234 protein-coding genes, 11 tRNA genes, 1 other RNA gene and 37 pseudogenes (2 of these 283 running past the window's edge) are annotated in these 226791 nt (G+C 47.4%); 165 read left to right on the forward strand and 118 right to left on the reverse strand.

From position 1 onward, the window contains the following. The 11 genes and pseudogenes from GKO28_RS13035 to aroQ form a co-directional block, all read right to left on the reverse strand. Positions 1–445, reverse strand: partial view of a DUF3025 domain-containing protein gene (locus tag GKO28_RS13035; protein WP_182076547.1) — the 5' portion only. It extends 149 nt beyond the left edge of the window; the window shows 445 of its 594 coding nt (coding positions 1–445); its start codon is at positions 443–445; its stop codon lies beyond the left edge, outside the window. Between the two features lie 56 nt (positions 446–501). Next, positions 502–1002, reverse strand: coding sequence for a thiol peroxidase (gene tpx / locus GKO28_RS13040; protein ID WP_173533432.1), 501 nt, complete (start codon positions 1000–1002; stop codon positions 502–504). Positions 1003–1205: 203 nt separating this feature from the next. Then, a complete protein-coding gene (gene tpx, locus GKO28_RS13045) occupies positions 1206–1757 on the reverse strand; it encodes a thiol peroxidase (protein WP_182076548.1) in 552 nt (183 codons plus the stop codon). 35 nt (positions 1758–1792) lie between these two features. Continuing rightward, positions 1793–2233, reverse strand: coding sequence for a DUF3426 domain-containing protein (locus tag GKO28_RS13050; RefSeq protein ID WP_203564142.1), 441 nt, complete (start codon positions 2231–2233; stop codon positions 1793–1795). Further along, positions 2178–2588: a hypothetical protein gene (locus GKO28_RS13055; RefSeq protein WP_182076550.1), complete on the reverse strand. Its 411-nt coding sequence runs from the start codon at positions 2586–2588 to the stop codon at positions 2178–2180. Before GKO28_RS13055 ends, GKO28_RS13050 begins: the two co-directional genes overlap by 56 nt. Positions 2589–2653: 65 nt before the next feature. Further along, complete coding sequence (locus GKO28_RS13060) at positions 2654–3010, reverse strand: MJ0042-type zinc finger domain-containing protein (protein WP_182076551.1); 357 nt, start codon at positions 3008–3010, stop codon at positions 2654–2656. A 16-nt stretch (positions 3011–3026) separates the two neighbouring features. Continuing rightward, positions 3027–3921, reverse strand: a pseudogene (gene prmA, locus GKO28_RS13065) (50S ribosomal protein L11 methyltransferase). 125 nt (positions 3922–4046) lie between these two features. Next, a complete protein-coding gene (locus tag GKO28_RS13070) occupies positions 4047–4652 on the reverse strand; it encodes a LysE family translocator (protein WP_182076552.1) in 606 nt (201 codons plus the stop codon). 622 nt (positions 4653–5274) lie between these two features. Then, positions 5275–6653, reverse strand: a pseudogene (gene accC, locus GKO28_RS13075) (acetyl-CoA carboxylase biotin carboxylase subunit). 145 nt (positions 6654–6798) lie between these two features. Next, a complete protein-coding gene (gene accB / locus GKO28_RS13080) occupies positions 6799–7263 on the reverse strand; it encodes an acetyl-CoA carboxylase biotin carboxyl carrier protein (RefSeq protein WP_173533437.1) in 465 nt (154 codons plus the stop codon). A gap of 143 nt (positions 7264–7406) precedes the next feature. Beyond that, positions 7407–7853: a type II 3-dehydroquinate dehydratase gene (gene aroQ, locus GKO28_RS13085; RefSeq protein ID WP_203564318.1), complete on the reverse strand. Its 447-nt coding sequence runs from the start codon at positions 7851–7853 to the stop codon at positions 7407–7409. Positions 7854–8069: 216 nt separating this feature from the next. Between aroQ and queA the strand changes: the two are divergent. The 5 genes and pseudogenes from queA (at position 8070) to GKO28_RS13105 (ending at position 12596) form a co-directional block, all read left to right on the forward strand. Further along, positions 8070–9093, forward strand: a pseudogene (queA, locus tag GKO28_RS13090) (tRNA preQ1(34) S-adenosylmethionine ribosyltransferase-isomerase QueA). Between the two features lie 133 nt (positions 9094–9226). After that, positions 9227–10339: a tRNA guanosine(34) transglycosylase Tgt gene (gene tgt, locus GKO28_RS13095; protein WP_182076554.1), complete on the forward strand. Its 1113-nt coding sequence runs from the start codon at positions 9227–9229 to the stop codon at positions 10337–10339. 224 nt (positions 10340–10563) lie between these two features. Next, a complete protein-coding gene (locus GKO28_RS20155) occupies positions 10564–10761 on the forward strand; it encodes a hypothetical protein (protein ID WP_247646542.1) in 198 nt (65 codons plus the stop codon). 28 nt (positions 10762–10789) lie between these two features. Further along, positions 10790–11917 (forward strand): HD-GYP domain-containing protein, encoded by a 1128-nt coding sequence (locus GKO28_RS13100; RefSeq protein ID WP_247646543.1) that lies wholly within the window; start codon positions 10790–10792, stop codon positions 11915–11917. A 229-nt stretch (positions 11918–12146) separates the two neighbouring features. Then, positions 12147–12596: a bacteriohemerythrin gene (locus GKO28_RS13105; protein ID WP_182076555.1), complete on the forward strand. Its 450-nt coding sequence runs from the start codon at positions 12147–12149 to the stop codon at positions 12594–12596. Positions 12597–12688: 92 nt separating this feature from the next. Here GKO28_RS13105 and GKO28_RS13110 read toward each other — a convergent pair whose 3' ends face one another. Further along, complete coding sequence (locus GKO28_RS13110) at positions 12689–12907, reverse strand: hypothetical protein (RefSeq protein ID WP_182076556.1); 219 nt, start codon at positions 12905–12907, stop codon at positions 12689–12691. A gap of 137 nt (positions 12908–13044) precedes the next feature. After that, positions 13045–13938, reverse strand: coding sequence for an NAD-dependent epimerase/dehydratase family protein (locus tag GKO28_RS13115; protein ID WP_182076557.1), 894 nt, complete (start codon positions 13936–13938; stop codon positions 13045–13047). Positions 13939–14020: 82 nt separating this feature from the next. Here GKO28_RS13115 and GKO28_RS22930 point away from each other — a divergent pair, with 82 nt between their 5' ends. From GKO28_RS22930 to GKO28_RS22935, 15 genes are all read left to right on the forward strand, one after another. Beyond that, on the forward strand, positions 14021–15046 hold the full coding sequence (locus GKO28_RS22930; protein WP_374220730.1) for a CDP-6-deoxy-delta-3,4-glucoseen reductase: 1026 nt from the start codon (positions 14021–14023) through the stop codon (positions 15044–15046). A gap of 86 nt (positions 15047–15132) precedes the next feature. Beyond that, positions 15133–15208: transfer RNA gene (locus GKO28_RS13125), tRNA-Thr, on the forward strand. Positions 15209–15729: 521 nt separating this feature from the next. Beyond that, complete coding sequence (locus tag GKO28_RS13130; RefSeq protein WP_203564143.1) at positions 15730–17904, forward strand: histidine-type phosphatase; 2175 nt, start codon at positions 15730–15732, stop codon at positions 17902–17904. Between the two features lie 231 nt (positions 17905–18135). Further along, positions 18136–18351 carry a hypothetical protein gene (locus tag GKO28_RS13135; protein WP_203564144.1) on the forward strand — a complete coding sequence of 72 codons (216 nt, stop codon included), beginning with the start codon at positions 18136–18138 and terminating at the stop codon, positions 18349–18351. A 10-nt stretch (positions 18352–18361) separates the two neighbouring features. Beyond that, complete coding sequence (locus GKO28_RS13140) at positions 18362–18697, forward strand: NUDIX hydrolase (RefSeq protein WP_203564145.1); 336 nt, start codon at positions 18362–18364, stop codon at positions 18695–18697. A 61-nt stretch (positions 18698–18758) separates the two neighbouring features. Further along, a complete protein-coding gene (locus tag GKO28_RS13145; protein WP_182076558.1) occupies positions 18759–19940 on the forward strand; it encodes an FAD-dependent oxidoreductase in 1182 nt (393 codons plus the stop codon). A gap of 53 nt (positions 19941–19993) precedes the next feature. Further along, positions 19994–22144 (forward strand): FAD-dependent oxidoreductase, encoded by a 2151-nt coding sequence (locus GKO28_RS13150; RefSeq protein WP_182076559.1) that lies wholly within the window; start codon positions 19994–19996, stop codon positions 22142–22144. 59 nt (positions 22145–22203) lie between these two features. Next, positions 22204–22518: a hypothetical protein gene (locus tag GKO28_RS13155; protein WP_203564146.1), complete on the forward strand. Its 315-nt coding sequence runs from the start codon at positions 22204–22206 to the stop codon at positions 22516–22518. Then, positions 22502–23380 (forward strand): ABC transporter substrate-binding protein, encoded by an 879-nt coding sequence (locus GKO28_RS13160; protein WP_203564147.1) that lies wholly within the window; start codon positions 22502–22504, stop codon positions 23378–23380. Before GKO28_RS13155 ends, GKO28_RS13160 begins: the two co-directional genes overlap by 17 nt. Beyond that, positions 23381–24322 (forward strand): ABC transporter permease subunit, encoded by a 942-nt coding sequence (locus GKO28_RS13165; RefSeq protein ID WP_203564148.1) that lies wholly within the window; start codon positions 23381–23383, stop codon positions 24320–24322. Further along, the gene (locus tag GKO28_RS13170) at positions 24322–25020 is read left to right on the forward strand and encodes an ABC transporter permease (protein WP_182076561.1); all 699 of its coding nucleotides are present in this window, start codon (positions 24322–24324) and stop codon (positions 25018–25020) included. The genes GKO28_RS13165 and GKO28_RS13170 overlap by 1 nt, the downstream gene beginning before the upstream one ends. A 1-nt stretch (position 25021) precedes the next feature. Continuing rightward, the gene (locus GKO28_RS13175; protein ID WP_182076562.1) at positions 25022–25663 is read left to right on the forward strand and encodes an ATP-binding cassette domain-containing protein; all 642 of its coding nucleotides are present in this window, start codon (positions 25022–25024) and stop codon (positions 25661–25663) included. Beyond that, positions 25656–26264, forward strand: coding sequence for a CDP-alcohol phosphatidyltransferase family protein (locus GKO28_RS13180; RefSeq protein WP_182076563.1), 609 nt, complete (start codon positions 25656–25658; stop codon positions 26262–26264). Before GKO28_RS13175 ends, GKO28_RS13180 begins: the two co-directional genes overlap by 8 nt. A gap of 57 nt (positions 26265–26321) precedes the next feature. After that, complete coding sequence (locus GKO28_RS13185) at positions 26322–26780, forward strand: DUF3047 domain-containing protein (RefSeq protein ID WP_203564149.1); 459 nt, start codon at positions 26322–26324, stop codon at positions 26778–26780. After that, positions 26743–26928: a DUF3047 domain-containing protein gene (locus tag GKO28_RS22935; protein ID WP_182076565.1), complete on the forward strand. Its 186-nt coding sequence runs from the start codon at positions 26743–26745 to the stop codon at positions 26926–26928. Before GKO28_RS13185 ends, GKO28_RS22935 begins: the two co-directional genes overlap by 38 nt. Before the next feature lie 211 nt (positions 26929–27139). Here GKO28_RS22935 and GKO28_RS13195 read toward each other — a convergent pair whose 3' ends face one another. Then, on the reverse strand, positions 27140–27784 hold the full coding sequence (locus GKO28_RS13195; protein ID WP_182076566.1) for a TetR/AcrR family transcriptional regulator: 645 nt from the start codon (positions 27782–27784) through the stop codon (positions 27140–27142). A 158-nt stretch (positions 27785–27942) separates the two neighbouring features. On the opposite strand from GKO28_RS13195, the gene GKO28_RS13200 reads away from it, so the two are divergent. The 7 genes and pseudogenes from GKO28_RS13200 to GKO28_RS13235 all read left to right on the forward strand — a co-directional run bounded on the left by GKO28_RS13200 (position 27943) and on the right by GKO28_RS13235 (position 35018). Further along, entirely contained in the window at positions 27943–28791 is an 849-nt protein-coding gene (locus GKO28_RS13200; protein WP_203564150.1) for an MBL fold metallo-hydrolase, read from the forward strand. Next, positions 28788–29990, forward strand: a complete 1203-nt coding sequence (locus tag GKO28_RS13205; RefSeq protein ID WP_203564151.1) for an alkyl/aryl-sulfatase — start codon at positions 28788–28790, stop codon at positions 29988–29990. The genes GKO28_RS13200 and GKO28_RS13205 overlap by 4 nt, the downstream gene beginning before the upstream one ends. A 134-nt stretch (positions 29991–30124) precedes the next feature. Further along, a complete protein-coding gene (locus tag GKO28_RS13210) occupies positions 30125–31300 on the forward strand; it encodes an OmpP1/FadL family transporter (protein ID WP_182076567.1) in 1176 nt (391 codons plus the stop codon). 28 nt (positions 31301–31328) lie between these two features. Then, positions 31329–32078, forward strand: a pseudogene (locus GKO28_RS13220) (IS3 family transposase); the annotation flags it as partial. Between the two features lie 534 nt (positions 32079–32612). After that, positions 32613–33993, forward strand: a pseudogene (chrA, locus tag GKO28_RS22940) (chromate efflux transporter). A 202-nt stretch (positions 33994–34195) separates the two neighbouring features. Further along, positions 34196–34456, forward strand: a complete 261-nt coding sequence (locus GKO28_RS13230) for a hypothetical protein (protein ID WP_182076571.1) — start codon at positions 34196–34198, stop codon at positions 34454–34456. Further along, positions 34425–35018 (forward strand): hypothetical protein, encoded by a 594-nt coding sequence (locus GKO28_RS13235; protein ID WP_203564152.1) that lies wholly within the window; start codon positions 34425–34427, stop codon positions 35016–35018. Before GKO28_RS13230 ends, GKO28_RS13235 begins: the two co-directional genes overlap by 32 nt. Before the next feature lie 150 nt (positions 35019–35168). Here the strand turns inward: GKO28_RS13235 and GKO28_RS13240 are convergent. Then, a pseudogene (locus GKO28_RS13240) lies at positions 35169–37216 on the reverse strand (M3 family metallopeptidase). A gap of 253 nt (positions 37217–37469) precedes the next feature. Between GKO28_RS13240 and GKO28_RS13245 the strand changes: the two are divergent. From GKO28_RS13245 to GKO28_RS21625, 6 genes and pseudogenes are all read left to right on the forward strand, one after another. Next, positions 37470–37997: a gamma carbonic anhydrase family protein gene (locus GKO28_RS13245; protein ID WP_182076572.1), complete on the forward strand. Its 528-nt coding sequence runs from the start codon at positions 37470–37472 to the stop codon at positions 37995–37997. A gap of 130 nt (positions 37998–38127) precedes the next feature. Next, complete coding sequence (locus GKO28_RS13250) at positions 38128–38847, forward strand: hypothetical protein (protein WP_203564153.1); 720 nt, start codon at positions 38128–38130, stop codon at positions 38845–38847. Between the two features lie 915 nt (positions 38848–39762). Beyond that, positions 39763–41342 (forward strand): annotated as a pseudogene (locus tag GKO28_RS22945) (IS3 family transposase). A gap of 625 nt (positions 41343–41967) precedes the next feature. Then, a complete protein-coding gene (locus tag GKO28_RS13265; RefSeq protein WP_182076574.1) occupies positions 41968–42546 on the forward strand; it encodes a hypothetical protein in 579 nt (192 codons plus the stop codon). Between the two features lie 466 nt (positions 42547–43012). Next, on the forward strand, positions 43013–43639 hold the full coding sequence (locus tag GKO28_RS21620; protein ID WP_282099303.1) for a sodium-dependent transporter: 627 nt from the start codon (positions 43013–43015) through the stop codon (positions 43637–43639). Positions 43640–43652: 13 nt separating this feature from the next. After that, positions 43653–44333: a sodium-dependent transporter gene (locus tag GKO28_RS21625; protein WP_282099304.1), complete on the forward strand. Its 681-nt coding sequence runs from the start codon at positions 43653–43655 to the stop codon at positions 44331–44333. A gap of 214 nt (positions 44334–44547) precedes the next feature. On the opposite strand, the gene GKO28_RS13275 is transcribed toward GKO28_RS21625, so the two are convergent. Then, complete coding sequence (locus GKO28_RS13275) at positions 44548–45252, reverse strand: oligogalacturonate-specific porin KdgM family protein (RefSeq protein WP_182076575.1); 705 nt, start codon at positions 45250–45252, stop codon at positions 44548–44550. Between the two features lie 441 nt (positions 45253–45693). On the opposite strand from GKO28_RS13275, the gene GKO28_RS13280 reads away from it, so the two are divergent. Further along, positions 45694–46329 carry a DUF502 domain-containing protein gene (locus GKO28_RS13280; RefSeq protein ID WP_203564155.1) on the forward strand — a complete coding sequence of 212 codons (636 nt, stop codon included), beginning with the start codon at positions 45694–45696 and terminating at the stop codon, positions 46327–46329. A gap of 127 nt (positions 46330–46456) precedes the next feature. On the opposite strand, the gene GKO28_RS13285 is transcribed toward GKO28_RS13280, so the two are convergent. The 3 genes from GKO28_RS13285 to GKO28_RS13295 all read right to left on the reverse strand — a co-directional run bounded on the left by GKO28_RS13285 (position 46457) and on the right by GKO28_RS13295 (position 49427). Next, a complete protein-coding gene (locus tag GKO28_RS13285; protein ID WP_182076576.1) occupies positions 46457–47521 on the reverse strand; it encodes a hypothetical protein in 1065 nt (354 codons plus the stop codon). Positions 47522–47617: 96 nt separating this feature from the next. Further along, on the reverse strand, positions 47618–47785 hold the full coding sequence (locus GKO28_RS13290) for a VF530 family DNA-binding protein (RefSeq protein ID WP_182076577.1): 168 nt from the start codon (positions 47783–47785) through the stop codon (positions 47618–47620). A gap of 499 nt (positions 47786–48284) precedes the next feature. After that, positions 48285–49427 carry a D-alanyl-D-alanine carboxypeptidase family protein gene (locus GKO28_RS13295; protein WP_374220731.1) on the reverse strand — a complete coding sequence of 381 codons (1143 nt, stop codon included), beginning with the start codon at positions 49425–49427 and terminating at the stop codon, positions 48285–48287. A 259-nt stretch (positions 49428–49686) separates the two neighbouring features. Here GKO28_RS13295 and GKO28_RS13300 point away from each other — a divergent pair, with 259 nt between their 5' ends. Further along, positions 49687–49947 (forward strand): hypothetical protein, encoded by a 261-nt coding sequence (locus GKO28_RS13300; RefSeq protein ID WP_182076578.1) that lies wholly within the window; start codon positions 49687–49689, stop codon positions 49945–49947. A gap of 53 nt (positions 49948–50000) precedes the next feature. On the opposite strand, the gene GKO28_RS13305 is transcribed toward GKO28_RS13300, so the two are convergent. After that, positions 50001–51575 carry an ImpA family metalloprotease gene (locus GKO28_RS13305; protein WP_182076579.1) on the reverse strand — a complete coding sequence of 525 codons (1575 nt, stop codon included), beginning with the start codon at positions 51573–51575 and terminating at the stop codon, positions 50001–50003. Continuing rightward, positions 51529–52917 carry an ImpA family metalloprotease gene (locus tag GKO28_RS13310; RefSeq protein ID WP_182076580.1) on the reverse strand — a complete coding sequence of 463 codons (1389 nt, stop codon included), beginning with the start codon at positions 52915–52917 and terminating at the stop codon, positions 51529–51531. Before GKO28_RS13310 ends, GKO28_RS13305 begins: the two co-directional genes overlap by 47 nt. Positions 52918–52978: 61 nt before the next feature. Here GKO28_RS13310 and GKO28_RS13315 point away from each other — a divergent pair, with 61 nt between their 5' ends. The 5 genes from GKO28_RS13315 (at position 52979) to GKO28_RS13335 (ending at position 56595) form a co-directional block, all read left to right on the forward strand. Further along, positions 52979–53332 carry a hypothetical protein gene (locus tag GKO28_RS13315; protein WP_182076581.1) on the forward strand — a complete coding sequence of 118 codons (354 nt, stop codon included), beginning with the start codon at positions 52979–52981 and terminating at the stop codon, positions 53330–53332. Continuing rightward, a complete protein-coding gene (locus GKO28_RS13320; protein ID WP_182076582.1) occupies positions 53299–53826 on the forward strand; it encodes a hypothetical protein in 528 nt (175 codons plus the stop codon). Before GKO28_RS13315 ends, GKO28_RS13320 begins: the two co-directional genes overlap by 34 nt. Before the next feature lie 7 nt (positions 53827–53833). Further along, entirely contained in the window at positions 53834–54736 is a 903-nt protein-coding gene (locus GKO28_RS13325; RefSeq protein ID WP_182076583.1) for a helix-turn-helix transcriptional regulator, read from the forward strand. Between the two features lie 235 nt (positions 54737–54971). Further along, positions 54972–55775, forward strand: coding sequence for a cache domain-containing protein (locus GKO28_RS13330; protein WP_203564156.1), 804 nt, complete (start codon positions 54972–54974; stop codon positions 55773–55775). A gap of 10 nt (positions 55776–55785) precedes the next feature. Further along, positions 55786–56595 carry a methyl-accepting chemotaxis protein gene (locus tag GKO28_RS13335; RefSeq protein ID WP_203564157.1) on the forward strand — a complete coding sequence of 270 codons (810 nt, stop codon included), beginning with the start codon at positions 55786–55788 and terminating at the stop codon, positions 56593–56595. Positions 56596–56642: 47 nt separating this feature from the next. Here GKO28_RS13335 and GKO28_RS13340 read toward each other — a convergent pair whose 3' ends face one another. The 12 genes and pseudogenes from GKO28_RS13340 to GKO28_RS13400 all read right to left on the reverse strand — a co-directional run bounded on the left by GKO28_RS13340 (position 56643) and on the right by GKO28_RS13400 (position 69429). Next, on the reverse strand, positions 56643–57278 hold the full coding sequence (locus GKO28_RS13340; protein ID WP_203564158.1) for a TolC family protein: 636 nt from the start codon (positions 57276–57278) through the stop codon (positions 56643–56645). Positions 57279–57315: 37 nt separating this feature from the next. After that, a complete protein-coding gene (locus GKO28_RS13345) occupies positions 57316–58059 on the reverse strand; it encodes a TolC family protein (protein WP_203564159.1) in 744 nt (247 codons plus the stop codon). Then, complete coding sequence (locus tag GKO28_RS13350) at positions 58056–59648, reverse strand: efflux RND transporter permease subunit (RefSeq protein ID WP_374220732.1); 1593 nt, start codon at positions 59646–59648, stop codon at positions 58056–58058. Before GKO28_RS13350 ends, GKO28_RS13345 begins: the two co-directional genes overlap by 4 nt. A gap of 34 nt (positions 59649–59682) precedes the next feature. Next, complete coding sequence (locus GKO28_RS13355; protein ID WP_307839020.1) at positions 59683–61122, reverse strand: efflux RND transporter permease subunit; 1440 nt, start codon at positions 61120–61122, stop codon at positions 59683–59685. 296 nt (positions 61123–61418) lie between these two features. Then, on the reverse strand, positions 61419–61757 hold the full coding sequence (locus tag GKO28_RS13360) for an efflux RND transporter periplasmic adaptor subunit (RefSeq protein ID WP_182076587.1): 339 nt from the start codon (positions 61755–61757) through the stop codon (positions 61419–61421). Further along, the gene (locus GKO28_RS13365) at positions 61726–62460 is read right to left on the reverse strand and encodes an efflux RND transporter periplasmic adaptor subunit (RefSeq protein ID WP_182076588.1); all 735 of its coding nucleotides are present in this window, start codon (positions 62458–62460) and stop codon (positions 61726–61728) included. The genes GKO28_RS13360 and GKO28_RS13365 overlap by 32 nt, the downstream gene beginning before the upstream one ends. Positions 62461–62612: 152 nt before the next feature. Then, positions 62613–63557 (reverse strand): annotated as a pseudogene (gene glsA, locus GKO28_RS13370) (glutaminase A). Further along, entirely contained in the window at positions 63554–65098 is a 1545-nt protein-coding gene (gene gadC / locus GKO28_RS13380; RefSeq protein WP_182076589.1) for a putative glutamine/gamma-aminobutyrate antiporter GadC, read from the reverse strand. The pseudogene glsA and the gene gadC overlap by 4 nt, the downstream one beginning before the upstream one ends. A gap of 69 nt (positions 65099–65167) precedes the next feature. Continuing rightward, positions 65168–65755 (reverse strand): carbohydrate porin, encoded by a 588-nt coding sequence (locus GKO28_RS13385; RefSeq protein WP_182077489.1) that lies wholly within the window; start codon positions 65753–65755, stop codon positions 65168–65170. 8 nt (positions 65756–65763) lie between these two features. After that, positions 65764–66438, reverse strand: a complete 675-nt coding sequence (locus GKO28_RS13390; protein WP_182076590.1) for a hypothetical protein — start codon at positions 66436–66438, stop codon at positions 65764–65766. A 132-nt stretch (positions 66439–66570) separates the two neighbouring features. Continuing rightward, positions 66571–67965 (reverse strand): glutamate decarboxylase, encoded by a 1395-nt coding sequence (locus GKO28_RS13395; protein ID WP_182076591.1) that lies wholly within the window; start codon positions 67963–67965, stop codon positions 66571–66573. Between the two features lie 639 nt (positions 67966–68604). Then, positions 68605–69429, reverse strand: coding sequence for a PhzF family phenazine biosynthesis protein (locus tag GKO28_RS13400; protein ID WP_182076592.1), 825 nt, complete (start codon positions 69427–69429; stop codon positions 68605–68607). 212 nt (positions 69430–69641) lie between these two features. Between GKO28_RS13400 and pcnB the strand changes: the two are divergent. The 4 genes and pseudogenes from pcnB to panC all read left to right on the forward strand — a co-directional run bounded on the left by pcnB (position 69642) and on the right by panC (position 73426). Further along, a pseudogene (pcnB, locus tag GKO28_RS13405) lies at positions 69642–70986 on the forward strand (polynucleotide adenylyltransferase PcnB). Positions 70987–70990: 4 nt separating this feature from the next. Beyond that, positions 70991–71491 (forward strand): 2-amino-4-hydroxy-6-hydroxymethyldihydropteridine diphosphokinase, encoded by a 501-nt coding sequence (gene folK, locus GKO28_RS13410; protein ID WP_182076593.1) that lies wholly within the window; start codon positions 70991–70993, stop codon positions 71489–71491. Positions 71492–71620: 129 nt separating this feature from the next. After that, entirely contained in the window at positions 71621–72412 is a 792-nt protein-coding gene (panB, locus tag GKO28_RS13415) for a 3-methyl-2-oxobutanoate hydroxymethyltransferase (protein WP_182076594.1), read from the forward strand. A gap of 171 nt (positions 72413–72583) precedes the next feature. Continuing rightward, entirely contained in the window at positions 72584–73426 is an 843-nt protein-coding gene (gene panC / locus GKO28_RS13420) for a pantoate--beta-alanine ligase (protein ID WP_182076595.1), read from the forward strand. 98 nt (positions 73427–73524) lie between these two features. Here panC and GKO28_RS13425 read toward each other — a convergent pair whose 3' ends face one another. Next, positions 73525–74061, reverse strand: a complete 537-nt coding sequence (locus GKO28_RS13425; protein WP_307839109.1) for a restriction endonuclease — start codon at positions 74059–74061, stop codon at positions 73525–73527. 554 nt (positions 74062–74615) lie between these two features. Beyond that, entirely contained in the window at positions 74616–75092 is a 477-nt protein-coding gene (locus GKO28_RS13430; RefSeq protein ID WP_203564162.1) for a YitT family protein, read from the reverse strand. A 228-nt stretch (positions 75093–75320) separates the two neighbouring features. On the opposite strand from GKO28_RS13430, the gene GKO28_RS13435 reads away from it, so the two are divergent. From GKO28_RS13435 to GKO28_RS13460, 6 genes and pseudogenes are all read left to right on the forward strand, one after another. Further along, the gene (locus GKO28_RS13435; RefSeq protein ID WP_182076597.1) at positions 75321–76022 is read left to right on the forward strand and encodes a YbhB/YbcL family Raf kinase inhibitor-like protein; all 702 of its coding nucleotides are present in this window, start codon (positions 75321–75323) and stop codon (positions 76020–76022) included. A gap of 111 nt (positions 76023–76133) precedes the next feature. After that, positions 76134–76799: a flagellin FliC gene (locus GKO28_RS13440; RefSeq protein ID WP_182076598.1), complete on the forward strand. Its 666-nt coding sequence runs from the start codon at positions 76134–76136 to the stop codon at positions 76797–76799. A gap of 56 nt (positions 76800–76855) precedes the next feature. Beyond that, a pseudogene (locus GKO28_RS22950) lies at positions 76856–76951 on the forward strand (hypothetical protein); the annotation flags it as partial. 247 nt (positions 76952–77198) lie between these two features. Continuing rightward, the gene (locus tag GKO28_RS13450) at positions 77199–77750 is read left to right on the forward strand and encodes a DUF1415 domain-containing protein (RefSeq protein ID WP_182076599.1); all 552 of its coding nucleotides are present in this window, start codon (positions 77199–77201) and stop codon (positions 77748–77750) included. Beyond that, positions 77750–78427, forward strand: coding sequence for a peptidoglycan DD-metalloendopeptidase family protein (locus tag GKO28_RS13455; RefSeq protein ID WP_182076600.1), 678 nt, complete (start codon positions 77750–77752; stop codon positions 78425–78427). Before GKO28_RS13450 ends, GKO28_RS13455 begins: the two co-directional genes overlap by 1 nt. A gap of 97 nt (positions 78428–78524) precedes the next feature. After that, positions 78525–79013: a dihydrofolate reductase gene (locus GKO28_RS13460; protein ID WP_182076601.1), complete on the forward strand. Its 489-nt coding sequence runs from the start codon at positions 78525–78527 to the stop codon at positions 79011–79013. Between the two features lie 170 nt (positions 79014–79183). Here the strand turns inward: GKO28_RS13460 and ppa are convergent. Further along, positions 79184–79716 (reverse strand): annotated as a pseudogene (gene ppa, locus GKO28_RS13465) (inorganic diphosphatase). A gap of 257 nt (positions 79717–79973) precedes the next feature. Between ppa and GKO28_RS13470 the strand changes: the two are divergent. From GKO28_RS13470 to GKO28_RS13580, 23 genes and pseudogenes are all read left to right on the forward strand, one after another. After that, a pseudogene (locus GKO28_RS13470) lies at positions 79974–80845 on the forward strand (CoA-binding protein). Next, positions 80824–82662: a GNAT family N-acetyltransferase gene (locus GKO28_RS13480; protein WP_203564163.1), complete on the forward strand. Its 1839-nt coding sequence runs from the start codon at positions 80824–80826 to the stop codon at positions 82660–82662. The pseudogene GKO28_RS13470 and the gene GKO28_RS13480 overlap by 22 nt, the downstream one beginning before the upstream one ends. Before the next feature lie 348 nt (positions 82663–83010). Then, on the forward strand, positions 83011–83229 hold the full coding sequence (locus GKO28_RS13485; RefSeq protein ID WP_182076605.1) for a hypothetical protein: 219 nt from the start codon (positions 83011–83013) through the stop codon (positions 83227–83229). A 216-nt stretch (positions 83230–83445) separates the two neighbouring features. Beyond that, complete coding sequence (flgB, locus tag GKO28_RS13490; RefSeq protein WP_182076606.1) at positions 83446–83856, forward strand: flagellar basal body rod protein FlgB; 411 nt, start codon at positions 83446–83448, stop codon at positions 83854–83856. Between the two features lie 11 nt (positions 83857–83867). Next, positions 83868–84281: a flagellar basal body rod protein FlgC gene (gene flgC, locus GKO28_RS13495; protein WP_182076607.1), complete on the forward strand. Its 414-nt coding sequence runs from the start codon at positions 83868–83870 to the stop codon at positions 84279–84281. Between the two features lie 8 nt (positions 84282–84289). Continuing rightward, complete coding sequence (locus tag GKO28_RS13500) at positions 84290–84985, forward strand: flagellar hook assembly protein FlgD (RefSeq protein WP_203564164.1); 696 nt, start codon at positions 84290–84292, stop codon at positions 84983–84985. A 15-nt stretch (positions 84986–85000) separates the two neighbouring features. After that, on the forward strand, positions 85001–85792 hold the full coding sequence (locus GKO28_RS13505) for a flagellar hook-basal body complex protein (RefSeq protein WP_182076609.1): 792 nt from the start codon (positions 85001–85003) through the stop codon (positions 85790–85792). Then, positions 85789–86517, forward strand: a complete 729-nt coding sequence (locus GKO28_RS13510; protein ID WP_182076610.1) for a flagellar hook-basal body complex protein — start codon at positions 85789–85791, stop codon at positions 86515–86517. The genes GKO28_RS13505 and GKO28_RS13510 overlap by 4 nt, the downstream gene beginning before the upstream one ends. A 9-nt stretch (positions 86518–86526) precedes the next feature. Further along, a complete protein-coding gene (gene flgF, locus GKO28_RS13515) occupies positions 86527–87267 on the forward strand; it encodes a flagellar basal-body rod protein FlgF (RefSeq protein ID WP_182076611.1) in 741 nt (246 codons plus the stop codon). Positions 87268–87291: 24 nt separating this feature from the next. After that, on the forward strand, positions 87292–88077 hold the full coding sequence (gene flgG / locus GKO28_RS13520) for a flagellar basal-body rod protein FlgG (RefSeq protein ID WP_182076612.1): 786 nt from the start codon (positions 87292–87294) through the stop codon (positions 88075–88077). 10 nt (positions 88078–88087) lie between these two features. Beyond that, positions 88088–88771: a flagellar basal body L-ring protein FlgH gene (locus GKO28_RS13525; protein ID WP_247646545.1), complete on the forward strand. Its 684-nt coding sequence runs from the start codon at positions 88088–88090 to the stop codon at positions 88769–88771. A gap of 67 nt (positions 88772–88838) precedes the next feature. Further along, a pseudogene (locus tag GKO28_RS13530) lies at positions 88839–89735 on the forward strand (flagellar basal body P-ring protein FlgI); the annotation flags it as partial. Positions 89736–89826: 91 nt separating this feature from the next. Continuing rightward, the gene (locus GKO28_RS21630) at positions 89827–89880 is read left to right on the forward strand and encodes a hypothetical protein (RefSeq protein WP_282099428.1); all 54 of its coding nucleotides are present in this window, start codon (positions 89827–89829) and stop codon (positions 89878–89880) included. Positions 89881–90175: 295 nt separating this feature from the next. Then, a complete protein-coding gene (gene flgJ, locus GKO28_RS13535) occupies positions 90176–91120 on the forward strand; it encodes a flagellar assembly peptidoglycan hydrolase FlgJ (protein ID WP_182076613.1) in 945 nt (314 codons plus the stop codon). A 30-nt stretch (positions 91121–91150) separates the two neighbouring features. Next, positions 91151–93169 carry a flagellar hook-associated protein FlgK gene (gene flgK, locus GKO28_RS13540; protein WP_182076614.1) on the forward strand — a complete coding sequence of 673 codons (2019 nt, stop codon included), beginning with the start codon at positions 91151–91153 and terminating at the stop codon, positions 93167–93169. 24 nt (positions 93170–93193) lie between these two features. Continuing rightward, positions 93194–94282: a flagellar hook-associated protein FlgL gene (gene flgL, locus GKO28_RS13545; RefSeq protein ID WP_182076615.1), complete on the forward strand. Its 1089-nt coding sequence runs from the start codon at positions 93194–93196 to the stop codon at positions 94280–94282. Between the two features lie 79 nt (positions 94283–94361). Next, a complete protein-coding gene (locus GKO28_RS22955; protein ID WP_247646546.1) occupies positions 94362–94553 on the forward strand; it encodes a hypothetical protein in 192 nt (63 codons plus the stop codon). 61 nt (positions 94554–94614) lie between these two features. Continuing rightward, the gene (radA, locus tag GKO28_RS13555; RefSeq protein ID WP_182076617.1) at positions 94615–95970 is read left to right on the forward strand and encodes a DNA repair protein RadA; all 1356 of its coding nucleotides are present in this window, start codon (positions 94615–94617) and stop codon (positions 95968–95970) included. A gap of 111 nt (positions 95971–96081) precedes the next feature. After that, on the forward strand, positions 96082–96408 hold the full coding sequence (trxA, locus tag GKO28_RS13560; RefSeq protein ID WP_182076618.1) for a thioredoxin TrxA: 327 nt from the start codon (positions 96082–96084) through the stop codon (positions 96406–96408). Positions 96409–96538: 130 nt separating this feature from the next. Then, positions 96539–97828, forward strand: a complete 1290-nt coding sequence (gene rho, locus GKO28_RS13565; protein ID WP_182076619.1) for a transcription termination factor Rho — start codon at positions 96539–96541, stop codon at positions 97826–97828. Between the two features lie 57 nt (positions 97829–97885). Further along, positions 97886–98095, forward strand: coding sequence for a 50S ribosomal protein L31 (gene rpmE, locus GKO28_RS13570; RefSeq protein ID WP_173533498.1), 210 nt, complete (start codon positions 97886–97888; stop codon positions 98093–98095). A gap of 155 nt (positions 98096–98250) precedes the next feature. After that, the gene (locus GKO28_RS13575) at positions 98251–99000 is read left to right on the forward strand and encodes a glycosyltransferase family 39 protein (RefSeq protein ID WP_182076620.1); all 750 of its coding nucleotides are present in this window, start codon (positions 98251–98253) and stop codon (positions 98998–99000) included. A 36-nt stretch (positions 99001–99036) separates the two neighbouring features. After that, entirely contained in the window at positions 99037–99819 is a 783-nt protein-coding gene (locus GKO28_RS13580; protein ID WP_203564165.1) for a hypothetical protein, read from the forward strand. 86 nt (positions 99820–99905) lie between these two features. Here GKO28_RS13580 and GKO28_RS13585 read toward each other — a convergent pair whose 3' ends face one another. The 8 genes and pseudogenes from GKO28_RS13585 to GKO28_RS20220 all read right to left on the reverse strand — a co-directional run bounded on the left by GKO28_RS13585 (position 99906) and on the right by GKO28_RS20220 (position 104295). Next, positions 99906–100070 (reverse strand): DUF3149 domain-containing protein, encoded by a 165-nt coding sequence (locus tag GKO28_RS13585; protein WP_173533500.1) that lies wholly within the window; start codon positions 100068–100070, stop codon positions 99906–99908. Positions 100071–100201: 131 nt separating this feature from the next. Continuing rightward, a complete protein-coding gene (locus tag GKO28_RS13590) occupies positions 100202–100696 on the reverse strand; it encodes a YajQ family cyclic di-GMP-binding protein (protein ID WP_173533501.1) in 495 nt (164 codons plus the stop codon). Between the two features lie 93 nt (positions 100697–100789). Continuing rightward, a pseudogene (locus tag GKO28_RS22350) lies at positions 100790–101100 on the reverse strand (pyrimidine/purine nucleoside phosphorylase). Between the two features lie 22 nt (positions 101101–101122). Beyond that, positions 101123–101323 (reverse strand): DUF2788 domain-containing protein, encoded by a 201-nt coding sequence (locus GKO28_RS13600; protein ID WP_173534676.1) that lies wholly within the window; start codon positions 101321–101323, stop codon positions 101123–101125. Positions 101324–101486: 163 nt separating this feature from the next. Next, positions 101487–102713: pseudogene (locus GKO28_RS22355) on the reverse strand (argininosuccinate synthase). Between the two features lie 43 nt (positions 102714–102756). Continuing rightward, positions 102757–103290, reverse strand: a complete 534-nt coding sequence (gene leuE, locus GKO28_RS13610) for a leucine efflux protein LeuE (protein ID WP_203564166.1) — start codon at positions 103288–103290, stop codon at positions 102757–102759. Between the two features lie 91 nt (positions 103291–103381). Then, complete coding sequence (locus tag GKO28_RS20215; protein ID WP_247646550.1) at positions 103382–103741, reverse strand: hypothetical protein; 360 nt, start codon at positions 103739–103741, stop codon at positions 103382–103384. 20 nt (positions 103742–103761) lie between these two features. Next, positions 103762–104295, reverse strand: a complete 534-nt coding sequence (locus GKO28_RS20220) for a hypothetical protein (RefSeq protein WP_247646551.1) — start codon at positions 104293–104295, stop codon at positions 103762–103764. A gap of 211 nt (positions 104296–104506) precedes the next feature. Between GKO28_RS20220 and GKO28_RS13620 the strand changes: the two are divergent. Beyond that, positions 104507–104801: pseudogene (locus GKO28_RS13620) on the forward strand (DUF3579 domain-containing protein); the annotation flags it as partial. A 132-nt stretch (positions 104802–104933) separates the two neighbouring features. Next, the gene (gene fabG / locus GKO28_RS13625; protein ID WP_182076622.1) at positions 104934–105674 is read left to right on the forward strand and encodes a 3-oxoacyl-ACP reductase FabG; all 741 of its coding nucleotides are present in this window, start codon (positions 104934–104936) and stop codon (positions 105672–105674) included. 117 nt (positions 105675–105791) lie between these two features. Here the strand turns inward: fabG and GKO28_RS13630 are convergent, their stop codons facing one another. From GKO28_RS13630 to hpnC, 6 genes are all read right to left on the reverse strand, one after another. Continuing rightward, positions 105792–106781: a murein L,D-transpeptidase family protein gene (locus tag GKO28_RS13630; protein ID WP_203564167.1), complete on the reverse strand. Its 990-nt coding sequence runs from the start codon at positions 106779–106781 to the stop codon at positions 105792–105794. Next, positions 106714–106938 (reverse strand): hypothetical protein, encoded by a 225-nt coding sequence (locus GKO28_RS13635; protein ID WP_182076624.1) that lies wholly within the window; start codon positions 106936–106938, stop codon positions 106714–106716. Before GKO28_RS13635 ends, GKO28_RS13630 begins: the two co-directional genes overlap by 68 nt. A 141-nt stretch (positions 106939–107079) precedes the next feature. Then, positions 107080–107625, reverse strand: a complete 546-nt coding sequence (locus GKO28_RS13640) for a hypothetical protein (RefSeq protein WP_182076625.1) — start codon at positions 107623–107625, stop codon at positions 107080–107082. Further along, positions 107567–108268 (reverse strand): tetratricopeptide repeat protein, encoded by a 702-nt coding sequence (locus GKO28_RS13645; protein WP_182076626.1) that lies wholly within the window; start codon positions 108266–108268, stop codon positions 107567–107569. Before GKO28_RS13645 ends, GKO28_RS13640 begins: the two co-directional genes overlap by 59 nt. A 340-nt stretch (positions 108269–108608) precedes the next feature. Then, entirely contained in the window at positions 108609–109193 is a 585-nt protein-coding gene (locus GKO28_RS13650) for a thermonuclease family protein (RefSeq protein WP_182076627.1), read from the reverse strand. Next, positions 109190–110044 (reverse strand): squalene synthase HpnC, encoded by an 855-nt coding sequence (hpnC, locus tag GKO28_RS13655; RefSeq protein WP_182076628.1) that lies wholly within the window; start codon positions 110042–110044, stop codon positions 109190–109192. The genes GKO28_RS13650 and hpnC overlap by 4 nt, the downstream gene beginning before the upstream one ends. 119 nt (positions 110045–110163) lie before the next feature. Between hpnC and GKO28_RS13660 the strand changes: the two genes are divergently transcribed. Next, complete coding sequence (locus GKO28_RS13660; RefSeq protein ID WP_182076629.1) at positions 110164–110508, forward strand: helix-hairpin-helix domain-containing protein; 345 nt, start codon at positions 110164–110166, stop codon at positions 110506–110508. Positions 110509–110568: 60 nt separating this feature from the next. Here GKO28_RS13660 and GKO28_RS13665 read toward each other — a convergent pair whose 3' ends face one another. From GKO28_RS13665 to GKO28_RS20230, 5 genes are read right to left on the reverse strand one after another with little or no spacing between them, the layout of a single operon-like run. Further along, positions 110569–111357: a peptidylprolyl isomerase gene (locus GKO28_RS13665; RefSeq protein WP_182076630.1), complete on the reverse strand. Its 789-nt coding sequence runs from the start codon at positions 111355–111357 to the stop codon at positions 110569–110571. A 36-nt stretch (positions 111358–111393) separates the two neighbouring features. Further along, entirely contained in the window at positions 111394–111660 is a 267-nt protein-coding gene (locus GKO28_RS13670) for a BolA family transcriptional regulator (RefSeq protein WP_173533514.1), read from the reverse strand. Between the two features lie 9 nt (positions 111661–111669). Further along, a complete protein-coding gene (locus tag GKO28_RS13675) occupies positions 111670–111972 on the reverse strand; it encodes a YciI family protein (RefSeq protein ID WP_173533515.1) in 303 nt (100 codons plus the stop codon). A gap of 25 nt (positions 111973–111997) precedes the next feature. After that, positions 111998–112225, reverse strand: a complete 228-nt coding sequence (locus tag GKO28_RS20225) for a septation protein IspZ (protein ID WP_374220733.1) — start codon at positions 112223–112225, stop codon at positions 111998–112000. Between the two features lie 16 nt (positions 112226–112241). Further along, the gene (locus tag GKO28_RS20230; protein WP_247646553.1) at positions 112242–112541 is read right to left on the reverse strand and encodes an inner membrane-spanning protein YciB; all 300 of its coding nucleotides are present in this window, start codon (positions 112539–112541) and stop codon (positions 112242–112244) included. A 14-nt stretch (positions 112542–112555) separates the two neighbouring features. Between GKO28_RS20230 and GKO28_RS13685 the strand changes: the two genes are divergently transcribed. Continuing rightward, positions 112556–112714 (forward strand): hypothetical protein, encoded by a 159-nt coding sequence (locus GKO28_RS13685; RefSeq protein WP_173533517.1) that lies wholly within the window; start codon positions 112556–112558, stop codon positions 112712–112714. A gap of 57 nt (positions 112715–112771) precedes the next feature. On the opposite strand, the gene ffs is transcribed toward GKO28_RS13685, so the two are convergent. Together ffs and GKO28_RS22360 are read right to left on the reverse strand one after the other, a co-directional pair. Beyond that, positions 112772–112869, reverse strand: an RNA gene (gene ffs / locus GKO28_RS13690) — signal recognition particle sRNA small type. Between the two features lie 39 nt (positions 112870–112908). After that, entirely contained in the window at positions 112909–113772 is an 864-nt protein-coding gene (locus tag GKO28_RS22360) for an asparaginase domain-containing protein (protein WP_182076631.1), read from the reverse strand. Positions 113773–113925: 153 nt separating this feature from the next. Between GKO28_RS22360 and smpB the strand changes: the two are divergent. Beyond that, a pseudogene (gene smpB, locus GKO28_RS13700) lies at positions 113926–114383 on the forward strand (SsrA-binding protein SmpB). 66 nt (positions 114384–114449) lie between these two features. Here the strand turns inward: smpB and plsY are convergent. Beyond that, positions 114450–115088: a glycerol-3-phosphate 1-O-acyltransferase PlsY gene (gene plsY / locus GKO28_RS13705; RefSeq protein ID WP_182076632.1), complete on the reverse strand. Its 639-nt coding sequence runs from the start codon at positions 115086–115088 to the stop codon at positions 114450–114452. A gap of 92 nt (positions 115089–115180) precedes the next feature. On the opposite strand from plsY, the gene GKO28_RS13710 reads away from it, so the two are divergent. The 7 genes from GKO28_RS13710 (at position 115181) to GKO28_RS13740 (ending at position 118560) form a co-directional block, all read left to right on the forward strand. Then, entirely contained in the window at positions 115181–115537 is a 357-nt protein-coding gene (locus GKO28_RS13710; protein WP_182076633.1) for a dihydroneopterin aldolase, read from the forward strand. Between the two features lie 154 nt (positions 115538–115691). Then, positions 115692–115970, forward strand: a complete 279-nt coding sequence (locus tag GKO28_RS13715; protein WP_182076634.1) for a hypothetical protein — start codon at positions 115692–115694, stop codon at positions 115968–115970. Continuing rightward, positions 115906–116622, forward strand: coding sequence for a Tim44 domain-containing protein (locus tag GKO28_RS13720; RefSeq protein WP_203564168.1), 717 nt, complete (start codon positions 115906–115908; stop codon positions 116620–116622). The genes GKO28_RS13715 and GKO28_RS13720 overlap by 65 nt, the downstream gene beginning before the upstream one ends. A 188-nt stretch (positions 116623–116810) precedes the next feature. Then, positions 116811–117098: a hypothetical protein gene (locus GKO28_RS13725; protein ID WP_203564169.1), complete on the forward strand. Its 288-nt coding sequence runs from the start codon at positions 116811–116813 to the stop codon at positions 117096–117098. A 10-nt stretch (positions 117099–117108) separates the two neighbouring features. Beyond that, positions 117109–117762 carry a Crp/Fnr family transcriptional regulator gene (locus tag GKO28_RS13730; RefSeq protein ID WP_182076637.1) on the forward strand — a complete coding sequence of 218 codons (654 nt, stop codon included), beginning with the start codon at positions 117109–117111 and terminating at the stop codon, positions 117760–117762. Between the two features lie 151 nt (positions 117763–117913). Then, positions 117914–118330 carry a Crp/Fnr family transcriptional regulator gene (locus tag GKO28_RS13735; protein ID WP_182076638.1) on the forward strand — a complete coding sequence of 139 codons (417 nt, stop codon included), beginning with the start codon at positions 117914–117916 and terminating at the stop codon, positions 118328–118330. Then, entirely contained in the window at positions 118303–118560 is a 258-nt protein-coding gene (locus tag GKO28_RS13740) for a helix-turn-helix domain-containing protein (protein WP_203564170.1), read from the forward strand. The genes GKO28_RS13735 and GKO28_RS13740 overlap by 28 nt, the downstream gene beginning before the upstream one ends. 96 nt (positions 118561–118656) lie before the next feature. On the opposite strand, the gene GKO28_RS13745 is transcribed toward GKO28_RS13740, so the two are convergent. After that, positions 118657–118836: a lipoprotein gene (locus GKO28_RS13745; RefSeq protein WP_182076640.1), complete on the reverse strand. Its 180-nt coding sequence runs from the start codon at positions 118834–118836 to the stop codon at positions 118657–118659. A 93-nt stretch (positions 118837–118929) separates the two neighbouring features. On the opposite strand from GKO28_RS13745, the gene cyaY reads away from it, so the two are divergent. The 11 genes from cyaY (at position 118930) to GKO28_RS13800 (ending at position 124636) form a co-directional block, all read left to right on the forward strand. After that, positions 118930–119241: an iron donor protein CyaY gene (cyaY, locus tag GKO28_RS13750; protein WP_182076641.1), complete on the forward strand. Its 312-nt coding sequence runs from the start codon at positions 118930–118932 to the stop codon at positions 119239–119241. Beyond that, positions 119241–119690 carry a YqaA family protein gene (locus GKO28_RS13755; protein ID WP_182077491.1) on the forward strand — a complete coding sequence of 150 codons (450 nt, stop codon included), beginning with the start codon at positions 119241–119243 and terminating at the stop codon, positions 119688–119690. The genes cyaY and GKO28_RS13755 overlap by 1 nt, the downstream gene beginning before the upstream one ends. Further along, positions 119690–120112, forward strand: a complete 423-nt coding sequence (locus GKO28_RS22365) for a M48 family metalloprotease (RefSeq protein WP_182076642.1) — start codon at positions 119690–119692, stop codon at positions 120110–120112. The genes GKO28_RS13755 and GKO28_RS22365 overlap by 1 nt, the downstream gene beginning before the upstream one ends. Further along, entirely contained in the window at positions 120066–120587 is a 522-nt protein-coding gene (locus tag GKO28_RS13765) for a M48 family metallopeptidase (protein ID WP_182076643.1), read from the forward strand. The genes GKO28_RS22365 and GKO28_RS13765 overlap by 47 nt, the downstream gene beginning before the upstream one ends. After that, a complete protein-coding gene (locus GKO28_RS13770; protein WP_182076644.1) occupies positions 120535–120828 on the forward strand; it encodes a M48 family metallopeptidase in 294 nt (97 codons plus the stop codon). Before GKO28_RS13765 ends, GKO28_RS13770 begins: the two co-directional genes overlap by 53 nt. Next, complete coding sequence (locus tag GKO28_RS13775; RefSeq protein WP_182076645.1) at positions 120821–121135, forward strand: tetratricopeptide repeat protein; 315 nt, start codon at positions 120821–120823, stop codon at positions 121133–121135. The genes GKO28_RS13770 and GKO28_RS13775 overlap by 8 nt, the downstream gene beginning before the upstream one ends. A 179-nt stretch (positions 121136–121314) precedes the next feature. Beyond that, on the forward strand, positions 121315–122220 hold the full coding sequence (locus tag GKO28_RS13780; protein ID WP_182076646.1) for a carbohydrate kinase: 906 nt from the start codon (positions 121315–121317) through the stop codon (positions 122218–122220). Between the two features lie 161 nt (positions 122221–122381). After that, entirely contained in the window at positions 122382–123482 is a 1101-nt protein-coding gene (locus GKO28_RS13785) for an AGE family epimerase/isomerase (protein WP_247646554.1), read from the forward strand. A 98-nt stretch (positions 123483–123580) separates the two neighbouring features. Further along, entirely contained in the window at positions 123581–123988 is a 408-nt protein-coding gene (locus GKO28_RS13790; RefSeq protein ID WP_182076647.1) for an FKBP-type peptidyl-prolyl cis-trans isomerase, read from the forward strand. A 148-nt stretch (positions 123989–124136) separates the two neighbouring features. After that, positions 124137–124298: a hypothetical protein gene (locus GKO28_RS13795; RefSeq protein ID WP_182076648.1), complete on the forward strand. Its 162-nt coding sequence runs from the start codon at positions 124137–124139 to the stop codon at positions 124296–124298. Beyond that, positions 124295–124636 (forward strand): hypothetical protein, encoded by a 342-nt coding sequence (locus GKO28_RS13800; protein WP_182076649.1) that lies wholly within the window; start codon positions 124295–124297, stop codon positions 124634–124636. The genes GKO28_RS13795 and GKO28_RS13800 overlap by 4 nt, the downstream gene beginning before the upstream one ends. 34 nt (positions 124637–124670) lie before the next feature. Here GKO28_RS13800 and GKO28_RS13805 read toward each other — a convergent pair whose 3' ends face one another. From GKO28_RS13805 to GKO28_RS13820, 4 genes and pseudogenes are all read right to left on the reverse strand, one after another. Beyond that, a complete protein-coding gene (locus GKO28_RS13805; RefSeq protein ID WP_203564335.1) occupies positions 124671–124856 on the reverse strand; it encodes a hypothetical protein in 186 nt (61 codons plus the stop codon). Next, entirely contained in the window at positions 124786–125127 is a 342-nt protein-coding gene (locus GKO28_RS22960) for a YkgJ family cysteine cluster protein (RefSeq protein WP_203564171.1), read from the reverse strand. The genes GKO28_RS13805 and GKO28_RS22960 overlap by 71 nt, the downstream gene beginning before the upstream one ends. 149 nt (positions 125128–125276) lie before the next feature. Further along, positions 125277–125522, reverse strand: a pseudogene (locus GKO28_RS13815) (transposase domain-containing protein); the annotation flags it as partial. Positions 125523–125540: 18 nt separating this feature from the next. Then, positions 125541–126704 (reverse strand): annotated as a pseudogene (locus tag GKO28_RS13820) (IS3 family transposase). Between the two features lie 513 nt (positions 126705–127217). Between GKO28_RS13820 and GKO28_RS13825 the strand changes: the two are divergent. Next, positions 127218–128705 (forward strand): carboxypeptidase M32, encoded by a 1488-nt coding sequence (locus GKO28_RS13825; RefSeq protein WP_182076650.1) that lies wholly within the window; start codon positions 127218–127220, stop codon positions 128703–128705. 210 nt (positions 128706–128915) lie between these two features. On the opposite strand, the gene GKO28_RS13830 is transcribed toward GKO28_RS13825, so the two are convergent. The 4 genes from GKO28_RS13830 to GKO28_RS13845 all read right to left on the reverse strand — a co-directional run bounded on the left by GKO28_RS13830 (position 128916) and on the right by GKO28_RS13845 (position 132247). Next, positions 128916–130220, reverse strand: a complete 1305-nt coding sequence (locus GKO28_RS13830) for a response regulator (protein ID WP_182076651.1) — start codon at positions 130218–130220, stop codon at positions 128916–128918. A 40-nt stretch (positions 130221–130260) separates the two neighbouring features. Next, positions 130261–130707 (reverse strand): histidine kinase dimerization/phospho-acceptor domain-containing protein, encoded by a 447-nt coding sequence (locus GKO28_RS13835; protein ID WP_182076652.1) that lies wholly within the window; start codon positions 130705–130707, stop codon positions 130261–130263. Between the two features lie 374 nt (positions 130708–131081). Beyond that, the gene (locus tag GKO28_RS13840) at positions 131082–131339 is read right to left on the reverse strand and encodes a hypothetical protein (RefSeq protein ID WP_182076653.1); all 258 of its coding nucleotides are present in this window, start codon (positions 131337–131339) and stop codon (positions 131082–131084) included. Next, positions 131336–132247, reverse strand: a complete 912-nt coding sequence (locus GKO28_RS13845) for an ABC transporter substrate-binding protein (protein WP_182076654.1) — start codon at positions 132245–132247, stop codon at positions 131336–131338. The genes GKO28_RS13840 and GKO28_RS13845 overlap by 4 nt, the downstream gene beginning before the upstream one ends. Positions 132248–132471: 224 nt before the next feature. Between GKO28_RS13845 and GKO28_RS13850 the strand changes: the two genes are divergently transcribed. Continuing rightward, on the forward strand, positions 132472–133050 hold the full coding sequence (locus GKO28_RS13850) for a 3'-5' exonuclease (RefSeq protein ID WP_182076655.1): 579 nt from the start codon (positions 132472–132474) through the stop codon (positions 133048–133050). Positions 133051–133076: 26 nt separating this feature from the next. On the opposite strand, the gene GKO28_RS13855 is transcribed toward GKO28_RS13850, so the two are convergent. Both GKO28_RS13855 and GKO28_RS13860 read right to left on the reverse strand, forming a co-directional pair. Then, positions 133077–133415 (reverse strand): DUF1731 domain-containing protein, encoded by a 339-nt coding sequence (locus GKO28_RS13855; RefSeq protein WP_203564172.1) that lies wholly within the window; start codon positions 133413–133415, stop codon positions 133077–133079. Then, positions 133402–133995, reverse strand: a complete 594-nt coding sequence (locus tag GKO28_RS13860) for an NAD-dependent epimerase/dehydratase family protein (protein WP_182076660.1) — start codon at positions 133993–133995, stop codon at positions 133402–133404. Before GKO28_RS13860 ends, GKO28_RS13855 begins: the two co-directional genes overlap by 14 nt. Before the next feature lie 211 nt (positions 133996–134206). Here GKO28_RS13860 and GKO28_RS13865 point away from each other — a divergent pair, with 211 nt between their 5' ends. From GKO28_RS13865 to GKO28_RS13905, 8 genes and pseudogenes are all read left to right on the forward strand, one after another. Further along, positions 134207–134686, forward strand: a complete 480-nt coding sequence (locus GKO28_RS13865; RefSeq protein WP_182076662.1) for a hypothetical protein — start codon at positions 134207–134209, stop codon at positions 134684–134686. 216 nt (positions 134687–134902) lie between these two features. Next, entirely contained in the window at positions 134903–135892 is a 990-nt protein-coding gene (locus GKO28_RS13870; protein WP_173531965.1) for a sulfite exporter TauE/SafE family protein, read from the forward strand. Positions 135893–136119: 227 nt separating this feature from the next. Further along, positions 136120–136799: pseudogene (locus GKO28_RS13880) on the forward strand (MFS transporter). Between the two features lie 17 nt (positions 136800–136816). After that, on the forward strand, positions 136817–137233 hold the full coding sequence (locus tag GKO28_RS13885; protein WP_307839110.1) for an MFS transporter: 417 nt from the start codon (positions 136817–136819) through the stop codon (positions 137231–137233). A gap of 441 nt (positions 137234–137674) precedes the next feature. Beyond that, positions 137675–138724 (forward strand): type II secretion system protein GspL, encoded by a 1050-nt coding sequence (gene gspL, locus GKO28_RS13890; protein WP_182076670.1) that lies wholly within the window; start codon positions 137675–137677, stop codon positions 138722–138724. Next, positions 138721–139218, forward strand: coding sequence for a type II secretion system protein GspM (gspM, locus tag GKO28_RS13895; protein ID WP_182076672.1), 498 nt, complete (start codon positions 138721–138723; stop codon positions 139216–139218). Before gspL ends, gspM begins: the two co-directional genes overlap by 4 nt. Further along, complete coding sequence (gene gspN, locus GKO28_RS13900; RefSeq protein ID WP_182076674.1) at positions 139218–139730, forward strand: type II secretion system protein N; 513 nt, start codon at positions 139218–139220, stop codon at positions 139728–139730. Before gspM ends, gspN begins: the two co-directional genes overlap by 1 nt. Next, positions 139721–139954 carry a hypothetical protein gene (locus tag GKO28_RS13905; protein ID WP_182076676.1) on the forward strand — a complete coding sequence of 78 codons (234 nt, stop codon included), beginning with the start codon at positions 139721–139723 and terminating at the stop codon, positions 139952–139954. The genes gspN and GKO28_RS13905 overlap by 10 nt, the downstream gene beginning before the upstream one ends. 7 nt (positions 139955–139961) lie before the next feature. On the opposite strand, the gene GKO28_RS21655 is transcribed toward GKO28_RS13905, so the two are convergent. Beyond that, entirely contained in the window at positions 139962–140345 is a 384-nt protein-coding gene (locus GKO28_RS21655) for a mechanosensitive ion channel family protein (protein WP_282099310.1), read from the reverse strand. Then, positions 140342–140935, reverse strand: a complete 594-nt coding sequence (locus tag GKO28_RS21660) for a mechanosensitive ion channel family protein (protein ID WP_203564174.1) — start codon at positions 140933–140935, stop codon at positions 140342–140344. The genes GKO28_RS21655 and GKO28_RS21660 overlap by 4 nt, the downstream gene beginning before the upstream one ends. 392 nt (positions 140936–141327) lie before the next feature. On the opposite strand from GKO28_RS21660, the gene aqpZ reads away from it, so the two are divergent. Next, positions 141328–142035, forward strand: a complete 708-nt coding sequence (gene aqpZ, locus GKO28_RS13920) for an aquaporin Z (protein WP_182076678.1) — start codon at positions 141328–141330, stop codon at positions 142033–142035. Between the two features lie 312 nt (positions 142036–142347). On the opposite strand, the gene gspE is transcribed toward aqpZ, so the two are convergent. Genes gspE through GKO28_RS13945 form a run of 5 tightly spaced genes read right to left on the reverse strand, consistent with a single transcriptional unit; the run spans position 142348 to position 146904 of the window. After that, a complete protein-coding gene (gene gspE / locus GKO28_RS13925; RefSeq protein ID WP_182076679.1) occupies positions 142348–143817 on the reverse strand; it encodes a type II secretion system ATPase GspE in 1470 nt (489 codons plus the stop codon). Further along, a complete protein-coding gene (locus GKO28_RS13930) occupies positions 143817–144263 on the reverse strand; it encodes a LysM domain-containing protein (protein ID WP_182076681.1) in 447 nt (148 codons plus the stop codon). The genes gspE and GKO28_RS13930 overlap by 1 nt, the downstream gene beginning before the upstream one ends. A 28-nt stretch (positions 144264–144291) precedes the next feature. Continuing rightward, positions 144292–145308 carry a secretin N-terminal domain-containing protein gene (locus GKO28_RS13935; protein ID WP_182076683.1) on the reverse strand — a complete coding sequence of 339 codons (1017 nt, stop codon included), beginning with the start codon at positions 145306–145308 and terminating at the stop codon, positions 144292–144294. Beyond that, positions 145208–146137 carry a secretin N-terminal domain-containing protein gene (locus tag GKO28_RS13940; RefSeq protein WP_182076684.1) on the reverse strand — a complete coding sequence of 310 codons (930 nt, stop codon included), beginning with the start codon at positions 146135–146137 and terminating at the stop codon, positions 145208–145210. The genes GKO28_RS13935 and GKO28_RS13940 overlap by 101 nt, the downstream gene beginning before the upstream one ends. Next, positions 146134–146904: a hypothetical protein gene (locus GKO28_RS13945; RefSeq protein WP_203564175.1), complete on the reverse strand. Its 771-nt coding sequence runs from the start codon at positions 146902–146904 to the stop codon at positions 146134–146136. The genes GKO28_RS13940 and GKO28_RS13945 overlap by 4 nt, the downstream gene beginning before the upstream one ends. Positions 146905–147354: 450 nt before the next feature. Between GKO28_RS13945 and gspF the strand changes: the two genes are divergently transcribed. From gspF to GKO28_RS13990, 9 genes are all read left to right on the forward strand, one after another. Then, a complete protein-coding gene (gene gspF / locus GKO28_RS13950; RefSeq protein WP_182076686.1) occupies positions 147355–148557 on the forward strand; it encodes a type II secretion system inner membrane protein GspF in 1203 nt (400 codons plus the stop codon). A gap of 129 nt (positions 148558–148686) precedes the next feature. Then, a complete protein-coding gene (gene gspG, locus GKO28_RS13955) occupies positions 148687–149106 on the forward strand; it encodes a type II secretion system major pseudopilin GspG (RefSeq protein ID WP_182076688.1) in 420 nt (139 codons plus the stop codon). Then, positions 149106–149306, forward strand: coding sequence for a hypothetical protein (locus GKO28_RS13960; protein WP_182076689.1), 201 nt, complete (start codon positions 149106–149108; stop codon positions 149304–149306). The genes gspG and GKO28_RS13960 overlap by 1 nt, the downstream gene beginning before the upstream one ends. After that, entirely contained in the window at positions 149306–149800 is a 495-nt protein-coding gene (locus tag GKO28_RS13965) for a GspH/FimT family pseudopilin (RefSeq protein ID WP_182076691.1), read from the forward strand. The genes GKO28_RS13960 and GKO28_RS13965 overlap by 1 nt, the downstream gene beginning before the upstream one ends. Continuing rightward, a complete protein-coding gene (gspI, locus tag GKO28_RS13970) occupies positions 149800–150237 on the forward strand; it encodes a type II secretion system minor pseudopilin GspI (protein ID WP_182076693.1) in 438 nt (145 codons plus the stop codon). The genes GKO28_RS13965 and gspI overlap by 1 nt, the downstream gene beginning before the upstream one ends. Next, entirely contained in the window at positions 150177–150737 is a 561-nt protein-coding gene (gene gspJ / locus GKO28_RS13975; protein ID WP_182076694.1) for a type II secretion system minor pseudopilin GspJ, read from the forward strand. Before gspI ends, gspJ begins: the two co-directional genes overlap by 61 nt. Beyond that, positions 150734–151642 (forward strand): type II secretion system minor pseudopilin GspK, encoded by a 909-nt coding sequence (gspK, locus tag GKO28_RS13980; protein WP_182076696.1) that lies wholly within the window; start codon positions 150734–150736, stop codon positions 151640–151642. The genes gspJ and gspK overlap by 4 nt, the downstream gene beginning before the upstream one ends. A gap of 138 nt (positions 151643–151780) precedes the next feature. After that, the gene (gene upp / locus GKO28_RS13985; protein ID WP_182076698.1) at positions 151781–152413 is read left to right on the forward strand and encodes a uracil phosphoribosyltransferase; all 633 of its coding nucleotides are present in this window, start codon (positions 151781–151783) and stop codon (positions 152411–152413) included. A gap of 164 nt (positions 152414–152577) precedes the next feature. Then, a complete protein-coding gene (locus GKO28_RS13990; RefSeq protein WP_182076699.1) occupies positions 152578–153819 on the forward strand; it encodes a uracil-xanthine permease family protein in 1242 nt (413 codons plus the stop codon). Between the two features lie 120 nt (positions 153820–153939). Here GKO28_RS13990 and GKO28_RS13995 read toward each other — a convergent pair whose 3' ends face one another. After that, positions 153940–154092, reverse strand: coding sequence for a hypothetical protein (locus GKO28_RS13995; protein ID WP_182077492.1), 153 nt, complete (start codon positions 154090–154092; stop codon positions 153940–153942). A 269-nt stretch (positions 154093–154361) separates the two neighbouring features. Continuing rightward, the gene (locus tag GKO28_RS14000) at positions 154362–154538 is read right to left on the reverse strand and encodes a DHCW motif cupin fold protein (protein WP_182076700.1); all 177 of its coding nucleotides are present in this window, start codon (positions 154536–154538) and stop codon (positions 154362–154364) included. A gap of 133 nt (positions 154539–154671) precedes the next feature. Between GKO28_RS14000 and GKO28_RS14005 the strand changes: the two are divergent. The 8 genes and pseudogenes from GKO28_RS14005 (at position 154672) to GKO28_RS20260 (ending at position 162345) form a co-directional block, all read left to right on the forward strand. After that, positions 154672–156367 (forward strand): annotated as a pseudogene (locus GKO28_RS14005) (glutamine--tRNA ligase/YqeY domain fusion protein). Between the two features lie 92 nt (positions 156368–156459). Continuing rightward, positions 156460–156855 (forward strand): hypothetical protein, encoded by a 396-nt coding sequence (locus GKO28_RS14010; RefSeq protein ID WP_182076701.1) that lies wholly within the window; start codon positions 156460–156462, stop codon positions 156853–156855. Positions 156856–156957: 102 nt separating this feature from the next. Beyond that, the gene (locus GKO28_RS14015) at positions 156958–158679 is read left to right on the forward strand and encodes an ABC transporter ATP-binding protein/permease (protein WP_182076703.1); all 1722 of its coding nucleotides are present in this window, start codon (positions 156958–156960) and stop codon (positions 158677–158679) included. Positions 158680–158783: 104 nt separating this feature from the next. Further along, a pseudogene (gene hemE, locus GKO28_RS14020) lies at positions 158784–159837 on the forward strand (uroporphyrinogen decarboxylase). Positions 159838–160178: 341 nt separating this feature from the next. Further along, positions 160179–161291: a DEAD/DEAH box helicase gene (locus tag GKO28_RS20245; protein WP_307839026.1), complete on the forward strand. Its 1113-nt coding sequence runs from the start codon at positions 160179–160181 to the stop codon at positions 161289–161291. Then, positions 161284–161613, forward strand: a complete 330-nt coding sequence (locus GKO28_RS22370) for a hypothetical protein (protein WP_307839027.1) — start codon at positions 161284–161286, stop codon at positions 161611–161613. Before GKO28_RS20245 ends, GKO28_RS22370 begins: the two co-directional genes overlap by 8 nt. Before the next feature lie 26 nt (positions 161614–161639). Beyond that, positions 161640–162149, forward strand: a complete 510-nt coding sequence (locus GKO28_RS20255; protein ID WP_247646557.1) for a helicase-related protein — start codon at positions 161640–161642, stop codon at positions 162147–162149. Next, positions 162118–162345, forward strand: a complete 228-nt coding sequence (locus GKO28_RS20260) for a hypothetical protein (RefSeq protein ID WP_247646558.1) — start codon at positions 162118–162120, stop codon at positions 162343–162345. Before GKO28_RS20255 ends, GKO28_RS20260 begins: the two co-directional genes overlap by 32 nt. A gap of 156 nt (positions 162346–162501) precedes the next feature. On the opposite strand, the pseudogene GKO28_RS14030 reads toward GKO28_RS20260, so the two are convergent. Continuing rightward, positions 162502–162841, reverse strand: a pseudogene (locus GKO28_RS14030) (P-II family nitrogen regulator). 271 nt (positions 162842–163112) lie between these two features. On the opposite strand from GKO28_RS14030, the gene GKO28_RS14035 reads away from it, so the two are divergent. The 11 genes and pseudogenes from GKO28_RS14035 (at position 163113) to GKO28_RS14085 (ending at position 172294) form a co-directional block, all read left to right on the forward strand. Next, positions 163113–163197: transfer RNA gene (locus GKO28_RS14035), tRNA-Leu, on the forward strand. A gap of 362 nt (positions 163198–163559) precedes the next feature. Beyond that, positions 163560–164870 (forward strand): trigger factor, encoded by a 1311-nt coding sequence (gene tig, locus GKO28_RS14040; RefSeq protein WP_173531940.1) that lies wholly within the window; start codon positions 163560–163562, stop codon positions 164868–164870. Between the two features lie 19 nt (positions 164871–164889). Further along, a pseudogene (gene clpP, locus GKO28_RS14045) lies at positions 164890–165520 on the forward strand (ATP-dependent Clp endopeptidase proteolytic subunit ClpP). 81 nt (positions 165521–165601) lie between these two features. Continuing rightward, a pseudogene (gene clpX, locus GKO28_RS14050) lies at positions 165602–166873 on the forward strand (ATP-dependent Clp protease ATP-binding subunit ClpX). Between the two features lie 135 nt (positions 166874–167008). After that, positions 167009–169423: pseudogene (lon, locus tag GKO28_RS14055) on the forward strand (endopeptidase La). Between the two features lie 152 nt (positions 169424–169575). Further along, a complete protein-coding gene (locus GKO28_RS14060) occupies positions 169576–169848 on the forward strand; it encodes an HU family DNA-binding protein (protein WP_173531936.1) in 273 nt (90 codons plus the stop codon). A 70-nt stretch (positions 169849–169918) separates the two neighbouring features. Next, a tRNA-Asp gene (locus GKO28_RS14065) sits at positions 169919–169995 on the forward strand. A 127-nt stretch (positions 169996–170122) separates the two neighbouring features. Continuing rightward, a complete protein-coding gene (locus GKO28_RS14070) occupies positions 170123–170332 on the forward strand; it encodes a hypothetical protein (RefSeq protein WP_182076705.1) in 210 nt (69 codons plus the stop codon). Further along, positions 170329–170796 (forward strand): SurA N-terminal domain-containing protein, encoded by a 468-nt coding sequence (locus GKO28_RS14075; RefSeq protein WP_182076707.1) that lies wholly within the window; start codon positions 170329–170331, stop codon positions 170794–170796. Before GKO28_RS14070 ends, GKO28_RS14075 begins: the two co-directional genes overlap by 4 nt. Continuing rightward, complete coding sequence (locus GKO28_RS14080; RefSeq protein ID WP_182076709.1) at positions 170768–171961, forward strand: peptidylprolyl isomerase; 1194 nt, start codon at positions 170768–170770, stop codon at positions 171959–171961. The genes GKO28_RS14075 and GKO28_RS14080 overlap by 29 nt, the downstream gene beginning before the upstream one ends. Before the next feature lie 150 nt (positions 171962–172111). After that, a complete protein-coding gene (locus tag GKO28_RS14085; protein ID WP_182076711.1) occupies positions 172112–172294 on the forward strand; it encodes a hypothetical protein in 183 nt (60 codons plus the stop codon). On the opposite strand, the gene GKO28_RS14090 is transcribed toward GKO28_RS14085, so the two are convergent. Beyond that, positions 172281–173084, reverse strand: a complete 804-nt coding sequence (locus tag GKO28_RS14090) for an enoyl-CoA hydratase-related protein (protein ID WP_182076712.1) — start codon at positions 173082–173084, stop codon at positions 172281–172283. The genes GKO28_RS14085 and GKO28_RS14090 overlap by 14 nt on opposite strands. Before the next feature lie 211 nt (positions 173085–173295). Between GKO28_RS14090 and GKO28_RS14095 the strand changes: the two genes are divergently transcribed. The 7 genes and pseudogenes from GKO28_RS14095 (at position 173296) to GKO28_RS14125 (ending at position 178974) form a co-directional block, all read left to right on the forward strand. After that, positions 173296–173637, forward strand: coding sequence for a DUF4870 domain-containing protein (locus GKO28_RS14095; RefSeq protein WP_182076714.1), 342 nt, complete (start codon positions 173296–173298; stop codon positions 173635–173637). Next, positions 173638–174462, forward strand: coding sequence for a dienelactone hydrolase family protein (locus tag GKO28_RS14100; RefSeq protein WP_182076716.1), 825 nt, complete (start codon positions 173638–173640; stop codon positions 174460–174462). 94 nt (positions 174463–174556) lie between these two features. Further along, the gene (locus GKO28_RS14105; protein WP_182076718.1) at positions 174557–174973 is read left to right on the forward strand and encodes a MaoC family dehydratase; all 417 of its coding nucleotides are present in this window, start codon (positions 174557–174559) and stop codon (positions 174971–174973) included. A gap of 58 nt (positions 174974–175031) precedes the next feature. Then, complete coding sequence (locus GKO28_RS14110) at positions 175032–175922, forward strand: D-hexose-6-phosphate mutarotase (protein WP_182076720.1); 891 nt, start codon at positions 175032–175034, stop codon at positions 175920–175922. 61 nt (positions 175923–175983) lie between these two features. Beyond that, positions 175984–177513, forward strand: a pseudogene (gene ubiD / locus GKO28_RS14115) (4-hydroxy-3-polyprenylbenzoate decarboxylase). 123 nt (positions 177514–177636) lie between these two features. Next, positions 177637–178515 carry a CheR family methyltransferase gene (locus tag GKO28_RS14120; protein WP_307839028.1) on the forward strand — a complete coding sequence of 293 codons (879 nt, stop codon included), beginning with the start codon at positions 177637–177639 and terminating at the stop codon, positions 178513–178515. Then, complete coding sequence (locus GKO28_RS14125; RefSeq protein WP_203564176.1) at positions 178516–178974, forward strand: VOC family protein; 459 nt, start codon at positions 178516–178518, stop codon at positions 178972–178974. Between the two features lie 27 nt (positions 178975–179001). On the opposite strand, the gene GKO28_RS14130 is transcribed toward GKO28_RS14125, so the two are convergent. The 3 genes from GKO28_RS14130 to bfr (GKO28_RS14140) form a co-directional block, all read right to left on the reverse strand. Continuing rightward, entirely contained in the window at positions 179002–179751 is a 750-nt protein-coding gene (locus GKO28_RS14130) for a YdcF family protein (RefSeq protein WP_182076722.1), read from the reverse strand. A 281-nt stretch (positions 179752–180032) separates the two neighbouring features. Further along, the gene (bfr, locus tag GKO28_RS14135; RefSeq protein ID WP_182076724.1) at positions 180033–180500 is read right to left on the reverse strand and encodes a bacterioferritin; all 468 of its coding nucleotides are present in this window, start codon (positions 180498–180500) and stop codon (positions 180033–180035) included. Between the two features lie 11 nt (positions 180501–180511). Then, complete coding sequence (gene bfr / locus GKO28_RS14140; RefSeq protein WP_182076725.1) at positions 180512–180985, reverse strand: bacterioferritin; 474 nt, start codon at positions 180983–180985, stop codon at positions 180512–180514. Positions 180986–181276: 291 nt separating this feature from the next. Here bfr (GKO28_RS14140) and hisN point away from each other — a divergent pair, with 291 nt between their 5' ends. Beyond that, positions 181277–182053, forward strand: a complete 777-nt coding sequence (gene hisN, locus GKO28_RS14145; RefSeq protein ID WP_307839029.1) for a histidinol-phosphatase — start codon at positions 181277–181279, stop codon at positions 182051–182053. Between the two features lie 40 nt (positions 182054–182093). Here hisN and GKO28_RS14150 read toward each other — a convergent pair whose 3' ends face one another. Both GKO28_RS14150 and GKO28_RS14155 read right to left on the reverse strand, forming a co-directional pair. Further along, positions 182094–182900 carry a lytic polysaccharide monooxygenase gene (locus GKO28_RS14150; protein WP_182077494.1) on the reverse strand — a complete coding sequence of 269 codons (807 nt, stop codon included), beginning with the start codon at positions 182898–182900 and terminating at the stop codon, positions 182094–182096. Positions 182901–182910: 10 nt separating this feature from the next. Then, positions 182911–183426, reverse strand: a complete 516-nt coding sequence (locus GKO28_RS14155) for a lytic polysaccharide monooxygenase auxiliary activity family 9 protein (protein ID WP_182076728.1) — start codon at positions 183424–183426, stop codon at positions 182911–182913. Positions 183427–183903: 477 nt separating this feature from the next. Between GKO28_RS14155 and GKO28_RS21665 the strand changes: the two are divergent. The 8 genes and pseudogenes from GKO28_RS21665 to GKO28_RS20270 all read left to right on the forward strand — a co-directional run. After that, positions 183904–184580, forward strand: a pseudogene (locus GKO28_RS21665) (carbon starvation CstA family protein); the annotation flags it as partial. Then, positions 184573–184710 (forward strand): annotated as a pseudogene (locus tag GKO28_RS21670) (hypothetical protein); the annotation flags it as partial. The pseudogenes GKO28_RS21665 and GKO28_RS21670, both read left to right, overlap by 8 nt. Positions 184711–184750: 40 nt before the next feature. Next, on the forward strand, positions 184751–185008 hold the full coding sequence (locus GKO28_RS21675) for a carbon starvation CstA family protein (RefSeq protein ID WP_282099311.1): 258 nt from the start codon (positions 184751–184753) through the stop codon (positions 185006–185008). Next, positions 184968–185393 carry a carbon starvation CstA family protein gene (locus GKO28_RS21680; RefSeq protein WP_282099313.1) on the forward strand — a complete coding sequence of 142 codons (426 nt, stop codon included), beginning with the start codon at positions 184968–184970 and terminating at the stop codon, positions 185391–185393. The genes GKO28_RS21675 and GKO28_RS21680 overlap by 41 nt, the downstream gene beginning before the upstream one ends. After that, positions 185374–185865, forward strand: coding sequence for a carbon starvation CstA family protein (locus tag GKO28_RS21685; protein WP_282099314.1), 492 nt, complete (start codon positions 185374–185376; stop codon positions 185863–185865). The genes GKO28_RS21680 and GKO28_RS21685 overlap by 20 nt, the downstream gene beginning before the upstream one ends. Next, positions 185858–186064, forward strand: a complete 207-nt coding sequence (locus GKO28_RS14165; RefSeq protein ID WP_203564177.1) for a YbdD/YjiX family protein — start codon at positions 185858–185860, stop codon at positions 186062–186064. Before GKO28_RS21685 ends, GKO28_RS14165 begins: the two co-directional genes overlap by 8 nt. Before the next feature lie 159 nt (positions 186065–186223). Further along, entirely contained in the window at positions 186224–186859 is a 636-nt protein-coding gene (locus GKO28_RS14170; RefSeq protein ID WP_247646560.1) for a sulfurtransferase, read from the forward strand. After that, entirely contained in the window at positions 186831–187076 is a 246-nt protein-coding gene (locus GKO28_RS20270) for a sulfurtransferase (RefSeq protein ID WP_247646561.1), read from the forward strand. The genes GKO28_RS14170 and GKO28_RS20270 overlap by 29 nt, the downstream gene beginning before the upstream one ends. Before the next feature lie 10 nt (positions 187077–187086). On the opposite strand, the gene GKO28_RS22375 is transcribed toward GKO28_RS20270, so the two are convergent. Together GKO28_RS22375 and GKO28_RS14175 are read right to left on the reverse strand one after the other, a co-directional pair. Continuing rightward, positions 187087–187413 (reverse strand): anaerobic C4-dicarboxylate transporter family protein, encoded by a 327-nt coding sequence (locus GKO28_RS22375; RefSeq protein WP_307839030.1) that lies wholly within the window; start codon positions 187411–187413, stop codon positions 187087–187089. Between the two features lie 7 nt (positions 187414–187420). After that, on the reverse strand, positions 187421–188401 hold the full coding sequence (locus GKO28_RS14175) for an anaerobic C4-dicarboxylate transporter family protein (protein ID WP_307839031.1): 981 nt from the start codon (positions 188399–188401) through the stop codon (positions 187421–187423). A 291-nt stretch (positions 188402–188692) separates the two neighbouring features. On the opposite strand from GKO28_RS14175, the gene GKO28_RS14180 reads away from it, so the two are divergent. Next, the gene (locus tag GKO28_RS14180) at positions 188693–188830 is read left to right on the forward strand and encodes a hypothetical protein (protein WP_173531918.1); all 138 of its coding nucleotides are present in this window, start codon (positions 188693–188695) and stop codon (positions 188828–188830) included. A gap of 170 nt (positions 188831–189000) precedes the next feature. Here GKO28_RS14180 and GKO28_RS21690 read toward each other — a convergent pair whose 3' ends face one another. The 14 genes and pseudogenes from GKO28_RS21690 to GKO28_RS14245 form a co-directional block, all read right to left on the reverse strand. Continuing rightward, the gene (locus tag GKO28_RS21690; RefSeq protein WP_203564321.1) at positions 189001–189798 is read right to left on the reverse strand and encodes a DUF3418 domain-containing protein; all 798 of its coding nucleotides are present in this window, start codon (positions 189796–189798) and stop codon (positions 189001–189003) included. Further along, entirely contained in the window at positions 189776–190606 is an 831-nt protein-coding gene (locus GKO28_RS21695; protein ID WP_203564178.1) for a DUF3418 domain-containing protein, read from the reverse strand. Before GKO28_RS21695 ends, GKO28_RS21690 begins: the two co-directional genes overlap by 23 nt. Then, positions 190557–191453: a DUF3418 domain-containing protein gene (locus GKO28_RS22380; RefSeq protein ID WP_374220770.1), complete on the reverse strand. Its 897-nt coding sequence runs from the start codon at positions 191451–191453 to the stop codon at positions 190557–190559. Before GKO28_RS22380 ends, GKO28_RS21695 begins: the two co-directional genes overlap by 50 nt. 72 nt (positions 191454–191525) lie before the next feature. After that, positions 191526–192951, reverse strand: a pseudogene (gene hrpA, locus GKO28_RS20290) (ATP-dependent RNA helicase HrpA); the annotation flags it as partial. 338 nt (positions 192952–193289) lie between these two features. Then, on the reverse strand, positions 193290–193790 hold the full coding sequence (locus GKO28_RS14200; protein ID WP_307839112.1) for a PAS domain-containing protein: 501 nt from the start codon (positions 193788–193790) through the stop codon (positions 193290–193292). Next, positions 193774–194445, reverse strand: a complete 672-nt coding sequence (locus tag GKO28_RS14205) for a PAS domain-containing protein (RefSeq protein WP_182076733.1) — start codon at positions 194443–194445, stop codon at positions 193774–193776. The genes GKO28_RS14200 and GKO28_RS14205 overlap by 17 nt, the downstream gene beginning before the upstream one ends. Positions 194446–194651: 206 nt before the next feature. Beyond that, a tRNA-Asp gene (locus GKO28_RS14210) sits at positions 194652–194728 on the reverse strand. Positions 194729–194884: 156 nt separating this feature from the next. Next, positions 194885–194960: transfer RNA gene (locus tag GKO28_RS14215), tRNA-Val, on the reverse strand. A 14-nt stretch (positions 194961–194974) separates the two neighbouring features. Continuing rightward, a tRNA-Asp gene (locus tag GKO28_RS14220) sits at positions 194975–195051 on the reverse strand. A gap of 25 nt (positions 195052–195076) precedes the next feature. Beyond that, positions 195077–195152, reverse strand: a tRNA-Val gene (locus tag GKO28_RS14225). Positions 195153–195165: 13 nt separating this feature from the next. Beyond that, positions 195166–195242: transfer RNA gene (locus tag GKO28_RS14230), tRNA-Asp, on the reverse strand. A gap of 24 nt (positions 195243–195266) precedes the next feature. After that, positions 195267–195342, reverse strand: a tRNA-Val gene (locus GKO28_RS14235). A 21-nt stretch (positions 195343–195363) separates the two neighbouring features. Beyond that, positions 195364–195440: transfer RNA gene (locus tag GKO28_RS14240), tRNA-Asp, on the reverse strand. 72 nt (positions 195441–195512) lie between these two features. Beyond that, positions 195513–195585, reverse strand: a tRNA-Val gene (locus GKO28_RS14245). A gap of 382 nt (positions 195586–195967) precedes the next feature. Here GKO28_RS14245 and GKO28_RS14250 point away from each other — a divergent pair. Further along, positions 195968–196285, forward strand: a complete 318-nt coding sequence (locus tag GKO28_RS14250) for a PilZ domain-containing protein (RefSeq protein ID WP_182076735.1) — start codon at positions 195968–195970, stop codon at positions 196283–196285. A gap of 142 nt (positions 196286–196427) precedes the next feature. Next, positions 196428–197315, forward strand: a complete 888-nt coding sequence (locus GKO28_RS14255) for a hypothetical protein (protein ID WP_182076736.1) — start codon at positions 196428–196430, stop codon at positions 197313–197315. Positions 197316–197362: 47 nt separating this feature from the next. Here the strand turns inward: GKO28_RS14255 and GKO28_RS14260 are convergent, their stop codons facing one another. The 9 genes and pseudogenes from GKO28_RS14260 to GKO28_RS21705 all read right to left on the reverse strand — a co-directional run bounded on the left by GKO28_RS14260 (position 197363) and on the right by GKO28_RS21705 (position 204874). Beyond that, a complete protein-coding gene (locus tag GKO28_RS14260) occupies positions 197363–198295 on the reverse strand; it encodes an exopolyphosphatase (RefSeq protein ID WP_182076738.1) in 933 nt (310 codons plus the stop codon). A 29-nt stretch (positions 198296–198324) separates the two neighbouring features. After that, positions 198325–199283, reverse strand: a pseudogene (locus GKO28_RS14265) (SPFH domain-containing protein). A gap of 18 nt (positions 199284–199301) precedes the next feature. Then, positions 199302–199652, reverse strand: a complete 351-nt coding sequence (locus tag GKO28_RS14270; RefSeq protein ID WP_182076739.1) for an NfeD family protein — start codon at positions 199650–199652, stop codon at positions 199302–199304. Positions 199653–199834: 182 nt separating this feature from the next. Beyond that, positions 199835–201125 (reverse strand): annotated as a pseudogene (gene serS, locus GKO28_RS14275) (serine--tRNA ligase). Positions 201126–201331: 206 nt separating this feature from the next. Next, positions 201332–201853 (reverse strand): Dps family protein, encoded by a 522-nt coding sequence (locus tag GKO28_RS14280; RefSeq protein ID WP_182076741.1) that lies wholly within the window; start codon positions 201851–201853, stop codon positions 201332–201334. A 321-nt stretch (positions 201854–202174) separates the two neighbouring features. Then, positions 202175–203508: pseudogene (locus GKO28_RS14285) on the reverse strand (replication-associated recombination protein A). Further along, the gene (gene lolA, locus GKO28_RS14290; protein ID WP_182076742.1) at positions 203505–204128 is read right to left on the reverse strand and encodes an outer membrane lipoprotein chaperone LolA; all 624 of its coding nucleotides are present in this window, start codon (positions 204126–204128) and stop codon (positions 203505–203507) included. The pseudogene GKO28_RS14285 and the gene lolA overlap by 4 nt, the downstream one beginning before the upstream one ends. Positions 204129–204201: 73 nt before the next feature. Further along, positions 204202–204417, reverse strand: a complete 216-nt coding sequence (locus GKO28_RS21700; protein WP_282099315.1) for an OmpA family protein — start codon at positions 204415–204417, stop codon at positions 204202–204204. Beyond that, positions 204404–204874 (reverse strand): hypothetical protein, encoded by a 471-nt coding sequence (locus tag GKO28_RS21705; protein ID WP_282099316.1) that lies wholly within the window; start codon positions 204872–204874, stop codon positions 204404–204406. The genes GKO28_RS21700 and GKO28_RS21705 overlap by 14 nt, the downstream gene beginning before the upstream one ends. Before the next feature lie 364 nt (positions 204875–205238). On the opposite strand from GKO28_RS21705, the pseudogene gyrA reads away from it, so the two are divergent. The 10 genes and pseudogenes from gyrA (at position 205239) to GKO28_RS14345 (ending at position 214423) form a co-directional block, all read left to right on the forward strand. Beyond that, a pseudogene (gene gyrA / locus GKO28_RS14300) lies at positions 205239–207912 on the forward strand (DNA gyrase subunit A). A 9-nt stretch (positions 207913–207921) separates the two neighbouring features. Next, positions 207922–208383 (forward strand): PaaI family thioesterase, encoded by a 462-nt coding sequence (locus tag GKO28_RS14305; RefSeq protein ID WP_182076744.1) that lies wholly within the window; start codon positions 207922–207924, stop codon positions 208381–208383. Beyond that, the gene (locus GKO28_RS14310) at positions 208383–208799 is read left to right on the forward strand and encodes a PaaI family thioesterase (RefSeq protein ID WP_182076745.1); all 417 of its coding nucleotides are present in this window, start codon (positions 208383–208385) and stop codon (positions 208797–208799) included. Before GKO28_RS14305 ends, GKO28_RS14310 begins: the two co-directional genes overlap by 1 nt. A gap of 174 nt (positions 208800–208973) precedes the next feature. Next, on the forward strand, positions 208974–210059 hold the full coding sequence (gene serC, locus GKO28_RS14315) for a 3-phosphoserine/phosphohydroxythreonine transaminase (RefSeq protein ID WP_182076747.1): 1086 nt from the start codon (positions 208974–208976) through the stop codon (positions 210057–210059). A gap of 3 nt (positions 210060–210062) precedes the next feature. Beyond that, the gene (locus GKO28_RS14320; RefSeq protein ID WP_182076748.1) at positions 210063–210263 is read left to right on the forward strand and encodes a DUF6677 family protein; all 201 of its coding nucleotides are present in this window, start codon (positions 210063–210065) and stop codon (positions 210261–210263) included. Positions 210264–210322: 59 nt separating this feature from the next. After that, positions 210323–211397 (forward strand): annotated as a pseudogene (pheA, locus tag GKO28_RS14325) (prephenate dehydratase). Positions 211398–211727: 330 nt separating this feature from the next. After that, positions 211728–212300 (forward strand): TIGR00730 family Rossman fold protein, encoded by a 573-nt coding sequence (locus GKO28_RS14330; protein ID WP_182076749.1) that lies wholly within the window; start codon positions 211728–211730, stop codon positions 212298–212300. Next, the gene (locus GKO28_RS14335; protein WP_203564179.1) at positions 212285–212938 is read left to right on the forward strand and encodes an N-acetyltransferase; all 654 of its coding nucleotides are present in this window, start codon (positions 212285–212287) and stop codon (positions 212936–212938) included. The genes GKO28_RS14330 and GKO28_RS14335 overlap by 16 nt, the downstream gene beginning before the upstream one ends. An 8-nt stretch (positions 212939–212946) precedes the next feature. Further along, positions 212947–214041: a histidinol-phosphate transaminase gene (gene hisC / locus GKO28_RS14340; RefSeq protein WP_210768905.1), complete on the forward strand. Its 1095-nt coding sequence runs from the start codon at positions 212947–212949 to the stop codon at positions 214039–214041. Positions 214042–214246: 205 nt separating this feature from the next. Then, positions 214247–214423: a DUF3460 family protein gene (locus GKO28_RS14345; protein ID WP_182076753.1), complete on the forward strand. Its 177-nt coding sequence runs from the start codon at positions 214247–214249 to the stop codon at positions 214421–214423. A 247-nt stretch (positions 214424–214670) separates the two neighbouring features. On the opposite strand, the gene GKO28_RS22965 is transcribed toward GKO28_RS14345, so the two are convergent. The 7 genes and pseudogenes from GKO28_RS22965 to dnaE form a co-directional block, all read right to left on the reverse strand. Then, on the reverse strand, positions 214671–215024 hold the full coding sequence (locus tag GKO28_RS22965; RefSeq protein WP_182077496.1) for a super-infection exclusion protein B: 354 nt from the start codon (positions 215022–215024) through the stop codon (positions 214671–214673). Between the two features lie 395 nt (positions 215025–215419). Further along, positions 215420–216388, reverse strand: coding sequence for a DUF808 domain-containing protein (locus tag GKO28_RS14355; protein ID WP_182076754.1), 969 nt, complete (start codon positions 216386–216388; stop codon positions 215420–215422). Positions 216389–216512: 124 nt separating this feature from the next. Then, positions 216513–216758, reverse strand: coding sequence for a hypothetical protein (locus tag GKO28_RS20300; RefSeq protein ID WP_247646562.1), 246 nt, complete (start codon positions 216756–216758; stop codon positions 216513–216515). Continuing rightward, complete coding sequence (locus GKO28_RS14360; RefSeq protein ID WP_247646563.1) at positions 216701–217315, reverse strand: 4Fe-4S cluster-binding domain-containing protein; 615 nt, start codon at positions 217313–217315, stop codon at positions 216701–216703. The genes GKO28_RS20300 and GKO28_RS14360 overlap by 58 nt, the downstream gene beginning before the upstream one ends. 128 nt (positions 217316–217443) lie before the next feature. Beyond that, a complete protein-coding gene (locus GKO28_RS14365) occupies positions 217444–217689 on the reverse strand; it encodes a glycine radical domain-containing protein (protein ID WP_374220771.1) in 246 nt (81 codons plus the stop codon). 121 nt (positions 217690–217810) lie between these two features. Next, positions 217811–220123 (reverse strand): annotated as a pseudogene (gene pflB / locus GKO28_RS14370) (formate C-acetyltransferase). Positions 220124–220760: 637 nt separating this feature from the next. Beyond that, positions 220761–224204 (reverse strand): annotated as a pseudogene (gene dnaE / locus GKO28_RS22970) (DNA polymerase III subunit alpha). Between the two features lie 102 nt (positions 224205–224306). Between dnaE and GKO28_RS14380 the strand changes: the two are divergent. Further along, a complete protein-coding gene (locus tag GKO28_RS14380) occupies positions 224307–224489 on the forward strand; it encodes a YjfB family protein (RefSeq protein WP_182076757.1) in 183 nt (60 codons plus the stop codon). A gap of 220 nt (positions 224490–224709) precedes the next feature. Here the strand turns inward: GKO28_RS14380 and clpB are convergent, their stop codons facing one another. Then, positions 224710–226791, reverse strand: the 3' portion of a protein-coding gene (clpB, locus tag GKO28_RS14385; protein WP_182076759.1) for an ATP-dependent chaperone ClpB. The gene runs 501 nt beyond the window's last position; 2082 of the gene's 2583 nt are visible here — the last part of the coding sequence; its start codon lies off the right edge, out of view; its stop codon occupies positions 224710–224712.

Below are 226791 nucleotides of genomic sequence, written 5' to 3' on the forward strand. Positions count from 1 at the left end.
AGGTTTGCCATTGATGCGCGACCATCAGCTCCAGCAGCGCCGGGCGGCTATACGGCAAAATTAAGCCGCATTCATCAAACAAGGTGGCCGCATCGCGCACTGGCCCACGGATTTTGCTGTCTGGATCGGCTTGCATCGCTTTAAAGTGCAGCGCATTGAGGGCCACTTTGGTTTTGGGATAGGCTTGCCAAATGGTGGCATTAAACGTGTCATGCCAGTTTAAGCGGGTAGCGACACGGCCTTTTTGGTAGATTTCAAGCTCGTAGTATTCAGTGATGCTATCGGGGTCGACAAACTGAATTTTTGCGCCGCCTTGGGTCTGGATTGGCTCGCTGACCGTTAGCCAATCGGCATGCAATGGGGCTTGGGAAAAGCGTTGTAGATAGGGTAAAACCGGTGCAAAAGCGGGGGTGCTCGAGAAAAAATCAAGGGGCCAAGAGGTCATAAAATTCAAAAATTAAACAGGGTTAAACAGTGCGAAGTTTAACCCTGATCTGGCGCTTAAGCTAAAACTTTCAATGCAGCTTCATAGTTAGGCTCGTCTTTAATATCGGCAACGAGTTCAGCATGGATGATTTGATCATTCTCATCCAAAACCAGCACTGCACGCGCAGCAACGCCAGCCAATGGCGCACTGGTGATTTCAACACCGTAATTGGCCAAAAATTCACGACCGCGCATGGTGGATAAATTCACCACGTTCTCAATGCCTTCGGCACCGCAAAAGCGGCTTTGCGCGAATGGCAAATCAGCAGAAATGCACAATACCACGGTGTTTTCGAGTTTGGCGGCCGACTCGTTGAAATGACGCACTGACATCGCGCAAGTTGGGGTGTCAACGCTAGGGAAAATATTCAAAACTTTACGTTTACCAGCAAAGCTAGCCAAACTCACGTCAGAAAGATCTTTAGCCACCAAGCTAAATGCCGGTGCGGTGCTGCCCACTGCTGGGAATGTGCCGTTGAGGGTGACTGGATTGCCACCAAGAGTAACTGATGCCATGTAATGCTCCTTAGTTTTTATATGAATGCTGCATGAAAGTAAGTGGGGTTGTGTTTAGTAGTAAATCAAAAGTGAGAATTTGCTTAAATAGCGTAATTTTTATCAGTCGCAGGCGGGGCTAAAAAAAGGGGGGCTGGGTATTTACAGACACAAAAAAGCCAAGATGGATCGTAGATCCGATCTTGGCGCTCAGTTTGCTGCGGTTATTCGATACTGAGTACTTCGACTTCCGTTACGGTGGCGGTAGCGGCGGGCGGGTCGAGCAAATCCAGCGCCGATGCATAGTTGGGTTCGGCATTGAGGTCACTCACCAGCTCGGAATACAAAATGGTGTCGTCGACATCGAGCGCAAATAAGGCGGTGGTCATCAGGCCAGACAGTGGAATATCGGTAATCATCACGCCGTAGTCTTTATGAAAATCACGCCCGCGCAAGGTTGACATCAGCTGGATTTTAAGAAAACGTTCAGTATCCAAAACTCGAGATAGCGCATACGGGGTATCGACCGATACCGTCATAATCACGGTGTTTTTGAGCTCATACCCTATGGTTTCGAGTTTTCTGGCAATGGTTAAACCAATCGCCGCATCGATGCTAGGCACCACGGCGATGAGTTTTCTTTGCCCCCAAAACTTAGACAGCGGCACATCTTGTAAGTGAATGTCGACCAGCATAAAACTATGTGCCGTTTCACCAGCGCGAGGGAAACGGCCACCAATACTGACAGGGGTGCTATTGAGCATAACGGTCGACATTGATGATCTCCTGAGTTTATCTAATCAGTATGACTTCAATTGTCAGAAAAACAAGCGATCTTAATATAAAACCAAAACAGAGAGTAGCCAGTTGAATGTAAATCGCCCAAGTTCAACTGTAAGAATGCGGGGATTTCTTCGTTGGCTTCGATGCGATCTTGCTGGCGCTCATTTTGCAGCAAATATTGTTTGGCGGTGAACACTTTGCGAACGATAACGCGTTCATTGTCGTCAGTCAGCGTGAGCTCTAGCTTGGGTAACGCTTGGGCAAAAGGCGCTAGATTACGCAAGGTGGCATTCAGTTGAATTAACTGCGGATTATTGGGAATAAAACTGAGCTCTGAATATTCCGAGCGCAGCAATTGCGCTTTTTGTGGCAGCGGCATGGCGCAATCGAGTTTGGCGCACAGTGCCAGATATTTAGGGCGTAAAGCCGGGAAGTCTTGGCTGAGCTCCAGTCGAAATTGATACAACAATTGCAGCACCAAGATCATCACTGTCAATAGGCTGGCTAGCGCCCACCAGCCGGTGTGTTGCGCGGTTTTTTTTGTGCGGTACAAATAAATCGTCATCACTCAGAATCGGCTGATATTCAGCATTGCTATCGATTGCAACTTGGCTTGGGTTTGGCGCGCTCATGACTGGCTGGCTGCTGTTTTCAGTCGCCGCAGCAGCGGCCAAAGCCAGTTCAATTTCCATTGCCAGTGTCGGGTCTTGTGCTGCGCTTGGTGTAGCGCTCGTTTCAACTTGGCTTTTAGGTTCGCTTTCAGTCTGCAATGCCGGCTCATCACTGATGCTGCCGTTGCGAGCGAGGACTTCAAACTGGAGCAAATCGATTTCTTGGGCAATGTCATCGGGTATATTGCTGTCACCTTTATTGATTAAAGGCTCTGCGGCTATACCTTGCTGATCAGCTTGCGTATCGAGCGGTTCAAATCCCGTTGCGATGGTGTCAGTGTGGCTAGCTGGATGATCTGGCTCAGCGAGTGGAGCTTGAACTGCACTCTGACTGGAAACAGTTTCAGCGGCAGAGATTTCACTGTCAACGGTTTCACACAGGGGGGGATTTCTCTGACAATGACATCGTCGGATTGGTTTTGCTCATTGCCAGCAATGGGCGCTTGCATAAAATCAGGCGCATGAAATACAAACGCACAGCGGCCACAGCGCACTTTGCCTTGATGTGCGCTGAGCTGCTGATCGGTTACCCGAAAGGCGGTGCTGCAATTGGGGCAGCAGGTAATTTGGTTCATGCGCTGACTTCACTCATTAAGCGGATTTGCGAATACCGGAGAGGCAAACCCAACCTTCGTGCTCGGCGGCTGGCGAAAAATCAAACCATTGGCTGTAAATGGCGATAATTTCATGCGCTTGTTCGGCCAAAATGCCCGATAGCACAATTTTGCCACCGATACGGCAACGGCTGGCCAGTAAGGGCGCTAATGCTTTGAGTGGATTGGTTAGAATATTGGCAACGACCACGTCGTAGGTTTTGCTCGGCGCGGCATCAGGCAAAATAAAACTGGGCGACCACGTTGTTTTGCTCAGCATTTTGGCGGCTGGCAATCATCGCTTGGGCGTCGATATCCACGCCGTCGGTTTCGCCTGCGCCGAGTTTGAGCGCTGAAATCGCCAAAATCCCACTGCCGCAACCGTAGTCGAGGACGTTTTCACCGCCAACGAGGTTGGAATCTAGCCATTGCAAACACAGACGAGTTGTTGGGTGGCTGCCGGTACCAAAGGCTAAACCGGGGTCCAGTTGGATGCTCACTGCCGCAGGATCTGGGCAGTCGTGCCATGTTGGGGTAATCCATAGGCGCGGAGAGATTGGGATTGGATCAAATTGCGATTGGGTTAAGCGCACCCAGTCTTGATCGGCGACGTTGATGATCTCGAAACTTGGCGCTGGCAGTTGCAGGATTTGCGCTGCGTGCTCAACAATGGTGGCGACATCCATCTCAACATCAAACAGCGCCACCACAATGCTGGTTTCCCACAATTGATCGACCGGCTCGCCCGGTTCGCCAAAAATAGGCTTTTCAGCATCGGTGCCTGCAGCTGCGTCTTCAATCGACACGGAAAGCGCGCCCAAATCAAATAAGGTGTCCGAATAGCCTTCTGCTTGTGCAGAATCGGTTGTTAGGCGGAGTTCTTGCCATGCCATGATGCGGTTCCTAAGTTCTGTAGGGACGTATTTTGCCACGAACCGCACCCTATCGACGAAAAAGCTTTTTGTGCTTGTTTACTTTGCGTCGCAAAAATGTTTAGTTTCAGGAACTAAGGACATGATTAAACCAGTACGATGAGTTCGCCATACAGCAAATAAAATGCCGTTAGCGCCATCAATGAAGCCATAGTGCCGTTAAACAATTTGAGGTTTTTTGGCACCAGCAAATGGTGGCGTAATGCGTCGCCCAGCCAGGCCCATATGGCAATACACGGTAAATTGATTAGCGCACAAATCAGCGCCAAACTCAGTACTGCACTTAGATTTTGTTGTCCGTGCGGCAAAAATAAAATCACCGTATTGATGACCATCACCCACGCTTTGGGATTAATCCACTGAAACGCCGCTGCGGCCCAAAACGACATCGGCCGCGCAACTTGTTTGCCTTCGGGTGAGGCCGAGCGCCAAATCTGCCATGACAACCACAGTAAATAAGCGCAACCGATGACGCCCAGAATCGCTCGAACGCTACTGAGCATGGCCATCACCCACGCTAAAAACATCCCAACTAAAAATATCTGCACCGCATGGCCAATACTAATTCCCAGCAGATGCGGTAGGGTGCGGCGAAAACCAAAATTGCCACCCGAAGCGGCGAGCATTAAATTATTCGGCCCCGGCGTGACCGACATGATAGCGACATAAGTTAGTAATGCAATGTTCAGCACAAGCACCTCAGCAAGATAATGAGCTGAAATAGTAGGGGGAATTACAGCGGCATGACAGAGGCATTGCCGCGCTAAATTGAGGGTTACAGTTTGATTGATCGTGAGGTGCAGATGTACTGGGGCTGGTTTTTCAGGCCCAAGTCGATGAGGGTGGCAAAGCATGTATGCTTAACTTGAATATCCGCATATTTGATGAGGTATTCATCCGCAGCCAATGTCGATGGCGGACTAGGGCTTTATATCTGTGTTTTGTTTGGCAATGTTCAGATTTTGTGTTGATGCTGTGCCGCGCTCGTCGAGATGGGGCTTAAACACCCGTCCAAGCGCACCGAGTAAGGAGGGAGACAAACGGTTTTATCGTTTGGCTCACGACAATCGAGGGAACAGCGGAGCTGGGCGAGATCAAAATCGCCTTTCTTTTCCCCTATTTTCTTTGGCGAATCAAAGAAAACGAAGTTTCTGCGTAGCTAAAATGGGGTGCCGCCACTGACTGCGACTGTAAAATAATGTGCCGCAGGCACTTAAAACCAGCAACACGTAATCTGAACAGCACCGTTGATTTGCCAAGGGCAAAATAAAAAACGGAGCCCTTAGGCTCCGTTTTCTTGGGTTACTGCGAGGTTTACTGCGATGCGGCCGTTTTTGCTGCAATCAATTTGCGAATTTCTGGCATTTGATGCTCAAGGTAATGAATGCTGGTTTCACCTTTGATAAATTCAGCGTCCACCAAGAGCTGCTGATGCAGTGGGATATTGGTTGAAATCCCTTGCACCACCATTTCGGACAAAGCAATGCGCATCTTCGCAATCGCTTGCTCACGGGTGTCGCCGTAAGTGATGATTTTACCAATCATACTGTCATAGTTTGGCGGCACAAAATAGCCTTGATACACGTGCGAATCCACCCGAACGCCCGGGCCACCCGGCGTGTGATACGTGGTAATCCGGCCTGGACTTGGGAAGAAGTTCAGCGGATCTTCGGCATTGATCCGGCATTCAATGGCATGACCGTGGATTTTAACGTCCGCTTGGGTGTAGCTCAGTGGTAAGTTGGCAGCGACACGAATTTGCTCTTGCACAATGTCGATGCCGGTAATCAGCTCAGTCACTGGATGCTCAACACACGCGCGTATTCATCTCAATAAAGAAGAACTCGCCGTTTTCATACAAGAATTCAAACGTACCTGCACCGCGATAGCCCATGCGGCGGCAAGCTTCGGCGCAAGATTCACCGATGCGCTCGCGCTGTTCTTGAGTGATCCCCGGTGCTGGCGCTTCTTCGAGTACTTTTTGGTGGCGACGTTGCATAGAGCAATCGCGCTCGCCCAAATAAATCGCATTGCCGTGCTGGTCGGCCAAAATTTGGATTTCGATATGGCGTGGATTTTGCAAATAGCGTTCCATATACACCACTGGATTGCCAAATGCCGCGCCAGCTTCGGCTTGCGTCATTGCGACTGCGGCCAGCAAGTCTTCTTCGCGCTCAACCACACGCATACCGCGACCACCACCACCACCAGCGGCTTTGATGATGACTGGATAGCCGACTTTACGGCCAATCTTAATCATTTCATCGCCATCATCAGGCAAAGCGCCGTCAGAACCCGGAACACATGGGCACGCCAGCTTCTTTCATCGCGTCTTTGGCCGACACTTTGTCGCCCATTAAACGAATGGTTTCTGGGCGCGGGCCGATAAATACAAAGCCCGATTCTTCGACTCTTTGTGCAAAATCAGCGTTTTCAGAAAGAAAACCGTAGCCCGGGTGAATCGCTTCGGCTTCAGTCACTTCGGCCGCAGAAATCAACGCCGCCATATTCAGGTAGCTTTGCGCCGATGGATTAGGGCCGATACAAACTGATTCATCCGCCAGCTTGACGTATTTGGCTTCGCGGTCGATTTCTGAGTGAACCACAACGGTTTTGATGCCCATTTCACGGCAGGCACGCAAGATACGTAGTGCAATCTCGCCGCGATTGGCAATGAGGATTTTTTTAAACATAGGTACTCCGTGATCAGTGAGTGCTGCGGATTGGAGAGTGGTGAGTGGGGCGTGGTGAGTGGTGGGTGGGTTTTACTCCCCACTCCCTATTCTCTACTCGTCTTATCCCCAGCTTCTTACTTCCCTAACCCAGCACCTCACAGAATTAGCCAATAATAAACATTGGTTCGCCATATTCAACGGGCTGACCGTTTTCTACCAAGATGGCTTTAATCACGCCGCTGTGTTCAGCTTCGATTTCATTCAATAATTTCATTGCTTCGATAATACAAATCGTTTGACCCGCAGTCACGCTTTGGCCAACTTCAACAAATGGTTTGGCATCTGGGCTCGATGAGCGATAGAAAGAGCCAACCATTGGCGATTTTTGAGTGTTGCCCGAAACCACAGGTGCCGCAGCTTCGCTGGCTTCAACCGTCACAGCAGGTGCTGGAGCAGGAGCGGCAGCTTGTTGCTGGGCTGGAACATGATATTGCATCGGTTGCATATATTGTGCGTTGGCAACGGTGCGGGTGATGCGTACTTTTTCTTCGCCTTCCGTCACTTCTAATTCGGCAATGCCTGATTCTTCAACTAAGTCGATGAGTTTTTTAAGTTTACGTAGATCCATGTTGCAATCCCCTCTGAAAGGTCAAATGGGTGTCCTGTCGTGCAGGCCACCTTATGGTTTAAACAAATGTGTGTCAGTAAAAGTCGGTCTAGTTTTGCCGTACTGTGCTTGGCTGTTGGTCAGAAAACGGCTGTTTAGGCCTGTTATTTCGCCGATTTTAAGCGGTCGATGACAAACTCGAGTGCATAGGCATAGCCTTTAGCGCCGAGGCCGCAGATCACGCCAATGGCGAGATCAGAAAAATAGGAGTGATGCCGGAAGGTTTCCCGTGCATGTACATTCGACAGATGTACTTCGACAAAAGGCACTTTGACCCCAGCCAAAGCATCACGAATCGCCACACTGGTATGGGTGAACGCAGCGGGGTTGATCACGATATAATCCGTGCCGTCTTGTAATGTGGCATGGATGCGTTCGATGATTTCGTATTCGCGATTGGACTGAAAAGTCTCGACTGAAACTTTTTGGCTCGCACCCAAGTCAATCAACTGTTGATTGATGCTGGCCAATGTATTGCTGCCGTAATGTTGGGGTTCACGTAGTCCGAGTAAATTAAGGTTGGGGCCATGCAAAACCAGAATTTTACCGATATCGGCCATTCGCGAACTCCTTGTAACACAATGTAATCGACGGAGTTTGCCGCAAGTTCTGCGAACTTGTCCAGAAAAAGCGTGCTTTTTCTTTTTTACTGAGGGTGTAAACGATTGTTTTAAATTGCGCCTACGTCAATGTTGGCGCGGCTTATATCGATGTTTGCTGATACAATCTTGTAGTTTTGCTACATATGCGACGAAGGCGTTTTTTTAATGCAGATTGCCGATTTTGATTACCATTTGCCCGATCAATTGATCGCGCAGTTCCCTCCTGAGGTGCGCGGCGCGAGTCGTTTGCTGCATATTGACGGTCAAACGCGACAAGATACGCTGTTTACTGCTTTGCCGAATTTTTTGCGTGCTGGCGATCTTTTGGTGTTTAACGACACCAAGGTGATTAAAGCGCGTTTATTTTGGTGAAAAAGCCAGTGGCGGCAAAATTGAAGCGCTGGTTGAGCGGGTTTTAGATGCGCATACGGCTTTGGCGCACGTCAAAGCGTCTAAAGCGCCCAAGGCCGGAACGATTTTGCATTTTCAAGGCGGTTTCACCGCCGAAATGGTCGAGCGCCAAGGCGATTTATTTAAATTGCGCTTTGCTGGCGATGTGAGCGTGTTTGAAATTTTGGAGCAATCGGGCTTATTGCCATTGCCTCCGTATATCACCCATGTGCCTGACGATGAAGATGCCAAGCGTTATCAAACCGTTTACGCACGTGACCCCGGTGCAGTGGCGGCGCCAACAGCGGGCTTACACTTTACCGATGAGTTGCTAGCGCAAATTCGTGCCATGGGCGTGGATACCGCGTTTTTGACCTTGCATGTCGGTGCCGGCACGTTTATGCCGGTGCGCGTTGATGATATTAGCGAACACACCATGCATCACGAGCGCTACTTTATTCCGCCAGCGACGATTGTTGAGCAGATTTTGGCGACCAAGGCACGCGGTGGCCGGGTGATTGCAGTGGGTACAACCAGTTTGCGCGCGCTAGAAGCCTCGTCACAGCAAGGCTTGTTGGCTGAGCCGGTGGGCGATACCGATATTTTTATTACGCCAGGTTTTGAATTTAAAGTGGTGGATCGCTTGATTACTAACTTTCATTTACCCAAATCAACGTTATTAATGCTTGTGGCAGCCTTTATTGGATTTGATACCATGCGCGCAGCGTATGAACATGCAGTGAGCAATGAATATCGCTTCTTTAGTTATGGCGATGCGATGTTGTTGGAACGAAAGTAAAAAAATTTGAACCACAGAGGCGCAAAGACGCAGAGGGAAAGCGAATCCGCAGGATTTTTCTCTGTGCCTTGGTGCCGCTGTGGTCAATGTTTTTAATGAGCGCCGGACTGTTTTCCGGCTTGCGAGGAAACACATGAAATTTGAATTAAAAACCACCTCATCAGGGGCCCGTCGCGGTACTTTGACTTTGAATCACGGCGTGGTTGAAACGCCGGTCTTTATGCCGGTTGGCACTTACGGCACCGTAAAAGCGATGACGCCGCGCGATTTGAACGACATCAAAGCACAAATCATTCTCGGCAACACTTTTCATTTGTGGCTGCGCCCAGGTTTGGAAGTGATTAAAGAATTCGGTGGCCTGCATCAATTTATGGGCTGGGATAAGCCGATGTTGACCGATTCGGGTGGATTCCAAGTGTTTAGCTTGGGCGCAATGCGCAAAATCACCGAAGAAGGCGTGAAGTTCCAAAATCCAATCAACGGCGATAAATTATTCCTCACGCCAGAAGAATCAATGCGCATTCAAAAAGTGCTCAATTCGGATGTGGTGATGATTTTTGACGAATGCACACCGTATCCAGCCGACCATAAAACCGCCGCTGATTCAATGCGGATGTCGCTGCGTTGGGCTAAGCGCTCGAAAGATGAATTTAACCGCCAAGAAAATCCCAATGCCCTGTTCGGTATTGTGCAAGGCGGTATGCATGAAGATCTACGTAATGAATCCCTCGCCGGTCTGGATGAGTTGGATTTTCACGGTATGGCCATTGGTGGCTTGTCGGTCGGTGAGCCCAAAGAAGAAATGGAGCGCATCTTGGCGCACACTGCGCCGCAATTGCCAGTCAACAAACCACGCTACCTAATGGGTGTCGGTACGCCAGAAGACTTGGTGTATGGCGTATCGCAAGGCATTGATATGTTTGACTGCGTGATGCCAACCCGCAATGCCCGCAACGGCATGATGTTTACCCGTTATGGCAACGTTAAAATCAAAAACGCCCATTACAAAAAAGATATGCGCCCGCTCGATGAAAGCTGTGATTGCTACACCTGCCGCAATTTTAGCCGCGCCTACTTGCATCATTTATTCCGCTGCCAAGAAATTTTGAGCTCGCAACTCAATACCATCCACAATTTGCACTACTACCAAGTGCTGATGGCGGAAATGCGCGCCGCCATTGAAGTCGATCAATTCCCACAATTTGTCGCCAAATTCCACGCCGAGCGAGCTCGCGGCGTAGATTAAGCCATTTATTGCTGCAGCATTGCTAAAGCCACCGCAAGGTGGCTTTTTTGCGTATGGATTAAGTCAGTCTAAATTAAGCTATGCTGGGTTTGATGTTGCGTTCCCCAATGCTCCCCGTTGCGGTTCGATTGCATTCGCGCTTTGCTTTCGAGGTGGGCGCGTCTGATTGCCAGCGGGTCAATCACCTTCAAAGATCTTGATTGTTTTGCCAAGTGAGACGAAAAATGGCTGCAAATTTAAAACTAGCTGAACTATTGGGTTCGCTCAGTTATGCCTTAGATCTGACTGAAGGGCAGCCTGAAGGGCATTGTGTGCGCTGTTGCTGGATTGGCGTGCACATTGGCCGGCAAATTGGCATGGCAGAAGACGAGATTTGGGCTTTGTATTACACCTTATTACTCAAAGACTTGGGGTTGCAGTAGCAATGCGGCGCGCATTTGCGAGCTGTATTTGGTCGACGATCAGCACTTTAAGCATGATTTCAAATTGGTCGGCAATAATTTATCGCAAGTTTTAGGCTTTGTTTTTGAGCATACCGGCAAAAATGAAAACTGGACCCAGCGCTTAACGGCGATTTTAAATATTTTGCGTAATGGCGATCAAATCGCCCAAGAACTCATTCAAACCCGCTGCGATCGTGGTGCACGCATTGCCCGTCAGCTGCGGTTTCCTGAAGCCGTGGCGCAAGGAATTCATTCCTTGGATGAACACTGGGATGGTAGTGGTCGACCAGAAGGTTTGCGTGGTCATGCGATTCCAATCCACGCGCGAATCGCCTTATTAGCCCAAGTGATTGATGTGTTTCATTTTTCGCACGGCGCGGATGCGGCCCGTTTAGAAATTCAGCAGCGTGCCGGCGTGTGGTTTGACCCTGAATTGGTGGCGGCGTTTAATGTAGTTGGCCAAGAACCGGCGTTTTGGCAGGCGTTGAACGACCCCAATATTGATCAAATTGTGCAGGCACTGGAACCGGCGCAATGGACTCAGCCCGTGGATGACGCCTATATGGATGATATTGCCTCGGCATTTGGGCAAGTGGTGGATGCCAAAAGCCCGTTCACCGCTGGGCATAGCGAGCGGGTGGGCTTTTATGCCAATTTAATCGCGCAAGAGATGGGTTTTTCGGCCGAGCGCTGCCAATGGATCACCCGAGCGGCACTCTTACACGATGTGGGTAAGTTGGGCGTGAGTAGCCGTATTTTGGAAAAGCCGGGCCGTTTAACGGAAGAAGAGTTTCGTGCGGTACAACAGCACGCCAGTTTAACTGAAACGATATTAGAAAAAATTGCGCCCTTTGCCGAGTTAGCCGTGGTGGCCGCAGCGCATCACGAGCGTCTCGACGGGCAAGGCTATCCGCGCAAAATCAGTGGCGCAGCGATTTGTATGGAAACGCGAATTATCACTGTGGCCGATATTTTTGACGCCATCAGCGCCGAGCGCCCGTATCACGCCGCCAATTCGCCAGAAAAAACCATTGAGATCATGCGCGGCATGCTGGGATCAGCCATTGATGCTGAATGCTTTGCCGCCTTGCAAAATGTATTGATTCGAGAGCGAGCGCCACTTGCGGTGCTTTAATGGTCATTGCTGGCGGTGACGCCAGCCAAAAAATCGCGTAAACAGCAAAAACTTGAACGTTAATAAGCCCTAAGGGTTAGCCAGTAGCGGTTTACCGTGAATCAATTTAAACCCTGCGCCAAGTGTTGTAGATAGGGGAGGCTGGTTCGGGCTTGGCCCACTTTTTGATGTAGATCAAATAGGGGCAGCGCGGCGCTGGGCAGTATGGCGGCTTCTGAGGGAGTCAGCGATGAGTTTATTGATTGAATGGAATGAAACGTTATCGGTCGGGATTCAAGAGATTGATGAACAGCATAAAGTGCTGGTGAATTTATTAAATGAATTACACGATGCCATTCGCCAGCATCATGGCCGTGAGGCCTCGGTGGAAATTTTGCAGCGTTTGGCCGATTACACCCGTATCCACTTCACGGTTGAAGAAAGCTTGATGCGGATTTTGGGTTATCCCGATTATGAAACGCACAAACAGCATCATGAAGAATTGATTGGGCAAATGGTGGATTTGCAAGCCAGACTTAATCAAGGTGAAGCGGTGTCTTTTGAGCTGCTGCACTTTTTACGCAATTGGCTGACGCGGCACATTATGGAAGCCGATCAACGCTATGTTGAGCATTTCTTATCGCGCGGTGTGCAAAAAACGTGGCAAAAAAAGGGCTGGTTAGAACGTTTTTGGTCTTGATCGCGAATCGTGTATCGGTGCTGATGCCAAACAAAAAAACGCACAGCGGGCTGTGCGTTTTTTATTGCTAGCCGTAGGCTGTATTTACCGCATCACTCGGCTTGATCGTCACTGTCATTCACGATCTTTTTGGCGGGTTTGGGTGGCGCGAAATACTCGGCATGGGTGTACAGCTGCATATTAAAATGCGCTTGATCATCGCGGTAATCAACGCGCGGTGCATCGGCGCTATGATGAAAAGTCCACCAGCAATAGATTAAATACACTGCGCCCGCCAAGATTAAAGCCCATGTGATCCAGATGCCGATCATGATCTATACTCCGCAGTCAACAATCAGTCAGCATAGCAAAAGATTTGACGAAAGCAAGTGGTTTGCTCCGCGATCATTCTATTGCGACTGAAACGAACGGGCTTGCAATGGACTCCTTATCGATACGCGCGCAAATATTAAAGGCCGCTCGCTAAACCGGCAGCGGTATTGGGGTAGCGCAATTGCAGCTTGAGCTCATTTTTGGCGCGGGCATTGCCAATTCGCCGCGATTCATTCAAATAAGACAATAGGGCGGGCGACAGCCGCGTTTGCGCCGCAACTCGGCTAATGCGTGGCGGACGAGCCAGCTGCATCGCATCGGCGATTTGATCAAAATAATCACCCATTTTATGCGGCTCATCATCCACGATATTGTAAGTACGTAGCGGCAAGCCGCGAAACAGCGCCAAACATAGTGCATGCGCTAAATCATCAGCATGAATATGATTGCTATAACTGTCTTCTTCGCGGTGGAGCACTGGTTCACCGCGGGTAATGCGCTCCAGCGGTAAACGATTGGCCGCATAAATACCAGGCGAGCGTAAAATGCTCAACCGAACTCCGTGCCGTCCGGCCCAATCGCGTAATTGTTTTTCGGCGTCGACTCGGCGCAATGCACGCAGCGATTGCGTTTTAAGCGGACTACTTTCATCAATCCATTGCCCAGCATAGTCGCCATAAACACCGCTGGTGCTGATGTAAACAGCGCGGCGTAAGCGCTGTGGTAAAATTTTATTTTGCTTGATATTGGCGTGGCTTAAAGTGGCAATTAAGGCGCGCGTTCGTTGATCGCCCGCGCCGTCACCCGGTGGTGCGCTGTGAATCAAATACTCAGCAATGCCGCTTAAGCGGGCTAAAGATTTTGGCTGATCTAAATCGGCAAGAATAGGGCGAACACCAAGGGTATTGAGCTGCAATGCAGACTCTTTCGAGCGTGCAGTTGCATACACCGTAAAGTGCAGCTTAAGCCAAGGCAGGGCGCGGCGAACAACATCGCCACAACCAATAATGAGTAAGCGTGGTTTTTTCATAGATTAGTAGCTCACAGCGTGGCGTAGTTAAGGGCAGGCATTGGTCAATGCTCGACACGCATTAACACAGTATGGAATGAATATGAGTCAACAACTTACCATCGAACCTTCGGGCCAGCAACTCTCCGTCTTTGAAGGAGAGACCTTGCTCGACGCCGCCATGCGAGAAGGTTTTAACATGCCGTATGGTTGTAAAAACGGATCGTGCGGTGCCTGCAAAGGCAAGGTGCTCAGCGGCCAAGTCGTCCATGCCCAGCATTCTGAAACCGCACTCAGCCTTGCTGAGCAAGAACAAGGTTATGCGCTATTTTGTTGCGCCACACCAGTCAGTGATCAAGTGAGCATCGAATGCCGTGAAGTCAGCGCCACTAAAGACATCCAAATTAAAACCTTGCCAACGCGCATCGAGCGCATCGAAAAAGTATCGCCTGACGTCGCGATTTTGACGTTAAAACTGCCATCGACCGAAAAGCTAACCTATCTGGCTGGCAGCAGTATATTGATATCCACACCAAAACCGGCAAAAAGCGCAGCTTCTCCATTGCCAATCCACCGCATCAAGAAGGCTTTTTGCAACTGCATATTCGCCATATCGACGGCGGCGAGTTTTTCTGATTACGTGTGGAACACCATGAAAGAGCGCGAGATTTTCCGCTTTACCGGCCCGCTTGGTAGCTTCTTTTTGCGTGAAGACAGCGATAAGCCGATCTTGTTTCTGGCCACTGGCACCGGTTTCGCCCCGATCAAAGGCATGATCGAGCATGCGCTGGCCAATCACACCCAGCGTGAAATGGTGCTTTATTGGGGCTGCCGTACCTTGGCCGATCTCTATATGCCCGAATTGCCATCACAGTGGCAGCAGCTCTATCCGAACTTTACCTTTATCCCTGTATTGTCTGATCCCAAGCTCGAAGATCAATGGCAAGGGCGCACCGGATTCTTGCACGAAGTGGTTTTGGCCGACTTTGCCAACCTTGCTCACTACCAAGTTTATGCCTGCGGATCACCCATGATGGTCGAAGCGGCCTATACCGGCTGCCTTTCACAGCAACTACCGAGCGATGCGTTTTTCTCCGACGCCTTTTTTACCAGCAAGGATTTAAAATAAAAACGTTGTAAAACCAGACGTTTATCGATTCTTTTGTAAGAAGTGCTTGCCACAAAACAAGTCGTTCTATATGATGCAGTCCTGTTGCCGATGTAGCTCAGTTGGTAGAGCACCTGACTTGTAATCAGGGGGTCGCGAGTTCGATTCCTGCCGTCGGCACCAAAGAACACAGGGTTCCAGCTTTTTAGCTGGAACCCTTTTTCGTTGGCGCTCGAAAAACATTTAATGGTTACACTTGGCGAAGACGAGCTGATCACTTTAAATGCTTTGCTGCTAACCAATGTGGTTGAGTGAACGATTACTCTGATCCCAGACTCATCGCTTTAACTTATCCAGCATGCTGGCATCACAAGGCCTGCTACTGACTTTAATCGCTCGTTCTTGATGCGGGCTCTACGGTATTTAAAACGCGCAGTGCGAATTACCTTCAATACGAAGCCAATCAGGCATACGCATGCGCGATCAGTTTTAACCCGGGGTTGGCGTCACCCACTGCATGGATGACGAATAATTCGGCCAATTAAAGATCACTCATTAAGAGGCCAATTTTAGTGAGCAACTGTAGCTTGCTTTTATTGAATTGTCGCTGAATGAATTCATGCTTTGATATAACCTCGTGCGTCATCTTTCCGTAATGAACGAGCAGTAAGCTTCGCGTTTCCATAAATTACAATGGTTACATCATGTTGCTTCGTGATCACATCAAATTATCGAGCCAAACACTACGGCTCCCAAGCAGTGTGTGTGCTTTAGCATTATTGCTGTCTGCCTGTGGTGGCAGCAGCGACTCTACACCGCCCTCAGCAACACTTGCGCCGACATCGACACCGGCACCGACGGCAACGCCACTACCAATTACTGGCAAAGTGCTTGGTAGCTATTTCCGCAATGCAAAAGTCTGCCTTGATAGCAACAATAATGCGCGTTGCGATGAGTCAGAAGTGAACACCCGGACTGATAAAAATGGCCAATTCTCATTGCTTGGCAACAATTCATCGATTGTGGCAGAAATAGGAACCGATGCGACTGAATTTGATCCGATCGCCAACACTGAAACCAAAGTGAGCTCGCGCATTGTCTTGCGAGCACCGAAAGAAGCTAATGCGACAGTTAGCCTACACTCCAGCTCTATCGTGGCAGAAATGGAAAACAATGGTTTGTCTTTTGCCGATGCCAAAGCGAAAGTGGCCATCGCCGTTGGCGTAACGCGGGAGCAATTACTCAGCGACTTTAATATTGAAAAAGATGCGATTGTTGCTGCCGCATTAAAAAATGCATCTGATGATGGCATCAAACGTATTCGCGAAAATCTAGTCCTAGCAGACAGCAGTGCTGACCCCAAAGCCATTTTGGCCGCAATGACGATGACTGATCGTTACTACCAAACGAAATCCCCTTATCGCCCACAGCAAGATCCAAGCAGCTATGAGAAAGCCCCTACTGGGTTTACGCCGGTTTATACTCAAATGCTGGCTCGCCATGGCTCACGTGGCTTGTCGAGTCTGAAATATGATTTGGCGATTCACAATATGTGGAGCAAAGCCAAAGCAGAGGGCGCACTCACCCCGTTGGGCGAAAAGCTCGGCGAGGACACCCTCAAAATCATGAAAGCCAATTTCTTGCTTGGTTGTGGCGTGGAAGGCATCACTAAACCGGGTTATGGCAACTTAACCCAAATCGGTATCAATGAACACAAGCAGCTTGCTGTGCGGATGCTCAATCGGATGCCTGATTTTTGGAAGCAAATTACAGACGACGCAACAGCGGCACGTAAAGTCCAAGTGGTGACATCCGGCGTTGACCGTGCGGTAGATAGTGGCAATTACTTTGCACAATCACTAAAAACCACTCAACCTAAATTAAATACAATGCTCAGCTATCCTGCCGCTCCCGGCCCATTCCCTGATACTGGCACGGCGGTTGCCCAAGCAAGCGGAACAGATCGCTTCCAATTGTATTTCCATAAACTCGTCGCCAAGACGGATCTCGTGAGTAAAGTCGATAGCCCGTTTTATGCCACCTACCAAGCCAGCCTTGCCTACCAAGCCTTCAAAAAAGACGCTGACTTAATCGCCAAACAAGAGGGCTTGTTTAAAACCGCAGAAGCAAACGCCAAAGGTCGTCAGGTGTTAGAGCGCCTATTTAGCAAAGCCTTTGTAGATAAAGTCGAAAGTGGCACCTATAGCTTTGCCAATACCGGCTCATTCACGTTCAGTAGTGCGGATGGCAAATGCACCGCACCAACGACCCTGAGCGGTGACGGTGAAACCACTATTAAATCAACAGCCGATGCAGCTGCTTTGTTATATGAGTTGTATGTCATTGCACCTGCGATGCGTACCGAAGCAGGCGTTGATTTCGCAAGCTATATGCCCGCTGAACAAGCGCGCTTCTTTGCTGAACTCAATGATGCCTCTGACTTTTACGACAAAGGTCCAGGCATGACTGAAAAAGGAGATGTCACGTATAAGATGTCGCAAATGTTGTTTGATGACTTCTTCAAAGAGGTTGATGCCATCGCCGCGAACAATCTAGCGAACGCCGCTAAACTTCGCTTTGCTCACGCTGAAATTATCGCGCCATTCGCATCACGCATGGGGCTGAAAAACGTACTTCAGCAAATTCCTAAAGCAGAAACATTTAGCTACAAAAACAATCCTTGGCGCGGTGATTATGTATCGCCAATGGCTGCCAATATGCAATGGGATGTCTATCGCAATGCTGCAGGTAAAGTGATTGTTAAAATGCTTTACAACGAAAAAGAAACCGACTTTATGGCGAAATGCGACAGTGCCAAATTAGCCGCCAACAGCTATTTCTACGACTATGTGAAACTCAAAGGATGTTACGGTAAATAAATAGAGCGTAGCCAATGCCCAATTAAAATTTTAATTGGGCATTTTTTTTATGGGAATTTCATGATCAACAAGTAAAGTCGCCGCCGAAAAAAAGTGTATTCCGAAAAAAAATGCCTGCAGCGCTAAATTATCTGGGATTCACTCAGAGACGCGAAATGGCACAGTGAGCGATGATCCTTTGATAAAGTGTTTTCAGCCCCTATCATATTGCGGATAATAAAGAGAATTAAATTGCCTCAATTTGCCAGCCCGAAATGGCTGGTTTTTTTATGGAAAAAAGCCTTGGAATTACTGACTACATTGATTCACCCCAGTGTCACTGCGATGGATGGACTTATCGTAAATCGCTATGCCGTGCGCGCAATTGTGCGTGATGGAGATGACATTTTGTTACTCTACACCCGCCGTTATAACGATTACAGCTTGCCCGGGTGGTGGCGTCGATGACGGTGAAGATTTGGCTGACGCTCTACGGCGCGAGCTACAGGAAGAAACGGGCGCGCAAGCCATTCAAATTACTCAAGAATATGGCTGTCTCGATGAATATCGCCCCAGTTTAAAGCCTGACCATGACGTACTTTATATGCGCTCTTTTATTTATATTTGCCAGATTTCACGTGAGCTGGGCGTCGCCAAAATGGAACATTACGAAATCAAAAATGGGATGGAAGCGCGTTGGGTTAATCTCGATCAGGCTATTGCGCATAACGAACAAGTGATTGCAAAACAAGAGAACAGTATGGGAATGTCGATTCAGCGTGAGACTTGGATTTTAAAATCCTTAAAGAACTAATTGCGTTTCAAGCATCGTTACCAGTAATTGGAAATGGCTCATCAATTTGCATCGGACTTGAATGAAAACCTTAATTTTATTAGGTGGCGGGCATGCGCATCTTGCGGTGCTGAAGCAATTAGAAGACGGCGTGCCAAATGGCTGGCGAGTTCAGTTATTGTCGCCGTCTCAGTATCAAACCTATTCGGGGATGTTGCCAGGTTGGATCTCTGGTCACTATGCGCTGAGTGAGTGTCAGATTGACTTACAGCTGCGATGTGAGCGTGCTGGTGTTGAATTTATTATTGATACCGCTATTGGTATTGATGCTGATCAGCGCTTTGTGACGCGGCCTAGCGGATTGCTACTTAAGTATGATTTATTGTCGATTGATATTGGCGGTGAATCGAAAGTTGGCGCATTCGCACGATCAGGAGATCAGCTGATTCCCATTCGTCCCCTTGATGAATTTATTCAAAAATGGACCGGCATTATTCGTGAGTCGGAACGAGGAAAGTCCTTGCGAATTGCCATCGTAGGCGGTGGTGCTGCGGGTGTTGAGTTGGCACTAGCTATGCAATACACGAAAAGAAAATTGAAATTACCAATGGAGATTGATTTTGTCTGTTCAAAAAAAGGGGTTTTACCCGGATTTGCAGCATCGGTTATTTGTCGTACGCAGCAAGCCATCGCTCGCAGCGGGTTAAAACAACACCAAGCAAAAGCCGAAGGCACAGGGGCAGGTTTAGTGCTGTCAAATGGAGCGGTCATTCATGCCGACTTTATTATCGCGGCGACAGGTATTCGAGCACCATATTTTTTGCGCAATTCCAAGTTAGCGCTCAATCAGCGTGGGTTTATTGCCCTCAATGCAGCGCAACAAAGCACGTCGCATTCGAATGTATTTGCCGCTGGAGACGTCGGGTCAAGACTGGCTGAACACGCCAAATCTGGCGTGCATGCCGTGCGAGCAGGGCCAGTTCTTGCGCAAAATTTAATTGGGGTGATGCGAGGCGAGTCGCCCAAGACACACTACAAACCGAAGAAAACAACGCTGTATTTACTGGCTACTGGCCCAAAACATGCCGTTGCCTCATGGGGCAATTTTAGTGCAGCGGGGCGATGGGTCTGGTACTGGAAACGCTGGATAGATCGAAACTTTGTTGCAAAAATATCGCTAGTTGACGCAATCAATCCCGTCTTAATTTATTCAACTGGCTACTTAACTGTAATAAAACGCAGAGTCATCCGACTATATCAGTAAGTAAAAGAGCCGCTACCTTGCGGTCTTTAGAAAAAATGACAGGCGCTTAACCATTGAATAAAAAAATACTGATTACCGTGCTGCTGATCTTTGTGGCTTTATTTTTTATCTTCGATTTGCAGCAATGGCTTTCGCTGGCGCAACTCAAGCAAAGCCAGGCGCAATTGAGTACATGGCAACAGCAATCTCCTTGGCTACTTGCGCTGGTTTTCTTTGCTATTTATATCTTTGTCACGGCACTTTCTTTACCGGGCGCTGCAATTCTGACTTTAGCTGCGGGGGCTATCTTTGGTTTGCTGGCAGGGACGGTGATGGTTTCTTTTGCGTCGTCCATTGGCGCTACCTTAGCATTTTTAACTTCACGCTATGTACTTCGAAATAGTGTTCAACAGCGTTTTAGTAAACAACTGACTGGAATTGATGAGGGTATGGCGCGTGATGGTGCGTTTTATCTGTTCACGCTAAGACTGGTGCCCGTTTTTCCCTTCTTTCTGATCAATTTATTGATGGGTTTAACCTCACTCAAAACGCGTACTTTTTATGGGGTCAGCCAAGTCGGCATGTTGGCGGGTACTATCGTTTATGTGAATGCAGGCACTCAGCTGGCTAAAATCGAATCACTCTCCGGTATTTTGTCACCAGCATTAATCATGTCATTCGTGTTGCTGGGTATTTTTCCTTTATTGGCGAAACGAATTGTTGCTCAGTTTCGGCGCCGTAAAGTGTACCAGCGCTGGACTAAACCCAAGCAGTTTGATCGCAATTTGATCGTGATTGGCGGTGGCGCAGCCGGTTTGGTGTCGGCCTATATTGCAGCAGCAGTTAAAGCCAAAGTGACGCTGATTGAAGCGCACAAAATGGGCGGCGACTGCCTCAACTATGGCTGCGTACCCAGCAAGGCACTCATCAGTAGCGCAAAGTTGGCGCACCAAATGCGCCATGCCAGCCACTATGGGCTCAAGGATACCCAGTCTTCATTTAGCTTTCGCAGCGTGATGGCGCGTGTGCAGGCTGTTATCCGTGCGGTTGAGCCACACGACAGTATCGAGCGTTATACCCAGTTAGGCGTGGATATCGTGCAAGGCTACGCCACTATGCAGGACCCATGGACGGTCTCAATTAAGTATCACGATGGTCGCGAGCAACGTTTAACCGCGCGCAGTATCATCATCGCCGCAGGTGCTGCGCCGATGGTGCCTGATTTGCCTGGCATCAATGAAACGGGCTACTTCACCAGCGATACACTCTGGGAAGCGTTTGCCCAAATGGATGAAATACCACGGCGCATGGTGATTTTAGGCGGCGGGCCCATTGGTTGTGAGCTGGCGCAAAGTTTTGCTAGGTTGGGCGCCGAGGTCAGTCAAATTGAACGTGGTGATCGCTTAATGCCGCGTGAAGATGCCGAAGTGTCTGAGTTTGTTGGTGAGCAACTTAGCCACAGCGGCGTGCAGGTCTTGACGGGATATACGGCACTGCGTTGCGAAGTGAATGCCGGACAAAAATGCTTGATTGTCCAAACACCAACTGGCGAACAAACCATTGCGTTTGACGCGTTGATTTGTGCCGTAGGCCGTCAAGCAAGGCTGACAGGTTATGGCTTAGAGTCGCTTGGGATTGAAACTGCGCGTACCGTGGTAACGAATGATTATTTAGAAACGCTATACCCCAATATTTTTGCCGCCGGCGATGTGGCTGGCCCTTATCAATTTACCCATACCGCCTCGCATCAAGCATGGTACGCCAGTGTGAATGCACTATTTGGGCAGTTTAAGCGCTTTAAAGTGGATTACAGCGTGATTCCATGGTGTACCTTTATCGATCCTGAGGTCGCCCGAGTTGGCTTATGCGAGCAGGAGGCTAAAGCCGCTGATATTAAATATGAAGTCGCTCGTTTTGAAATTGACGATCTCGATCGGGCGATTGCCGATGGTGCGGCAAAGGGCTTTATCAAAGTACTCACGGTCCCCGGTAAAGACACCATTTTGGGCGTCACCATTGTGGGGGCTCATGCCGGTGAATTACTCGCCGAATATGTGTTGGCAATGAAGCATGGGCTTGGCCTTAATAAAATCTTGGGCACGATTCATACCTATCCCACCATGGCCGAAGCGAATAAATATGTCGCAGGAGAATGGAAGCGCGCCCATGCGCCAGTGAAGCTGCTGCGCTGGGTTGAAAAATATCATCGCTGGATGCGTGCTTAGTTTTCGAAACGACTTCAAATCATTCAAATCAATTATCGCTCAACAGGATCACGTAAAAAATGCAGAAATTCTTGCCGACTTTCATCGCTGTATGCCTTAGCACCACCGTGATGGCCAATACCGATTGGCAAAAGATCGAAGCTGATGCTAGAGGACAAACAGTTTACTTTAACGCATGGGGCGGTGGTGAAAACATCAATGCGTATATCGATTGGGCTGCCGTGCAAGCTAAAAAAAAGTATGGAGTGACTGTTAAGCATGTCAAAGTCACTGATACGTCTGACGTCATTAAGCGCATTAAGACCGAAGTGGCTGCGGGTCGTACCACCAATGGTTCGGTGGATTTGTTGTGGGTCAATGGTGAAAAACTTTAAAGCGCTTAAACAAAGCCAATTACTGTTCGGGCCATGGGCAGAAAGCCTGCCAAATTGGCGCTATGTGGATTTAAACCAGCCTGTTCGTGTTGATTTTTCTGAGCCAACGGATGGTCTTGAGATGCCGTGGGGAACTGCTCAGCTTACCTTTATTGCCAATCAAGCCAACGTCAAAAATCCGCCACGATCAGCACAAGCGTTACTGGCTTTTGCTAAAGCCAACGCCGGACAAGTGAGCTATCCAAAACCACCTGATTTTCACGGTACGACTTTTTTGAAGCAATTATTGCTAGAGCTAACGCCCGATGCCAAAGCATTACAGCAACCCGTTAGTCCTGAGTCATTCACTAAAGCTAGCGCACCGCTTTGGGCCTATCTGGATCAACTCCATCCGGTACTCTGGCGTAAAGGCAGTAGTTTTCCAAAAAGTGCTGCTGATATGCACCGGATGCTGGCCGATGGTGAGCTCAAACTGTCACTCACGTTTAATCCGAATGAAGCCGCCAATCTGATTGCAACGCAGCAACTACCAACAACGGCGTATAGCTTTGGCTTTAGCAAGGGCACGATTGGCAATGTGCATTTCCTTGCGATTCCTAGTAATGCAAAAGCCAAAGCCGGCGCCCAAGTTTTCGCCAACTTTTTACTCTCGCCTGAAGCACAAGCTAAAAAAGCTGATTTAACTGTGTGGGGGGATCCAAGCGTGTTGGCGCTGAAGAAGATTCCAGCACAGTATCGTCAATCGATGCAGATGACCGCCCCTGGTGCGCTGAACGAAAAAATACCGACGTTGGCTGAGCCCCATTCAAGCTGGGTTGCGGCAATTGAGGCCGAATGGCTAAAGCGCTACGGTGCCAAATAAATGCGCTTTGGGTCGCCCATGATGGTGGCAAGATGGGCGAGAAAAGGTAGCTCTTTGCTTGCCATCGGCTTGATCAGCATCGTATTCCTGCCTGTCATTCCAGGCTTAGTTCGGATGGGGTTTGATTTTTTTCAAACCAATCATTGGCTCGCCATTTGGCAAGATACACAAACGATCCCTGCCTTGCTGGCGACACTCGTTTCCACATTGCTAAGCTGGGTATTAGCTTGTACGCTTTGTTTATCAATTGCTATGGAGAAATACCCATCAAATGCTTGGCGTTCTATTGTAAAGCGCTTGCCAATTTTACTGGCTATGCCGCATGCCGCATTTGCCATTGGTTTTGCATTTTTATTTGCTCCAGCAGGTTGGCTAGCTCGGGCTATTGCGCCTTTGATGGCATGGGATAGTCCCCCTGATTGGCTCTCCGTGCAAGACCCTTATGGCATGAGTCTTGGCATTGCTCTCGCGATTAAAGAGAGCTTTTTCTTGCTCTGGGTCATGATGAATTTATTGGGAGAGCGACACATTGCCCAGCAAATCACTGTGGCGCGTAGCATGGGCTATCAGCGGCAACAGATCTGGCGCAGTATCATTTTGCCGCAAATATTGCCAAAAATGATGTGGCCTTTTGCGGCCGTACTGGCCTACAGTCTGTCCGTGGTCGATATGGCACTGATTTTAGGGCCAACGACGCCGCCGACTTTTGCAGTATTGGCATGGCAATGGCTATCCGATCCCGATCCACAGCGGCAAGCTCAGGGTGGTGTTGCAGCACTTATTTTGCTCTTGGTTTTGCTGATTTTGGGGGGCTTGCTTCGCGGCATTGCTTGGGTATATCAACGGTCTGTGATGGATTTTAATGGCGTACGCCGCTCCAACCGCGTCTCTATAATGTCTCTTGGCTGTATCAACTCTGTGTATGGATTAGCTTTGGCCTGATGATACTGCTGGTTGTTTGGTCCTTGGCGCAGAGCTGGTTTTTCCCTGCTTTATGGCCTGAGCAATTCAGTATAAAAGCGTGGTTGAATGCCGACTTTACACCGTTCAAGACATCACTCTGGCTGGGATTTTCGACGAGTTTGATCGCTTTAGTGATGGTGCTGATATGGTTGGAGTGGGGGCCGCAGCGCAATAATGCTTGGCTCTACGCACCTTTGATCTTGCCGGTGATTCCGCTGTCTGCAGCGCAGTATTTTGCGCTATTGGTTTTGCATTTAGACGGCACAGTGCTGGGCTTGATTTGGAGCCATCTGCTCTGGGTTGTACCTTACGTTTTGCTCAGTTTGGTCGGTGCGTATCGCCAATTTGATTCACGACTGATGTTAACGGCACAAACCTTGGGTTACTCACGCTGGCAAGCCTGCCTGTGTATGAAGTGGCCACTGTTAATGCGTCCGATTTTGGCCGCCTTTGCCTTGGGATTTGCGGTGAGTATTGCGCAGTATTTACCCACCCTATTTGCAGGTGCTGGCCGGTTTAGTACGGTTACGACTGAAGCGATAGCGCTCAGTAGCGGTGGCAATCGTCGCACCATGGCCATTCAAGCGGTTTTACTGATGCTATTACCGATGCTGGCGTTTGCACTGGCCGCAATAGTGAGCCACTGGCAGGCGAAGCATCGCCGAGGATTACGTTAAAGTGTTAGAAATTAAATCGCTCAGCATCCAGCAGAGCAATCAAGCTTTGATCACCGTACTGAATGCGCAGATTGCGCAAGGAGAAGTACTCACCCTCATGGGTGCTTCAGGCTCGGGGAAATCGACCGTATTACACTGGATGATTGGGGCGCTCGATCCGGTTTTTACTGCGACTGGTGAGCTGACGCTTAACGGACAACGAGTCGATCAAATCCCAACAGAGCAGCGCCGAATTGGGATTTTATTTCAAGACGATTTACTCTTTGCCCATTTAAGTGTGGGGCAAAATTTAGCCTTCGCGCTACCAAGTGAGATCAAGGGTAAGTCACAGCGTCGCCAAGCGATTGAGGCGCAATTAGCTCAAATTGGTTTGCAGGACTTTTATGATCGCGACCCCGCAACCCTCTCTGGAGGGCAACGTGCAAGGGTGAGTGTTTTACGAACATTGCTCGCACAACCACACGCTTTATTGCTAGACGAACCATTTGGCAAGCTGGATGCGGTACTGCGTGAGCAATTTCGTGCTTTTGTTTTTGACCGAGTGAAGGCTTTAGCGATTCCAACCCTGCTCGTTACGCACGACATGGCCGATATTCCGCCCCAAGGACGAGTGCTGCAGATCGAGGGTTTTCAGCATGCTTGATCGAAAAGTCCTCCATTTACTGGCCCCCACCATCCACAGTATCGCGCTTCGTTTACTGGCGCTGGGCTTAAAAGCCGACCATATCACTTGGATTGGTTTTATTGTGGGTGTGAGTAGTGTGCCGATGATTGTATTTGGGCAGATGGAATGGGCCTTGGCATTGATTCTACTTAATCGAATTGCCGATGGCATTGATGGTGCGATGGCAAGGGCAAGTCAGCCGACTGATCGAGGCGCATTTTTAGATATTACGCTTGATTTCCTATTTTACTCGGCTGTGCCTTTGGCTTTTGCCTTGGCGAATCCTGCGGAAAACGCGCTGGCCGCCGCGATTTTGATTTACAGCTTTGTCGGTACGGGATGTAGCTTTTTAGCCTTTGCCATCTTGGCTGAGAAGCGCGGTTTAAGTAGCGCCATTTATCCTCGTAAGGGATTTTATTACTTGGGTGGTTTAGCCGAAGCGACTGAAACCATCTTGGTTTTTGTGCTGATGTGCCTGATGCCACATTGGTTTGCCATGCTGGCTTTGGGCTTTGCTGCCCTTTGTATCATCACGACGGTCACGCGCATCGCTGCGGCCTACCAAGTTTTTAATAAATAGACAGAGATACGCTAAATGAAAAAATCCCCCATTTTTGCATTGAGTGCCTGCTTTTTAATGAGCGCTTTTCCGTTAAAAGCAGCCAGCATTCCCGTCGGACAATTTTCGCAAGGGCAACTGGCTGGTTGGGAAGACAAGTCATTCAAAGGCAGTACGCAATACCAATTGATGCGTGACGGTCAAACGCAAGTCTTAGTCGCCAACGTAGCCGGTGGCGCATCGGGTAAATTCAAAAAAGTTAAAATCGATTTAAATCGCACCCCTTATCTGAATTGGCGCTGGAAAGTAGACCAAGCGTGGCTTGGTTTAAACGAAAAAACCAAAGCGGGTGATGATTATCCCGCTCGCCTGTATGTAGTCGTGGAGCGTGGTTTGTTGGGTATTTCCTCTAAAACAGTCAATTACGTATGGGCTAGTCAACAGCCGGTTGGTAGTCTCTGGCCGAATGCGTTTACCTCACAAGCGGCATTAATCGCAGTTGAGAGCGGCAATCAAAACACCCAGCAAATGGCGTAACTACAAGCGCAATGTAAAAGCGGATTTAAAACAGGCATTTGGTGAGGATTTTACGCAGATTGATATCGTCGCCCTGATGAGCGATGGCGACAACAGCCAACAATCAGGACGCGCCTATTTTGGGGATATTTGGTTTACCGCAGATTAAATTTCTCGATGGGATCTGAACGATTTATTGTCATCAATCTTATGTTTCGTTTAGGCGTTTTGCTTCAGCTTTGCATGTCCGCCATGGTCGATGTGTCAATGTTGAACGAATGAGAGGCCGCTGACCATCAGGCGGCCTTAATTCAATTCTGGGGCATGCCAATGCTGTTTTGTCTTTACGGGCATGAATCGGAGCTTTCTAATTAAAGCATTTATTTCGAATGAATTTGGCTTGCTCCGATATCGTTAAGGCAGAGTGAAATCACCATTTTTTTTATGCGCTCAAAACTAACTACTCTAGTTTGGCATGAGCCATAAAGCACAATCGCGCCTTCGGCAATCATGGCCAGTAAATGTACCCATTCACGTAAGCTATCTATCTGTGCGGCAGGCTGGTTTTGTGCAATCAGCATCGCAGCTCGTTCAATGGTTACATCATAGAAGTCATCGACCATCTTGCGAATCGATTCATCATGTTGTGCCATCGCCCAAAGTTCGCGAAATGTTCTTGCGGTTGACTCGGTAATCGCATCGTCTAGCAACCATTCAACGAGCTTATCCAAACCCATCGTTAAATTTTTATCCGCGATATTCATTTCTTTTTCAAAATTAAGTAGGTATTCGTCCAGCATATTCGAGATCAACGCTTGAATAAGTTCGTTTTTGCTGGGGAAGTGGTATGACAAATTGCCAGGAGAAATGCCGGCCGCTTCGGCAACACGGCGGGTGGTGAAACTAGCATAGCCATGCTCAATGAGCACTTGCCGCGCACTGCTGAGAATATTGTCAATCGTGGCTAAGGAAACAGGCTTTTGGGGGCGAATATTACGCGCAATAACGGGTTTTTCTTTTGTCATAAATACCTCTGTTGCAGTGTAATAGTACAAATAAAAGTTAGTGCGGTTGTACTAATATGCACAAATTAGTGCAAACAACCTAATTTAAACACGTAATACTTTTCCATCACAGTGTGTTTTTGATGGTTGGTATTTCTAACGCGACCGAGGTCAATATCATGCGTATCAAAACTCTGACATTACTTGTATCACTCACCTTAATGAGCAGTATTAGCTCGATGAGCTTTGCAGCCGGTGGCGGTGGTTCGGCCGAAACGGACCCTGCGGCACTGCAAGGCAAGCATTTTGATCCAAAAGGTAAGCCACCATCGCAATATACAATTGATAAGCAAAATGTTCAGCGGGCTACTTTACCGTTTGAAGACCAAAGAGATTTTGAAGAGTCAAAAAAGGGTTTTATTGCTGCGCCGACCTATACCACGATCAAAGGGGATGATGGTGTTGTCGCGTGGAATATCGGTAGTTATGACTATCTGCTTAAAGGCAAAGACTACGACAGCATCCACCCTTCTTTACAGCGCCAAGCTCAGCTGAATATGGCTTATGGTCTGTATGAAGTTGTGCCGGGCAAAATTTATCAAATCCGTGGTTTTGACTTGGCCAATATGACCATCATTAAAGGTGATACGGGCTGGATTTTATTTGATGTATTGACTTCAAAAGAGACGGCGCGAGCAGCCCTGGCCTTTGCCAATGAACAACTCGGCTATCGTCCTGTGGTGGCGGTCGTTCTATCGCATTCGCATGGTGACCACTTTGGTGGTATTCGCGGTGTGGTGAATGAAGAAGACGTGAAAAGCGGCAAAGTGCCTGTGATTGCGCCAGAAGGTTTTATGGAGCATGCCGTTTCAGAAAATATTTACGCCGGTAACGCAATGACGCGTCGGATGCAGCTCACTTACGGTACTTTGCTGCCGCGTAATCCTCATGGCCACGTCGACCAAGCGATTGGGAAAAACATCTCATCGGGTGAGATTGGTCTGATTGAAAACCAAACCGTACCGTGAGCAAAGACATTGAAGAAATCACCATTGACGGTGTGAAAATGGTATTCCAGAACACGCCAGGCACCGAAGCGCCTGCTGAGATGAATACGTATTTCCCACAATTTAATGCATTTTGGGCGGCGGAAAACGTAACTGGCACCGTTCACAACATTTACACCCTACGCGGCGCTTTGGTGCGTGATGCATTGTTATGGTCCAAAAATATTAACAACGCGCTGTACTTGTTTGGCGATAACACCGAAGTGATGTTTTCTTCGCATAGTTGGCCACGTTGGGGCAATGAGCGCGTGAAAGAGGTTCTGCGCACGCAGCGTGATATTTACGCCAACTTGAATAATGACGTACTACATCATGCTAACAAAGGTGTAACGATTAACGAAATTCACAATGTGTACAAGCCACCACAATCATTGCAAAGCAATTGGGCGGCACATTCTTACCATGGTTCTGAAGAACACAATAGCCGCGCCGTGTTGAATCGTTACTTAGGTTATTGGGATGCCAATCCAGCCACGCTGATGCCACTATCACCACGCGATTCTGCGCCGCTGTATGTCGAAATGATGGGCGGCAGCAAGAAGATTCTTGCCAAAGGTCGCGAGCTGAATCAACAAGGCAAATACCTTGAAGCCGTTGAGATTCTCAATAAATTGACGTTGGCCGAGCCCAAAAACACCGCCGCGAAAGATCTTTTGGCTGATGTGTATGAGCAACTGGGTTATCAGAAAGAAAGCGTGGCTTTACGTAACAGCTTTTTGGCCAGTGCGTATGAATTGCGTCATGGCATTCCAGAAGGCGCTTCACCGAAGGCAGGTAGTCCCGATATGGTGCGTGCAATGAGTACCGAATTGATGCTGGATTATTTGGGTATTGCAATGAACAGCACCAAAGCAGCCGGCATGAAATTCAAAATTAATCTGATCACGCCAGATAATGGCGAAAAGTTTGTGCTTGAGATGAGTAATTCGACGCTGACCAATATCAAGGGCTACACCGCTAAAGACGCCGATTTGACGGTAACTGCAAACCGCGCTGATTTGGAAATGATCATGACAGGTCAATCAACATTTGAAAAATTAGCACAATCTGGGAAAGTGAAGCTCGATGGTAATAAAGCGGTGCTCGGTCAATTGATGAGCACGCAAGAAAAATTCGACCCACGTTTCGAAATTTTGCCGGGTACAAAGAAAACACATTGATGGTGATTTCGCGATAAAACTGCTGCATCGCCAGCCATATCTCAAGCCGAGGTGTGGCTGGTGATTGCAGAGCGATACATTTAGACCGCTGATTTGTCAGCTGTGCGCGCATTTCTTTAAATTCAGGTAGTTCAATGAAATTCAAATCCATGCTGCTGATTACAGCACTATGTTCAGCGCCAAGCTGGGCGGGCGGACTTTATCTTTATGAAGTTGGCACCGAGGATGTGGGTCTAGCTGGTGCTGGCATGGCCGCACGAGCACAAGATCCATCGGTGATGGTGGCCAATCCGGCAGGGCTGGCCATGATGAAAGGTGACCAGCTCACGTTGGGCGCTCAAGCACTGTACGGCGATGTGCCATACACAGTGAATAATGGTAACAACGCCGACAACGTCATCGGTTGGTTCCCAGGAATGAGCGCATTTTATAGCCATGCCGTAAACGATCAGGTCACGGTCGGCCTCGGTGTCTATGGCAATTATGGGCTGGCGCTAGATTTTGGGGATTGGGGGATCGCAGGCCCTAAAGGGAATTATGTTGGCAGTGCGGCGATCAAAAATGGCGCAACGATGGCGGTCACAATCCAACCTAGCATGGCGTACCGGATTAACGATGAGTGGTCTGTGGGTGGGAGCATTGGTATCAATTACGGCTACGCTTCGTTAACGCGCGATACTTTATTTGGGTCGGAAGAGAAAACGTCGAGTGATGATTGGGCGCTAAATGCAAAATTGGGCGTTCTCTACCAATTGGACGAATCGACCCGTTTGGGCTTGGCCTACACTAGCGCAACACAATATAACTTTGATTTGAATCCGACGGTACTTGGCCAGCAAGCCTTAGTTGCACAAGAAGTGAATGCGCCGCAGCAAATTATGTTGAGTGCGTTTCATCAGCTCACGCCACGTTGGGCGGTGATGGGTAATCTAGGCTGGCAAGATTGGAGTGCCTACAACGATAACAAAAACAATGGTAATGAAGTCTCTCAGCAATTTAAAGACACCTGGCATGCCGCACTCGGTGTGCAATACCAATACAGTGAGAAACTCAGATTAAATACGGGCATTGCCTACGACAGCAGCTTTTACAAGGATAGTCAAAATGCCTCGCTCACTTTGCCTTCAGGACAAGCATGGCGGTTTGGTATCGGCGCTCAGTATCAATTGGACAAGAAAAACAGCCTAGGTATCGCATTTGAATACATGGATATTGGCGCAGCCTCGGTCAATCATCTTGGTCCGCTCAGTGGTCAATACAATGATTCAAAAATGTACTTTTTAACTGCGAATTTTAGTACTCAATTTTAGCGCTCTGAACGTGATACTTCATATTCTGCTGTTTTTGCAACAAGAGGGACACACCGTCAACCGAAAACGCGTGCAACGATTGATGCGCATATTGGGTTTGGTGGCGATGGTGCCGAGTCCCAATACCAGCAAAAAGCATCCGCAAGATAAGGTGTTTCCTTATTTGTTACTGGGTATGGACATAATTCGGCCGAACCAAGTCTAGAGTACCGACATCACCTAGGTGCGGCTGGCGCATGGTTTTGTGTACCTGGTTGCGATCATTGATTGGTACCGTCGCAGGGTGCTGGCCTGGCAGTTGTCGAACACGATGGACGTTGGCTTTTGCATGGATTGTTTGGCATCCGCCTTGAGTGAATATGGCGCGTCGGAGATCTTTAATACCGCTCAAGGTTCGCAATTCACCAGCGATCAATGGACGCATAAATTGCAAGAAAACGGTGTAAAAATCAGCATGGATGGTCGAGGCCGCGCGCTGGATAATATCTTCGTCGAACGACAGTGGCGCAGCGTGAAATACGAGGATATTTACCCTAAAAGTTACGCGAAAATGCCGGGGCGATTACTGGGGCTGGCTGAGTATTTTGTGTTTTACAACGGTGAACAGTTTCACCAATCGCTGGACTACAAAACGCCGAATGAAGTGTATGAAACTGGCATCGGCTGCGGAGCCAAAATCGCGGATTATTTTGGTGACAAAACAGTAGAGAAACAGGAGTCTTTAAGCGAAGAAATGGGGCAGCGTCAATCCGCTGTAGCAGAGGCGATACCCTCTTAAATTAGATGCATATTTGTCTGGACTCTGGGGTCCACTTTAGTTGCAATTAAACGCGAGGGCGACTCAATATGGGGCCTTCGATTGCGATCAAATTCGCTTTGGCAAGCAATGTCGGCCTGAGATAACTGACCTTGTCCAATAAAACCAGAGTGTAACGTCGGTTGGTTTTTCCATAATTAATAAGGGTATTGCCACCAATCCTTTGATAAAAATAGGATTGGTGGCAATACCCTTTATTTTTTATTATTTCGTTTAAACTTGCTGAATATCGTCGTTCAGCGGCTTACGAAATGTTGTAATCTTTGCATGTAAAGCAGTACGGTTATTCTTGCACAACCCACGTGCCACACTGTGGCAGGGGGGATTAGCATGCTGCAGTGAGCGTGCACTCATTCGTTCTGGCGCAGCAGGCATGCGTTGACGACTAGGTCTAAAAGCAAAATGTGCATCACAGAAACGACTTAACAATCCATTAATCCCGCTGCCAGTGCCGTGTTGGATGGCCTGTGGCAGGGTTTTGAATCCGGAAATCGCATGCATCAACATGAAGTCCCTACCGCTGTATCCACTGAACAGCCACCCCCGCCGGTGAGTTTTTGGCAGGCGTTTTGGTTTTGGTTAAAACTCGGCTTGATTAGTTTTGGCGGGCCTGCTGGGCAAATTGCCATCATGCATCAAGAGCTGGTTGAGCGGCGGGCGTTGGATTTCAGATCGGCGTTTTTTGCACGCGCTGAACTATTGCATGGTGTTGCCCGGCCCCGAGGCGCAACAATTGGCGACGTATATCGGTTGGTTACTGCATTCAACGCGAGGGGGTATTGCTGCTGGGGTGTTATTTGTACTGCCTTCGCTGGTAATACTGATTGTATTATCGTGGCTCTATATTGCGTTTGGCGATGTGCCGCTGGTGGCGGGCTTGTTCTACGGGATTAAGCCGGCGGTAACGGCGATTGTGCTGCAAGCGGCGCACCGCATTGGCTCACGCGCGCTGAAAAACCATCTGTTGTGGGGTATTGCGGGCGCGTCGTTTGTGGCGATTTTTGCTTTGAATGTGCCGTTTCCATTGATTGTCTTGGTGGCGGCCGTGGTTGGCTATGTCGGCGGCCAAATAGCGCCAGACAAATTCAAAGCTGGTGGCGGCCATGGCAAGGGCGCTCAGTCTTACGGCGCGGCATTGATTGACGACCATACCCCAAAACGCCGGCACACGCGATGTTTAGCTGGGCCCGACTGCTTAAAATTATCGTTATCGGTGCACTGCTGTGGCTAGTGCCAATGGGCTTATTGATGGCGTATTTCGGCTGGCAACACACCTTCACGCAAATGGCATGGTTCTTTACCAAGGCTGCGCTGCTGACGTTTGGCGGGGCGTATGCGGTGCTGCCGTATGTGTATCAAGGCGCGGTGATGGATTACCAATGGCTGACGCCAACGCAAATGATCGATGGTTTGGCGCTAGGCGAAACCACGCCCGGCCCGTTGATTATGGTGGTGGCTTTTGTTGGCTTTATCGGCGGCTATACCCAAGCGCTGTTTGGACCCGAATCGGTGTTTTTAGCCGGTGCGCTCGCCGCTTGTTTGGTGACATGGTTTACTTTTTTACCGTCATTTTTGTTTATTTTTGCTGGCGGCCCGTTGATTGAAACCACCCACAATGATTTGAATTTTACCGCGCCCTTAACGGCGATTACCGCCGCTGTGGTTGGGGTGATTGTGAATCTGGCGCTGTTTTTTTGGCTACCACGTGTGGTGGCCAAGCGGCTTTGCTGGCGGCATTTTGAATTCTGTCGATTGGCTTGCGGTATTGATCTCCAGCGCCGCGGCCATTGCTTTATTTAAATACAAAAGCAATGTGATCCATGTTATTGCCGCCAGTGCGCTGCTGGGTTTAATACTAAAAACCGGCTTGCAGTGAATCGCTAGGGCAGGGGGGGGTAAGCAGCCAAGCCATAAGCTTGCCGCGCGGCAACGGCTGGGTTTTTTGGATTTTTCAGACATCGTTAGTTTGTATTTAAGCTTTAGTCATTAAATAGACATGTATGTTTCAGCTAAAACCATGCAAAATAGCAAGGTAAAGTGTTTATACGGTTTATATCTTTTTATTGATGGAGATTTTGATGACTAAATCCGCAAATCCAGTGCCAGCGAGCGAGAAAGAGCCAAAAAATGCCGTAGAAAGCCCAGCAACACCAGCGCCTGCCGCAGCGCCAACGACCGCGCCAAAAGCCAGCACCAGTACCGCACGTAAACCGACCACGCGCCGCGCACGAACTGCGCCAGCAAAAAAAAAAAACGGAGACAACCGTCGCAGCGCAAGCGAGCACGATTGCATCGCCAGCGCCAAGTGTGGCCAAAGCCAGCCCCGCGGCGGCGACTAAAACCGTAGCGGCGACGAAAACCGTAGCGGCGACGAAAACCGTAGCGGCGACGAAAACCGTTGCGCGCAAGCCTGCTGTCACTAAAACTGCCGCAAGTAAAACCGCCGCAGCCAAGCCTAGCGCAGCCAAATCTAATAGCGCCAAAGCCGATACAGTAAAAGCCAGCTCGGTCGTCGACGTGCCCATGGCCAAAGTGAGTAGCAAACGCAAAGCGGCGGCCTCAGTCGATGATCTAGAAACCTTGGCCACGCATTTACTCAGCGAGCAATCGAGCGCCGCACCACAGGCCAAAATGGGTAAAAAACTAGATAAAGCCAGCCAGTTGCCAGCTAAAAAATCAGCAAAAAAAGCCAAATTGATTCGCGATAGTTTTACCTTCCCCGAGTCCGACTACGCCTTGATTGCCGCATTAAAGCAGCGGGTGATCGGTGCCGGTCTTGAAGTGAAAAAAAGCGAATTGATTCGTGCTGGCTTAAATGCCTTAAGCGCCTTGGCTGATGAAGAGCTGCATAAAATGTTGCAGCAGCTAGAAAAAATCAAAACCGGCCGCCCCGCTAAATAAAGGTATTGCGTTTAAGGTTTTGAAATATATAGCTTCTAGAGCAATACCCAATAAAAAAGCGAAACCTCCGTTTCGCTTTTTTGTGTGCATCGACTTTCCGCCTTATCCCAGCAAGCTTCGCAAGAATAATTGCGAGGCCGCTGGATCGACTTATTCAGTTAAACCATTGTGGCGTAGCAGCGCATCAATCGCTGGTGCGCGGCCACGGAAGGCGGCGAATGATTCAGCCGCAGGGCGTGAGCCACCGACGGCTAAAATTTCTTTACGGAAACGTGCGCCAACGTCAGCGTTGACCACGCTGGCACCGGTTTGGTCGGCGGCTTCTTCAAATGCGGCGTAGGCATCAGCGCTGAGTACTTCGGCCCACTTGTAGCTGTAATACCCTGCGGCATAACCGCCAGCAAAAATATGGCTAAACGATTGCGGGAAGCGGTTGTATTCCGGTGGCAATGGCAGCGCCAATTCTTGCTGCACCGCTTGGGCAAAGGCGCTTAAATCGCCAGCTGAAACCGCTTCGGATTTTTGATGCAAAGCCATATCAAAAATCGAGAAATACAATTGGCGTTGCAAGCCTGAGCCGCTATGGAAGTTTTTCGCTGCCAACATTTTATCGAACAATGGGCGAGGTATCGCTTCGCCGGTATCGGTGTGATGCGTCAGCGCTGGTAATACCTGCCATTCCCAGCAGAAGTTCTCCATAAACTGGCTTGGTAATTCCACTGCGTCCCATTCCACACCGCTAATGCCAGAGACTTCCAGCTCGTCCACTTCAGTCAGCAAATGATGCAGCGCATGGCCCATTTCGTGGAACAAGGTAATCACATCGTCGTGCGGCAACATCGCATCTTTGCCATCCACGCCGCTGGCGAAGTTGCACACAATCAGCGCCACTGGCGTTTGCACGGTGCCGTCCGCGCGCAATTTACGGCCGCGTACATCATTCATCCACGCACCGCCTTGTTTGCCTTCGCGGGCATGCAAATCCATATACAGACCACCGACCAAACTGCCGTCGTTGTTTTTGAGATCAAAGTAGCGTACATCGGTATGCCACACAGGGGCTTGGCTCGCCACGAACTGCAGGCCATACAGCTCAGAAATCAATTTAAATAAGCCAGTTAATACCGTTGGCTCGGTGAAGTATTGTTTTACTTCTTGCTCGCTAAACGAGTATTTTTCTTCGCGCAGGCGCTCAGACACCAAGGCCACATCCCAAGCTTGCAGCTTTTCAATGCCAAATTCAGAGAGGGCAAAGTTTTTCGAGCTCGGCGCGATCAGCCAGCATAAAGGGCTTGGCACGTTGCGCCAAATCGCTTAAAAAGTCGATGACTTGCTGTGGGCTATCGGCCATTTTGGTGACCAGTGATTCTTCGCCAAAATTCTTAAAGCCCAATAATGTCGCCGCTTCTTGGCGTAGCGCCAAGATTTCTGGAATCAATTTACCGTTATCCCATTCGGCTTTGCCAAATTCCGAAGCGCGGGTGGAGTACGCTTTATACAGTTGCTCACGTAATTCGCGATTTTGCACGTATTGCATTACCGGCATATACGAAGGCATTTTTAGCGTGATTTTGTAACCTTCTTTTTCATCTGCCTTGGCCGCAGCTGCCGCAGCCGATAGATTGTCTGCAGGCAAGCCAGTCAGTTCTTCCGCAGTGACATACAGCGCAAAATCATCGGTGGCATCGAGCACGTTTTGCGAGAATTTAGTCGTGAGTTCCGAGAGTTTTTCTTCGATATCTTTAAAGCGATCTTTTTTGCTCAGTTGGTAATTGAGCACCCGACAACACAAAGCCGCGAATCGCATCATCAATCACCGTTTTGCGCGTTGAATTCAAGCCATCGTATTCGCGCTCTTTCACCGCTTTGTAGAGTGCGAATAGCTTTTCGTTTTGGCCGATTTCGGTAAAGAAGTTCGAAATCCGTGGAATATTGGCGTTATACACTTCGCGCAATTCAGGTGAATTGACCACCGATTCCAAATGCGCCACCACCCCCCAAGCGCGGCCTAGGTTTTCGAGCGGCGCCTCTAAAACACTCAAACTATCCCAACTCGCATCGCTAATTTGCTCCGCTTGGGCAATCGCCGCCGCTGCAGTTGCTAGCAAAATATCCAGCGCCGGATTCACGTGTTCAGGTTTAACTTCGCTGTAGCGCGGTAAATCGGCAAAATCGAGTAGGGGATTGGCTTGGGTCATGGTCGGTCTCGGGTAGAATGGCTTTAATTGAAAGTTTGTAAAAAGCTTTTTACCACCGAGGCACAGAGGCACAGAGAAAACCAATTTAAGGGTGAGGCGTTTGGTTAAAAATCATTCCCCAGACACCTGAACCTGCATCTTACGTTTTTCCTCTGTGTCTTTGTGCCTCGGTGGTGGGTTTTTAATGTGCTTGCAGATCGCAAGTTTGATCATTATTAAATGGGCGTGAGTCGCCTTAATTCAAGGAGCAACAATGTCGATTGAACAATTTGACGGTATCCACCCAGAAATCGGTGCCGGTGCTTGGGTACACGCGCAAGCGAGTGTGATTGGTGAAGTCAAACTTGGTGACAACGTCTCGATCTGGCCGGGCGCGGTGCTGCGCGGCGATGTGAACCATATCCACGTTGGCAAAGACAGCAATGTGCAAGACAACAGCGTGCTACACACCACCCACAAACGCCCTGATGATCCACTTGGCGCACCACTAATGATCGGCGAGCGCGTCACCATCGGCCACGGCGTGATGCTGCACGGCTGCACCATCGGCAATGAATGCCTGATCGGCATGGGCACAATTGTGCTCGACCGCGTTGTGATTGAAGACCACGTCATGATTGGTGCTGGCTCGCTGGTGCCACCGAATAAAGTATTGCGTTCGGGGTATTTGTATATGGGGCGGCCGGTGAAAGAAGTGCGGGAATTAAGCGCCGATGAAATTAAGCATTTTGCTTATTCGGCAGCGCATTATGTGAGGTTGATGGGGAAGTATGTGGGGTAAACTAATTTTTATCTAATCAGTAACTGTATATATTTTCAGTACTTACTGATAGTACATTGTGTAGGCGATATAAATTATTCAGAGTCTCTACGTTTGATGATGATTTTAAAATTATGAAGAGGCTTTAAGGATGGAGTTATTCAAACCACAGGATTTATTGTCACTTTCAAGTGGTGATACGGTTACAAAAAGAAATTTATTTGACTTGATTCAATTTTCAAAAATTGAGTCTTCATCATATTGGGCCGGTTCTGAGTTCTCAATTGGTAATACACCACAACAAGGTATTAATTGGATTGGTAAATTACCTGAGGTTAAGGCTGTTGTAATTAAAACAAGGGTAGGATCTTATAAGGATGATGGCTGGATTAATGAGGGTAAAACAATCTATCATTATTCGTTTAAAGCTAGAAATGAACGTATTTCTTATAAAGAAAAAGCAAATGACGTTTTAATTAAACAGCCTCAGTATCTTTATCCAATAATGTTATTTACTGAGTCAAAGTCTGGTTGGGTTTTTGAAGGTGAATTTTTTGTTTCCGAAATTCATGAAGCTTATGTGGTGCTACACAGAGGTTCGGTATTTAATGAAGAGTCTGTATTTTCTCAGGACGAGGTTCAATACCAAGAGGGAGAACGTCGATATGTTACTCATCTTATGGCCGAGCGAAGTAAGAGCGTAGTCACAGCAGTGAAAAGCACAAAGGATTGGATATGTGAAATATGCGAAGTGGATTTTAATGAGCGATATGGCTTTCCTTACATTGAGGCTCATCATAAGATACCTATTTCAACATATTCAAAAAAATTATTCTATAAGTGCTCCAGATTTAGCTCTTCTTTGTCCTAATTGTCATAAAGCGGTTCATATATATATATGAAAAAACATGAATTTAATTATGAAGAAATTAAAAAAATTTTGGTATTTAATAAATTATGATTAGCACTGTAGGTACGATTAGCGAAGCGTAATCGTACGCATGTATTCATTCCTCCGATTTCGCTTTGCTCTATCGGAGCTACGGTTCTCACAAAGCTCAACGTTTACCGCGAGTATTAATTATTAAACAAAACCGCTGAATCATTCCGGCGGTTTTGTTGTTCATGCGGCTGCGCCGCGTGTTTTTGGTGCGCGTTCCGCCGCGCGGGCAGGTCAGGGGGTTTGCTTCTGCAAATCCCCTAACAACCCAAATCAGCCCCCAGTATCTGCGCCGACTTCGTCGGTTCCCTCGCTGCGGACAATCGAGGCGGTTGCGCTCAAAACTCGGCCTGCGGCCTCAAACAATGAGCGCAAAAACCCCGCCCCGCTTGTTCCTCACTCGGCTGGATACAGGGGATAGAAAACCATGATTCCATTATGGGCGTGCTTGGTTTCGTGCTGGTGCTGGTGCTGGTGCTGGGCTCGCCGTAGGGTGTGCAAATCTTTGATTTGCGCACGCGGATGCGGTGTTTATTACATCGCTGCTCAATCGCGGTTTTGGTGCGCAAATCCCTGCGGGATTTTCACACCCTACGGAGTATTGCTCTGTAACTATTTATTCTTATTATCTTCACGGCAATACATCTAACTATTGTCTTGGTCGTTGGCTTAGGGCTTGAGATATCGTCCAAGCGCACCGAGTGCGTCAGCCAAATAGGGTGTGCAAATCTTTGATTTGCGCACGCGGATGCGGTGTTTATTACCCCCCTATGTCAGACTAGTTGTCGCCTCTGAATTTTCATTGGCTTGAAAAAACAGAGGCTTCAACATGCAAAAAAATCACGTATTCTGACGACTTTAAAACAGCAGGCTTTGAGCAAAGTTTATCAACGCCAAGGTCGCACGATTGAATCGGTAGCTCAGGAACTTAATCTTTCTAAATTTACCCTGAAGGGCTGGATGGCTGCCGCTAAGAAAACACAAATTCCAACGCCGATTGAGCGCGCGAAACGACCTGAAGATTGGTCGATTGAGGAACGCCTTTTGGCTCTGCAACAGAGTCATGGCTTACCTGAAATTGAGCTCAATGCGTGGTGCCGTCAGCAGGGTTTGTTTCCCCATCATTTAAGTCAGTGGCGAGCGGAATTTTGTACTCCGCCAGCCATTCAAAACAGTAAAGTCGATGTTCAGTCGATGCGTGAGCTGAAGAAAGCCAATCAACAGTTGCAGCGTGAATTGAACCGCAAAGACAAGGCATTGGCGGAGGCTGCGGCGCTGCTGATTTTGCAAAAAAAGTTCAATGCCTACCTGGAGGGCGCGGACGAATGACGGCGCTGGCCGAGCGCCAGCTTTGCCTTGATTTTGCTGCAAGAGGCCATTTTGGCAGGGGCTCGACAGACGTTGGCTTGCGCTATTCTCGGCTTCAATATCCGCACGATTCAGCGCTGGACTGACGGTGATACGGTGATGATTGATCAGCGTCCATTGCAGAAGACAGTGCCCGTCCACAAGTTGACTTTAGCCGAGCGAGCGACTGTTTTGGCGGTGGCTAATTCCGCCGAATTTGCGCATTTACCACCGAGCCAGATAGTCCCTCGATTAGCCGATCAGCAACGTTATATTGCTTCAGAATCAACGTTCTATCGGGTGCTGCGCGCGCAGCGGATCAACTCCAACATCGTCGCGCCGAGCGTCCGGCGCAAGTGCGCAGTAAACCGAAGGCCTTGTGCGCCATCGCACCGAATCAATTGTATAGCTGGGACATCACTTACTTGGCGAGCACGATTCAGGGAAAGTATTTTTACCTGTATATATTTCTCGATATATTCAGCCGAAAAATCATCGGCTGGCAGGTATACGCAGAAGAAAGCAGTCAAAACGCCAGCGACATGATGCAAGACATTTGCCGACGTGAACGCATCGCGCGCGACCAGGTGATATTGCACTCGGATAATGGCAGTTCAATGAAGGGTTCGACGATGCTGGCGACGCTGCAAAATTTATGGGTTGCGGCATCATTTAGTCGACCGGCAGTGAGCAATGACAACCCGTACTCCGAGTCGTTATTTAAAACGCTGAAATACCGCCCGATGCAGTTGCCCAAGCCATTTGAAGATTTACTGGCGGCACGGCAATGGGCGACGCAAGTGGTGCATTGGTACAACGAAGAGCATCGTCATAGCAGCATAAAATACGTCACGCCGACCGAGCGCCATGCTGGCGAAGATCAGGCGTTGTTGGCGCAACGAATTGCCGTTTATGAAGCGGCGCGAGCTAAGAATCCACGGCGGTGGTCAAGCAAAACGCGCAACTGGGAAAGGACGAAAATTGTGCATTTGAATCCAGAAAAGCTATCCGATACAGAGGTCTTACTTACTTGTAAGGGAAAAAATGGCGCAAAAGATGGCATAGGATTTAACGATTGAGGCGACAACTAGTTTGACAATTACCGTTACATCGCTGCTCAATCGCGGTTTTGGTGCGCAAATCCCTGCGGGATTTTCACACCCTACGGAGTATTGCTCTGTAACTATTTATTCTTATTATCTTCACGGCAATACATCTAACTATTGTCTTGGTCGTTGGCTTGGGGCTTGAGATATCGTCCAAGCGCACCGAGTGCGTCAGCCAAATAGGGTGTGCAAATCTTTGATTTGCGCACGCGGATGCAGTGTTTATTACTTCGCCTGCCTTTCTTTGGTGAAGCAAAGCAAGGTAGGTTCCGCGCGGCATGAGCGCGATTTCCTGCGTAAGAGCGTTGCCCTGTGTCGCATACGGCGCAATTCGCTGCGCTCATTGTCCCCTACGTTGCAATAAAAGCATGGTAGCAAGGTGTGGTTGAGCGTTACGCTATTGCCAATCCCCAATCCCCAATCCCCAATCCCCAATCCCCAATCCCCAATCCCCAATCCCCAATCCCCAATCCCCAATCCCCAATCCCCAATCCAATATCTATTTGACTTTAATCTTACTTGTGTCGTTGGCTTTGTGGCGTGACTGGCCTATGATGGTGCGGTTGGATTTGATTGTTCACTTTTTGGAGTAAGACGAATGAAAAAAGGTTTAATTTGCACGGGTGCTTTGTTGCTTGCGTTGTCTTTACCGGTTTTAGCGTCGAGCGCTGAAGAGTTGGTGGCCGCGTCTGCGCCGGGCGCGGTGACTTTGCTTGAGGCAGTTAAGGCCAATGGCACGATTGCTGCGATTGATGCGGCAACGCGTAAAGTGACGTTAAAAAATGCAGCCGGCCAAACCATGAGTGTGATGGCCGGTGAAGGGGTTAAAAACTTTGATAAGCTCAAAGTGGGCGACAAAGTGAATGCCCAATACTTGCAAGTGCTGACTTTGGAATTGCTCGGTTCTGGCTCAAACGTGCGTGAGCGCGTGACTGAAACCAGCAGCGCTTCAGCGCCTGCGGCTAAGGCCGGTGGTTTTGTTGGCGAGCAGTTGACCGTGGTGGGCAATGTGATTGGTGTGGATGCCAAAAAACATACGATTCGCGTGCAAGGCGTGAATCGCACCGTGACTTTAAAAGTGCGTGATCCAGCGCAATTTAAAATGATCAAAAAAGGCGATCAAATCAAAGGCACTTACACGCAAGCTTTGGCGATGGTGGTTTCTGCGGCTAAATAAGCCTAAATCAGCGCAGTGAGCCTTGTTAGCTTACAAAAGCCTCGCATTGGCGAGGCTTTTTCTTGGGCGCGGCGTGGGTTTTTGCGGGAAATACCGTCAATTTGCTGCGTTAAATTGGTTTTATTACCATTTTAAGTGCGCGTAAGTTTGGCTTGAGTTGTGGCTTTTTCGTGCAAATTCAGTATTTTTATTATCAATCAGCTTGGCATCGCGGTGTTGCCGACGTTGCGCTGGCTTGACACAGCATGGATCGCTAGACTGGATGATGTCGCCATGTTACTGAATTCGACCCCCGCGTATTTTTCTTATTATTATCTGGCTCGCCAACCGGCAGCCCGATGGGTCGCGTTCATTTAAATTACACCCAATGAATGATCCAAGGCCGCCGTAATGGGCGGCCTTGTTGCATTTGCGCCGCCCAAAAACGTCTGTCTGGATCTGCATTGTTGGTTTACGACAAAGGATCATGATGACAACTCGTTCGACTTGGGGCTCTAAGCTGGGTTTTATTTTGGCGGCCGCTGGCTCGGCCATTGGTTTGGGCGCGATTTGGAAATTCCCCTATGTCACCGCGATGAATGGCGGTGGCGTGTTTATTTTATTATTCCTGTTATTTAGTTTTACCCTCGGCTTGGCGCAGATGATGATCGAATTAACACTGGGCCGCAGCGCGCAAACCGGGCCAGTCGGCATGTTTCGCCAATTGGCGGGTAAGGCTTGGCCGCTGATTGGTTTAATGGGGATTTTTGCCGGCTTTGTTTTATATAGTTTTTACAGTGTGATTGGTGGCTGGACTATTGGGTATTTAGCGCTAGCCATTGATGGCCGCGTAGTTACCAGCAATACCCAAGAATTAAAAACTATTTTTACTGGCTTTGTATCGCATCCCTATTGGCCGATTTTGGCGCACGCTGCTTTTGTTTTAGCCACGCTCGGCATTGTGATTGGCGGGGTAGAAAAAGGCATTGAGCGCGCGAGTAAATGCTTGATGCCGGCGCTGTTGCTGCTGATGTTGATCTTGATTGCTCGGGTGTTAACCTTGCCCGGGGCGTGGGATGGGGTGAAGCTGTTTTTTTACGCCGGATTTTTCTAAGCTCACGCCGACGATGGCGATGGATGCTTTGGGTTTGGCGTTTTTCTCTTTGTCCTTGGGTACGGGCGGCATGATTGCGTATGGCTCTTACCTGAAGCAGCAAACGCCGGTGTTGCATTCGGCGGCGTGGGTGGTGGGTTTATCGTGCGCGGTGGCGATTTTGGCCGGTTTGATGATTTTCCCGGCGCTACATGTATTTGGTCTCGATCCGGCGGCGGGGCCGGGTTTAACCTTTATGACTATGCCAGTGGTGTTTGCCAGCTTGCCCTTGGGTCAGCTGTGGGCGATGGTCTTTTTTGCTTTACTGACGCTGGCGGCACTGACCTCATCGGTTTCGATGCTTGAATTGATCGCGACGCTATTTTTGGATGAATTTAAATTACCGCGTCGCCCGGTGATTGTCGTCTTGTCGCTGGTGGTGTTTTTGTGTGGTATTCCAGCCTCTTTGTCGTTTGGCCCCTGGGCTGATGTGACTGGGTGGGGAAAAAACATTTTTGAGCTGATGGATTACAGCGTGTCCAATGTCATGATGCCTATTGGTGGGATTGCCGTGGTGCTGTTTGCTGGCTGGCGAGTTTGGCCGCATGTGGCGCAGCATTGTGGTTTAGCGGGCGGGGCATTATGGGGTTTAAAGTGGAGTTGCCGCGTGCTCGCGCCGGTGTTGATTGGCGTGTTATTACTCAAGAATTTATAAAGCAGCGATCTAAACACAGTTCACTTAACGCAAAACTTTGAAAATCTGACGCAGAGGCGCAGAGGAAATTCAGGGTTTTTCGATTGATTTTATCTGCGTCAAAAGCGATAGCAGAAATGAAATCGAGGGAAAAAAATGCCGCTCACTTGGCTTAAGTGAGCGGCATTACAGCCGAGGCTGGGTTTACTTCAAATCTGATCAACAGGAAAATCGATTAGAAGCTGTAAGTGCTACCAAAACGAACGCGCCATTCAGCATCTTGCTGTTTGTTCGCGGTTTCGCCCAAGTAACCGACTTCGGTGTAAACGCGAACTGAAGGCGTTAGTTTGTAACCCAAACCAATGTTGTGTTCGTAGTAGTTGCTGCTGTTGTTCACGTATTCAAAGTCATTGAGTTTGTGATCCATACGGAAGTTGTAGTAACCGCTGGTTTTTTCGTTCAATGTTTTGTGTAACCAGAAGTCAGCACGCAGTACTTCGTCGTGCTCAAACTTGCCGTTTAAGTCTTTTTCTGACCAGCCTTTAAAGTCGTAACGCAAACGGCTGTCAAAGCGCCAAGTTGGGGCAAATTCCCAGTTGGCACGTACGTAGGCTTTGTAAGCTTCGCCTTTGTTTTTAACGGTTTGTACCAAGAAACCGGGCTGCAAAGTCACAGCAGCATTGAGTTTGTGTTTGTAATACACTTCAAACTCAGTGTCGATCCAGTTCATTTGATCAATACCCTCACCCGAACGGCTAGTATTGCTCATTGTGTACTCAACACCACCACCAAAACCATTGGCCATTTCGTGGCTCAATAAGAAGCGTGATTCGTATTTTTCGCTGCCCGTTTTGTAGCCGCCACGGAAGTCGATGCTCGTTGCATGTGCTTGAATGGCAATTGCGCTGCAAGCCAGAGCGACAAGGTATTTAATCTTCATGGTTTAAATTCTCGAATAAAGTAGAAAGTGAAATGGCAGTGCCATTAGGTCGATCATAATTCGCTTATATTTGGCGGGTAAATGGTATTTATTACAATTTTGTAGGTGTTTTGCGAATTTGTTTAATGTTTCGTTGGTTGTCAGAAATTGGAAATAAAAAGATAATTTGAGGTAATAAAATAGTTTGTTTGAATTGCACATATAAAAACGATTGTTGCAAAATTGATTCATTAATTCTATTTGTATTGCCATAACTAGCGTTAATAATGTAGGTATTTTAAATAATTAAATATGCCATTTAATTATTTAAAATGCGGAGCTGGATTGATAAAAAACACATTTTTTAGATTTAATTTTAATTGCGCCATGACGCGTAAGCGCTTTGCCACTGTAGAATGCAGGTCTGCAGTTCAGATTGTCGTCGTCATCAATGGAGTTGTGATGTTGTTACAGCGTGGTTTAAAAAGTGTGTTGACCACTTGGTTGTCGGGGCTATTGGCCTTGTTGCCTTTTTTACTCACTATTTCGCTGTTGGCGTGGGTGGTGAATTTACTCAATGATTATTTAGGGCCAAAAAGTCTGGTTGGGCAGTTGTTTTCGATTATTGGCCAGCCGGTGGTGGATCATCCGGTATTTGGTTATTTAATTGGTTGGGTAATGCTGCTGGGGGCGATTTATCCCTTGGGTATTTTGGTGCGCTCACGACTGAAAAAACCATTGGCGGCACTGGTTGATAGTACGGTGCGGCGCATTCCGGTGATTGGTAGTTTTTATAATATGGCCGATCGCTTTGTGGGTTTGCTCGATCAAAAGCAAGATGCCGATATTGGCGCCATGAGCCCAGTGTGGTGCTTGTTTGGTGGGGATGGGGTGGCGGTGTTGGCTTTGATGCCCAATCCCGTGCCGATTGAGATTGATGGCCGCGAGTATCAGGCGATTTTAGTGCCTACCGCGCCAGTACCGATTGGGGGGGGCTTGCTGTATATCCCCAAGGAATGGATACGGCCAGCGAATATTGGCGTGGATAAACTGACAGTATTTATGTGTCGATGGGGATTACACCACCGCCGTCACTGAAAAAAGCCAGCCAAATGGCGCCGGTGATTTATCCTGACCCTCGGGCTTTATAAGTTTGATGCTGGCGCAGCGATTGCGCCGAAAGAAAACAACGCCCGAAGCAAGTCGGGCGTTTTGTTTTGGGCGCTTATACCACCCACTGACCATCACGGTAGACGATTTCATCGCCAAATTGGACGGAGTCGGTAATGGCAAATACGTCGATATGATATTTGCCTTCGCCGCGTTTGATATGCGGCTTGGCGTAAATACCGTGCTTCATGCCCAGTGATAAATGAATACCGCACATTCGCTCATAGGTGCCAATATCGCTAACGGTGCGCGCAAAGCTAAAGGCGCGGTTCATGCCGAGGCCAAGCTCTCTCACCCAAACCACGCCGCCTTCATCGGCGCGAATCATCGCCAGTATGGCGTCAAATTCTGGCGTGGAGTCGATGACGTCAATGACTTGGCTTTTTTTTTCAATGACCAAGGTGATGGGCGTAGCGGGGCGGTTCACGCGAAAGCGGGTGTCGCCAAAAATAAAAATCCGCACTCGGCCATTGACCAAATCTAAATCAGCCGCTTCGGTAAACACTTCGCCCAATGGAAATTGTCCGCCGGTGTTATTCATCTGGCGGTAGTCGCCAATATTGAGTTTGGCCGATTCAAATGGCGTTGCAAAAATCAGTTGATTACCTGCACCGCTGTCGATCATACCGTGTGGTGCGGCATCGATTTTGGCTTTGAGCGCATGGCCAACATCGCGGTAATAGCCAGGGTCGTACGCCAATGAGTCGATGTAGTAGGCGACTTCTGCGCCGGGCATGCGACCCAAGTGGGGATGCTCAATCACCTTGAGGCCACGTTTAAAGAGTTCAACACGAATCCGAAATGCTTCCAAGCGAAAATGCGTCGATTGCACCAATACGACTAAGTCTTTGGCGGCGAGATCGGCAAATTCGGCCAGCACTTGCTCGGGCGTGCTGTGGTCAAAATCAATAAAATGGGCGTGCGGTAGGCAATGGCGGTAAGCGGCAGTGAGGGTGACGGCCAACTCACTGCGGCTATCAAATACCATCACCGCTTTTTCTGCCGCGCTATGCTCAAAAGCAATGCGCAGTACATCGCTTAAATGCTGCTGGGCAATCGCCACCAGCGCGCTGGACGCGGTGAAAGTATGGATTTCTGGATTGCTCGTTGAGTCGTTCATCGTTGGCTTGGCTTATCAAATTAAATGGCAAAAATAGGGCTGATTGGCCGCAGTCGGTCAGAAAATAGCATGCGGATTTTTAGCTGGCCGCTGCGCTTAGCGCCGCATGCGTGCATCGAGTTGTTCAACTTGTGCGCGCGCCCATGGCGTACGGCGCAAAAAATTCAGGCTGGATTTGATCGATGGGTCGTTGGAAAAGCACTTGATCGGGATGCGGCGAGCGAGTTCTTCCCAGCCAAAATGATCGACTAAGTCGGTGAGCATTTTTTTCTAGTGTAATGCCATGCTGCGGGTCTTGGTTGTACATACTGCGGTCCTTGATTGGGATTATTTTTAACCCATTTAGATCATTATTGAGCGTTGTTCAGATTGGGGGTTGATGCTGTGCCGCGCTGGTCGTTCTGGGGCTTAATCACCCGTTCAAGCGCACCGAGTGAGGAGCGAGACAAGCAGCTTTACCGTTTGGCTCACGATCGATCGAGGGCATCGGGGACCGATGCGCGCTCGGGTCGCCTTTCTTTCCCCCTCTTTCTTTGGCGAGTCAAAGAAAGAGGGTCCCCGTCGCGGACTGCGACTGTAAACAGCAGTGCCGCAGGCACTTAAAACCATTAACACATAATCTGAGCTTCACTCGTAATTAATAGGTATCTTTCACTATGGCTTATGGTATGACCGCTAGCGGCATATACCCATTGTTAATACTGAATCAATAAAAAAGCCCAACTGCGCGTTGGGCTCATTGTCGCTAGGGCGGGTGGTTTAATTAGTTAAATAAACCTTTCCACCACAAACGAATCGTATCCCATGCACGGCCAAAAATATTGGCTTCTTCAACTGAAGCAATCGCTACTACTTTGCGTTCAGAGAGCACCTTGCCTTCTAAGCTGATTTTCATCGTGCCGACTACTTGGCCTTCTTTGATTGGTGCCATTAAAGGCTGTTGGCTGACTAAATCAATTTTAAGTTTTGCTGCATCGCCTTTGGGTACGGTGATGTATTGGTCTTGCATAAAGCCAACGCCAACGGTGTCGGCTTTACCTTTCCATACAGGCACTTGCTGTACGGCTTGTTTGGCGGCGTAAAGGCGTGGCGTTTCAAAAAATTGTGCGCCCCAGTTAAGCAGTTTTGACGACTCGGTGGCGCGAACTTCAGGGCTGGTGGTGCCGACAACGACTGAAATCAAGCGGCGGCCATCGCGTTTACTTGATGCCACTAAATTGTAGCCCGCAGAAGCGGTGTGGCCGGTTTTCATGCCGTCAACAAAAGGATCGCGGTAGAGCAATAAATTGCGATTAGGCTGGCTGATATTGTTGTACTTGAATTCTTTAATGCCGTAAATCGGATAGTACTCTGGGAAATCATTGATGATTGCCGTGGCTAAACGGCCTAAATCGCTGGTCGTCACCAATAAGGCTGGGTCAGGTAAACCAGTGCTATTGGTAAAGAATGAATTGTGCAGACCGAGGCGCTTGGCTTCTTTATTCATCAATTGCGCAAATACTTCTTCGCTACCGGCAATGGCTTCGGCCAAAGTCACACAAGCGTCGTTACCGCTTTGTACGATCATGCCTTTGATGAGTTCGTCGACTGTCGCTGGGACTTTAGGGTCCAAATACATGCGCGAGCCTTCAGTGCGCCAGCCTTTATCAGACACCAAGAGAGTTTGGTCGAGTTTGAGTTTGCCTTCTTTCACCATTTTAAAAGTGATGTAGGCGGTCATCATTTTAGTCAGCGATGCTGGCTCGATTTTCATGTCCGGATCACGCGCAGCCAGTACTTGGCCGCTTTGCTTGTCGTAGAGGTAATACGACTTGGCCGCAATTTCGGGAACCGGCGGCACAAATGCGTGGGCAAGGCTAGGTAGGGCGATTAAGGCGGCAATCAGGCTGGTTTTCATCGAATTCATGGCTATTAAAAAGTGAGTCGGAGCACAAAGGACAGATTATACGGCGTTTAGTGCCGCGAAAACTGTGATTGAATGCCTTTTGCTGCGTTGAAAATTTACATTCACAATAAGCTTGAATGCATTGCGAAAAAAATACCTCATTTTTTTGGCAATTGGTCACGGGGGATTGGGCCGAGCTTTGCGAAAATGCGACTCTGATTCAAGGAGTTGCTGATGCGCTATTTGTTTGTGTTGTCTTTTTTTTGTGTTGCAGCCGGCGATGGCGATGATTTGGCCTTGGCCGATGAATGGCAAAGTGATTAATTATAGTATTTTGCCGGTTGCCGTTTGGGATGGTGAGCATGGTCTTTATACGCTAGCGGCCGGTACCTTTAGCGGCAAGCAATCAGATATTGATCATGTTTTTGATTTGGGTAGCTTTCGTTGGTGCAAGATTGGCCCGAGCACGGTGATTGTGAATCGCCAAGGTGAAGTGGAGTCTTGCCCCAAATGGGTAAGTGGTCCTGGTGCGGCGGACTAATTGAATGCGAAAAAATGCAGTGCACCGTCTGCTGGCGGGCACTGCATGCGTGTTTATTGGAACGGATAGCTTGGCGTTTGGCCGGCAATATTGAGCCATTCACCAGTACTGACGTGGTTAAACTTCAAGGGTGCTAAGGCATAAAACATTTCGGGTAATACCTCTAGATTCAAGGCGGAGACCGAATTAATTGCCGCCGGCGTGAGCGTGATGCCATACATCGCAAAGATATTTCTTAAGTCTTTACCGATGATTTTTGAGCTTAAAACATACAGCAAGTCTGGGTTTTCTATTTTGTTATCCGCAAAGCTGCCCATCGCATATTTGCCTTTATTATTACTATCCCAGGCTTTGCTCACTAGACGATCACCTTTGGTGAGCAGCGTGAAATAATCTAGGCTGCCTTGCATGCTCGGTTTGCTTTCATTGTGGCGATATTTGCTGAATAAAAAGGCCAATTGAAAGTGCACGGCGCGCATTGGATTTTGTGATCCAGTCCAAAGTCTTTTTTGCATGTCGATTACTTTGGCTTCGCCGCTTAGTCCGCTGGCGCGATTGGCAACGATGTATTGATACAAGCCGGGATGGTCGGTGTTATGCCCTGTATCAATGCCTAGCGTTTTAAACTGTCGCATCATGTGTGCACTGGCCAGAATATTGTTATCGCATTCGGTGCTACAGCCTTGGCCATTGAAGGTAATTCGCATGACGCGCTGAACGGTGTTGTGCCCCAGTTCATGTGAGTGTCCCCAACCTGTGCCGCTGATGCCGGCAAAACCATCGGATGGATTGCCCGAGCAAAGAAAGCCGCATTGTGCAATCCAGCCAACAAAGTGCTGCACGCCTGGTGCGCGATGATATTGCGCATCACTGCATTGCCAGCCAAATTGAGTGCACAACTCTGATACTTTGCTGCTCATTGGCATATTGCTATAGCCATTGGCGATGTGATTGCTATCAAACAAACTACCTTTGACTTGATCAAGGATATACACCTTAGGGTCGATATTGCCCATCGCTTGATTGGCGTAATTGATCGTTTGTTGGATTTCTCCCCCGACAAATTTCGCCGTTTGCCAGCCAAAATCTTTGCGTTTGAGTGCGGCAACGGCCTCATTAATTTCAGCGTCGCTTTGTGGCTTAGTAAAGTCAAAATGCGCGTATTTGGCTGCGCCACGAATTTTTAGTGTGACCGTTTGTCCTGCCACTGCGCTGCCGTAGTTGAGGTAGAGCGGACCACCAAATGGGGACACAAAGACTGTGGCTTTGGTGGTATTCAGTGGAATGGCAAATGACTGTGGACGGCGTGGGCGTTTATAGCCTTCGGCCACATTGTCGGTGAGTGGATTGCCAAAGGCGCGGACATGGTTGGTTTGCATGCTTAGATTCGCGCCGCCTTTTTCTAGCACTTCGACGTAAACCGGTTTGCCGGGTATTGCGGCACGGCCAATGGCAGTGGTGCCACCAGTTTGGGCAATGGTGACGTCGATGATTTCATCGCTTTGGCTGACGGGGATACTTTGTGCGGCAACCGGCATAAAGTCACCTTGGCCAGCAGCGGCAAAAGTGGTGTAGCTGCGGTTATAAGCTAGCCAAGAATCTGAGGCGTAAGTGCGTAAAAAACTCACCAGGGTTGGTGGTGCGATTGATTTTTCCGTATTGGATGGTTGGGCGATAAAGATCGGCCCAAAGAATGAGTAAACGATGTAAATCGGTTGCTGGTTCGGCAAATAGATCAATACCGCCACTTTGTAGTGTGGCTATTTCGTTATGAATTTGGCTGATGGCAGAGGTGGCGCGAGTATCTGCCGCTAAATCAGCGCTAAGATTGTCGGTGCCCATTTGTTCGAGTGCTTTATTGAGTCCTCCCATCTGGTTGTTGCGTTGTAGTGTGTCGGCGATGGTGCGGTTGCCGTTCACTGATACGCCGGCTGCACCGGCATAGTAATTGCCAGGGTAGCCACCGAGGTCCATCCCCATCGCTTTGGCCACTTTGCGACCACCTGCTGAATCACCCCAGCTAGGGTGCATATAGATAATGGCTTTGCCGCTGGCTTGATATTGGCGTACCAAATTAATTAAATTGGCATCATCTCTAACACCTGCACCAAACACCAGTACATCGGCATTTTGCCAGCAGCTATTACCGCTGAGCGTTAAATCACAGGGAATGGCTTCGGGCTTTTTACCCAATAAAGTGATGAATTTGCTTACTGTTGGTGCGTCATAGCCCGCGGTGGCAAATTTAAGCGTGTCAGGCAGTGGGCCCGTTGCTTTGCCGGTCACAACCCAATTGAATGCGCGGGTAAACAGTGGCAAGTGCTGGGGTTCTCTGGATTTATCAGCCATCCATTGCAGCATATTCACGCCATAAGCTAGGCCACGCCCTTTGCCGTATTGCGAGATTGCGGCCATGCCACTGCCGTCGTCAGCAATGATTAGTGGTGAAGCCATGGTGGAAATGGAGCGGTTAATTTCGATGCTATTGGTGGTGTGGTTGAGCGCTAAATTTAATGTGCGATCAGCATAAATATCAGCCATCGCGGCGGTTTGTTGCTGTTGGTACTGACCTGCAGTTTGTTGTGATAAACGCAGTAAGGTTGGCATATCGCTGCCGTTTAGTCCTTGGACGCTGCCGGTTTTTAGTGCGACTTCGATTGGGTCGGGGATCGGCTCTATGGTTGGCGCAGGCGTAGGTTGGGCTGTGGGCTCTGAAGTTGGACTGATGGTCGGGGTTGAGCTTGGCCCGATTCCTATATTGCCACCGTCAGTGCTGCCTCCACCCGTTAAAGGCGTGCTGCCATTAGTACCGCCACCGCCACCGCATGCCGTTAATATCAGTAAGAGTATGGCGCTGCCGAAGTATTTGGGATTCATAATTTCGCTCTGGGTATTGAAATAAATAACAGCCATGCCGCTGCTGTTGGGCATTTGTCCGTGTTTTTCTTTCATCATATTGAATGTAAGCATATTCTGATATGCTGTTTCGTACTATTTTTATGACATTTATGTTCATTGTCTTGGGGGAAGTTTGTCAGCACGGCAACATCAAACGGTGCAACTCCGTTATTTGCAGGGCTTATATGTACGCTACCGTGATCGTCCTGCTTTATTAAGTGAACTCGAGTATTTGTTTGGTTTGCGCCAAGTTGAGCCCGATAGTTTGTTAGAAATCGCTGCTGAATCGGCTTTGCAATTGAATGAATATTTACACGCGATGGGCGACCCCCATGTAATGAGTTGGGTGGCTAGTCAGATTGATTTGGCTGCTGGTGATGGTTTTATCTATTACTTACGCAGTGCGAATGTATTAGAGGCGGCGATTGCCGAGTTGTTTTGCGATTTGCGCCGATGTTGTTTCCCGATGGTGAGATGCGTGTCGTGAATGAGGCTGAGCAATGGCAGATTCAATTATCACCGTTGCCGCAGTCTGATCGTTTGGGCGGCTTGCTGCGCTATGAGGCGATTGTCGTATGGCTGATTCGGGCGGTGAATTGTATTTTGGACTGTGATATCCGCCCACTTGCGGTGCAAGTGATGACGCACAAAATGGATTCGACAGAGTTAGAGGCGATATGTGCGGCGCCAATTGTTTATCAGGCGGAGTGTTTTAGTGTGGCTTGGCCTCGGCCGTACTTGCAAAGCAAACTCCCAGGGTTTAGCGTGAGTTTGCATTCCACTTTGCAAGCCATGTTCAATCAACGACTGCAGCATTTTCAGGCGCAACATACTTTGCTGAGACGTACTTGGCAGCATTTAGCCAGAGGGCAGCAGTTGGCTTGGGCTGATTTAGCCAATACTGCGCATGCCTTGGGTTTAAGTAGCGCTTCATTTCGTCCGTCAATTGAGTTTAGAGGGGACGAGCTTTCGCCAAATTAGTGTGCAAATGAAGCGTCATCGGGCGATTCATGCGTTGTTAGATCCTAAAGTTCGTCTTGAAGATCTTGCTCATTCCTTGGGTTTTGCCGAAAGGAGTACTTTCGAGCGTGCTTTTGGACTGTGGTTTACTTGGTCGCCAAGTCAATTTCGTCGCGAGCTGAATCGATCTTTTCCGCATCGAGCAAGTGCAAAGTGGCATGTTGCTGAGGCTTGGTTTTTTGCGGAATGCCACTCAAAGCGATTGGATGAGGCTTTGGATCAAGAACTCGTTGTGCTGTCGAAGTTGGCGCCATATTACTTAGATAATCCAAAACATACCGCTTTATTATTGGTCGAGTTAAATCTTTTAGAGATTAATTTTAATCAGGGTATGCATGAGTTTGCCAAGTTTGAATATAGCTTGGAGCCTTATACCTATCGAAATATTTTGTGTTCTTCGCGGGGCATTCCACAATCTTTAGACCAAGCGCAGTATCAGCGAGCATTGCTGGTGGCTAATTTTTCACGGGCGGTGCTTGAAGATTGCGCATTTGCCACCTTGGATGCTGAGCATGGGCTTATGGTTTGGGCGGCTTATTTTCATCGACTAGCGACACCGCTTGAAGATTTACCGTTCGCTGAGCATTGTCGCCGTAGTGCCTTATTGCTGATTTTGTGGGGAGTGAATTCCGACGTATTGTCTTATTTATTGCATTGGTCAAGTCATGCAACGCTCATATCTGATTATTTAGAACACGCTTTAGATTATTTATCTGCTCGATTAGATCAACAAGCACCATCTTATTGTGGATGGCGTGACGAGTATGGATCGCAAGATAAAGTTTATTTGCAATGGGATTTTATTTTGAAAAAAATATACAGGGTTGTTATGGAGAGCACTGATTCAGTGGGTTTTTCTTGGTTTGAGTAATTGCCTAGAACATAATTTATTGATAATTGTTCTTGTTTTCATTTTTTTAATTCGATTGTCAGAGTTAAAGCTCTGGGGCGCGAAGCTGGATAAAGATTTGGCTGATTGTTTATTGTGATTTTGACTTTTTTTAAAATGTACTAAATCGATATCAAATTTGTTATATCCATATTTTTTTTGATTGGGTATTCTTACATAAGGGGCTCCTGAATATAATAATTAAATGGAAATGATCATGTTGATGTCGTTTAAAATTCGTACTCGTTTGTTTTTGTTGAGTGTTTTGGCTTTGTCTGGTATGGCGATCATTATGTCGGTTGGTCTTTATAATCAAAAGCAACTCACATTAGATGATCGAAAGTTTGCGATTAAAAGCCAGGTTGAAACTGCGGTTTCTATTATTAAGCATTATCAAGATTTGAACCGCAGTGGGGTCATGAGCGTCGAGGAAGCGCAAAAATCAGCAATTGCTGCAATGCGTCATGTACGTTACGGCAATGGAGAATCTTTTTTTATTACTGATACGCAACAAGTTTATAAATTGTCACCAAATAAACCTGAATATGAAGGACAAAATAAAAGCACGTTGCAGGATAAAAATGGCAAATTTTTATTGCAAGACTTAACTCGTGCGGCACAACAAGGCGGCGGTTATGTTGATTATTATTTTAGTAAACTAGGTAGTGCTCAAGCATTACCGAAGGTTTCCTATGCGGCCTTAATTCCTGAGTGGAATTGGGTGATTGGCACTGGTGTTTATATTGATGATATTGACGCCGAAATGAAAAATAGATTGATTTGGGGAATCGTTGAGCTAGCCATTTTAGCAATTTTGGTGAGTTTGCTGGCATGGCTGATTACATCGAGTATTTTGCGTCAATTGGGTGGCGAGCCAAGTGAGGGGATCAAGTTGATGCAGCAGCTAGCGCAAGGTGATTTGCAGCTGAAAATGCAGCAGGCGCCAGCGGGGAGTATGTTTGCTTCTTTGGCAGAAATGGCGGCCAGTTTGCGTAAAGTGATGCTGGATGTAAAAAAATGACGCTGATGTTTTGAGCCAACAAGCCACGCAAATCGCGCATTCGAGTCAATCCATTGCCTTGGCAGCTAATCAGCAAACGGATGCAACCAGTGCCATGGCCGCAGCGATGGAAGAACTTACCGTTAGCATTAGCCATATTTCGGATAGCTCTAGCCTTACTGAACAGGCATCGCGGCAAGCCACAGCTTTGTCACGTGATGGTGTTGAGCAAGTGGCAATGGCAACAACGACGATGGAGCATATTGCTGCGAGTGTGACACAAGCAAGCGGCCAAATTCGGGCGTTAGACACTCAAACGAGAGAGATTTCGGGTATTGCCGCGGTCATTAAAGATATTGCGGGACAAACGAATTTATTGGCTTTAAATGCTGCGATTGAGGCTGCACGCGCAGGTGAGCAAGGGCGAGGTTTTGCGGTGGTGGCCGATGAAGTTCGAAAACTAGCAGAACGAACCGCTAATGCCACAGTGCATATTGAAACCATGCTTAATGCGATTCAAGGTGAAACCGTGAATGTGGTGACGGTGATGGATGAGGCGATTCCGCAGGTGGTTCGTGGCGTGGCGTTGGCGCAGCAAGTTAAACAATCACTGAGCCAAATTCAAGAGGGGGCCGAAGCCACACTGACACATTTGCATGAGGTTGCATCAGCAACGCGCGAGCAAAGTTTGGCCAGTAATAGTATTGCGATGCGCGTGGAGGATATTTCGCAAATGGTGGAGAAAACCAGTAGCGCGATTGCGCAAACGGCGAAAAATGCGAGCCAAGTGGAGCAAGTGGCAATTCAACTGAATCGGGCTGTGGGGCAGTTTAAGGTGTAACTAAGCGGCTGTGTTGCTTTATGCAAAGGAACACAGCCGCTGGTTTTTTAATGTAAAGAGGGTTTATTGCTTGATTGCTGATCAAGCTGATTAATCCAATCGCCACCTAGACTGAGATATAAATTCGCCGCACTACTCAAATACGCGACTCGTGCAGAGGTTGCCGATTGCTGAGCTGAATAAGCTTGGCGCTGTGCATCGAGAACGGTTAAATAAGGTGCCAAACCGCCGTTGTATTGCAGTGATGCCAGCGTTGAATATTCCAGATTGGTATTGACCAGCTGTGTCAGTGATTTTAGGGTTTTTCCATCGGCTTGGTAGCTCGATAAGGCATTCTCTACATCAGCAAAAGACTGTTGTATCGTTTGTAAATAGCGCTGCTCTGCCGCTTGAGTTTGTGCTTCGGCGCTTTTGACTTGCCCTTGCGTTGAGCCGCCTGAAAAGACGTTGCCACTGGCTTGTGCGGCTAAACTCCAGATTGAGCTACCTGCTTTGAGTACATTATTTAATTGCTCACTAACCCCTCCCGCTAAGCTAGTGAGTGATATTTGTGGAAAGTATGCTGCTCGTGCTACGCCAATTTGTGCGTTGGCAGCTTCAAGTTGTCTTTCTGCTTCTAAGATATCAGGGCGATTACTGAGCAAATTTGAAGGTAGGGCACTAGGTACAATTGGCGCACTCAAGCTTTCGAGTGTTTTTCCTCGAACAATTGGACCTGGATTACGTCCTAATAGAATCGACAGTGCATTTTCTGTGCTGACAATGGCTTTTTTCTATTGGGGGGATATTCGCTTCGGCTTGTTGGTATTGGCTTCGAACTTGCTCAAGTGTAATCCGTGCAACTACGCCATATTTGAATTGTAATTCAAATAATTCTATGGTTTTTTGGTAGCTATTGAGGGTATTTTGGGCGATGCGAAGTTGTTGATCTAGACCAAGCAACTGTAAGTAGGTTTGAACTGTGGATCCTGCTAGGCTTAGTAACACGCCACGTCTTGCTTGTTTGCTCGCCTCTAATTGCGCGTTAGCCGATTCACTTTGTCTGCGTAATCCACCCCATAAATCGATCTCCCAGTTCACATTTCCTAAGAGTTGATAGTTTTTAGTGACTTGCTGTCCGCCAGCTAGGCGCTCCGCAGCGGATCGTCCACGCGTTACGTTAGCTTGATAGCCAATCGATGGAAAAAAAGCAGATCGGGCGACGGCGAGTTCGCCCTCAGCAGCATTGACATTAGCTAGCGCAATTGCCAAATTTCGATTGTTAAGAACGGCTTCTTCGACATAAAGGTCAAGTTGTGGATCATTAAATTGTCGCCACCAAGCGGTATCTAATACCTGTTGACCAGTACTGCTGGGTGCAAACATGAAGCTGTCGGGAATCTCGGCTATTGGTCGTTTAAAGTCGGGCCCAATAGCGCAAGCAGAAAGTAGTGTAATAGCAACTAAAGGAGTGAGATATTTCATTGTGGCTGCTCCTCTGAAGCGTTTGCATCAGGCTTTGCTTCTTCTTTAGTGGGCTCTATGGCTTTTTTGTTTCTTTCACGCCAACTTTCGAAGTGGTAGTAAAACAATGGGACAAAAATTAATGCAAGAGAAGAAAGTAAAACCATCCCACCAATAATGCCAGTGCCAATCGAATGGCGTGCATTGGCGCCACTTCCTGATGCAAGTGCCAAAGGTAATGTGCCTAACATAAATGCAAGCGAAGTCATAATAATGGCGCGTAAGCGTAATTCACCTGCTTCAACAGCGGATTCAAGTAAACTATGGCCAGCTTGATGCTGTTTGATAGCAAATTCTACAATTAAAATTGCGTTTTTTGCCGCCAAACCCACTAAAACCAATAAGCCGATTTGCATATAAACATCATTATCTAGTCCGCGCAACCAAGTAAAAATCAAGGCCCCCAGCAAACCAAAAGGGACGGCACAGATGACAGCAGCGGGGAGCGACCATGATTCAAATAGCGCCGCTAAGATCAAAAAGACCATCAAAATACCGAGCAAGAAAATATAAATCGAATCGTTGCCCGAAGTCGTTTCTGAATAAGATAATCCCGCCCATGCGTAGCTATAACTGCTTGGTAATGTTGCTGCAGCGACTTCTTCTAGGGCTGAGATTGCTTGGCCTGAACTGTAACCTGGTTTGGGTGAGCCAATAATGTTGACTGCTGGAAACCCATTAAAGTGGGACATGATTGTTGGACCATTGACGAAACTCATATTCACCACCGCAGACAAAGGCACCATGTCGCCACTTTGTGAACGGGTATAAATTTGATCAATGTCTTCTGGTTTTTGCCGGTAGCGAGCTTCTGCCTGCATGGTGACATCCCAAACACGGCTGTATTGATTAAACTGACTCACCCTTAATGAACCAAACTGGGCTTGTAGCGCAGATAAAACGTCAGAGATAGGTACACCAATTAGGTTGCTTTGCTCTCGGTTAATCGTAACTTTGAGCTGTTGGCTATTGGCATTAAAAGTGCTGGTTAGACCTGTTAATTCTGGCCGCTTACTGGCCGCAGCGACAAACTTTTGCAGCACTTGCTGCATTTGTTCTGGGGTATCTGTCCCTTTGTTTTGCAACCAAATTTCAAAGCCACCAGAAGTACCTATGCCTGGTATCGGAGGGGGAACTAGTGGAATAACATATCCACTAGATATACCTTTAGTTTCTTTGGCTATTTGTTCAGTCACAGCAAATACAGATTCTGAATCAGACTTCCTCTCGCTAAATGGCTTTAAGCCAATAAATGCAGTTGCTGCATTGGTTTTAACTTGTCCATCGAGCATGCTAAACCCATTAATCATGGTGTTGTAACTAACAGAAGGATTGTCGCGAATTATTTTGTTGAGTTTCTCACTTGTTTTTATGGTTCTTTGCAAGCTTGCTGCTTCGGGCATCATCAGCGCCGCTAGCATATAGCCTTGGTCTTCTTGCGGCACAAAGCTAGTTGGCACGATTCTGAACAATTGCCACAAACCAACAACCATAACGCCCAATAGCAAAACAGAAAGTGCTGAACGCCGAATAATCGTATGTGAAATCACCCCATATGATTTCGTTAGTTGAACAAACCAATTATTAAACCAAGCAAAAAAAACCTTTGGTCGGTGGTGATGTGCGTTTGAGTAAGATGGCGCAAAGTGTTGGCGTAAGTGTGAGTGCTGTTACACCAGATATTAATACGCCACTTGCAATGGTGGTGGCAAATTGCTTGTAGAGTTGGCCTGTGGTGCCAGATACAAACAATGCTGGGATGAAAACGGCTGAAAGAACGAGCGTCATACTTAAAACCGCCCCAGAGACCTCGTCCATTGAAAGGATTGCGGCGTCTTTTACTGACATTTCTGGGTGTTCATGAAGGGTGTGTTCTACGTGCTCAATGACGACAATAGCATCATCGACCACTAACCCAATTGCGAGTACCAAGCCAAACAAAGTTAATAAATAAATAATAGAAAACCCCATTGCTGCTAAGCCAATAAATGCGCCCAATAGAGAGACAATAATTGCAATCGTCGCAATGACAGTGGCCCGTAGGTTTTGTAAAAATAAATACATTACAAAAATAACCAGTATCAATGCTTCAAATAATGTGATAACAACTTCCTTTATTGAATCTCGGACAAAGTCTGTTGTATCTAAAGCGATGGTATAGTCTAAGCCACTTGGAAAATCTGCTTTTGTAGCATTAAGTGTTTCACGGATGGCATTCGAAACATCAATGCTATTCGCTCCGGCTTGAAGGTATACACCAATCGCAGATGTGGGTTTATCATTAAATACATTTTCACCTGAGTAATATTGTCGGCCAAATTCGACTTTTGCTACGTCTTTTAAATGGACAATTGCATTGCCATTTTGGGACGCTTTAATAATCATATTTTCATAAATGCTTGGGTCGGAAAAAGCACCATCGGTTACGACTGGGAAGGTCATTTCAACCTGACCTTCATTGGGCGCTTGTCCGATTTGCCCTGCACCAACCAGCGCATTTTGACTGGCAATTGCTGATTTAATATCACTGGTTGTAACGCCTAAAGAGGCCATATTGCGAGGGTTTAACCAAACACGAATTGCTTGGTCTGGCGAGCCAAATAAAGTGGCTTGTCCAGCGCCAGGAACTCGTTTAATTGCATCCATAATATTGATGTTGGTGTAATTATCGAGCTGAGCTGAAGACATTTCCCCCGATTTATCATAAACAGCAATCACCATTAAAATACTCGAAGACTGCTTTTCTACCGATACACCGTTTTGAGAAACAATTGCTGGCAATTGTGGTAATGCGCGATCTACTCGATTTTGTACTTGAACTTGAGCAATGTCAGGATCTGTTTCTAGATTGAAGTAAGCCGTAATGGTAATGGTGCCGCTCGATGAGCTGCTTGACTTCATATACAGTAAATTATCAACCCCAATAATTTGTTGTTCGATAGGGGCGGCGACAGTTTGTGCGACAGTTTGTGCATCAGCGCCAGGATAATTGGCGGTGATTTGTATTTGCACTGGTGCAATCACCGGGTATTGCTCGACGGGCAGGCTATATAGCGCCAAAGCACCCACACAATTGAAATGACAATGGAAATTACTGCGGCAAAAATTGGCCGTTCAATAAAAAATCGAGAAAACATAGTAGGCCTCGTTTATTTTTTTGCCGCAGAAGGGGTGTCAATAGTCCTGAGTTAGACCAAGGGATTTATTCATTTCTGCTGCATTTAACGGAGTCACTTTGAGTGGTGCTTCTGGGCGCAAGGTGGTTACGCCATCGACGACAACTTGTTCGCCAGCATTTAAACCACTGTTGACAAACCAGCCTAAGCCTCGCCATTGTCCGGTTGTAACTGGGCGATATTCCGCTTGTGTGAATTTTTACCGACAACCCAAACATAATTGGTTCCTGCGCCTTGCTGGACTGCTCGTTGCGGTAACAAAATGGCGTTTGGACGAATAGCACCTTTTAAGACTACATTGACATATTGATTGGGTAATAAGGCGCCATTAGGGTTGTCTACTGAGGCCCTGACCATGAAAGTACCGGTATTACTATTATAAAAAGGCGAGGCAAAAGTGAGTTTGCCCCTTTGAGCATAAATTTGATTATTTCCAAGTAAAATTTCTGCTTCATATAGTCCGTTTGTAGGCGCACGTAGCAAACCTTTTTTTATTGCTTCTGTTTGGCTTTTGGCGTTGATTCTCTGAAACGCTAAAATTAATCCACATTGGTGATAGCGTTGCGACGGTGGTCATTTTGCTATTACTAGCATCGATATAAGTGCCAACAGAAGGAATTGCCATGCCGCTGATGCCATCAACTGGGGAAGTAATCACGGTGTAGCTTAGATTTAATTCGGCTTGCGTTACGTTGGCTCTCGCTTGGCTTACGCTTGCTTTTGCTTGCTGAAAAGTCCCTATGGCATTATCAAGGTCAGCCTGGGAAGCTGCGCCGCGTGGTGTTAATTCGTTATATCGGTTTAAAGTCAGTTGCGCGGTATTTAGAGCGGCTTGATTATTGGCCAGCTGAGCGCGAGCTGCATCTAATGCAGCTTGAAATGGTCGTTGATCAAGTTTAAATAAAACTTGATTTTTAGTGACTTTGCCACCTTCGGTATAATTTTTACTGTCAAGGTAACCAGAGACTCGAGCGTGAATGTCAACATTTTGCGAGCTTTCGACACGTGCCACAAAAGGAAAGTCAACCGGTATATCTTGAGGCGCAATCGTGATCGCAGTTACTGCAGTTACTGGGATATTCGGTTTTTCAGATTTTTTGTCACAGCCAGTTAAAGTAATGAGGGTTGCAATAAAAAAGCTGCTATACCATCTTGCATGAGTGTTGCGCTGAGTCATGCAGTTCATATTTCTCTCCGATATATATTGAGTGAAGCAGCTTTAATGTTAATTAGACTGTTTATTGCACTCATTTTAAAAATTTTAATTTATTCGGTATTAGCAATTGTTAGGTATGGCCTATTTTTTAAAAGAGACCATTACCTTTTTATTGTTTTAATTTAATTTACGGCGTATAAATTTAAGCCCAATTCTTTTGCAATGTAAGCAACCATTAACTGACCACGAACACTATTGCCAATTGGATCAAGGGGAGGGGAGAAGCCGGCAATGGCTAATTGCCCAGGAGCAATGGCTAAAATACCGCCACCGACGCCACTTTTTCCGGGCAATCCAACAACGGTATAGGCCCAATCTCCAGAACTATCATAAAGGCCTTCCATTGTCATTTCGGCTAAAATACGAGGCACATTTTCAGTTTTCAATACCCTTTGTTTATTTAAAGGGTTAATACCGCCTGCCGCCAATGTTGCGCCCATGACGGCCAAATCTTTCGTTGAGATTAAAGTCGAGCATTGTCGGGTGTAGACATCGCAAGCTTCCATTGGGTCTGAATACATCGTTCCGGCAGAATAAAGCAGCCAAGCAATCGCGCGATTATGGAAGTTAGTCGTTTGCTCCGAACGATTAATTTCTTCGCTAAGTGCAATCTGCCGTCCTGCAAGTTGGCTTTGCATGCCTAAAATACGTGACCAACGCTCTTCAGGACTATTTGCTTTGATCAAGCTCACTGTTGCCATCGCACCAGCATTCACAAGTGGTGACAGTGGTTTTCCACCATGTAACTCAAGTGCCATTACAGAGTTGAAAGGTAGGCCTGTTGGGTCTGCGCCAATTTTGTGTTATGTACTTCCTCAGCCCCAACGTCTTCAAGAGCGAGTGCCAATGAAAATACTTTGGAGATCGACTCTAAAAGCAAATTCATAATTTGAATCGCCGCATTCAAAAACTGTGCCATCTTTGGTAACTACCGTCACACCCGCTAGCGAAGAAGGTACTGATGCGAGATAAGGAATGTAGCTCGCATTTTCACCACCCGCAGCTTGTGCAAATTTATCGTATGCCTCTTTAACTACTGCGGCTATTTTTGCGTGATCCAAGCTCATTGTCCCACCCCTTTATTTTCATCTAAGACCACCACTTTGGTTTGAACTTCACTTGGATTACGGCCTTCTAATTCCCAACCAAATGCTTCAAAGTCACTCGCACCTTCAGTTGTTTTCCAATGTGGTTTACGGTTGGCATAAATTAATAGTGGTATTGCGACAAAAATGACATTGCCAGCGATGAGAATACCGATATAGGTACTTGGGCTACCTACTGAAATTTGTGATGGAGGTACGAATGACAAAATAAATGCGACCATTGCGCCAACTAAACCTGCGCCGGCAAAAATCCACATCCCTGCACTGCCAAATGGCACAGCATATGGACGTTTGGTGACTGGTTCAGTGTGGCGCAGATGGATTGCAGCGGAGAACATTAAGAAATACATGATTAAGTAAAGCGTTACAGTTAATTGGCTTAAGATTTGATATGCAGCTTGTACCGATGGCAAAATGACAAACATAACGGCCAAGAAAGTAACGACTAAGCCTTGGCAAATCAAAAGATTTGATGCCACGCCATTTTTATTGAGCTTTTGGAAAAACGGAGGTAAATATCCTGCGCGGCCAACTACAGCAATGGCAGCTGATGGGCCAGAAACCCACACAGTTACACCACCAATCACACCTGCAAATAGCGCTAATGCAACAATAGATCCTGCCCATGGAATGCCATACATGCGGAAAAAATCGTTGTAAGCGACTAGCAGACTTTGCGTTAAATTAATCTCACTTTGTGGTACGACGAGGCCAATGGCTAGTGTTCCGAGCACAAAAATAGCTACAGTCGCTAGAGATGAAATTAAAATTGCTAATGGATAGTTTCGACTTGGGTTGTCAATTTCTTTAACGTGGATAGCATTCATTTCCATACCAGCATAAAAAAGGAAAATACCAGCAGCTAAAACCAAATTATCAAATTTAGAAAAATCAGGAATCAGCTTCTCCCAACCTAATTCAATATGAATTGGACGGCCTTCAATTAAATAAATGGCACCCAATAAAATAAGAATTGCCGCAGGAATGATCGTACCAATAAGGCCGCCCCATTTACTAATTGCTGATGACGATTTAACGCCTCGTAATGTGACTAATGTTGCGCCCCAATAAACAACAAGAACCGCAATAATGGTATATACCGAGTTTTCAGAGAGTGCGACGTCCCACGTTTTATTTGGACCAACAAATGCCAGCGAAACCCATGCAAAGGTGAGAACGGTAGGAAACCAAATCGTTGATTCCACCCATAATAAAAAGATCGCAACAAAGCCCCAGCGAGGTCCAAAGGCTTCGCCTACCCAGCGAAATACCCCGCCTTTTTGTGGCCAAGCTGTCGCTAACTCTGCAGCAACAATTGAAACAGGGATTAAAAAGAAAACTGCAGCAAAGATGTAATAAAAAATCGAAGTTAATCCATATTCTGCTTCTGCAGGTAGTCCGCGAAGGCTTACCACTGCAGTTATGTTCATAATTGCTAATGTCATTACACCGAGCGTGGCTTTGCGTAAAGTGCCACTCTTAGCAGGGGCTGCGGTAGTCATAGGTTTCTCCAATTATTGTTTCTATTTGAATTTAGAAAGCAAAAAATTTTTTGAATTACATTTGAAAATTTAAAACATCAGTGTTGAACGTAATGAAAGTGTCCAAGCACTATTCCTAGTTGGATCCGCACCAGGGTTATGAACATATTGCACATCGGGAGTAATGAGCAAACCCTTTGCTACAGTCCAATTCCAATACAATTCAATTAATTTTTCATTGCGTAATTGCTTTTGGTTTGATGTGTTTTTTGCTGGATCGCTATAGCCAAACGCTAAACCTATTTGATCAGTAGGACTGCGTTGAAGTGGATTGTTGAGTGCTGTACCTAATGCATAAGAGCTTTTGATCGCTGTGGTATACCCAGAAGCCCGATTCGCCCTGCCAAATATCGCCCATGAGTCATTTAAATTTTGAGCCGCATTAAATGACCATCCATGGCTCTTGGGTGATTGCAATTGAACACTAGGTACTTGGTAATAAGTCATTGAGTATTGAGCTGACCCAAGTCCTTCAAATTTCGGGGTCCATTGAGCATAGGCAAACCATGAATAGCCACCATCACCAAAGTGCTTAGTTGATAGTGTTGCCCCGCTGATGTTGTCCGCGCTTTGAAAACCAGTTGCAAACTGCAGTGTGCTACTTGGATTAATTTGTATATAGGAGCCTAAACCAGCAACAGCATAAGTGGTGTACCATTTTGACTTAAAATATCATTATTAAAATTTTGCTGTTGGCTCCCTAAATATTGATTGCCATCAAAATTATAAAAAGGATATTGTCCTATAGAAATCAAGACTTTATTACCTGGTAATGCTTGAGTGTAAGTCAATTGGGCAAATGTATTTTGCCGTGTGCCAAAATCGTTATTGGGGGTCACTAATCCTAAATTGTTTTGGAGATCTGCACCATTTTGATTGGTGCTGTATCGAACCCAAGTGTAGGCAAACTGTAATGAGCCAGTACCAATAGTATTATTTTGAAATAGCGTCCAATCTAATGATGGTGTCGCTAGCCATTGTCCAGCTGGGCTACCGCCGCTTGGTCGACCCCATTGTTGTAAGTAACTCAGATCCATTGACCATGAGATATGGTCTTCTTTGGCTGTTTTGGTTTTAAATGCTGAATATTCGCCATAGAGATCACTTGCATCCTGATATAAAGAATGCCTAGCTGTTGCGCGATCAATATTGTCTTGGATACGGCTAATTTTATGAACGTCTTCGGCATCTGAAGATTCTTTAGTTGACGAATCACTTTGAGCCGATGCAATTTGAGCCGCACTTATTAAAGCAATTCCACTCGCAATTTTAAATACGTACTGACTACGACGTGTTCGCATAATCTTCCCCTAATTGATTAGGATGCTACAAAATCAATCAGTTAGATTTCAAAGTAATTCATCAGCAGCGCTAAGATGAATAAATTCATATAGAACGACTGCTGATGATTCTTTAAATAGTAAAGTTTTTTTTTAGTGTTTAAAACCACTGGCTTCTTCTTCTGATAGCGGCACGGTAACAGGATGTTTGCTGAGATGCGCTACGGCTTCTTTATAGTCTTTCAGCAATAAGCTGGCGAGATCACGACTAAAACCATGACGAACTAAAATGCGTTGTACTGGAGTATTTTCTAAATGAGCCGGTAAGGTATAAGCAGGTACTAACCAGCCGCGCATGCGCAGGCGATCGGCAAGATCAAATAAACTAAAGTCATGATCAAGACCATCTTTAAGTTTCCAAGTCAGCGCTGGAATGCCTTGTTTGGGGTCGCCGTTATAAATGATTTCAAATGGCCCCATTTTGCTAATTTCATCGGACAAGAACATCGCCGTGTCATAGCAGGCTTGGTGAATCTTACGGTAGCCTTCTTTGCCAAGACGCAATAACGTATAGTATTGCGCAACAATTTGTCCGCCCGGACGAGAGAAATTCAAGGCAAATGTTGGCATTTGGCCGCCAAGATAATTCACATTGAAAATCAAATCTTGAGGCAAATCTGTTTTGTCACGCCAAATAACCCAACCTACACCGAGTGGCGCTAAACCAAATTTATGGCCAGAAGCATTAATTGATTTCACGCGTGGCAAACGGAAATCCCAAACGAGCTCTGGATAAGTAAATGGAGCAAGAAAACCACCACTAGCACCGTCAATGTGCATGGAGATATTCAGCCCCGTGTCTTTTTGCAATTGATCTAAAGCATCGCTGATTTCTTTTACTGGCTCATATTGGCCGGTAAAGGTAATACCCAGTGTGGGAACCACGCCGATGGTATTTTCATCACAACGCTTAAGCACTTCTGCTGCATTCATTACAATCCGGCCGTTATCCATGGGGATTTCACGAATTTCAATGTCCCAGTAGCGAACAAACTTATGCCAACAAATTTGTACTGGCCCAGTGATTAAATTTGGTTTGTCATACGGTTTGCCAGCCGCTTTTTGTCTAGCACGCCATTGCCATAACAATGCCAGTCCACCCAGCATCGCCGCTTCGCTAGAGCCAGTTGTTGAAGTGCCAAGAGTATTACTGGCATCAGGTGAGTTCCATAAATCCGCAATCATATGAACACAACGAGCTTCTATTTCTGCTGTTTGTGGATATTCATCTTTATCGATCATATTCTTATCGATCGTCATATCCATGATTTGATGGACTTCAGGCTCTGCCCATGTTTGGCAGAATGTGGCTAAATTTTGTCGTGAATTACCATCAAGCATGAGCTCATCGGTAACTACTTGCAGTACATGGCGAGCTTCGTGCTCTTGTGCGGGCATTTTGTATTTTGGCAAAGCGACTGATAGATCATTTGAAGCAAAAACTTCATCCAATAAATCGCTTCGTACTGATTTTTTCTCGTGCAGCATTTTTAATCCTCTAGATGATGATTCATAGCTTATGGCTAGATAACCGCCAGTTAAAATGGATTTAGCGCTTATTTATAGATCATAAATTCAAGTCTGTATTCCATTCTAGCGTGTGGAATTAAATTCTTACGTGATTATTTTTAATGCTTTCATTTTATATAATTAGTTTGTTTTTATATGTAAGTGATATTAGCTATTTATTTATCGCATAGTTAGTGGGTGTTAGTGTTTTTTATGGCGGTATTGCTCTATAAGTCCATATTTATAAGGATTCTAGAGATATACCCAAATAAAATAGGGTAAAAAAAATATTTTGTGTTTTTTTATTTATGGAAAATAGCCTGATATATAGTAAGAAGCACGATGGGCTTTGGGTGAGGATTTTGAGCGTGAAAGTACTTTTTCCATAAAAAAACAACCGCTTAATTTTTAATCTGACTGGTTGGGGCTTGCATGAAAATTTTGAGTGGTATTTTTTACATCAGATGTTTTTTGTAAGCTGGTGTTGGATTTTTGTATGGTTTTTTGTTTTTGTCAGGCACGATGAGGTGGGGTAAGTGCTGCGGATACGAGTACAAAACTAAAGTTTGCGCTCAGTTAGGGCTGCTGAGCGCATTTTCAATGCGAAACGAAGTGCAGTTAAATCCAAAATTCACCTTGGCCAATTTGATGAACTTGTCCACTGACCTTGATGCTTGTATCTACATCAAGTTGTAAACGAGCGATGCGATCAATGCGGTGGCCTTGTTCCACGATGAGGCTAAAGGGCGTTGGTTTATTTTGTGCGAGCAAAAAGCCACCTAAGTTGGCGCAGGCTGAGCCAGTACCAAAATCTTCAGCAGATACGCCATTTTGATTCCAAAAATAACGCGCAATGACTGTTTCCCCAGCGTAAGCCCAGACCAATGCACCCGCACGCCCTTCTAAATTGATGGCCACTTGCATGAACTGCTCCGAAATAGGCTGGCAAGCGGCGACGCTATCGGCACGATCTAATTGAATAATTAACTGCTCTGTGCCGCAATTAACAAATAGTGGTTGTTCCACAATATGACTACTGCAGATACCCAGGGCGCTCGCGAGTGCAGTTAATTCGGGGCCATCGCGATAGCTGGGTGAATTGGCGGTGAGTGTGACTTGATGACCATCGACTTGCACAGGGATTAATCCCGCTTTCATTTGCAGTGTGAGCTGTGGACGGCCTTGAGCAATCACAAAGGCGGTGCCAAGCGTTGGGTGGCCTGCAAATGGCATTTCATAGCTGGGGGTGAAAATACGTACGGCCGCATCTGCTTGATCACTCGGCGTGACAAAAGTGATTTCAGAAAGATTCATCTGCTGGCCAAGCGCGGCCATTTCTGTGGCTGTTATCGCGCTAGCATCGGGAAAAACCGCCAGCGGGTTGCCGGAAAACAAGTGTTCGGTCGTAAAAACATTGACGAGCTGATATTGTATTTTTCTCATTCTTGTCCCTTAGGTATATGCATATAGCTTATTAAATGAATGGCTTATATGGTTATACCTATCAAATTTCAGATTATTTAAGATTGATCAATAAGTGTGATTAGTCCACTTTTGTTCTGGAATCTTCACGCAGCGCATAAATCATCCACTGAATGCAGCACTCCGCTTGTATAATATTGGGTTTCGCCTCTTTGCAGCTTCAAAATTACTCCATGATTCGTAAATTTATCGGCAAGGTGCTACGGCGCCCAGGACGGCGTGTCGTGCACGCCAAGCATTATGGTATTCGCCGTGATCAACTGCACTCTGGTGCGTTGAAAGTCTGTGATCGTCTGCAAGCGGCGGGTTACGAGGCGTATATCGTGGGCGGAGCAGTGCGTGATTTATTGCTTGGTAAGTCACCCAAAGATTTTGACGTTGCGACTAGCGCTACGCCGGAGCAGGTGCGGCATATCTTTAATCGTTCGCGCATTATTGGCCGCCGTTTCCGAATTGTGCATGTGCCATTTTATGATCGCGGCGGTGAAGAGATTATTGAAGTGACCACCTTCCGTGGTAGCGCAGAGTCCCCCACCGATGCCAGTGGACGAATTATTCGTGACAATGTCTATGGCACGATTGCTGAAGATGCTGATCGTCGTGACTTTACGGTTAATGCCTTGTATTACGATCCAAACACCGAAGAAATCATTGATTTTCACCACGGTATCGAAGATTTAGAAAAGCAGCAGTTGGTGATGATTGGTGATCCGGTTAAACGCTATCACGAAGACCCAGTCCGGATGCTGCGTGCCGCACGATTATCGGCCAAATTGGGTTTGGCGATTGCGCCAGATACCCGCAAGCCAATTCGTGATCATGCCGCTTTACTGGAGAACATCCCGTCAGCGCGATTGTTTGATGAAATGATGAAGTTATTGCTGTCGGGCAAAGCTTGGGATTGTATGCAAGCGTTGCGGGCGCATGGTTTACATCAGCCGTTGTTTCCATTGTTGGACAAGCTGCTTTCTCAACCAGAAACTGCCAAGTTTTTACAAAAAGCACTTGAAAACACCGATCAGCGCTTAGCTGATGATAAGCCGGTTTCGGCTGGATTTTTGTTTGCCGCTTTACTTTGGCACGAAGTCGAAGCGCTTTGGCAAAAGCGTCTTGCTGCCGGTGAAACCAAAATCAGCGCCTTGATCGACGCGATGAATGACGTTGAAAGTAAAGTTAGTAAACGTTTAGCGGTGCCTAATCGCTATAGTGCGGCAATGAAAGAAATTTGGTTATTGCAGCCGAGATTTGAGCAACGGGTTGGTCTGCGTCCGTTCCGATTATTAGAGCAAGCGCGGTTTCGGGCGGCGTATGATTTCTTACTATTTGCGCGCCGATTGCGGTTTAGTGGAAAAATCATTGGCCGATTGGTGGACGCAATTTCAAGTGAGTGACGAAACCGAACGAACGGCGATGATTGACTTGGCGGCCAAAAATGGCCAATCGGGTGATGCGCCCGCCAAACGTCGTAAACGTAGTCGTCAGCGTAAACCTGCGGCTCTAAAGCAGTCTGGAAACTAAAGCGATGAAAATTTTTGTCGCTTTAGGCGCGCCCAATTTGGGTGATCCAATCGCCCAACTCAATACAGCATTGGCCAGCTTAGCTGCTTGGCCAAAAATGACGCTGGTGCGCAGCTCGTCTTTTTATCGTAGCGCTGCAGTGGGTTATACCCAACAACCGGATTTTGTGAATGCGGTTTGCGAAATCGATACCGAGTTGACTGCGCTTGACGTTTTGGCGGCTTTACTCTCGATTGAGACCCAAAACGGCCGTGCTCGTGAATTTAAAAACTCACCCCGCACCTTGGATTTGGATTTGATTTTGTATGGTCAAGCGCAATATGACTTGGCAGACTTGCAAGTTCCTCATCCACGGATGCACCAGCGGGCATTTGTTTTGCAGCCCTTGTTGGAAATCGCGCCTGAAATTGAAATTCCACAACTCGGTCCTGCGAAGCACTTTCTTGCTGGCGTGGCCGAGCAAGTGTTGACGCGCATTCCTCAGAAAGCCACGCTTGCGGCTTAAATGTATCGATTTTCTGATCTATCTCCATTAGGATTGGTGCACTTTGCGGGGACGGCCCAATTTGCCGTCATCGCAGCGCCAACAGCAGCATCAAAAGTGCTGATCTTTTAACTGCATGGATATCGAACCATGAAGACGACTCTGACTACATTACAAAAAATGAAACAAGATGGCCAAAAAATAGCCATGTTGACTTGCTATGACGCTAGCTTTGCGACGCTATTGGATGCCGCAGGCGTGGATATTTTTTTGGTTGGTGATTCGCTTGGCAATGTGATCCAAGGGCATCGCTCAACTTTGCCGGTGACCATGGATGATATGCATTACCACACACAGGCAGTGGCGCGTGGCACGCAATCGGGTCTAGTTTTGGCTGATCTCCCCTTTGGTAGTTATCAAATTTCACACGCCCAAGCCTATGAAAACGCCGCACGGTTGATGGCTGCTGGTGCTGAAATGGTCAAAATTGAAGGCGGTGCAGTCATGGTCGATACCGTTCAATTTTTGGTGCAACGCGGTATTCCAGTCTGCGCACACATCGGCTTACAGCCGCAATCGGTGCATGTGTATGGCGGATATAAAGTACAAGGCAAAACGGAATTAGAAGCTGAAGTGCTGTTACGCGATGCATTGGCATTACAAGCCGCAGGTGCCAGCATGGTGTTGATGGAAATGGTGCCGGCCTCAGTTGCCAAAACAATTACCGAATCGCTGTCTGTCCCTACAATTGGTATTGGTGCTGGCGTTGATGTCGATGGCCAGGTGCTGGTGCTGTACGACATGCTCGGCGTGTATCCTGGTAAGAAAGCCCGTTTCGTGAAAAACTTTATGAGCGGCAGCCATAGTATTCAAGGCGCGGTTGAAGCGTATGTGAAAGCGGTAAAGGGCTTAACTTTCCCCGCCGAAGAGCATTCGTTTTAATTAAAAATCGGATCACGAATAGGACGAACAAGGCCGAATTAAAGCTTAAGCCGTCGTTTTAATCGGCCAATTGCGGTGTCTCTCCTGTGTTTATATTGTCGCGCTCAGGGTTTCGTTGCTTTCGTGCTCCGGTCGTTGTTATCTACCTTCAAATTTCAGTCATCACACACCATGAAAATCATCCATACGATTGCAGAACTTCGCGCTTGGCGCAAAACCGTGGGCACGGTGGCTTTTGTGCCGACAATGGGTAGTTTGCATGCGGGGCATATGTCGCTCATCCATGCGGCAAAAGCCGCTGCGGAACATACCGTCGTGAGTATTTTTGTGAATCGCTTGCAGTTTGGTCAAGGCGAGGACTTTGATCGCTATCCGCGCACGCTAGAAAACGACGCGGCACTGATCGCCGAGCAAGGTGGCGTGGATGTGATTTTTGCTCCGGACGAGAAAGAACTGTATCCGAATGTGATTCAGCAATATCAAGTCACACCACCAGCAATTGCAGAAGAACTCTGCGGTGCGTTCCGCCCAGGGCATTTCCGTGGCGTCGCGACGGTGGTGACTAAATTATTCAATATCGTTGAAGCCGATATTGCGTGTTTTGGTAAAAAAGATTTCCAGCAATTATTTGTCATTCAGAGCATGGTGAAAGATCTGAATATGAATATTCAAATCTTGCCGGTTGATACCGGCCGTGCCGAAGATGGTTTGGCTTTGTCCTCACGCAATGCGTTTTTAAGCGCCGATCAGCGCAATGAGGCGCCGCGTTTATATCATCATTTATCGCGGATGAAAGCGGCAATTGAAGCGGGGGATCGGGATTATTCTAAACTCGCGGTGCAAGCGGTCACTGATTTACGCGTGCGCGGTTGGCATGATATTGATTACGTCGATACACGAAATGCCGAAACGTTAAAAGCCGCCTCAAATACTGATCACAAGTTAGTGATATTGATTGCCGCTCGGATCGGCAGTACTCGACTTATCGATAACATTGAAGTTAATCTCGACTAAATCGTAAATCACGAAAATTAAAAAATCATCGTCACCATCATGGCGATGATTTTTTTATGCAAAATGAAACTGACAATTAAATATAATATCGGCTAAGTTCAATTTTTTAGGCTTTCTTCATCTAGTTCAGCGCCTTTGATTCTTCGCAATAAAGCCCACAATCGGCGCTGCTTTTTCTCGGTCAATAATTCTATTTGTGCTAATAAGTCATATTCGCTGCGTAATTGAATTTGATGGCTATTGGCAAATAAATGCGCTGCTTCACTGACATGACCGCGGTGCAAGATCAAACCTTCGGTTGCTCTCTCATGCACCATAACGCCAAGAAAATGCCGGATTTCGACGAGATCAATAATTGCGAGTGTGCTGCAATGAATTACTTTGCTAATGATTTCATTTTTCCAAATTAAGATATCAAGACTATTATTAACCCCCATGGTAAATAATGAGTATTTGATACCTTTAACTTGATAGTAGGCAATACACAACTGCTTGAATTGCTGTTCGTTTAGATTTTTAATTAAATCAATTCGCCAGGTCGATCGTTCAAGGTATTGACTAATAGCGGAGAGGGTTATTTTTTTTAAACTGTGTGGTGCTTTCTTTGATTTGAGTGCGATGCCGAGATGATAGATTGGGTTTGTTTTCTTTGTTGATAAAAATAAATAAAATTATTGAGAAATAACATAGGCTGACAATAAGAAAGATGGCCAAATGAAGTTGTGGCAATAGGATCTTAAAATAGAATGCATCTTCTAGAAGTAAGCGAATAAAAAAATAGCCGACGATCAATATCGTAGGTATGAATACAAAGAATATTGCAGTGTATCGAATTTGGATTAACTGACGAAAGAAAGCGTTCAGTGTTGACATGGCGAATGGGAATCGTTGATTTTGGGTATATTACTGCATGTGTTTTTTTTCTATCAACACTTGATTGATTTTTGTAAGTTTGTGTTGGCTTTATGTGCTGGTTTGTTGCTGTGAGCGCATGAGTCGAATACTTGATTGCATTCGACTCATGCGGATTAAGCCATATTTAACGGTCGATTTAATGGCTTACATGCCCATATAGCGTCCGGTTTTATGATTGCTGGTAATGACTAAATTAAGTGCAAAAGCGCCAATGATTGAAATAATTAGTTGCTGCCAACTTACAATGGCTGCACCTACCGCTAAGATGGCTAAATCAATAATTAATTGAATATCCCCCAGCGCGCCAACCTTTGGTTTTTTGCAAATATAACGCCAATACCGTCACCCCAGCTAAGCTGGCTTTATGCCGAATCAACATTAATATGCCTACGCCTGCCATGAGGCCGCCCATTAAGCCGGCAAAAATAGGATTCAGATTGCCAAAACTAACCCAATGCGGCATCCATTCGGTGATTAAGGCTAAGCTCGCTACACAAGCAAAAGTCTTAAGGGTGAATTCTTTGCCGAATACTTTGTAAGCAAAAATATAAAACGGTACATTCAGTATAAATAAGATGAGGCCATAGGGTATATCGCTCAAATAAAATAAAATAAAGGTAAGCCCAGTAGTACCCCCTGTAATCAGTCCGGCATGCTTAAAAAGCTGGATGGCGAGTGCGACAAAGACAACGCCAGTGAGCATGCCTTGTAAGTCGTCAATTAAGGTGTGTGATAGGTGTTTTTGTGGCATGGCAAGTCAAAAAATTAAAGTGGCTTGCAGCATAGCGGCTTTTTATGTGATTGGCTGTAATGAAATCCCATCATGCGGTGATAAACAGTAATGTATTACTTTCATCATTTCATTTTAGGTAATTCAATTGAATTGCAAATAGGCGTGAACTAAGGTTTTGAGTTGAAAGTTTGCATTCTTTGCGCTTTCAAACGAAAATTTTTTTATTGAAATAAGGAATGTTGATTTATGAAAGTCGCTCAAGGTATTTCGATTATTGCTTTACAACTTTCTTTATTTGTACCTGCGATGGCCAGTACTGATAAAGTCGATAAAAAACTACATTATTCTCCTGTGGTTCAGCTCAAGCTTTCTTCCTCAGGCATTCAAAATGGCATTATTGATGCGAAATATGGTGCGGCATCAAAAGATAAGCTGGGTGCAATGCCTTTAGAGTCGATTCCATTGCAGTGGTCTAAAGGCCCAAAATCAACTGCAGCCTATGCGATCACGATTGTTGATTATTATGATACGTCACCGATTATTGGTTTTCCGTGGATCCATTGGTTGACGGTTGTTCCAGCCTCTACGACCTCGTTGCCAGCCAATGCCAGTCGTTCGCATGCAAATAATATGGTGCAAGGTGTGAATAGTTATTCTGACGGCGTAATGCTCAATATGCCGTCAATGAAAGGCTTTGATGTGCCTGCTGCACAAGCTGCGGCGTATGGTGGGATGGTGCCAGTGGGCTTTGCGCACAAATACACCATCAAAGTATTTGCTTTAAATCGTCCTTTGAATTTAAAACCGGGGTATTTTTATAATGAATTACTCACGGCAATGGAGGGGAAAGTGATTGGTGAGGGGACGTTGTACGGCGTTTACGATGCTTATATTGTGCATCCACCGAAAGCAGATCAGTCAGAGAGCTATATCAAGGCGCATGAATAGTCTTTGAATGACGATTTACGCTGGCGGCATGCCGCCAGTCATATTAGAGTTTTCCTATATTGATAATGAGCATAGTCTTAAAGTATTCAGCTTGAATGGCGGGAGATGATCATGATGATCAATTCGAATGTAATGGCTTTAGGGATGCAAAGTCGAGATGCGGTATCTCAATCGGCATCTTCCAAGGCCATGCAAAGTTTGTCGAGTGGCTCGCGAATTAATAGCGCTAAAGATGATGCGGCCGGTAGTGCTTTAATTGAGCAATTTGCCGCCCAAATTGCCGGTAGTAATCAGGCGGTGAGAAATCTAAATGATGGTATTTCTTTGGCGCAAACCGCCGAAGGGGTTTTGAGTTCGATTTCGGATAATACGGATCGATTGCGTGAATTAACGGTGGCAGCGGGTAACGGTACTTTGTCGGCGAGTGATCGACAGGCGATGCAGGCTGAGGCCGATGCATTGTCGCAAAGCAATGCGGATATGGTTAAAAATGCGCAATTTAATGGTCAGGCGCTGTTGCAGGGTGGCGCATTTAATTTTCAATCCGGGCTCAATGTCAATGATTTACTCAGTTTGAATAATCCAACCTTAAATGGTGCGAATGGATTGGCAAGTGCCGCCGGATCGCTCGATTTATCAAGCGCCAGTGCGGCCAATAGCAGTCTCTCTTTGCTGGATCGTGATATTGAGCTGATTGCTGGACAGCGAGCGCAATTGGGTGCTTTTCAAAATCGAATTGATAGCGGTATTCAAAATTTGCAAACCAGTGCTTTTTAAATTTATCTGCCGCCAAGAGTCGGGTTGCCGATACTGATTACGCCGCAGCAACGGCGCAATGGACACAAAATCAAGTGCGTAATAATGCTAATTTGGCGATGCAAGTTCAGGCGAGGGCGAATGCTGGGCAAGTGTTGAGTTTATTGCGTTAGGTTGGGTATTTGGATTTAGATTATATATTCTATGTGCTTTACACCTATACCCAGCATATTTTTATATTAAACATGAAGTGTTGCACGTGCTGACGACGATATTGGGTATGATGAATTTGCTATAACTTACGATAAAAAGGGCCGATCTGAATCGGCCCTTTTTAATGGCTTAAATCATCAATGGTGTTTGTAACGAGCCAAAATGAGCGCAGACAGGTAAAATTGCCGCTTCATTTGAGGAAACATCATGTCCCACGCCGAAATCATTCAAACAACACAGTATTGGCTCGAGCAAGCGGTGATTGGCTTGAATTTGTGCCCCTTTGCTAAATCCGTCTATGTCAAAAAAAAAATTCGCTACGTGGTGAGTGATGCGAAGCATTTAGATGGTTTTTTGGATGATTTGGATCGTGAGCTGGATTTTTTGCAACAAACCCCAGCCGATGAAGTAGATACCACGTTATTGATTCATCCGAGTTTGTTTCCGGATTTTGCGATTTTTAATGATGTGCAAGCACTGGCCGAAGACATCGTTGTTGAGCACGAACTGGATGGGATCTTGCAGGTGGCGAGTTTTCACCCCGATTTCCAGTTTGCCGATACCGAACCTAGCGACATCAGTAACTACACCAACCGTGCACCGTATCCGATTTTGCATTTGATTCGGGAAGATAGTATTGCGAAAGCCGTGGCTGCGTTTCCAAATCCGGATGTGATTTTTGAACGTAATATCGCCACCTTGGAAAAAATCGGTCTGGCCGGCTGGTTGGCCTTGGGCTTAAAAGCCAGCGGTCAATAATGCGGATTTGGATTGTTATTTTTAGTTTTTGCTTGGCCGCCTGCGGCAGTAATCCAGCTTCGGTTTCGGGGCCGACGCCTGCTGGTTTTTATCGCGTTAAATCGGGCGATACCTTGTATCGAATTGCCAAAAATAATGATCAAAGCGTTGCCGAGTTGCAGCGCTGGAATCGCTTATCCAAAAGCGATGATATTCAGGTCGGTCAGCTATTGCGATTGACGCCCCCAGCGGGGAGTACGGCAACGGCTAAGCCAAGCCCGACGCAGTCATCTCGACCGAGTTTGCCGGTGGTTAATCCGCCAAGCAGTGTGGGTATTGAGATGGTTTGGCCGGCTCAGGGGCCATTACTGTATAGCTATGCGCCGCCACGCGTTAAAGGCATTGGTATTGGTGGCAATTTAGGTGCGCCGATTGTTGCGGTTGCCGATGGTAAAGTGCTGTATTCCGGTGATGGGATTCGTGGTTATGGTTTGTTGCTGATTATTCAGCATGCGCAAGGGTATTTAACTGCTTACGCACATAATCAAAAATTGCTGGTGAAAGAGGGCGCGCAAGTGAAGCAGGGGCAAGCCATTGCGACGATGGGCAAAACCGGAACGGATAGTGTGAAGTTGCATTTTGAAGTGCGGTATAAAGGCAAAACCATCAATCCGGTGAGTGCACTGCCGAGTCGTTAATACCCAGTTTGGGGTCGCATAAAACGATAGAATTTCATTTAGATTAAAGATCGCTCGTCAATTTAAGGCAGCGTGTTTCTGAGTATTGGGGTACGAAATGCAAGTCGCAGTGATTTCGGCGGTTGGTTTAAACCGAGTAATTGGCATCAATAATCAATTGCCTTGGCGCTTGCCAGAAGATTTAAAGCACTTTAAAGCGCTGACCATGGGGAGCGTGATGCTCATGGGGCGTAAAACATTTGAATCTTTACCCGGCTTATTGCCCGGTCGAGCGCATTGGGTGATTAGCCGTAACTCGCAATGGTCTGCCGAGGGGGCAACGGTATTTGCTGGGCTGAATGAGGCCATTGATGCGGCCAAAGCGGCCGGGCATGAGCGAGTGTTTGTGATTGGTGGTGGAGAAATTTATCAACAAAGCTTGGCACTGGCCGATACGCTGTATTTGACCGAAGTGGCATTAAGCCCCGCAGGAGACGCATTCTTTCCTGAATTTTCTTTGCAACAGTGGCAAGAACAAAGTCGCGAACCGGGGGTCTCGAGCAACGGGATTGAATATGCTTTTGTGTGTTATAAAAAAGTAAAATAACTCAGGCTATCTGGCATGGGTATGTGCTTCTGGCTTTTTATTTGTAATGCTTAGATCTATATACCCATAGTATCAGCCTGAGATGATATTTCAACTGAAGCTAAACAATGCTCGTTGTTGCTACAAAAAAAGCCGATCAATGATCGGCTTTTTGCTGTTTTAGGGCGTGCTTATTTTTGTTGCGCGCGTTCAAAGCTAGTCATGATCTCAGCTTCAGCTGCGGCTTTATCGCCCCAGTCTTGTACTTTAACCCACTTGCCTTTTTCGAGCGCTTTGTAGTTTTTCGAAATAATGCTTCACTTGCGCCAGCAATAACTCAGGCAAGTCAGCCAAAGTTTTTGATGTGTGCATACATGGCACATACTTTTTCAACTGGCAATGCGATGATTTTTGCATCGTAGCCTGATTCATCTTCCATGCCCAAAACACCGATTGCACGGCATTTGATGACCATGCCTGGGGCGAGTGGGAATGGTGTGTGGACCAAAACATCAACAGGATCGCCATCGAGCGATAAAGTGTGCGGCACAAAGCCGTAGTTCATTGGGTATGACATTGAAGTGCCAACGAAACGGTCAACGATGATCGCGCCAGATTCTTTGTCAAATTCGTATTTAACGGGTGGTGCATTGGCAGGGATTTCGATGATAACGTTAAAGTCTTCTGGCAGGTTTTTGCCGGCTGGGATCTTGCTGATGTCCATGGTGGATTGTCCTGAGTAGATAAAGCGAAAGAAAACCCTAAATCAGTCGTCAGTATTACGCCGGCATAACCGGCGTTGACGGTGGGGTTTTCAAGGTTGCATTGAATATAAACCCCCCGATTATATCGATCCCTTGTGGCTCTTGATAGTTTGCTGAACGGAAAATGTAGGGAAAGTACAAATATTGCACTGCAATAAGGGCATGGCATACTGCTGCACAGTATACAATTAATCATTACTCTTTGAGGTTGCTCGCGATGAAACCCCACTATCTTGCCCCATTGTTTGATCCCAGCTCAATTGCGGTGGTGGGCGCATCGGATACGGTTGGCTCAGTTGGGTATTCGGTGACGAAAAACATTCTGGATGGTGGTTATGCGGGTGCGCTGTATGCGGTGAATCTAAAGCATAAAACGGTGCAGGGTTTACCAGCGGTGAAGACGCTCAGTAAGATCAGTAATCCGGTCGATTTAGCGATTCTGACGACGCCCAGTCGTACGCTACTGAAGTTAATCGAAGCCTGTGCTCAGCAAAACATTCGTCATGTCATGATTATGTCGTGCGATTTTGTTGGCCAAGACAAAGCCAGCCAAAAACTGCTGAATAAAATTTTACAGCTGGCCAAATCGCTCAATATTCGTATTTTAGGGCCTTCGGTATTTGGCTATTGCCGCGTCTCGAGTAAATTATTGGCGGCCAATTTTAGCGGCAAAATTAAAAGTGGCAGCTTGGCGGTGGTCTCGCAATCGTCTTCAGTCACTACGGCGATTTTAGACTGGGCAGAGTTACACGACGTTGGCTTTTCCTCGGTGGTTTCTTTAGGTACCGCATCTGATATCGACGTGGGTGATGTGCTCGACTATTTGGTCGCTGACCCAAAACCAAATCCATTTTGCTGTATATCGAAGAATTAAAAGACGCACGCTTATTTATGTCGGCGCTACGCGCCGCGTCAAGATCAAAAGCGGTTTTGGCGTTAAAAGTCGGGCGTTATGAGCAAGAAATTAAAGTCGGACGCACGCATTCCGAACGCTTAATTAATCACAATGATGTGTTTGATGTGGCGCTGAAACGAGCTGGGTACTGCGTTTACGCTCGATCAATCAATTGTTCACCGCGATTCGAGTGATGGACGGCTCTTACCGTACCAAAGGTCGCCGTCTGGCGATTATTACCAACGGTATTGGTGCTGGGTTGATGGCGGTCGATCGCGCCAACGATTTACATATTGAATTGCCACAATTGGCCGACGCCACCATTGCCCAGTTGCGTGGGCTATTGCCGCTGCAAAGCAGCGTTCACAATCCGGTGGATGTGTTGGGTGACGCCAATGCCGAACGCTTTAAACTTGCTACTGAGTTGGTGATTAAAGATCCAAATATCGATGGCGTGTTGGTGGTGTTTACCCCGCAAGTTGGCACTGACGATATGGCGACGGCCGAGGCGATGATTGCGCTGAAAAAGACCACCGATAAGCCTTTGCTATTGGCGTGGGTGGGCGGCAAGAAAATCGATGCCAGCCGAAAATTACTCGGCAAATCGCAAATGGCGTTTTTTAATGCGCCAGAAAGCGCGGTTGAAGTGTTTTATTCGCTAGCTGCATGGCAATACAATCAGCAATTGTTGCTACAAACGCCAAGTCCTTTGGGCGAAATGGAGGCGCCAGATCTAGAAACTGCGCAAATGATTATTAGCACGGTATTGGCCAGTGGCCGGGAAGTGCTCGATGAAGTGGAATCAAAAGCGATTTTACGCGCATTTCACATCCCCGTTACGCTGACCATTCGGGCGCAATCGGTTGACGAAGCCGTCTCGGCGGCAATGGGCTTGGGTTTGCCCGTGGCGATGAAAATCGACGCCAAAGGCATATTGCATAAAACCGATATTGATGGCGTTGTGCTTAACCTCAATAGCTTGGTGCAGGTGGCTACTGAGGCCAGTAAAATGCTGTCGCGCGCGCAGGAACGACTCGGTGCCGAGAATGTGCGTGGCTTGGTGATTCAACCGATGCATGGCAAAAAATCCGGCCGCGAGTTAATGGTTGGCGTTGGACGTGATCGTGCGTTTGGCCCGGTGATTACCTTTGGTTATGGTGGGGTTACTGTTGAGGTATTTAATGACATCGCAGTGTCTTTGCCGCCGCTCAATGAATACCTCGCTGAAAATCTAATTAGTCGCACGCGAGTCAAAAAAATGCTCGCGCCATTTCGCAATTTACCCGGCGTGGATATGGCGGCGGTTAAGGCGGTTTTGCTGCGGGTTTCTGAGATGGTCTGCGAATTTCCACAAATTCAGCAGCTCGATATTAATCCGTTGATTGCCGACGAAAATGGCGTTATTGCCGTGGATGCGCGGATTGTTTTGGCGCCATTGGCCGAGCATGCGCGTCGCTATAGCCATATGGCGATTCACCCTTATCCGGCGCATTTGGCGCAGATTACGCAATTAAAAAATGGCTTACCGCTGGTATTGCGCCCGATTCGTCCCGAAGATGCCGATTTGATTGCGTTGTTTGTGAGTAAGTTGTCCGATGAAAGTCGCTACAACCGCTTTATGAGCACTTTAAAATCATTACCTCAGGCGATGCTAGCGCGTTTCACCCAGCTCGATTACACCCGAGAAATGGCGATTGTGGCGACGGTTGAAACCGTGATCGGCACTGAGATCATTGGCGTCGCTCGTTTTAATGCCAATCCGGATCGAGATAGTTGCGAGTTTGCGGTGGTGATTAGTGATCAGTGGCAAGGGATGGGCTTGGGTGGGCGTTTGATGAATGCCTTGTTTATCGCCGCCCGAGACATGGGCTTGTCGGTGGTTGAGGGCGAGGTGCTAAGTAGCAATAAAACGATGCTCACCTTTATGAAACACATGGGCTTTAGTATTACCCGGCATGCTGAGGACAATAGCTTGAAGTGGGTGGTGAAGCGTTTGCAGGACCCGATTTAAGTGCCATTGGGCGGGATTTTTGGCTGAAAAAACTTGCAAATTCAAAAGCTTGTTGCTTTTTTTAGTCATTTTCTTGACATTTTCTTGACATTTTCTTTGACTTTTGATTTTAGGTGCCGTATATTTGCGGCACTAATTTGATTGAGCACATTGAATGCGACTTCACCTCGACGTGATGATCGCCAAGTGTTTAGTAGTTCCTCCCCAGCAAGCCTCCTCAGCTTATCTGCAAAGTTTCCTCGAAACGTGGTGCTCTTCTATTGGTGCTTTACCGTCCGGCTTTTGGGCGGAAATTGGCTTAGCAACCGTCAACAAGGTTAGCCGAGCCCCATAGTTTGGATTCCATAAATGACTAATCGTATGTTTGATTTTGATGTAGAAGCTCGTCCGTCCACTCGTTCTGCCGAGATGGAAGGTTGGTTTCAAATTGTAATTTGCCATGGCAATGCGCGTAAACCCGTTACCGATTGGCAGCCTGCGCCGATAGCACAACGTGCCACCGTGCATTCTGTTTTACAAGGTGCCGCAGCGGTTGCACGTCAGCAAATTCAATCTCAGTTTCATTAATTTGCCTTCGGCAACACTTGCCGATGCCGCTTACATTTTTTGCCGTGCCCATTGATACATTGCCTATGTTTGGGTGTTCGGCGAGCATTATCGCGGATGAGGGTGATTTTTAATTCAATCCGCAACCTCTATTTTCAATTAAGCCAAGCTTTTGCTTGGCTTTTTTTATTGGCACGCTTCCTGCTTATGTTTATTCCATCTTCATGGAGTTTGTATATGTTAGGCCGTCTCGACGATTATTTTCGCAGTCAAGAAACCGCATTGAAATTGCGCAGTTACCGCCAAGAAATTTTGGGCTCCAATATCGCTAATGCCGATACCCCCAATTACAAAGCGCGGGACATTAACTTTAAAGCGGCTTTTGAGGCGGCTCGGACCTCGTCAAATACGAATACTGCACCCTTGAAAACCAGCGATAGTCGTCATTTGCAACCGAGCAAAACAGTCGATTTATTTGCCCCGGAGCGGCTGTATCGCAATGAGCAGCAACCATCGATTGATGGCAATACCGTTGATATGAATACCGAAATGAAAGAATTTACCGATAACGCGATTCGCTATCAGGCTGCGGTGACGTTTCTGACGCGCCGAATCGAGTCGATGAAAACTGCGTTAACTGGCCAATAAGGAAAGCATTCATGTCTCTGTTTCGTGTTTTTGATGTTGCATCATCGGCAATGAATGCGCAGTCGGCGCGCTTGAATGTGGTGGCGAGTAATTTAGCCAACGCCAATTCAGTCACCAGCTCTGATGGGCAACCGTATCGGGCTAAACAGGTTGTATTTCAAGCTACGCAGAGTAATACCCAGAATGCGGCATCCGTTGGCGTAAAAGTTGCTGGGGTGATCGAAGATCAATCACCACCGCGTTTGGTTTACGATCCAAAGAGTCCGTTTGCCGATGCCAATGGCTATATCGCGATGCCTAATGTCAGTGTGATCGAAGAAATGACCAATATGATTTCAGCGTCACGTTCGTATCAAACCAATGTCGATGTGATGAATACGGCAAAAACCTTGCTGATGCGCACCTTGTCGATCGGTCAAGCTTAAGGAGAATCATGATGGCAACGGCACCCGTTAATAATAATTTTGATTACACCTCTTTAAATACCAAAAACAATAAAGTCAAAACCGCGGCCGAAGAACAGCAAGATAGCTTTATGAAGTTGCTGGTGAAGCAATTGCAAACGCAAGACCCGATGAATCCAATGGATAACGCGCAAACCACCAGTCAAATGGCGCAGATTAATACGGTGACGGGGATTGGCAAACTCAATGAAACCATGATGCAAATGCAATCACTGTATGCCGGAACGCAAGTGATGCAAGCGGCAAATTTGATCGGCAAAGAAGTCCTTAGCCCCGGCAAAGGTTTCCATTTTGACGGTACAAACAAGGCTGACTTGCGGATGAATATCCCAGAAGGCACCACGGGCGCGGTGCTCAGTGTGTTTAATAAAGACGGGGTTGAAGTGGCCAAAATCCCTTCCAGCAGCAGCACGCCAGGCCTAGCTCCGGTGGAATGGGATGGCAAGAAAGCCGATGGCACGCTATTGCCCGCCGGTGAATACACCGTCGCCGCCAAAGGGCAAAAAGATGGCAAGGAAATTGCTTTAGACACGGTAACTTGGCAAGTCGCTAAATCAGTTGAATTCGGGAGTGCTGGCGTTGGGGTGTATTTGGCCAACGGCAATAAAACGGGTTTTGGTGATGTGATTCAAATTCGCGCCGCTGGCAGCAGCACTAACGCATAAAAGTAGGGGAATATCATGGGTTTTCAACAAGGTTTAAGTGGTTTGGGCGCATCGGCAAAAAGCTTGGATGTGATCGGCAATAACGTGGCCAATGCCAATACCGTTGGTTTTAAGGGCGCACGTGCTGAATTTGCAGACATCTATGCCAGCACTTTTGGCTCTTCGTCCAATATTGCCGGTATCGGCGCGAAGAACCAAACGATTGCACAGCAATTTGGCCAAGGTAATACCACGTCGACCAATAACCCCCTAGATATTGCCATTACTGGCAATGGTTTTTTCCGGATGCAAGACCCCAGCGGCACGGTTAGTTACTCGCGCAATGGTCAGTTTCAATTAGATAAAAATGGTTTTATCGTTAATAACGCGCAGTTATTAACCGGTTGGCCAGTTGATACGGCTTCTGGTCAGGTATTGGCAGGCTCCACGGCTCAGCCGATTCAATTGCAATTTGCAAATATTGGTGCACGGGCAACGGGGGGCTCTGGCATTGTAGGCACGGGCTTGAATCTAGGGCTTAATTTGAATGCTAACGATAAAGTAAAGCCAGCTTCTACGCCGTTTTCCTCGACAGATCCAACAACTTATCATTACTCAACATCAGCCACCGTGTTTGATTCTTTGGGGGCGGCACATATACAAACTTTTTATTTCCGTAAGGATGTACCACCAGCCACCCCGACTGTGCCACCAACGAGTACATGGACAGTGCATTACGCCCTAGATGGAAAAGATGTAACTGCTGATGGTCAGTTAGGCGCACAAGCGGCAGCAACCATCTCTGCGGCCACTACGGCTGCTGCGTGACCGTTCCTCCAGCAACGGCAGCATCGGTGGATGCTGCAATTCAGGCGGCCGCACTGGCAGAAGGGACTACAGGGGCAACGGCTGTGGCGACAGCCGCCGCAACGGCAGCTGCTGCGGCAGGTGCAACGCCAGCCTCGGTATTGGCAGCGGCGCAAACCGCGAATGCTGCGCTCTATTCATCCAGTACCATTACATTTGATGCCAATGGCCGTCCTGTTGGTTTGCTTGCCGGCGGGACTACTTTTAATGTGTCACCGGCTGCGCTCAATAACGGCTCTAACGGTTTAAATTTTCAGATGTATTTTGATAAATCAACACAGTTTGGTAGTCCTTATTCAGTCAGTACGCTGATGCAAGACGGTTATACCGACGGGATTTTGACTGGGATTTCGGTCAATAAAGATGGGATGGTGCAAGGCCGTTACTCCAATGGTCAAACGCGTAATGTGGCGCAAGTTGTGTTGTCTTCGTTTACTAATGTGCAGGGCTTGCAGCCTTTGGGTGATAACCGCTGGGCGGAGTCTTTTGCTTCAGGACAGCCGCTTTCTAATGCCCCTGGTTCAGGTAGTACTGGCTTATTGCAGGCGGCATCCGTTGAAGATTCGAATGTGGATTTAACCAGTGAGTTAGTCAATTTAATTACTGCGCAGCGCAATTATCAAGCCAATTCACAAACGATTAAAGCGCAAGATACCATTTTGCAAACCATCGTTAACTTGCGTTAATAGAGAGATATGGATCGTTTAATTTACGTCGCAATGACGGGGGCCAAGCAGACTGAATATCGGCAATCGACCGTGGCGAATAATTTGGCCAATGCCAACACCACCGGTTTTCGTGCTGATTTAGCGGCGTTTCGTGCGGTTCCGGTGCTTGGCGGCCCCGGTTTGGCCACGCGTGCTTTTGCTGTGGAGCAAGGCGCAGGCTCTGATTTAAGCCAAGGATCGTTTCAGCAAACCGGCCGTGAGTTGGATGCTGCCATCACTGGGGACGGCTGGTTTGCAGTACAAAGTGCCTCTGGTGAAGCGTATACCCGCAATGGCAATTTTGTGGTTGATGCCAGCGGGATGCTCAAAACCTTTACCGGTTTGATCATCGAAGGTGAGAGTGGCCCACTGACCATTCCAGAAAACTCGCAAGCATCGATTGCGCCAGATGGGACCGTGTCGGCCATTGACTTGGCCAATCCCGCACAGGCAGTGGAAGTTGGGCGTTTGAAGTTGGTCAATCCCGCTGCGGCAGAAATGGAAAAAGGCCTGGATGGTTTATTTCGCCGCCGTAATGGTGAAGCCGGGCAGCCCGATCCAAATGTGCGCTTGTCCGTGGGAGGGATCGAGGGGAGTAATGTGAATGCGGTCGATCAGTTGGTCACCATGATTGCCACGCAGCGCCATTACGATATGCAAATTAAATTATTACAAACCGCCGAGCAGAACTCACGTTCTGCCGCTTCGATTTTATCGTTGAACGGTTAAGTATTCGATAAGGAATAAAGCCTGATGTTTCGCTCATTATTGACCGCAAAAACCGGCATGGACGCCATGCAGTTTAATGTGGATGTGATCTCGAATAACTTAGCCAATGTGAGTACCACGGGCTTTAAGCGAGAGCGTCCGGTTTTTCAAGATTTGCTGTATCAAAACTTGCGTCAACCCGGCTCGGCCACCAGCCAATCAACCCAATTGCCAACGGGTTTAGATGTCGGGACGGGGGTGAGCCCAGTCGCGACTGCGCGTATTTTTATGCAAGGGAATATGCAGCTGACGGATGGTCCGTTGGATATGGCAATTAATGGCGCCGGTTTTTTTCAAATTGCAATGCCGGATGGAAAAACGGCGTATACCCGAGATGGTAGCTTTCAGGTCGATAGTCAAGGTACGGTGGTGACTTCGAATGGTTATCCTTTAGAGCCCGCGCTGCAAGTTCCGTTAGGGACGACTAAGGTGACGATTGCCAAAGATGGCACAGTGACTGCTATTTTAAATAATGATGCCGCCGCGCCGACCCAATTGGGCAATATTCAGTTGGCGACTTTTATAAATCCACCGGGTTTGCAGGCGGTTGGCGGTAATTTATATCTAGAAACGGCGGCCAGCGGAGCGCCAACAGTGGGTACGCCCGGTACCAATAGTCTTGGTGCCTTGAATCAAGGTTATGTTGAAGCGTCGAATGTGAATGTCACCGAAGAATTAATTAATATGATTCAAGCGCAGCGGGCGTATGAAATGAATTCTCGTTCTGTGCGAACGTCGGACGAAATGCTGCAAAAATTAGGTACTTTATAACGTGGCAACATTGTTTAAATTGACTCAGCTGCGCAGCTTACTGGCTGGATTGTTGTTATTGAATTTAGCCGCGTGTGTGGCGCCGCAGTCGATTGTGACGCAGCCTGTCAGTGCTCGCCCGCAGCAAAATGTACTCACACAAAGCAATAATGGCGCAATTTTTCAAGTGGGAACGGCTAAATTGCTGTTTGAAGAGCCGGTGGCGCGCCGCATTGGCGATATTTTGATTATTGCCATCGAAGAAAATTTATCTGCAGTGAACTCCGCCAATAGTGGCGCGAATCGTAGCGGTACATTGTCATTAGGTGGCACGACGAGCCTGCCCTATATGCCGGGGGCGATTGAAAAATTACTGTCTGGTACTGCTGATGTGACGTCTGCCAATACGTTTGCTGGTAAGGGGCAAACCAATAGCAGCAATACTTTTAAAGGTACAATCGCAGTCACCGTGGTTGATGTATTGGCCAATGGTAATTTAGTCTTAGGCGGTGAAAAGCAGATTGCCGTGAATGGCCAAACCAGCTTGATTCGTTTTTCGGGTATCGTTAATCCAAACGATATCCGGGCAGGCAATACGATTTCATCGACTCGGGTCGCTGATGCGCGCATTGAACAAGTTGGGCAGGGCGCGATTGCTGACGCTAACACCATGGGTTGGATGCAGCGTGCTTTTATGTCGATTTGGCCATTCTAAGCGGGTTTAAAGGAAAATAATGCGCCATTTATTGCTGGTTTTGCTGTGCTGTACGTCGATGTTGAGTATGGCTGAGCCGTTAAAACAGCTCGCTAGCTTTGCCGGCGTACGAAACAATCAATTGGTGGGGTATGGATTGGTGGTTGGCTTGGACGGTACCGGGGATCAAACCACCCAAACGCCGTTTACAGTGCAATCGATCTTAAACATGCTGACCAATCTTGGCGTGCAAGTGCCTACGGGGGGTAATTTACAGCTTAAAAACGTGGCTACGGTGATGGTTACGGCGACATTGCCACCCTTTGCGCGCCCGGGCCAGCCTTTGGATGTGGTGGTTTCTTCGATTGGTAATGCTAAAAGTTTGCGAGGTGGTACTTTATTAATGGCGCCGCTGAAAGGTGCTGACGGGCAAATTTATGCCATGGCACAAGGCAATTTGATTGTCGCAGGCGCTGGTGCAGCAGCAGCTGGGACCAGCGTGCAAGTGAATCAACTGGCAACTGGTTTGGTACCTGCCGGCGCGACGGTTGAGCGAGCGGTTCCAACGACTTTAGGTAATGGTGAATTTGTTCAATTAGAGTTATTACAAACGGACTTTTCAACGGCAAGCCGAGTAGTGAATGCCATTAATGGCCAAATTGGCGCGGTGGCCACTGCGCTCGATGGGCGAGTGATTCAGGTGCGCGCACCGCAAGATCCAAATCAGCGCGTGGCTTTTTTGGCGAGGCTAGAAACGCTCGATGTCACGCCAGCGCCAAGCAATCCCAAAGTGATTATTAATGCTCGAACCGGCTCGATTGTGATGAATCAAGCGGTTACCGTGGATGCCTGTGCCATTGCGCATGGCAATTTAACGGTGACGATTTTGGCAGAAAATGCCGTGGCGCAGCCCAATGCACTGGCCGGTGGTGCGACCAAGCGGATAGAAAACGCCGAAATTCAAATTGAAACCGGTAAGGGGCCCATCGTGCGTGTACCGAAGGCCACTTCGCTGAATCAAGTGGTTCGGGCGCTGAAACGCCGTCGGCGCAACGCCGCAAGATTTATTGGCTATTTTGCAAGCAATGAAAGCGGCGGGTGCACTAAAAGCAGTCATTGAAGTGATTTAGTCTATCGCGGTATGAGTCTGTGATTTATATCTGGGTATATCTGGGTATATGTGTATTGGCATTTATATGTAATGCTTGCGCACATATACCCAATTTTATTTTAAGCGTTGCTATTAAAATCTCCTCCCCAGTGATAAAAGTCTAATTCTGAAAAGCACGAAAAATGAAGGCAACGTGATCTCGTCGTTCTTGATGCTTTATTTCTTTTTCCCTATAAAATCAGTCTTCAATACAACTCGGCATACTCTTTGCTTATAGCTTAACAACTCAGCTATTGATGTGTTCGGAGCCGACTGTGAATTCAGCCAGTAATGCCATTCAAAACACCCTCGCCATTGATCCTAAAGCCATGAATCAATTGCGGGTGACTAATCGCGCCGACACCGCCGCAGGGGCAAAAGCGATCGCCCAGCAATTTGAGGCGCTCTTGATGCAGCAAATGCTGTCATCAATGCGAACAGCCGCACCGACCGATAGCATGAATGACAGTAGCAGCGTTGAGATGTTTCGCGGTATGCACGATCAGCAACTCACGCAAATGTGGGCCAATCAAGGTGGGGTGGGTTTGGCCGATGTGATTATGCGTCAGATTCAAGTGCAGCAAAATCCAGCTTTATTACAACAACCCTTGCGCCATGGCGTCAATCCATTGATTGATCAGGGCTTGGATTATCGTAATGTGAAAACGGTTCCGAATGCAGCGGTCGCGGCAAAAACTGCCGCTATACCGACTGATCTTGCCGATGGCGCAAGGCCTAGTGCTGCTGACTTTATCCATAAAATCAGCGCAGCGGCGCAAAGTACTGCCAGTGCCTTAGGCGTGGCGCCACATTTATTGCTAGCGCATGCCGCGCTAGAAACGGGTTGGGGTAAAAAAACGCTGAACGACGCTGCCGGCAATGATTCATTTAATTTATTTGGCATTAAGGCGGGAAGTAGCTGGAAAGGAAAAACGGTTGATGTATTGACGACTGAGTTTGTCGATGGCGCAGCACAAAAACGGGTGGAAAAGTTTCGGGCTTACGATTCATATCAAGACGCATTTGCTGACTATGCCAGTGTAATGAAGCGGCGCTTTGGCGATGCTTTAGAACAAGGCAGCGATGCGCTGGGTTTTGGCAAAGCATTGGCCAAAGAGGGCTATGCTACTGATCCGCAATATGCACAAAAATTCGCACGCGTTGCCGACAGCGTGGTGGTGGCGCGCTTAGGTGCTCAAAATTCAAGATTGGGCGCTTAACGCCGATAGCATCAGTATAGGAGTTTCATCATGGCCTCATCGGTATTTGGTATTGGCGTCTCGGGCTTAAATGCCGCTAATTTAGGGTTAACCACCACTGGGCATAATATTGCCAACGTCAACACCGATGGCTATTCTCGGCAAACGATTAAGCAAAGCGCGCCTTATCCTTTGCTGTCAGGCAGTGGTTTTAATGGTTTGGGCGTGCAGGTTGATTCCATTAAGCGTGTGTATGATCAGTTTTTGACGCGTGCGGTCGATATTGCGCAAACCCAATCGAGCTATCAGCAAACCCGCTTAGCGCATTTGGCTGAAATTAATAATATTGTGGCCGATCCAACTGCGGGGGTATCTCCGGCATTACAAGATTTTTTTGCTTCGGTACAAAATGTGGCGACCAATCCAAGCAATCCGCCATCGCGCCAAGCGATGTTGTCAAGCGCACAAACTTTACTGAATCGCTTTCAGGTTTTTTCTCAGCGTTTAAATGAGCAGCGTGCTTCGCTCAATGGCGAAATATCTAATACGGTTGGAACGATTAATGCTTATGCGGCGCAAGTTGCTGATTTGAATGGAAAAATTGTCGTCGCGCAAAGTAGTGGCCAGCCGCCCAATGATTTACTCGATCAGCGTGATTTGTTGGTGAAAGATTTAAATACCATGATTAAAACCACCTCGTTGCCGTTAAGCGATGGGTCGATTAATTTGTTTGTGGGTAATGGCCAAGGTTTGGTGGTGGGCTCGCAAACCTATACTTTAGGTGCGGTACCCAGTCCTGCTAATCCAGAGAGTCTTTCGATTAGCTATGAACAAAATGGCAATTCAATTTTATTGCCAGATAACTTAGTGACCGGTGGGCAGTTGGGCGCTTTATTGGATTACCGCAATCAATCGCTGGATTTGGCACAAAATAGTCTAGAGCGCACCGCATTGGGTTTGTTAAGTACGTTTAATCAGCAGCATCAGGCTGGGCAAGATTTAAATGGCAATATGGGCAAAGCATTTTGGTCTTTTCCGACGGTTACATTGCCATCTGGTATTGATGTGCCGGGGTTGGGCTCGATTCGAGCTAACACCAATAACAGCGTGCCTGCGACTGCGGTATTGTCTGGGTATATTCAAGATATCTCGAAGGTCACGACCAGCAATTATGAGCTCAGTTTTGACGGCACGAATTACGCTTTGGGTAATTTAAGTGATGGTACTAAATACACTTTAAATGCCATAGAGGCTGCCGCTTTAACCACGCCAGCGGGATTTACCAGCTCCAGCGGTTTGTCTTTGTCGCTGACTGCCACGCCAGCAGCAGGGGATCGCTTTACCATCATGCCTTTGAAAGGCTTTATTGACCAAATGAAGGTCAATGTGAGCGATCCGCGAGAAATTGCCGCCGCTGGGCCGGTGGCGGCTGTTGAGCCCAAAGCGCCTGCAGTAGTGAATACCGGAACTTTAAAGGTGTATCAGCCTGACGTGAAGCCACAGACTGCGGTCACGACCGATGCCTCGATAGATGCTAATTTATTTACTCCTGTGACCTTGACGTTTGTACCCGATGCGACGTTCCCTTCGGGGATGGCTTATACCGTGACTGGGGCGGTGCCAGTAGTGGTCGGCAATCAGGAGTACAAAGCTGGGAACGAGGTGAGTTACAACGGTTGGACGATGAAACTCGATGGCAAACCCGCGAGTGGTGATAGTGTTACGGTGCAAAAAAATGCGGTGACTGCCAGTTCAGATAACCGCAATGCTTTGGCTTTGGGCAAATTGCAAACGACGCGTGTGTTGGATGGCAGTACCGCGACGTACCAAGAGTCTTATGGCCGTATGGTGGCCACGGTGGGGACGCAAACCAGTGAGGCCACCATTATGGGTAAAGCACAAAGTAAGTTATTGATTAGCGCTGAAAATAATCGCAATTCAGTTTCTGCGGTGAATTTGGACGAAGAGGCGGCTAATTTATTACGCTATCAGCAGGCTTATCAGGCCTCAAGTAAGGTCATTCAAATCGCTCAAAAAGCCTTTGATGAAATTGTTAATTTAGGCCGATAAGATCGCTTCAGAGGAGTTCATACTATGCGCATCGCAACAACGACCATTTTTAGCCTTGGCAGCAATGCATTGCAAATGCATCAAAGTACTCAGGCTAAATTACAGGCGCAGCTGTCCGCTAATCGGCGGGTCTTAACCCCTGCGGATGATCCGATTGCTTCAGCACGTATTTTGGATTTGGCGCAAGCCCAGTCTATTAATGGTCAATATGGGGCCAATAGCGCGACCGCAGATTCATTTATGCGTTTGAGTGAGTCGACTTTGAAGCAAGTGACGTTAACGATACAAAACGTTCAAGAGCTTGCAGTGCGAGCTGGTAACCCGACATTAACGGCCAGTGAAAAGAAAATGCTGGATGCCGAGTTGCAAGGTCGATATCAAGAATTATTGGGCTTGGCCAATACCACGGATGGCCAGGGAAATTATCTTTTTTCGGGCTTTAAGGGCGACGTTAAACCTTTTACTGAAGCTGCTTTTGGTCAAGTCACTTACCAAGGGGACGATGGCAAGCGCTTGGTGCAAATTTCGGATGGTCGACAATTGCCGATTTCTGAAGCCGGTAGCGATATTTTTCAGAAAATTAAAAATGGGAATGGCACCTTTGTCACCGCGTATGACCCCCCGAATAATACTGGTTCAGGGGTTGTGGGCCCCGGTGAGGTGACAGACCCGAATAAATGGGCGTCGGCCCCCGCGCCGCGTGATTTTAGTATTCAGTTTCAAGTCTTACCTGATCCTGCTAATGCCACTAAAAATATAACCACATATGATTTGGTCAATAACACCACCGGCGTGTCTTTGATTGATGGCGCTACTGTACCGCGTGCTGCGGGTACGGCCTTTCCGCGAACGTATATTGAAGGTGCGGATATTGAATTCAAACAATTAGCCACCGATCCAGTTGCCATTCCTGCTGTCATCGCTTGGGATTATGGTGTTAAAACCAATGTCAAAGGTGTACCTGCTGCTGATGCTGCTGCGACGCCACCCACTAATGATCGCTTTAACGTTCAAACCAGTACCAATGTGGATTTGTTTTTCTACATTAGGTGCACTGTCGAGCGCTTTAAATACCTATCAATCAGATTCTGTTGGCTCGGCCGCATTTCATAATAAACTCAATACCGCGCTCTCTGATTTATCAAATTCATTAGGCAGTGTGGTCACCCGTCAGGCCTATCTTGGCGCAAGAATGAATGAAACTGATTCGGTAAAAGACACCACTGAAGATATGAAATTGCAATACACTACGACGCTCACTGCGCTCGAAGGGCTTGATTATGCTGCGGCCATTAGTGATTTTGCCGAAAATCAAATGGTGCTTGATGCCACGCGTAAAAGTTTTGCGCAAGTGCAAGACTTAAGTTTGTTCAAATATATTTAATAGTTTCTTTTTTGTGAATTGTTGAACGGCTCGCAGTGCGGGCCGTTTTAGTTTGGATCTTATGAGTAAAGTAAAAACAACCTTTGTATGCCGAGTTTGTGGCGGTACGTCCCCAAAGTGGCAGGGGCAATGCCCGCAATGTGGCGACTGGAATACGCTGGAAGAAAGTGTGGTTGAAAATAAAGCAGCCACAGGGCGTTTTCAATCTTTAGCTGCCGATGGCGCGATTAAAAATCTTTCGGAAGTGAATGCCGAAGAAGTGCCGCGAATTCCAACGCAAATGGAAGAGCTCGATCGTGTTTTGGGTGGCGGTTTGGTGCCCGGCGGCGTGGTGTTGATTGGTGGCGATCCGGGAATTGGCAAATCAACGCTGTTATTGCAGGCTTTGGCCAAGCTTTCTGAAACTCAGGCGGTTTTGTACGTGAGTGGTGAAGAATCAGCACAGCAAATTGCATTGAGGGCACGTCGATTGGGGGTGCCAACGGCCAAGGTGCGGCTTTATCCTGAGATCAGTTTGGAAAAAATATTATTAGCGCTGACTGCCGAAATCCCTAAAGTTGTAGTGATAGATTCGATTCAAACCATGTTCACTGAAGCATTGACGAGTGCGCCAGGTAGTGTGGCGCAAGTTCGAGAATGTTCATCGCAGTTGACTCGTTTTGCCAAGCGGCATGGGACGTCAGTGCTCTTGGTTGGTCATGTAACTAAAGATGGTGCCATTGCTGGCCCACGCGTGCTTGAGCATATTGTCGATGCAGTACTGTATTTTGAGGGTGATACGCATTCGAGCTTTCGTTTGATTCGGGCGATTAAAAATCGATTTGGCGCAGTTAATGAATTAGGCGTTTTTGCGATGACCGATAAAGGTTTGCGCGAAGTCTCTAACCCATCAGCTATGTTTTTAAGTCAGCACGCCGAACCAGTCGCCGGATCGTGTGTCATGGTGACGCAAGAAGGAACTCGGCCGATGTTGGTGGAGGTGCAGGCTTTGGTGGATGATGCGCATTCACCACAGGTAAAGCGCTTAGCGGTTGGCGTAGAGCAGAATCGATTGGCTTTATTGCTGGCGGTATTGCATCGCCACGCAGGCATTGTCGCCTTTGATCAAGACGTGTTTATTAATGCCGTTGGTGGGGTGCGGATTTCAGAGCCTGCTGCCGATTTAGCCATGTTGCTCGCCATTGTATCGTCATTGAAAAATCGGCCTTTGCCAGCAAAGATGGTCGTTTTTGGTGAGGTTGGCTTGGCTGGTGAAGTGCGTCCTGTGCAGCGCGGTCAGGAGCGACTTAAAGAGGCTGCTAAATTGGGGTTTACCCATGCGATTGTGCCTAAAGCCAATCGACCTCGGCAGCCCATCGACGGCATGACAGTGATTTCTGTTGAGCGCTTGGATGAGGCGGTTGCTGCTGCTTTTTGATGAAAAAGGCTTGAAATAATGACTTTCGACCGCATTAACTCAAGAATGAATTGCTGTTATTTGTTACTATTTTACTTAGCTTAAATGCTTTTATGAAATTGGAGAATCCTAATGAGTGAAAATATCTTACACGTTACTGATGCAAGTTTTGATTTTGAAGTGCTGCAAGCTCAAGAGCCTGTGTTGGTTGATTACTGGGCAGAATGGTGTGGTCCTTGCAAAATGATTGCGCCAATTTTGGATGACATCGCGCTTGAATATGCTGGGAAGTTGAAAGTGGCAAAATTAAATATCGATGAAAATCAAGCAACACCACCTAAGTTTGGTATTCGCGGTATTCCAACGCTGATGCTGTTTGTTGGTGGAGAAGTTAAAGCCACCAAGGTCGGCGCTTTGTCTAAATCGCAGTTGACTGCATTTATTGATAGTAATATTTGACACTGCAGTTAAATACATATACGCTTCAAAAAAGTAGCAGTGATGTGTTAAATCTGATCGCATCACTGTTTACCCCTTCTAGAACTTCCGTATTACCTCCCCTTTTATATTATTTTAAGCGTAATTATTTATGCATTTGTCTGACCTAAAACATCTGCACGTCACTGAATTAGTCGAAATGGCGATTAGTTTTGAAATTGACGGTGCCAACCGCATGCGTAAGCAAGATTTGATTTTTGCTTTACTTAAAAATCGTGCAAAAAAAGGGGAGAGTATCTTCGGTGAAGGTACACTCGAAGTGCTGCCTGATGGTTTTGGCTTCTTGCGCAGTCCAGATACATCTTACTTGGCAGGGCCTGATGATATTTATGTCAGCCCGAGTCAAATTCGTCGCTTTAACTTGCATACGGGCGATTCGATTGAAGGCGAAATTCGAATTCCTAAAGACGGCGAACGTTACTTTGCTTTGGTTAAGGTTGATCGCGTCAATAGCGATGCACCAGAAGCCTCTAAGCATAAAATTCTGTTTGAAAATCTGACCCCTTTATTTCCGACTGAACGTTTGAAGTTAGAGCGCGATATTAAAGCGGAAGAGAATATCACCGGTCGAGTTATCGATTTGATGGCTCCGATTGGTAAAGGGCAGCGCGCCTTACTCGTTGCACCGCCTAAAACCGGTAAAACGGTTATGCTGCAGCATATTGCACATGCAATTACCGCAAATCACCCTGAAGTGGTGATGATTGTATTGCTGATTGACGAGCGTCCCGAAGAAGTGACTGAGATGTTGCGCTCAGTGAAAGGCGAAGTGGTTTCGTCTACGTTTGATGAGCCAGCGACACGCCACGTGCAAGTTGCTGAGATGGTGATTGAAAAAGCGAAACGTTTGGTAGAGCACAAAAAAGACGTTGTGATTTTGCTCGATTCAATTACTCGGTTAGCGCGTGCTTATAATACCGTCGTTCCGTCGTCGGGCAAGGTGTTGACTGGCGGGGTTGATGCCAATGCATTGCAGCGACCAAAACGATTCTTTGGTGCCGCTCGAAATATTGAAGAAGGTGGCAGTTTAACCATTATCGCGACAGCCTTGGTTGATACTGGTAGTCGTATGGACGACGTGATTTACGAAGAATTTAAAGGTACGGGCAATAACGAAATTCAACTTGATCGCCGAATGGCAGAGAAGCGAATTTTCCCGTCGATTAATATTAATAAATCAAGCACCCGCCGTGAAGAGCTACTGATTAAGCCTGAGCAACTGCAGCGTATTTGGGTGTTACGTAAATTACTCTATCCTATGGATGATTTGGAAGCGATGGAATTTTTGATGGATAAACTCAAGTCAACAAAAACGAATTTAGATTTTTTTGACTCGATGCGCGTCGTTAATTCTTGCAGATTAGGGATTGTTTTGCGATAATCCCATGCTTTGCAGCGTCGGCAAAACCCCGGCGCCCGATAACCTAAGGAAAAAATCATGAAAGCTGGTATCCACCCTAATTACGAAGAAATCAACGTGACTTGCTCTTGCGGCAATGCATTTAAAACTGAGTCTACTTTATGCAAAGACTTGCACGTTGAGGTTTGTGCTGAATGCCATCCATTTTACACTGGCAAGCAAAAAATCGTTGATACGGCAGGCCGTATTGAGAAATTCAATTCTAAATTTGCTCGTTTTACGCGCTAATTTAGATTTAGAAATAAAAAAAGGCAGCTTTTCAGCTGCCTTTTTTTATTGGTTTATGCCAAAATTATTTCGAATAAATTGATTGAATATGACATGCTGACCTATCAAGCGAATCTAAAATCGGCACCCCAAGCAGGACAAACTCAAGATAAACCTTGGCTTTTGCTGTTACTTTGTTTGTTCTGGCTTATCCCGGTCTCGTTGGGCACGACCCTTGGAAGCCGGATGAAAATACCAGCATGGCGATTGTGGCCTATTTTATGCGCCATTCAAATTGGACCATTGCGTCGATTGCTGAGATTCCACAATTTAGCCAAGCACCACTTTATTATTGGGTGGCCACACTATTGGCCAATGCTTTGTCCTGGTTTGGTATTGCAGCCCACGATGCAGCTCGATTAAGTACTGGCTTATGGATGGGGCTGGGTATGTGGGGAACGGGCTTAGCTGCTCGTGACTTGTTTGGTCGACGTTTTGGCCGTATGGCCGTTATTATTTTATTGGGTTGCTTGGGCTTACCTTTGTGGGGGCATCATGTGTCACCTGCGGTAGTGGTATTGGCTGCATTTGCATGGCTGGCCTATGCCTTAACCTTGGCGATGAAGCGTCCATTGCGAGCTGGCGTGATCTTGGCGTTGGTATTTTTAGTGTTGTTGACGGGCGCTAGTTGGGCTGATGCATTATTGGCAGTTTGTTTGCATCTCATCTCTTTTATTGCTGTTTTCGCAGTGGCGAAAAATGAGTTATCTGGTAACGCTGATTACCGCGCTGATTATTGCGCTGCCTTTTGCTGCGTTGTGGGGGTATTCGCTGCAAAATGTCTCTGGCGAATTATTTCAAACGTGGTGGCGTTATTATGCGTGGGGTGTTTTTGGTGGCGCTCGCTCATTTGCAATTGGGCATGAGTTTGGCTTTTTGCCGGCAGTGTTAGTGTGGTTTGCTTGGCCTGCATTGCCACTGGCGGCATGGTCGATTTATTTATTTTTCGACATGAAATGCTGCAGCCGCGCTGGCAATTGTTATTGACCATGTTGATTGCCCAGCTGGCATTTATTGTTTTATCGGGTAAGACCAGTGAACCATTGATCTTGCCGCTCTTGGTGACCTTAGCCTTGATTGCAAGTGCTGGTGTTGATGAACTAAGGCGAGGTGCTGCTGCAGCATTAAATTGGTTTAGTTTGCTCACACTGGGGCTCGCTGCACTCATTGTGTGGCTGGCTTGGCTGGCTTTGGCGACTGGATTTCCAGTGAGCTTGGGTGACTATTTGCAAAAATACAGCTCGGCGCCAATGCCTGCGATGGGCTTGGGTTTGGTATTTGCGATTGTCGTCACTTTGTTGTGGGGGCGCATGTTGTTTCGCAAACGGCCGATGGGTCGTCGTGCCCTAGTCAATTGGACTTGTGGCTTGACGCTGGTAATTGGTTTGATGGTTGGCTTGTTTCAGACGTGGATCGATGCTGGTAAGTCATATCGTCCAGTTGCTGCAGGTTTGGTTAAAGCCATGAAGTCTTATCCACAGGCTTGTATTGATGTTTCTCAGCTATCAAAAGATCCGATTTCCGCGATGGTCTATTTTACTGATCTTCAGTTTGATGCGAGAGCAGGTAATCTTTGTTCATTTACTTTGCAGCAAAATGACGCCAAACAGAATGTTAAAGATTTGGTTTGGACGGGGCATCGTTTGGGTGAGCATCGCGAAGTTTTTTCGCTCTACGCCCGCTGATTTTTCATGGTTTTTTTTTGAATAAAATAATGCCGAGTTCTCATTGAGCTCGGCATTATTTATTTGTGTGACAAAAATCGAGTCATTTAGACTTGATCTTGTTTGGAATTTTGTTCGGCAATTTCAGCATTGATATGGCGTTGCACATAAATATAGAGGTAAATCGCCATGGCAATGATAAAGCCGATGGTAAACAGGCTCAATATACCAATAGTTGAGGTTAGGATATTGGCAAGCGGGGTATTTTCCATAGTGTTCTCCTAGTGATGAACACTATCTAATCTTATTGCCTTGCCATTGATGTTGATAAGGGTCAAATGTGGCTTGTTTTGATTGGGTTTTCTCGACAAGCCACCGTTTTTACCACAACTTACTTGGCAAATTAGTCACGGAAATTTTGGTATTGCAAAGGAAAGTCGCTGATCGATTGGCGCATCAAAGCAATAACACCTTGCAGCGCATCGCGATCTTTACCGGTAATACGGACTTCGTCGCCTTGAATCGCCGCTTGCACTTTCAGTTTTGAATCCTTAATGATGCGAATAATTTTCTTGGCTAATTCTTGGTCAATGCCATCTTTGATGGTGAGTGTTTGTTTGACTTTATTGCCTGATACTTTTTGCACGTCGCCTTGTTCTAGGCGTTTGCTGCTATCGGCTTCTTTTTTCTCTAGGGCTGGGAAAACAATATCTTTAATTTGATCGAGTTGGAAATCTGAATCACCGTGTAGTGTGATGAGTTTATCTTTCTCGTTCAGTTCAACTTTGGCGCTGGTGCCTTTAAAGTCGTAACGATTAATAATGGTTTTTGCCGCCACGTCAATCGCATTTTTTAGCGCGACCATATCGGTGGCAGAGGTAATGTCGAAAGAAGGCATAATGAAACTCGCAGGATGATGAATAAATAAAATATAAAATAGGTTTGAAGTTCAAGTGAATCAAGTGTTGATTCACTTGAGGCTTGCAATCAATTAGGCAAAATGACAAACGTAATGCAATGTTTCGATGGTTTCAATATCAAAGCTTGAGTTAGCAGGAACGCTAAATGATGGCCCGCAGAGTATGTAGTTGTAGTGCTTTCATTGGCTTGCTTTACTGAGCATACCCCAGCAATAACTTCCATGATTTCAGCGGCAGCAGTATTAAAAGTGAGTGCAGAGGGCTGAATAACACCGATGGTTTTTTTGCTGCCATCGGCAAACAAAATAGTATGGCTCACGCATTTGCCATCAAAATAGACATTGCCTTGCTTTAATACAGAAACTTGATCAAATTGGCTCATAGTAACTTCCTTGGTAAGCGGTTTATTTGAGTAATACTTTAGATAGAATTTCTTTGGCAATAAAACCGAGCATGCCAAAACCAAGCACAAAAAACAGCACAATGGTGCCGTATTTACCTGCTTTGGATTCTTTGGCCAGATTGTAAATGATAAAGCCCATATAGATGATCAAAGCACTGCATAAAATGGTCACCGATAAAGTAGTGAATTGCTCTTCATCCATTGCTAATAAGGCGTCTAGCATGTGTCATCTCGATTTAGGGAATGCAAACGGCTCAGAATTTTCCGAGCCGTTAAGTCGATAAGTAATTGTGTTGCCTTGTTGTGCTACTTATTGCGTCTACGCCGTACTCCGTTTGAAGAAAGATCGGCGTAGTCGACGACCATTATTTTTGATTTAAACGGCCGGCAATTCGCATCCGCAAGGCGTTCAATTTAATAAAGCCACCGGCATCGACTTGATTGTAAGCGCCGCCGTCATCATCAAAAGTGGCGATATTCATATCAAATAGCGAATTGGTTTTTGAGTCGCGACTCACCACAATCACATTGCCTTTATACAACTTCACGCGCACCCAGCCATTGACGTTTTTCTTGCGTGGCATCGATCAATGTTTGCAAGACTTTGCGCTCAGGAGCCCACCAGAAGCCGTTGTAAATCATGCTGGCGTAACGTGGCATGAGATCGTCTTTCAAATGGGCCACTTCGCGGTCAAGCGTGATTGATTCGATTGCGCGATGCGCTTTCAGAATGATGGTGCCGCCAGGTGTTTCGTAGCAACCACGTGATTTCATGCCGACGTAGCGGTTTTCAACCAAGTCCAAGCGACCAATGCCATGCTTGCCGCCGAGTTCATTCAGTTTGGTTAACACCGTCGCTGGCGACATACGCACGCCATTGAGTGCCACGATATCGCCTTTTTCAAATTCAATATCAAGGTATTCAGCCGCATCTGGCGCAGCTTCTGGGCTAACACTCCAGCGCCACATGGTTTCTTCGGCTTCAGCCGATGGATTTTCGAGGTGACGGCCTTCAAAGCTGATGTGCAGCAAGTTGGCGTCCATCGAGTAGGGGGCACCGCCGTTTTTGTGTTTCATATCCACTGGGATATTGTTTTTTTCTGCGTAGGCCAGCAGTTTTTTCGCGTGACAACAAATCCCATTCACGCCAAGGTGCAATCACTTTAACGTCGGGTTTCAGGCCGTAATAACCCAATTCGAAACGAACTTGATCGTTGCCTTTGCCTGTTGCGCCATGCGATACCGCATCGGCATTGGTTTGATTGGCGATTTCGATTTGACGTTTGGCAATCAATGGACGGGCAATCGACGTGCCAAGTAGGTATTCACCTTCGTACACGGTGTTGGCGCGAAACATTGGGAAAACAAAAGTCCCGAACAAATTCTTCGCGTAAGTCATCGATAAAAATATTTTCTGGCTTAATTCCAAATTGCAGCGCTTTTTGGCGGGCAGGTTCTAGCTCTTCACCTTGGCCGAGATCGGCAGTAAAGGTGACAACTTCACATTGATAAGTGTCTTGCAGCCATTTCAAAATCACAGAAGTATCAAGGCCGCCGGAATAAGCGAGAACTACTTTATTAATATCGGACATACATATTGCCTTAGTCTTTAGTTCAAGAAAGATAATTGCTCAATCAGTTCAGTGCGAGGCGCAAGCCAAAGCTGACAAACAAAGTGCCTACTAATTTATTTAACAAGGTTTTCAGCCAGATTTTAGCTGAAAGTCGGCGTGCTAGGCTGCTACCGACCAAGATTAAAGTGGTCAAATAGCTGATGCTAACCAATTGCACGATGAGGCCGAGTGCGGCAAAAGTATGCCAAACATGTGGGTAACTCGGATTCACAAACTGCGGAAAAAACGCCATAAAAAACAAAATGGCTTTTACATTCACTAGTGAAATACCAAGCGCAGAGCGAAAGGCTTTTTTTGCCGAATGCTGAGGGCTGCTAGCCTCAGGGGTATCTTTCTGGGGCTTAGCAAATAAGGCGCGTATACCGATATACGTCAGATAAGCAGCGCCTAAATAACGCACAATATCAAAGGCAATCGGATTGGCCTTCATTAAAGAAGCAACCCCTAAACTGGCCGCCAGCATTAAAATTAAATCGCCAACCACAATGCCGGCTGCCGCCGCAAAGCCCGCTTTGCGACCACGGGTGCTGGCCATGGGTGAGCGCAAATAAGGAATTAGGGCCCGGTACTAAAATAATCAGTACCGTTCCCAATACATACGTCCAAAGATCGGTGATGCCTAACATTTAGTCGTTCACACGGCCAAGTAGTAAGAATTCAATCACGGCTTTTTGGGTATGCATGCGATTTTCTGCTTCTTGCCATACTACCGATTGCGGACCGTCAATCACCTCGGGGTCGACTTCTTCACCGCGATGCGCTGGTAAGCAATGCATAAATAGCGCGTTGGGCTTGGCTTGCTGCATTAAGCTTTCGGAAACCTTGTAATTAATAAAATCTTTTTTACGCTGCAGGGTTTCTCGTTCATAGCCCATCGACGTACACACATCGGTGGTCACAATGTCGGCACCAATGGCGGCTAAATAAGGATCATTAAAGGTTTCGAAGTTGTCGGTGCTGTAGCTTTCACCATCAAGGACTGTCATTTCATAGCCGCGTGGACAGGCTAAATTGAGTTTGAAGTTAAATATTTTGCCGCTTGTAGCCAAGTGCGGCTGATATTATTACTGTCACCAATCCAGCAAACTGTTTTCCCTGCAATCGAGCCATGATGTTCGATATAAGTGAAGATGTCCGCCATGATTTGGCAAGGATGGTATTCATTGGTTAAGCCATTGATGACGGGCACTAATGAATTTTCGGCAAAGCGATCAATGATGCTTTGCTCGAAAGTTCTGACCATGACGATATCCACCATTCGGCTCATGACTTTAGCGACATCTTCGATGGGTTCGCCGCGCCCGAGTTGCGTGTCTTTAGATTGCAAGAACATCGCATGGCCGCCCAGTTGATACATACCTGCTTCAAAAGAAACGCGGGTTCGAGTTGATGATTTCTCAAAAATCATTCCCAAGACTTTGCCAGGTAGTGGCTGGTAAAGCGCACCTGATTTGAGGCGAGCTTTTAATTTGGCTGTGCGTTCAAAGAGGTATTGATATTCTTCTAGAGTAAAGTCGCTGAACTTGAGGTAGTGGCGCATCAGATTTTGTCCTGGTCGATTAGCACTTAGCATGTGACCAAATGGCTGAAAAAACGAACATTATTCAATGTTTTTCCCCATAAAGGCAAGTCATTTGCGGGATCTGTTGGCTGTGTACTTATTCAGCATGGCGCTACATTTTCATGAGCTGGAGTCTAAGTGGAGTGTTATACTGATGTCAGTTCTCGAATTAAATAAAGCATTCGCCCACATGATCTGCAATCCCTACGAAATCATTATTCAAGGCATTACCAGTAACGGGCGCGAATTTCGCCCTAGCGATTGGGCTGAGCGCCTCTCAGGTATCCTGTCTACTTTTGGTGTCGACCAAAAGTTGTCTTACGCGCCATTTGTTCGGCCGATGGTGCATAACAATGTGCGCTGCGTGGCTGTTGACAAGCAATTAGAAAAAATCGATCCGCGCGTTTTTTGAATTTATTATGACTTTCGCCCGCGACAATGATTTGCGAGTGGTCGATTGTCGTTCCCTGATCCAAGAGAGTGATCTCTGACGCGAATGCGTGTGATCGGTAGTTATTTACAATCAATTGACGTAAATCCTGTTGTTGCAATGCAGCATATGTTCTATGCTGCATAAGTAACCCGTATGGGTATCTTACAGCGTGTAGGGGTATGTTATGAGATTGAAAGATAAAGTAGCGATCATTACGGGCTCTGCGAGCGGTATCGGCGAAGCCACGGCGATTAAATTCGCCGCCGAAGGTGCAAAAGTCGTGGTATGTGATGTCAACCCAGCGGGTGTTGCTGCTGTGGTAGCCGCATTAACTGCCGGTGGCGCTGATGCGGTGGGTTATGTGGTTGATGTCACGAAGACTGACACCATTGCTGCGATGGTGGCCGCCGCGAAGGATAAATATCAGCGAATTGACGTCTTGGTGAATAATGCGGGCATCGTTATGGATGCGCAGTTATTTAAAATGACTGAAGACCAGTTTGATCGCGTGATTGATATTAATTTAAAGGGTGTTTACAACTGCACTAAAGCGGTCGTTGACACTATGATTGAGCAAAAATCTGGCGTGATTCTAAACGCATCTTCAGTGGTGGGGATTTACGGCAATTTTGGCCAAACCAATTATGCTGCCTCTAAATTTGGTGTGATTGGTTTTGTAAAAACATGGGCTAAAGAGCTAGGCAAAAAAGGCATTCGTGCCAATGCGATTTGTCCGGGATTTGTTGCTACGCCAATTTTGAATGATATGCCAGAGAAAGTCATTCAAGCGATGGAAGAAAAAGTGCCAATGCGCCGTCTGGCGCAGCCTGCTGAAATTGCCAACGTATACGCATTTTTAGCATCGGATGAAGCCAGCTATATCAATGGCGCGGTGATTGAAGTTACTGGTGGTTTGACCTTGTAAATATTGCTTTTTCCAATAAAAAACCCGCTATCAATGGCGGGTTTTTTATTAGGGTATATATCTGTAAGCTATTTTTGGTATGGGCTTTGAAGCGATACCTTTAATGAGCACTTGCTACTAATTGAGTGCATTGCCTTCCCAAACGATTTTCCAGCCTGCGTTATCTTGCTGCCAATACAGGCGCTTTTTCATTTGATTATTCAAGTTGTTACTGCGGTAGTTTTGATTAAAGGTGGCCACCATTTGGCTGGCTTGAGGGCCTGCTGCAAAAATGGATACATCATTTAACTGCACTTTACTCCAAGTTTTTCCGGCATTAACGGCCGCTTTTTGTTCGCGCCAAGTGCTGATATTTTGTCCCTCACCACTGCGAAAATCAGCCGAATAAAAGTTCAAGTATTGCTGGGTATCGAGCGCTTCCCAGCTGCTTTTCCATTGCTCAAGTAGGGCCAGTCCGGCATTGTGTTGTTGTTGCCATTGCTCGGCATTAACCCATTTGATGGCTGGCACTGAGATGACTGGCGTATTGCCCGGTTGCAAATATTGGGCAACGTCGAGCATTTCTTCATTAGTGAGTACGACGCGCAGCCATTGGAGGCTTGTGGTGCTCGTGCATACCGTGGCCGCTGGGCTGCCATGTAGCCAGATGCCATGTCCGGTGCGGCTTTGACTACGATCGAGTTCATTCGGATAAGAAATCGGCCAAGCCCCAACACCATATAGATCAGCCAGTGAACCATAGGTTTTATCGAGTTGCTCGCGAGGTAGGTGGCTGGTAACAAAGTAGACGCCCAGTGGTGAGCGTTGGTCACCTTCTATTTTTTTATCAACACCCAATAAACCGACGGTAACGTAATGATCTCTGACTCGTTTGGGTTGTCCATTGTCATTGGCAAACACATACAGTCGAGAGGTGGCGGCATCGATTAAGATGGCGAATTTTTGCTGCGGCGCAAAAGCCACAATATTGGCCGGTAAACGATCCGCATAAATCTTATCGTTGCGGTGCGCGATTCGCACTAAGGCTTCTTTGCGTAAATCATCGAGCACATTGCTCGGTGCGCTGGCGACGCCGCCGCCGATGGTCGATAGCGGCATCACACGCATGGCGTAAAGATCGGGCACGTAATAATTGGGCGAGACGATAATTGGGCTGCTCGGCAATCAGCGCGTCGACGGTGGCGCGAGCGTCGGCCATATTGCCACTGCGAATCGCATCCAATGCGGCGATGATTCGCTCTTCATGACTGCCGGTATGCGCCACGCCTTTTGCCTCGCTGCTCAGCTCGAACGAAGCGTCGCTAAATTCAAAAAAAGCGCGGTGTGGCGGCAGGCGCTAAGCAAAGTAACGCAGCCAAGCAAAGTAGACGCTTGGTCCAAGGAGATAAACGTAGCATACTGATTTTTAGCCGCCGATCCGTTCTTCAAGAATTAGCCAGCGATTGCCACTTTTTTGCATGATGAGTGTTTTGGTGGTGTTGCTGGATAAGCGATCTGATTTATACGATTGACGTAGTGTGACTTTGGCGTTGTTTTCGTCAATCATGCTGACTTTAAATTTGCTGAGTTTGACGTCAATGGATTTAGGTCCGGCAATTTTACTTTGACGGTCTTTTTCCCACGCGGCACGTCCACCAGGGGCTTTGAATGCTTTGGCATAGCTGTTGACGTATGCTCCGACATTTTGCTTACTCCACGCATTGGCCCATTCTTCTGCGCTGGCAATGACTTGCTGTTGCTGGCGTAGATCTTTATCTGCTTCAGGCGTACTGGTTGCTTTTGGCGTCGTGGTTGGGGTGCTCTTCGGTGTTGCGGTTGGGGTGCTCTTCGGTGTTGCGGTTGGGGTGCTCTTCGGTGTTGCTGTTGGGGTGATTTTCGGTGTTAATGTTGGGCTAATGCTGGCTAGCGGAGTGGCCGCTGTTTTTTGGTGCCGTAGTTTTACTCGGCACAATGGCCGGTAGTGTTGGTTGTGGCGTAATTATGCCAACATTGGTCGCAGCGCTCACTTGGGGTTTGTTGGCCGCGGGGAGTACTTTTGCGGCTAATGGAATGGTTGTCGTTTGCGCCGCAGCGATTCGTGTTGCCGGCGCTTGATTTGGATTGAAAAGGGTGCCAACTAATTTGAGTTTGGTTTGTAGCTGCGGATTTTTGTTCTCGATTTGCAATGCTTTGTCATATGCTTGCGAGGCGAGGCGGGCATATAAATCACCCATGTTTTCATGAGCAATGGCATAACTTGGATTAGTCTGAATCGCCATTTGCAATGCGGTACGGGCTTTGTCAAATTGCTTGGTATTGGCGTACAGCACTGCAAGATTGTTGTAGGGCTCAGGTAGGTGCGGATAGTCTTCAGAGAGTTTATTAAACGCTTTGATGGCGTCTTCGTTACGGCCCATTTCGGTTAATGCAATGGCGCGTAAAAATCGAACTTGCGCATCTTTCGGGGTTTTGGCGAGAAACTTATCCGCACGTTCTACCGCTTGCGCAAATTGTCTTGCACGTAAGAGTTGCTGCAGATCTTCTGCTTCACCGGCATAGGCCATGCAGGTCATAACAGAAAAAACAGCGGCGAAAGTAATACGAGCTACAGACATTTTGATTCCATGCGGTGAGGAATGCGATAAATTGGCGCAATTCTACCAAATATTTAGTGATTTGGCCTTGATGAACTGAGCTGCAACGACGTTACAGGTGTTATTTCACAATGCTGCGAAATTTGAGCGGTCATTGTCATTGTGTGTGGACGTTTTCAAGCTGCGAACTGTCGCTTGCTGAGCTATGCGCCTCATCGGTGATGCAGCAAGGTGCTGATGTTGCGATTTATTGTCTGATTATCATGATTTGCATTATGGCTATTGCCTCATTGCGGTTGTAAGTTATTTTTACGGGTATTGCTCTAAGCGTCATATGCAATATGAGCTAGGTGGCAATACCTTATTCACTGCGCTTGGCTTTACGCCAATCCCATGGCGGCATGGCTTGTGGGTCTTGCCATAAACCGAGTCGTGCCGATTTTGCTGCGTGCTGCGCATCGGCATAGTCAGCAAAGTCGGCTGTTGGTTGAGCTTTTTTGGCGTAGGTCGTGTAGTGCCAAGCAAAACCTGCATTCACTTGTGCCAAATTAATATCTTGTTGATTTTTACTAATTCTGGCGACGCCACGTCCATAGCGATCAACATCATCAATTTGTGCGCTGACATTTTGTTTGAATACCAGATCAGACAAATAGGTTTTGGCGGCTTGGCCAAAAGGCATCGCCTTTTCGGGCGCATCAATATAGGCCAAGCGCAGTTTGTATTGCTGCTTATTGGCATCCAGTAGCGTGATGGTATCGCCATCGGCAACGGCAACCACTTGGCCTTCGATACTACTGCCTTTTGCGAGCTGACCAGGCGAAACCGTGCTTTCATTCCACCATGTGACAGCGGCAATGCTCAGAATGACAATGGCTGAAATGCGTGCGGGCCATGAGCGAGCAGTCAATAAATTGATTAAGGCGCGTTGATTTTTTTGTTTCATTTGGCGGTTTTTTTCGTGATTCCTGTTTTCAGTGCTTGCCATAAAATGGCGGGCCAATCGCCTCGGCTTAAGGTCGGCCTGGCATTAAACACATCGTATTGTGCCGTTTGTATTTTACTTAAGACCCGATCTGCGGCGAGAACGATGGTGCGAATTTCTAAGCCGACTCGACCTGGCAATTGTACGCCTAGCGGCGAGCCTGCGCGCAGCATGCGTCGAGTCCGATCACATTGAAAGTGCATCAATTGTTTGAAGGCCGGAGTTGCAATGCCATTGGCTAGATCTTGCTCAGTCACGGCAAAGCGAAGTAAGTCATCTTGCGGTAAATAAACGCGATCTTTTTGCCAATCAATCGCCACATCTTGCCAAAAATTGACCAGTTGCAGTGCCGAACAAATGCCATCTGACAAGGCCAATTGGCGTGCATCAGTTTGATCAAATATATATAGCAAAATGCGCCCAACAGGATTGGCAGAGCGGCGGCAGTAATCAATGACTTCACCAAAGTTTTGGTAGCGATTTTTAACCACATCTTGGCGAAAAGCACAAAACAAGTCTTCAAATAGTTGTAATGGAATTTGGTAGCGTTGCACGACTGGCGCGAGCGCTTGAAATCGCGCAGTGAGGGCCATCTCGCCACGTTCAATTCGTTGCAGTTCTGCGCTGCATTCATCAAGCGCGGCAAGGCGCTCGTTGGCACTGGCATGGCCTTCATCGGCGAGATCATCAGCATATCGGGCAACGTGATAAACCACCGCCACCGCAGGGCGGTATTGTTTTGGCAGCAAAAAAGAACCCACAGGGAAGTTCTCATAATGCTCAACAGTGTGTTGCGATGTGATGCCCTTCATACGGTTTCCTTGTTGCTGGCTGACAAAATATGGAATTATTGAGATGGCCTGCTATAGTTGCCACACGTATCCAATGATACGCAATGATGCTATTTTTCAAACTTGATTGGGATTAGATTATGCTGAAAAAACTTTTTCTTGCGGTATTTGCCAGTTTTGCCTTGATGAGTATGGCTTTTGCGGCGGTTGACTTAAATACGGCAAACCAAGCGCAATTGGAGGCATTGTCGGGGATTGGCCCGAGTAAAGCCAAAGACATTATTGATTTTCGTACTAAAAATGGTCCCTTCAAAACCACGGAAGACGTCATGAAAGTGCCGGGGATTAAAGAAGGTACTTATACTAAAATCAAAGGTGAGATTTCAGTTGGTGGCAAAATGGCCGCGCCTGCTGCACCCGCTAAAATGGATAAAACCATGAAAGCCAGTATGCCAATGAAAGCCAGTGCACCAGTTAAAAAATAATATTCGCAATGAATAAAAAAACCGGATCATTGATCCGGTTTTTTTATTGCCTTTCAATGCTTAATCGATTTTGGCTTTTTTAACCAATTCGTTCACATAGTTTTGCACTTCTTGCGCTTGCATTTGTTGCATTAATTCGCCTTTGGCTTCTTCAAAGCTTGGGCCTTTGGCTTCACGTACGTCGTCAAGTTTGATGATGTGGTAACCAAATTGGGTTTTAACTGGTTTATCCGTCATTTTGCCTTTTGGCAAAGCAGCTAAAGCAGAGCCAAATTCTTTAACGAAGTTATTTGGGTTCGCCCAGCCTAAATCCCCGCCATTGGTTGCGCTGCCTTTATCCATTGATTTGGCTTTAGCCAATTCATCGAATTTTTTGCCTTTTTTCAGGTCAGCAATGATGGTGTTGGCTTCAGCTTCAGTTGGAACCAAGATGTGGCGTGCTTTGAATTCTTTGCTAGCAAAGTTGACTTTGATTTTGTCGTATTCTTTGCGTAATTCAGAGTCGGTAATTGGATTTGCTTTTACAAATGCGTTGATATCAGCGCCGATCAAAATCCGTTGTTTCATCATATCCATTTGCATTTGAACTTCTGGGTTTTTAGCCAGATCTTTTTTCAATGCATTTTGATAGATTACTTCATTTTTAATGAGTTCATCTTTCACTTGAGCACGCAATTCAGGCGTATCTTTTTGGCCGCGCGCGGTTAATTCTTTGATGAATAGTTCCGCTTTGCTACTTGGAATGGCAACGCCATTCACTGTGGCTAAAGTGCCGGCAGGTGCGGCGAAAACGCTTGTGGTTAGAGTGGCTGCGGCAATTGCCAAAACCAAACGGTTTGCTTTAAACATGTGCAGTGTTTCCTCTATGAATCGGCTAATTCTATTTTAAAATTCATCCGGCGTTAACGCTCGAATACTGAGTGCATGTATTTGTGTTGGAATTAAGTCAGCTAAATACTGGTACACCATACGGTGTCTCTGTAGCGATTTCTTACCCGCAAATACAGGTGAAACGATGGTCACTTCAAAATGACCGCCGCCATTGGCGGCTCCGGCATGTCCTGCATGCGCTGAACTATCGTCGAAAATATCAATGTTTTCGGGCTCTAGTACAGCTAAACGCAGGCGGATTTCTTCGGTAATGCTTATCATACCAGACTCTTAGGGTAGTACATGTCGGAAGGGCTTGACTGACACATCGGTAAAAATTCCACTTGTTACATAAGGATCCGCTGACGCCCATGTTTTAGCGTCTGTCAGGGACTCAAATTCAGCAACAATCAAGCTACCACTAAAACCAGCGGGACCTGGATCCACGCTGTCAATGGCGGGGAATGGACCGGCGAGAACTAAACGTCCTTCCGCTTTCAGTAGTTCCATGCGCGCTAAATGCGCTGGTCGAACTGCAAGTCGATCGGCGAGTGAATCTGCTTTGTCGGTACCGATGATGGCGTATAAAGGCATTTAAACAATCCTTGCGATGGTTTAATTAATCTTTTTCTTCGGGCTGAATATGTTTGGATAAATAAACACTTTGTGCCACGACAAAAACGAGCGTGAGTACTAAGGTGCCAAACACTTTAAATTTGACCCAAATGGCTTCGTCAAAGCTATGAAATACGAAGATATTAAGTGCGCCCATCGCGAGAAAAAACAAGGCCCAAGCGTACATTAATCGAGTCCAAATCGAGCGCGGTAAATTCATTTGTGCGCCCATGAGTTTTTCAATTAAATTATTTTGCTTCAGATGCCAAGCGCCAACGAGTACTAGGGTAAATAGCAATATATAAAACAGTTGGCTTCCACATAATAAATTGTTTGTTGTGAAAGACAATGGTGAGTCCGCCCATGACGGTAATCAATACCAGACTAATCCACAGCATTTTGTCGACATGTCGATGGCGAATCCAGCTGTAGACTACTTGTGCAAAAGTGGCTGCAATGGTGACACCCGTGGCTAGAAAAATATCGTTGGTATAGCTATAAGCGCCGAAAAACAACAGGATAGGAAATAAATCAAAAAGAAATTTCATGCTGTGCGCCCAAAATGGATTTGCGCGATTATGCAGGGGAGTGGGCAGGGATTCAAGGTGAAAAAAACGCCATTCAACCGTTTTTGGTGAATGGCGCTAAAATACCACTGGAGATACACGAAGCATCAGCTTGCGAAACCCATTATGTTTTTTTTCGTGAAGACGTGCGTTGATGTCGATCAAAGTCTGGCGGACTTTGATTGTTAATTTGGCAATAGCGTATGGGGTGAGGTGGCGAGCCCGACCCCCGGCACTAGCATCAAAAGCTGTGGCTGCTTCCTTCCGGACCTGACCAAGTTCACCTTCTAGCTATGCGGGGAGGCCCGCCGTCGAGTATTTTGGCATGCAAAATAACGATAGGGCGCAACTATACCATATGTGTTGCAGTTTGCCATGCCTTACGTAATGAATCATGGTCAGTTTTTTGGGCTAGTGCCGTGTAGAGCCACGTCGTTGCCGCTTCTATGGTTAAGCGAGCGGCAGCTAATGCATTGATTTCTTGTAAAAAACTACCTGCTGCGTAATGCCCTTGACGCACTTGACCTCGAATGCACTGACTACAGTTTATAATTAGGCTTCCTGCTTGAACTGCATTTTTTAATGCACTTTTAAATAAAAAATGCTCGGGTATATTGCCACTACCATAGGTTTCTATTGCGATGGCGGCAAATACCTGCGAATTTATACTGGATGCTAACCAAGCCTCACAGCCTGGGTATAGTTTAATACTGAGAATGTTTAGGCTTGGATTGAGCGGGGAAAACAGGTACTCGCCAGGCGTTACGCTTGACCATTCCCCTTGCCAATTGGGGGCTGCAAATGCGGCATCGGCGTCAGCGTCGAGTTTTTTTACGGCATAACCTGGCAGTAACAGGCCATTAAATGCCACCATCACCGCGTGGCGTTGACTTTGTACGGCATCAAGTGCCAGTTGAAAATTCGCCGGCGCATCGCTGCCCAACTCCAGCCACGGGCGCTGAGAACCTGTGATGACGACGGGTTTATCGATTTGACTCAGCTGCCAGTGGAGTGCGGCAGCGGTCCAAGCTAAGGTGTCGGTGCCGTGCAATATAATGAATCCATCAAATTGATGATAGGCCGCGTCAATATCCTGGGCGATTCTTAGCCAATCTGAGGGTTGCATGCTCGATGAATCGAGCGCTTTAGGATATTCGCGTAAGGTGAGTGCTATGCCGAGGTTATACTCTTGCGCGAGTAAATCGGTAATCACTGGACTTAAAATCCCTGGCTTTAGGTACTAATCCTAAAGGGCTTGGTGCGCAGCCTATGGTGCCACCGGTATAGAGGCAAAGAATGCGTTGAGGTGCTTTGTACTGCGCTGGCATGCTAGAATCCTTTCTTTTTTCCGTACAGGAGACGCATCATGGTTATCGTCGATAATCGTAAAGCGTTTCACGACTTCTTTATTGAAGAAAAGCTAGAAGCGGGCATTATGCTCGAGGGGTGGGAAGTTAAATCCATCCGAGCTGGCCGCGTGCAAATCAAAGAAGCTTATGTGATCCATAAAAATGGTGACTTTTATTTATTTGGTTGCCATATTTCACCGCTGCTTAATGCATCATCGCATGTCGTTCCCGATGTGGTCCGTACGCGCAAATTATTGCTCAAACAACGCGAAATCGATAAGTTGGCGATGAAGGTCGATCGAGCGGGTTATACCGTGGTGCCGGTCAATATGCATCTGAAAAATGGTTTTATCAAAGTTGAGATTGGTTTGGCAAAAGGTAAAAAACACAACATGATAAACGCCAAACAGAAAAAGATCGTGAATGGGTGCGTGAAAAAGCCAGAATCGTTCGGGATGCGACCAAACAAGGTTGATTGATTTTTAGCGACAAAAAAAGCCGAATTTATTATTCGGCTTTTTGGTATCTGTTGACTGAAAACTTAAGATTTGCTGTTATCACCGATTTTGCTTTCTTTACCTTTCATTAGACCGATGATGTTTTGTTTGTGCCGTTGAATCAGTAACACTGCAATCACCGTGACCGCACCAAGATAAACGGTTTGATTGGGCAGCAATAAAGCGGTCAGCAACGGCGTTGCGGCGGCAGCAATTAAGGCCGATAGCGATGAAATCTTGAGGACTTTAGCCACAAAGATCCAAATTGCGAGTGTGGCCAAGCCAAGCCATAGATTGAGTGCTAATAAAATGCCTGCCGCAGTGGCAACACCTTTGCCCCCTTTAAATTTAAAGAAAATCGGCCACATATGACCAATGGTCACTGCAATCATGACGGCGGCAATGGCGAGGGTGTAGCTGGGCGAGCTGGCTTCTCCAAGTCCGATTAGCGGCGCAATCCATTGCGCGGCAAAAACGGCGATCCAACCTTTGAGTGCATCACCGAGCAGAGTGAGTGCAGCCGCTTTTTTATTGCCTGAGCGTAAAACATTGGTAGCGCCTGGATTGTTTGAGCCATAGGTACGTGGATCAGCTAAGCCCATGGTTTTCGAGACAATCACGGCAAAAGACAGCGATCCGAGTAAATAGGCGGCGATAATCAGCAATGACATTGGCAGCGACATCTAAATTTCCACTACAATTGGGGGGTTTTGATTCTAAGCTAAACCGGCTTCATCCTCAAACCGGTTACGTACACCGACGGTAAACAGATTACATGGATATTATTTATTTGCAGCAAGTGCGTGCCAGCACGGTATTGGGTTGGTACGACTGGGAACGCACACAGTCACAAGTCGTCGAATTGGATTTAGAAATCGGCCTACCTTCGGCGCGCGCTTGTGTTTCTGATCATTTGAACGACACGATTGATTATGACAAAGTGGTCACGCAGATTCGGCAAGATTTAACCGAAAAGCATTTTCTTTTGCTCGAAGCTTTGGCTGAGCATATTGCCAATATTGTTCTGAATGATTTTGGGGCGCCTTGGATTAAAGTTTCAGTCACTAAATTAGGTATTTTGCAAGAAGTTGCTCGCGTTGGCGTCACGATAGAGCGTGGGCAGCGTGCTTAAGTAATCAGTTCAAAGTAACTGGTGTTTAAGATAACACTTTGATTTTGTTGCAATAGACTTTGTTTTTTTAGTAAATATTTTTAAATGGATTGAACTTATTACTCTTTGACCCAACTAACTAAACAAAGTTACTAATTAACCAAGGATTTTTAAAATGGCGCGTTTTGCGAACACTTTAATGGTCGTCATGATGAGTACTGCTTTGTTTACTGCCAATATGGCCGAAGCAAAACGGGTTGGCGGTGGCCGCTCTGGTGGTATGCAGCGTCAAGCCGCACCAGCGCCACAGCGTAATAATATGCAGCAGCAACAAGCACCAAGACAGCAGCAGGCCGCACCCGCGCAACAAAAAATCAGGCGGTATGGGCATGATGGGTGGTGTATTGGGTGGTTTGGCTGCGGGCTCATTACTGGGTTATATGTTTGGCAATAGCAGCAACGCCTCGGGCTCAGCTCAGGGTGATGGTGGTATTCCGTGGGGTACTTTGCTATTACTCGGCGCTTTAACTGCGGGTGGTGTGATGTGGATGCGTCGTCGTCAACAGGCGCAAGCGCAAGCTGTACGTCCGAACGCGATGAATTATGCCGGCATGTCTCCAATGCCAGCCGCGCCCACTGCACCTGTTGAGCAAGATCGTGTGTTCCGTATTGGCGAAGGCGCTGCAGCACCAACCTCTGCATGGGGTGGGGCCGCACCATTAAGCGCAGCACCAATCACACGTTTGCCAGATGGCACTGAAGTCGCTGCATTTTTACGCCAAGCGCGTGCAAGCTTTATGCACATGCAGTCGTTGAACTCGCCGTCGCAAGCAGAAGAAATGCGCCGCTATATGACGCCTGAGTTGTTTGCTGACCTGAAAGATGAGATTGGCAGCAATACAGATGTTGCAGAGTTCCCTGAATTAAATCTACAGGTGCTTGAAGCGGTTAACGAAGGGGGGCGTATGGTCGCCAGCGTTGAGTTCTCTGGTACTGTGAGTGAAAGTTTGCATGCCGCACCTGTGGCATTCCGTGAAATCTGGCACTTTGTTCGCCCGATTGATGGTGATCCACGTTGGTTGTTGGCAGGGATTCAGCAGGCGTAAGCACCCTATTTATCGTAAAATACGCAATTAAGTAGGCCAGCCCGTTATGTCTTTGCGACGTGATGGGCTTTTTCACATACAATTTGGCTTGGCTGAAAATTACAGGTCCTTGCTTATGAAGTCAGTAAAAACCCTGGTACTGATTTTGCCATTGATGATGCTCAGTGGTTTGTGATCAGATGCTAGAAATGTTGAATAAACAAAAAGCCAATGGCAAAGCGATTGGCGCATCATGTCGACATAGTGGTCGTTCTTTAGAGGACTGTTTTCGGCGCAATGGCAAAGTGGCGAAAGCTGATATTTTTGCTGGCTGGAAAGAAATGAATGAATATATGCAGTCGAAAAAAATTAATGAGGTCGCACCACCTCCGGATGTAAAAACTGGCTCATTGTCGCCCATTGCCGACCTTGATTCGTCAATGCCGGCCTCACAAGCCGCAGAAGCATCAGCAACTGAAAAAGCTGCAAAACATTAATGGATGATGAATGCGTTCAATATTGGCACAAACACAATTATTTAGTTCTTTAACTGATGAAGAGCTCGCACAGGTTGAATCCTTAGGTATTTTACGTAATATTGCAAAAGGCACGATTTTATTTTATGAAAACGACGTGGTCGAATGCATGTATGTGTTATTGGAAGGGCGTTTAAAGCTTTATTCCAGTAATGACAATGGACGAGAGTTTGTCTATCACGTTGCTGAGCCCGGTATTTCTTTTGGTGAACTGGCTTTATTTTGCGATGAGCGTCGTTCAATTTGCGCAGAAGCTGAAACCGATTGCGTGGTGATGAGTATTCATAAAACTGACTTTATGAGTTTGCTGGTGATGACACCAGAATTGAAAGACCAAATGCTTAACAGTGCAATGAAGGTTATATTTTCTTTGACTAATATGGTCAGAGATTTTGCACTCAAAGATGTTTATGGACGAATTCGAGTTTTGTTCGAGCGTTTAGCACAACCTACAGCAGAAGGTTTGTTGATTGACGAGCAAATGAGTCAACAAGATATCGCTGATCGGGTTGGTGCTTCGCGTGAAATGATTGCTAAAATTATGCGAGAACTGGTGGCGGGTGGTTACGTAGAGACAGGGCGAAAACGTTTGGTGATTTTAAAAAAATTACCAGAGCAATTTTAATTTATAAATAATTTAAGTATTTGTAGCTAAACAGATTTAACCCGTTTTAACTGTATTGTTTTTGCCATTGAGTAAAAAAGTAACTGGCTGAAATTCTTTTACACTGATGCTGATTTGATAAGGCGCGATATGCGTCATTTACAAGGCTTTTATGCTATCCATTTTACAAAATGTACCATTGCTACAAGGTTTTTCTGAGGAACAACTTGAATATATGGTTCAAGTTGGCGTGAAACGTAGCATGCCCAAAGGGGCTTTTGTTTTCCGCGAAGGTGATCCTGCTGAAGGCATGTATGTGTTACTTGAAGGGCAAACTCGCTATTTTAGTAGTGATAATCAAGGCAAGGAATTTGTCTTTTTGATTGCTGAGCCGGGTGACGCTATGGGTGAAATTTCTTTACTTGACGATGAGCCACGTGGCTGGTCGGTACAATGCGAAGAAAATTGCACATTTTTAATGTTTTCTAAGCAAGAGTTTCGCGAAGCCCTCAATCGTGAGCCGCAAGTTAAAGATGTCGTTATTCTTAACTTGGCGCGCGTATGGTGCGAACGTTATCGACCACGATGAAAAATTTAGCATTGCTCGATGTATATGGCCGTGTTCGCGCATTATTTGAATCAATGCTAGAAACCGTTGATGGTCAGGAAATGATTTCTCAACCATTAACACAGCAAGCGATTGCTGATCGTGTTGGTTCATCGCGTGAAATGATTGCACGGATTTTAAAAGAATTGGTTTTTGGCGGTTATATTCGCTTAGAAAAAAAAAAAAATCATTATTATTCAAAAGCTGCCTGAGCGTTTTTAACGCCATATTCAGGCATCAAAAGGCGATCTTCTGATCGCTTTTTTTATGCCTGGAAAAGATTCAATGTGGTTTGCAAGCGAGATGTTTTATTTTTGTAAACTCACGGCGCTTGCTACCGACGCAGACGGGCCGCTGGCCCGCGTCATATTGTCATTGCTGGTGTTTGTTGACGCCGCACTCGTTGCGCCAGGTAAATACAGCGGACCTTTAAAGCCACAGGCGGTGAGGAATAAAGCAGTCAATAAAAAGGCAATGAGGGCGCGCATAGTAGCTTGGTTGTCGGTGGTAGAATGCTTATTTTAGCACGCTCAACCGCAATCAAGGGTTGTCTGCAACATGAATGGTGGAAGGAATAAGTAATGACTGAATCAGAGTTTTTAACAGTGAGTGATACCATTTTTCGCCAAATTGAAATCGCTCTCGATGCCGTGGATTTTGATGTTGATACGCTATGCACCGGCAATGTCTTAGAAATTGAATTTGAAGACGCCAGCAAAGTGATTGTGAATCGCCATGCGGCCAATCAAGAAATCTGGCTGGCAGCGCGTTCTGGTGGTTATCACTATCGCTTAGTCGATGGGCAATGGCGCAATACGCGTGGCGAAGGTGAATTATTTAATGATGTGGCTGCTGCAATTAGTGCGCATGCGGGTGAGGCATTTCATTTTTGATTGAGTTGTCTTTATGGTTGGCGGGTTTATTTGCAACGGCTTTTTTGTCGGCAACGATATTACCGGGTAATTCTGAGGCGGCTTTAGTGGCCGCTTTGCATTTTAAGCCCGACTTAGGTTGGTTGGCGGTAGCTGTTGCCTCTTTGGGGAATGTGCTTGGTGGCTTGCTGACGGTGTATTTAGGGCGCATTTTGCCGAAGGCGCCCGAAGCAAAGTGGTTGCCGCGCTTACAGCGTTTAGGACCCGTCAGTTTATTATTGTCTTGGGTGCCCTTGATGGGCGATGTGTTGTGTGGTGTTGCCGGTTGGCTGCGTTGGCCTTGGCGCCCAGTCATGCTTTATCTTATTTTGGGTAAAGTGCTGCGCTATTTGGTCATTTATGCATTGATGCTGCAGTGGTTTTCAGTTTTAAATCGTTGGCTCTGGCAGTCATTAAGAAGTAGGGCGTAGTGAAACAAAAATTAATTGCTTTGTTGATCGCCGCTTGCGGCATAACACCACTTCAAGCTGGCGAGATGCCAGATTTTGGCGATATTTCGCAACAAGGCTTGAGTACGCAGCAAGAGCGTGAAATCGGTGAAAATGCGATGCGGCAAATTCGCCGTAGCGGTGCAATGATCGAAGACCCTGAAATCGTTGCCTATCTGAATCAAGTCGGCTATCGCCTGACTGACGCTGCAGAAATTAGCCAACCCCAGTTTACATTTTTCCCCTTACTCGATGCCAGCGTTAACGCCTTTGCGATGCCCGGTGGTTTTGTTGGCGTGCATACCGGTTTATTGGTGCAAGCACAGCATGAGTCTGAAGTCGCCAGCGTGTTGGCGCATGAAAATCGCCCACGTCAGTCAGCGACATATTGCCCGTTTAATTGATGGTACAAAATCCAGCCCGTGGATTTCATTGGCATCGATTGCGGTGGCTTTATTGGCGTCGCAAGCCGGTCGTGGTGACGCTGCAGTTGCAGCCATTGCTGCGGGAACGGGCGTTGCGGTGCAAAGACAGCTTGATTTTACCTACTCGTTTGAACAAGAGGCCGATCGAATCGGCATGCAAACCTTAAAAAAATCCGGCTACGATCCCAGTGCGATGGTGGTGTTTTTTGAGCGGCTGCAAAAACATAATCGATTGTATGAAAACAATGCGCCGGATTTTTTACGCACTCACCCCGTTACATTCAAGCGAATTTCTGATGCCCAAGCGCGCTTGGGTGAAATTAAATTTAAGGCGGTTCCCGATAGTCTTGAATTTTTATTAATTCGCGAAAAGTCGCGGGCGATGCAAATGGGCGGGCGTGATGGAGTGCCTTATTATCAAGGCATCATTCAAGAAAAAACGCTACGCCAATGAAACTGCGCAGCACTATGGTTTGGCGTATTCGTATTATTTATTACAGCAATACGATTTGGCATGGCAGTCACTGCAAACGGCAAAAGTCAGTTTATCTAAAGCTAAAAATCATCCAATGTTGGCCTTTTTGGCTGGCAATATTAAATTGGGGCAAGGCAAAAATGCTGAAGCAGTACAAATCATGAGTGATGCGGTGCAGGCTTTTCCGGGCCAATCGCGCATTACTTTATGGTTTGATTGATGCTTATATTGCCAGTGGTCAATTTGCTGAAGCTAAATCGAGTTTGAATGATGCTTTGGAGTTTTATCCTTCGGATGCTTGGTTGTACCAAAGGCAGGCGAAGATGTATGCCAAGCAAGGTGATTTAATGCGGCAGTATCAGTCTCAAGGCGAATACTACGTTAGGCTACAAGAATATACCGCTGCATTTGAACAGTTTGAATTGGCGCTGAAACAGCCTGGAAATGATTTTTACCTGCTCTCTGGTATTGAGGCAAGGCTCAATCAATTGCGGCAAGAGCAGCAAGATTCACGAAAGAAAAAATAGTTAATTGCGCATTAGAGCACGATATTTTTAAATCACTGCCGCTTCGCTTAGTCAAATAGATAGGGTTAGATCGTCAGGATCAGTCGCGTGTATCACGGCAGACTAAGGTGCTTTGCGACTTGTTATTGCTGCGCCAAGCACGGTACTCTTACCCAGACAAACAATATGGTGAAAGTAATATGCAAAATCCCCGTTTATTGGTGTTTGGTGAGGCGCTAACTGACATGATTCGGCTTGATGATTCGCATTGGCTAACACGCGCAGGCGGTTCTTGTTGGAATGTGGCTCGAGTTGCGGCCCGCCTTGGAATTGCGACGGGGTTTGCCGGCAGCATATCCAATGAATGTTTTGGTGAAGAAATTGCTCAGCAATCAGCCGCCGCCGGGCTGGATCTGCGCTTTTTTCAGCGCAGTGACAAAAATCCCTTCATGGCCGTCGTGCATCAAACTCAACCGCCGGCGTATTACTTTTTGGGCAATGATACGGCGGATCTTGCCTTTCAGATTGAGCTGCTGCCTCCCCATTGGCGTGAATCATTGCTTGTTGTACATTTTGGCTCACTCGGTTTGGTTCGAGAGCCATTAGCCAGTCAGTTGGTGGCTTTGGTGATCGAGTTAAAGCAAGCAGGGGTGCAAATTAGCTATGACCCCAATTGGCGCAATTTAATGGGGCCAGATTATCGACAACGGTTTGAGACTTTCTTAAGCATTGCCGATTGGATTAAGATTTCTGACGAAGACCTCGCCCATTTAATGCCCGAGTTACCCTTAGATTTGGCGCTTGAACAAGTGATTGCCTGGGCTGGCGACGCGCAAATTTTGTATACCCAAGGCGCGCAGGGTCTGCGTTTATATCACCATGGTCAGGTCGATTTTATTGCCGCATTACCAGTGACCGTGGTCGATACCGTTGGGGCGGGTGACGCCAGTATGGGCGGTTGGCTCTCCAGTTTATTGGCATTTCCAGCGCGTAGCCCGCAAGAGCATGCCCAATTTGCTGCCGCTACCGCAGCGACCGTGTGTCAATATCCGGGCGCGTATGCACCACAATTGGCTGAGGTAAATAGCACCTTAGCAAGGTATTGATTGCGCTCGATTACTAGCGCATCGACATGAGATTGACATTGGATTAATCGCGCAGCAGTTTGTGCTCATCAGGGACTCTGGTATGGCCGACTTTCGCAGTTCTGAATTTTTACTCAAGCATATTCGTCACACGATGGCTTTTTACGATCCTAGATCGGTGGATGCATCGGGAGGGTTTTTTTCATTTTTATCTCGATGATGGCACGGTGTATGACTCGCACACTCGGCATTTAGTCTCGTCAACGCGCTTTGTTTTTAATAATGCGATGGCGTATCTGCAGTTTGGCGAAGCGCAATACCGGGAACGCGTGCAGCACGGCATTGATTTTATTCGGCAGGTTCACCGTAATCCGCAGACCGGCGGCTATGCATGGGAACTCGTCGATGGGCAGGTGAGCGATACCACCAATCATTGCTATGGCTTAGCGTTTGTGATGTTGGCTTATGCCTGCGCGCTGCGTAGCGGTCTGGGTGAAGCACGGCAATGGCTTGCTGAAATCTTTGACTTAATGGAACAGTATTTTTGGCTCAATGACGATGGTATTTACGCCAGTGAGGCCAACGCGGATTGGCAGTTAACGGCATATCGCGGGCAAAACGATAATATGCATGCCTGCGAGGCCATGTTGGCCGCGTTTGAAGCCAGCGGCGAAGAGCGTTATTTGCAAAGAGCCAAATTACTGGCAGAGCGTTTTACTTTGCGCCAAGCCGCACTCACCAATGGCCAAGTGTGGGAGCATTTTCACCCCGACTGGACGCCGGATTTGCTTTATAACAAGGGCGATAAAAGTAATATTTTTCGGCCTTGGGGCTTTCAAACTGGGCATCAAACAGAATGGGCAAAATTATTGCTGATTTTAGATCGGCACGATCCACAAGCTTGGCATTTGGCACGCGCTCGCGCCTTATTTGATGCCGCAATGGCATCGGGCTGGGATCAGATTCATGGTGGCTTAATGTATGGCTACGACTTGGACGGGCGCGCTTACGATGAAGACAAATATTTTTGGGTGCAAGCCGAATCATTAGCTGCCGCCGCATTACTAGCGGATCGCACTGGCGAGGCGCGCTACTGGCAGTGGTATGAACAAATTTGGGCGTATAGCTGGCAATATTTTGTTGATCATGAATATGGTGCCTGGTACCGCGTGCTGAGCCCAAATAATCAGAAACTAGATCATTGCAAATCGCCAGCAGGTAAAACCGATTACCACACGATGGGGGCTTGTTACGAAGTGCTCAAAGTGTTGAGTGCGCCATAAAATAATCAAACAACGTCGCCAAGACATAAATACCAACTGCTATGATGCGCCATCGAGCATTGCTTGATACGCTCAATTTAAATTAAAAAGGATTTAGTATGAAACATTTACTCACCGCGATGGTCTTACTTGGCAGTGCCTTGACTGCAAACGCTGCAACTGCGCCAGCCAGCGTTGAAACCACTCCGAGTGGGATTCAAATTACCACTTTAAAAGCGGGTACTGGGCCAGTACCTAAAGCCAGCGATACGGTGAGCGTGCATTATCGAGGCACTTTAGAAAACGGCACTGAATTTGATAGCTCATATAAACGCGGCAAACCAGCAACGTTTCCTTTGAGTGGTGTCGTTCCGTGTTGGACTGAAGGCGTACAAAAAATCAAAGTGGGTGGTAAGGCTAAATTAGTTTGTCCGCCACAATTAGCCTACGGTAGCCGTGGTATTGCCGGCGTGATTCCAGCTAATGCCACCTTGATTTTTGAAGTAGAAGTTTTAGAAATTAAATAATCCGTGTCGGCGACGTGTCGACATTTGAAATCATTGGAGTTGCTATGTTCAAAATTTGTTCTGCCCGTCGCCTTGGTTTTAGGTTTAGGTGCTTGTGATCAAGGCGCGCAATTGGCGCAGCAAGCTGCTTCATCCGTAGGCGCTATCGTTGGGCAAGAAATTAAAAAATCAAGCCAATGCGGTGATTGAGCAAACCGTGGGTGAAGCCAGTGAAGCATTGGCGCCGTTTGGTATCAATGCCAGTCAAGTAAGTGGCGCGATTAAAGATAAAACCAGTAGTTTAATTAGCCAAGCCATGCCATCGATGTGAATTGGAGCGGTTTAAATGCATTAGCCGGTAAAACGCCCAATGAAATCGGCTTATTCACCGCCGTAAGTCCGATTGATGGCCAGTTAAATACCTTGCTCGGTGAGCAAGCGACAGCGATTAAAGCCGCGTTAGCCGGTGCAGTACTCAAGCAAGACAAGGTGTTGTATTTGCTCAGTGATCAGCCAGATCAAGCCACTTGGTTGCTGATTGACACCGCCAATCGCAAGCTAGCCGCAGGGCAAATTGTGAATGGTCAATTGAAAAACCTTCCTTTTGCAGGCGAGGCGATTCAATTGCCGAGTGAAATTAGTGCGCTACAAAGTAAATTGCTGAAATAAACAGCGATCCATAACCGCCTAAAAAACTGCCGAGCTAAGCCTCGGCAGTTTGTTTTTGTGCTGTTTGCAAAGTGGGTAATGGCATCAATGGCTTTAATTGATGCGCGGCTCTGGCGGTTTGGCAGGCTGGGTTCGGTTGACCGGCTTCGTCATACACATAAAAATTCGCGGCAAGTGCTAGAGCGCTGGCGGTAAATATTGCAATGGCTGCTTTTGCCAACTTCACCTTTAAAGCTGATGCACGTCACTTGTTGCTGATTGGTGCCTTTCATCGCGGCATACACCGGCGAGATCATAATGATTTTATCGCTGGGAACGGCAAACGCACTGTCAGTAAAACTTCCGGCAACTTCTCCGGCGTAAAACGAAACTCGAAAATGATTGCAACACGCACCGCAGCTGGCGCACACATGGGTATTGTCATCGGGCATATCGACAAAAACTCTGCCATCTTCTTGTGGAATTTTGATTTGTTGATCTTGGGTCTTCATGGTGGCTTTATAAGGGTATGACCATCCAGCGCATAATGGCTGTGGTTTTGCTGATTATACTGTCGTCATGCGGGTTCAGGTTGAGGGCTTGAGTTACCAATTGCACGAAATCCGCAGGTAAGCGCCCAGCCACTCCACCGCCTTGAAGCTTATTTTTCTGCTAGCGCTCGTAGCAGCAGTAATTCGTCGATGCGGCTGTTTGGCCAAGTGGGGCGCTTTTCTAGAGTGTCGGTGAGCCAGGCCATCGGGTCGAGGTCGTTGAGTTTGGCGGTGCCCAGTAGCGTTTGGATCGCGGCAGCGCGTTGACCGGCGCGCTCGCTCCCCGCAAATAGCCAGTTCTTTTTGCCAATCGCAATCGGCCGAATGCTGCTTTCGACCGGATTGTTATCGATCGGCGCGATGCCGCTTTGGGTTTATTCCTGATTTGCTAGTTCAAACTGCTTGGCAAATACGGCTGGTGCTTCGTCGTTCAAACGCGAATGGCGGCGAATTCGATTATAAAAAATTTCAATGTATTCGGTAATTTCTTCCTGTGCCTCCTCCCGTGTTTTGTAACTCTGATGATGCACCAATTCATTCTTCAATGAGCCCCAAAAGCCCTCCATTGGCGCATTGTCATAGCAGTTCCCTTTACGTGACATCGATCCCCGTAAGGCTGCCAATGCCAACTTGCCGCTGGTCGTTGTGCGAGCAATATTGACTACCTCGATCCGAGTGCAAAATTAAACCTGCTTTGGGGTGCTTTTGCGCCAAGGCTAGCGTCAATGCCGCACTCACCCATTCTTTTGTCATCTGACTACCCATGGCATAACCGACGATTTCACAGGTAAAAACATCCTTGATCCTGGCCAAATAGAGCCAGCCTTCTGCGGTAGGAATATCGCTAATATCGCTCACCCACATTTTGTTGGGCTTGACCGGTTCAAAGCTCTGCCCGAGTAAATTCTCTTTCACGGGTAAGCTATGATTTGAATTGGTCGTCGCTTTAAATTTCTTCACTTGAATGCAGCGCAAATCCAGTCTGCGTCTCAAATTGCGCAATTGATTCAAGCCAATCTGCACGTTGTCAGCTGCCAGCTCTTTCTGCAACCGTCGCGGCCCATAGGTCATTCTGCCCTGGGCATGCGCTGCACGTATTTTGACTTCCAGCAGCTGGCGATGCGCCTGCTTTGGCGCGGATTTAGACTGCAGCCATGCATAAAATCCGCTTCGCGACAGACCAAGCCAGCGCGCCATGTGCAGAATCGAATAATGCTTGCGTTGCTGCTTCACGAACGCCTACTTGGCGTGGACTCCTTGGCAAAGTACGCGGCGGACTTTTTTAAAAAAGCGCACTCCATTTTGCTCTCGGCTAGTTCTCTTTTTGGCCTAGCGACCTCAGCACTGAGCTCGTCGACAGGCTGAACGCGATGTTGATCCAGTCCTGCGAGCTTGCCTTGCTGCGCCAATTTGACCCATTTATCAAGAGTCTGTTTGGGCATCGCTCATTGCTTGGCCGCTTGCGGCACATTCAAATCTTGTTCGAGTACTAATTTAACGGCTTCTGCACGAAATGCTGCGGTGTAGCTACTGGCCATGATTTACCTCCAGAGACGATTTTATCTCAATTGAAGGCGTCCATATTTAGCAGCCTACTTCGGGTAGCGCTCAGGCTAAAAAATCGGCAAGTGCGCTGAATATTGAGCTTTAGCCAGAACAGGGCGCAGCGAGCGGTGGCAAGCTCAATCAATCGAGCGTAGTCGATTTGTAAGGGCTTTCAATTTTAGCGAGTGCCTGTCGCTCAGGATCTTGCTGCGTGGATGGCGGATTAATTAAAAGCCAAACTGGTAATTTTGCTGAGTAACGACGTAAGTTTTAATTCGACCCTAAATTGACTGTGAATAGCAATTGATTTTAGGTATATGACTGTAGGCTATTATTTTCATATCATGTAGAGGTATACCTATGATTATATATTGTAAGAATACAGCCATAATCGCCAAATCAATTTAACAGCGCGCATTGCGGTACCGCCTAAAATAAATACCGATTGCATTTGCCGCTGGCACTGTCATGATCGGGGTACTTTTTGAAATTTTTGAGATTGAGTTATGCCCGCCACTGCTTACCAACAGCTTGTCACGATATTTACCCGACTGTATCGCTATGAACATCTTGCCGCGATGGTGGGGTGGGACCAGGCGGTGATGATGCCGCCGCAGGGCAATGAGGCGCGTGGTGCCGCGATGGCCGAATTGGATGTGTTGATGCATCGCACCTTAACCGATGCGACCTTGGTTGAGTTGTTGGCTGCCGCGAGCCGCGAGCCACTCAGTGACGCCGAGCAGGTCAGTTTGCGAGAAATGCAGCGGCAATGGCAGTTAGCCAATTTGCTGCCTGCCAGTTTGATTGAGGCCAAAACCTTGGCCGGATCAAAATGCTCGCACGCGTGGCGAACGCAAAGAGCGAATAACGATTGGGATGGCTTTTTGGCCAATTTTCGGTCGGTGGTGAGTTTAGCGCGCGAAGAGGGGATTTTATTAAGCCATCAAACGGGCTTGTCGCCGTATGAATCATTGCTGAATAAATACGAGCCGGGTATGACTTGCGCTGAGCTGGATCGTATTTTTGCCGACGTAAAAAGTTGGTTACCCGCGCTGATTCAACAAGCCATGGCCAAACAAGCGACAGAAACCCGCATCACGGCGACGGGGCCATTTGCCATTGAGGCGCAGCGCGCTTTGGGCGTGGAGGTGATGGCGCTATTGGGGTTTAATTTTGCCGCTGGGCGTTTAGATGTGTCGCATCATCCGTTTTGTGGTGGCGTGGCCGAGGATGTGCGGATCACGACGCGTTATACCGAGGCTGATTTTAGCCAAAGCTTGATGGGGATTGTGCACGAAACCGGGCATGCGCGTTATGAGCAAAACCTACCGCACGCCACACGCCATTTGCCGGTGGGTCGAGCAAGGTCGATGGGGATTCATGAAAGCCAAAGCTTAGCATTTGAAATGCAGTTGGGGCGTAATCCGGCCTTTTTGGCTTTGATTACGCCGTTGATTGAGCAACATTTGGGGCCGCAAGCGGCGTTTACCGCGGCAAATTTGGCGCAAATCTATACCCAAGTTCAGCCCGATTTTATTCGGGTGGATGCCGATGAGCTGACTTATCCGGCGCATGTGATTTTACGCTATGAAATTGAGCGCGCTTTGATTAATGGTGAAATCGAACCCGATGCTGTACCGGCATTGTGGGATCAAAAAATGCAGGCGTATTTGGGTGTAGATACCACGGGTAATTTTAAAGATGGCTGCATGCAAGATATTCATTGGACCGATGGTAGCTTTGGTTATTTTCCGAGCTACACCTTAGGGGCAATGTATGCCGCGCAGTACTTTGCCACCCTGCGACGCCTTTATCCAGATTTAGATCAACGCATCGCCGAAGGCGATTTAGCACCGATTTTCACTTGGCTTAATACCCATATTTGGCAGCAGGCTAGCCATCTGAATACTGATGAATTAATCCGCAGCGCAACCGGAGAGTCACTCAATCCGCTGTATTTCCGTCAGCATTTGGCGCAGCGTTATTTGGCTTAAGCGGGTTTAGGCCACCAACGTGGCTTGCCGTTAAATCAAAGCAATGCCACGTTCAAGGAGTTAACAGCACGCTCAATGCGTGCTTTTTTGCGTTATGTATTTTAGCAATATGCGGGTATATGCGTGGCATTGATTATTCAAAAGCTTGCTGTGGCGATACCTCGGTATTTGTTTGATCGCGACGAAGTTAAACCGCTAAAGCAACCAGCATTAGCTGCTAGAGGACTGAGCGGATGTTGATGGTGTGCTGGGTTGAAGATGCCGATCTAATGCGGTTTGTAATGCGATGAGCGTGATCGGTTTACTTAAGAAGTCATCCATCCCCGCTTGCTGACAGCGCAGAATGTCTTCTTTAAACACATTGGCCGTGAGTGCCACAATGGGTAAGTGCTGGCCAGATTGCTCTGTAGCACGAATGCGCTTGGTGGCGGCGTAGCCATCCATATTGGGCATTTGGCAATCCATCAACACCAGATCGTAATTTTGGGCGGCGACTGCGGCGACGCCGAGTGCCCCATCGTTGGCAATATCGACACGATAGTTGAGCTTTTCTAGCATTTTAACCACCACCTGCTGGTTCACAGGGTTGTCTTCAACGACCAAAATATGCTGTTTTTTGGTGGCGAGTTGTTCGCCAATTTGATGTGTCGTCACTAAAATTTGCTCTGGTGCATTGTGCTGATTGAGCACTAATTCAATCGCGCTATATAAAGTATTGCTGCGTATAGGTTTGCTTAAAAATGCCGCGTAACCAGCGGCTTTGGCCGATTCGGTTTGCCCAATCGTGCTATTGCTGCTGAGTAAAATTAGTGGCAAATTGTGCTGCAAAGGAAGAGCATGAATATCGGAGGCGAGCTGCTGACTGCTAGGGAAATCTAAATTTTTACTGATCAGCGCAATATCAAAAGCGTGCGTGGCATTGCTTAAAGCGGCTAAGGTATCAAAGCGATTACTAATCATGGTTACGATGAAGCCCATTTCACTTAATTGCTGGCTCAGTCGCTCACGGCTCGCAGGTAAATCGTCGACAATGAGGGCGTGTTTATTGTGAAGCGCGATGTTTTTCGGGTTAATTTCTTCGTTATTGTGGGCTTCGAGGGTGATTTCAAACCAAAATGTTGAGCCTTTATTGGGTTGACTAATGACATCAATCTGCCCTTGCATTGCCTCGACGAGTCTTCGGCAAATGGATAAACCCAGTCCTGTGCCACCAAAGCGGCGCGTGGTTGATGCATCGGCTTGCACAAAGGGCTGAAATAAAGTTTTGATTTCAGCGGTGCTAATGCCAATGCCAAAGTCTTTTACTTCAATATAGAGGCGATGAAAAGGGGGCGCTAATGGTGTACTGCGCATGCGTAAAACGATTTCGCCTTGATGAGAAAATTTAATCGCATTGTTAAGTAAATTAAGCAAAATTTGCCGTAATCGGCTTAGATCGCCATTGAGTTTTTTGGGTACTGATGAATCAATAATGCCAATGATTTCTATAGATTTTTCTCGTGCTTTTTGCGACATTAAATCAATCGAGTCTTCAACTAAATTTCGAAAATCGAAATCAATTTTTCTCTAAGGTAAGTTTTCCTGCCTCAATTTTTGAAAAATCCAGTACGTCATTAATTTGTATTAATAAAGATTGCCCACCAATATCGATTGACCTTAGGAAGTTTTTTTGCTCTAAATTTAATGGTGTGTGAGCGAGTAATTCAGAAAATCCAAGAATTGCATTTAATGGTGTTCTAATTTCATGGCTCATATTGGCTAAAAACTCACTTTTTGCTTCATTTGCTTGTATCGCAGCTTCTTTTGCTTGCGTTAAATCGATTTCGCTCTGAGTCAGTTCTCTTGCCTGATGCTCTAGCGTTGAAATGACTGCTGCGGTGGTACTCATCGCAATTTGAAGTGATTGGGCTAAGTGAGCAATTTCATCTTCTTGTTGCGCTTCATGCCAAACAGGGTTGCGATGTTCATCCCATTGCTTGACATGGTTTTCAATTCTTCCCAATCTCTGGAGTATGTTTTTTCTAAATAAATAATAACTCAGACTGCTAATTAATAAAATACCGAAAAGACATGCAATAGAAAACTGAATGGTTATGGTATTGATTTCTTTTTGTGCTTGCTCAGTATTGAGTTGAATAAAAATAAAGGCTTGGTTTTTGTTGCATCGATTGACTTGCTGATCAGTAGTGGTTTGATAATAAGGTGTTGAAATAGTTCTGGAGAAAACTGATTGTATGATTTCTTTAAATCTGCGTGTTCTATTAGCTGATTTTTTAAGTTTTCGTTCTCAATCTCGCTGATGTTTTTTCCGATTAGGTTTAGTTTTGTTGCTGCGATTATTTTTTTATTCGCGCTATCAACGATGATGATATAATGTCAACACCATTTTCTGCACCAAGAGCAGTGATGATTCGCGCCAGCTCTCCTTGCCGTGAAATGCTCTCGGCGATATAGTTGATGGTGTTTGCCATCAAATTCACCACGTTCTTCTATTTTTGACTTTAATTGATTTTTTGAAGTTTGATAAATTACAGAGATAGCGAGTGTTGCCAATAAAATACTAGCAAAAGCCAAAGGGAATAATAGTTTAAAGTTTAATGACTTTTGCCATTTGTCTTTAATTAATTGAATCATTTTTTATCAGGTCTACTGAGTGGCGAAATGATATTTTTGGTATGATCACGCCCTTTTATTTGCTGATTTATTCTTAATATTTTGTCTGTACGCAGAATAACGTCGTCAAGCTTACCATTGTATTTAAAATAGTCGGCTTGTTCTGCTAGATTAACTATTTTTATTCCATCATTTAGTGCTTGTTTAAATTCATCAGCAGTAATGCCTTCGCGGGCCGCCATAATAGCGTGGGCTTGATCGGGATTGCTTAAGCTATATTGATATGCAGCTTCAAATGCCGAAATAAATTGCTTAACTGCTGCTGGGTGTTGTTGAATGAATTTTTCATCAATGGCAATGACATCTAAAACTTCACCTGAAATGGCTTTGGTGTCAAATAAGGTATGAAAATCTGGATTGGCTAATAATTTAATACTGGTCGGAGGGTAGGTCACAATCGCATCGAGCTCACCCGCTTGTAGCGCTTCTGCGAGGGATTGCTGGTTTAATGACTGTAATTGAAGGTCATTCAAAGTCAGACCATTTTTTTCTAATGCCCGCGCGAGTACGAATACGCCAAGCGATGCGAGCTCTAGGCCAACGGTTTTCCCTTTAAGGCTCTTGATATCCGTTATTTTTTGCTTGGCAATAATCTGATCGGCACCATCGGAATAATCGCAAACGCTAACGATTTGTAATGATCTATCGGTGTTTTCTCTTGATTGCAATACTTCGATTACTGTGGTGCCTAAGGCATCAATTTGGCCGCGTTCAAAAGCGCGCCGTGCATCAGATAATGAATTAAATTCGATTAATTTAACGTCAAATCCAATTTTTTTATACAGACCCAGTTCTTGAGCCAAGTAAATAAATTCGTAACCTGGCCATGCATTAATGCCAACGCGGAGTGTGGGTGGGGCTTTGCTCACACAGCTCGTCAAAAAAACTATGCCGCTGATTAAAAATAAAATTTTTACACAGTATTTTTTTGCCGCTCATTACCGCGCCTCTAAGCCAATAGATTGATTTATTCAGACTAGAATGGCTGGTGTAAAGTTACAAGACAATTACCCCGTGCTTTTTGTTTTGCCAAAGGTGTGGTTTGTCTCGATCAGACGCAACTGACGGCGTACTACTGAGTTACTATAGGGGTATGACTGATGAAATTTTACTCCCCCCTTATATTGGTATTGATACGCGCAGCATTGTTGTCGTGAATTCGCCTGCTGCAGCATTAATCGCTAGCCGTGAGTTGGCTGCGGCCGATGTGTTAGGCTTTGATACCGAATCAAAACCGGTTTTTATGAAAGGGCAAGTTTCGCAAGGCCCGCATTTAATTCAACTGGCCACGCAGGATAAGGTGTTTTTATTTCCGATTCGGCGTGGTGAAGCTTATCCCGCATTGCAAGCCATTTTGGAATCAACATCGATTTTAAAAGTGGGTTTTGGCTTGGGAGACGATCAGCAACGCTTGTTCGCCAAGTTAGGGATTACCACCCAGCACGTGCTGGACTTGGCGCGGGCGTTACGCACTGATTCGCGCAGTGATGTTGGCGCTAAAACGGCGGTGGCGCAGTTTTTTGGCCAGAAATTACAAAAATCGAAAAAAATCTCGACGTCCAATTGGGCCTTATTGCCACTGACGGATAAGCAAAAACAATACGCCGCCGATGATGCGCATGTGGCGCTTAAAATTTATCGCGCCTGGCGGGCGCAGTGCGATCAGCTGTGAGTTAGCCCCATCGCACTGCAAAGGTTTTATTTTTTACCTAGGTATATATCGAGTGCGCTTTTTAAATCGGGGTATTTAAAGCGATACCCAGCTGCAATGAGCCGCTGAGGGACTACGCGTTGTCCGCGAGTAAATAGCGCCCCCATTTCTCCAGCTAAGGCATCAATTAAACATGCAGGTGTGCTGAACCACGTTGGGCGGTGTAGCGCTTGGCCAACTGCTTTGGCAAATTGCGCTTGCGTGGGGGCCTGTGGCGCAGTGAGGTTGTAAGCACCGCTAAAACTCGCATCCGCCATCACTAGCGATATTACGGCCAATACATCATCGCGATGCACCCAGCTCATGACTTGCTCACCATTGCCCATTTTGCCGCCTAAACCCCAGTAATACGGCAAAAACCAGTTTGGGTAGTGCACCGCCTGGATCTTGCTGCGAACAAAACACCAAACCTAAACGTAGGCAAATGACGCGTAGTCCGAGTGCTTGGGCTTTGTTTGCTGAGGCTTCCCACTGCTGGCAGAGTTCGGACATAAATTCCGCCTGCGGTGGCACGCTTTCATCGAGCGCTTCGTCGCCACGGCAGCCGTAATAACCAATCGCCGAGCCATTGATGAGCACCGTCGGCCGGGTGTGCGCTTGGGCCAGCCAGGTAATTAAGTGCTCGGTGGTCCCCACACGACTATCTAGCAGCAGCTGCTTACGGGCTGTAGACCAGCGTGGGCCGACCACAGGGCTCCCTGCTAAATTAATGACGGCATCAAAAACACAGCTCGGACTGAGTGTTTGCCAGTCGGAAAAAGCGCTCACTTGTCCTTGAAACTGCGCGATTGCCGCCTGCGGGTGGCGGCTATACAGCGTAATTTGATCGCCTGCGGCCAGCCGCTCTTTCACCAAGGCACTGCCAATAAAGCCAGTACCACCTGTAATCAGTAGACGTTGTGACATGCTATAAATCCTTTTCTTTCCGTTCTACGATTAAAGCACGCTGCGGGCGGCGGCTTGCGGTATTTTTGTAATGCGCGTCGCAAGAAGGATGCAGCTGTGTTACGGTTTATATCTTTAGCAAGGCTTTCGTTATGTTTTCATGTGGCGTTGATTTTGGCGTTGGGTGAATCTAGCTTGTTTTTTTTCTTGTTGATCCCTAGGAGTTATCACGATGAGTATTTTTGATAAAGCAAAATCCCTACTTGATACCGCAGAGCAGTCGATGAGTGCCGCTGCCGAGCAGGCGGCATTAAAAGTATCTGAATTAGCCGATAAAGCCGGCGATCTGGCCGATCAAGCTGTACACAGTGCTGAAGAGCTCGGCGATAAGGCCAAAATCGCCGCCGATCAGGCTTGGGATAGTAGCAAGCAAGCCGCTAGCGATTTGGCGCACAAAGCCGGCGGGCTTTCGGATGAGGTTTCGGCAAAAGCGGCTGAGTTAGGGGCTAAAGCCGCGCAAGCGACTGAGCAAGCTTTGGATGCCAGCAAACAAAAAGCCAGTGAGTTAGGCGCTAAAGTCAGCGATGCTGCTGGCCATGTGGCGGATAAAGCCAGTGGCTGGGTGGATAAAACCGCCGATGTAGCAGAAAAAGATTTACAGCAAGCTAGCGTAAAAAATGTGCTTGGGCATGATAGTGTGAAGCCGGAATAAATCTTGCGCTATGAAACCAAAAAAAACCGAGCTTGCTCGGTTTTTTTCTTTTTTACGCGTGAGGATTGCTCGTGCAGTCCGGTGCGCCGCACGTTGGCGCAAGAGCGGTTTCTATAGAACTTTCCCTTATTTAGGTTTTGCTAAACAGTCTTTTTGATTTTATTTATTACCCTTACACTCGCGCTCAATTATTTGCTGCTCTTTGAGGCGTAGTCCATGAAAATTCGTCATCCAGATTTAAGCGACAGCCCAGAAAATCGACTTCATCAAGAGATCGGTTTGCCCCCACTTGACACGGCCATCGGCAGCGAGCGCCGCTTGTGGCAAAGCAAGCGCTTAGCCGGTTTAACCTTGCTGATTGCAATGGCGGTTAGCGTTTATATCGCTCAGCATCTGATGCAAGGGCAATCGGCGGTGCTAGGCAATCAATTGCTACTGGCGGCACAGCAAGTGATTAGCTCGCCGCAGTTTTGGGCTGCAGTTGCAGTGGGCTTTGCCGCGCAAGCAATCGATGGCGCATTAGGTATGGCGTATGGCATTAGCTCGAATACGTTTTTAATTGGCGTTGGCGCCAGTCCGGCAGCGGCATCGGCCGCGGTGCATGTGGCGGAAGTGTTTACCACCGGTTTTTCCGGCTTATCACATTTAAAATTTGGCAATGTGGATAAGGCGCTGTTTCGGCGTTTGGTGATTCCGGGTGTGGTGGGCGGGGTGGCGGGCGCTTATTTGTTGACCAGTATTGATGGGCATTTGATTAAGCCCTATATCGCGGCTTATTTATTGCTGATGGGTTTGTACATTTTGCGTAAAGCGTGGTTGGCGACGCACCCGAAGCCGCATTCTAGTGAAATTAAGCACGTGAGTCCTTTGGCGCTGTTGGGCGGTTTTGTTGACGCCGTTGGCGGTGGCGGTTGGGGCCCGGTAGTGACGTCGACCTTGGTCGGGCGCGGAAATGATCCACGCAAAACCATTGGTACGGTGAATGCCGCAGAATTTTTTATCGCGTTTTCTACGGCGGGCGCTTTTTTGTTGTGGGCCGAAATGGAACATTGGTTATTGGTCGCCGGCTTAATTGTTGGCGGATTATTTGCCGCGCCGTTTGCCGCATGGCTGTGCCACAAATTAAATGCGCGCACTTTATTGTGGTTGGTTGGAACATTGATTTCAGTATTAAGCGTATTTAATTTGTTTGTTGCGCTGCGTTAATCCAGATGTTGGGTATTGCGATCTAATTAATACTAGATGAGGGGCGGCAGGCAATACCCCGTGATGTGTAATTCTCCATTGTCATCATCCTTGGCGAGAGTAAACTCATAGCACTCTTTTGTTTTGTTTTGGTTTGATTGATGCCCAACGCCGCCCGTAAAGAATTTGCCATGCTGATCACCTTAATGCTGGTGATGTTTACTGCCATTGCTGACTTTATGATTATGATGCCGCTGGCGTCGTATTTGATGGCTGAGTTTCAGATCAATACCGCTCACTTTGGTCTATTGGTTTCGTCGTATTCTTTAGCTGCAGGTTGCTCGGCTTTGCTGGCGTCTTCGCAAGCCGATCGTTTTGATCGCCGCCACGCTTTATTGTTTTGTTATGGCGGCTTAATGCTCGCCACTTTGGCGTGCGCGCTGAGTGATTCCTACGTCACTTTATTATTGGCGCGGGTATGGCGGGGATCTTTGGTGGCGTTTTGGGCTCGATTTCACTGGCCATTGTTGGCGATTTAATTCCGCCTGAGCGCCGTGGCCGCGCCATGAGCTGGGTGATGCTGGGCTTTTCATTATCCGCCGTGGCGGGTGTGCCATTGGGTTTATGGCTGGCAGCGCATAGCGGCTGGCGATTGCCATTTTTGGTCTTAACCGGCATTTGCGCCATGGTGGCCTTGGCGATTATTCGTTATATCCCATCGGTACGTGGTCATTTGGCGAGCTTAAATCAAGCCGCTAATTGGTTGGATAATTACCGCGAATTATTGCGTGTTCCCAATCATTGGTGGGCGGTGAGTTTAACCGCCATGCTGATGGTGTCGGGATTTTTGGTGATTCCATTTATTGCCCCCACTTTGATTGCGAATGTGGGTTTGGCGCCCGAAGATTTAATGTATTTTATTATTTAGTCGGTGGTGCCGCGACTATTTTTAGCCGTCCGTTGATTGGCCGTTTAACCGATCGTTACCCAGCAAAAAAAGTGGTAGCGTATTTAATCTTGGCGAGTTTTATACCGATTATTTTGGTTACGCAAAATTTAGCCGTGAGTTTGCCTTGGCATTTGGCGATTTCGGTATTGTTTTTTATTTTTGTGAGTGGTCGCTTTATTCCATCATCGACGATGGTGGCGGCAGCTACTCAGCCGCATTTACGCGGGCGCTTAATGGCGTTTAATTCGGCAGTACAAAACTTCGCTTCGGGCGCGGCCTCTTTGCTAGCCGGATTAATTTTAACGCAGCAAAGCGATGGTCATTTAGCCAATTATGCTTGGATTGGTGTTCTGAGTTGCGCAGCTGGTTTGCTGGCGATTTTCTTAGCGCGTAAAATTAAAGCCATTTCTTAAAATCGGTGGTGCCGCTTTTCGCTGCTATTTTTGGCCAATATTGATTTTTCTGCTGCTGATGCAATGGTTAAATCATCATGGGGCAAAATCTATTTGACTGGTGTTGAGCCGTTTTATACCTAGACATAATCGGGTCGCTAGTTGACTGCGTCAATGATTTATCTCATTGATGGGTGCCGATACTTGTCGCTAAATTAGCAAATCAGCATTTTATTTTGCGGCGTACGCCGCATTGTCAAATCAACTTCATTAAAATCGTTTATTCTCTATTTCCTATTTTTATTTCGGCATTGCATTTCATTGGCATGTGATATATGCCATTGGCTGGCGGTTTATTTCGTATTTCGATTGCGACGATTGCGAGTGGCTTAATACGTCAGCGCATGAGCTGGGATTGATGATTGCGGTGGATTATTTAATCCACTTTGTTTTGAGGTTTTGATGACAATAGCGCGTGTAGTTGTTCGGCTTCATGCTCAGGGTGCGCTGGGAATTGAAGATTGGCTGGGCTTTGATGCCAATGGGCGTCAAGTGGCGCAAGGGCAGTCGGCGGTTTTGCCGGCGGCGGCCACGTATGAAATTGCGCTGGCCGCGTGCTGGTTCACCGTGCATTGCTTAACCTTGCCTGCGGTTGCGGCCAAACAGCAGCAAAAATTGATTCGCCAAGCTCTGGAAGATCGGGTTTTAGGTGCTTTAGATTCACTGATATGGCGCGCCAGTCCGCCAGTGGCCGGTAAAACATGGGTGTATTTACTCGAACAATCGCGTTGCGATCAAGTAGAGCAGTGGCTTGCCAGCCAAGCATGGACCGCGACGCGCTGGGTGCCTGAATTTGCTTTATTGCCGGCCGGGGCTGCGTGTTATGCGCCAAGCGGCCATGGCGTGATGTTGGCGCATCACGGTGAATATGCTTGGCTCGATAACGAGGCCGATTTACTTGCGCTCTATCCGGATGAAACTTGGCAGGCACTGACGACGGCGGATTTAATTGCGCCAGATGCGGCGAGTGTGTCTTTTTTTAAAAGTAATAAATCTAATGTATCGCTAGCAATGCATTGGGAACAATGGCGTAGCGCGGTATACCTATTGTTTGTGTGTGTGGCTTTGCTGTTGCTGAGTACGATAATGCAGTGGCGGAGTAGCGCAGGACAAGAGCGCGCTTTGCGACAAGAAATTCGACAAACCTTTGCCAGTGTCTATCCCGGCGTGCCGATTGTTGACCCCATTTTACAGTGGAAAAGTCAGCAAAAAGCCGGTGAATCCACTGGGCGCGTTGGGCAGGGCGATGCATTGGATTTACTGTATCAACTGGCTGGGCAAATTGATTTAGAGGTGGGGATTGATAGCTTGAGTGTGAAAGACGGCAAATTACAGATGGTGATGAATGAGGTCAAATCAGCGCCTTTGATCGCCAAATTGACGGCACAAGGCAGCAAAATGAAGAGCCAGTCGATGGGTGATGGTCGTATCCGGATTGAGGTTGAGCAATGAGCGCGTATACAAAATATTTAGCCCAAGCGCACAGCTACGGGGCACGTTGGCAGATGTATTGGCTGGCACGCAATCCCCGCGAGAGAAAAATGCTACTGATTTGGGCGGTTTTAGTCATCAGTGGCTTGTTGTATTTTGCGGTGTATGCGCCGCTTAATGCGCAAATTACTCGCTTGCAAATGCAGATTCCACAGCTGGAAAACCAATTAATGGCCATGCGTGGTAGTAAACCCATGGTGGTTGCCTCGCGTGCTGCCAGTACGCAGGATTTGCGTTCGGCCACATTTGCTGAATTATCCAGCAAAGGCATTAGTGCCGATGTGCGCTCGATTTCCAATCAACAGCTTGAGGTGCGGAGTAATTTGCCAAGCATTGCCGAGGCTTTGCAGTTGGCCAATGCTTTACGCCATAGCGTTCAAGCCAAAATTACCGCCATTCAAATGACGCCTGATGCCGCTAGCGTGAGCTTGGTGCTGGTATTGGAGCGTCAATAATGCGAAAAATAATCCAGCAGCGAGGCCTGTGGATCAGCATTGCGGGGCTCTTTTTACTTTTGATTTTAGTGCTGCGCATGCCGGTCAGTACCATCAATTGGTTTTTACCGAGTAATGTGAGCGTGGTTCAGCCGCAAGGGACCATTTGGTATGGGCGCGCTAGCGCAGTGGGTTTAGAAGGCGTGGTGTTGCAACAAAATTTGCGCTGGGCCTTTCTGCCTAAGGCTTTATTGACAGGGCAATTGGCATGGCAAATGCAAAGCGAAGCCTTGGATACACAAAATCAAGCCCGCATTTTTGTTGGTTTTGGCGGCGTGGCGCTCGAGCAAGTGGACGTGACTTTGCCGCTTGAAGGTATTTTTCGCGCCATTCCGCAAGTGGCGCAATGGGGTTTGGGTGGACGTGCCACCTTGCGTAGCGCGCATCTCTCAAAGCAAGTCGGCGCACAAGCCGAGCTATTACTCGACTCGATCCGGTCTTTAGTCAGCTGGTGCCAAGCCTCATGCCAATGACCACCTTGCGTGCTCAGCTTGCGGTGGTGGCCGATGGGGCGACATGGCAAATTTCTCCAGCTGGGGCCAGCGCGATTGCCGTCAATGGTCAAGGCCAATTGGCGTGGCGCGGCGCGGCGCACGGTACGATTAATCTCAATCCGGATGAAAAAGTTCGCCAGCAATTAGCGCCCTTACTCATGCAAGTACCGGCCACGGCCGAGGGTTACCAAATCAAGTTTTAAGTCTTAATCAGCTCGGCGACGCCTTGCCGTCGTTCGGGCAAGACTTGCGTGGGCAAACTAAGGGTTTGGCTTGCGTTAAGGATTGCTCCGTGGCCAGCTCCAAAGCGCGCATATTAATTTGGGATGGTTTGATTGCTGATGGATTTGTCGGTAATGCTGACATCAAAATATTAAATGGAATGTCCACGCCTTCTTGCGTTAATTTTTCCAGTAAAAAGGCCATTAATTCGCCGCGAACTTGATAGTAATGCGCTCTATCGGTCCACACCATAAATAAGATATTAATGCTGGAATCGCCATAGCTCATCACATGAATAAAGGGTGTTTGGTTTTGATCTAGCCCCGGATAGCTGGTGGCAATGTTTTCTAAAATTTGTAGCACTTTTTTCATGTCGGAATCATAAGCGACAGACACCGTAATTTTAATTCTGCGAATTGGATTGGTGTCGTAGTGATGATGATATTGCCACTAATCATGACATTATTCGGAATGATAATTCGACGTCCATCCAAGCTATTGATATGGGTGGAGAAGATTTCAATTTCGGTCACATTGCCCATCACGCCATTGACTTTAATAAAGTCGCCAATGACAAATGGGCGCGAAAAAAACAACACCACCCCACCGGCAAAATTAGATAAAAATTCCTTTAAAGAAATACCAATTCCTAAGCCAATCGCACTAATCATCGTGGCTATCGAGCGCTCGCTAAAGCCAAAAGCGAGTAAACCGAGTAAGAAAAAAGCAATATATAAACCCAACTTGGTCATTGAGCGGCTAAATTGCTTGGTGTTTTCATCAGTATTGAGGATGTAGACCTTAGAAAAATATTTATCGACTTTTTTGACCAAGTAAGAGCCAGCAAAAATAATCAATGCAAATAAAAAAAGTCGAAAACAAAAAATGATCGCATCATGAAACAGTAGATGAAATAAAGATTCTTCTTGGTTGATATTCAGTACGTTGAGATATTGATTCATAGTCGATTTACCTGCATCAGTCAGTGTTGATTGCCAATCAATCAGTAAGCGGTAATGCGACTTCCTGACTAAATTTATTCATTATTTTGACAGAATAAGCACTACTGAAGACAGTGAGTGCAATATTACCGTTGGGCTGTTGATATAACTTACAAACGGCAGGAAATGGGCTCGGGTCTGCGCAGCAAATGAGTAATAAACGGCATAAACTGCTTAAAAATAGAATATTTACCTTAGGAAACGGTATTTTTATGGTTTTGTGGTCATAAAAATGTTCTATCATGTGCGCCGTTTTATTTTTTGATTTTATAGTAAGCAGAGCAATAGTAAATTCAATTATTTGGTTACTTTTTTTAGTCAGCAATATGAGCAAAAACAAAAAGGATATCAACATGTATACATTAAATCAGCGTTTAGCTGCTGAATTCATCGGCACATTTTGGCTAGTTTTAGGTGGTTGCGGCAGTGCGGTTTTGGCCGCGGCCTTTCCTGAATTAGGCATTGGTTTTGCCGGTGTGGCTTTGGCATTTGGTTTGACAGTATTAACCATGGCCTTTGCCATTGGTCATATTTCAGGCTGCCATTTAAACCCAGCGGTGTCATTTGGTTTGGTCGTTGGTGGTCGTTTCCCGGTCAAAGATTTGCTGCCCTATGTTGCTGCGCAAGTGCTTGGCGGGATTTTGGGCGCGACGATACTATACTTTATTGCCACCGGTAAGCCTGGGTTTGTTGCCGGCGGCTTTGCCAGTAACGGTTATGATTTATTGTCCCCAGGGCATTATGCGATGACCGCCGTATTCTTGTGCGAAATGGTGATGACGTTTATGTTTTTGTTCATCATCTTGGGCGCCACCGATGATGCGCGCTCGCCAGCGGGCTTTGCGCCGATTGCGATTGGTTTGGGCTTAACCTTAATTCACTTGATTTCCATTCCCGTGAGCAATACTTCGGTGAATCCGGCGCGTAGTTTGGCGGCGGCTTTATTTGCTGATACCGCCGCATTGAGCCAAGTTTGGTTATTCTGGGTCGCTCCATTGATCGGCGCGGCGATTGCGGGCGTGGTGTACAAAATGGTGGGCGGTGACGGTAAGCAAAAATAAAGCTTAGCGGTTTTGATTATAGGGGTATAACGATAAGGGCTTTTTATAAAATGGCCCAGATCGTTATACCCCTTTTGTTTTTAAGTTCAGATTAAGTATGTAGCCGCCAATTTTTGAATTTGCCCTTCTTGCGACTCGTCGCCCTTGATGTTTGCTGACGGAATTTTAAGTGCTGATTCGAGTCTCAATTGGCAATTAAGGGCGCTCCAGCGCTCCCAATAAACATCCCTAATTGGGTGATATGATTGGCCCAAGCGCTTGTAATAAATGCTCTGCGCTGAGTGTTGCAATCATTATGGCGCGACCGCTGATTTAATTGCTGCTGCGGGTGATTCTAAGCATTTCTTCAAAGCTACTCACGCCTTCAAGCACGCGCGCTGAAGCGTCGCTGCGCAAGCTGGTCATGCCGAGGCTTTCGGCATAGTTGCGAATGTCTTGCTCGTTGGCCGAATTATGAATCTGGGTTCGCATCGCTTCATCAACCACAAGTAATTCATGAATTCCACTGCGGCCACGATAGCCTGTTTGGGCGCAATGTGGGCAGCCCACTGCGCGGTATAATGTAATTTTTTCTTGGGTATTGACCCCAAGCTCAATTAATTCGTCATAGCTAGCGAGGTACGGTGCTTTGCAGTCGGAGCATAAGTTGCGTACCAAACGCTGCGCCAAGACGCCGATGGTCGATGAGGCGAGTAAAAACGGCTCAATGCCCATATCCACCAAACGAGTAATGGCGCTAGCCGCATCGTTGGTGTGCAAGGTGGCGAGGACTAAATGACCGGTGAGCGAGGCTTGAACGGCAATTTGCGCGGTTTCTAAATCGCGAATTTCACCAATCATAATAATGTCGGGGTCTTGTCGCAAAATCGCCCGCAGCGCCCGAGCAAAACTCATTTCGATGCGGGTATTGACTTGGGTTTGGCCGATGCCGTCTAAGTCGTATTCAATCGGGTCTTCCACCGTCATGATATTGCTGTTTTTGGCGTCCATACTACCGAGCGCGGCGTACAGCGTGGTAGTTTTACCCGAGCCGGTTGGCCCGGTTACCAGCACAATGCCATGTGGCGCGGTGAGTAATTGATTCAGTGGTTTCAGCGTGGCCTCACGCATGCCGAGTTTGGCTAGCTGTAAGCGGCCAGCGGATTTATCGAGTAAACGCAGTACGGCGCGCTCGCCGTGACCGGTTGGTAATGTGGAAACGCGAATATCGACCGGGCGACCGGCAATCCGGAGGTTGATTCGACCGTCTTGCGGTAAGCGTTTTTCGGCAATATCTAGCGCTGCCATCACTTTAATCCGCGACACTAGGGCGGCATGCAGCGCGCGATTGGGCTCGACCACATCGCGCAAAGTGCCGTCCACCCGATAGCGCACAACGGAGCGCGTCTCAAAAGGCTCGATATGCACATCGGAGGCATTTTCGCGCAGTGCTTCGGTAAAAATCGCATTGATCAGGCGAATCACCGGGGATGATTCTTCGGCCTCCATCAGGTCTGAGACCTCAGGCATATCTTGAATCAAGCGCGCCAAATCGGCCGATTCTTCGATGTCGTCCACCATATTGATGGCGCTGGTTTTGCCGTTGCCAAAGTGCTGCGTTAAGCGGGCATCAAAACTGGCTGCCGGCAAAATATGTAATTGCGTTGGGCCGCATTGGCGGCGAACTTCGCCCAACGCCGCTGCGCTGGCGCCTTGACGAACATAAATCGGGGTAATGCCATCGTGAATTGGGCCATCAAATAGGCCAAATTCCCGCGCATACATATATGAAACAACGCTCATTAGGAATTGCCATTGGCTGAAGGTGGCGGGCTCAGGCGCAGAACTTGGCCTGTTTTGAGCCCATTGAGATTATTTAACTGATTCCATTGCGCTAAATCTTGCATGCTTTGCCCGTAGCGCAATGAGATTTGATATAAATTATCGCCTTCTTTTACGGTGTGCGATTGCGGCTTAGCGATCGCGCTTGGTGGTTCAAGCTTCGCTTGAGGCTCTGGTTTGGCCTCCGCGTTGTTGTCGTTCGCCGGTACTGCTGCGGGTATTGCATTCACCGATGGGCTATTGTCTGGCGCGCGATCGGGGAGTTGCACTTTGGGCATGTCTTGCAAGAAAACATGGCCGTCGACTTTGTAGTCGCCCTGTTGTTTTTGTAAATATTGATAGCGATCACCGGTTAGGCGGTTGTTATCCGCGCTATCGCGAATCACCACAGGACGTAAAAACACCATCAGACTGACTTTTTGCCATTCGCGGCTATCATATTTTAAACAAGTTACCGATAAGGGGTATATCGCCCAAGCCTGGAACTTGATTGCCTTTGTTGCCAATACGGTCTTCAATTAAGCCACCAAGCACTACAATCTGCCCGTCGTCGACCAAAACTTTGGTTTCAATCGTGCGCATTTTGGTCGCCAAACCGGCACCGGCGGTATTCACCGAGTTATCAATGCTTGAGACTTCTTGATATACATTAAGCGTAATCACACCGCCTTCGGACACTTGGGGGCGAACGCGCAGTTTAATCCCGATGTCTTTACGTTCCACCGTCACAAATGGATTGGTGTTATTGGTGCTCGATGATTGCGAGCCGGTAATAATGGGGATGTTTTGCCCGACGGTGATTTTGGCTTCTTCATTGTCCAAGGTCAGCAAATTGGGTGTGGATAACACATTGCCATTGCCACTGCTTTGTAGGGCCGAGGCCAATAACCCTAAGCTGGCGCTGCCATTGCGTGGGTCACCATTAAAAATCCCCAAAGTGAGTCCAGCAGGAATGCCGGCAGGGGTTTTGTTAATGATATTGCCGATGATATTACCCAAGCCGCCAGTGCCGGGGTTGATATTGGTCACGCCGCCCGCGCCGATTTTATCGTTGCCGCCGGCCAATAACCATTGAAAACCAAATTCAGAGAGTTTGGATAAATTGACTTCGGCAATCATCGCTTCTACATAAATTTGCGAGCGGCGAACGTCGAGTTTTTCAATCACCGCGCGCAAATTATTATAAATATTTTGCGGCGCTGTAATGATTAAGGCATTGGTGGTGCTATCGGCCTGAATCCTGACCGTAGCGCCTGCAATCTGCACATTGGTGCCGCTATTGGTATTGACCGGATTAAAATTATTGCCACCGCTATTGGTTCCGCTATTGCTGCTATTGGTGTTGGCGCTGTTATTGGTGTTTTGATTGGCATTTGCATTCATGCCAGATGAATCTTCTTGCCCAGTCAAAATGCCTTTGAGTGTTGCGGCTAATTTTACTGGCCTCGGCATTTTTTAAATACACCACATTAATGGTGCTATCGTTGGTGGCCGCTTCATCCAGATTGGTAATGAGTTGTCGCAATTGGCTGGTTTGCGCGGCATTGAGTGCGCGCACCATTAAGCGATTGCCACGCGGATCGGGCACCACAATCGAGCGGCGCACGCCGTCATTACTCGGAATCGGCGCGCCGCCGACTTGCACGCTCACTTCGGGCATCAGGCGAGCAATGTTTTGCGCCACATCTAGCGCCGAGGCGTTAGTGAGTTTGATGGTAAACACGTCGGTATTTTTCGGCTGATCGATATTGTCGATAATGCGCGATAGGCGGCGAATATTGTCGGCGTAGTCGGTGATCACCAAGGTATTGCTGGTGCCCGATTGATACGCGCTAATCAGGCTGCTTGGTGACGCCAGTGGCCGCAGCATGGTCGCCATTTGATTGGCGCCTTCATTATTGAGGGCGAAAATCTGGGTGATGATTTGCTCGCCATTGGCATTTTCACCGCGAACCAAGGTTTTATTACTCAGCGCTTTACTGTCGGCTTCGAGCTGAATTTTGATCGCGCCATTGGCTTGCACCGTGCTAAATCCGGCTTGCCGTAGCGCCGATTGCAAAATCGGGTAGACCAAATCTTTGGATACCGGTTGGGTAGAAACAATATTAATTGTGCCTTTAACGCGCGGATCAATAATAAAGTTTTTGCCGGTAATCAGGCTAATGGCTTTTACCGTGGTTTCAATATCGGAATTAATGAAATTGAGCATGACTTTTTCGTCAGCGTCGGCAGCCAATGTCAATTGGCTACATAAAAGTGCGCCAATAATTAATTTTTTCATGGATTCACGGTATAGCTAATAGTTTGAGATTGATCTTGCCGTTGAATTTGCAAAGATAGCTGAGTTTGTTGACTAAAAGCCCCGTAGAGCAAAGATAGATCGTCGAGCTTATTGAGTGGGCGGCCATTAATGGCTTTAAGAATATCACCATCGCGTAATTGCAATACTTGCGCTAATTGCTGTTGGTTGGCTTGCTCAACCACAATGCCGCCAGCTGCGCTAGTACCTAAACCTTTACTCCAATTAGCCAAATTGCCACCTTGTAAAATCCCAGTGAGCTGGCCGCGCGTTAAGCTCACCGCGGCCTCGGTACGGCTCGGTGCAGTGGGCGCTGCGGTATGGTTGATTTGTGGCGCAACCGAGTTGGCTAAGGGCGTACTGGCTGCGGCGGGTAAGTAAATTTTTTTCTGCTTGCCGTGTAGGTCGAGCACGATGTGATCATGTTGTGCGGCAATCAATTGGCCGTATGCACCAACTGGATCACCGACTTTAACTGCGACTGCGCTGGCTTCTAGTCCATCAATAATCGCAATGCCTTGCGCCCCTGAAACTAAAGCGCGCAATGACAGCTGTGATGCTTCGTTGGCCACACTATTTGAGGCGGCAGCAAATAGTTTCACCACGGCATCGGGGTTAAAGGCCTGTATTTTTGGCGCAGCATAGGCCAAACGCAGTGCTGGGCTACTGGTGCGAGGGGCAATCCATTGCCAGATTAAGCCTGCAATCAACCAAATGCATACCGCAGCGAGCAGGTATTGGATTAGCAAGGGGAGTCGTTTCAAGAAAAAAAGACATCAAGCGGATAAGTCAGTAAAGGTATTGAATTTCATATTGTTTTGAGTCGTTTAATCCCGATTTATGGTGATTTGCTGCACTGTGTTTTTTTTATTAGCGCAATTTAGTTATCACTTTGTTCGCTAAGAATAATCTCAAAGCAGTGGGTAAAGTGATTTGCTGCCAAAAATGTCAAATTGATGTGTTGTCATCTTTGCAAGGTAAACTGTTGGCTTCAATCTGGTTTTTCTCAGCATTAATTGGCGATGATTAGGATTTTAACGATTGCTGTGAACAGAAAATTTAACATCCTCGGTCATTATTTCATAGAAAAATTTATTGAGTGCAGACATTGAATCACAACTAAATGACTGTAATATGGCAATTCTCTTTTAATTAGTAATTTTTGGCTAGGGCGATACTCGCCCCTGTAAGTGACGCTCGTGACTGCATTTATTTATCAAGCGCTGCCAATTGTGGGCGGCAAAGAACGTCGAGGGCAAATTGATGCTGATTCGCCGCGTCATGCCCGCAGCCTATTACGCGAGCAAGGCTTGCTGGCCACGCAGTTGCAGCCAGCGCAAAATATCGAGCAACAATCTGCCCGTTTAAGCCTATCGAGCCAGCAATTATCGACGCTGACGCGGCAGTTTTCAGCGCTGCTCGATGCTGGTTTAACCATTGACGAGCTGTTGATTGTATTAGCCGAGCAAACCGAGCATCGCAAAACGCAGCAAGTGTTGGCGGGGTTGCGGCAAGACGTGATGGCCGGGATGCCATTGTCGCAAGGCATGGCGCAATTTCCGCGCGTTTTCCCAATGCTGTATCGCACGCTGGTTAAAGCCGGCGAAGAATCGGGCAAGCTCGCTGGCGTGATGCAGCGCTTGGCCGATTACCTTGAGGCGCGTGGCGACTTAAATAGCAAAATTGCGATTGCGTTTATTTATCCGGCGGTGGTGATGCTGGTATCGGCCTTGGTGATTTTAGGCATGCTCACATGGGTCGTGCCGCAAATGGTGCAAGTGTTTGAGTCGGCCAAACAAACCCTGCCGCTACTGACAAGGGCGCTGCTGTGGACGAGTGCGGTGATTCAAAGCATCGGCGGCTGGGTGTTGCTGGCCGTGATTTTGGCCAGTGTGGCGGCGTTTTATGCGCTTAAAAAGCCTGAATTGAAATTACGCTTTCATGTTTGGCGTTTAACATGGCCGCTCTTGGGGTATTTAGATCGCCTGGCCAATACCGCCCGATTTGCCAGTACTTTGGCAATTTTATCCGGTAGTGGTGTGCCTTTATTAAAGTCGCTCGATGCAGCCGAAGGCGTGATGAGCAACCTTAAACTGCAAAGCGCGGTGGCCGAGGTCGCCGCTCAAGTGCGTGAAGGCGTCAGTTTGGCACGAGCGATGAAAACCGCCGCAGTGTTTCCGCCGTTATTGCTGCATTTGGTGGCTAGCGGCGAAGCGACCGGGCGTCTGGCATTGATGCTCGATCGGGCGGCGATTGAACAAACCAAAGAGCTCGACCGCAAAGTCACCGCCTTTACCAGTTTGCTCGGCCCAGTGATGGTGTTAGTGATGGGCGCCGTGGTGATGGTGATTGTGATGGCGATCTTGTTGCCGGTGTTTGAGATGAATCAGTTGGTGAAGTAGCGCCTTGTGATAATTGACAAGGGCTGATGGGTATCAATACCAAATCTGTACGTGGTTGCACCATGTGTAGTATATGAATGTGGTCTATGTTTAAATTGACTTTGGGGCGTATACCCATAAGGAGAGGATGTGAAAAAGAGTCGTGGTTTTACTTTGATTGAGATTTTAGTAGTGGTTTCGATCTTGGCTATTTTGGGTGCACTGATTGTGCCCAAAATTATGGATAGACCGAATGAGGCGCGCATTGTCGCTGCCAAGCAAGATGTGTCGTCGATTATGGCGGCGCTGAAATTGTATAAATTAGACAACGGTCGCCTGCCGACCACTGAACAAGGCCTAAAAGCCTTGGTGCAAAAACCAACGACTGATCCGGTGCCGATGAACTGGAAATCCGGCGGCTACCTCGAGAAAACCCCGAAAGATCCATGGGGTCAAGATTATGTGTATTTAAATCCCGGTGTTCACGGTGAGATTGACGTTTTGAGTTATGGCCCAGAAGGCCAAGCGGGAGCGGATAAGCCCGAGAATTTAATTGGTTCATGGCAATAATGATTTTTGCTACTGCGAACCGCAAATCCGGCGTTATTGCTGCGGGGAAAAATCCTCATTTACTTGATGTAAATTCCGGTTTTTCTCCTGCCTGGTCTTTGCAGTTCTCGCTACGCAAAATCTGGCCGTTTTTGGGCCGAAGAAGCGCTTCTTTTGCTTTTGCTAATGCAAAACACATTTTGGAAATTAACGCCCATTGATGGTTAAAAAAAGCATTTCGTCGCCCTTGCAGTCCGGATTTACGCTGCTCGAAATCCTCGTTGTTACGGCGATTATTTTGATTGTCACCAGTGTGACGGTGTTTCATTTTAATCGGGGTGATGGCGCACAAGTGGCGGCTGAGCGCTTGGTGCTGCAATTTGAAGCGGCGCGCGACGAGGCTTTGGCCAGTGGCCATGCTTTGGCATGGACTAGCGATGGCGCTGCATATCAGTTTTGGTTTAAAAATCCGCGCCAAGAGTGGGAAGTATTAAAAGATCGTGAGGGTTTACGTGCTTTGCCGTGGGCGGAAGGGGTGCAGGTTCGCGGGCAAAAAATCAATCAGCAAAATCGTCCTTTGGGTGACAAGATTATTTTCCCCGCTGATGGGGTAATCGAATCTTTTGAACTTGAGCTACAGGGGCGAGATACACAATGGCAAATAACGGGCGATGTGATGGGGCGGTTTAAAGTTCAAGCGGTAGTGGCGCAGTGATGGTGCGCCGATCTTGGGGATTTACTTTGGTTGAAGTGCTGGTGGCGCTGGCGGTGCTGGGCATTACTTTGGCGGCGGCGGCTAAATTGGTGATGGGCTCAACCGACACCTTAATTACCTATCGCACGCGCACATTGGCCAGTTGGGTGGCGAGTAATTTGGTCAATCAGCATTTGGCGATGCGGGTGTTTCCCGAAACTGGTTCCACACAAGGGCAAGTGCAGCAAGGCGGGGAAGCGTTTATTTATCGGATGAATGTCAGTCCAACGCCCAATTATAGTTTTCGCCGGATTGAGCTTTTAGTTTCGGTGCCTTCTGACCCAGAACATGCTTTAGCGCAACAGTGTGTTTTATGCTGCGCGAGTGGATTAAGCCGATGGCGCGTGGATTTACTTTGCTTGAGGTGTTGGTGGCACTGGCGGTGTTTGCGATCATGAGTTTGATCACCTATCGCGGTGTCAGTATGGTGATTGATACGCGCAGCGCCGTGGTCAGCGAAACGCAGTACTGGCGCGAGCTCACCTTGGCTTTTGAGCGAATGGAAAGCGATTTAAGCCAAATCGCGCCAAGGCCCTGGCGCGATGCGGCGGGGCAGCTTAATCCGCCGCTGCGTAGCGTAAGCCGTAGCGAGGCGCCGGTGGGGTTGGAATTTATTCGTTTTGACGGTGATCGAGCGCCATTACATGGGATGTATGAGTGCCAAGATCAAGCGCTCAATCTTAAGCTTTACCCTCGCGCGGATTTGCAAGCGGGTGATGAGGCGGTAACGCATCAGCTGCTGGCGCAATTAACGCGCTGTGAGCTTGATTTTCTCGACGCTAAAAATCAGTGGCGTTCGCAATGGACTGAGGCCAGTGAGCGGCCTCGGGCGATCCGCATTCGGCTCGCCTTTGCGCAGCGCGTGGGCGATTTTGAACGGATTTTCTTACTGCCATGAAGCGCAAAATCAATCCAAACCGGCCGGCGTTGCGGCAAACTGGCGTTGCCATTATCGCCGCTTTGATGGTCGCGGCTTTAGTCGCTTCTATCGCGGGCTTATTGATGGTGCGCCAGCAACGGGCGCTACAGCAATTAGAAATTCGTAAAGACACGGCGGAGGCGCGTGCGGCGACGTGGTCGGTGCTGCAATTGGTGCGTCTCACCTTGCGTGACGATGCTCGAGCTGGCCAGCCCGATCATTTACGCAAACCGTGGGCCGTGCCGATTCCCGAAATTAAAATCGAAAATGGCGCCATGAGCGGGCGTTTGATTGAGCTTAATGGCCGCTTTAATTTAGGTAATTTAATCGATCAAAACGGCCAGCCGGTTGCAGCCTCATGGGCAGCTTATCCGCGTTTATTGGCCAATTTAGGTTTGCCGAGCAATTTGGCGGACAACTTGCGGCAATATCTGGCGCTGCATGCAGTGCAACAAGGCGAGAAAAAAATCTGGCTGCCGCTGATTGATCCCAACGAATTGGCGAATGTGGCGGGCTATACGCCCGAGGTCATGCGCCAACTTGAGCCCAGTATTGTCACCTTGCCCGTGGCAACCGCACTCAATGTCAATTTTGCCTCGCCCGAAGTGCTGGCCGCTTGGTTGCCGAAACTCACCGTATCTGCTGCTGAGCAAGCCTTATCAAAGCGTAGAAGCCAATACTTCAATAGCCCGGCCGATTTAATTGGGCATTTACCCAAGGAGGTTCAAGCTCAAGTGCCGGCGCAATTACTCACGGTGAATAGCCACTATTTTTGGGCCGATATGGGCGCTCGCTTTGGCAAAGTTTTAATGCAGCACCGTGCATTATTAGATCGCTCCAAAAGTGATATGCCTGTGATTTTGTCAGTTCGGCGGGTGTATTAAGCGAGCAATGCTGTTGGTAGCGTTTGCTGCTGGCGGATTGAATATCAGCTTATTGCTTGGATGTAAGCACAATTACTACGATGGCACTTTTCGCTGAAAAGCCTACAATGGCGTCATTCCTATATCGAGAAGCGCATCATGCAGATTACTGTCGTTAATCACCCTTTGGTTCAACATAAATTGGCTTTAATGCGCGAAGCGGATGTGTCCACCAATAAATTTCGCTTGCTGACCGAAGAGTTGGCGCGTTTGCTGGCTTACGAAGCCACGCGTGATTTGCCACTCGAAGACGTGACGATTAATGGCTGGTGCGGTGACGTGGCCGTTAAAAAAATCAAAGGCAAGAAACTCACCGTGGTACCTATTTTGCGCGCGGGTTTGGGTATGCTCAACGGCGTGCTCGATTTAGTGCCTTCGGCCAAAATCAGCGTAGTGGGTTTGGCGCGCGATGAAGAAACTTTGCAGCCGGTGCCGTATTTTGAGAAATTCGTTGGCGATTTAGAAGATCGTTTAGCTTTGATTATTGATCCAATGCTGGCCACAGGCGGCTCTTTGGTGGCAACGATCGATATGCTTAAACGTAATGGTTGCAAAGAAATTGTCGCCATCGTGATGGTGGCCGCACCTGAGGGCGTGAAGCTAGTGAATGAAAAACACCCTGATGTGCAGATTGTGACCGCCTCACTCGATTCGCATCTGAATGAGCAAGGCTATATCATTCCGGGCTTGGGCGACGCTGGCGACAAGATTTTCGGTACAATTCATAAGTAAGTTACTTGGCTTGGCAAAACAAAGATTTAAGTGGTGTTTTGCCTTGCTTGTGCCGCGATTCTGGCATCTGGCTCGACCGCAGTATTTAATTCAGGCATATCAATAAAATCAATGACGGCACGCTAACATGAGTCAATGTTGGCGTGACCGCTTGGGGAGAAATCATGTTTTCCGAAGTAAAACAATTTATATCTGGGGCACAAATTTTATTTGTCGCCTTTGGCGCGCTGGTGCTGGTGCCACTTTTGACCGGGCTGAATCCGGCGATGGCGCTACTCGGTGCCGGTGTCGGTACTTTGATGTTTCAGTTGATTACCCGTCGGCAAGTGCCGATTTTTTTAGGTTCATCATTTGCCTTTATCGGCCCAATTATTTTTGCCATGCAAACTTGGGGCCAGGCCGCTACGCAGTTCGGTTTATTCTTTGCTGGGTTTATGTATTTCATCATCGCCGGTTTGATTAAATGGCGTGGCATGGGCTTTATCCATAAATTACTGCCGCCGGTGGTGATTGGTCCGGTGATTATGGTGATTGGTTTGTCGGTGGCTGTTGCGGCTTCTGGCATGGCGATGGGTCAAGGCGGCGGTAAGCAGATCGTGCCTTACGGTGTATCGCTATTTCTAGCCACATTGTCTTTGGCAACGACGATTGCCGTGTCGGTGTTTGCTGGCGGCATGCTGCGTTTGGTGCCGATTTTATCCGGTGTGGTGGTGGGTTATGTTGCGGCAATCTTTTTAGGCGTGGTTGACTTATCCAGCATTGCTGCTGCGCCATGGTTTGCGATGCCGCACTTTGTGAAGCCTGAAATCAATTGGGCGGCCGCTTTGTTTATGTTGCCAGTGGCGATTGCGCCAACGATTGAGCATATCGGCGCGGTAATGGCGGTGGGTAAAGTAACCGGTACTGATTACACCGAGAAGCCAGGTTTACACCGTACTTTAGCTGGAGATGGCTTGGGCGTGTGTTTTGCCGGTATGGTCGGTGGCCCACCAATTACCACGTATTCCGAAGTGACGGGTGCCTTAATGATTACCCGTAATTTTAATCCGGTGATCATGACTTACGCAGCGATTTTAGCGGTGATTTTGGCGTTCTTCGGCAAATTTAATGCGATTTTGGTGTCGATTCCATTGCCAGTGATGGGCGGGATTATGGTGCTGTTGTTCGGTACAATTGCTTCAATTGGTTTAAAAACCTTGATCGACAGTAAGCTCGATTTAATGGCACCACGTAATTTAGTGATTGTATCAGTCGTGCTCACGTGTGGTATCGGCGGTTTGATGGTGCAAGTGGGTAATTTCAACTTGGCCGGTGTTGGCCTAGTGAGCGTATTGGCGATTGCTTTAAATCTATTGCTACCCGCTGATAAGCATCATGATGGGATTGTTGAAGGGCAAGATATTTAAGGGTATTGCTGACTAAGCATTATATTTAATTGCTTGGATTTAAATACCCAAGGCCGCTATTGCGCTTGTCGCGATAGCGGGCTTTTTTGTGTCTGCCGTTTATGCAAAGTGGGGTGGTTTTTAATCGACAATAAACAGCGTGGCACCAAGTCGAGTGGAGGAGCGATGGGCTTCGGCCTGATCGGCCACTTGATAACTATGGCCTGCGCTTAGTGTAAAACTGCGGTCGTCTTCAAGTTCGGTGATCAATTCACCGTCTAAGCACAATAAAATGTGGCCTTTGCTAGGGGGCTGTTGACGTTTGGTTTTCCGCCGCGCTGGAGTGCTTTTCGCGGCGAATCAAGGCGTAGTAAGCGATGCATAGTCATTCTATGTGAGCTTGCTACAACACAGAGTCGTCGCGAAAAGCGCCCAGCCCTTTGGGTTTGGCGGCTTTTGGCCTGATGCTGCGTTACAAAGCGCTGGCGTAGAATGACTACGCTGCGCGCTTCGTGCCTTGCCTCAGGCCAAAATCCGCGCAAACGCGGTTGGCAAACCAAACGTCAACAGCCCCTCAACCAATGATCGGCCAGATAGCCCGCGCTATATTCAACCATCCGCACTCGAATCGTATCAAATTGCTGGGTGCGCCAATAGGCCATGCCGGTGATGCCGGGGTGTTCTGTTGTTTCGATATTGGCCCAGTCGGTAACGCCAAAAAGAATATTTGCGATTTGCATGGCAGGATGCTCATTCCAATAATGGCCACTTTATACCACGCGCTGCGATAGAGAAGGCAGTGAACGCGTTGATTTGGTAGAATCGCTACTTATAAAAGACAACTCCAGAGTTTGAGCCGCAATGAGTGAAAAAATGAGCCCTGCAGCGAGTGCAGAAACCGCACCTGTAAACAGTAATTTTATCCGCCAAATCATTGATGCCGATCTAGCTAGCGGCAAGCACAGCGCGGTGCAGACGCGCTTTCCGCCTGAGCCAAACGGCTACTTGCATATCGGCCACGCTAAATCAATTTGCCTTAATTTTGGCATTGCTCAAGATTACAACGGTCTGTGCAATTTACGCATGGATGACACCAATCCAGAAAAAGAAAACATTGAGTACGCCGCCGCCATTGAAGACGACGTGCGCTGGTTGGGTTTTGCATGGAATGGCGATGTGCGCCATTCTTCGGACTATTTTGAGCAGCTCTACGGCTACGCCGTTGAACTAATCAACGCCGGCAAAGCGTATGTCTGCGAATTAAACGCCGAGCAAATGCGTGATTACCGTGGCGACTTCCAAAAGCCAGGCCGCAACAGCCCGTTCCGTGAGCGCACGCCGGCTGAAAATCTCGATTTGTTCACGCGCATGCGTGCTGGCGAGTTTGAAGACGGTAGCAAAACGCTGCGCGTTAAAATCGATATGCAGTCGCCAAACTTAAATCTGCGCGACCCAGTGATCTATCGCATTAAACGCGCAGCGCATATCAAAAACCGGCGATAGCTGGTGCATCTACCCGATGTATGACTACACACACTGCATCTCGGATGCCCTAGAGGGCATTACCCATAGTTTGTGTACCTTGGAATTTGAAGATCACCGCCCGCTCTACGACTGGGTACTCGACAATATCAGCCTTGAATGCCATCCACAGCAGATCGAATTCTCGCGCCTTGAGTTGCTGTATTCGATCACATCGAAGCGCAAACTCAATCAATTGGTGACCGGCAATTTTGTTTCGGGTTGGGACGATCCACGCATGACGACCATTAGCGGCATGCGCCGCCGTGGTTATAGCCCCGAAGGCATTCGCTTGTTTGCACAGCGCATTGGCGTATCGAAAGGTGAAAACATCATTGATTTCACCACGCTCGAAGGCGCGGTGCGCGAGCAGCTTGAAGGCAGCAGCCCACGCGTGATGGCGGTACTTAATCCACTCAAAGTCACACTAACTAATTTTGAAGCTGGCGTCACCGGTTCACGGACTGCGCCGTTCCATCCGCACCACCAAGAATTTGGTGAGCGCGAAATCCCGATTGCGCGCGAAATTTGGATTGAACAAGACGACTTCGCTGAAGAACCACCCAAAGGCTGGCAACGTCTAACCGTTGGCTCGGAAGTGCGTTTGCGTTATTCCTACGTGATCAAGTGTGATGAAGTGGTGAAAGACGACAGCGGCAAGGTGATTGAACTGCGTTGCAGTTTGGATACCGAAACGCTGGGTAAAAACCCAGAAGGTCGCAAAGTGAAAGGCGTGATCCACTGGATTTCTGCTGAGCACGCAGTGCCTGCGACGGTGAATTTGTACGAACGCCTGTTTACCGAAGCGCGCCCAGATGCGGTGCGTGGTGAAGATGGTCAGTATGTGGATTTCACCCAGTTCATCAATCCTGAGTCGCTAAAAACCATCACGGCTTATGTGGAAAGCTGCGTCGTGAATGCCGCACCAGAAACGCGTTATCAGTTCGAGCGTTTAGGCTATTTCATTACCGACCGCCACAGCCATCAAGCGGGTGGCACGCCAGTGTTTAACCGCACGGTCACCTTGAAAGACAGTTGGGCGAAGTAATCAAACTGGCGGTTGGGTTAGCTGGCCGGTTTGCGATGCCGGGTTAGGCCTTGGTCTAACCCGATTTACTCTCTAATACTTTGGGAATTCAGATGAAATCAATGCTTGTCTTGCTGGTTGCCGCTTTGAGTAGTACCGCGATGGCGGAAACAGCCGCTTCTCCCGTGATATACACCGGTAAAGTCGGTAGTGCGCCGGTGCAAGTGGCTTTTGATTATTTGAAAGATCGGGTGGCCAATGAGTATGGGATTGGCGAGTATCGCGAACTGTTGATTCAGCAAAAATCCGCCAGCGCAGAAAACACCAAAAAAGTTAGCTTGGCTTTGCAAATGCAAGGTCTGCTGGATGATGCAGTGAAAGCGCAGCGCTATCAATTTACTCTTAACTTTAATGATGAATTGAATGTGTGGTTGATCGACAGTGTGAAACAAGATTGGCAATGTCGACGTGCAGCGAGTAAAGGCTGGACGCAAAAACCCTGCCAATAAATCACGCTGTTGGCCGCGTTGTTGTAGCGGGGTAATTTGACAAACTGGGGGGTAACCCCCGTTTTTATTGCTATCGTTTTTGACCGAGTTGAGCTCAAATCAATGAATACAAACGCCGCGCAAGCGCCAAAAGTGAATCATTTGTTTCGCAATTTTTGGCAATTGGCCAAACCCTATTGGGTGTCAGAAGAAAAATATCGAGCTTGGGGCTTGTTGGCGCTGATTATTGCGCTATCGCTTGGCCTAGTGTTTATGAATGTGCAGTTTAATAGCTGGTACAAAGAATTTTACGACACGATGCAAAACCTCGATAAAAAGGGTTTTGAGCAGGCTTTATATAAATTTGGCTATCTGGCGTTTATCTATATCGTGATTGCGGTATACGCGATGTGGTTTCAGCAAATGCTGGAGATCCGTTGGCGACGTTGGGCAACGGAGCATTTTACGGCGCGCTGGTTGGCAGATAATAATTTTTACCGGATTCAACTGACTGATCAAGGCACAGATAATCCTGATCAGCGGATCGCCGAAGATGTTGGGCAGTTTATTTCGATTTCGCTGTCTTTATCTTTGGGTTTGTTGCGGGCACTGGTCACGCTGGTGTCATTTATTGGTATTTTGTGGACGCTATCGGGGCCGATTAGCTTTATGCTGGCGGGCTCAGAAATCACCATTCATGGCTATATGGTCTGGGTGGCGATTATTTATGCCGTCATTGGCTCGTTGATTACCGTGCTATTGGGCCGGCCTTTGGTGAGTTTGAATTTCTTGCAGCAACGCTTTGAAGCCGATTTTCGTTTTGGCTTGATTCGCGTGCGCGAAAACGCCGAGTCGATTGCTTTATATCATGGCGATCAAGAAGAGCAGCAGCGCTTATCGCAGCGATTTAATGCAGTAGTGGGCAATTTTTGGGCCTTGATGCGCCGAAATAAAAAGCTCACTTGGTTTACGTCGTTTTGGGGACAATTGGCGATTATCTTTCCGTTGATGGTTGCTGCACCACGCTTTTTTGCCAAAGAAATTTCTTTTGGCGGTTTAATGCAGATTAATTCGGCCTTTGGTCAGGTGTATGGCGCTTTGGATTTTGTTATCGGCAGCTTTAGCACCTTGGCCAATTGGAAAGCCATTATTGATCGTTTGTCGACATTTGAAACCAGTTTGCAAGCGGCACAAGCTTTGCCCCGTTTGACGGTGACAGCCAAAGAAGAGGGTATTGAGTGGCGGCAGATTTGCGTTAGTAAACCCAATGGTCAGTTGCTGATTGATCATTTGAATTTGCAATTGCGTGCGGGTGACTCGGTGTTGATTCGGGGGCCTTCGGGCGCAGGTAAGTCGAGCTTATTGCGAACCTTAGCAGGGCTATGGCCTTATGCTTCGGGTGAGTTGGCGATGCCAGCAGCAACGCAAGCGTTGTTTTTATCGCAAAAACCCTATATGCCATTGGGCACTTTGCGCGCGGCTTTGTTCTACCCAAAAACAACAGGGCACGAAGACGCAACACTGGCCGATTTGCTTGAATTAGCGGGGCTCAGTCATTTATTGCCACGGCTTGATGAAGTGGATTCATGGTCGCATGTGCTGAGTTTGGGTGAGCAGCAACGCGTGGCTTTACTGCGTGTTTTATTGCTGGAGCCCGACTTTTTATTAATGGATGAATCCAGTTCCGCGCTCGATGCGGCTGGCGAAGCTAAGCTCTATGCCGCCGTTGCCCAATGCATGAAAAAAGGCGTGATGGTGAGTGTAGGGCATCGCTCTGGTCTGATTGAATATCACCGCCAAGTGCTCGATTGCCATGGGCAGGGCAAGTGGTCGCTCAATAACTAAACAATTGAACCACAGAGCTACAAAGGCGCAGAGAAAAAGTTTGTTGGCTGACTCTGTGTCTTTGTGTCTCTGTGGTAAGTTTTTATTCTTGTGGATTTTTTAAAATGTTAAAAAACGATACTTTCTTGCGCGCTTTAATGCGTGAACCTGTTGAATACACGCCAGTGTGGATGATGCGCCAAGCGGGGCGCTATTTGCCGGAATATTGCGCGACGCGCAAAAAACGCCGGTTCCTTTTTGCAATTGTGCAAAAACACCGATTTGGCGACCGAAGTGACCTTGCAACCGCTAGAGCGCTTTCCGCTCGATGCGGCGATTTTGTTCTCGGATATTTTGACCGTGCCGGACGCGATGGGTTTGGGGCTGTATTTTGCCGAAGGCGAAGGCCCGAAGTTTGAGCGCACCGTGCGTACTGAAGAAGACGTTGCCAAACTGTTCGTGCCCGATGTTGGCACCGAGTTGAAATACGTCACCGATGCGGTGAGCTCAATTCGCAAGGCGCTGGATAACCGCGTGCCGTTGATTGGTTTTTCAGGCAGTCCATACACTTTGGCGTGTTATATGGTGCAGGGCGGCAGCTCTAGCGATTATCGTGAAATCAAAACCATGATGTATGCGCGTCCAGACCTTTTGCACCGTATCTTAGAGGTCAATACCCTTACTGTTATTGATTATCTGAATGCGCAAATCGAAGCCGGTGCGCAAGCGGTACAGATTTTTGATAGCTGGGGTGGCTCTTTGCCATACGGTAAATATCAAGAGTTCTCTTTGCAATACATGGCGCGAATTGTGGCTGGCTTGAAACGTGAAAACGATGGCCGTCGTGTGCCGGTGATTGTGTTTACCAAGGGCGGTGGCCAATGGCTCGAAGACATCGCTGCGATTGGTTGTGATGCGATTGGCCTTGATTGGACTACTGATATTGGCGAAGCGCGGCGTCGCGTGGGCGACAAAGTCGCACTGCAAGGTAATTTTGACCCCGTGGCCTTGTTTGCGCCGCCGGCAGCGATTGAAGCGGAAGTCGAGCGCATTTTGACCAGTTACGGTGGTGGTACCGGTCATGTGTTTAATTTGGGACACGGAATTTCGCAATTTACCAATCCAGATCATGCTGCGGCTTTGGTTGCGGCGGTGCATCGCTTGTCGCGTAAGGATTAACTTGGGTTGGGTGTTGGCAAGTTGTAATTGCGATGAAAATCAATACTTTGCAGCGGGTTTGTGTAGTCATTCCTTGTGAAGTTACATCAAGTTATGCACATTTGTTAAGTTGGTGATTTTTAACTTGTCAATCCCCTATTAAAAAATTTGATGTAAATCGTTGACAAAGTTAAGTTGTTGATTTTGTTGGTTTTATTTTTGTGTCCAATTTTTGTGCAACCTAAGCATAGGCACAGCTTTATTGGGGTTTTTAGGCTTTTTTGCAACTTGCCCACAAAATTATCCACAGAAACTGTGTATAACCTACTGGCGAAAGCTTTTGCATGATAAAGAGAGAAAAAGTGACTGCTTTTGCCTTGGTTGCACTTGACGTACCGCTTAAAAAGTTATTCGCTTATGCGGTAGCGGGGTTGACGCCAAAGGTGGGGATGCGCGTGCTCGTGCCGTTTGGTCCTCGCCGCCTTTCGGGGGTGGTGATTGAATTACGCGCCGATGCGGCCGATTTTAAAGGTGAGCCCAAAGCGATTTTAGCGGTTTTGGATGATTTGCCGGCGTTGCCCGCCGCAACCTTGCAGTTGTGTCAGTTTGTCGCGCATTACTATCACTATCCCATTGGCGCGGTGATTGCCGCTGCGCTGCCGAAAGTATTTCGTAGTCCAACCGTGTTTCGTGAGCCTGCGCCTAGCTTGGTGTATTTTGCCGAGGATGTGGCCGAGTTGTTGCGGCAAATTCCCTTAAGAGCACCAGCGCAGCGCCGTGTCGCGGCATGCTTGTCGGTGCCGCATACCCCAGCGGCACTGCGTCGTTTGCATGACAGCGCTTGGCGTTGGGTTAAAGCTTGGCATGAACAAGGCTGGCTGCAGTCCGCGCTTGAGGCCAAGGTTATCGCTAAGGCCAGCGATGATTTGGCACTCAATGCAGAGCAAAGTCTGGTGGTTGCTGAGCTGACGGCGGCACGTGGTTTTGCGCCGTTTTTGCTGTATGGCATTACCGGTAGTGGCAAAACCGAAGTGTATTTGCAAACCATCGCGCAAGTGTTGGCGCGAGGTTTGCAGGTGTTGGTGCTGATTCCCGAGATTAATCTCACGCCGCAATTAGAGGGGCGCTTTCGTGCGCGCTTTCCGGGGGTGCCGATGGCGGCATTGCATAGCGGTTTGAATGATACCGAGCGCGCGGTCAATTGGCTGTCGGCATTGCGCGGCGAAGCTAAAATTGTATTGGGTACGCGTTTGGCGGTGTTCACGCCGTTGCCACAGCTGGGCATGATTATTGTCGATGAAGAGCATGACCCTTCATTTAAGCAACAAGAAGGTCTGCGCTATTCGGCGCGCGATGTGGCGGTGTATCGGGCTAGGCAGGCCAAGGTGCCGATTGTGCTTGGCTCTGCCACGCCGAGTATTGAAAGTTGGGCCAATGCTAAAGCCAAGCGCTATCGCATGCTCACTTGTGTCTGAGCGCGCAGTACCGGGCGCGGTCTTGCCCAAAATCACTTTACTGCCGGTTAAAAATGTCGGGCTCGTTGATGGCTTGCATGTGATGGCACTGGCTGCGATGCATGCCGCGCTCGATCGCGGTGAGCAGGTGCTGATTTTCTTAAATCGGCGGGGTTTTTCTCCAGTATTGCAGTGCGGTGAATGTGGCTGGATGGCCTGCTGTACCCATTGCTCGGCGCGTTTGGTATTGCATTTAAAAGAGCGCCGCTTGCGCTGCCATCATTGTGGTTATATGAGCAGGCGATTACGCCGGCTTGCCCAGATTGTGGCAATCATGATTTAAAACCGGTTGGGCAAGGGACGCAGCGGATGGAAGAATCTTTGCCGCAGCATTTTCCGGGCAAAAAAATCTTGCGCATCGATCGCGATTCAACCAGTAAAAAAGGCGAATTGGATGCGGCGTTGGCGCAAGTGCATTCCGGCGAGGTTGATATTGTGATTGGCACCCAAATGCTCGCCAAAGGCCATGATTTTGATTTGCTCACAACGGTGGTCGTGCTCAATGCCGATACGGGCTTATATAGCGTCGATTTTCGCGCCGAAGAGCGTTTATTTGCATTGTTAACGCAAGTGGCCGGGCGAGCCGGGCGGCGTGAGCTACCTGGCGAAGTATTTATCCAAACCGCTTTTTCCGATCATCCGTTTTATCATCAATTATTAGCGCGCGATTTTGCACCATTTGCTGATCGCACTTTGCATGAGCGGCAAATGATGTTGTTGCCGCCAGCGAATGCTTGGGGCCTTGTTTCGTGCCGACGCTCCCGAGTTAGAGCAAGCATTGTCGGCATTGGCGCAAATTCGTGCCTGTATTGCACCTGAGCCCCATTTATTGCTCAATCAGCCGGTGGCGGCGACGATGCTCAAAAAGGCGGGCGTAGAGCGGGCGCAATTATTGATCGCCGCGCAATCCAAGGTGCAATTACAGGCGGTGCTCGATGAGGCTTTGCCAACGATTGTGGCGTTGAAACTGCCTAAAGTGCGCTGGAGTTTGGATGTTGACCCGATTGAAGTATAGGGTATGTAAGTCCAGCTCATTATCTACTAGGATTGCGTTGATATACCTTTGTAGTACGAATGAAGGGATCTGCCTTGCTGAGTAGCGTGAGTGGATTTTAAATAGAGTGATGAGACGTAAAAATGCCAGCATCAGCTGGCATTTTTAATGGTGATCTTATACAGCTTGATCGTTGGTTTCGCCGGTGCGGATACGAACTACATACTCAACTGGACTGACGAAGATTTTGCCGTCGCCAATCTTGCCGGTGTGAGCGGCTTTAATAATGCCTTCGATGGCAGTTTCAACTTGGTCATCCGATAAAACCACTTCGATTTTAACTTTTGGCAAGAAGTCGACGACATATTCGGCGCCACGGTAGAGCTCGGTATGCCCTTTTTGGCGACCAAAACCTTTCACTTCAGTGACGGTGAGGCCGGAAATGCCCAGTTCAGATAAAAGCTTCGCGAACTTCATCCAGTTTAAATGGTTTGATAATCGCTTCGATCTTTTTCATACGGCATTCCGTTTAAAGTGTAAAAGGTGATGCCCGAGTATAACTAGGTCGGCTAAATCACGCCAAGTGCTGTGATTTATTTGCTACTGGAATGCAAATAAACCGGTCTTTTCAGTCGTATTTAGTTGTGGCGGTGATTTTTATTTACTAGATGAAAAAGGCTAGCCGCTTGAAAATAAAAGCATTAATTTTTAATCGCGGTTTTTTTTAATAAAAAAGTACGAAAAGACTAGACCACTCGGGGCTTGTTCTGTAAGATGCGGGTCTTGTTGGGGGGTTGGCGGAATTGGTAGACGCACTGGATTTAGGTTCCAGCGCCGCAAGGTGTAAGAGTTCGAGTCTCTTATCCCCCACCAGAACAACGATGCAATGCATCAAAACTGAAAAGCCACTTAGCGTATGCAGGTGGCTTTTTTTGCGTTTGAAAAAAATAAGCCGCCATCTTGAAATTACGCTTTTGAATCCGATTTGTTCTGTATTGCGCTGTTTTTCGTTGTCTTGACACGGATCAGCGCGTGAGTTGGTCGATGGTCATGCTGTAAAGACTTTGCTATAATGTTGAGCTTTACTGAGTAAAGCTGTCAGAATGGCGCTTTATGGGCATGATTAGGGCAATACGGTGGCCAAATCGGCTTTGAACCGGTTGTTTTATATTTTATTGATTAATAATTTCTTCTGGATGAAATTCATCTGGAAATACGTTTGAGGAATACTGGTAATGCAAGCACAACTGGAAACCCTGAGCGCTCTTGAGCGTCGTCTGTCCATTTCGGTGCCACGCGAAGAAATCGCACAGCAAGTGAATGCCCGCCTCAAGCGCGTTGCAAAAACTGCAAAAATTGACGGTTTCCGTCCTGGTAAAGCACCAATGAATATCGTGGCACAAAGCCATGGTTTCCGTGTGCAAGAAGAAGTTTTAGGTGAAACGGTTGAGCGCGCTTTTGGCGAAGCAGTCGTAGAGCAAAAATTGCAAGTTGCTGGCTACCCACGTTTTGAAGCCAAGCAAGATTCAAGTGCCGAAGGCGATTTTGAATTTTTGGCAACGTTTGAAGTGTACCCAGAAGTTAAAGTGGGCGACTTGAGCGGCATCGAAGTGCAAAAACCAACTTTAGTGGTTGGCGATGAAGAAGTTAACAAAACCATCGATATCTTACGTAGTCAACGCACTCGTTTTGAACGTGTTGAGCGTGCTGCAGAGACCGGTGATCGCGTGATCATCGACTTTAAAGGTTCGATTGATGGCGTGGCTTTCGCTGGTGGTTCATCAGACAACTACGCTTTCTTGATCGGCAAAGGCCAAATGTTGCCTGAGTTTGAAGCCGGCGTGATTGGCATGAAAGAAGGCGAAAGCAAAGACGTTAGCGTTGCTTTCCCTGCCGATTACCATGGTAAAGATGTTGCAGGTAAAACTGCAGTATTTGCAATTACAGTGAAAAACGTTGCTGCTGCAAACTTGCCAGCTGTTGATGCCGACTTTGCAAAAAGCTTAGGTATCGAAGACGGCGACGTTGAAAAAATGCGTGCAGAAGTGAAAGGTAATTTGGAACGCGAAGTGCGTTTCCGCCTTAAATCACGCATTAAAGAAAGCGCAATGACTGCGGTGATTGAAGCAACGCCAATGGATTTGCCACGCAACCTGATCGCGCTTGAAATTGGCCGTTTGGTTGAAGGTGCGAAGGGCGATTTGCAAAACCGTGGTATTGATCCAGCGACAGTACCGTTTTCACCAGCGATGTTTGAAGCGCAAGCTAAACGCCGCGTACATCTTGGTTTGGCTTTGTCTGAATTGGTTGAAATCGAAAAACTTTCAACTCAGCCAGAACAAATTAAAGCCATCATTGAAGATTTGGCACAAAATTACGAAGATCCAAGTGAAGTGGTTGCTTGGTACTACGAAAGTGCTGATCGCTTATCTGGCCCAACCAATATGGCTTTGGAAGACAATGTGGTTGAGTTTGTTTTGTCAAAAGCTAAAGTAACTGAACAAGCGATTGGCTTTGATGAATTGATGGGCCAACAAGGTCAATAATTTAAACTGAGAGGTTGGAATGTCCAGAATGGAATTTGATCCGCAAAATATCGGTCTAGTGCCTATGGTCGTTGAGCAAAGCGGCCGCGGTGAACGTGCGTATGATATTTATTCACGCTTGCTGAAAGAACGGGTCATTTTCCTGGTCGGTCCAGTGAATGATCAAATGGCCAATCTTGTGGTCGCTCAGTTATTGTTTTTAGAGTCGGAAAATCCAGATAAAGATATTTCGCTCTATATCAATTCTCCAGGCGGTTCAGTGACTGCAGGGATGGCGATTTACGATACGATGCAATTTATTAAGCCCGATGTCTCTACTTTATGTGTGGGTATGGCGGCTTCAATGGGTGCATTCTTATTGTCTGGCGGAGCGAAAGGCAAGCGTTTTTTCTTTGCCAAATTCGCGGATTATGATTCATCAACCTTTGATTGGTGGTTTACAAGGCCAAGCTTCGGATATTGAAATTCATGCGCGAGAGTTAATTAAGACCAAACGTACTTTGAACGAATTGTTGGCCAAGCATAGCGGACAGGATATTGAAACGGTTGAGCGTGATACTGACCGTGATAATTTCATGAATGCAGATGAAGCTAAAGCATATGGTTTAGTAGATGAAGTCTTGGTTTCTCGGGCGACTTTGGCAGGTTAACCTCAAGCCGATCTCTAAGTAGCCGCCAGCGAGTCTGGCGGCTTTTCTTTCCTCGGCGAGTTATATTCGGAATGGCTGTTCATGTCTGATAAAGAAAAATTATTGTATTGTTCCTTCTGCGGCAAAAGTCAGCATGAAGTAAAAAAATTGATCGCAGGTCCGCAAGTCTTTATTTGTAATGAGTGTATTGATTTGTGTAATGACGTCATTCAAGAAGAAGTGACGGATTTAACCGCTGATTCAATCACTACCGGTGAAGGTAAAGCGTTTACCTAAACCAACAGAAATTCGTGATGAGCTCAATCAGTATGTTGTGGGCCAAGAGCGAGCCAAAAAGATTTTATCGGTTGCGGTTTATAATCATTACAAACGTTTGTCGACCAAAGGTCGCGCGGGTAATGACGTTGAGTTGGCTAAATCGAATATTCTGCTCATTGGTCCAACTGGCTCGGGTAAAACCTTGCTGGCACAAACCATGGCTAAATTGCTTGACGTGCCGTTTGTGATTGCAGATGCAACCACGCTGACTGAAGCTGGCTATGTGGGTGAAGACGTTGAGCACATTATCGCCAAGCTCTTAGCGCAGTGCGATAACGACGTCGAGAAAGCGCAGCGCGGCATTGTTTACCTCGATGAGGTAGATAAAATTGCACGTAAGTCTGAAAATCCATCCATCACTCGCGATGTATCGGGTGAGGGTGTTCAGCAAGCATTGTTGAAATTAATTGAAGGCACGGTGGCTTCGGTGCCACCGAGTGGCGGTCCCGTAAGCACCCAAATCAAGATTTACCTAAAGTCGATACCACCAATATTTTATTTATTTGTGGTGGCGCGTTTGAAGGTTTGGATAAAATTATCCGTAACCGTTCAGTCAAAGGTGGTATTGGTTTTGGCGCGGAAGTTAAAAGCAAGGACGAGCGTAAAAACATCGGTGAATTGCTGCATGAAGTTGAGCCAGATGATTTGATTCGTTTTGGTTTGATTCCAGAGTTTGTTGGCCGCTTGCCGGTTGTTGCCACATTGGCTGAACTCGATGAGGCTGCATTGGTGACCATTCTGACTGAGCCTAAAAATGCCTTAATCAAGCAATATCAAAAATTGTTTGAAATGGAAAATGTTGAGTTAGAGATTGGTACTGACGCTTTAGCGGCGATTGCACACAAGGCGATGGAGCGCAAAACTGGCGCGCGTGGTTTGCGTTCAATCGTTGAGCAGACATTGCTTGATACGATGTTTGAGCTGCCTGTGATGGAAGGTATTGCAAAGGTTGTTGTGAGCAAAGAAGTGATTACTGCTGCAGCAAAACCCGAGTTTATTGCCGCTGCACCGCAAATTGATACAGCTAGCAAATAAGTAGTTTTTTTCCTCGCCCGCTGCTGCTTCCTTGTTTTGAAGCTGGATGCGGGCGTTATTGTTTATGGCTCTGCGATTGAATTTAAGCGCAGTGACCACATATTGTGAACATACTCTCGATCAGGTCATCCCAATATGTCTGAGCATCAATTACTACCGGTTGAATCTACTTCGTTCCCAATGTTGCCATTGCGTGACGTTGTAGTATTCCCACATATGGTTATTCCGTTGTTTGTGGGCCGTCCTAAGTCGATCAAAGCACTTGAAGCGGCAATGGAAGGCAATAAGCATGTTTTATTAGTGGCACAGAAAAATGCCGCTAAAGATGAACCGTCGATGGCCGATTTGTACCCGATTGGTACTGTTGCCACTGTTTTGCAATTATTAAAACTGCCCGATGGTACGGTTAAGGTTTTGGTCGAAGGTCTGCAACGCGCCGTAGTCGAGTCTTTAGAAGATCAAGATGGCTTTTATCAAGCAATAGCAACTCCTCAGCTATTGGCCGATGAAAGTAATCATGAAGCTGAAGGTATGCGCCGTGCTTTGTTGACGCAATTTGATCAATACGTCAAATTGAATAAAAAAAATTCCGCCGGAAATTTTAACTTCATTGGCTGGTATTGAAACGGCTGGGCGTTTAGCAGACACCGTTGCAGCTCATCTACCGTTGAAATTAGAGCAAAAGCAAGCCGTACTTGAAATGGACGACGTGGCAACACGTATGGATCATTTGCTCAAGCAGCTTGAGTCTGAGCTAGATATCTTGCAGGTAGAAAAACGTATTCGTGGCCGTGTGAAACGGCAAATGGGAAAAAAGCCAGCGTGAATATTATTTTTAAACGAACAAGTTAAAGCGATTCAAAAAGAGCTCGGTGAGCTGGATGAAAGTGCAGACTTGGACGAGTTAGAAAAGAAAATAAAAAATGCGGGTATGAGTAAAGAAGCGAAGGATAAAACCGAAGCTGAACTCAAAAAATTACGCATGATGTCGCCGATGTCAGCTGAAGCGACTGTGGTGCGCAATTACGTTGACACCATGTTGGCGTTACCTTGGAAAAAGAAAACCAAAATTAGTAAAGATTTGGCCGCAGCAGAAACGGTTTTAGATGCGGATCACTATGGTTTGGATAAGGTTAAAGAGCGAATCGTTGAATATTTGGCAGTGCAAACCCGCGTCGAAAAATTAAAAGCGCCGATTTTGTGCTTAGTTGGCCCACCAGGCGTAGGTAAAACCAGCTTGGGTGAAAGTATTGCACGGGCGACCAATCGTAAGTTTGTTCGTATGGCTTTGGGTGGTGTTCGTGATGAGGCTGAAATCCGCGGCCATCGCCGGACTTATATTGGCTCAATGCCAGGTAAAATCTTACAAAGCATGAGTAAAGTTGGTGTAAAAAACCCACTATTTTTACTCGATGAAGTCGATAAAATTGGCAGCGATATGCGGGGAGATCCGTCTTCTGCATTACTTGAAGTATTAGATCCAGAGCAAAATCACTCATTTAGCGATCATTATCTTGAAGTGGATTATGATTTATCTGATGTGATGTTTGTGGCGACGGCCAATTCACTGAATATTCCAGCGCCATTATTAGACCGGATGGAGATTATTCGTTTGTCGGGCTACACCGAAGACGAGAAAGTCAATATTGCGTTGAAATATCTCGTGCCTAAGCAAATGAAAAACAACGGCGTTGCTGACGGCGAGTTATTGATTGCGGATACCGCAGTGCGTGACATTATTCGTTATTACACGCGTGAAGCGGGTGTACGTAGTTTGGATCGTGAAATCGCTAAAATCTGCCGTAAAGTGGTTAAAGCGTTGCTCATGAAGCCAAGCGATAAGAAAATCACGGTAGCCAGTAAAAACCTAGATAAATATCTCGGTGTGCATCGTTTTGAATATGGTGTTGCTGAATTAAAAAATCAGATCGGGCAAGTGACCGGTTTGGCGTGGACTGAGGTAGGCGGTGAGTTGCTGACCATTGAAGCGGTCAAATTGCCGGGTAAAGGTAAAATGATACAAACAGGTCAACTGGGCGATGTGATGCAAGAATCAATACAGGCCGCATTGTCTGTTGTACGCAGCCGTGCAGTGAGCTTGGGGATTGATCCTGAGTTTTACCAAAAAAATGATATGCACATTCATTTGCCTGAAGGGTGCTACACCAAAAGATGGACCTTCGGCAGGTATTGGCTTGGCAACCGCATTAACATCAGTGTTGACCGGTATACCTGTTCGTTGTGATGTCGCAATGACGGGTGAAATTACTTTACGTGGTGAAGTTTTACCGATTGGCGGTTTGAAAGAAAAATTACTCGCAGCGCATCGTGGCGGGATTAAGCAAGTCTTGATTCCCGAGGGAAATGTCAAAGATTTGGCTGAAATTCCCGACAATGTGAAGCGAGGGCTTTGCTATTCATTCCGTCAAATGGTTTGATGACGTATTGGCGCATGCTTTAGAGCGTATGCCTGAGGCTACGGCTGTTATTGCTGTGGAAGTTCCGGTGATTGAAGGCACTGAAGCACCGCAACCAAGCATTAAACATTAAGCGTTTGAGTTTGGGTTTTTGCCACGGGTTGTTGACGTTAAAACTACCCAACAAAGTATCAAGCGTAGTTGACACGTATTTTTACTGCTTGATATAACCGTTGTAGCAAACGAAATCACAGTTAAATTTAATTAAATTGAAAGGGGATGTAAGTGAATAAATCTGAACTCATCGATGCAATCGCTGAATCTGCTGGCTTATCAAAAGCCGCTGCTGGTAAAGCGCTGGATGCAACTATTGAAGCTATTTCTGGGGCACTGAAAGGTGGCGACGAAGTAACTTTAGTTGGCTTTGGTTCGTTTTATGTGTCTGAGCGTGAAGAGCGTACAGGCCGCAATCCACGTACTGGCGAAAGCATCACGATTGCAGCAGCAAAGCAGCCTAAATTCCGTGCTGGTAAGTCACTGAAAGACGCTGTTCAATAAGCTGTTTTTGCTGCAAGGTATTTGAAATGACTGCAATGAGCATGGCTCGTTGACGGTGATTTTTTGATATGGAGTGGTAGTTCAGTTGGTTAGAATACCGGCCTGTCACGCCGGGGGTCGCGGGTTCGAGTCCCGTCCACTCCGCCAAATGAATCAAAGGGCAAACGCAAGTTTGTCCTTTTTTTTATTTTGCGATGCAAATCCCACTCGCTTACAGACAGTGCCGCTGCAATATGGCATGATAACGCGCATGAATAGCAGGAGTTAGCTGGGTATGTTTGATATTGTAAATAAGAATAAAACCGCAGTGACCGTGGTACTAGGTTTGGTCTCTTTGGGTTTGGTAGTGGGTTTGGGCCTTTCTGGTTACACCGCAATGAGTGATGACAGCACGCCTTATCTGGCTAAAGTGGGCGGTTATACGATTACCGATCGACACATCTTGCTGAAGCCATTGGTAATCAGGCCATTCCAGATAATATGAAACCGATGGTGATTGAGCAGTTAGTTCGCCAGCGTTTACTACAAGATCGGGCAGTTGCGCTTAAATTAGCTGCGCCAGATCAATTGGTTCGTAATGCCATTATGCAAATTCCTGCATTTCAAGTTGATGGGAAGTTTAATGATCAACGCTATCAGGAAATATTAGCGTCTCAACAAATGTCACCGGCTATTTTTGAAGAAAAAATGCGCCAAGACATTGTGATGCGTCAGCTAATGGACGGCTTTGTGCAAACTGGTTTTGTGTCAAATACGGCGATGCAGCAGCTTAATCAATTGATGGCTGAAAAGCGTGAAGTGGTGACGGCAACAATTTCTGCCGAGCAATATTTGCCACAAGTGACGGTTTCTGATGCAGAAGTTAAAAAATATTTCGATGCTCACCAAGCCGACTACAAAAAACCAGAAATGGTCAAAGTTGAGTATTTATTGTTGTCCACAAAGTGATTTAGCGGCAGCGCAAACGGTGAGTGACGCAGAGGTTGAAAAATACTTTGCCGAACACAAACAAGAGCTGGCCAAGGAAGAACGTCGCGCTAGCCATATTTTGATTGCGGTTGATAAGAGCGCGAAAGCAGCCGATAAAACGGCTGCACGTAAACAAGCCGAAGAAATTTTAGTGCAAGTGAAAGCCAATCCGGCTCGCTTTGCTGAATTGGCCAAGCAAAAATCACAAGATCCAGGCTCAGCCGTTAATGGTGGCGATCTTGGCTTTTTTGCCAAAGGGATGATGGTTAAACCATTTGATGAGGTGGCTTTTAAATTAAATAAAGGCGAAATCAGTAATTTGGTAGAAACGGATTTTGGTTTTCACATTATTCAACTCAATGACGTGAAGTCAACATCGCTGGCTGATGTAAAACCGAGTGTGATTGAGAAGTTAAAACAACAAAAAACTCAAAGTCAATTTCCTGCTCAAATTGAGAAATTCACCGAGTTGGTGTACCAGCAATCAAACAGTTTAAAACCAACAGCTGATGCATTGAAATTAGCGGTAAAACAAAGTGATTGGTTGACGCGTTCAAATGCGGCAGACCCTTTGCTGGGTAATCCGAAAATGATTGAGGCGATTTATTCAGATGATGTATTGAAGGCGAAACATAATTCTGAAGCTTTGGAGTTGGCACCGGGCCAATGGGTATCGGCACGCGTTTTAGAATATAAACCAGTGAGCACTCAATCATTGCTTGAAGTTACGCCAATGATTACGGCAAAACTTAAGCAAGAAAAAGCCCTTGCTTTGGCACAAGCCGATGGCGCTAAGAAATTAGCGGCTTTGCAAGCGGGACAGGTTGAAAATCTAGCTTGGGGATCAGCGCAAGCCTTTACTCGGATCGCCGTAGAGGGCGTCTCTGATGCTAATTTGAAGGCGATCTTTAAAGCCAACACCAGCAAACTACCTGCGTATGTGGGTGGCGCTGTTCCTGGCCGTGGTTATGTGATTTATAAAGTGATTAAAGCCATTGATGCACCGGCCTTATCTGCAGAAGATCAGTTCCGTATGCAAGAGAATTTAGCCAAAATGTATGGTCAAGTTGAAATGGCGGCCTTTATTGATGCGATTCGTAAAGACGTAAAAGTAAAATATCAAGTCAAGCCCAAAGCAGAATAAGGCAAATGATTAATGTAAAAACGGCAGCGTGCAGCTGCCGTTTTTTTTGAATAAAAATTGCATTTTTAAGTAATCGAGTCGATATATTAAAAAGTAAGACAAGCTGTTTTTCGTTCCTCAATGCGTAATACCCTGATGGAGGAGCACACCATGACGACTATTTTGGATATGGCCACTGGCCGAGCGCTTAGCGCTTGCAGTGACGTAAGCGCTAAATCCATACTGGATGAACAAATTAATGCGCAGCAATTGGCTTTACGGTTGCTTTCTGTTGCAGAATCTGAAGAAAAACCGCCGATTCCTCGGCCGAGACCATGGCTTACTGTGAATTAATTTGAGTCTGCCAATAAGGGGCTCTTTGCTCTAAATACGCATTGAGTCCTTCTTGTGCTTCTTCGTGAGTCCGAATGTGGGCAATTCGGTGTGCAGTGTCTGAGATCATGGCATCATCAATCGCACGATGGTTGACCGAAGTGATTAATCGTTTGGTTGCCGCTAGTGCATGTGGGCTATTTTTCCCAATTTCACTTAGCCAGTGTTCAATATGTGCATCCATATGCTCTGCATCTTGATGCTGCTCATTCATTAATCCAATTTGCAGGGCAACGACGCTATTGAATTTTTCCGCGGTCAAAAAATACCGGCGTGCAGCGTTGCTGCCAATTCGGTTCATGATATAAGGCCCAACAATGGCAGGAATGAGGCCAAGCCTCGTTTCTGGGATCATAAACCATGCATTTTCGGTACAAATGGCTAAATCACAACATGAAATAATGCCTAGGCCAATGCCTAGGGCTGGGCCATGAACTCGGGCTATTGTTGGAACCGGAAGTCGATCTAGCGTGCGCAATAAGGTTGCTAACTGAATGGCGTCTTCAAAATTAAGGTCGGCATCCGCTGATGCACCTCGCTTCATCCAATTTAAATCGGCACCACTGCAAAAACAATGACCAGTGGCTTGAAGAATAACGGCTCTGATTTGGCTATCTTGCTGCAAAGCAATTAAGTGGGCTGTGAGCTCGCTCATCATCACTTCATCAATGGCATTGCGGGTGGCGGGGCGGTTTAGGGTCACTGTTGCAATACCGCGTTGATCGATATTGCAATAGATTGTTTGATCCATTATGTAGCCCTCGACGTTGTTTTTTGCTTCCCAAATAGGAAGTTCTTAGGTGGTTTAGTGTAGAAATTCGTCTGGCGCTAGGAGATTTTTTATTTCAATTGCAGAACCCGATGAGCGTCGAGTTTGGCACAAGCTTTGAGCGTATTGACTTTGTTCATCGTGCTCGCTGTGGTAAAGTCGCAGACCTCGTTTGGTCTTCAAACACTTACTGATGCAGCCTTCTTTTTTGCCGCAACCTGCAATTTCTCAGCACAGTAAAAATGTGGCGCTCTTAGTCTATCTCTTCACTTTGTTTTTCAGCGTTATTCCAGGCTTAGTGGCATATGTATTTTTGCGTGATGACGCTTTTGTCTTGAGCACAGCTAAAGAAGCGCTCAATTGGTCGATTACAATGCTGCTTTGTAGCTTTGTATTGAGCCTAATTCCGTTTGTTGGCTGGCTGCTTGCGGGAGTGCTGTATTGTATCCATGTTATTTGTTGTATTTTGGGAGCCATTAATGCAAGAAAAGGGTGGCTCTATCGATTTCCTTTTGCACTACGTTTGATTGCTTAAATGAAAATTGTTCTGAGTTTTTTCTTATTACTAGTTTCGGTCTCTACTGCCGCAGAAGAAGTGGTTATTAATTCTGGCAAGGTGAGTCTTGCTGGCTTTTTTCTTGCTCCGCCCAAACCAATGGGGCCAGCGATCTTGCTTTTGCATGGTTGTAATCGTTTGGATCAAAACCAAGCGTCCAATCATGAGCGGTTGATGAAAATGGCATCGTTATTACAAGAAATGAATTTTGGCATTTTGATGCTCGACGAAGATGGCCCAAAAGGAAAGCGAGAAGGCTGTTTTTCTAGCCGTAATAAACGAAAAAATACTGGCTTAAGAGCCAATGATGCACAGATTGCCATTGCTTGGCTTAAAGCGAGAAACGAAGTTGATGCTAGCCGAATTGCGGTGATTGGTTGGTCTGATGGTGCTAGCACGGTGCTGGCATTAATGAATCGACGTGAGCCTGGGGTAAAATCAGCGGTGGCATTTTATCCCAACTGCCAAATGTTTTTAGGTCGCTCACCTTATCGTGTGGCGGCTCCCACCTTATTGCTTGTCGGGGAAGAAGGGAAAAAAAGCACTGCCGAATCTTGTCGGCGTTTAGGTGAAAAATCAGGGCAAGACCTATTTCATCAAGTGAGCTATCCCGATGCGGAGCATGACTTTGCCGATGCTGAAGTATTCAAAAACAAAGTACAAATGAATAAATTAGTTGATAGACGCGCCAATCCCAATTCCTTTGCGGCACAAGACGCTTGGCGACGCTCGTTTAAATGGATTTCGCGCTGGTTTGATCCTGAGCGCAGTATTCAAGGCATTCCACCGAGCACTTTGCCTTAATTTTGCGCTGAATTAATAAAAGGATTGCTCATCCCTTGTACGATGGTTAATGTAGCTGATTGACGTTTTAATCAATCTGCATAAGGGGTTTGCAATGACTCGATTTTTGAATCAAATCGCCGTTGGTGATTCAGATGAATTTCGTAAAACGCTGACTGAAACTGATGTTGTGTTATTTGCAGGACTCAGTGGTGACAATAACCCGATGCATATTGATGAAGAGTTTGCCAGTCAAACTCAGTTTGCTGGGCGAATTGCCCATGGGATGTTAACCGCCAGTTTGATTTCAACCGTAATTGGTACCAAATTGCCCGGCCCGGGTTGCATTTATATGGGGCAAAATTTGCGCTTTGTGAAGCCAGTACGGATCGGCGATACGGTGACTGCGCGGGTCACGGTGCTTGAAGTTCAGCTTGATAAACAAAGAGTGAAATTATTGACTGAATGCTGGGTTAAAGGCGAAGTCGTTCTGACTGGAGATGCCTTGGTCTGGGTCCCAGAGCAAAAGTAATGCCGCTTGAGTGCGGCTGTAAATTAAAATAAGCCGCATGGCGATGGAGTTTTTGAAAATGCAGCAAATCGAAGCAATGTTAGCGCAAGTCAATGGGGTACGCCTGACAACGTCTAGTGCTTATTATCAAACCGAGGGCGAGGGCTTAGCCCTCTTGGTGGTTGAAAATACCTTGGGCTCGGCTGTGTTGGCGCTGCAAGGCGCGCACTTAATTTCATACATTCCTGCGCAAGGCCAAAATTTGCTTTGGCTGTCACCCAATGCCATTTTTAAACCCGCTAAAGCAATTCGCGGCGGAATTCCGCTGTGTATGCCATGGTTTGGTGGCCACCCTGATGGCTTACCTTCGCATGGTTTTGCGCGTGCAATGGATTGGCAGTTGCGCTCAGCGCAAAATTTAGCTGATGGTGGTACCGAGCTGATTTTATGCTTGCAAGACAATGAACAAACCTTGGCGATTTGGCCACATGCCTTTGAGTTTGAATTGACTATTCGAGTTGGACGTTGTTTGGATTTAAGTTTAAAAATAGAAAATCGCAGCGATACATCTCTACCGTATACCTATGCGTTCCATAGCTATTTTGCGGTTGAAGACTATACCCAGGTTGCAGTGCAAGGCTTGGCGGGTTGCGAATATATTGATACCGTCGGCGAGCATGTCCGCTTATTGCAAACTGGCGATATGACTTTTACGGGCACCACCGACCGAGTGTATTTAAATGTGCCTGCCGAGCAAAAAATTGTGACTGCTCAGCGTAGCATTCAAATTGTTAGCGATACGCACAGTGCGGTTGTTTGGAATCCGGGCGCACATGCGGCTAATATTGGCGATATTGGCGCGGGTTTGAATCAAACTTTTGTCTGTGTTGAACGCGGCAATGTGTTTGATAATGGCTTATTGCTCGCCGCAGGTGAAACGCATACCGCGACCATGAGCTTATCGGCTTAAATTAACGCATTAACGACGACTACGCCCGGTCATCACCGGGCATTTTTTTGGGTGGCTAGTTATGAAGTACCATGATTTGCGTGATTTTATGGCGCAGCTGGAAGTGCAAGGCGAATTAAAGCGGATTCAAATTCCGGTTTCGCCTAAATTAGAAATGACTGAGCTGTGTGATCGTATTTTGCGCGCCCAAGGCCCTGCGGTGTTGTTTGAGAATGTGCCTGGTCACTCTATGCCCGTGTTGGCAAACCTCTTTGGTACGCCGCGCCGGGTGGCGTTGGGGATGGGGGCACAAGAAGTCTCGGCGCTCAGAGAGATTGGTCATACTTTGGCTTATCTAAAAGAGCCTGAGCCGCCAAAAGGTTTTTAAAGACGCATGGGATAAACTGCCGCTCTTAAAACAAGTACTCAATATGGTGCCCAAAGAAGTGCGCAAAGGGCTTTGCCAAGAAAACGTGATTGCTGGAACGGATGTCGATCTAACGCAATTACCGATTCAACATTGCTGGCCGGGTGACATTGCACCGCTGATTACATGGGGCTTGGTCGTCACCCGTGGGCCGAATAAAAAGCGGCAAAATCTGGGTATTTATCGGCAGCAATTAATTGCAAAAAACCAATTAATTATGCGCTGGCTCGCTCACCGTGGTGGCGCATTGGATTTTCGTGAGCATGCCAAACAAAACCCCGGCGTAGACTATCCCGTCGCCGTGGTGTTGGGCTGCGATCCTGCTACCATTCTTGGCGCGGTGACGCCAGTACCTGATTCACTCAGCGAATATCAATTTGCCGGGCTGTTGCGTGGCAGCAAAACCGAACTGGTGAAATGCATCGGTTCTGATTTACAAGTACCAGCTAGCGCAGAAATCATTTTAGAAGGCGTGCTTAAAGCGTGCGAAACGGGCTTTACTGGTTTTTCTGAACATGGCACACCGCTCAAAGAAGTGAATGGCTTCTTGCATGCCCTAGAAGGTCCGTATGGCGATCACACGGGTTATTACAATGAGCAAGATTGGTTTCCAGTGTTTGAAGTTGAGCGCATCACTAGCCGGCCGGATCCGATTTATCACAGTACCTACACCGGCAAACCGCCAGATGAGCCTGCAATCTTAGGCGTGGCACTGAATGAAGTATTTGTACCGATTTTGCAAAAAACAATTTCCGGAAATTGTTGATTTTTATCTGCCTCCCGAAGGCTGTAGTTATCGGATGGCGATTGTCTCAATCAAAAAACAATACCCGGGTCATGCCAAACGCATTATGTTTGGTGTTTGGTCTTATTTACGCCAGTTTATGTACACTAAATACATCATTATTGTTGATGATGATGTCGATTGCCGCGACTGGAAAGAAGTCATTTGGGCCATTTACCACCCGAATGGATCCGGTTCGTGATACCACGTTGGTTGAGCATACGCCGATTGATTATCTAGACTTTGCCAGTCCGATTTCGGGTTTAGGCGGCAAAATGGGCTTGGATGCCACCAATAAAATGCCCGGTGAAACCCACCGGGAATGGGGACGCGTGATTGAACGTGACGCTGGCGCAGTTGCCAGAATTAATGCAATTTGGAATGATCTAGGTTTGAACTAAAATTAGTTGTATCGCTAAACGTCAGTTAGCGTTGGGTTGAGCTGCTTAGTGTGTGCGATTGAAGTCTGAGCTTTGGTATGACTTATGCGACTAAGCAGCAATACCCATATAATTAGACCTAATGTGAACAGCCTCGAATACGCCGTTGTTATTTCTGGAAATGCCTATATGCTGTCTAGCCATCGTGAATTTCAATTTACCGACGCGGACTTTGAAAAGGTTCGCACCCTGATTTACAACTATGCTGGGATTGCGCTGGCTAGCTCAAAACAAGACATGGTTTATGGGCGATTGGCAAAACGCTTACGCGCATTAAATTTAAAGTCGTTTAATGATTATTTGCATGTTTTAGAGCGCGGCGATCAAAAAGAATTTGAGTTATTTACCAATTCATTAACGACGAACCTCACCTCCTTTTTTCGGGAGGCTCATCATTTTGATATTCTAAATCAGCAATTAAAAACGCTGCGTACCGTGGGCGTGATTAATATTTGGTGCTCAGCCTCGAGCACTGGGGAAGAGCCGTATTCAATTGCAATTACCGCCTGCGAAGCATTTGATAGCTTGCGCCCGCCAGTAAAGATTTTGGCCACGGATTTAGATACCAATGTGTTGGATATTGCTCGTTTGGGGATTTATTCCGCTGATGAAGTACAAAAATTAGGTCCGCAACGAGTGAGTCGGTTTTTTAATCAGCAAGCAGATGGGCGTTATCAATTAAAGCAAGAACTACGCGATATGATTGTGTTTCGCAAGCTCAATTTAATTGAAGCCAATTGGATGATTCGTGGACAATTTGATGCCATATTTTGTCGCAATGTAATGATTTATTTTGATAAACCAACACAGCTTAAAATATTGCAACGATTTGCCCCGTTAATGAAAACGGCAGGTTTACTGTATGTCGGGCACTCAGAAAATTTATACCATGCTGTTGAGTATTTTAAATTGCAGGGTAAAACCGTGTATGAATTAGCCCAAACCAGTCCTCTGGCTCGATGAATGCAAGCTCGAATTAGTTTTATTACCTTGGCGGTGGACGATTTAAATCGATCATTGATTTTTTATCGTGATGCGCTGGGGTTAACGCCGCGTAAAGTCACTGAGCAAGTGGTTTTTTTTGATTTCTCAACGCTGCAATTGGCGCTGTATTGTGCGGATGCTTTGTCGAGCGACTTGGGGACAACATTAGCGCCTGCAGGCTTAGGGCGCAGCGCCTTGGCGCATAATGTCGCAGCAGCGAGCGAGGTAGATCAACTGCTGCAGCTAGCGGTGCAAGGTGGTGCTGTCTTACTCAAGGCAGCGCACTGGGCGAAATGGGGCGCTTATTGCGCCTTTTTTTTCCGATCCGGATGGCCATATTTGGGAAATCGTCTGGCACCCAGATTTTGTCTATTCTTAAAAATAAATTTAAAAATAAATCGTCAACAGACCCTAGGTATTGCGCTGTACTGCATTTAGCTGGCCTGCTTGGTGGCAATACCTATCTTATATGTTCCGGAGCTGATACCACGTCTGCCCGAGTAGTTCACGCAGAGCGTTGCTGCTAGTGGCCAAATTTTTGGCGCGCGGCACGAAGCTTAAGATGCTGAATGCTTCATGGTGGTGATAGTCTGTTGGCTGAGGAAACACCGTAAAACCGGCTTTTTCAAAGCTACGGATTGCGCGTGGTAAATGATCGGCTGAACTGACTAACAGAATATTTTTGTTTTGTGGCAGTAATAATTTAGCGCTCTGGCTGGCATTGTCGGCACTATCGTTTGAGCTTGATTCAAGCCAAGTGACCTTAACATTAAAATCATTGTGTAAGCTTTGTTGCATCAATTTGGCTTCGCTCTCGCCGCCCAATGGCGAGCCACCGCTGACCAAAACGGGTAGCTGATGCAGTCGGTGAAGTTGTGCGGCATAACGGACGCGCGATAAAGTCACATTATTCATGGTTTCACCTTCTGGCATATCAAGTGCGCCAAAACGTTTCCCCCCGCCCAGCACAACGATGGCTGTGGCACTGGTGTTGGCCTCAAGCGGTGGTTTTAATTCAACTCGAGTGGCCAGTGCATTACTTATTAGCGGCGTGCTAAATAGATACAGTGCCAATAATGTGGACCAAGATAGCCATAAACTCCATTTTGGCGCGCGATGGCGTAATGAAAAAGCCAGTGCCAATAATAAAATTAAGCTGCCCGGAGGCAGTAAAAAGCTACTGATGATGCTTTTAAGTATGACGCTGAATGCCATTGCAGACTCAAAATAAAAAGGGGCTAGTTTAGTGGCAAAAAATAGCCACATTGCCGTATACATTGTCATGGGGTGTGGCCATTTAAATCCATGGTTTAGGGCGTTTTTTGTGGCACTGTCATCCGCACTCGCATCGCAATATCGATGAATTGGCTGTGCCATTATGGGGTATTGCGCTGTAGACTTTTAAATTTATTGGCTATAGCTAAATACCCAAAACATAAAAAAGACTCGATCTCGTTGAGATAGATCGAGTCTTTTTTATGACTTGCGGTAGGGGACTACATTTGCGATTGCAGGTAGTTTTCCAAACTGATTTGACGAATCAACAATAATTGTTGCTCTAGCCAATGCGCGTGGTCTTGCTCGGTATCATCGAGCAAAGTGACTAAAATTTCGCGCGTCACATAATCGTGTTCTTTTTCGCAAATCGCGATCGATTTTTTGAGCGCTGCGGCCACGTCATATTCGGTATCTAAATCCAGCTGCAGCATTTGCGCGACATTTTGCCCAATGCGTAATGGTGTGCGCTCCGCCATATTGGGCGTGCCGTCTAAAAATAAAATGCGCTTGATGAGGAGTGTGGCGTGGCCAATCTCATCTTGGCGCTCATGATCGATGCGGGTAAATAGTTTGTCATAACCCCAGTTGTGATACATCTGGCTATGAATAAAATACTGATCAATTGAGCTGAGCTCAGCAGCGAGCAAGCCATTGAGTGTTTGTAAAACGGCAGGATGACCTTGCATGATGTATTTCCTTATTCGCCAAACGCTTGTGATTGCAGATAGTTGGCCAGACCCATGTCTTTGATCAGGGTTTGTTGGGTTTCGAGCCAGTCGACGTACTCTTCTTCCTCTTCTAATAGATGGGCCAAAAGATCACGGCTGACATAATCTTGCGCGTGTTCACACGACTTGATGGCATCACGTAGTGTCAGCAGCATGCTGCTATAGAGCGTTAAATCACAAGCGAGCATTTCGGCGACATCCTCACCGATCAGTAGCTTGCCTAGCTCTTGTAGATTGGGCAGCCCCTCTAAGAACAAAATCCGTTCAATGAGTTTATCGGCTTGTTTCATCGCAGCAATCGATTGATGGTAAACCTTGCTATTGAGGTGTTGATAGCCCCAGTTTTTATAAATTCGGGCGTGCAAAAAGGTTTGATTGATGGCGATTAATTCATTGCCGAGTACGCCATTGAGTATTTTGAGTATTTTTTTATCGCCTTGCATCTTTTGCTCCAGTCGCTAAAAGGGAATGCACTTTTTGCTTATTACTGCGTGTTGAGGTTTGACTCTCTGCCGAAGTGGCGTACTGCAAAATGCTTTGAATATGGATAAAAGTGTACTCTTTTAGTCGGGAATTTCAATTTTTAATGATCAATGCAACTTGTTGATAAAAGTGCTCGCGTTTAAGTCGGCATTTGTGGCAAGTCGTAATAAAAAATGAATTTACAAGCCGCAACATACTGCCTGTCATCAATTCCCCGTAAAATCAGCTTATTTTTACCAATGGAGATGGCCGTGATTCCCAGCCCACAACAAATAGCTTTTGCTCAAAAACTAGCCGATGCCAGTGCCGCCGTGATTGCGCGTTATTACCGCACCGGCTTGGCCATTGACGATAAGCTCGACGACAGCCCTGTTACGCAAGCCGATCGTGAGGCTGAGCAAGTGATGCGCGCTTTAATTCAGGCCGAACGGCCCGATGAGGGGATTATCGGCGAAGAATTTGGCTCTGAACGCGAAAACGCCGATTGGGTGTGGGTGCTCGATCCGATTGATGGCACTAAGGCCTTTATCACTGGGCGACCGTTATTTGTCACTTTGATCGGATTACTCTATCAAGGCCAGCCAGTGCTGGGCTTGATTAATCAACCGATTGCTAAAGAGCGCTGGCTGGGTGTGATTGGCCAAGGTTGTACGCTTAATGGTGAAGCGATCACTGTGAGCCAAATTAGTGATTTAGCCCGCGCACGAGTCGGCACTACAGGTCCGCAATATTTTTCTGAACGCAGCTGGTCGTTATTTAATCCATTTCAAGCACAGGGCCGCTTTACGGTGTATGGCGGCGACGGCTACCAATATGCTTTGGTCGCGACGGGCGGCTTGGATGTGGTGATTGAAGAAGGCTTAAAGCTGCATGATTTTGCTGCGGTTGCACCGGTGGTGATTGCTGCTGGCGGCATGATGACCGATTGGCAAGGTCAAGCTTTAGTCAAAAACTCAGTCGGGCAGGTGATTGCAAGTAATGGGCCTGTGTTACATCAATTGGCTTTAGCGGCGATGCACAACGCTTAAAAAATAGCCCGTTTAAAACGGGCTAGGTACTTAGAAACGATTATTTACAGATGCCGAGGTCTTTCCAGACACCCCATTGGCCAGAAGCCGTTGGTACTTCACCGGCAGTCCACCATTTATTGCTATATAAGCGGCCGTTATAGCTCACTTTGGTATTGGGCGCGGCGTAGGTGGTTGCAGCATTCCAAGCCGGAGCGCAAGTCGCAGCAGGGCTAGTCGTTGGTGTCACTGGCGTTGCAGTGGCCGTTGGTGTTGGACTCGTGCTTGGCTTGGCTGTTGGGGTTGCAGTTGGCGTTGGACTGGTGCTGGGTATGGCCGTAGGTGTAGCCGTTGGCGTTGGACTGCTACTTGGCTTGGCGGTAGGCGTAGCACTTGGTACCGGCGTTGGTGTTGTGCCGCCAGGTGCTGCGATATCAATTTGATAGCTCACCGCTAAACCACTGCGATTATAGACGCGGTTATCTTGCGTACTTTTTACTGGGCTAATGGTGTTATTGCTCTGCAATACGCCAATGCTGACATATTTGGACACGCTATTGACTTGTTGTGCCAAGGCAAAAGGCCAGTTCGCCGCAAGATTGGTTTGCAAACCGGTGAAGGCATCAAAGCCCAGCGTGGTGCTGGTGCTTTCTAGATCGCGCCCATCTTGATCAAATAAGCGGAAAGTGACCTTGGTATTGGCGCTTAAGTCTTGTGCTGAACGAATTTGCCCTAGCTCTTTAAAGGTTGAAACGCCACCGGTGAAGTTGACATCAGAGCAAGAATAAAATGCTTCGGTGCTGTCGCTACGCTGCCACGCCAAATAGATAATATGCGGGCCTTTTTTGGCTGGCAGTTTGCACTGCAATTTATAGCGTTTATTGCTGTCGACGGGCAGATTGCCCAAGGTGCAAAATTTTTTCTAAATCAGTCCATTTCAACGCGGTATTGGGATTCCAGCCATCACGGGTGACAAACAACTGCCAATCGCGTGTTTGATGCGGTGCGGTGCCGTTGAAAATAAACTCAAAATTACCGTTAGCATCCGGCGCAATCGGCGTTGTCGCCCAGTCGGTGCGCGCTAAATTTAAACCGGCGTAATCACTACGACCACCACCGCACAGCTGGCCATCTGGCACAAAGGCTTGGTGATTGCCATTGGGCAATTGGCTCACCCCAGGCCAATCGTACAGCATTTGTTTACCTGAAGTGGCGGCAGCGGCTTGGCAGGCAGCTGATTTGAGTGTTTCTGGCCCTTCATTAAAACAACTTAATCCGCGGCTCACTGGAACTTCCATTGAACCGTGCGCTGAAACCATTTGCGGCATGAGTAGTGCGCCACTTGAAACTAAAAAGCTGCTGGCCAGTAAGCCAGAAAGTTGTTTTTTATTCATTTGTCTTCTCCAGTATTCATTTTTTTATTCTTAGTCTTGGTTATTTAAGCTTTTGATAATATTGAATAACTCAGCTAAGCGGCGCTAATTTAGCACTAGGCCAACTGCATAACAACTGTTTCTTACAAGGTGTTGCATTGTGTTTTATGGCTAACTTTGACGCGTTAAATGGCTGTAAATAACGCCGAGAGTCTGATTTTCATGGGGTGAATTGAGTAGAAGCAGTGCCAGCATGAGCCGACCCTAAAGCAACAGTTAGATTACTTCTATTGACTCAAGCGGTAAGTTGATGCGAGAAATGCGGTAATGACGCAGGCATAAGCGTTTTTATTTGAGTCACAGGAGAGTTGAAAAATGCAGAGTATCAAGGAAAAAGCCATGTGGCTTTTTATTGCTTTAATGGGCGCGGCCGCCTTTGGCACCATTGCGCTCAATCGAGGTGAATCGATTAACGCGGTGTGGCTGATTGTGGCGGCGATGTCGTGTTATGCGATTGCTTATCGCTTTTATAGCCGCTTTATTGCGGAGAAAGTATTAGAGCTCAACGATCAACGCCTTACGCCGGCAGAAAAAAGCACAGCGATGGCTTGGATTATGTACCGACCAATAAATGGGTGTTATTTGGTCATCATTTTGCCGCGATTGCAGGGGCAGGGCCTTTGGTGGGGCCGGTGCTTGCGGCGCAAATGGGCTATTTGCCCGGCACTTTATGGCTGCTGGCTGGCGTGATGCTCGCTGGTGCGGTGCAGGATATGATTATTTTATTTATCTCTACCCGACGTGATGGTAAGTCCTTGGGGGAAATGATTAAGGCCGAATTAGGCTCGGTGGCTGGCGTGATTGCGATGATTGGCATTTTGCTGCTGATTATGGTGATTTTGCTCGCGGTCTTGGCCTTGGTGGTAGTCAAGGCGCTGGTGGGCAGTCCTTGGGGCACGTTTACCATTGCGGCGACCATTCCCATTGCCTTTTTTATGGGCATTTATATGCGCTATATCCGGCCCGGACAAATCGCTGAAATCTCGATTATTGGTTTTGTGTTGCTGATGCTGGCGATTGTTTACGGCGGCGATGTGGCGCAAAACCCAACGATGGCGGCGATGTTCACACTGAAAGGCGAAACCTTGGCCTGGTCGCTGATTATTTATGGCTTTGTCGCTTCGGTGTTGCCGGTTTGGTTGTTGCTGCTCGCGCCACGGGATTATTTGTCGACTTTTTTTAAAAATCGGCACCATTGTGGGCTTGGCCATTGGGATTATCTACGTGGCACCGACGCTAAAAATGCCTAGTGTGACGCAGTTTATTGATGGTTCTGGTCCGGTGTTTGCCGGTAATATTTTCCCGTTTTTTGTTTATCACCATTGCCTGTGGTGCCGTATCGGGATTTCATGCGCTGGTAGCGTCAGGCACCACGCCAAAAATGATCGAGCGCGAAAGCCATATTCGGCCGATTGGTTATGGCGCGATGTTGATGGAATCCTTTGTGGCGGTGATGGCTTTGATTGCCGCTTGCGTGCTTGAGCCGGGGATTTATATTTGCGATGAATGCGCCTGCGGCGCTGATTGGCAAAACCGCAGCTGAAGCCGCCACGGTCATTTCGGGCTGGGGCTATGTCATTACCCCTGAAATGCTGACGCAAATGGCCAAAGATGTCGGTGAAACCACGATCTTGAGCCGTGCCGGCGGCGCGCCAACATTGGCCGTTGGCATGGCGCATATTTTAAGCCAAGTCTTTGGCGGCCCTACAGCGATGGCTTTTTGGTATCACTTTGCCATTTTGTTTGAAGCGCTGTTTATTTTAACCACCATCGATGCCGGTACCCGTGTTTGCCGATTTATGATTCAGGATTTACTCGGCACATTTGTTCCGGCATTAGGTAATACGCAAAGCTGGCCGGCAAACTTGATTGCCACCACGCTGGCGGTATCGGGCTGGGGCTACTTTTTTGTACCAAGGGGTAATTGATCCACTCGGCGGGATTAATACCTTGTGGCCTTTATTTGGGATTGCCAATCAAATGCTGGCGGGGATTGCGCTGATTTTGGCGACCACGGTGTTGGTAAAAATGAAAAAGCAGCGTTATATCTGGGTGACTTTATTACCTACCTTGTGGATTTTAGTGATCACGATGACGGCAGGTTGGCATAAATTATTTAATGCCAGTCCGAAAATCGGCTTTTTGGCGCATGCCGATAAATTCAAAGCGGCACTGGCGCAAGGTGAGTTACTCGCTCCAGCAAAAACCGCAGTGCAAATGCAGCAAATCATCGTTAATGATTACGTCAATGCCAGTCTGTGCGCGATTTTTATGGCGATTGTCATCACCATGCTGTTGGCCGCACTGCGGGTGATTCATAAAGCATGGCAGGCGGAGCATTCAACGGTACAAGAAGCTGAGTTGCTGCTGCGTGGTGATGAGGCGACTGCCAATGCCTAAGGCGCCGTTACTGGTGTTGGCACGCATTCAGCAGACTTTTCGCTTGATGGTCGGGGTGCAAGATTACGCGCACTATTTGGCCCATATGGCGACTAAGCATCCGGAATTAACGCCAATGGATAAAAAAGCGTTTTATCGGGCCGCCATCGACGCGCGTTATCCGGGCAAAAGTGGCAAGCTGAGTAAATGCCCTTGTTAAATTGATATTCACCGCAAAACCGCCTGAAGTTAAGGCGGTTTTTTTACGCCTAGCGGCGTTGGCTGATGACGACAGTTGCCGACAACGCGACTGTATTGAATCAGGCTTAGGGGTATGATTAAGTAACCCTTTGATCCTCTAACTGACAAGGAAATACCCATGCATGCAGTGATTAGCGTTCAGCAGTTACAACAGCAGTTTAATGACCCGAAACGGGTGATTATTGACTGCCGGCATGATTTAAGTGATCCACAAGCAGGGCGTAATGCCTATCTGGCGTCGCATATTAAGGGTGCCTATTTTTTGCATTTAGATGAAGACCTTGCTGGCGTATTGACGGGCAAAAATGGTCGTCACCCACTGCCGGACCCTGCGCTATTGGCTAAAAAACTCGGTGCCTTAGGGATTGATGCACAAAGCCATGTTGTTGCCTACGATGCCAGCGGCGGCCCGTTTGCGGCGCGACTATGGTTTTTGCTGCGTTGGCTCGGGTTTGAACGTTGCCAAGTTCTCGATGGTGGTTGGGCTGCTTGGCTGCAAGCCGAAGGCGCGCTCGCGTCAGGGCCTGCAACAATGCCAGCTCAAAAAGAATTCCTCGTTCAGCTGCAGCCAGATTACATTGTGAATGTCGATGCGGTGTTGGCCAATTTAAGCGTACCGCAATTTACCGTGATTGATGCGCGTAGTGCCGAGCGATTTGCTGGGCGCGGAGAAACACTCGATCCGCTAGGTGGACATATTCCGGGGGCTAAAAATCGTTTTTTTTATGCTGAATTTGGATCAGGGCTACTTTAAATCGAGCGAACAATTACACCAAGAATGGCGCGATTTAATGGGCGATGTGCCAAGTACCGAATGGGTGCAGCAGTGCGGGAGTGGTGTTACTGCTTGCCATAATTTATTGGCAATGGAAGTGGCCGGATTTAAAGGCGGGCGCTTATACGCTGGATCTTGGAGTGAGTGGTGTAGCAATACCAGCCGCCCGATGGTGTTATCGAGCGAACTGGCATAGAGATTAAGATTTAAAACAAAAACTTAATCAAAATAAAACCGCTACTGACCGAGGTAATTGAGCACACCAAACCGGGCAGCATAAAGCTGTGATTGAGGAGGTATTTGCCGATTTTCGTCGTTCCGGTGCGGTCAAAATTGATCGCAGCGATGACGGTGGGGTAGTTGGGGATAAAGAAATAACCATTCACACTGGGGAACATCGCAATCAAGGCCGGTGTTGGAAGCCCTAAAGCAATCCCGAGTGGCAGCATGGCGCGAATCGTGGCGGCTTGCGAATACAATAAAATCGACATTCCAAATAGCGCTACGGCAAATAGCCAAGGCTGCGCAGTCACAATGTCTTTAATTGAGCAGAGAGAAGAACGCCAAATTGCCTTGAATAAAGGTGTCTCCCATCCAAGCCACACCAAAAATCCCGATTACCGCAGCAGAACCTGCGCGAAATACCGAGCCTTTAATGACTTCTTCAGGGTTTACTTTACTGCAGATCAAAATCAATGCCGCCGCAGAGAGCATGACCATCTCAATGGCTTGAGCCATATTGAGTTTGATCGTTGCGCCATCCACCACCCACGATGGACGCAGCTCAGGGAATGAGCCCAGCATCACCACGCTGACGACGGCCACAAAAAACAGCCAAACGGAACGGCGAGCCCCCTTCGGTAGTGCACTTTGTTCACGGTCTTTTTCTTGTGCAAAATCGCCGCGTTCTAGCCGTTCGCGATACACCGGATCCAGATGCAGCTCGCAACCTTGGCGGCTGGCCATTAAAGCGCCAGCCATCGTGCCGATTAAGGTCGCTGGAATCGCGATTTGCAAAATATCGCCTAAATGAATCCCCGCTGGCGACAATAGAGCCAATAGCGCCACGGTTGCCGCAGAGATCGGGCTGGCGGTAATCGCCGCTTGCGATGCAATCACCGCAATTGATAACGGTCGCTCAGGGCGAACGCCCGATTCATGTGCGACTTCGGCAATCACCGGCAAAACGGCATACGCCACATGGCCAGTACCGGCAAATAAAGTGAAGCAGTAGGTGACTAAAGGCGCAAAAAAAGTAATTCGCTTCGGATTCCGGCGCAGGATTTTCTCGGCAACACGCACCAGAAAATCCATACCACCGGCCGCTTGTAAACAGCCCGCCGTGGTGATGACCGCGATAATCATCAGCATGACATCAATAGGGGCGGAGGTGGGTTGTAAACCAAAACCAAATACCAAAATCGCCAAACCTAGGCCGCCCATGACGCCAAGGCCAATTCCGGATATTCGCGCACCGAGTAAGATCGCCGATAAGACGACTAATAATTCAAGAGCAATCAAAACGTTATCCTCAATCAGAAGGGGGGCAATGCTGCCATAAAAGCCTGCGGTTGGCTTTGTTCGGTTCGACTATTTGGAGGGTAAGGGTAATATTTACGCCGACATTCGACGTCGTGCTGGTGCTGAGGGGGGATCTCGGCGATTAGCCAACACCAACTTACTATTTTGTCGCATTTACTGCGTTTAAAATGTCTTCTTTATGTCATTTTTAGACGGGTTGCTGACTTTTTTATAAAAAAATAAGAATAGGTCATTTAATATAAAGATATGAATCCCACGTAGGAGGCGATCATGTCTGACGAAACCTGGTTTATGTTAGTGCTTTTTGCCGCAACTTTTTTCCCAATTGCCGCTTGGCTATTGCCTTGGAAAAAAAATGTATTCCCAAATCAATCTGTGGCGCCAGAATGCGAGAAAAATCAGCGCTAGTGAATTGTTTGCATTGATTTTAATATGCTAGTGCGACATCTGCTGGTTAAACGGCGCGGTCAATAACTCAACAAATAAACAGGGTATTGCCAGCAATGTGCTTTAAATAAAAGCCAAGCTGGTAATACCCTGATTTTTTAACATCTGCTCTCAATCAAAATGGTATCCATTTAGCGTTTGGTGAGCTCATCCCATACTTTGTTTAAGCGCTTGAGCGATACCGGATACGGTGTTTTTAATTCTTGTGCAAACAAGCCAATGCGTAATTCTTCAATCATCCATCTAAACGGCAGTAATTTGGCGGTATCACGACCTTCTTTTTGCCACTTGCCGATTTCAGCGATATACCTTGCCATGAGCTCATTGACCTCGGCACCACGTTGACCGTCTCGCGATGGGTTTTGTGCGCGTTTTTCTAAGCGTATTTTCATCGCTTTGATATACAGCGGTAAACGCGGCATTTGCTCCCACGGCGTTGCGCTTAAAAATCCCGGATAAATCAGCGTGGCCAATTGGGTTTTAAGCTCATTTTGAATATTGCCACCTTTGGCTAACAAGCCACTGAGGGCGACAAAATCAGGGGCGATCTCATTCAAAATCCGCAATACGCCATCCCGCACCGAGGGGAGGCGCACCCGAGCGCGGCTTTTTTGCTCGTTAAATTCTTTCATTTTGCGTGGCGCTTCATCGTCACCGAGAAAAGCGCGGTTGCAAATACAAGCAATCACGTCGGCCATCAGCTCGTCGCTATTGCCAAGACTGCGAAAATGAATCGCCAGTTGATTAAAATTCGGTAGGCTTTTTGGTAGTTGTTTGAGGTGATCTTTGAGCTCAAATTGCAAGAGTCGAATCACCCCGGCGCGGTGGGCTTCATTGGCGGCATGTTCGGTATCAAATAAGCGGATGGCGACGCAGTCTTTGCGGCTACCATCAGCGGCGACTTCTTCATCGGGGCACGAGTCCGGGATAGCCGGTCATGGCTTTGCCGTGGCGCTGAAAGCTCAGTTTATTGGGTAGGTCACCAAAATCCCATTTGGTAATGCCTGATTTTTCAATGCCGGTGGTTTCATCGGCCGTATCGCGGAAGGTGAGTTGGGCGGCTTCGCCCAATTGGGCGCGAATCGCGATTAAGTCACGGCCTTGGGCGAGTTCTTGCCCAGCATCGTCGATCACCCGGAAGTTCATCCGCAAATGCAGTGGCAAATCATTGGGGTTGAGCTCGTCAGCGCTCACGGGTTGGCCTACGCCACGGGTAATGCATTGCGCCAGTTGCGGTAATAACGGTTCTTCACGGCTGGCTGTTTCCAGTGCCGTGAGCATTTTGGTAGCAAATTCCGGCACCGGTACGCAAAGGCGACGGATTGATTTGGGTAGCGATTTAATCAATAGCGTGATTTTTTCGCGAATCAGCCCTGGTACCAGCCAATCAAAAGTGGCGTGATTGACGCGATTCAGTAAATGTAAGGGCAGGGTAATGGTCACACCATCAAGGGTGTGGCCGGGTTCAAAGCGATACCCCAGTGGCAGTTTGACATCATGCAGACGGAAGAACTCAGGGTATTGCTCCTCAGTCACCGAGGCCGCGCTGTGCTGCATTAAATCGTCTTTTTGCAGATACAGCAGTTGCGGATTGAGTTTTTCTGCGCCTTTACGCCAAGCTTCAAAGCCGGCGCCATTAACAATGTCTTGCGGAATGCGATTGTCAAAAAAAGCAAATAAGGCGTTTTCATCGACCAAGACGTCTTGGCGACGGGCTTTTGTGCTCGAGCTCTTCAACGTCGAGCAGCATGGCAAAGTTATGCTCAAAAAACTTGGCTTTTGAGTTGTAATTAAAGCGCACTAAGGCTTCGCGAATAAACATTTCGCGCGCTTCAGCTGGATTGATACTTCCGTAGTGTACTTGCCGGCGCGCAACAATCGGCAAGCCATACAGCGTGATACGTAGGGATGCATTTACCTGCGCGCTGTCTTTGCTCCAGTGCGGATCAAAATATTGTTTTTTGATGAGATGCGGCGCGAGTTTTTCCACCCATTCCGGTTCAATCACCGCAACGCAGCGGGCGTACAGCTTGCTGGTTTCCACCAATTCTGCGGCGACAATCCATTTAGGCCGAGCTTTTTTCAGGCTAGAGCCGGGAAACACATTAAATTTAAGGCCGCGAGCGCCAAGGTATTCGTCGTTTTCCGGTTGTTTAAAGCCTAAATTGCCGAGCAAGCCGGTCATCAAGGCTTTATGAATTTGCTCAAATGTCGCGGGTTTTTCGTTCAGGCGGAACGGTGCATGGCGGCTGCGCGAATCGCTGGCCTCGTCGCTAATCACCATATCGGACAATTGTTTGTGTAGTTCGCGCCATTCGCGTAAGCGCAAGTAGGACAAGAACGATCGGTGGCAATCTTGGACTAGCTGGCGGTTGGTGGTTTTGTCGGCCAGCAGTTTTTCAAAGAAATCCCATAAACGCAGATACGACAAAAAGTCGGATTTTTCTTCATTAAACTTGGCGTGCGCTTGATCGGCTGCCGCACGCGCATCATACGGACGCTCGCGTGGATCTTGTAGCGACAAGCCCGAGGTAATAATCAGCATTTCTTTCAGGCAGCCTTCGTCGCGCCCAGCCAGTAACATGCGGCCAACGCGTGGGTCTACTGGCAGGCGGGATAATTGTCGGCCGATATCAGTGAGGGTATCGCTCTCGGTAACAGCACCTAATTCGCGTAGCTGTTGATACCCATCAGAAATAAGTTTGCTTGACGGGCGCTTCTAAGAATGGAAACTGATCGACATTGCCGAGTTTAAGTGCGGCCATGCGCAAAATAACGCCGGCTAAACTGGAGCGGGTGATTTCTGGATCGGTAAATTCCGAACGCAGCAAAAAATCTTGCTCGGAATACAAGCGCACGCAAATGCCGCTGGCGACGCGCCCGCAGCGACCTGCGCGCTGGCGAGCTGAGGCTTGCGAGATTTTTTCGATCAGCAATTGCTCGACTTTGGCGCGCGGGCTGTAGCGGTTAATTCGCGCTTGGCCGCTGTCGATGACGTATCGGATGCCCGGTACCGTTAAGGACGTCTCGGCCACATTGGTCGCCAGCACGATACGTCGCCCAGTGCTGCTCGGGCGGAAGATCCGCTGCTGGTCTTCATTGGATAATCGGGCAAATAGCGGCAGGATTTCTGCGTCACGCAGCTTGGCTTTGCGTAGTTCTTCGGCGGTTTCGCGAATTTCGCGCTCGCCGGGCAAAAACACCAGCACATCGCCGCTGCCGTCTTTGCGCCACAAATCATCCACCGCTTGGGCGATGGCTTCTTCCATTTCGATTTCTTGGTCGTCTTCATCAGTGCTGCCCAGTGCTTTGTAGCGTACTTCGACTGGGAAGGTGCGACCCGAGACTTCGAGCACCGGCGCATTGTTAAAATGCTGGCTAAAACGATCTGAATCAATGGTCGCCGAGGTGACGATGACTTTGAGGTCAGGGCGGCGCGGGAGTAATTGTTTGAGGTAGCCGAGCAGGAAATCAATATTTAAGCTGCGCTCGTGCGCCTCGTCGATGATGATAGTATCGTATTGATTGAGGTAGCGATCCGACAGCGTTTCGGCGAGCAAAATCCCGTCGGTCATCAATTTGATGTACGACGATGGCGAGCTTTTATCAGTAAAGCGCACTTTATAGCCGACGATGCTGCCGGTTTCGCTATTGAGCTCTTGCGCGATACGGCTGGCCACCGAGCGTGCCGCCAAGCGACGTGGCTGAGTGTGCCCAATCAGTCCACGGACACCACGGCCCAGTTCAAGGCAGATTTTCGGTAGTTGAGTGGTTTTACCCGAGCCGGTTTCACCGCAAATAATCACGACTTGATGCTTGGCAATCGCCGCTTTGATTTCATCGCGCCGCTGATTGACAGGCAGACTGTCGTCGTATTCAGGCTTGGGTAGGCGTTCTCGGCGCAGCTGGGCTTTGGCGAGTGATCTCTCGATGCCGACTTGCAGCTCTGCAAGTTGCGGCGCGAAATCTTGCTGCTTTTTCTGCCGATCACTGCATTGCTGGAGTTGGCGAGAAAGCGTGGGGTAGTCATTGGATAGACAGTCAGCGATGTGTGCGCGTAGGGCGCGAAAATCCAGATTCATTGCAGCGAGGCTTAAAAGGCACTAAAGCTGCAATTTTAGCATGTTGCTCGCTGATTCTAGGGTCTGTTGACGTTTAGTTTGCCAGCCGCGTTTGCGCGGCATTTGGCCTGAGGCAAGGCACGAAGCGCGCAGCGTAGCCATTCTACGTCAGCGCTTGGTAACGCAGCATCAGGCCAAAAGCCGCCAAACCCAGCGGGCTGGGCGCTTTTCGCGGCGACTCTGTGTTGTAGCAAGCTCACATAGAATGACTATGCATCGCTTACTACGCCTTGATTCGCCGCGAAAAGCACGTAAGCAGCGGCGGGAAACCAAACGTCAACAGACCCTAGGTAGAAGGCTTAATGCAGCGTAATTAAGTGGGTGTTTTGATTGCCCCGATCCACTTTATACAGCTCGCAATGGATGGCTTCGCCTTGTGGGGTTTTTAGGTGCGTGAGATTGGCGTATTTATTTTCACCCATCGCCAGCTGGCTAATGCATTCACCAATGATTTTGTCGGCGCTCAGGCCAAGCCGTGTGCAGGCGGCCACATTGGCAAATTGAATGATTTCGTTTTCAACCAATAAGAAAGGCTGTGGCAACACATCGGCCATGGCACGAACCAGATGGCTGGTGCCGACTTGGGCTTGTTCGGATTCTTTGAGGTGCGTGATGTCGATGGCAATGGTCAAAATATAAATTTGCCCTTCACGCTCGAGTGGGATTTTGGTGAGGTCAAACCAGTGTGTTCGGCCATTGTGCAGTGTGCAATGGTCTTCGAGCCGCACGGTATTGCCATACTGCAATACGTCATCATCGCCAGCGGTTAGGATTGAGGTATCTTCATCTAGCCCCCATATGGGATTGGACTAGCAGCTCATGCCCCAGTAAGGATTGCGTTGCTTGATTGACCAATAAAAAGCGGCGGTGTTTGTCTCGAACAAAAATTAGACTCGGGTTGGCATCTAAAATTTGCTGGGTAAAGCGTTGTTGTTGAAAAAGCGCCGCTTCAATTGCTTTGGTGCTAGAAATGTCGCGAATAATCACTACGCAGCTGCGCGAAGTGAGCGGCGCTAAGCGCGCTTCAAAAGTGATTTCGGTGTTGTCTAACTGATATTCAAAACGTTGTGCGGTCTGGGTGTTTTGAATTTTAATGAGACTTTCTAAAAATTGGCGTGAAACACGCGCAGGAAACAAGATAGCCAGCTTGCTTTGCGCTACGCCGTCAGGATGATTGTCGTTCAGTGCTTGGTTTTGCGCGGTGACACGGCGACTGGCATAGTCGATGGTCCAAATTAAATCGGGTAAAGCAGCGAGTGTATCAGTGGCTTGAGCAGGAGGAACTATCGTGCTGTTTTGACTCATGAGTGGGGCTTTTTCTGCTTTAGGCTTGGAAATAATAAGTGCAGTGATGAGTGTTGCTAGAATTAACACTAGGTTAATGCCAATCAACACTTGATTTGAGGTGGTCTGGCTTTGTGCCGCAAAAGTCATTATCAAAATAAACAGACTCATGCTTATGGCGATATAAATGAGCAAACGAGCTGGCCCAATTTGACTGCGTGCTTTGAGTTTGGACGTAGACGGATTTGGGGTCATAAGCAATGAGTGCATGCCATTTGAATAGATAGAATGGCTGCAATCTTAACGTGATTGCTATGTCTTGAATATGAAATTTTAAGTAAATACGAGGAGAAACAACAGGATGCTGCGATGGGATTTGGCGGAGTGGACGGGACTCGAACCCGCGACCCCCGGCGTGACAGGCCGGTATTCTAACCAACTGAACTACCACTCCGCAGTGGTACTAACTAAACTTGTCTTTGCTGAGTGTTTCAAGTTGCTAATCTACGCCGCCTTGAACTACCACTCCGCAGTGGTAAAGATAAACTGATCTGCATAATAAATTGTTTAACAGGCTAGTCGACACTGTTGAAAACAATTTAATAGAAACTGGTGGGTCGTGACGGGGTCGAACCGCCGACATCCTGCTTGTAAGGCAGGCGCTCTACCAACTGAGCTAACGACCCATTTTGAAACTAAGTGGCGGAGTGGACGGGACTCGAACCCGCGACCCCCGGCGTGACAGGCCGGTATTCTAACCAACTGAACTACCACTCCGCAGTGGTATAACTTTTAATAAAACTGGTGGGTCGTGACGGGGTCGAACCGCCGACATCCTGCTTGTAAGGCAGGCGCTCTACCAACTGAGCTAACGACCCATTTTGAAACTAGTGGCGGAGTGGACGGGACTCGAACCCGCGACCCCCGGCGTGACAGGCCGGTATTCTAACCAACTGAACTACCACTCCGCAGTGGTATAACTTTACTAAAACTGGTGGGTCGTGACGGGGTCGAACCGCCGACATCCTGCTTGTAAGGCAGGCGCTCTACCAACTGAGCTAACGACCCTTTGTGCTACATTTTTATTGTTGGCGGAGTGGACGGGACTCGAACCCGCGACCCCCGGCGTGACAGGCCGGTATTCTAACCAACTGAACTACCACTCCAACAAACTTTTACTACCTGCTGAATGTGTCAACATTAAGCATTCTTTCCAACGCACTTATTAAAAAGTGGTGGGGGTCGTGACGGGGTCGAACCGCCGACATCCTGCTTGTAAGGCAGGCGCTCTACCAACTGAGCTAACGACCCCTCGTTCGAGAGAGGCCGAATTAAATCATTTTCAGATTCGGTCGTCAACCACTTTTGTAATTAAAAATCGTTGAGTAAGTGCGATTTTATGCTTGTTTTGTTAGAAAGTGTTTATGAATCAGTTAATTAAATCGTGTTAAAAAATTTAAAAAAGTAGCAAAAAAATGGTTTTAATTTAAGAAAATGATATTGGCATTGGGTGATTGTTTGTTTGAATTGTAACGATGGTCGGTGTTTGTCTTGATTTATTGGCGGTTTGCTTAGCTTGGGGGAGGGTGTTAACTTTTTGTCTTGGTCTGATATTCGGTGCTTTGCATTTAATGGAGTGGGCTTTAAGCTGCAATAGTGACTTTAGCTGCCGTTTGACGATAAGAGCGTAAATATGAAAATTGGCCTGCGTGAGCAAGATCAGCGCGTTGCTTTACGAATGCAAGTGTGCTGTAAAGTTAAAATTCGTCCTTTGGGTTTGGGCTTGCCTTTTTATGGTGAGTGTATTGATTTGAGTGTGACTGGAATGACAATACAGACAATGTATGTGCCGCGCCCAGAAGAGGAGTTTGATATTTTCATTATGCCGGTGCAGGCGTTTGATTTGCGCAATGAGCCATTTTCTGCTCGAGTTCGTGTTAAACGTAGTCATCGCGTTGCCGCATTGCAGTTATATGAATTGGGTTTAGAGATTATTCAGGTCTACCAATAAGCTTTATTCAACTACACCTTACTGCTGCATTTGATTTACATGGCGATTCAATTGCAGTAGTTTTGCCTCGTCTCGTAGTACACTAGCAGCCTGTCAAGCGTGCTACTTACGCTTTGTTGCCCTTGTTTTTCTCGAATCTCAAATGAAACTGATTGCTTTAAAGATTGATGTCGATAATTTATCGGCCATGGAACGAGGCTTGCCTCGATTGCAGCAAATTTTAACTGAGCATGCGTGTGGTGCGACTTTTTTTTGGTCTTTAGGGATAGAAAAAAACGGTCGTTTTTTACTCCCAGGCAGTCGCTTAAGGCGAGTTTCCGGTTCAAGTATGCTGGCGTTGAAACACCGCTTTGGTGTTAAGGCGTTATGTCGGGGGGCTTTATGGCCAGCTCCATCACTCACGAAAACTGCAGCGTTGGCACGGCAAGACTTAGATTCGTTTGAGCATGCTTTGCGACCACTACGCAATGATGTTTGGCAAAACGATATTAGATCACTGCCTGCAGCGATGACTGCCGAGTATTTAAAACAGGCCTATGCGCAGTTTACTCAAAGCATGAACGGTGATCCGGTCGCATTCTCAGCTAAGGGCTGGCAGGCAAATAAGGCGGTGTATCGCCTTGAACAGATGATGGGCTGGCGCTTTGCTAGCGATACCCGTGGAAGTCATCCATTTTGGCCGGTTGTAAATGCTGAAACATCGCGCTGCTTACAGCTTCCGGTTACTTTGCCAATGCTAGAAGAGTTACCAAGGGATGAGCGGGTTGAGTTGATTTTGGCGCAAACGAAAAATGAAAGTCCTTGGGGGCATGTATATAACGCAGCGGCTGATTTTGATGGCATTCAGGCTGCGGATGATTTTAATCGTTTGCTCAAAGGTTGGATTGAGCAAGGATATCAGGTGGTGGCGTTGGGCGATTTATACCAACAGCTTGATCAAGCATTGATTCCATATCATGAAGTGGATTATCAACCCTGTATTGGTCGCTATGGTGTGTTGGCTACGCAGGGTGCGAGATATCCAAAATAAATAATGCCGCAGGGCGGCATTATTTGGTTTAGAAAGTCGGGTTGAGCTTAGCCATCTGCGGTGATTTTTAATGCTAATTCACGCAATGCTTCATCGACTTTATTGTTTTCGATTTGGCAGGTGCCGGCATTTTCATGACCGCCGCCACCGTGTTCAAGCATCAGTTCGCCAATATTGGTTTGTGAAGATCGGTTGATAATTGACTTGCCGGTGGCAAAAACCGTGTTTTGTTTTTGTAGACCCCACATCACATGAATTGAAACGTTACATTGTGGATAAAGTGCATAGATCATAAAGCGATTTGTGGCGTAAATGGTTTCTTCTTCACGTAAATCAAGTACGACTAAATTGTCATAAATTCGGCTGCAGCGTTGAATCTGCTCTTTGGCGAGCGGGGCGTGTTCCATGTATAACTCAACGCGTTCGACAACGTCTGGCAATGTAAGAATGTCTGAAATGCCATGATGACGGCAGTACTTGATCAAATCCATCATTAATTGGTAGTTGGATATTCGAAAGCTTCGAAAGCGTCCCAGGCCAGTTCGCGCATCCATTAAATAATTGAGCAGTACCCAATTTTTGGGATTTAAGATCTCATCACGGCTAAATTCAGCTGAATCGGCTTTATCCACCGCTTGCATCATTTCGTCACTGATGCCTGCAAATCGAGTTTGACCACCGTAGTAATCAAACACGACTCGCGCTGCTGATGGTGCTTTGGCATCAATAATATGGTTGTTAAGCTGGCCATCATTACGAAGTGTTTCTGAAAAATGATGGTCAAAAGCTAAATGAGCCTCCGCAACATAGGGCAGATTGGTGGTGATATCCCGATTGGTGATCGGGACTTTGCCATCTTGCATGTCTTTAGGATGAACAAACAAAATATCGTCAATCATCTCAAGTTCATTAAGCAGTACAGCACAAACCAGACCATCAAAGTCACTGCGGGTTACTAAACGAAATTTTTCATCAGCCATGAGTAAGCTCCTGCGTTGGTGCATTTACTTTAGTTTGTTTTTTCTTTGTTTGCTGCTTTCACAACACTCATTGCAGTAGCAACCATGCCAGCGACATCAGCAGCATTGCTAGGCAGCAGCATCGTATTGCTGGTTTTGGCGATATTGCCAAATGCAGATACGTATTGTTCGGCTACTTTTAAGTTAATGGCTTCTAGCCCGCCGGGAGATTCGATGGCTTTGGCGACGACCGAAACGGCTTCTGCTGTTGCATGTGCAACTAAACGCAAAGCTTCGGCTTCACCTGAGGCGCGATTGATTTGTGCTTGGCGCTCGCCTTCTGATTGATTGATATTGGCTTGCATATCACCTTGTGATTTTTGAATTGCAGCTTCTCTTTGTCCTGTTGCTAAGTTAATTTGTTCTTGCTTAACACCTTCAGATTGGGCGATGCGGGCACGTTTTTCACGCTCTGCAGTAATTTGCTGTTGCATCGAATGCAAATAGCTTGTGGCGGAGTCAGGTCTTTGATTTCGTAACGGAGTACTTTGACCCCCCAACTCGTGGCCGCTTCATCCAATGCCGCGACAACGGTGCGATTAATGTCGTCACGCTCTTCAAAGGTTTTATCCATTTCAAGCTTGCCGATGACTGAACGTAGGGTCGTTTGTGCCAGCTGGCTGATTGCCATTACAAAATCTGACGTGCCGTAGGAAGCCATTTTTGGGTCAACAACTTGAAAGTATAAAATGCCATCCACTTGGAGTTGTGTATTGTCACGAGTAATACAAACTTGGCTAGGAATATCGAGTGGGATTTCTTTGAGGGAGTGTTTGTAGGCGACACGATCTACAAAAGGAATGACAAAATTTAAACCAGGGGCAAGTACTGCATGAAATCGGCCTAATCGTTCAATGATGAGGGCTGTTTGTTGTGGCACGATTTTGAATGTTTTGGCGATAAAAATAATAACGGCAATGAGCAAAATTAACGTGAATTGAAATGGCATGACGTTTCCCTTGACTGATTAAAGTGGCTTTTTATTGGATATTTCGAGTGTTGCGCCGTGTTGTGCTGTGATGTACCAATAGTCATCATCGCCGCGTTGGCAATCTTGAGCGAGAACGGCATCCCATTGGCTGCCTCGGTAGCGAACACGGGCATGATTTTCATCTTGCCAAGTTTCAATGCTGACGCGTTGGCCAATTTCATCGTGAATGTCGCGGACTTCATTTTGTAAGTGAGTTAGTTTCCAGTGGCGAATAAAAAAGGCGCTCACTAATGCAAAGAGTGCGCTCATGCCTATTTGCAATGGCAGAGGCAATTGGAAGGCCGCCGCCGCGGCACCAGCAAGAAAACCAATGGCGATGGCGATCATATAAAAGGTACTTGAGAATATTTCGAAAATACAGAGTACTACAGCTAGTGTAAGCCATATGCTGGTCGAGCTCATGAACGGTGCCAGATAGGGGTGATTGACCCTACAGAGTAGCGGAGCTTGGAGTAAGGTGCAAAAAAAGCGCACGTAAACGTGCGCTTTTGTGTAATACGTGAATAAGCTTAGGCGCTCAGTAGTTCGCGGCCGCCGAGGTAGGGGCGAAGCACTGCAGGTACAGTAATTGATCCATCTGCATTTTGGTAGTTCTCAAGTACGGCGACTAAAGTGCGACCGACTGCTAGACCAGAACCATTTAAGGTATGGACTAGTTTCGTTTTTGCCTTGCTCATTTTTAAAGCGTGTTTGCATCCGGCGAGCTTGAAATGCGCCCATGTTGGAGCAACTTGAGATTTCTCTAAAGGTGTTTTGTGCGGGCAGCCAAACTTCTAAATCATAGGTTTTCTGGCTACTAAAGCCCATATCGCCAGTGCAAAGTAATACTTTTCTGTATGGCAGTTCAAGTAGTTGCAGGATTTTTTCTGCATGACCTACGAGTTCTTCAAGGGCGTCATCAGAATGATCCGGGTGAACAATTTGTACCATTTCTACTTTGTCAAATTGGTGCTGGCGAATCAAGCCGCGTACGTCACGGCCGTAAGAGCCGGCTTCTGAGCGAAAGCAAGGCGAGTGGGCGGTCAGTTTAATTGGCAGTTGCTCTGATTTGAGCATATCGCCAGCGACCGTATTGGTTAAGGTGATTTCAGAAGTTGAAATGAGGTATTGGTCGACATTGCCATCCTCATCACCACCGCGAGTGACTTTGAACATGTCTTCGGCAAATTTTGGGAGCTGACCAGTGCCAAAGAGCGCTGAATCGTTAACGATGTATGGGGTGTACATCTCTTCATAGCCATGCTCATTGCTGTGGGTATTTAGCATGAATTGCGCGAGCGCGCGATGCAGCTTAGCAACTGAGCCACGTAGTAAACTAAAGCGACTACCTGATAATTTAGCGCCGGTTTCAAAATCGAGGCCCAATGGGGCGCCTAAATCAACATGGTCTTTAATTTCGAAATTAAATGCGCGCAGCGTTCCCCAGCGGCTAACTTCAACATTCTCGGTTTCGTCTTTACCGGCGGGAACTGATTCATCGGGCAAGTTGGGAATCAATTGCAGTAAAGTATTAAGTTGTTCGGCGAGTTGGGCGAATGCTGACTCCGCGGCTTTTAGCTCGTCACCCAGACTAGCGACTTCTGCCATGATGATACTGACGTCTTCACCTTTGGCTTTGGCTGCACCAATTTGCTTAGATGAGGCATTGCGTTTGGCTTGCAAGTCTTGCATTTGAGTTTGCAAGACTTTTCGCTCATCTTCTAGTTTTTGGAATGTGGTCGCATCAAGTACGAACTTTCGTTCAGCTAAACGAGTGGTTACTGCGGCGAGGTCGGTACGTAAAAGTTGGATGTCGAGCATTTTATTCATCACTGAAATAGGGTTAGCTGATTTTACACCAAGGCATGCTTGGCTCGAAGCCTATTGCGTGATTTTGCTATATTTATGGTGCTTGGCTGTGGGTGTGATATGAGTATTGATTGTTGGTGATGCAATAGAAAAGCGGCATCGGCTTATTGCCGATACCGCTTTTTTTATTGTATGACGATTTAACGAGTTGGATGAGATTAGCCTCGGCGGCTTGATTCAAATAGAAACCAAGTACGTCGTTCTGCTTGATCAATCCATTCTTCAAGCATACTAGCGGTCGCTGTGTCGTTGTATTCATCACAAACGCTATGTGCTTCTCGCATGCGAGCGACAAGATTTTTGCTGTCGTCACAGAGTTCGGCCAGCATATCCAGTGGCTGTACATATTCAGCATCGTTATCTAGGACGCGCTGAGTACGTGCAATATGTCCAATCGAGGTGAGTGTGCGCCCACCAACTTTTCGTACGCGCTCAGCAATTGGATCCGTCATTGCATAGAGTTCGTCACCTTGCTCGTCGAGCATCAGATGGCAATCACGAAAGTGTGGTCCACTCACATGCCAATGGAAATTTTTAGTTTTTAAATAAAGGGCAAAAACATCGGCCAAGATTAAGTTCATGGCCGCAGTGATATCGCGTGTGGCATCTGCGCCAAGGTCGGTCGGTGTTGCTAATGGCGCTATCAGTGCGCGCTCACCATTGCGTTCAGCTGTGCTCATAATATTTACCTTTCGTATCTCTTCTATTTTTAGAAAATGCTGACATAATTATTACAAATACATCAGCACAAAGAATGTAAAACGGCAAAACAAATAATAGTAAAACACTTACACACAGGGTAATCTACAGCAATAAGGCAGTAGTTGCTATGCAATAATTAACAAGATCGAGGGCTTGATTTTTAATGCTTGTGTTTGTTTTGAGGTTCAGAATTTAATGTACTATTTTAATTATTCTTGTCTGTTTCTATAATGTTACGTGCTAATAAATATAGTCATGAATAGGCATTAAGCAAGTTTGAAAAGAGTAAATGGTTAAATCTATGTATTGTATGGTTTTTTTGTCGCCCCATTTTTTTCTAACCAGATTGCATCAAGTTCAGCAAGGTGCGTCATCTTGGTGCTTATTTTTTTGTTCTAGGCCCCGCGGGCTAGGCTGATAAAATTGTATTTTTTCAAGGTCATCAGGTAGATAGGTTTCTCCTGCTGCATAGGCTTCATCCTCGTCATGTGCGTAGCGATATTCGTGGCCATGTCCAAGTTTTGCCATTAATGGGGTCGGTGCGTTCCGTAAATGCAAAGGCACTTCGCGAGATTTGTCTTGTTTGACGAGTGATTTTGCTGCTTTGAAGGCGAGATAACCCGCGTTGGATTTTGGCGCAACAGCCAAATAGATGACCGCCTGAGCGAGGGCTAATTCACCCTCTGGCGAGCCTAATCTTTCATATGTTGTGGCGGCATCGTTGGCAATTTGCATTGCACGAGGGTCGGCAAGTCCGATGTCTTCCCAAGCCATGCGAACAATCCGGCGGGCTAAATATCGTGCATCTGCACCGCCATCGAGCATTCGACACAGCCAGTAGAGTGCGCCGTCAGGGTTCGAGCCCCTTACCGATTTATGTAAGGCTGAAATCTGATCATAAAAATGATCGCCATTTTTGTCGAAACGCCGGCTGCCGATGCTCAGCACGTCACTTAAAAATGCTGCGCTTATATCTGTTCTGTTGCTGGTGTGTGCTGCTTGGCTGGCTTGTTCAAATAAATTAAGTAAGCGGCGTCCATCGCCATCAGCAAGGTCAACTAGAACGGGAAATGCATCTGCGCTGATCGTGAGTGCAGGCGTAACGTGTGATTGGGCTCTTTCTATGAGTTGCGTGAGTTCATGCGTATTGAGCGGATTTAAAACGTAGACTTGGGCGCGAGAAAGTAATGCTGCATTGACTTCAAATGAGGGGTTTTCAGTGGTCGCACCAATAAAAGTAATCAGTCCTGACTCAACAAAGGGCAAGAATGCATCTTGCTGCGATTTATTAAAGCGATGAACTTCGTCAACAAACAAAATAGTTTGGCGGTTGATTTTTTGGTTCCGTTCCGCTTCATCCATTGCTAGGCGGATGTCTTTTACACCTGAAAAAACAGCAGAGAGCGCAATAAGTTCGCAATCGAAAGCATCAGCCAGTAAACGAGCTAAGGTGGTTTTTTCCGACTCCAGGTGGTCCCCAAAAAATCATTGAGTGCGCTTTTCCTCCTGCGAGAGCAAGCGCAAGGGGTTTGCCTGGTGCAAGTAAATGTTGTTGCCCAACAATGGTGTCAATTGACTTGGGTCGCAATACTTCAGCAAGAGGTTGTATCGGTTTGCGGGTAAAAAAGATCACTCACGAATGATATCGCTCCCGTTGGGTGGGATGAAATTAAACTGTTTGCTATCTATGGCTTGGTTTCGAATGATTTGCTTGAGTTGTATTTTAGTGGTTTGACCAAAATGATCATCCAATTCTAATAGATTGAGATTGTTGTTGCTAAAGCCAATCCGAATTCGAGCAAAACTACTGTCATTTTGTTTCGGGATTAATTCAATCCAATCTAGCCCCGCACGGCTAGGTAAATTTTTGATATTGAAATTGGTTTCTAGTTTGTTGTCGCCGGCCAAAATTGCAGCAGGACTGGCCTCAAGGGCTTTATTCACTGGTTTTATGGTGACTTGTGCTAAATCGACATCGTAGAGCCAAACTTGTTTACCGTCGCTGATAATTTCTTGTGGGTAGGGTTTTTCATAGACCCAGCGAAACTTACCTGGGCGAAGTAAGCTAAGTTGCCCATTTGAGGTTTGGATTTTATTGTTTTTAGAGATTACTTCTTGAGTAAAGCGAGCGTTTAGTGACATTGTACCGCTGAGGTATTGTTGTATTTTTGAGACGTTATCAGCAAAGGCCGGTTTTGATGTAAGAAATAGAGTAATTGTTCCCACTAAAACGAGCTGAAGTAGTTTGTTCATTATCGAGTCGCTTATCCCGTTTGAATAATAAAAAAGCCCCGCCGAGGCGGGGCTTAGTATTACTGAGTGCTAATTACTTAACAACAACTTTAGTGCCAGTGATTTCAACAACAACGCGACGATCTGGTGCCAAGCACTCGATCAATTTAGCGCGATTTTTTTGTTGGCAAGTATCGCCAGTTACTGGATCAGCTTTACCTTTACCCATTGCAGTTACTTTGTCTGCAGGAGCGCCTTTGCTCAACAGGTAGTCACGTACAGTGTTGGCACGTTTTTCAGATAGAACCATGTGTGTATTTGTCAGAACCGATGCGGTCAGTGTAACCAATTACAGTCGCAGTACCATCTTTAGGATCCATTGCTTGAACTTCAGCAAACAGTGCATCCAATGCATCTTTACCTGCTGGTTTCAACGTAGATTTGTTGAAATCAAACAAGTAATCTGCTTTCAATTCGAAAGTTTTAGTTGTTTTAACTGGAGCTGGAACAACTGGTGCAACAACAGCAGCTTTAGGTGCAACTGGAGCTACGTAACCTTGGCAACCTTTAACACTCTTAGCTGCTTCTGCAGTCCAAGAGCCAGTTTGTACACAAGTACCATCAGAAATCTTTACAGCGCCTTCTGGATTGGCTTCAGAAACGTTGGTGCTGTTAGTTACGTAGATTTCAGTAGCAGCTTGAGCGCCAGCGGCAGCAAATGCAGCAACGATAGCGAATGATGTCAGAGTTTGCTTGATTGTCAGCATGTGGATTCCCCGTTTATTAAATCAAAAATGAATGGAACTTACTATTGGCTATAGTAAACCATAATACTGTACCAGTACCTATTCTACTGTCTTAGGTAATTTTGACGCAAATAAAAAGCTTGCGGCGGCGCAATCTTAAAGATTTTGTAATATTGCACAATGCAATACTGCATCATTTACGCAAAAATTGGATCAGAGGCATCCACGTGGTAAACTTAATCCTAACTATAGAATAGTTAAACGTGACTAGTCAGTGTTTATTTGTAACGAAGTTTCCAAAAGACAGTTAAAATTTCGCCACACTGAATTTAGATTTAGTGTTGGCTTTGATAGTCCCTACGTTTTTCACTAACCGGCCTTATCAATGCACGAACAATTCAGCTTTGCCAAAGAAACGATCCCCGTCAGCCTCGAAGAGGAAATGCGTCATTCCTATCTCGATTACGCCATGAGCGTTATCGTGGGACGAGCGCTGCCTGATGTACGCGATGGTTTAAAACCCGTTCACCGTCGTATTTTATTTGCGATGCACGAAAGCAGTAATGTGTGGAATCGCCCTTACGTTAAATGTGCTCGCGTGATTGGTGATGTGTTGGGTAAATATCACCCACACGGCGATTCTGCTGCCTATGAAGCATTGGTGCGGATGGCGCAAGGCTTCTCGTTGCGATACACCTTGATTGATGGTCAGGGTAACTTCGGTTCGATTGATGGAGACCGCGCGGCGGCCTATCGTTATACCGAGTGTCGTTTGCAAAAAATATCAAGTGAACTTTTGGCCGATATCGATAAAGAAACCGTCGATTTCACGCCAAATTATGATGAAAAAGAACTTGAACCAACGGTTCTTCCTACGCGCATTCCTAATTTATTAGTGAATGGCTCGTCAGGGATTGCGGTGGGGATGGCGACCAATATTCCGCCGCACAATATCAACGAAGTGATCGATGCCAGTCTGGCCTTACTCGACAATAGTGAGCTTACAATTGATGAGCTAATTGATTACATTCCAGCGCCAGATTTCCCAACTGCCGGTATTATTTACGGTATTCATGGCGTTCGAGAAGGTTATCGCACAGGCCGTGGCCGCGTCGTGATGCGCGCTCGGACTCATTTTGAAGAATGTGGCAAAAATGGTGATCGACAAGCCATCATCGTCGATGAGCTGCCGTACCAGGTGAATAAAGCGCGTCTATTAGAACGTATCGCCGAATTGGTTCGCGAAAAAACCATCGAAGGTATTTCTGACCTGCGTGACGAGTCAGACAAATCGGGTATGCGAGTCGCGATTGAGCTCAAACGCGGTGAAATGGCCGATGTGGTGCTCAATAACCTTTACAAACATACCCAGTTGCAAGATAGCTTTGGTATCAATATGGTGGCGCTGGTTGATGGTCAACCGCGGTTTATTGAACTTAAAGCAAGTTTTAGAGTGCTTCTTAAAGCATCGCCGTGAAGTGGTGACTCGCCGTACCGTGTTTGAACTACGTAAAGCGCGTGATCGTGGTCATGTGCTGGAAGGTTTGGCAGTGGCTTTGTCGAATGTTGACGAAATCATCGCGATGATTAAAGCCGCGCCAACGCCAGCGGAAGCCAAAACAGGCTTGATGAGTCGCGTTTGGAAATCGGGCTTAGTCGGTGAAATGCTGGCACGCGCAGATGCCAATGCGTCACGGCCTGAAGGCTTACTCGATTGCTTTGGTTTGTCTGATGAAGGTTACCGTCTTTCTGATGTGCAAGCGCAAGCGATTTTAGAGCTGCGTTTACAGCGTTTAACAGGGCTTGAGCAAGACAAAATCATTTCTGAATACAAAGAAGTGGTTGAAAAAATCCTTGATTTACTCGATATCTTGGCGCGCTCTGAACGGGTGACTGAAATCATTCGCAATGAAATGCTGGAAGTCAAAACCAATTATGGCGATGCCCGTCGCTCAGAAATTATCGCGCATGGCGAAGATATTTGTCTCGAAGACTTAATTACCCCGCAAGACATGGTGGTGACGTTGACGCATGGTGGCTATATGAAAGCCACTGCGGTGGATGAATATCGCTCACAAAAACGCGGTGGTCGTGGCAAGCAAGCGGCAGCAACCAAAGACGATGATTTTATTGACAGTCTATTTGTTGCCAATACGCATGATTACATCTTGTGCTTTAGCTCACGCGGTCGCGTGTATTGGCTCAAGGTCTATGAATTACCACAAGGCGGTCGTACTAGTCGTGGCAAGCCGATTGTCAACTTGTTGCCGCTGGAAGAAGGCGAAAAAATCAACGCCATCTTGCCAGTTAAAGAATTCGCAGAAGATCAATATATCTTTATGGCAACGGCGGATGGTACGGTGAAGAAAACCTCGTTGGCTGACTTCTCTCGTCCGAAACGTAATGGCATTATTGCCATCAACCTTGATGAAGGTAACTACTTGGTTGGCGTGGCGCTTACGCACGGTGAAGATCAAGTGATGTTGTTCTCTGATGCCGGTAAATCGGTCCGCTTTGCCGAGGGTGATGTTCGAGCGATGGGTCGAACTGCCGCTGGTGTGCGCGGGATGCGATTGGCTGAAGGACAAAAAGTTATTTCACTGTTGGTTGCCAATTCAGACGAGCAAATGGTGTTGACGGCCAGTGATGGTGGTTACGGTAAACGCACTCCGGTGGGCGACTTCCGCCATACCAGCCGAGGTACGCAAGGCGTGATTGCGATGGACTTGACCGACAAAACCGGTTTGAAACTGGTTGCCGCAAGTCTGGTTGAAGAATCTGACGACGTGATGTTGATTACCACCGGTGGCGTGTTGATTCGGACGAAGGTCAATCAAATTCGTGAAACGGGCCGCTCGGCACAAGGCGTTCGTTTGATTAATTTAGATGAAGGTGAGCATTTATCTGGTTTAGAAAAAGTCGCCGAAGTGGACGAGCCAGAAGGTGAAGAATCTGAGTTGATTGAAGAAGGTGCTGACGCAATTGAAGGCATCGCAGCAGATGCCGCAGTGGCACCAACCGATGTCGTCGATATTGATCCAGCAACCCCTAGCGAGTAAAGGCCAGCGATGAACGGACTGTGGTTACCTGTTGCAGTACCTGAGTTTTTTGACCAAGTTGCGCCATGGTTTATGGCGTTACCGCATTGCAAAACATTAGGCTTGGAATTGGTTACCGCAGGACGCGGTAAAGTAACACTGAAATTGCCATTTAAAGACGCGCTGATCGGTAATCCCGAAACTCGCGTTTTGCATGGTGGTGTGGTCACTTCTTTGATTGATACCGCCAGCGGCATTTCGCTGTATACCTTGCTCGATCAACCTGAAGCCGCAGCAACACTCGATTTACGCATCGATTACCTGCGGCCAGCTAAGCCCGATTTACCACTGTATTGCACTGCAGAATGCTATCGTCTGACTGAGTCGATTGCATTCATGCGCGCAACGGCATATCAGGCCGATCCTGATAAGCCGATTGCGCATTCAGTGTCTACTTTTGCGCGGATGGCAATTACCAAGGAATCTGCATAATGCTTGAGGGTATTGCTTGCTTCGATAGTTTAAATAAAGCCTTGAATCAAATACCCTATGCCAAATTGCTAGGGATTCAAGCCATTGAAAAAAATGGACAGCCTGAATTTTATCTTCCCTTTGTTGAACACAATATCGGCAACGTGCTATTGCCTGCCATTCATGGTGGTGTCATTGGTGGCTTTTTAGAAAACGCCGCAGTACTCCATCTAATGTGGGCACAAGAAAGCGATGGCATTCCCCGTGTTATTGACTTTTCGATTGATTATTTGCGCTCGGCCAAAGCGTTGGATTTACACGGGCGTTGCGAGATTGTTCGCCAAGGTAAACGGGTCGCCAATGTATTGATGACCGCATGGCAAGACGATGAATCCAAACCCGTCGCCACGGCGCGTGCGCATTTCTTGTTGAGCTAATCGGCTAACACTCACCACGAGTCTTTTCAAAGTTCAGCGCAAAATATCTTGGTGTGCTTATTTGGGCTGGCAGCAGCATACAAAATCGCGACGATGTTCAAATGAAATAACTTGGTTTTGCATCGCTTTTGCTGGCCTCAATCCTTTCGTTATTCATGTTTTAAGAGAATGCCCATGACGCAAGTGTTTAATTTTTCCTCTGGTCCTGCGGTTTTACCGCATGAAGTGCTACTGCAAGTCCAAGCCGAAATGCTCGATTGGCATGGCTCGGGCATGAGCGTGATGGAAATGAGCCATCGTGGGCCTGAATTTGGGCAAATTTTGGCTGAAGCCGAAGCGGATTTGCGAACGCTGATGGCGATTCCCGATAACTACAAAGTACTGTTTTTGCAAGGCGGGGCGCATTTGCAGTTTGCGATGTTGCCGCTCAATTTTGCCCCTGTCGGCAGTACCGTCGATTTTGTAAATACGGGGCATTGGTCGAAAGTGGCGATTAAAGAAGTGAGCCGCTACGCCAACGTGAATATTGTCGCCAGCAGTGAAGATAAAAACTTTAGCTATGTGCCAGATGAATCGACTTGGCAACGCACGCCAGACGCCGCATTTTTGCATTACTGCAGCAATGAAACCATCGGCGGCGTGGAGTTCAACCACATTCCGCAAGCCAATGGCGTGCCGCTGATTTGTGATATGTCGAGCAATATTTTGTCGCGTCCGTTCGATGTGAGCCAGTTCGGTATGATTTATGCTGGCGCGCAAAAAAACATGGGCCCATCCGGTGTAGCAGTGAGTATCGTTCGGAGCGACTTACTGGGCAAGGCGCGCAGCGATACACCCACCATGCTCAATTACAAATCATATGCCGACAACGGCTCGATGTATAACACGCCACCGTCGTTTGGGATTTACGTGGCGGGCTTGGTCTACAAGCACGTGTTGCAGCAGGGTGGTGTGGCGGCGATGGAAGCAAAAAACATCGAAAAAGCCAATGTGATTTACGCGGCGATTGATGCCTCTGATGGCTTCTACCATTGCCCAACGGCGTTGGCGAATCGTTCGCGAATGAATATTCCGTTTACTTTGGCCGATCAACAGCTCGATCAAGCCTTCCTCAAAGGCGCCGAAGCACGGCATTTATTGCAGCTGAAAGGGCATCGCTCGGTGGGGGGGATGCGTGCATCGATTTATAACGCCATGCCATTGGCCGGTTGCCAAGCGTTGGCCGACTATATGAATGAATTTGCAAAGATGAAGGGTTAATCGATGGCGGGTCCAGGTTCTGGCGGCAATGTACTTGCCGCATTAGCCAGTTTTTTTATTCCCGGCTTGGGGCAGTTGTTACAAGGTCGGGTATTAAAGGCGGCGCTGATGTTTGTTGCAGCGGCGATACTTTGGTTTATTTTGCTCGGTTGGATCATTCATTTATGGTCGATTATTGACGCCGCACGCTTTAAACCTGAATAAAATGCCAGCTAAAGCGCGGCGCGCTGAAGGCTTTAAATCACTCTAACTGAGCTTTAGACATGTCAGATCATTTGTTAAAACAACATCGTGATGCGATTGATGCGATTGATCAGCAAATTCTCGCTTTGATTAATCAGCGTGCCCAGCATGCCCGCACGATAGGCGAAATCAAAGGCAGCGGCGTGGTGTATCGCCCAGAGCGCGAAGCACAAGTGCTGACGCGCATTAAAGACACCAATCCGGGGCCGTTGTCGGGTGAAACCTGTGCGCGCTTATTCCGTGAAATCATGTCGGCGTGTTTGGCGCTTGAGCGTCCATTGACCATCGCCTTTTTGGGTCCAGAAGGTACATTTACTCAAGCGGCGGCGATTAAGCACTTTGGCCATGCGGCATCCACCTTGGCATGCGCTTCAATTGACGAAGCGTTTCGCGTGGTTGAAGCGCGCGGCGCGGATTATGTGGTGGCGCCAGTGGAAAACTCGACCGAAGGTGCGGTCGGCCGTACGCTAGATTTAATGGTGACTACGCCACTGCAAATTTGCGGTGAAGTGGTGCTACGGATTCATCATCATTTCTTGCGACAAACGCCGGATATGGTGGGTATTAAGCGAGTGTATTCGCACGCCCAAAGCTTGGCGCAATGCCATGAGTGGCTTAATAAACATCTGGGCGATGAGGTTGAGCGTATTTCGGTGGCCAGCAATGCCGAAGGTGCCCGTTTAGCCAGTCTTGACCCAAGCAGCGCCGCAATTGCCGGTGATTCAGCGGCAGAGAAATTTTCCTTGAATAAACTCGCAGTCAATATTGAAGACGAGCCAAATAACACCACCCGATTCTTGGTGCTGGGTTATCAGCAAGCAGCGCGCTCTGGTAAAGACAAAACATCGTTGGTGATTTCAGCGCCGAATCGCCCTGGTGCTTTGCATACCTTGGTAGAGCCGCTAGCCAGAAATGGCGTGTCGATGAGTAAGTTTGAATCACGACCAAGTCGCACTGGGCTGTGGGAAATATGTGTTTTTTGCCGATGTGGATGGCTTTATCGATGATGTGCCATTGCAAGCGGCATTAAAAGATTTGCAAGACGTAGCGGCATTTGTGAAAGTTTTGGGCTCGTATCCTCAAGCTGTCATTTAATAGTGCTAGGGTCTGTTGACGTTTGGTTTTCGGTCGCGCTGGAGCGATTTTCGCGGCAGATCAAGGCATTTTATGCGACCAATAACCCGTTATTCGAGCATGAAATAACGCAGAGATGCCGCGAAAAGCGCCCAGCCCTTAGGGTTTGGCTGCGGATTTTTTAAATCAAGTCAGCCTGACTCTGCGTTGAAAAACGCTTGCATAGAATGACTATGCCACGCGTCTTTCGCCTTGTTTCAGGCCAAAATCAGCACAAACGCGATCCGCAAACCAAATGTCAACAGACCCTAGCGTGATCGCGTCGTTAATTTAAAAAGTACAGGCAAAGCAATGAAATCAGTCGTGGTATTTTGTGGTGCACGCTTTGGCACGAAAGAAGTCTATCGTCACCAAGCGCAACAACTAGGTCGCGGCTTGGCCGAACGTGGCTTAACCTTAGTGTATGGCGGTGGTCATGTTGGCTTAATGGGCGCAGTCGCTGAGGCGTGTTTAGATGCCGGTGGTCAGGTGATTGGCGTGATTCCGCAGTTTATGGTTGAGCGTGAACTGGGGTATGGCGCGTGCAGCCAATTAGAAGTTGTTGATTCGATGCATACCCGCAAGGCACGGATGGCAGAATTGGCCGATGGCTTTATTGCCATGCCGGGCGGATTTGGTACGTTTGATGAGTTATTTGAAATTTTAACTTGGGGGCAAATCGGTCTGCACGAAAAACCTGTTGGCTTACTCAATACCGCGAATTATTTTGCGCCATTGCAAACCATGGTGGCACAAGCGGTAGAAGAGGGCTTTGTGAGTGGCAGTGATGCGGCTCAATTGCTGTGCGCCAATGATCCCATCGAGCTGATCGAGTTATTGCAAAGCAAACCTTCTCGTCGCGCAGGTGAATGGTGGAAAACTTAACGCATGCTTTACCCAGTGATGCCAAGCGGGCTGCGGCACTGATTTATCAGTCCGACGCGCCTTTTTATGACTATTGGTTTGCCTTGCCGCCTGAATTGGTGGTGCTCAATTTAGCGCAGCTTTGGCAGGCTGAAACCGGCAGTTACAGCTATCGCAATGCACAAGTGTTGCGCAATAGCGACGATGAACTGATCGCTTTGGTGTTTCATTATTCGGCCGGCTTTGGCGCGCAATTGCAAGTGAGTGATGCATTTGAAATCGGCGCTTTAGCCCTCGACTTGCAGATTTTGCAAGATCGCCAATCGCAGCTGGATTTTTTATTCCCGCACGTGCCTAAAAATGCGTGGTATTTGCGCACCATCGCAGTTCATCCGGATTACCGTCGCCAGCATTTAGGCGAGCGGATGTTGGCGCAGGTTTGTATGGCAGCCCGTGAAGCGGGCTATTTTAGCCTGCATCTGGATGTCGACAGTGCCAACACTGCGGCGGTGCGTTTTTATCAGCGCTATGGTTTTGAAGTATTGGTTGAATCAACGGTACAGCGCTTGGCGATGTTTAAGCTGCCAGCAAGCTTTCGCATGACAAAAAAATTAAACCTCGGCCATGAACTTGCCACGGCCGATAGCTTGAACGACTAAGGATAACGATGTTGACGCTTGCCCCCGAATATATCCGCGCGATTGCGCCGTATCAACCCGGTAAACCGGTCGCTGAACTAGCGCGTGAAATGGGGCTTGATCCCGCCCAGATCGTTAAATTGGCTTCGAACGAAAACCCACTGGGCATGGGCCCCAAAGCCCGTGCGGCAGTTGAAAAAGAAATTGCTGACTTAGCGCGCTATCCCGATGGTAATGGTTTTGAGTTGAAAGCCAAAATTGCCGAAAAATACCAAGTCGCCAGCGAACAAATTGTGTTGGGCAATGGCTCAAACGACGTGCTGGAACTGATCTCACATGCCTTTTTGCAAGCGGGTGATACTGCGGTGTATGCCGAATACGCCTTCGCCGTCTATCCCTTGGCCACGCAGGCCATGGGGGCAACGGGGATCTGTGTAAAAGCGCTCGATTACGGCCATGATTTAGACGCCATGCGCGCCGCGATTTTACCCAGCACAAAAATCGTCTGGATTGCGAATCCAAATAATCCGACGGGTACCTTGGCGCGCCCGGGCGATTTGATCGAGTTTTTAGAGTTATGCCCAAGCCATGTGCTGGTGGTGCTCGACGAAGCGTATACCGAATTTTTACCTGCCGCCAAACGCAGCGATTCGATTGCATGGTTAAAAAGATTCCCGAATTTAATCGTCGTCAGAACCTTCTCTAAAGCCTTTGGCTTAGCGGGTTTGCGCGTGGGTTTTGCGCTAGCCAGCCGTGAAATCATTGATATGCTCAATCGCGTTCGCCAAGCATTTAACGTCAATAGTTTGGCGCAAGCGGCAGCGACTGCGGCGCTGGACGACGAGGAATTTTTGCAAGCGTCAGTGCGCGTGAATAACCAAGGCATGCAGCAAATCACCGATGCATTTCGCCAGCTTGGGATTAGCTTTATTGAGTCGGCGGGTAACTTTGTGACTTTCCACTGTGGCGATGCCAAAATGCTTAATCAATTTATGCTCGAGCGTGGGGTCATTGTGCGGCCATTGGCGGGTTACGGTATGCCCAATAGTTTACGAGTGTCGATTGGCTTGCCGGCGGAAAATGCACGGTTTATTGAAGTCCTGCAGCAAGCAATGAATGATTGATGGGGTATAGCCAGCTAGCCATTAAATTTTATGGTTTAGCTGGATATACCTATAGATTTAACGCATCGGTTTAAAAAACAACACAGTCAGTCATCAATCAAACGCGGCGTTGGCGCAAAGAGTTTGGACCAGCTGCAATCAAACTGCCGACCGAACATCGCCTCGGTTATAATGGCGGCAAAATAAATTACCTCGGGAGAGCACCATGTTCGGCAAAGATAATTGCTACGTTTCTGAATACACCCATTTTATTGAAGATGTTTTGGCAAAAAACCCAGAACTCAAACAAGGCCAAATCGACGGCCGCGCTTTATTGTGGGATAAAGAGCCCATCAATTTGGATGAACGCAGCCGAATGGATGCATCGACAGTGAATAAATAAATTGTTCGAGCGCAATAACAAAACCGCCTAATTTAGGCGGTTTTTTGTTGGGTAATGCAGGCTTAGCAACTAGGTAATAGAGTGTTTTTGACCCGAAGCAGATGCTCAATGAGAATAGGTAGGTACGATTAGCGTAGCGTAATCGTACGCATGCCATTCCTCCGATTACGCTGCGCTAATCGGAGCTACGGTGCTTAGTTAGCCCAACTTACCGTACTACAAGGCCCAATCCGTTATTCGTGACCACTTAGTAGAGTAAATTTGGATTTTTAGATAAGTAGTCTCTTGCCCATATTGCTACTCTGTATCCACGTTTTTGGTCGGATTTAACTTCTCCAGTGTCATGTAATATTTTACAAGATAATAACCAATCAATACTTGGATTTGCAGGTGATAAAAAAATCTGACGTTCATTGTTTGCAATGAAATTATTAAGAATTAGCTTGTCAGCTGGTTTAAGATTCCTTAGTATTTTTTCTAATCGTTGTAGCTGAAATTTTTCAGTAGTTATAGAAACAATCCATCTACATAAATTAGATATTAAACTGAAAATAGATGCCGTAATTAGTACCGAATAAATAAGTAAAACATTCGGTTTTATATTTTTTAACCCAGTTTGAGAGAGTTGAGTCTATTTCAAAGTGTGAAATAATGAAAATTATGCTGGCTAATAGTAGTAAAAATTGAAATATCTTCTTAATTAAATTTAGGTTTAGATGATTCATAATTGTTCTGGTGTAAAATTCAGGTTAAAGAAAAAGGTTAAATAAATATTTATTGCACACACGTTGTTTTATGACTTTACTTTTTAAAACTAAATTTTTTTCCAGTATGTAGGTTGGGCTAAATGAAATGCAGCCCAACGTTTGCCGCGATTGTTGGGCTTGGCAAGCTCAGCGCCAACAAATTAAATTTCCGCTTCTGGTCAATTACAGGCTATCCCTTGTTCAATAATGAATACCATCAACGAACGCTAAATAAGCAATAGCCCAGGCTTTATTTTTTAAACGCGCCTAGCATTTTCCCAATGACGGTCACAACGAGTAGTGTCGCGGCACCGGCGATGACGCCGGCAATCGCGTTCAACAATGACGGCGTTAAGGTTGATAGTACGCCGCCAATGGCGGGGAGGGTATTTGCGCTGTGGGCTGCGGCTTCGATGGCGTGGTGAATGACTGGGATGCCGTGAGTGATGATGCCACCGCCAACCATAAACATCGCCAAGGTGCCGACCACGGCTAACACGCGCATTAAAACTGGCGCGCCAGCGAGTAATACGCGACCGACGCTGCGGCTAATGGCGTTGGCATTGGGTTTTTGGCTCAGATAAAGCCCAGCGTCGTCCATTTTCACAATGGCGGCGACCAAACCATACACGCCGACGGTCATGATAATGGCGATGCCGGTGAGTACCGCGACTTTGCTGCTAAAGCTAACGGCGGCTACGGTGCCGAGGGTAATGACGATGATTTCTGCCGAAAGTACAAAGTCAGTGCGAATCGCACCTTGGATTTTTTCTTTTTCAAACGCCACCAAATCGATGCTTGGGTTATTCACTGCATCGCTCAATGCCTGATGCTCGGCGACATCTTCAGCGTGCGAGTGCAAAAAAGGATGGGCAATTTTTTCAAAGCCTTCAAAGCACAGATACAAACCACCCAGCATTAACAGCGGCATAATCAAGGGGATATTCAGGCCATTGGCGCGCAATTGGTCTTCGACAAAGCTAATTAACAGCGCGGCGGGCACCAAAATCAGTTTGTTTTTGAATGAGCCTTTGGCCACAGCCCAAACGACGGGCAGTTCGCGCTCGGCGCGCACACCGGAGACTTGCTCGGCATTCAGTGCTAAATCATCGCCCAATACGCCGGCGGTTTTTTTAGCGGCGACTTTGGTCATTAGCGCCACGTCATCGAGTACTGCGGCGATGTCATCGAGTAATACTAAAAGGCTAGTTCCGGCCATGGTTTAATCCAGGTGTAATTTGAGCGTTAATATACCCGAAGTTGGCGTAATTCTCGATTGACTGATCTGATTTTTGGCCAAAAAAAAGCCAGCGCGAACGCTGGCGATGGAATGCGTGGCTTGCTTAACAGCAGAATAAGCCTTTGGCGCTAAATTGAGCGCGCACGCGCTCGACCATTTCTTGGCTTGGTGGCCGAGTGTCGGTGAGTTCGTATTTCATGCCCAGATCAACCCATTTGTTTTCGCCCATTTTATGAAAGGGCAAAATTTCCACGCGCTCGATTAAGCCCGGCGCTCGGGAATTGAGCTCACTTAAGTAATTGGCGAGGCCGGCAACATCTTGCTCGTCGTCGCTAATGCCGGGTACCAAGACGTAGCGAATCCACAGTTTTTCTTTTTGAGGTGAATCATGCGTTCGGCAAATTCAAGCGTTGGTTGCAGCGGCTTGCCAGTGAGCGCTTCGTATTTGATCGGGTCAAATTGTTTGATGTCGAGCAGTACTAAGTCGATATTGTCGAAGTATTCATCGGGTAAATGCGCCGCCAAAAAGCCTTGGGTATCGAGTGCGGTATGCACTTTAAGCTCGTGTTTGACTCGGCGGAAAATCTCGCCGACAAAATGGGCTTGCATTAAAGGCTCACCGCCAGAAATAGTCAGGCCACCGGCAATGCGTAAAAAACTGGCGTATTTGCCGATTTCGGCAACGATGGCGTCGACGGTGTATTGCTTGCCGTTGTGTAATTTCCACGTGTCGGGGTTGTGGCAGTACAAGCAGCGAAATTGGCAGCCGCTAACAAACAGTGCAAAGCGCATGCCAGGGCCATCAACAGCCGCGCCAGTTTCAATAGAGTGGATGTAGCCAAATTGATTGCCATCGGCATCAAAGGCGGCAGGAACGATTTCGCCTGCAGGTTTATCGAGTGCCATGATGATTTCCAGTGATTTTATAATTTTGGGATCTTGCTATTTTAAATGTAAAAACGGACCGCAGGCCGTGCCTTGCGATCCGTGGTTGAGCTAGACAGAGCGTCAGCCTAGCATCAATAACTTTGCTGTCAGCACTTATCGTGAAACGTGCGATTGATCACATCAAGTTGCTGTTCGCGAGTCAGTTTAACAAAGTTCACTGCATAACCTGATACGCGCACGGTCAATTGTGGGTAATTATCAGGATTGGCCATTGCGTCTTCGAGTGTTTCTTTGTTCAGGATATTCATGTTCAAATGAAATAATTGAGCCATTGTTGCCGTCCTCTTGGGTATGTGCTTGTAGTGATGATTTGCTGCTGCTTGTATGGCAATACCCTAGTAGGATATTGCCATCATTCATCACTACAAGAATGTGAATTAAAAGTAGCGTGCCTTGGTGAGTTTGATCTTAAGTATGACTAAAATCAGCATCACGAGGCGGCGCTACGCATTCTTAGCACTTCGCGTGGAAAGTCCGGTTGATCACGTCCATTTGCTGTTCGCGAGTCAATTTAACAAAGTTCACCGCATAGCCTGAAACACGAATCGTCAATTGCGGGTAGTTTTCTGGATGTTCAACCGCATCGAGCAAGGTGTCTTTGTCTAATACATTCATGTTCAAATGGAAGAGTTGATCCATTTTTTCATCAATCGCATCGGTGGTCATGCAAGTTGAGCATTCTTCGCCGTGTGGGCCAAACAAACCGTCAATCGATGCTGCCAAGGTTTTAACGCGGTCTGCTGCGTTGTGGCCTAAAGCGTCCGGTGTCATTGATGCAGTCCAAGACACACCGTCCAGTGCTGATTCATATGGAATTTTCGATACAGAGAAACCTGCAGCGATAAAGCCATTGGTATCACGACCATTCATCGGGTTTGCACCTGGAGAGAATGGCGCACCTGAACGACGACCGTCAGGGGTGTTGCCGGTTTTTTTGCCGTAAACCACGTTCGAAGTGATGGTCAATACCGATTGAGTTGGCATTGAGTCACGGTAGAACACCGGCTGCGCTTTGATTTTTTCCATAAACGCAGTCGACAACCAAACCGCGATATCATCAGCGCGATCATCGTTGTTACCGTAAGCTGGGTATTCGCCTTCGATTACATAATCCACAGCTAAACCCGCTTCGTTACGTTTGATATGCACTTTAGCGTGTTTCACTGCTGACAATGAGTCTGCTGCCACGGATAGACCGGCGATACCGCAAGCCATAGTGCGCAAGATGTCACGATCGTGCAGTGCCATTTCAATACGCTCGTAAGCATATTTATCGTGCATGTAATGGATTGAGTTGAGCGCAGTCACATAAGTTTTGGCCAACCAGTCGAGCATGATGTCGTACTTGCTCATCAACTCGTCGTATTCAAGCACGTCGCCAGTGATTGGCGTAAAGCCTTTGGCAACCACTTTACCGGTTTTTTCGTCCACGCCACCGTTGATCGCGTAGAGCATTGCTTTAGCCAAGTTCACACGAGCGCCAAAAAATTGCATTTGCTTACCAACGCGCATCGCTGAAACGCAGCAGGCAATCGCGTAATCGTCGCCCCATTTTGGTTTCATCAAATCGTCGTTTTCGTATTGGATCGCCGAGGTGTCGATCGATACTTTGGCGCAGAATTCTTTAAAGCCTTGTGGGAAAGCCGTTGACCACAATACAGTCAAGTTAGGCTCTGGCGCTGGGCCAAGGTTGTACAGTGTGTTCAATACACGGAAGCTGGTTTTGCTGACCAAAGTACGGCCATCTTCACCAGTACCACCGATCGATTCAGTCACCCAAGTTGGGTCGCCTGAGAATAGATCATCGTATTCTGGGGTGCGCAAGAAACGCACGATACGCAATTTCATCACCAGATGGTCGATCAATTCTTGCGCTTGCGCTTCAGTCAATGTGCCTTCAGCAAGATCGCGCTCGAAGTAAACGTCAAGGAAGGTCGAAATACGACCGATCGACATTGCCGCGCCATTTTGCTCTTTTACTGCAGCCAAGTAACCGAAGTACAACCATTGCACGGCTTCTTGGGCCGTGTTGGCTGGCTGAGCGATATCAAAGCCGTATTTTTTGGCCATGATTTTGAGTTCGTTCAGTGCTTTGATTTGTTCGGATAATTCTTCACGCAAGCGAACAACGCTTTCAGTGAATGGCACGTTGTCGAGTTCGGTTTTTCGCGTTTTTTGTCAGCGATCAAGAAATCAACACCGTATAAAGCCACACGGCGATAGTCGCCAATAATACGGCCACGGCCATACGCGTCTGGCAAACCAGTAATCACGCCCGAGCTACGGCAAGCCATGATTTCTGGCGTATAAACGTCAAATACCGCGTTGTTGTGGTCTTTACGGTATTTAGTAAAGATCTCTTTGATTTCTGGATTCATTTCAAAATGGTAAGCCTTGAGGCCGTTTTCAACCATTTTCAAGCCGCCATTCGGCATGATGGCGCGGCGTAGCGGCGCATCAGTTTTGCAAACCAACAATGGTTTCCAAATCTTTATTGATGTAGCCAGCGTCGTGGGCGGTGATGGTTGAACCAAATTGTGCGGAAACTTCGAGCACACCGCGCTTGCGCTCTTCTTTGAGCAAGACTGACAGTTCAGTCCACAATTGAGTGGTGCGTTCAGTCGGGCCGGCTAAGAAAGAATCATCACCCACATATGGTGTGTAGTTCGCTTGGATAAATTCACGAACCAATACTTTATTCTGCCATTCGCCAGCGCTAAAACCGCGCCAAGCTGTCAATTGCAAGTTGTCTTGAGGTGCATTCATTTGGGTGAGACTCCTTAGTGGCGATGTCTGTTGGACCATCTTTAAGCCGAATTTTCAGTTGCTAACTGAAAAGAATGTCGCTGTTGCCAGATAGGGCAAACAGCAGCAAGTTTTTATTGAGGCATCGTAACAATAATGTAATTTCAAAAATTGATTTAGATCAGCTTTAAAAATATGTTATTGAATATTTTCAACTACATAAGACAATGGCTTTTTTTGTTGCGACGCAGTAAAGGTTGCATAGCAAACCTCACTTTCATGACAATATCTTATGCCTTTGAGACGTCGAATGGAATGTAAAAATTGGCAAAATGGACTGATGAGGGGGGTAAAAATTTGATGCAGCTCAAGTTTTAAAGATAAACAATACACCGAAATTTTTTGAAAAAATGAGCAGAATTTTTAAGGATGGTATGTCTCGCTAGCGTATTATTTATAGGCGCTAGCGAGGTATACCTAGGGCCTGTTGACATTGGGTTTGCCAACCGCGTTTGCGCGGCTTTTGGCCAGAGGCAAGGCCCGAAGCGCGCAGCGTCGTCATTCTACGCCAGCGCTTGGTCACGCAGCATCAGGCTGACTTTTTTTATAAAAGCCGCCGCCAAACTCAGCGCGGCGGAAAACCAAACGTCAGCCGATCCTAGAAGCGTGGTTCGGCCGATTGTGGACCAAGCCAGTTACGCAAATCGCTCAGCAATTCATCGCGTAAAATCACTCGCCACGCATGGCCTAGTAGCATCTGGCATTGCGCGTCGTCATTTTGGTAATCAATTTCAACCGCGCAACCGTGATCGGCCGCGTGGGGTTGCAAAATTTGCTTGAGCTTGTCGGCGTCGCCTTGCTGACCCAAATTGATTTTGAGTGCCCGCGCAAAGTGGCTGCGTGCTTCGGCTAAGTCAAATACCCGATCGGCGATTATTCGTTGCCCACCGGAAAAACGATCTTCTGAGACCTTTGCTTCGATGACTAATAAAGTGTCTTCTTTGAGCTTGGTGCGATTGGCTTCAAAAGATTCGGAATACAGCGTGAGTTCCACTTTGGCATGACCATCATCGAGCTGTAAAAAACACATCCGGCCACGATCACCATTTTTAATTCGCATGCCCGCCACAATCCCGGCAATAAATTGCGGCTCGCGCTGGTTATTGAGTCGATCAAGTCGGGTGCGAATCAAGCCTTTAATCGGTCTGGCGTGGGCATCAAATGGGTGGCCAGAAAGATAAAATCCGAGAGCGGATTTTTCTTCGGCCAGTTTGATTTTGTCATCCCATAGCGGCGCATCCAGGTGTTCGATTTGCGGTGCGGCAGCGGGCTCTAGCATGTCGAACAAGCTAATCTGATTGGCATTGGCGATTTCAGCTTCGGCCACGGCCATCGCTTGCTCGACATTGGCCATAATGCGCGCGCGATTGGGCTCAAGTGCATCAAACGCGCCGCCACGAATTAAGGCCTCGAGCACGCGTTTATTGACTTCTTTTTTATCGGTTCGGCTACATAAATCGTAAATGTCTTTAAACGGTCCGTTGGCAGTGCGCTCGGCGACAATCATATTTACTGCGCTTTCGCCAACGCCTTTAATCGCCCCTAAGGCATAACGAATTTGTTTTTTCCCCACCGGAACAAAGCGATAAAAACTTTCGTTAATATCGGGCGGCAAGATTTCGAGTTTGTTTTTTTTTGTTTAAACAATCATCGTAAAACACTTTGAGCTGATCAGTGTTGTCCAACTCGGACGACATCGTGGCCGCCATAAAGGCCGCAGTATGATGCGCTTTGAGCCAAGCGGTGTGGTACGACACCACCGCGTACGCTGCGGTATGCGATTTATTAAAACCGTATTCGGCAAACTTGGTCATCAAGTCAAACAAGGTTTCGGCCAGTTTTGGATCGTACCCTTGTTTGGCAGCACCTTCGGCAATGGTTTCCCGGTGTTTGGCCATTTCTTCAGGTTTTTTCTTACCCATCGCCCGGCGCAGCATATCGGCGCCACCGAGCGTGTAGCCACCGATAATCTGCGAAATCTGCATCACCTGCTCTTGATACACGATAACGCCGTAAGTCGGCTCCAAGCATTTTTCAAGATCAGGATGGAAGTAATCGGGCGCTTCAAGACCTTTTTTACGATTAATAAAGGTGTCGACCATCCCTGAGCCGAGTGGCCCCGGACGATACAGCGCCAATACCGCAATAATGTCTTCAAAACGATCGGGCGCGAGCTTTTCGAGCAAGCGCTTCATACCGTCCGATTCGACCTGAAACACGCCGGTGGTATTGGCATCGCGGAACACCTGATACGCGGCTTGATCGTTAAAGCCCAGACTCATTAAGTCCAGATATTCGCCTGTTTGATTTTTAATGTATTGCAGCGCCAGTTCGATAATCGTTAGATTTCGCAAACCCAAAAAGTCAAACTTCACCAAGCCAACGGCTTCAACATCGTCTTTATCCAGCATCGACACCGGCGAGGCATCGTCGCCTGATGCTTGGTACACCGGGCAGAAATCAGTGATTTTATTCGGTGCAATCAATACCCCACCGGCATGCATACCGATATTGCGCGTGAGGCCTTCGAGTTTTTTAGCCAGCTCCCAGAGCTCTTTGAGTTCTTCTTCGCGCTCAACGCGCTCAGCCAGCTCTGGCACCATTTCTAGTGCATCGTCCAGACTATATTGTTTACCGGGCGCAGCAGGGATGAGTTTGGATACGCCGTCACAAAACATATACGGCAAATCGAGCACGCGGCCGACGTCGCGCACTACCGCCTTGGCGGCCATGGTACCAAAAGTCGCAATCTGGCTAACGGCATCCGCGCCGTATTTTTCACGCACGTATTCAATCACGCGCCAGCGGTTTTCTTGGCAGAAGTCAATATCAAAGTCGGGCATTGAAACGCGTTCTGGATTCAAAAAGCGCTCAAACAGCAGTGCATACGCAGTGGGATCAATGTCGGTAATACCCAGGCTGTACGCCACCAGCGATCCGGCACCCGAACCACGACGGGCCCCACTGGGCAGCCGTTGACTTTGCCCCAGGCGATAAAGTCGGCAACGATCAAAAAGTAACCGGGGAAGCCCATATTAATAATGGTGTCGGTTTCAATTTTGAGTCGCTCGTAATAGCGAGGACGTTCTGCTTCACGTGCGGCTTCGTCGGGGTATAGCTGTGCAAGGCGCATTTCTAAGCCGCGTTTGGCCTCATACACCAAGAAATCATCCAGCGTCATGCCTTCGGGCGTAGGGAAGGGCGGTAAGACGTTTTTACCCAGCACAATCTCAATATTGCAGCGCTGTGCAATCGTCACGGTATTGGCGAGCGCTTCGGGCACATCGGCAAACAATTCCTGCATTTGCGCGGTGGTTTTGAAATATTGCTCTTCGGTGAAATCTTTGGGGCGACGTTTGTCGTTCATGACAAAGCCCGCCGAAATACAGGTGCGCGCTTCGTGCGCTTTAAAGTCGTCCGGATCCATAAATTGGATTGGGTGCGTTGCGACCACCGGCAGATTGAGCTCACCCGCCAAATCGAGCTGGCGCTGCAAGCTGGTTTCGCATGCCGCGGTGCCGGTGCGTTGAATCTCGAGGTAAAAACTATCCGGGAATTGCGCCGCCCACCACTGGGCTGCCGCGCTGGCAAGCTCTGGATTATTCGCCAAAAACTGCTGACCAACTTCGCCCAGCTCAGCGCCCGACAGCGCAATCAAACCGCTATTATCACCGGCGGTAAACCATTCTTTTTTGAGTTCGCCTCGGCCGCGATATTGATTATCGCGAAACGCCATCGTGATCAGTTCGCACAAACGTCCATAACCCGCGCGATTTTTACAAATCAGCAAAGTGCGAAACGGTTTGTCGCGGTTATCAGGATTTTCGATCCAAGCATCCAAGCCGATAATCGGTTTAATCCCAGCATTGCGGCAAGCTTTGTAATGCTTAACCAGACCAAACAGATTCATTAAATCCGACATGCCGAGCGCCGGCATTTTGTCGGCTTTGGCGCGTTTCACGGCGTCATCCAGACGGACGATGCCGTCAGAAACTGAAAACTCGGAATGGAGGCGAAGATGGATATAGGCAGGTGCGTTCATTGGCGCATTTTATCATTTCTTGCGCTGATTCAGGTTGCTACCCTTCATTAAGCGTGAATAAGGCCGATAAAATAACCGTTATGGCAAAAAAGGGGTGTTGTAATGAGTGACAGTATGGTGAATGCGGCTAGCAATGCCAGCGCCAACAATCCTGTTCCATTGTTAATGCTACGTAAAAGTTTGGATCTTCAGGCGCAAAGTGCACTCAGCTTGCTGCAAGCCATTCCGCAGCCAGCCAGCGTAAATCCGGCGCATTTAGGGCAAAATGTAGACGTAAAGGCTTAACGATTGCTTGGGGTATATCTACCTAAGTGAATTAAATAATAGGCTCTGTGTCTATACATAAAAAAGCCATTCCGAGATTCGGAATGGCTTTTTGTTTGCCGAGAAAAGCGCTGTGCGACTTAACGACGTATCCTTACAAAATTTTTATGGCAAGACCTTAAAGCCGCAGACAGTACTTTCGCACGACAAGGCGCGACAACGCTGCCAGAAAACTTTTGCCTTATTTAAAATGCATCATGCCGTCTTTGGCGTCGACATGAATGGTGTCTTTGGCGGCAAAGTCACCATTGAGTAGTCGTTTGGCCAACACGTTTTCCAGCTCACTTTGGATGGCGCGTTTTAATGGCCGTGCGCCATACACCGGATCAAAGCCCGCTTCGGTGATCAAATCCAGCGCAGCATCTGAAACTGACAAGCTGATTTCCATTTGTGCCAAACGTTGGCTGAGTTTATCGAGCTGAATGCGCGCGATGTGGCGAATTTGTGCTTGGGCCAAGCCATGGAACACCACCACCTCGTCGATGCGGTTAATAAACTCAGGGCGGAAATGCGTTTTAACTTCCGCCATCACCGCCAATTTAATCACCTGATAATCAGAATCGGCCAAACGCTGGATATGCTCGCTACCGAGGTTGGACGTCATAATCACCACGGTATTTCTAAAGTCCACTGTGCGACCTTGGCCATCGGTTAAGCGCCCATCATCCAATACTTGCAGCAAAATATTAAATACGTCTGGATGCGCTTTTTCGACCTCATCAAGCAAAATCACACTATACGGTTTACGCCGTACCAGCTCGGTGAGGTAGCCGCCTTCCTCGTAGCCGACATAGCCCGGTGGCGCCCCAATCAAGCGCGCTACCGAATGTTTTTCCATAAATTCGCTCATGTCGATGCGAATCATATGGTCTTCGGAATCAAATAAATAGTTCGCCAGCGTTTTGCACAGCTCGGTTTTACCCACGCCGGTTGGCCCCAAAAATAGGAATGAGCCATAAGGGCGATTTGGATCGCCAAGACCGGCGCGAGAACGACGGATCGCGTCAGAAACTAGGCGCACCGCTTCGTCTTGGCCAACCACGCGTTGGTGCAAAACTGCTTCCATATGCAGTAGTTTTTCGCGTTCGCCTTGCAGCATTTTGCTCACCGGAATACCCGTGGCGCGGCTCACCACTTCGGCGATCTCTTCGGCACCAACTTGCGTGCGTAATAGCCGAGTTTTATTTGGCGTTTCGCTGGCATTTTCGCTGGTTTCGGCGGCTTTTAGCTTGGCTTCGAGCTGCGGTAATTCGCCGTATTGCAATTCTGAAGCTTTGTCCCATTCACCGGCACGGCGAGCGGTTTCCATTGCCGTTTTAACCTGCTCGATTTCTTCGCGAATTGCCTGAGTGCCCAATACGCTGGCTTTTTCTGCTTTCCAGATTTCTTCTAAGTCAGAATACTCTTTGCCCAATTGCGCGATTTCTTCCTCGATTAAGGCCAAGCGTTTTTTACTGGCTTCGTCTTTTTCGCGTTTCACCGCTTCACGCTCGATTTTGAGCTGAATAATCCGCCGGTCGAGTTTGTCCATTACTTCGGGCTTAGAGTCGATCTCCATCTTGATTTTGGCCGCGGCTTCGTCGATCAAGTCGATGGCTTTATCTGGCAAGAAGCGGTCGGTGATGTAGCGGTGCGATAATTCAGCCGCCGCGACAATCGCCGGATCGGTGATTTCAACGCCATGATGGATTTCGTACTTTTCTTGTAAGCCGCGCAAAATCGCAATGGTGGCTTCAACACTTGGCTCACCCACCAGTACTTTTTGGAAACGCCGCTCTAGTGCTGCGTCTTTTTCGATGTATTTGCGGTATTCATCCAGCGTAGTCGCGCCAAGGCAATGCAATTCGCCACGCGCGAGGGCGGGCTTGAGCATATTGCCAGCATCCATTGCGCCTTCGGCCTTACCGGCGCCAACCAGTGTATGCAATTCATCAATAAAGACGATGACTTGACCGGCTTCTTTTTCCAGTTCGCCAAGGACGGCTTTGAGACGTTCTTCAAATTCACCCCGGTATTTAGCGCCAGCCAAGAGCGATGCTAGATCTAAGGCCAATACCCGCTTACCTTTGAGCGACTCGGGTACTTCGCCATTGATAATGCGCTGCGCCAAGCCTTCAACAATCGCGGTTTTACCCACGCCCGGTTCACCAATCAGGACCGGGTTGTTTTTGGTACGGCGTTGCAATACTTGGATGGCGCGGCGGATTTCATCGTCGCGGCCAATCACAGGGTCAAGCTTGCCTTGCCGAGCGCGTTCGGTTAA

The organism is Deefgea sp. CFH1-16 (assembly GCF_016881365.1).
Classification (GTDB): Bacteria; Pseudomonadota; Gammaproteobacteria; order Burkholderiales; family Chitinibacteraceae; genus Deefgea.

What these genes read in the sequence shown, in the direction of transcription:
- tpx (WP_173533432.1), bottom strand. Translation starts at nt 1,002, where the DNA reads ATGGCATCAGTTACTCTTGGTGGCAATCCAGTCACCCTCAACGGCACA.
- GKO28_RS13285 (WP_182076576.1), bottom strand. Translation starts at nt 47,521, where the DNA reads ATGAACGACTCAACGAGCAATCCAGAAATCCATACTTTCACCGCGTCC.
- GKO28_RS13930 (WP_182076681.1), bottom strand. Translation starts at nt 144,263, where the DNA reads ATGGTGTTTTTACGTCCTGTGGTGATTCGCGATAGCGCGGATAACAAC.
- panC (WP_182076595.1), top strand. Translation starts at nt 72,584, where the DNA reads ATGAAAATCATCCATACGATTGCAGAACTTCGCGCTTGGCGCAAAACC.
- GKO28_RS13180 (WP_182076563.1), top strand. Translation starts at nt 25,656, where the DNA reads ATGCTTGATCGAAAAGTCCTCCATTTACTGGCCCCCACCATCCACAGT.
- GKO28_RS13825 (WP_182076650.1), top strand. Translation starts at nt 127,218, where the DNA reads ATGCCCGCCACTGCTTACCAACAGCTTGTCACGATATTTACCCGACTG.
- GKO28_RS13590 (WP_173533501.1), bottom strand. Translation starts at nt 100,696, where the DNA reads ATGCCTTCTTTCGACATTACCTCTGCCACCGATATGGTCGCGCTAAAA.
- GKO28_RS20230 (WP_247646553.1), bottom strand. Translation starts at nt 112,541, where the DNA reads ATGAAATTTCTTTTTGATTTATTTCCTATCCTGTTGTTTTTCGGCGCT.
- tgt (WP_182076554.1), top strand. Translation starts at nt 9,227, where the DNA reads ATGAAATTTGAATTAAAAACCACCTCATCAGGGGCCCGTCGCGGTACT.
- GKO28_RS20155 (WP_247646542.1), top strand. Translation starts at nt 10,564, where the DNA reads ATGGCTGCAAATTTAAAACTAGCTGAACTATTGGGTTCGCTCAGTTAT.
- GKO28_RS14010 (WP_182076701.1), top strand. Translation starts at nt 156,460, where the DNA reads ATGAAATCAATGCTTGTCTTGCTGGTTGCCGCTTTGAGTAGTACCGCG.
- GKO28_RS13765 (WP_182076643.1), top strand. Translation starts at nt 120,066, where the DNA reads ATGAAAATCGCCCACGTCAGTCAGCGACATATTGCCCGTTTAATTGAT.
- GKO28_RS13435 (WP_182076597.1), top strand. Translation starts at nt 75,321, where the DNA reads ATGAAAGTCGCTCAAGGTATTTCGATTATTGCTTTACAACTTTCTTTA.
- GKO28_RS14015 (WP_182076703.1), top strand. Translation starts at nt 156,958, where the DNA reads ATGAATACAAACGCCGCGCAAGCGCCAAAAGTGAATCATTTGTTTCGC.
- GKO28_RS20255 (WP_247646557.1), top strand. Translation starts at nt 161,640, where the DNA reads ATGGAAGAATCTTTGCCGCAGCATTTTCCGGGCAAAAAAATCTTGCGC.
- GKO28_RS14320 (WP_182076748.1), top strand. Translation starts at nt 210,063, where the DNA reads ATGGCGGGTCCAGGTTCTGGCGGCAATGTACTTGCCGCATTAGCCAGT.
- hisC (WP_210768905.1), top strand. Translation starts at nt 212,947, where the DNA reads ATGTTGACGCTTGCCCCCGAATATATCCGCGCGATTGCGCCGTATCAA.
- flgL (WP_182076615.1), top strand. Translation starts at nt 93,194, where the DNA reads ATGCGCATCGCAACAACGACCATTTTTAGCCTTGGCAGCAATGCATTG.
- GKO28_RS14130 (WP_182076722.1), bottom strand. Translation starts at nt 179,751, where the DNA reads ATGGCATTCAGCGTCATACTTAAAAGCATCATCAGTAGCTTTTTACTG.
- GKO28_RS14170 (WP_247646560.1), top strand. Translation starts at nt 186,224, where the DNA reads ATGCATGCAGTGATTAGCGTTCAGCAGTTACAACAGCAGTTTAATGAC.
- tig (WP_173531940.1), top strand. Translation starts at nt 163,560, where the DNA reads ATGCAAGCACAACTGGAAACCCTGAGCGCTCTTGAGCGTCGTCTGTCC.
- GKO28_RS14090 (WP_182076712.1), bottom strand. Translation starts at nt 173,084, where the DNA reads ATGGATCAAACAATCTATTGCAATATCGATCAACGCGGTATTGCAACA.
- GKO28_RS13155 (WP_203564146.1), top strand. Translation starts at nt 22,204, where the DNA reads ATGCAGAAATTCTTGCCGACTTTCATCGCTGTATGCCTTAGCACCACC.
- GKO28_RS13940 (WP_182076684.1), bottom strand. Translation starts at nt 146,137, where the DNA reads ATGAAAAAATTAATTATTGGCGCACTTTTATGTAGCCAATTGACATTG.
- GKO28_RS13185 (WP_203564149.1), top strand. Translation starts at nt 26,322, where the DNA reads ATGAGCGCTTTTCCGTTAAAAGCAGCCAGCATTCCCGTCGGACAATTT.
- GKO28_RS13060 (WP_182076551.1), bottom strand. Translation starts at nt 3,010, where the DNA reads ATGAACCAAATTACCTGCTGCCCCAATTGCAGCACCGCCTTTCGGGTA.
- tpx (WP_182076548.1), bottom strand. Translation starts at nt 1,757, where the DNA reads ATGTCGACCGTTATGCTCAATAGCACCCCTGTCAGTATTGGTGGCCGT.
- GKO28_RS21655 (WP_282099310.1), bottom strand. Translation starts at nt 140,345, where the DNA reads ATGAAAAAAGTGCTACAAATTTTAGAAAACATTGCCACCAGCTATCCG.
- GKO28_RS13275 (WP_182076575.1), bottom strand. Translation starts at nt 45,252, where the DNA reads ATGAAGATTAAATACCTTGTCGCTCTGGCTTGCAGCGCAATTGCCATT.
- GKO28_RS14125 (WP_203564176.1), top strand. Translation starts at nt 178,516, where the DNA reads ATGCAAGCTCGAATTAGTTTTATTACCTTGGCGGTGGACGATTTAAAT.
- GKO28_RS14155 (WP_182076728.1), bottom strand. Translation starts at nt 183,426, where the DNA reads ATGAATAAAAAACAACTTTCTGGCTTACTGGCCAGCAGCTTTTTAGTT.
- GKO28_RS13130 (WP_203564143.1), top strand. Translation starts at nt 15,730, where the DNA reads ATGTTGCTTCGTGATCACATCAAATTATCGAGCCAAACACTACGGCTC.
- cyaY (WP_182076641.1), top strand. Translation starts at nt 118,930, where the DNA reads ATGACTGAATCAGAGTTTTTAACAGTGAGTGATACCATTTTTCGCCAA.
- GKO28_RS14085 (WP_182076711.1), top strand. Translation starts at nt 172,112, where the DNA reads ATGACGACTATTTTGGATATGGCCACTGGCCGAGCGCTTAGCGCTTGC.
- GKO28_RS21620 (WP_282099303.1), top strand. Translation starts at nt 43,013, where the DNA reads ATGATGACAACTCGTTCGACTTGGGGCTCTAAGCTGGGTTTTATTTTG.
- flgB (WP_182076606.1), top strand. Translation starts at nt 83,446, where the DNA reads ATGTTAGGCCGTCTCGACGATTATTTTCGCAGTCAAGAAACCGCATTG.
- GKO28_RS13395 (WP_182076591.1), bottom strand. Translation starts at nt 67,965, where the DNA reads ATGCTGCACGAGAAAAAATCAGTACGAAGCGATTTATTGGATGAAGTT.
- GKO28_RS14095 (WP_182076714.1), top strand. Translation starts at nt 173,296, where the DNA reads ATGCAGCCTTCTTTTTTGCCGCAACCTGCAATTTCTCAGCACAGTAAA.
- GKO28_RS21705 (WP_282099316.1), bottom strand. Translation starts at nt 204,874, where the DNA reads ATGCTGACAATCAAGCAAACTCTGACATCATTCGCTATCGTTGCTGCA.
- GKO28_RS13770 (WP_182076644.1), top strand. Translation starts at nt 120,535, where the DNA reads ATGGAGTGCCTTATTATCAAGGCATCATTCAAGAAAAAACGCTACGCC.
- GKO28_RS13265 (WP_182076574.1), top strand. Translation starts at nt 41,968, where the DNA reads ATGAAAAAAGGTTTAATTTGCACGGGTGCTTTGTTGCTTGCGTTGTCT.
- GKO28_RS21625 (WP_282099304.1), top strand. Translation starts at nt 43,653, where the DNA reads ATGGCGATGGATGCTTTGGGTTTGGCGTTTTTCTCTTTGTCCTTGGGT.
- GKO28_RS13195 (WP_182076566.1), bottom strand. Translation starts at nt 27,784, where the DNA reads ATGACAAAAGAAAAACCCGTTATTGCGCGTAATATTCGCCCCCAAAAG.
- GKO28_RS13245 (WP_182076572.1), top strand. Translation starts at nt 37,470, where the DNA reads ATGTCGATTGAACAATTTGACGGTATCCACCCAGAAATCGGTGCCGGT.
- GKO28_RS20270 (WP_247646561.1), top strand. Translation starts at nt 186,831, where the DNA reads ATGCTGAATTTGGATCAGGGCTACTTTAAATCGAGCGAACAATTACAC.
- GKO28_RS13330 (WP_203564156.1), top strand. Translation starts at nt 54,972, where the DNA reads ATGTTGATGTCGTTTAAAATTCGTACTCGTTTGTTTTTGTTGAGTGTT.
- GKO28_RS13400 (WP_182076592.1), bottom strand. Translation starts at nt 69,429, where the DNA reads ATGAGAAAAATACAATATCAGCTCGTCAATGTTTTTACGACCGAACAC.
- GKO28_RS13160 (WP_203564147.1), top strand. Translation starts at nt 22,502, where the DNA reads ATGGTGAAAAACTTTAAAGCGCTTAAACAAAGCCAATTACTGTTCGGG.
- fabG (WP_182076622.1), top strand. Translation starts at nt 104,934, where the DNA reads ATGAGATTGAAAGATAAAGTAGCGATCATTACGGGCTCTGCGAGCGGT.
- lolA (WP_182076742.1), bottom strand. Translation starts at nt 204,128, where the DNA reads ATGAACAAACTACTTCAGCTCGTTTTAGTGGGAACAATTACTCTATTT.
- GKO28_RS13840 (WP_182076653.1), bottom strand. Translation starts at nt 131,339, where the DNA reads ATGATTCAATTAATTAAAGACAAATGGCAAAAGTCATTAAACTTTAAA.
- GKO28_RS13170 (WP_182076561.1), top strand. Translation starts at nt 24,322, where the DNA reads ATGATACTGCTGGTTGTTTGGTCCTTGGCGCAGAGCTGGTTTTTCCCT.
- GKO28_RS13960 (WP_182076689.1), top strand. Translation starts at nt 149,106, where the DNA reads ATGATTTTTGCTACTGCGAACCGCAAATCCGGCGTTATTGCTGCGGGG.
- GKO28_RS20220 (WP_247646551.1), bottom strand. Translation starts at nt 104,295, where the DNA reads ATGCGCCACTACCTCAAGTTCAGCGACTTTACTCTAGAAGAATATCAA.
- GKO28_RS13860 (WP_182076660.1), bottom strand. Translation starts at nt 133,995, where the DNA reads ATGTCACAACGTCTACTGATTACAGGTGGTACTGGCTTTATTGGCAGT.
- GKO28_RS14345 (WP_182076753.1), top strand. Translation starts at nt 214,247, where the DNA reads ATGTTCGGCAAAGATAATTGCTACGTTTCTGAATACACCCATTTTATT.
- gspE (WP_182076679.1), bottom strand. Translation starts at nt 143,817, where the DNA reads ATGAGCGTTGTTTCATATATGTATGCGCGGGAATTTGGCCTATTTGAT.
- GKO28_RS13310 (WP_182076580.1), bottom strand. Translation starts at nt 52,917, where the DNA reads ATGCTTACATTCAATATGATGAAAGAAAAACACGGACAAATGCCCAAC.
- GKO28_RS13865 (WP_182076662.1), top strand. Translation starts at nt 134,207, where the DNA reads ATGAGTATTTTTGATAAAGCAAAATCCCTACTTGATACCGCAGAGCAG.
- GKO28_RS13630 (WP_203564167.1), bottom strand. Translation starts at nt 106,781, where the DNA reads ATGCGTGTGATGCCGCTATCGACCATCGGCGGCGGCGTCGCCAGCGCA.
- GKO28_RS14075 (WP_182076707.1), top strand. Translation starts at nt 170,329, where the DNA reads ATGAAACCGATGGTGATTGAGCAGTTAGTTCGCCAGCGTTTACTACAA.
- GKO28_RS14105 (WP_182076718.1), top strand. Translation starts at nt 174,557, where the DNA reads ATGACTCGATTTTTGAATCAAATCGCCGTTGGTGATTCAGATGAATTT.
- GKO28_RS13440 (WP_182076598.1), top strand. Translation starts at nt 76,134, where the DNA reads ATGATGATCAATTCGAATGTAATGGCTTTAGGGATGCAAAGTCGAGAT.
- gspK (WP_182076696.1), top strand. Translation starts at nt 150,734, where the DNA reads ATGAAGCGCAAAATCAATCCAAACCGGCCGGCGTTGCGGCAAACTGGC.
- bfr (WP_182076724.1), bottom strand. Translation starts at nt 180,500, where the DNA reads ATGCAAGGTCATCCTGCCGTTTTACAAACACTCAATGGCTTGCTCGCT.
- GKO28_RS13230 (WP_182076571.1), top strand. Translation starts at nt 34,196, where the DNA reads ATGACTAAATCCGCAAATCCAGTGCCAGCGAGCGAGAAAGAGCCAAAA.
- GKO28_RS13710 (WP_182076633.1), top strand. Translation starts at nt 115,181, where the DNA reads ATGGATATTATTTATTTGCAGCAAGTGCGTGCCAGCACGGTATTGGGT.
- GKO28_RS13720 (WP_203564168.1), top strand. Translation starts at nt 115,906, where the DNA reads ATGATGGGTGGTGTATTGGGTGGTTTGGCTGCGGGCTCATTACTGGGT.
- GKO28_RS13725 (WP_203564169.1), top strand. Translation starts at nt 116,811, where the DNA reads ATGTTGAATAAACAAAAAGCCAATGGCAAAGCGATTGGCGCATCATGT.
- GKO28_RS13115 (WP_182076557.1), bottom strand. Translation starts at nt 13,938, where the DNA reads ATGAAAAAACCACGCTTACTCATTATTGGTTGTGGCGATGTTGTTCGC.
- GKO28_RS13210 (WP_182076567.1), top strand. Translation starts at nt 30,125, where the DNA reads ATGAAATTCAAATCCATGCTGCTGATTACAGCACTATGTTCAGCGCCA.
- GKO28_RS22960 (WP_203564171.1), bottom strand. Translation starts at nt 125,127, where the DNA reads ATGAAGACCCAAGATCAACAAATCAAAATTCCACAAGAAGATGGCAGA.
- GKO28_RS22930 (WP_374220730.1), top strand. Translation starts at nt 14,021, where the DNA reads ATGAGTCAACAACTTACCATCGAACCTTCGGGCCAGCAACTCTCCGTC.
- GKO28_RS13965 (WP_182076691.1), top strand. Translation starts at nt 149,306, where the DNA reads ATGGTTAAAAAAAGCATTTCGTCGCCCTTGCAGTCCGGATTTACGCTG.
- GKO28_RS13320 (WP_182076582.1), top strand. Translation starts at nt 53,299, where the DNA reads ATGTTGTTTCCCGATGGTGAGATGCGTGTCGTGAATGAGGCTGAGCAA.
- GKO28_RS14335 (WP_203564179.1), top strand. Translation starts at nt 212,285, where the DNA reads ATGGTGGAAAACTTAACGCATGCTTTACCCAGTGATGCCAAGCGGGCT.
- leuE (WP_203564166.1), bottom strand. Translation starts at nt 103,290, where the DNA reads ATGGCCAGCACCCGTGGTCGCAAAGCGGGCTTTGCGGCGGCAGCCGGC.
- gspL (WP_182076670.1), top strand. Translation starts at nt 137,675, where the DNA reads ATGACAATAGCGCGTGTAGTTGTTCGGCTTCATGCTCAGGGTGCGCTG.
- GKO28_RS14255 (WP_182076736.1), top strand. Translation starts at nt 196,428, where the DNA reads ATGAAACTGATTGCTTTAAAGATTGATGTCGATAATTTATCGGCCATG.
- GKO28_RS13455 (WP_182076600.1), top strand. Translation starts at nt 77,750, where the DNA reads ATGCGGATTTGGATTGTTATTTTTAGTTTTTGCTTGGCCGCCTGCGGC.
- GKO28_RS13600 (WP_173534676.1), bottom strand. Translation starts at nt 101,323, where the DNA reads ATGGATGAAGAGCAATTCACTACTTTATCGGTGACCATTTTATGCAGT.
- GKO28_RS13110 (WP_182076556.1), bottom strand. Translation starts at nt 12,907, where the DNA reads ATGATCGGCATCTGGATCACATGGGCTTTAATCTTGGCGGGCGCAGTG.
- GKO28_RS21700 (WP_282099315.1), bottom strand. Translation starts at nt 204,417, where the DNA reads ATGGTTCTATCTGAAAAACGTGCCAACACTGTACGTGACTACCTGTTG.
- GKO28_RS13105 (WP_182076555.1), top strand. Translation starts at nt 12,147, where the DNA reads ATGAGTTTATTGATTGAATGGAATGAAACGTTATCGGTCGGGATTCAA.
- gspN (WP_182076674.1), top strand. Translation starts at nt 139,218, where the DNA reads ATGCGAAAAATAATCCAGCAGCGAGGCCTGTGGATCAGCATTGCGGGG.
- bfr (WP_182076725.1), bottom strand. Translation starts at nt 180,985, where the DNA reads ATGCAAGGCGATAAAAAAATACTCAAAATACTCAATGGCGTACTCGGC.
- GKO28_RS14000 (WP_182076700.1), bottom strand. Translation starts at nt 154,538, where the DNA reads ATGCAAATCGCAAATATTCTTTTTGGCGTTACCGACTGGGCCAATATC.
- GKO28_RS22955 (WP_247646546.1), top strand. Translation starts at nt 94,362, where the DNA reads ATGAATGAAACTGATTCGGTAAAAGACACCACTGAAGATATGAAATTG.
- GKO28_RS13855 (WP_203564172.1), bottom strand. Translation starts at nt 133,415, where the DNA reads ATGGGCAATGGTGAGCAAGTCATGAGCTGGGTGCATCGCGATGATGTA.
- GKO28_RS13645 (WP_182076626.1), bottom strand. Translation starts at nt 108,268, where the DNA reads ATGTCTGTAGCTCGTATTACTTTCGCCGCTGTTTTTTCTGTTATGACC.
- GKO28_RS13990 (WP_182076699.1), top strand. Translation starts at nt 152,578, where the DNA reads ATGTTTTCCGAAGTAAAACAATTTATATCTGGGGCACAAATTTTATTT.
- GKO28_RS13670 (WP_173533514.1), bottom strand. Translation starts at nt 111,660, where the DNA reads ATGATAAGCATTACCGAAGAAATCCGCCTGCGTTTAGCTGTACTAGAG.
- GKO28_RS13200 (WP_203564150.1), top strand. Translation starts at nt 27,943, where the DNA reads ATGCGTATCAAAACTCTGACATTACTTGTATCACTCACCTTAATGAGC.
- GKO28_RS14205 (WP_182076733.1), bottom strand. Translation starts at nt 194,445, where the DNA reads ATGAGTCTGTTTATTTTGATAATGACTTTTGCGGCACAAAGCCAGACC.
- aqpZ (WP_182076678.1), top strand. Translation starts at nt 141,328, where the DNA reads ATGTATACATTAAATCAGCGTTTAGCTGCTGAATTCATCGGCACATTT.
- trxA (WP_182076618.1), top strand. Translation starts at nt 96,082, where the DNA reads ATGAGTGAAAATATCTTACACGTTACTGATGCAAGTTTTGATTTTGAA.
- GKO28_RS13325 (WP_182076583.1), top strand. Translation starts at nt 53,834, where the DNA reads ATGAAGCGTCATCGGGCGATTCATGCGTTGTTAGATCCTAAAGTTCGT.
- GKO28_RS13300 (WP_182076578.1), top strand. Translation starts at nt 49,687, where the DNA reads ATGGCGATGATTTGGCCTTGGCCGATGAATGGCAAAGTGATTAATTAT.
- GKO28_RS21660 (WP_203564174.1), bottom strand. Translation starts at nt 140,935, where the DNA reads ATGAATCAATATCTCAACGTACTGAATATCAACCAAGAAGAATCTTTA.
- GKO28_RS13460 (WP_182076601.1), top strand. Translation starts at nt 78,525, where the DNA reads ATGCAAGTCGCAGTGATTTCGGCGGTTGGTTTAAACCGAGTAATTGGC.
- GKO28_RS14100 (WP_182076716.1), top strand. Translation starts at nt 173,638, where the DNA reads ATGAAAATTGTTCTGAGTTTTTTCTTATTACTAGTTTCGGTCTCTACT.
- GKO28_RS13650 (WP_182076627.1), bottom strand. Translation starts at nt 109,193, where the DNA reads ATGAAACAAAAAAATCAACGCGCCTTAATCAATTTATTGACTGCTCGC.
- GKO28_RS14360 (WP_247646563.1), bottom strand. Translation starts at nt 217,315, where the DNA reads ATGGCACTCGATAAACCTGCAGGCGAAATCGTTCCTGCCGCCTTTGAT.
- GKO28_RS13450 (WP_182076599.1), top strand. Translation starts at nt 77,199, where the DNA reads ATGTCCCACGCCGAAATCATTCAAACAACACAGTATTGGCTCGAGCAA.
- folK (WP_182076593.1), top strand. Translation starts at nt 70,991, where the DNA reads ATGAAAATTTTTGTCGCTTTAGGCGCGCCCAATTTGGGTGATCCAATC.
- GKO28_RS13345 (WP_203564159.1), bottom strand. Translation starts at nt 58,059, where the DNA reads ATGAAATATCTCACTCCTTTAGTTGCTATTACACTACTTTCTGCTTGC.
- gspJ (WP_182076694.1), top strand. Translation starts at nt 150,177, where the DNA reads ATGGCGCGTGGATTTACTTTGCTTGAGGTGTTGGTGGCACTGGCGGTG.
- GKO28_RS13780 (WP_182076646.1), top strand. Translation starts at nt 121,315, where the DNA reads ATGCAAAATCCCCGTTTATTGGTGTTTGGTGAGGCGCTAACTGACATG.
- GKO28_RS13830 (WP_182076651.1), bottom strand. Translation starts at nt 130,220, where the DNA reads ATGTCGCAAAAAGCACGAGAAAAATCTATAGAAATCATTGGCATTATT.
- GKO28_RS14110 (WP_182076720.1), top strand. Translation starts at nt 175,032, where the DNA reads ATGCAGCAAATCGAAGCAATGTTAGCGCAAGTCAATGGGGTACGCCTG.
- GKO28_RS13295 (WP_374220731.1), bottom strand. Translation starts at nt 49,427, where the DNA reads ATGAATTCGATGAAAACCAGCCTGATTGCCGCCTTAATCGCCCTACCT.
- GKO28_RS13665 (WP_182076630.1), bottom strand. Translation starts at nt 111,357, where the DNA reads ATGTTTAAAGCAAACCGTTTGGTTTTGGCAATTGCCGCAGCCACTCTA.
- GKO28_RS13500 (WP_203564164.1), top strand. Translation starts at nt 84,290, where the DNA reads ATGATGGCAACGGCACCCGTTAATAATAATTTTGATTACACCTCTTTA.
- GKO28_RS13250 (WP_203564153.1), top strand. Translation starts at nt 38,128, where the DNA reads ATGGAGTTATTCAAACCACAGGATTTATTGTCACTTTCAAGTGGTGAT.
- GKO28_RS14305 (WP_182076744.1), top strand. Translation starts at nt 207,922, where the DNA reads ATGAACGGACTGTGGTTACCTGTTGCAGTACCTGAGTTTTTTGACCAA.
- GKO28_RS14165 (WP_203564177.1), top strand. Translation starts at nt 185,858, where the DNA reads ATGCCTAAGGCGCCGTTACTGGTGTTGGCACGCATTCAGCAGACTTTT.
- GKO28_RS14260 (WP_182076738.1), bottom strand. Translation starts at nt 198,295, where the DNA reads ATGGCTGATGAAAAATTTCGTTTAGTAACCCGCAGTGACTTTGATGGT.
- plsY (WP_182076632.1), bottom strand. Translation starts at nt 115,088, where the DNA reads ATGTCGCTGCCAATGTCATTGCTGATTATCGCCGCCTATTTACTCGGA.
- GKO28_RS13675 (WP_173533515.1), bottom strand. Translation starts at nt 111,972, where the DNA reads ATGCCTTTATACGCCATCATCGGTACCGACAAAGCAGATTCACTCGCC.
- GKO28_RS13660 (WP_182076629.1), top strand. Translation starts at nt 110,164, where the DNA reads ATGCTGAAAAAACTTTTTCTTGCGGTATTTGCCAGTTTTGCCTTGATG.
- GKO28_RS14250 (WP_182076735.1), top strand. Translation starts at nt 195,968, where the DNA reads ATGAAAATTGGCCTGCGTGAGCAAGATCAGCGCGTTGCTTTACGAATG.
- GKO28_RS22380 (WP_374220770.1), bottom strand. Translation starts at nt 191,453, where the DNA reads ATGTTACTGGCTGGGCGCGACGAAGGCTGCCTGAAAGAAATGCTGATT.
- GKO28_RS13365 (WP_182076588.1), bottom strand. Translation starts at nt 62,460, where the DNA reads ATGAACTGCATGACTCAGCGCAACACTCATGCAAGATGGTATAGCAGC.
- GKO28_RS13280 (WP_203564155.1), top strand. Translation starts at nt 45,694, where the DNA reads ATGTTGTTACAGCGTGGTTTAAAAAGTGTGTTGACCACTTGGTTGTCG.
- GKO28_RS14330 (WP_182076749.1), top strand. Translation starts at nt 211,728, where the DNA reads ATGAAATCAGTCGTGGTATTTTGTGGTGCACGCTTTGGCACGAAAGAA.
- GKO28_RS13290 (WP_182076577.1), bottom strand. Translation starts at nt 47,785, where the DNA reads ATGCTCACCGACTTAGTCGATCATTTTGGCTGGGAAGAACTCGCTCGC.
- GKO28_RS14070 (WP_182076705.1), top strand. Translation starts at nt 170,123, where the DNA reads ATGTTTGATATTGTAAATAAGAATAAAACCGCAGTGACCGTGGTACTA.
- GKO28_RS13730 (WP_182076637.1), top strand. Translation starts at nt 117,109, where the DNA reads ATGCGTTCAATATTGGCACAAACACAATTATTTAGTTCTTTAACTGAT.
- GKO28_RS13430 (WP_203564162.1), bottom strand. Translation starts at nt 75,092, where the DNA reads ATGCCACAAAAACACCTATCACACACCTTAATTGACGACTTACAAGGC.
- GKO28_RS13390 (WP_182076590.1), bottom strand. Translation starts at nt 66,438, where the DNA reads ATGCGAACACGTCGTAGTCAGTACGTATTTAAAATTGCGAGTGGAATT.
- accB (WP_173533437.1), bottom strand. Translation starts at nt 7,263, where the DNA reads ATGGATCTACGTAAACTTAAAAAACTCATCGACTTAGTTGAAGAATCA.
- GKO28_RS14380 (WP_182076757.1), top strand. Translation starts at nt 224,307, where the DNA reads ATGAGTGACAGTATGGTGAATGCGGCTAGCAATGCCAGCGCCAACAAT.
- gspI (WP_182076693.1), top strand. Translation starts at nt 149,800, where the DNA reads ATGGTGCGCCGATCTTGGGGATTTACTTTGGTTGAAGTGCTGGTGGCG.
- GKO28_RS13935 (WP_182076683.1), bottom strand. Translation starts at nt 145,308, where the DNA reads ATGCCGAGGCCAGTAAAATTAGCCGCAACACTCAAAGGCATTTTGACT.
- GKO28_RS13785 (WP_247646554.1), top strand. Translation starts at nt 122,382, where the DNA reads ATGCATCGGGAGGGTTTTTTTCATTTTTATCTCGATGATGGCACGGTG.
- flgG (WP_182076612.1), top strand. Translation starts at nt 87,292, where the DNA reads ATGTTTCGCTCATTATTGACCGCAAAAACCGGCATGGACGCCATGCAG.
- GKO28_RS20225 (WP_374220733.1), bottom strand. Translation starts at nt 112,225, where the DNA reads ATGGGCGCACAAATGAATTTACCGCGCTCGATTTGGACTCGATTAATG.
- flgF (WP_182076611.1), top strand. Translation starts at nt 86,527, where the DNA reads ATGGATCGTTTAATTTACGTCGCAATGACGGGGGCCAAGCAGACTGAA.
- GKO28_RS21680 (WP_282099313.1), top strand. Translation starts at nt 184,968, where the DNA reads ATGAATGCGCCTGCGGCGCTGATTGGCAAAACCGCAGCTGAAGCCGCC.
- panB (WP_182076594.1), top strand. Translation starts at nt 71,621, where the DNA reads ATGAAGACGACTCTGACTACATTACAAAAAATGAAACAAGATGGCCAA.
- GKO28_RS14270 (WP_182076739.1), bottom strand. Translation starts at nt 199,652, where the DNA reads ATGATCGCCATCGCCATTGGTTTTCTTGCTGGTGCCGCGGCGGCGGCC.
- GKO28_RS13505 (WP_182076609.1), top strand. Translation starts at nt 85,001, where the DNA reads ATGGGTTTTCAACAAGGTTTAAGTGGTTTGGGCGCATCGGCAAAAAGC.
- rho (WP_182076619.1), top strand. Translation starts at nt 96,539, where the DNA reads ATGCATTTGTCTGACCTAAAACATCTGCACGTCACTGAATTAGTCGAA.
- GKO28_RS13905 (WP_182076676.1), top strand. Translation starts at nt 139,721, where the DNA reads ATGCCAATGACCACCTTGCGTGCTCAGCTTGCGGTGGTGGCCGATGGG.
- GKO28_RS13485 (WP_182076605.1), top strand. Translation starts at nt 83,011, where the DNA reads ATGACTAATCGTATGTTTGATTTTGATGTAGAAGCTCGTCCGTCCACT.
- GKO28_RS20215 (WP_247646550.1), bottom strand. Translation starts at nt 103,741, where the DNA reads ATGACAGTCCTTGATGGTGAAAGCTACAGCACCGACAACTTCGAAACC.
- GKO28_RS13685 (WP_173533517.1), top strand. Translation starts at nt 112,556, where the DNA reads ATGGATTTGCGCGATTATGCAGGGGAGTGGGCAGGGATTCAAGGTGAA.
- GKO28_RS14280 (WP_182076741.1), bottom strand. Translation starts at nt 201,853, where the DNA reads ATGAGCACAGCTGAACGCAATGGTGAGCGCGCACTGATAGCGCCATTA.
- GKO28_RS14355 (WP_182076754.1), bottom strand. Translation starts at nt 216,388, where the DNA reads ATGGCCGGAACTAGCCTTTTAGTATTACTCGATGACATCGCCGCAGTA.
- GKO28_RS13165 (WP_203564148.1), top strand. Translation starts at nt 23,381, where the DNA reads ATGCGCTTTGGGTCGCCCATGATGGTGGCAAGATGGGCGAGAAAAGGT.
- GKO28_RS13850 (WP_182076655.1), top strand. Translation starts at nt 132,472, where the DNA reads ATGACTGATGAAATTTTACTCCCCCCTTATATTGGTATTGATACGCGC.
- GKO28_RS13145 (WP_182076558.1), top strand. Translation starts at nt 18,759, where the DNA reads ATGAAAACCTTAATTTTATTAGGTGGCGGGCATGCGCATCTTGCGGTG.
- flgK (WP_182076614.1), top strand. Translation starts at nt 91,151, where the DNA reads ATGGCCTCATCGGTATTTGGTATTGGCGTCTCGGGCTTAAATGCCGCT.
- radA (WP_182076617.1), top strand. Translation starts at nt 94,615, where the DNA reads ATGAGTAAAGTAAAAACAACCTTTGTATGCCGAGTTTGTGGCGGTACG.
- GKO28_RS13870 (WP_173531965.1), top strand. Translation starts at nt 134,903, where the DNA reads ATGAAAATTCGTCATCCAGATTTAAGCGACAGCCCAGAAAATCGACTT.
- GKO28_RS14180 (WP_173531918.1), top strand. Translation starts at nt 188,693, where the DNA reads ATGTCTGACGAAACCTGGTTTATGTTAGTGCTTTTTGCCGCAACTTTT.
- flgC (WP_182076607.1), top strand. Translation starts at nt 83,868, where the DNA reads ATGTCTCTGTTTCGTGTTTTTGATGTTGCATCATCGGCAATGAATGCG.
- rpmE (WP_173533498.1), top strand. Translation starts at nt 97,886, where the DNA reads ATGAAAGCTGGTATCCACCCTAATTACGAAGAAATCAACGTGACTTGC.
- serC (WP_182076747.1), top strand. Translation starts at nt 208,974, where the DNA reads ATGACGCAAGTGTTTAATTTTTCCTCTGGTCCTGCGGTTTTACCGCAT.
- GKO28_RS14310 (WP_182076745.1), top strand. Translation starts at nt 208,383, where the DNA reads ATGCTTGAGGGTATTGCTTGCTTCGATAGTTTAAATAAAGCCTTGAAT.
- GKO28_RS13790 (WP_182076647.1), top strand. Translation starts at nt 123,581, where the DNA reads ATGAAACATTTACTCACCGCGATGGTCTTACTTGGCAGTGCCTTGACT.
- gadC (WP_182076589.1), bottom strand. Translation starts at nt 65,098, where the DNA reads ATGACTACCGCAGCCCCTGCTAAGAGTGGCACTTTACGCAAAGCCACG.
- GKO28_RS13585 (WP_173533500.1), bottom strand. Translation starts at nt 100,070, where the DNA reads ATGGAAAATACCCCGCTTGCCAATATCCTAACCTCAACTATTGGTATA.
- upp (WP_182076698.1), top strand. Translation starts at nt 151,781, where the DNA reads ATGCAGATTACTGTCGTTAATCACCCTTTGGTTCAACATAAATTGGCT.
- GKO28_RS13735 (WP_182076638.1), top strand. Translation starts at nt 117,914, where the DNA reads ATGCTATCCATTTTACAAAATGTACCATTGCTACAAGGTTTTTCTGAG.
- gspM (WP_182076672.1), top strand. Translation starts at nt 138,721, where the DNA reads ATGAGCGCGTATACAAAATATTTAGCCCAAGCGCACAGCTACGGGGCA.
- GKO28_RS13715 (WP_182076634.1), top strand. Translation starts at nt 115,692, where the DNA reads ATGGCGCGTTTTGCGAACACTTTAATGGTCGTCATGATGAGTACTGCT.
- hpnC (WP_182076628.1), bottom strand. Translation starts at nt 110,044, where the DNA reads ATGAAGGGCATCACATCGCAACACACTGTTGAGCATTATGAGAACTTC.
- GKO28_RS13740 (WP_203564170.1), top strand. Translation starts at nt 118,303, where the DNA reads ATGGTGCGAACGTTATCGACCACGATGAAAAATTTAGCATTGCTCGAT.
- GKO28_RS13745 (WP_182076640.1), bottom strand. Translation starts at nt 118,836, where the DNA reads ATGCGCGCCCTCATTGCCTTTTTATTGACTGCTTTATTCCTCACCGCC.